The organism is Streptomyces sp. NPDC051567 (assembly GCF_044454165.1).
GTDB lineage: Bacteria > Actinomycetota > Actinomycetes > Streptomycetales > Streptomycetaceae > Streptomyces.
This window is the reverse complement of record NZ_JBITDK010000007.1, coordinates 1-224,718: the sequence shown is the minus strand read 5'-3', so window position 1 is coordinate 224,718 and position 224,718 is coordinate 1. Positions and strand designations below refer to the sequence as shown.

At 73.3% G+C, this 224,718-nt stretch carries 201 protein-coding genes, 4 pseudogenes and 1 CRISPR repeat array (1 of these 206 only partly in view); of the genes and pseudogenes, 106 read left to right on the top strand and 99 right to left on the bottom strand.

Translation table 11 applies throughout. The features are described 5' to 3' along the window. The 4 genes in view from ACIA5F_RS11490 to ACIA5F_RS11475 are tightly spaced (at most 11 nt apart) and all read right to left on the bottom strand, a layout consistent with a single transcriptional unit that may run on beyond the window. A protein-coding gene (locus ACIA5F_RS11490) for a GntP family permease (RefSeq protein ID WP_399351697.1) crosses the window boundary here: on the bottom strand, positions 1-314 show its 5' portion. Its footprint begins 1,123 nt before the window's first position; the window shows 314 of its 1,437 coding nt (coding positions 1-314); it begins with the start codon at positions 312-314; its stop codon lies off the left edge, out of view. Then, a complete protein-coding gene (locus ACIA5F_RS11485; RefSeq protein ID WP_399351695.1) occupies positions 311-1,012 on the bottom strand; it encodes a bifunctional 4-hydroxy-2-oxoglutarate aldolase/2-dehydro-3-deoxy-phosphogluconate aldolase in 702 nt (233 codons plus the stop codon). Before ACIA5F_RS11485 ends, ACIA5F_RS11490 begins: the two co-directional genes overlap by 4 nt. Before the next feature lie 11 nt (positions 1,013-1,023). After that, positions 1,024-2,634 (bottom strand): amidohydrolase family protein, encoded by a 1,611-nt coding sequence (locus tag ACIA5F_RS11480; protein ID WP_399351693.1) that lies wholly within the window; start codon positions 2,632-2,634, stop codon positions 1,024-1,026. Continuing rightward, positions 2,634-3,947 (bottom strand): alanine racemase, encoded by a 1,314-nt coding sequence (locus tag ACIA5F_RS11475; protein WP_399351691.1) that lies wholly within the window; start codon positions 3,945-3,947, stop codon positions 2,634-2,636. Before ACIA5F_RS11475 ends, ACIA5F_RS11480 begins: the two co-directional genes overlap by 1 nt. 341 nt (positions 3,948-4,288) lie before the next feature. Between ACIA5F_RS11475 and ACIA5F_RS11470 the strand changes: the two genes are divergently transcribed. Both ACIA5F_RS11470 and ACIA5F_RS11465 read left to right on the top strand, forming a co-directional pair. Beyond that, a complete protein-coding gene (locus tag ACIA5F_RS11470) occupies positions 4,289-5,416 on the top strand; it encodes a sugar kinase (RefSeq protein WP_399351689.1) in 1,128 nt (375 codons plus the stop codon). A gap of 746 nt (positions 5,417-6,162) precedes the next feature. After that, positions 6,163-6,582: a restriction endonuclease gene (locus tag ACIA5F_RS11465; protein ID WP_399351687.1), complete on the top strand. Its 420-nt coding sequence runs from the start codon at positions 6,163-6,165 to the stop codon at positions 6,580-6,582. Between the two features lie 77 nt (positions 6,583-6,659). Here the strand turns inward: ACIA5F_RS11465 and ACIA5F_RS11460 are convergent, their stop codons facing one another. Next, positions 6,660-7,616, bottom strand: a complete 957-nt coding sequence (locus tag ACIA5F_RS11460; protein WP_399351685.1) for a hypothetical protein — start codon at positions 7,614-7,616, stop codon at positions 6,660-6,662. A 506-nt stretch (positions 7,617-8,122) separates the two neighbouring features. On the opposite strand from ACIA5F_RS11460, the gene ACIA5F_RS11455 reads away from it, so the two are divergent. The 3 genes from ACIA5F_RS11455 to ACIA5F_RS11445 all read left to right on the top strand — a co-directional run bounded on the left by ACIA5F_RS11455 (position 8,123) and on the right by ACIA5F_RS11445 (position 10,369). Next, entirely contained in the window at positions 8,123-8,596 is a 474-nt protein-coding gene (locus tag ACIA5F_RS11455; protein WP_399351683.1) for a hypothetical protein, read from the top strand. A 183-nt stretch (positions 8,597-8,779) separates the two neighbouring features. Further along, positions 8,780-9,229 (top strand): helix-turn-helix domain-containing protein, encoded by a 450-nt coding sequence (locus ACIA5F_RS11450; protein WP_399351680.1) that lies wholly within the window; start codon positions 8,780-8,782, stop codon positions 9,227-9,229. 441 nt (positions 9,230-9,670) lie between these two features. Next, positions 9,671-10,369, top strand: coding sequence for an alpha/beta hydrolase (locus ACIA5F_RS11445; protein ID WP_399351678.1), 699 nt, complete (start codon positions 9,671-9,673; stop codon positions 10,367-10,369). 63 nt (positions 10,370-10,432) lie between these two features. Here ACIA5F_RS11445 and ACIA5F_RS11440 read toward each other — a convergent pair whose 3' ends face one another. Further along, on the bottom strand, positions 10,433-11,947 hold the full coding sequence (locus ACIA5F_RS11440; RefSeq protein ID WP_399351676.1) for a M1 family metallopeptidase: 1,515 nt from the start codon (positions 11,945-11,947) through the stop codon (positions 10,433-10,435). Beyond that, the gene (locus ACIA5F_RS11435; protein ID WP_399351674.1) at positions 11,944-16,170 is read right to left on the bottom strand and encodes a Pls/PosA family non-ribosomal peptide synthetase; all 4,227 of its coding nucleotides are present in this window, start codon (positions 16,168-16,170) and stop codon (positions 11,944-11,946) included. The genes ACIA5F_RS11440 and ACIA5F_RS11435 overlap by 4 nt, the downstream gene beginning before the upstream one ends. A 757-nt stretch (positions 16,171-16,927) precedes the next feature. On the opposite strand from ACIA5F_RS11435, the gene asnB (ACIA5F_RS11430) reads away from it, so the two are divergent. Together asnB (ACIA5F_RS11430) and ACIA5F_RS11425 are read left to right on the top strand one after the other, a co-directional pair. Continuing rightward, positions 16,928-18,772, top strand: coding sequence for an asparagine synthase (glutamine-hydrolyzing) (asnB, locus tag ACIA5F_RS11430; protein WP_399351672.1), 1,845 nt, complete (start codon positions 16,928-16,930; stop codon positions 18,770-18,772). Between the two features lie 17 nt (positions 18,773-18,789). Further along, positions 18,790-19,254 (top strand): MarR family winged helix-turn-helix transcriptional regulator, encoded by a 465-nt coding sequence (locus ACIA5F_RS11425; RefSeq protein ID WP_399351670.1) that lies wholly within the window; start codon positions 18,790-18,792, stop codon positions 19,252-19,254. A gap of 123 nt (positions 19,255-19,377) precedes the next feature. Here ACIA5F_RS11425 and ACIA5F_RS11420 read toward each other — a convergent pair whose 3' ends face one another. Continuing rightward, positions 19,378-20,376 carry a methylglyoxal synthase gene (locus ACIA5F_RS11420; RefSeq protein WP_399351668.1) on the bottom strand — a complete coding sequence of 333 codons (999 nt, stop codon included), beginning with the start codon at positions 20,374-20,376 and terminating at the stop codon, positions 19,378-19,380. 621 nt (positions 20,377-20,997) lie between these two features. Between ACIA5F_RS11420 and ACIA5F_RS11415 the strand changes: the two genes are divergently transcribed. Both ACIA5F_RS11415 and ACIA5F_RS11410 read left to right on the top strand, forming a co-directional pair. Next, the gene (locus ACIA5F_RS11415; RefSeq protein ID WP_399351666.1) at positions 20,998-21,207 is read left to right on the top strand and encodes a hypothetical protein; all 210 of its coding nucleotides are present in this window, start codon (positions 20,998-21,000) and stop codon (positions 21,205-21,207) included. Further along, the gene (locus ACIA5F_RS11410) at positions 21,204-21,551 is read left to right on the top strand and encodes a hypothetical protein (RefSeq protein WP_399351664.1); all 348 of its coding nucleotides are present in this window, start codon (positions 21,204-21,206) and stop codon (positions 21,549-21,551) included. Before ACIA5F_RS11415 ends, ACIA5F_RS11410 begins: the two co-directional genes overlap by 4 nt. Before the next feature lie 116 nt (positions 21,552-21,667). Here the strand turns inward: ACIA5F_RS11410 and ACIA5F_RS11405 are convergent, their stop codons facing one another. Beyond that, a complete protein-coding gene (locus ACIA5F_RS11405) occupies positions 21,668-22,399 on the bottom strand; it encodes a chitinase (protein WP_399351662.1) in 732 nt (243 codons plus the stop codon). 742 nt (positions 22,400-23,141) lie between these two features. On the opposite strand from ACIA5F_RS11405, the gene ACIA5F_RS11400 reads away from it, so the two are divergent. Next, a complete protein-coding gene (locus ACIA5F_RS11400) occupies positions 23,142-23,315 on the top strand; it encodes a hypothetical protein (RefSeq protein ID WP_399351660.1) in 174 nt (57 codons plus the stop codon). A gap of 53 nt (positions 23,316-23,368) precedes the next feature. On the opposite strand, the gene ACIA5F_RS11395 is transcribed toward ACIA5F_RS11400, so the two are convergent. After that, on the bottom strand, positions 23,369-23,881 hold the full coding sequence (locus ACIA5F_RS11395; protein WP_399351658.1) for a peptidase inhibitor family I36 protein: 513 nt from the start codon (positions 23,879-23,881) through the stop codon (positions 23,369-23,371). Positions 23,882-24,659: 778 nt separating this feature from the next. Between ACIA5F_RS11395 and ACIA5F_RS11390 the strand changes: the two genes are divergently transcribed. Together ACIA5F_RS11390 and ACIA5F_RS11385 are read left to right on the top strand one after the other, a co-directional pair. Then, a complete protein-coding gene (locus ACIA5F_RS11390) occupies positions 24,660-25,790 on the top strand; it encodes a tetratricopeptide repeat protein (RefSeq protein ID WP_399351656.1) in 1,131 nt (376 codons plus the stop codon). A gap of 175 nt (positions 25,791-25,965) precedes the next feature. Then, a complete protein-coding gene (locus ACIA5F_RS11385; RefSeq protein ID WP_399351654.1) occupies positions 25,966-26,850 on the top strand; it encodes a peptidase S1 in 885 nt (294 codons plus the stop codon). Positions 26,851-27,332: 482 nt separating this feature from the next. Here ACIA5F_RS11385 and ACIA5F_RS11380 read toward each other — a convergent pair whose 3' ends face one another. From ACIA5F_RS11380 to ACIA5F_RS11365, 4 genes are all read right to left on the bottom strand, one after another. Next, positions 27,333-28,583 (bottom strand): cytochrome P450, encoded by a 1,251-nt coding sequence (locus tag ACIA5F_RS11380; protein WP_399351653.1) that lies wholly within the window; start codon positions 28,581-28,583, stop codon positions 27,333-27,335. A 28-nt stretch (positions 28,584-28,611) separates the two neighbouring features. Next, complete coding sequence (locus ACIA5F_RS11375; protein WP_399351651.1) at positions 28,612-30,006, bottom strand: NAD(P)/FAD-dependent oxidoreductase; 1,395 nt, start codon at positions 30,004-30,006, stop codon at positions 28,612-28,614. Continuing rightward, complete coding sequence (locus ACIA5F_RS11370) at positions 29,996-30,268, bottom strand: ferredoxin (protein ID WP_399351649.1); 273 nt, start codon at positions 30,266-30,268, stop codon at positions 29,996-29,998. The genes ACIA5F_RS11375 and ACIA5F_RS11370 overlap by 11 nt, the downstream gene beginning before the upstream one ends. Before the next feature lie 133 nt (positions 30,269-30,401). Beyond that, positions 30,402-31,037: a hypothetical protein gene (locus ACIA5F_RS11365; RefSeq protein WP_399351764.1), complete on the bottom strand. Its 636-nt coding sequence runs from the start codon at positions 31,035-31,037 to the stop codon at positions 30,402-30,404. A 236-nt stretch (positions 31,038-31,273) separates the two neighbouring features. On the opposite strand from ACIA5F_RS11365, the gene ACIA5F_RS11360 reads away from it, so the two are divergent. The 3 genes from ACIA5F_RS11360 to ACIA5F_RS11350 all read left to right on the top strand — a co-directional run bounded on the left by ACIA5F_RS11360 (position 31,274) and on the right by ACIA5F_RS11350 (position 32,605). Then, positions 31,274-31,498, top strand: a complete 225-nt coding sequence (locus tag ACIA5F_RS11360; protein WP_399351647.1) for a hypothetical protein — start codon at positions 31,274-31,276, stop codon at positions 31,496-31,498. After that, positions 31,464-31,802, top strand: coding sequence for a hypothetical protein (locus ACIA5F_RS11355; RefSeq protein WP_399351645.1), 339 nt, complete (start codon positions 31,464-31,466; stop codon positions 31,800-31,802). Before ACIA5F_RS11360 ends, ACIA5F_RS11355 begins: the two co-directional genes overlap by 35 nt. 77 nt (positions 31,803-31,879) lie before the next feature. Then, complete coding sequence (locus tag ACIA5F_RS11350; protein WP_399351643.1) at positions 31,880-32,605, top strand: SMI1/KNR4 family protein; 726 nt, start codon at positions 31,880-31,882, stop codon at positions 32,603-32,605. Between the two features lie 39 nt (positions 32,606-32,644). Here the strand turns inward: ACIA5F_RS11350 and ACIA5F_RS11345 are convergent, their stop codons facing one another. From ACIA5F_RS11345 to ACIA5F_RS11335, 3 genes are all read right to left on the bottom strand, one after another. Further along, on the bottom strand, positions 32,645-33,643 hold the full coding sequence (locus ACIA5F_RS11345) for an NmrA family NAD(P)-binding protein (RefSeq protein ID WP_399351641.1): 999 nt from the start codon (positions 33,641-33,643) through the stop codon (positions 32,645-32,647). Then, complete coding sequence (locus tag ACIA5F_RS11340) at positions 33,640-34,152, bottom strand: hypothetical protein (protein ID WP_399351639.1); 513 nt, start codon at positions 34,150-34,152, stop codon at positions 33,640-33,642. The genes ACIA5F_RS11345 and ACIA5F_RS11340 overlap by 4 nt, the downstream gene beginning before the upstream one ends. A gap of 147 nt (positions 34,153-34,299) precedes the next feature. Continuing rightward, a complete protein-coding gene (locus tag ACIA5F_RS11335; RefSeq protein WP_399351637.1) occupies positions 34,300-34,842 on the bottom strand; it encodes a MarR family winged helix-turn-helix transcriptional regulator in 543 nt (180 codons plus the stop codon). Between the two features lie 554 nt (positions 34,843-35,396). Here ACIA5F_RS11335 and ACIA5F_RS11330 point away from each other — a divergent pair. The 8 genes from ACIA5F_RS11330 (at position 35,397) to ACIA5F_RS11295 (ending at position 43,858) form a co-directional block, all read left to right on the top strand. Continuing rightward, positions 35,397-36,632, top strand: coding sequence for a cytochrome P450 (locus ACIA5F_RS11330; protein WP_399351635.1), 1,236 nt, complete (start codon positions 35,397-35,399; stop codon positions 36,630-36,632). An 89-nt stretch (positions 36,633-36,721) separates the two neighbouring features. After that, positions 36,722-37,864 carry an acyl-CoA dehydrogenase family protein gene (locus ACIA5F_RS11325; RefSeq protein WP_399351633.1) on the top strand — a complete coding sequence of 381 codons (1,143 nt, stop codon included), beginning with the start codon at positions 36,722-36,724 and terminating at the stop codon, positions 37,862-37,864. 149 nt (positions 37,865-38,013) lie between these two features. Then, positions 38,014-39,351: a GNAT family N-acetyltransferase gene (locus tag ACIA5F_RS11320; RefSeq protein WP_399351631.1), complete on the top strand. Its 1,338-nt coding sequence runs from the start codon at positions 38,014-38,016 to the stop codon at positions 39,349-39,351. After that, the gene (locus ACIA5F_RS11315; protein ID WP_399351629.1) at positions 39,338-39,859 is read left to right on the top strand and encodes a type II toxin-antitoxin system RatA family toxin; all 522 of its coding nucleotides are present in this window, start codon (positions 39,338-39,340) and stop codon (positions 39,857-39,859) included. Before ACIA5F_RS11320 ends, ACIA5F_RS11315 begins: the two co-directional genes overlap by 14 nt. Beyond that, the gene (locus ACIA5F_RS11310) at positions 39,856-41,223 is read left to right on the top strand and encodes an aspartate aminotransferase family protein (protein ID WP_399351627.1); all 1,368 of its coding nucleotides are present in this window, start codon (positions 39,856-39,858) and stop codon (positions 41,221-41,223) included. The genes ACIA5F_RS11315 and ACIA5F_RS11310 overlap by 4 nt, the downstream gene beginning before the upstream one ends. Then, entirely contained in the window at positions 41,210-41,476 is a 267-nt protein-coding gene (locus ACIA5F_RS11305; RefSeq protein ID WP_399351625.1) for an acyl carrier protein, read from the top strand. Before ACIA5F_RS11310 ends, ACIA5F_RS11305 begins: the two co-directional genes overlap by 14 nt. Continuing rightward, on the top strand, positions 41,473-42,720 hold the full coding sequence (locus ACIA5F_RS11300; protein ID WP_399351623.1) for a beta-ketoacyl-[acyl-carrier-protein] synthase family protein: 1,248 nt from the start codon (positions 41,473-41,475) through the stop codon (positions 42,718-42,720). The genes ACIA5F_RS11305 and ACIA5F_RS11300 overlap by 4 nt, the downstream gene beginning before the upstream one ends. 79 nt (positions 42,721-42,799) lie before the next feature. Next, entirely contained in the window at positions 42,800-43,858 is a 1,059-nt protein-coding gene (locus ACIA5F_RS11295; protein ID WP_399351622.1) for an SDR family oxidoreductase, read from the top strand. Between the two features lie 47 nt (positions 43,859-43,905). On the opposite strand, the gene ACIA5F_RS11290 is transcribed toward ACIA5F_RS11295, so the two are convergent. Next, on the bottom strand, positions 43,906-44,841 hold the full coding sequence (locus ACIA5F_RS11290) for a helix-turn-helix transcriptional regulator (protein ID WP_399351621.1): 936 nt from the start codon (positions 44,839-44,841) through the stop codon (positions 43,906-43,908). A gap of 246 nt (positions 44,842-45,087) precedes the next feature. Here ACIA5F_RS11290 and ACIA5F_RS11285 point away from each other — a divergent pair, with 246 nt between their 5' ends. Next, a complete protein-coding gene (locus ACIA5F_RS11285; RefSeq protein ID WP_399351620.1) occupies positions 45,088-46,011 on the top strand; it encodes an alpha/beta hydrolase in 924 nt (307 codons plus the stop codon). A 338-nt stretch (positions 46,012-46,349) separates the two neighbouring features. Here ACIA5F_RS11285 and ACIA5F_RS11280 read toward each other — a convergent pair whose 3' ends face one another. Further along, entirely contained in the window at positions 46,350-47,624 is a 1,275-nt protein-coding gene (locus ACIA5F_RS11280; protein ID WP_399351618.1) for an MFS transporter, read from the bottom strand. Positions 47,625-47,937: 313 nt separating this feature from the next. Here ACIA5F_RS11280 and ACIA5F_RS11275 point away from each other — a divergent pair, with 313 nt between their 5' ends. The 9 genes from ACIA5F_RS11275 (at position 47,938) to ACIA5F_RS11235 (ending at position 55,096) form a co-directional block, all read left to right on the top strand. Continuing rightward, on the top strand, positions 47,938-48,447 hold the full coding sequence (locus ACIA5F_RS11275; protein WP_399351616.1) for a MarR family winged helix-turn-helix transcriptional regulator: 510 nt from the start codon (positions 47,938-47,940) through the stop codon (positions 48,445-48,447). A gap of 195 nt (positions 48,448-48,642) precedes the next feature. Continuing rightward, positions 48,643-49,320 carry a TNT domain-containing protein gene (locus ACIA5F_RS11270; protein ID WP_399351614.1) on the top strand — a complete coding sequence of 226 codons (678 nt, stop codon included), beginning with the start codon at positions 48,643-48,645 and terminating at the stop codon, positions 49,318-49,320. Between the two features lie 5 nt (positions 49,321-49,325). Beyond that, on the top strand, positions 49,326-49,559 hold the full coding sequence (locus ACIA5F_RS11265) for a hypothetical protein (protein ID WP_399351612.1): 234 nt from the start codon (positions 49,326-49,328) through the stop codon (positions 49,557-49,559). Between the two features lie 317 nt (positions 49,560-49,876). After that, positions 49,877-50,305, top strand: coding sequence for a hypothetical protein (locus ACIA5F_RS11260; protein WP_399351610.1), 429 nt, complete (start codon positions 49,877-49,879; stop codon positions 50,303-50,305). Between the two features lie 371 nt (positions 50,306-50,676). After that, entirely contained in the window at positions 50,677-51,309 is a 633-nt protein-coding gene (locus ACIA5F_RS11255) for an NADPH-dependent FMN reductase (RefSeq protein WP_399351762.1), read from the top strand. A gap of 144 nt (positions 51,310-51,453) precedes the next feature. Next, the gene (locus tag ACIA5F_RS11250; RefSeq protein WP_399351608.1) at positions 51,454-51,801 is read left to right on the top strand and encodes a hypothetical protein; all 348 of its coding nucleotides are present in this window, start codon (positions 51,454-51,456) and stop codon (positions 51,799-51,801) included. A 97-nt stretch (positions 51,802-51,898) separates the two neighbouring features. Further along, positions 51,899-52,564 (top strand): hypothetical protein, encoded by a 666-nt coding sequence (locus ACIA5F_RS11245; RefSeq protein ID WP_399351606.1) that lies wholly within the window; start codon positions 51,899-51,901, stop codon positions 52,562-52,564. 700 nt (positions 52,565-53,264) lie between these two features. Continuing rightward, positions 53,265-53,843: a hypothetical protein gene (locus tag ACIA5F_RS11240; RefSeq protein ID WP_399351604.1), complete on the top strand. Its 579-nt coding sequence runs from the start codon at positions 53,265-53,267 to the stop codon at positions 53,841-53,843. Positions 53,844-53,905: 62 nt separating this feature from the next. Further along, on the top strand, positions 53,906-55,096 hold the full coding sequence (locus ACIA5F_RS11235) for a winged helix DNA-binding domain-containing protein (protein WP_399351602.1): 1,191 nt from the start codon (positions 53,906-53,908) through the stop codon (positions 55,094-55,096). Positions 55,097-55,195: 99 nt separating this feature from the next. Here ACIA5F_RS11235 and ACIA5F_RS11230 read toward each other — a convergent pair whose 3' ends face one another. Continuing rightward, complete coding sequence (locus ACIA5F_RS11230) at positions 55,196-57,058, bottom strand: cytochrome c biogenesis protein DipZ (protein ID WP_399351600.1); 1,863 nt, start codon at positions 57,056-57,058, stop codon at positions 55,196-55,198. Positions 57,059-57,231: 173 nt separating this feature from the next. Here ACIA5F_RS11230 and ACIA5F_RS11225 point away from each other — a divergent pair, with 173 nt between their 5' ends. The 3 genes from ACIA5F_RS11225 to ACIA5F_RS11215 all read left to right on the top strand — a co-directional run bounded on the left by ACIA5F_RS11225 (position 57,232) and on the right by ACIA5F_RS11215 (position 60,133). Continuing rightward, a complete protein-coding gene (locus tag ACIA5F_RS11225; RefSeq protein ID WP_399351598.1) occupies positions 57,232-57,642 on the top strand; it encodes a RidA family protein in 411 nt (136 codons plus the stop codon). A gap of 485 nt (positions 57,643-58,127) precedes the next feature. Then, on the top strand, positions 58,128-59,429 hold the full coding sequence (locus tag ACIA5F_RS11220) for a molybdopterin-dependent oxidoreductase (RefSeq protein WP_399351596.1): 1,302 nt from the start codon (positions 58,128-58,130) through the stop codon (positions 59,427-59,429). A gap of 197 nt (positions 59,430-59,626) precedes the next feature. Beyond that, positions 59,627-60,133, top strand: coding sequence for a hypothetical protein (locus tag ACIA5F_RS11215; protein WP_399351760.1), 507 nt, complete (start codon positions 59,627-59,629; stop codon positions 60,131-60,133). Here ACIA5F_RS11215 and ACIA5F_RS11210 read toward each other — a convergent pair. The 3 genes from ACIA5F_RS11210 to ACIA5F_RS11200 all read right to left on the bottom strand — a co-directional run bounded on the left by ACIA5F_RS11210 (position 60,103) and on the right by ACIA5F_RS11200 (position 63,693). Continuing rightward, positions 60,103-60,777 carry a class I SAM-dependent methyltransferase gene (locus ACIA5F_RS11210; protein WP_399351594.1) on the bottom strand — a complete coding sequence of 225 codons (675 nt, stop codon included), beginning with the start codon at positions 60,775-60,777 and terminating at the stop codon, positions 60,103-60,105. The genes ACIA5F_RS11215 and ACIA5F_RS11210 overlap by 31 nt on opposite strands. Before the next feature lie 258 nt (positions 60,778-61,035). Continuing rightward, positions 61,036-62,514: an SLC13 family permease gene (locus tag ACIA5F_RS11205; RefSeq protein ID WP_399351592.1), complete on the bottom strand. Its 1,479-nt coding sequence runs from the start codon at positions 62,512-62,514 to the stop codon at positions 61,036-61,038. 417 nt (positions 62,515-62,931) lie between these two features. After that, positions 62,932-63,693, bottom strand: coding sequence for an IclR family transcriptional regulator (locus tag ACIA5F_RS11200; RefSeq protein ID WP_399351590.1), 762 nt, complete (start codon positions 63,691-63,693; stop codon positions 62,932-62,934). 98 nt (positions 63,694-63,791) lie between these two features. Here ACIA5F_RS11200 and ACIA5F_RS11195 point away from each other — a divergent pair, with 98 nt between their 5' ends. Both ACIA5F_RS11195 and ACIA5F_RS11190 read left to right on the top strand, forming a co-directional pair. Next, positions 63,792-64,958 carry a pyridoxal-phosphate-dependent aminotransferase family protein gene (locus ACIA5F_RS11195; protein ID WP_399351588.1) on the top strand — a complete coding sequence of 389 codons (1,167 nt, stop codon included), beginning with the start codon at positions 63,792-63,794 and terminating at the stop codon, positions 64,956-64,958. Between the two features lie 232 nt (positions 64,959-65,190). Further along, positions 65,191-68,142 (top strand): FAD-binding and (Fe-S)-binding domain-containing protein, encoded by a 2,952-nt coding sequence (locus tag ACIA5F_RS11190; protein WP_399351586.1) that lies wholly within the window; start codon positions 65,191-65,193, stop codon positions 68,140-68,142. A gap of 137 nt (positions 68,143-68,279) precedes the next feature. Here ACIA5F_RS11190 and ACIA5F_RS11185 read toward each other — a convergent pair whose 3' ends face one another. Next, positions 68,280-68,558: a hypothetical protein gene (locus ACIA5F_RS11185; protein ID WP_399351584.1), complete on the bottom strand. Its 279-nt coding sequence runs from the start codon at positions 68,556-68,558 to the stop codon at positions 68,280-68,282. On the opposite strand from ACIA5F_RS11185, the gene ACIA5F_RS11180 reads away from it, so the two are divergent. From ACIA5F_RS11180 to ACIA5F_RS11165, 4 genes are all read left to right on the top strand, one after another. After that, positions 68,546-68,809 carry a hypothetical protein gene (locus ACIA5F_RS11180; protein ID WP_399351582.1) on the top strand — a complete coding sequence of 88 codons (264 nt, stop codon included), beginning with the start codon at positions 68,546-68,548 and terminating at the stop codon, positions 68,807-68,809. The genes ACIA5F_RS11185 and ACIA5F_RS11180 overlap by 13 nt on opposite strands. Before the next feature lie 151 nt (positions 68,810-68,960). Next, positions 68,961-69,167: a CRISPR direct-repeat array (repeat unit 28 nt; unit sequence GGAACATCCCCGCATGCGCGGGGACCAC). Between the two features lie 791 nt (positions 69,168-69,958). Next, entirely contained in the window at positions 69,959-70,282 is a 324-nt protein-coding gene (locus ACIA5F_RS11175) for a cupin domain-containing protein (RefSeq protein WP_399351580.1), read from the top strand. A 244-nt stretch (positions 70,283-70,526) separates the two neighbouring features. Beyond that, positions 70,527-70,811 (top strand): hypothetical protein, encoded by a 285-nt coding sequence (locus tag ACIA5F_RS11170; RefSeq protein WP_399351578.1) that lies wholly within the window; start codon positions 70,527-70,529, stop codon positions 70,809-70,811. 19 nt (positions 70,812-70,830) lie between these two features. Next, a complete protein-coding gene (locus ACIA5F_RS11165) occupies positions 70,831-71,055 on the top strand; it encodes a hypothetical protein (RefSeq protein ID WP_399351576.1) in 225 nt (74 codons plus the stop codon). A 390-nt stretch (positions 71,056-71,445) separates the two neighbouring features. Here the strand turns inward: ACIA5F_RS11165 and ACIA5F_RS11160 are convergent, their stop codons facing one another. The 3 genes from ACIA5F_RS11160 to ACIA5F_RS11150 form a co-directional block, all read right to left on the bottom strand. Further along, positions 71,446-71,826, bottom strand: a complete 381-nt coding sequence (locus ACIA5F_RS11160; protein ID WP_399351574.1) for a hypothetical protein — start codon at positions 71,824-71,826, stop codon at positions 71,446-71,448. A gap of 151 nt (positions 71,827-71,977) precedes the next feature. Further along, on the bottom strand, positions 71,978-73,972 hold the full coding sequence (locus tag ACIA5F_RS11155; protein ID WP_399351572.1) for a bifunctional metallophosphatase/5'-nucleotidase: 1,995 nt from the start codon (positions 73,970-73,972) through the stop codon (positions 71,978-71,980). A 190-nt stretch (positions 73,973-74,162) separates the two neighbouring features. Then, entirely contained in the window at positions 74,163-74,429 is a 267-nt protein-coding gene (locus ACIA5F_RS11150; protein WP_399351570.1) for a hypothetical protein, read from the bottom strand. A gap of 273 nt (positions 74,430-74,702) precedes the next feature. On the opposite strand from ACIA5F_RS11150, the gene ACIA5F_RS11145 reads away from it, so the two are divergent. Together ACIA5F_RS11145 and ACIA5F_RS11140 are read left to right on the top strand one after the other, a co-directional pair. Continuing rightward, on the top strand, positions 74,703-75,290 hold the full coding sequence (locus tag ACIA5F_RS11145; RefSeq protein WP_399351568.1) for a hypothetical protein: 588 nt from the start codon (positions 74,703-74,705) through the stop codon (positions 75,288-75,290). Continuing rightward, the gene (locus ACIA5F_RS11140) at positions 75,287-75,748 is read left to right on the top strand and encodes a hypothetical protein (protein ID WP_399351566.1); all 462 of its coding nucleotides are present in this window, start codon (positions 75,287-75,289) and stop codon (positions 75,746-75,748) included. The genes ACIA5F_RS11145 and ACIA5F_RS11140 overlap by 4 nt, the downstream gene beginning before the upstream one ends. 72 nt (positions 75,749-75,820) lie before the next feature. Here the strand turns inward: ACIA5F_RS11140 and ACIA5F_RS11135 are convergent, their stop codons facing one another. Both ACIA5F_RS11135 and ACIA5F_RS11130 read right to left on the bottom strand, forming a co-directional pair. Next, the gene (locus tag ACIA5F_RS11135) at positions 75,821-76,492 is read right to left on the bottom strand and encodes an RICIN domain-containing protein (protein WP_399351564.1); all 672 of its coding nucleotides are present in this window, start codon (positions 76,490-76,492) and stop codon (positions 75,821-75,823) included. A gap of 383 nt (positions 76,493-76,875) precedes the next feature. Further along, the gene (locus ACIA5F_RS11130) at positions 76,876-77,844 is read right to left on the bottom strand and encodes an AraC family transcriptional regulator (RefSeq protein WP_399351562.1); all 969 of its coding nucleotides are present in this window, start codon (positions 77,842-77,844) and stop codon (positions 76,876-76,878) included. A gap of 327 nt (positions 77,845-78,171) precedes the next feature. On the opposite strand from ACIA5F_RS11130, the gene ACIA5F_RS11125 reads away from it, so the two are divergent. The 4 genes from ACIA5F_RS11125 to ACIA5F_RS11110 all read left to right on the top strand — a co-directional run bounded on the left by ACIA5F_RS11125 (position 78,172) and on the right by ACIA5F_RS11110 (position 80,213). Beyond that, entirely contained in the window at positions 78,172-78,348 is a 177-nt protein-coding gene (locus ACIA5F_RS11125) for a hypothetical protein (RefSeq protein WP_399351561.1), read from the top strand. Positions 78,349-78,353: 5 nt separating this feature from the next. After that, the gene (locus tag ACIA5F_RS11120; protein WP_399351758.1) at positions 78,354-79,130 is read left to right on the top strand and encodes a hypothetical protein; all 777 of its coding nucleotides are present in this window, start codon (positions 78,354-78,356) and stop codon (positions 79,128-79,130) included. A gap of 113 nt (positions 79,131-79,243) precedes the next feature. Further along, positions 79,244-79,666 (top strand): MmpS family transport accessory protein, encoded by a 423-nt coding sequence (locus tag ACIA5F_RS11115; RefSeq protein ID WP_399351559.1) that lies wholly within the window; start codon positions 79,244-79,246, stop codon positions 79,664-79,666. A gap of 184 nt (positions 79,667-79,850) precedes the next feature. Continuing rightward, positions 79,851-80,213 carry a hypothetical protein gene (locus ACIA5F_RS11110; RefSeq protein WP_399351557.1) on the top strand — a complete coding sequence of 121 codons (363 nt, stop codon included), beginning with the start codon at positions 79,851-79,853 and terminating at the stop codon, positions 80,211-80,213. A 7-nt stretch (positions 80,214-80,220) separates the two neighbouring features. On the opposite strand, the pseudogene ACIA5F_RS11105 reads toward ACIA5F_RS11110, so the two are convergent. Then, positions 80,221-80,421, bottom strand: a pseudogene (locus tag ACIA5F_RS11105) (hypothetical protein); the annotation flags it as partial. A gap of 93 nt (positions 80,422-80,514) precedes the next feature. Between ACIA5F_RS11105 and ACIA5F_RS11100 the strand changes: the two are divergent. Beyond that, a complete protein-coding gene (locus tag ACIA5F_RS11100) occupies positions 80,515-81,237 on the top strand; it encodes a DJ-1/PfpI family protein (protein WP_399351555.1) in 723 nt (240 codons plus the stop codon). Positions 81,238-81,335: 98 nt separating this feature from the next. Here ACIA5F_RS11100 and ACIA5F_RS11095 read toward each other — a convergent pair whose 3' ends face one another. Continuing rightward, positions 81,336-81,743 (bottom strand): PPOX class F420-dependent oxidoreductase, encoded by a 408-nt coding sequence (locus tag ACIA5F_RS11095; RefSeq protein ID WP_399351553.1) that lies wholly within the window; start codon positions 81,741-81,743, stop codon positions 81,336-81,338. 169 nt (positions 81,744-81,912) lie between these two features. Further along, on the bottom strand, positions 81,913-82,554 hold the full coding sequence (locus ACIA5F_RS11090; RefSeq protein ID WP_399351551.1) for a pentapeptide repeat-containing protein: 642 nt from the start codon (positions 82,552-82,554) through the stop codon (positions 81,913-81,915). Positions 82,555-82,703: 149 nt separating this feature from the next. Here ACIA5F_RS11090 and ACIA5F_RS11085 point away from each other — a divergent pair, with 149 nt between their 5' ends. Beyond that, complete coding sequence (locus ACIA5F_RS11085; protein ID WP_399351549.1) at positions 82,704-83,363, top strand: hypothetical protein; 660 nt, start codon at positions 82,704-82,706, stop codon at positions 83,361-83,363. A gap of 112 nt (positions 83,364-83,475) precedes the next feature. Here ACIA5F_RS11085 and asnB (ACIA5F_RS11080) read toward each other — a convergent pair whose 3' ends face one another. The 6 genes from asnB (ACIA5F_RS11080) to ACIA5F_RS11055 all read right to left on the bottom strand — a co-directional run bounded on the left by asnB (ACIA5F_RS11080) (position 83,476) and on the right by ACIA5F_RS11055 (position 91,463). Beyond that, positions 83,476-85,326, bottom strand: coding sequence for an asparagine synthase (glutamine-hydrolyzing) (asnB, locus tag ACIA5F_RS11080; RefSeq protein WP_399351547.1), 1,851 nt, complete (start codon positions 85,324-85,326; stop codon positions 83,476-83,478). Between the two features lie 10 nt (positions 85,327-85,336). After that, on the bottom strand, positions 85,337-85,693 hold the full coding sequence (locus ACIA5F_RS11075) for a hypothetical protein (protein ID WP_399351545.1): 357 nt from the start codon (positions 85,691-85,693) through the stop codon (positions 85,337-85,339). 32 nt (positions 85,694-85,725) lie between these two features. Next, the gene (locus ACIA5F_RS11070) at positions 85,726-86,988 is read right to left on the bottom strand and encodes a nucleotide sugar dehydrogenase (protein ID WP_399351543.1); all 1,263 of its coding nucleotides are present in this window, start codon (positions 86,986-86,988) and stop codon (positions 85,726-85,728) included. A gap of 69 nt (positions 86,989-87,057) precedes the next feature. After that, the gene (locus ACIA5F_RS11065; protein ID WP_399351541.1) at positions 87,058-88,446 is read right to left on the bottom strand and encodes an MFS transporter; all 1,389 of its coding nucleotides are present in this window, start codon (positions 88,444-88,446) and stop codon (positions 87,058-87,060) included. Continuing rightward, entirely contained in the window at positions 88,439-90,343 is a 1,905-nt protein-coding gene (locus ACIA5F_RS11060; protein WP_399351539.1) for an NAD-dependent epimerase/dehydratase family protein, read from the bottom strand. The genes ACIA5F_RS11065 and ACIA5F_RS11060 overlap by 8 nt, the downstream gene beginning before the upstream one ends. A 334-nt stretch (positions 90,344-90,677) precedes the next feature. Beyond that, complete coding sequence (locus tag ACIA5F_RS11055) at positions 90,678-91,463, bottom strand: phytanoyl-CoA dioxygenase family protein (RefSeq protein WP_399351537.1); 786 nt, start codon at positions 91,461-91,463, stop codon at positions 90,678-90,680. A 691-nt stretch (positions 91,464-92,154) separates the two neighbouring features. On the opposite strand from ACIA5F_RS11055, the gene ACIA5F_RS11050 reads away from it, so the two are divergent. Beyond that, entirely contained in the window at positions 92,155-92,820 is a 666-nt protein-coding gene (locus ACIA5F_RS11050) for a hypothetical protein (RefSeq protein WP_399351535.1), read from the top strand. A gap of 82 nt (positions 92,821-92,902) precedes the next feature. Here ACIA5F_RS11050 and ACIA5F_RS11045 read toward each other — a convergent pair whose 3' ends face one another. Together ACIA5F_RS11045 and map are read right to left on the bottom strand one after the other, a co-directional pair. Beyond that, complete coding sequence (locus ACIA5F_RS11045; RefSeq protein WP_399351533.1) at positions 92,903-94,120, bottom strand: macrolide family glycosyltransferase; 1,218 nt, start codon at positions 94,118-94,120, stop codon at positions 92,903-92,905. 302 nt (positions 94,121-94,422) lie between these two features. Then, entirely contained in the window at positions 94,423-95,190 is a 768-nt protein-coding gene (gene map / locus ACIA5F_RS11040) for a type I methionyl aminopeptidase (RefSeq protein WP_399351531.1), read from the bottom strand. A 61-nt stretch (positions 95,191-95,251) separates the two neighbouring features. Here map and ACIA5F_RS11035 point away from each other — a divergent pair, with 61 nt between their 5' ends. Then, entirely contained in the window at positions 95,252-95,536 is a 285-nt protein-coding gene (locus ACIA5F_RS11035) for a helix-turn-helix domain-containing protein (RefSeq protein ID WP_399351529.1), read from the top strand. Between the two features lie 239 nt (positions 95,537-95,775). On the opposite strand, the gene ACIA5F_RS11030 is transcribed toward ACIA5F_RS11035, so the two are convergent. The 8 genes from ACIA5F_RS11030 to ACIA5F_RS10995 form a co-directional block, all read right to left on the bottom strand. Further along, entirely contained in the window at positions 95,776-96,402 is a 627-nt protein-coding gene (locus ACIA5F_RS11030; RefSeq protein ID WP_399351527.1) for a GNAT family N-acetyltransferase, read from the bottom strand. 93 nt (positions 96,403-96,495) lie between these two features. Further along, positions 96,496-96,888, bottom strand: coding sequence for a hypothetical protein (locus ACIA5F_RS11025; protein ID WP_399351525.1), 393 nt, complete (start codon positions 96,886-96,888; stop codon positions 96,496-96,498). A gap of 192 nt (positions 96,889-97,080) precedes the next feature. Then, on the bottom strand, positions 97,081-98,439 hold the full coding sequence (locus ACIA5F_RS11020) for a cytochrome P450 (protein ID WP_399351523.1): 1,359 nt from the start codon (positions 98,437-98,439) through the stop codon (positions 97,081-97,083). A 206-nt stretch (positions 98,440-98,645) separates the two neighbouring features. Continuing rightward, positions 98,646-100,121: an MATE family efflux transporter gene (locus ACIA5F_RS11015; protein WP_399351521.1), complete on the bottom strand. Its 1,476-nt coding sequence runs from the start codon at positions 100,119-100,121 to the stop codon at positions 98,646-98,648. 3 nt (positions 100,122-100,124) lie between these two features. Further along, entirely contained in the window at positions 100,125-101,153 is a 1,029-nt protein-coding gene (locus ACIA5F_RS11010; protein ID WP_399351519.1) for a cysteine synthase family protein, read from the bottom strand. An 88-nt stretch (positions 101,154-101,241) separates the two neighbouring features. Then, positions 101,242-102,645 carry a Y4yA family PLP-dependent enzyme gene (locus ACIA5F_RS11005; protein WP_399351517.1) on the bottom strand — a complete coding sequence of 468 codons (1,404 nt, stop codon included), beginning with the start codon at positions 102,643-102,645 and terminating at the stop codon, positions 101,242-101,244. After that, positions 102,636-103,661, bottom strand: a complete 1,026-nt coding sequence (locus ACIA5F_RS11000) for an ornithine cyclodeaminase family protein (RefSeq protein ID WP_399351515.1) — start codon at positions 103,659-103,661, stop codon at positions 102,636-102,638. Before ACIA5F_RS11000 ends, ACIA5F_RS11005 begins: the two co-directional genes overlap by 10 nt. 47 nt (positions 103,662-103,708) lie before the next feature. Continuing rightward, positions 103,709-104,704 carry a TauD/TfdA family dioxygenase gene (locus ACIA5F_RS10995; RefSeq protein ID WP_399351513.1) on the bottom strand — a complete coding sequence of 332 codons (996 nt, stop codon included), beginning with the start codon at positions 104,702-104,704 and terminating at the stop codon, positions 103,709-103,711. 313 nt (positions 104,705-105,017) lie between these two features. Between ACIA5F_RS10995 and ACIA5F_RS10990 the strand changes: the two genes are divergently transcribed. From ACIA5F_RS10990 to ACIA5F_RS10975, 4 genes are all read left to right on the top strand, one after another. Then, complete coding sequence (locus ACIA5F_RS10990; RefSeq protein WP_399351511.1) at positions 105,018-106,580, top strand: ABC transporter substrate-binding protein; 1,563 nt, start codon at positions 105,018-105,020, stop codon at positions 106,578-106,580. A 116-nt stretch (positions 106,581-106,696) separates the two neighbouring features. Beyond that, complete coding sequence (locus ACIA5F_RS10985; protein ID WP_399351756.1) at positions 106,697-107,587, top strand: ABC transporter permease; 891 nt, start codon at positions 106,697-106,699, stop codon at positions 107,585-107,587. 116 nt (positions 107,588-107,703) lie between these two features. Further along, the gene (locus ACIA5F_RS10980; RefSeq protein WP_399351754.1) at positions 107,704-108,495 is read left to right on the top strand and encodes an ABC transporter permease; all 792 of its coding nucleotides are present in this window, start codon (positions 107,704-107,706) and stop codon (positions 108,493-108,495) included. Continuing rightward, positions 108,492-110,078, top strand: a complete 1,587-nt coding sequence (locus ACIA5F_RS10975) for an ABC transporter ATP-binding protein (RefSeq protein ID WP_399351509.1) — start codon at positions 108,492-108,494, stop codon at positions 110,076-110,078. Before ACIA5F_RS10980 ends, ACIA5F_RS10975 begins: the two co-directional genes overlap by 4 nt. A gap of 70 nt (positions 110,079-110,148) precedes the next feature. Here ACIA5F_RS10975 and ACIA5F_RS10970 read toward each other — a convergent pair whose 3' ends face one another. Beyond that, positions 110,149-110,697, bottom strand: a complete 549-nt coding sequence (locus ACIA5F_RS10970) for a hypothetical protein (protein WP_399351507.1) — start codon at positions 110,695-110,697, stop codon at positions 110,149-110,151. Between the two features lie 144 nt (positions 110,698-110,841). Between ACIA5F_RS10970 and ACIA5F_RS10965 the strand changes: the two genes are divergently transcribed. Continuing rightward, positions 110,842-111,066 carry a hypothetical protein gene (locus tag ACIA5F_RS10965; protein ID WP_399351505.1) on the top strand — a complete coding sequence of 75 codons (225 nt, stop codon included), beginning with the start codon at positions 110,842-110,844 and terminating at the stop codon, positions 111,064-111,066. Positions 111,067-111,135: 69 nt separating this feature from the next. On the opposite strand, the gene ACIA5F_RS10960 is transcribed toward ACIA5F_RS10965, so the two are convergent. Next, positions 111,136-111,519 (bottom strand): ArsR/SmtB family transcription factor, encoded by a 384-nt coding sequence (locus tag ACIA5F_RS10960; RefSeq protein WP_399351503.1) that lies wholly within the window; start codon positions 111,517-111,519, stop codon positions 111,136-111,138. Positions 111,520-111,614: 95 nt separating this feature from the next. On the opposite strand from ACIA5F_RS10960, the gene ACIA5F_RS10955 reads away from it, so the two are divergent. Together ACIA5F_RS10955 and ACIA5F_RS10950 are read left to right on the top strand one after the other, a co-directional pair. After that, on the top strand, positions 111,615-113,867 hold the full coding sequence (locus tag ACIA5F_RS10955) for a heavy metal translocating P-type ATPase (protein ID WP_399351501.1): 2,253 nt from the start codon (positions 111,615-111,617) through the stop codon (positions 113,865-113,867). Further along, positions 113,807-114,271, top strand: coding sequence for a VOC family protein (locus ACIA5F_RS10950; protein WP_399351499.1), 465 nt, complete (start codon positions 113,807-113,809; stop codon positions 114,269-114,271). The genes ACIA5F_RS10955 and ACIA5F_RS10950 overlap by 61 nt, the downstream gene beginning before the upstream one ends. Before the next feature lie 462 nt (positions 114,272-114,733). Here ACIA5F_RS10950 and ACIA5F_RS10945 read toward each other — a convergent pair whose 3' ends face one another. Then, on the bottom strand, positions 114,734-115,048 hold the full coding sequence (locus ACIA5F_RS10945; protein WP_399351497.1) for a type II toxin-antitoxin system Phd/YefM family antitoxin: 315 nt from the start codon (positions 115,046-115,048) through the stop codon (positions 114,734-114,736). A 248-nt stretch (positions 115,049-115,296) separates the two neighbouring features. Here ACIA5F_RS10945 and ACIA5F_RS10940 point away from each other — a divergent pair, with 248 nt between their 5' ends. After that, the gene (locus ACIA5F_RS10940; protein ID WP_399351494.1) at positions 115,297-116,478 is read left to right on the top strand and encodes a CDP-alcohol phosphatidyltransferase family protein; all 1,182 of its coding nucleotides are present in this window, start codon (positions 115,297-115,299) and stop codon (positions 116,476-116,478) included. Here ACIA5F_RS10940 and ACIA5F_RS10935 read toward each other — a convergent pair. Beyond that, a complete protein-coding gene (locus ACIA5F_RS10935; protein ID WP_399351492.1) occupies positions 116,450-117,601 on the bottom strand; it encodes a phosphodiester glycosidase family protein in 1,152 nt (383 codons plus the stop codon). The two genes, ACIA5F_RS10940 and ACIA5F_RS10935, sit on opposite strands and share 29 nt — an antisense overlap. 184 nt (positions 117,602-117,785) lie before the next feature. Here ACIA5F_RS10935 and ACIA5F_RS10930 point away from each other — a divergent pair, with 184 nt between their 5' ends. Continuing rightward, positions 117,786-118,307 (top strand): hypothetical protein, encoded by a 522-nt coding sequence (locus ACIA5F_RS10930; RefSeq protein WP_399351490.1) that lies wholly within the window; start codon positions 117,786-117,788, stop codon positions 118,305-118,307. Between the two features lie 172 nt (positions 118,308-118,479). On the opposite strand, the gene ACIA5F_RS10925 is transcribed toward ACIA5F_RS10930, so the two are convergent. The 5 genes from ACIA5F_RS10925 to ACIA5F_RS10905 all read right to left on the bottom strand — a co-directional run bounded on the left by ACIA5F_RS10925 (position 118,480) and on the right by ACIA5F_RS10905 (position 122,890). After that, positions 118,480-119,040, bottom strand: coding sequence for a GNAT family N-acetyltransferase (locus ACIA5F_RS10925; protein ID WP_399351488.1), 561 nt, complete (start codon positions 119,038-119,040; stop codon positions 118,480-118,482). A gap of 214 nt (positions 119,041-119,254) precedes the next feature. Continuing rightward, positions 119,255-119,755, bottom strand: a complete 501-nt coding sequence (locus ACIA5F_RS10920; RefSeq protein WP_399351486.1) for a DUF6187 family protein — start codon at positions 119,753-119,755, stop codon at positions 119,255-119,257. Next, on the bottom strand, positions 119,748-121,160 hold the full coding sequence (locus ACIA5F_RS10915) for an FAD-dependent monooxygenase (protein WP_399351484.1): 1,413 nt from the start codon (positions 121,158-121,160) through the stop codon (positions 119,748-119,750). Before ACIA5F_RS10915 ends, ACIA5F_RS10920 begins: the two co-directional genes overlap by 8 nt. After that, a complete protein-coding gene (locus ACIA5F_RS10910; RefSeq protein WP_399351482.1) occupies positions 121,157-121,642 on the bottom strand; it encodes a DUF6423 family protein in 486 nt (161 codons plus the stop codon). Before ACIA5F_RS10910 ends, ACIA5F_RS10915 begins: the two co-directional genes overlap by 4 nt. A gap of 225 nt (positions 121,643-121,867) precedes the next feature. Continuing rightward, positions 121,868-122,890, bottom strand: coding sequence for a DUF6235 family protein (locus ACIA5F_RS10905; protein WP_399351480.1), 1,023 nt, complete (start codon positions 122,888-122,890; stop codon positions 121,868-121,870). 305 nt (positions 122,891-123,195) lie between these two features. Between ACIA5F_RS10905 and ACIA5F_RS10900 the strand changes: the two are divergent. Further along, a pseudogene (locus ACIA5F_RS10900) lies at positions 123,196-123,609 on the top strand (ketoreductase domain-containing protein); the annotation flags it as partial. Between the two features lie 170 nt (positions 123,610-123,779). Here ACIA5F_RS10900 and ACIA5F_RS10895 read toward each other — a convergent pair. Next, positions 123,780-124,586, bottom strand: coding sequence for a VOC family protein (locus ACIA5F_RS10895; RefSeq protein ID WP_399351478.1), 807 nt, complete (start codon positions 124,584-124,586; stop codon positions 123,780-123,782). Positions 124,587-124,964: 378 nt separating this feature from the next. Here ACIA5F_RS10895 and ACIA5F_RS10890 point away from each other — a divergent pair, with 378 nt between their 5' ends. Next, the gene (locus ACIA5F_RS10890) at positions 124,965-126,545 is read left to right on the top strand and encodes an LLM class flavin-dependent oxidoreductase (RefSeq protein ID WP_399351477.1); all 1,581 of its coding nucleotides are present in this window, start codon (positions 124,965-124,967) and stop codon (positions 126,543-126,545) included. A gap of 71 nt (positions 126,546-126,616) precedes the next feature. Here the strand turns inward: ACIA5F_RS10890 and ACIA5F_RS10885 are convergent, their stop codons facing one another. Both ACIA5F_RS10885 and ACIA5F_RS10880 read right to left on the bottom strand, forming a co-directional pair. After that, positions 126,617-127,144, bottom strand: coding sequence for an RICIN domain-containing protein (locus ACIA5F_RS10885; RefSeq protein ID WP_399351475.1), 528 nt, complete (start codon positions 127,142-127,144; stop codon positions 126,617-126,619). A gap of 62 nt (positions 127,145-127,206) precedes the next feature. Further along, positions 127,207-127,452, bottom strand: coding sequence for a hypothetical protein (locus ACIA5F_RS10880; RefSeq protein ID WP_399351473.1), 246 nt, complete (start codon positions 127,450-127,452; stop codon positions 127,207-127,209). A 124-nt stretch (positions 127,453-127,576) separates the two neighbouring features. Between ACIA5F_RS10880 and ACIA5F_RS10875 the strand changes: the two genes are divergently transcribed. From ACIA5F_RS10875 to ACIA5F_RS10860, 4 genes are all read left to right on the top strand, one after another. After that, positions 127,577-128,695, top strand: coding sequence for a cation diffusion facilitator family transporter (locus tag ACIA5F_RS10875; RefSeq protein ID WP_399351471.1), 1,119 nt, complete (start codon positions 127,577-127,579; stop codon positions 128,693-128,695). Between the two features lie 210 nt (positions 128,696-128,905). After that, on the top strand, positions 128,906-130,522 hold the full coding sequence (locus tag ACIA5F_RS10870; RefSeq protein WP_399351469.1) for an alpha/beta hydrolase: 1,617 nt from the start codon (positions 128,906-128,908) through the stop codon (positions 130,520-130,522). Positions 130,523-131,634: 1,112 nt separating this feature from the next. After that, positions 131,635-132,147, top strand: a complete 513-nt coding sequence (locus tag ACIA5F_RS10865) for a CAP family protein (protein WP_399351467.1) — start codon at positions 131,635-131,637, stop codon at positions 132,145-132,147. Positions 132,148-132,481: 334 nt separating this feature from the next. Next, entirely contained in the window at positions 132,482-132,865 is a 384-nt protein-coding gene (locus ACIA5F_RS10860; protein WP_399351465.1) for a fucose-binding lectin II, read from the top strand. A 305-nt stretch (positions 132,866-133,170) separates the two neighbouring features. On the opposite strand, the gene ACIA5F_RS10855 is transcribed toward ACIA5F_RS10860, so the two are convergent. Next, positions 133,171-133,521 carry a hypothetical protein gene (locus ACIA5F_RS10855; RefSeq protein ID WP_399351463.1) on the bottom strand — a complete coding sequence of 117 codons (351 nt, stop codon included), beginning with the start codon at positions 133,519-133,521 and terminating at the stop codon, positions 133,171-133,173. A 383-nt stretch (positions 133,522-133,904) separates the two neighbouring features. On the opposite strand from ACIA5F_RS10855, the gene ACIA5F_RS10850 reads away from it, so the two are divergent. Then, entirely contained in the window at positions 133,905-134,291 is a 387-nt protein-coding gene (locus tag ACIA5F_RS10850; protein WP_399351461.1) for a hypothetical protein, read from the top strand. Positions 134,292-134,552: 261 nt separating this feature from the next. Here ACIA5F_RS10850 and ACIA5F_RS10845 read toward each other — a convergent pair whose 3' ends face one another. The 4 genes from ACIA5F_RS10845 to ACIA5F_RS10830 all read right to left on the bottom strand — a co-directional run bounded on the left by ACIA5F_RS10845 (position 134,553) and on the right by ACIA5F_RS10830 (position 137,767). Further along, positions 134,553-135,395 (bottom strand): SAM-dependent methyltransferase, encoded by an 843-nt coding sequence (locus ACIA5F_RS10845; RefSeq protein WP_399351459.1) that lies wholly within the window; start codon positions 135,393-135,395, stop codon positions 134,553-134,555. 140 nt (positions 135,396-135,535) lie between these two features. Further along, the gene (locus ACIA5F_RS10840) at positions 135,536-136,240 is read right to left on the bottom strand and encodes a restriction endonuclease (RefSeq protein ID WP_399351456.1); all 705 of its coding nucleotides are present in this window, start codon (positions 136,238-136,240) and stop codon (positions 135,536-135,538) included. Next, complete coding sequence (locus ACIA5F_RS10835; RefSeq protein ID WP_399351454.1) at positions 136,237-136,401, bottom strand: hypothetical protein; 165 nt, start codon at positions 136,399-136,401, stop codon at positions 136,237-136,239. Before ACIA5F_RS10835 ends, ACIA5F_RS10840 begins: the two co-directional genes overlap by 4 nt. A gap of 331 nt (positions 136,402-136,732) precedes the next feature. Beyond that, on the bottom strand, positions 136,733-137,767 hold the full coding sequence (locus ACIA5F_RS10830) for a zinc-binding dehydrogenase (RefSeq protein ID WP_399351452.1): 1,035 nt from the start codon (positions 137,765-137,767) through the stop codon (positions 136,733-136,735). A 375-nt stretch (positions 137,768-138,142) separates the two neighbouring features. Here ACIA5F_RS10830 and ACIA5F_RS10825 point away from each other — a divergent pair. Then, a pseudogene (locus tag ACIA5F_RS10825) lies at positions 138,143-138,599 on the top strand (TetR/AcrR family transcriptional regulator); the annotation flags it as partial. 320 nt (positions 138,600-138,919) lie between these two features. On the opposite strand, the gene ACIA5F_RS10820 reads toward ACIA5F_RS10825, so the two are convergent. Then, positions 138,920-139,852: a hypothetical protein gene (locus ACIA5F_RS10820; RefSeq protein ID WP_399351450.1), complete on the bottom strand. Its 933-nt coding sequence runs from the start codon at positions 139,850-139,852 to the stop codon at positions 138,920-138,922. A gap of 632 nt (positions 139,853-140,484) precedes the next feature. On the opposite strand from ACIA5F_RS10820, the gene ACIA5F_RS10815 reads away from it, so the two are divergent. The 3 genes from ACIA5F_RS10815 to ACIA5F_RS10805 all read left to right on the top strand — a co-directional run bounded on the left by ACIA5F_RS10815 (position 140,485) and on the right by ACIA5F_RS10805 (position 144,368). Further along, a complete protein-coding gene (locus ACIA5F_RS10815) occupies positions 140,485-142,389 on the top strand; it encodes a stealth family protein (protein ID WP_399351448.1) in 1,905 nt (634 codons plus the stop codon). A 313-nt stretch (positions 142,390-142,702) separates the two neighbouring features. Further along, entirely contained in the window at positions 142,703-142,969 is a 267-nt protein-coding gene (locus tag ACIA5F_RS10810) for a DUF4232 domain-containing protein (RefSeq protein WP_399351446.1), read from the top strand. A gap of 121 nt (positions 142,970-143,090) precedes the next feature. Continuing rightward, entirely contained in the window at positions 143,091-144,368 is a 1,278-nt protein-coding gene (locus ACIA5F_RS10805) for an NAD(P)/FAD-dependent oxidoreductase (protein WP_399351444.1), read from the top strand. A 327-nt stretch (positions 144,369-144,695) separates the two neighbouring features. On the opposite strand, the gene ACIA5F_RS10800 is transcribed toward ACIA5F_RS10805, so the two are convergent. From ACIA5F_RS10800 to ACIA5F_RS10785, 4 genes are all read right to left on the bottom strand, one after another. Next, positions 144,696-145,676: a zinc-binding alcohol dehydrogenase family protein gene (locus tag ACIA5F_RS10800; RefSeq protein ID WP_399351442.1), complete on the bottom strand. Its 981-nt coding sequence runs from the start codon at positions 145,674-145,676 to the stop codon at positions 144,696-144,698. A gap of 690 nt (positions 145,677-146,366) precedes the next feature. After that, positions 146,367-147,698 carry an erythromycin esterase family protein gene (locus ACIA5F_RS10795; protein ID WP_399351440.1) on the bottom strand — a complete coding sequence of 444 codons (1,332 nt, stop codon included), beginning with the start codon at positions 147,696-147,698 and terminating at the stop codon, positions 146,367-146,369. A gap of 183 nt (positions 147,699-147,881) precedes the next feature. Then, the gene (locus ACIA5F_RS10790) at positions 147,882-148,244 is read right to left on the bottom strand and encodes a hypothetical protein (protein WP_399351438.1); all 363 of its coding nucleotides are present in this window, start codon (positions 148,242-148,244) and stop codon (positions 147,882-147,884) included. A 347-nt stretch (positions 148,245-148,591) separates the two neighbouring features. Further along, a complete protein-coding gene (locus tag ACIA5F_RS10785) occupies positions 148,592-151,369 on the bottom strand; it encodes a hypothetical protein (RefSeq protein WP_399351436.1) in 2,778 nt (925 codons plus the stop codon). 278 nt (positions 151,370-151,647) lie between these two features. Here ACIA5F_RS10785 and ACIA5F_RS10780 point away from each other — a divergent pair, with 278 nt between their 5' ends. The 3 genes from ACIA5F_RS10780 to ACIA5F_RS10770 all read left to right on the top strand — a co-directional run bounded on the left by ACIA5F_RS10780 (position 151,648) and on the right by ACIA5F_RS10770 (position 154,284). Beyond that, entirely contained in the window at positions 151,648-152,292 is a 645-nt protein-coding gene (locus ACIA5F_RS10780; protein ID WP_399351434.1) for a helix-turn-helix domain-containing protein, read from the top strand. Further along, complete coding sequence (locus tag ACIA5F_RS10775; RefSeq protein ID WP_399351432.1) at positions 152,289-153,680, top strand: MFS transporter; 1,392 nt, start codon at positions 152,289-152,291, stop codon at positions 153,678-153,680. Before ACIA5F_RS10780 ends, ACIA5F_RS10775 begins: the two co-directional genes overlap by 4 nt. A gap of 103 nt (positions 153,681-153,783) precedes the next feature. Then, positions 153,784-154,284 carry a histidine kinase gene (locus ACIA5F_RS10770; protein ID WP_399351430.1) on the top strand — a complete coding sequence of 167 codons (501 nt, stop codon included), beginning with the start codon at positions 153,784-153,786 and terminating at the stop codon, positions 154,282-154,284. A gap of 411 nt (positions 154,285-154,695) precedes the next feature. Here ACIA5F_RS10770 and ACIA5F_RS10765 read toward each other — a convergent pair whose 3' ends face one another. Further along, positions 154,696-155,565 (bottom strand): helix-turn-helix domain-containing protein, encoded by an 870-nt coding sequence (locus ACIA5F_RS10765; protein ID WP_399351429.1) that lies wholly within the window; start codon positions 155,563-155,565, stop codon positions 154,696-154,698. A 72-nt stretch (positions 155,566-155,637) separates the two neighbouring features. Here ACIA5F_RS10765 and ACIA5F_RS10760 point away from each other — a divergent pair, with 72 nt between their 5' ends. After that, entirely contained in the window at positions 155,638-157,038 is a 1,401-nt protein-coding gene (locus tag ACIA5F_RS10760; RefSeq protein WP_399351427.1) for an RICIN domain-containing protein, read from the top strand. A gap of 258 nt (positions 157,039-157,296) precedes the next feature. Here ACIA5F_RS10760 and ACIA5F_RS10755 read toward each other — a convergent pair whose 3' ends face one another. Further along, the gene (locus ACIA5F_RS10755) at positions 157,297-158,487 is read right to left on the bottom strand and encodes a serine hydrolase domain-containing protein (RefSeq protein WP_399351425.1); all 1,191 of its coding nucleotides are present in this window, start codon (positions 158,485-158,487) and stop codon (positions 157,297-157,299) included. A gap of 589 nt (positions 158,488-159,076) precedes the next feature. On the opposite strand from ACIA5F_RS10755, the gene ACIA5F_RS10750 reads away from it, so the two are divergent. Further along, positions 159,077-159,319, top strand: coding sequence for a hypothetical protein (locus tag ACIA5F_RS10750; protein ID WP_399351423.1), 243 nt, complete (start codon positions 159,077-159,079; stop codon positions 159,317-159,319). 32 nt (positions 159,320-159,351) lie between these two features. On the opposite strand, the gene ACIA5F_RS10745 is transcribed toward ACIA5F_RS10750, so the two are convergent. The 6 genes from ACIA5F_RS10745 to ACIA5F_RS10720 all read right to left on the bottom strand — a co-directional run bounded on the left by ACIA5F_RS10745 (position 159,352) and on the right by ACIA5F_RS10720 (position 169,927). Beyond that, positions 159,352-161,271 (bottom strand): SagB family peptide dehydrogenase, encoded by a 1,920-nt coding sequence (locus tag ACIA5F_RS10745; RefSeq protein WP_399351421.1) that lies wholly within the window; start codon positions 161,269-161,271, stop codon positions 159,352-159,354. An 11-nt stretch (positions 161,272-161,282) separates the two neighbouring features. Then, positions 161,283-163,211: a TOMM precursor leader peptide-binding protein gene (locus ACIA5F_RS10740; protein WP_399351419.1), complete on the bottom strand. Its 1,929-nt coding sequence runs from the start codon at positions 163,209-163,211 to the stop codon at positions 161,283-161,285. After that, entirely contained in the window at positions 163,208-165,178 is a 1,971-nt protein-coding gene (locus ACIA5F_RS10735; RefSeq protein WP_399351417.1) for a hypothetical protein, read from the bottom strand. Before ACIA5F_RS10735 ends, ACIA5F_RS10740 begins: the two co-directional genes overlap by 4 nt. Then, positions 165,175-167,904 (bottom strand): lantibiotic dehydratase, encoded by a 2,730-nt coding sequence (locus ACIA5F_RS10730; RefSeq protein WP_399351415.1) that lies wholly within the window; start codon positions 167,902-167,904, stop codon positions 165,175-165,177. The genes ACIA5F_RS10735 and ACIA5F_RS10730 overlap by 4 nt, the downstream gene beginning before the upstream one ends. Before the next feature lie 169 nt (positions 167,905-168,073). Continuing rightward, positions 168,074-168,271 carry a hypothetical protein gene (locus tag ACIA5F_RS10725; RefSeq protein ID WP_399351413.1) on the bottom strand — a complete coding sequence of 66 codons (198 nt, stop codon included), beginning with the start codon at positions 168,269-168,271 and terminating at the stop codon, positions 168,074-168,076. A gap of 264 nt (positions 168,272-168,535) precedes the next feature. Further along, positions 168,536-169,927 carry a sporulation protein gene (locus tag ACIA5F_RS10720; RefSeq protein ID WP_399351412.1) on the bottom strand — a complete coding sequence of 464 codons (1,392 nt, stop codon included), beginning with the start codon at positions 169,925-169,927 and terminating at the stop codon, positions 168,536-168,538. Between the two features lie 330 nt (positions 169,928-170,257). Between ACIA5F_RS10720 and ACIA5F_RS10715 the strand changes: the two genes are divergently transcribed. The 3 genes from ACIA5F_RS10715 to ACIA5F_RS10705 all read left to right on the top strand — a co-directional run bounded on the left by ACIA5F_RS10715 (position 170,258) and on the right by ACIA5F_RS10705 (position 173,882). Further along, positions 170,258-172,024, top strand: coding sequence for an asparagine synthetase B family protein (locus ACIA5F_RS10715; protein ID WP_399351410.1), 1,767 nt, complete (start codon positions 170,258-170,260; stop codon positions 172,022-172,024). 28 nt (positions 172,025-172,052) lie between these two features. After that, positions 172,053-172,490: an NUDIX domain-containing protein gene (locus ACIA5F_RS10710; RefSeq protein ID WP_399351408.1), complete on the top strand. Its 438-nt coding sequence runs from the start codon at positions 172,053-172,055 to the stop codon at positions 172,488-172,490. Between the two features lie 72 nt (positions 172,491-172,562). Further along, a complete protein-coding gene (locus tag ACIA5F_RS10705; protein ID WP_399351406.1) occupies positions 172,563-173,882 on the top strand; it encodes a UDP-glucose dehydrogenase family protein in 1,320 nt (439 codons plus the stop codon). Between the two features lie 576 nt (positions 173,883-174,458). Here the strand turns inward: ACIA5F_RS10705 and ACIA5F_RS10700 are convergent. Further along, entirely contained in the window at positions 174,459-175,748 is a 1,290-nt protein-coding gene (locus ACIA5F_RS10700; protein WP_399351405.1) for a pyroglutamyl peptidase, read from the bottom strand. Positions 175,749-176,004: 256 nt separating this feature from the next. Between ACIA5F_RS10700 and ACIA5F_RS10695 the strand changes: the two genes are divergently transcribed. Further along, entirely contained in the window at positions 176,005-177,030 is a 1,026-nt protein-coding gene (locus tag ACIA5F_RS10695) for an LnmK family bifunctional acyltransferase/decarboxylase (RefSeq protein ID WP_399351752.1), read from the top strand. Between the two features lie 41 nt (positions 177,031-177,071). Here ACIA5F_RS10695 and ACIA5F_RS10690 read toward each other — a convergent pair whose 3' ends face one another. Continuing rightward, complete coding sequence (locus ACIA5F_RS10690) at positions 177,072-178,295, bottom strand: beta-ketoacyl-[acyl-carrier-protein] synthase family protein (protein WP_399351404.1); 1,224 nt, start codon at positions 178,293-178,295, stop codon at positions 177,072-177,074. Positions 178,296-178,554: 259 nt separating this feature from the next. Here ACIA5F_RS10690 and ACIA5F_RS10685 point away from each other — a divergent pair, with 259 nt between their 5' ends. Both ACIA5F_RS10685 and ACIA5F_RS10680 read left to right on the top strand, forming a co-directional pair. After that, positions 178,555-178,782 carry an acyl carrier protein gene (locus ACIA5F_RS10685; RefSeq protein ID WP_399351402.1) on the top strand — a complete coding sequence of 76 codons (228 nt, stop codon included), beginning with the start codon at positions 178,555-178,557 and terminating at the stop codon, positions 178,780-178,782. Beyond that, positions 178,783-179,973: a cytochrome P450 gene (locus ACIA5F_RS10680; RefSeq protein WP_399351400.1), complete on the top strand. Its 1,191-nt coding sequence runs from the start codon at positions 178,783-178,785 to the stop codon at positions 179,971-179,973. It begins immediately after the preceding gene. Here ACIA5F_RS10680 and ACIA5F_RS10675 read toward each other — a convergent pair. From ACIA5F_RS10675 to ACIA5F_RS10665, 3 genes are all read right to left on the bottom strand, one after another. Next, complete coding sequence (locus ACIA5F_RS10675; protein ID WP_399351398.1) at positions 179,957-180,202, bottom strand: acyl carrier protein; 246 nt, start codon at positions 180,200-180,202, stop codon at positions 179,957-179,959. The two genes, ACIA5F_RS10680 and ACIA5F_RS10675, sit on opposite strands and share 17 nt — an antisense overlap. Continuing rightward, positions 180,199-182,001, bottom strand: coding sequence for a fatty acyl-AMP ligase (locus tag ACIA5F_RS10670; RefSeq protein ID WP_399351396.1), 1,803 nt, complete (start codon positions 181,999-182,001; stop codon positions 180,199-180,201). The genes ACIA5F_RS10675 and ACIA5F_RS10670 overlap by 4 nt, the downstream gene beginning before the upstream one ends. 537 nt (positions 182,002-182,538) lie before the next feature. Then, a complete protein-coding gene (locus tag ACIA5F_RS10665; RefSeq protein WP_399351394.1) occupies positions 182,539-183,813 on the bottom strand; it encodes a right-handed parallel beta-helix repeat-containing protein in 1,275 nt (424 codons plus the stop codon). A gap of 489 nt (positions 183,814-184,302) precedes the next feature. Between ACIA5F_RS10665 and ACIA5F_RS10660 the strand changes: the two genes are divergently transcribed. The 7 genes from ACIA5F_RS10660 to ACIA5F_RS10630 all read left to right on the top strand — a co-directional run bounded on the left by ACIA5F_RS10660 (position 184,303) and on the right by ACIA5F_RS10630 (position 191,416). Beyond that, complete coding sequence (locus tag ACIA5F_RS10660; protein ID WP_399351392.1) at positions 184,303-185,604, top strand: hypothetical protein; 1,302 nt, start codon at positions 184,303-184,305, stop codon at positions 185,602-185,604. Positions 185,605-185,688: 84 nt separating this feature from the next. Beyond that, positions 185,689-186,672, top strand: coding sequence for an SDR family oxidoreductase (locus ACIA5F_RS10655; RefSeq protein WP_399351390.1), 984 nt, complete (start codon positions 185,689-185,691; stop codon positions 186,670-186,672). A gap of 110 nt (positions 186,673-186,782) precedes the next feature. Next, positions 186,783-187,451, top strand: a complete 669-nt coding sequence (locus tag ACIA5F_RS10650; protein ID WP_399351388.1) for an HtaA domain-containing protein — start codon at positions 186,783-186,785, stop codon at positions 187,449-187,451. A 182-nt stretch (positions 187,452-187,633) separates the two neighbouring features. Continuing rightward, the gene (locus ACIA5F_RS10645; RefSeq protein WP_399351386.1) at positions 187,634-187,996 is read left to right on the top strand and encodes a hypothetical protein; all 363 of its coding nucleotides are present in this window, start codon (positions 187,634-187,636) and stop codon (positions 187,994-187,996) included. 87 nt (positions 187,997-188,083) lie between these two features. Further along, the gene (locus tag ACIA5F_RS10640; RefSeq protein ID WP_399351384.1) at positions 188,084-188,239 is read left to right on the top strand and encodes a hypothetical protein; all 156 of its coding nucleotides are present in this window, start codon (positions 188,084-188,086) and stop codon (positions 188,237-188,239) included. A 160-nt stretch (positions 188,240-188,399) separates the two neighbouring features. Continuing rightward, on the top strand, positions 188,400-188,885 hold the full coding sequence (locus ACIA5F_RS10635; RefSeq protein WP_399351382.1) for a hypothetical protein: 486 nt from the start codon (positions 188,400-188,402) through the stop codon (positions 188,883-188,885). Positions 188,886-189,349: 464 nt separating this feature from the next. After that, a complete protein-coding gene (locus ACIA5F_RS10630) occupies positions 189,350-191,416 on the top strand; it encodes an alkyl/aryl-sulfatase (protein WP_399351380.1) in 2,067 nt (688 codons plus the stop codon). 64 nt (positions 191,417-191,480) lie between these two features. Here the strand turns inward: ACIA5F_RS10630 and ACIA5F_RS10625 are convergent, their stop codons facing one another. From ACIA5F_RS10625 to ACIA5F_RS10615, 3 genes are read right to left on the bottom strand one after another with little or no spacing between them, the layout of a single operon-like run. After that, the gene (locus tag ACIA5F_RS10625) at positions 191,481-192,947 is read right to left on the bottom strand and encodes a pyridine nucleotide-disulfide oxidoreductase (protein WP_399351378.1); all 1,467 of its coding nucleotides are present in this window, start codon (positions 192,945-192,947) and stop codon (positions 191,481-191,483) included. After that, positions 192,944-194,146, bottom strand: a complete 1,203-nt coding sequence (locus ACIA5F_RS10620; protein WP_399351376.1) for an MAB_1171c family putative transporter — start codon at positions 194,144-194,146, stop codon at positions 192,944-192,946. The genes ACIA5F_RS10625 and ACIA5F_RS10620 overlap by 4 nt, the downstream gene beginning before the upstream one ends. Then, positions 194,143-194,688, bottom strand: a complete 546-nt coding sequence (locus ACIA5F_RS10615) for a toxin-antitoxin system, toxin component (protein WP_399351750.1) — start codon at positions 194,686-194,688, stop codon at positions 194,143-194,145. Before ACIA5F_RS10615 ends, ACIA5F_RS10620 begins: the two co-directional genes overlap by 4 nt. 410 nt (positions 194,689-195,098) lie before the next feature. On the opposite strand from ACIA5F_RS10615, the gene ACIA5F_RS10610 reads away from it, so the two are divergent. Beyond that, positions 195,099-195,983 carry an alpha/beta fold hydrolase gene (locus tag ACIA5F_RS10610; RefSeq protein WP_399351374.1) on the top strand — a complete coding sequence of 295 codons (885 nt, stop codon included), beginning with the start codon at positions 195,099-195,101 and terminating at the stop codon, positions 195,981-195,983. Positions 195,984-196,033: 50 nt separating this feature from the next. On the opposite strand, the gene ACIA5F_RS10605 is transcribed toward ACIA5F_RS10610, so the two are convergent. From ACIA5F_RS10605 to ACIA5F_RS10595, 3 genes are all read right to left on the bottom strand, one after another. After that, a complete protein-coding gene (locus ACIA5F_RS10605; protein WP_399351372.1) occupies positions 196,034-196,879 on the bottom strand; it encodes a hypothetical protein in 846 nt (281 codons plus the stop codon). Between the two features lie 71 nt (positions 196,880-196,950). After that, entirely contained in the window at positions 196,951-198,861 is a 1,911-nt protein-coding gene (locus tag ACIA5F_RS10600; protein ID WP_399351370.1) for a GMC family oxidoreductase, read from the bottom strand. Beyond that, positions 198,858-199,337, bottom strand: a complete 480-nt coding sequence (locus ACIA5F_RS10595; protein ID WP_399351368.1) for a hypothetical protein — start codon at positions 199,335-199,337, stop codon at positions 198,858-198,860. The genes ACIA5F_RS10600 and ACIA5F_RS10595 overlap by 4 nt, the downstream gene beginning before the upstream one ends. 493 nt (positions 199,338-199,830) lie before the next feature. Between ACIA5F_RS10595 and ACIA5F_RS10590 the strand changes: the two genes are divergently transcribed. Next, positions 199,831-200,889: an FUSC family protein gene (locus ACIA5F_RS10590; RefSeq protein WP_399351366.1), complete on the top strand. Its 1,059-nt coding sequence runs from the start codon at positions 199,831-199,833 to the stop codon at positions 200,887-200,889. A gap of 36 nt (positions 200,890-200,925) precedes the next feature. Here ACIA5F_RS10590 and ACIA5F_RS10585 read toward each other — a convergent pair whose 3' ends face one another. Then, positions 200,926-201,081, bottom strand: coding sequence for a DUF6131 family protein (locus ACIA5F_RS10585; RefSeq protein ID WP_399351364.1), 156 nt, complete (start codon positions 201,079-201,081; stop codon positions 200,926-200,928). A gap of 175 nt (positions 201,082-201,256) precedes the next feature. Next, positions 201,257-202,165 (bottom strand): NAD(P)-dependent oxidoreductase, encoded by a 909-nt coding sequence (locus tag ACIA5F_RS10580; protein WP_399351362.1) that lies wholly within the window; start codon positions 202,163-202,165, stop codon positions 201,257-201,259. An 85-nt stretch (positions 202,166-202,250) separates the two neighbouring features. Between ACIA5F_RS10580 and ACIA5F_RS10575 the strand changes: the two genes are divergently transcribed. Beyond that, positions 202,251-202,658, top strand: coding sequence for a winged helix-turn-helix transcriptional regulator (locus tag ACIA5F_RS10575; RefSeq protein WP_399351748.1), 408 nt, complete (start codon positions 202,251-202,253; stop codon positions 202,656-202,658). A gap of 113 nt (positions 202,659-202,771) precedes the next feature. Here ACIA5F_RS10575 and ACIA5F_RS10570 read toward each other — a convergent pair whose 3' ends face one another. Further along, positions 202,772-203,143: a peptidase inhibitor family I36 protein gene (locus ACIA5F_RS10570; RefSeq protein ID WP_399351360.1), complete on the bottom strand. Its 372-nt coding sequence runs from the start codon at positions 203,141-203,143 to the stop codon at positions 202,772-202,774. 543 nt (positions 203,144-203,686) lie between these two features. On the opposite strand from ACIA5F_RS10570, the gene ACIA5F_RS10565 reads away from it, so the two are divergent. The 4 genes from ACIA5F_RS10565 (at position 203,687) to ACIA5F_RS10550 (ending at position 208,917) form a co-directional block, all read left to right on the top strand. Continuing rightward, positions 203,687-204,859 carry a hypothetical protein gene (locus ACIA5F_RS10565; RefSeq protein WP_399351359.1) on the top strand — a complete coding sequence of 391 codons (1,173 nt, stop codon included), beginning with the start codon at positions 203,687-203,689 and terminating at the stop codon, positions 204,857-204,859. A 121-nt stretch (positions 204,860-204,980) separates the two neighbouring features. Next, complete coding sequence (locus tag ACIA5F_RS10560) at positions 204,981-206,441, top strand: cytochrome P450 (RefSeq protein ID WP_399351357.1); 1,461 nt, start codon at positions 204,981-204,983, stop codon at positions 206,439-206,441. Then, entirely contained in the window at positions 206,438-208,237 is a 1,800-nt protein-coding gene (locus ACIA5F_RS10555) for a prenyltransferase (protein ID WP_399351355.1), read from the top strand. Before ACIA5F_RS10560 ends, ACIA5F_RS10555 begins: the two co-directional genes overlap by 4 nt. An 80-nt stretch (positions 208,238-208,317) precedes the next feature. Further along, a complete protein-coding gene (locus ACIA5F_RS10550) occupies positions 208,318-208,917 on the top strand; it encodes a choice-of-anchor C family protein (protein WP_399351353.1) in 600 nt (199 codons plus the stop codon). A gap of 180 nt (positions 208,918-209,097) precedes the next feature. Here the strand turns inward: ACIA5F_RS10550 and ACIA5F_RS10545 are convergent, their stop codons facing one another. Further along, positions 209,098-209,268, bottom strand: a complete 171-nt coding sequence (locus tag ACIA5F_RS10545) for a hypothetical protein (RefSeq protein ID WP_399351351.1) — start codon at positions 209,266-209,268, stop codon at positions 209,098-209,100. Between the two features lie 191 nt (positions 209,269-209,459). Here ACIA5F_RS10545 and ACIA5F_RS10540 point away from each other — a divergent pair, with 191 nt between their 5' ends. After that, positions 209,460-210,941 (top strand): oxygenase MpaB family protein, encoded by a 1,482-nt coding sequence (locus ACIA5F_RS10540; RefSeq protein ID WP_399351349.1) that lies wholly within the window; start codon positions 209,460-209,462, stop codon positions 210,939-210,941. Between the two features lie 63 nt (positions 210,942-211,004). Here ACIA5F_RS10540 and ACIA5F_RS10535 read toward each other — a convergent pair whose 3' ends face one another. Continuing rightward, the gene (locus ACIA5F_RS10535) at positions 211,005-211,328 is read right to left on the bottom strand and encodes a putative quinol monooxygenase (RefSeq protein WP_399351347.1); all 324 of its coding nucleotides are present in this window, start codon (positions 211,326-211,328) and stop codon (positions 211,005-211,007) included. Between the two features lie 107 nt (positions 211,329-211,435). Here ACIA5F_RS10535 and ACIA5F_RS10530 point away from each other — a divergent pair, with 107 nt between their 5' ends. From ACIA5F_RS10530 to ACIA5F_RS10520, 3 genes are all read left to right on the top strand, one after another. Next, positions 211,436-211,855 carry a helix-turn-helix domain-containing protein gene (locus ACIA5F_RS10530; protein WP_399351345.1) on the top strand — a complete coding sequence of 140 codons (420 nt, stop codon included), beginning with the start codon at positions 211,436-211,438 and terminating at the stop codon, positions 211,853-211,855. A gap of 10 nt (positions 211,856-211,865) precedes the next feature. Beyond that, positions 211,866-212,282, top strand: coding sequence for a VOC family protein (locus tag ACIA5F_RS10525; RefSeq protein ID WP_399351343.1), 417 nt, complete (start codon positions 211,866-211,868; stop codon positions 212,280-212,282). A gap of 270 nt (positions 212,283-212,552) precedes the next feature. Further along, positions 212,553-214,970, top strand: a complete 2,418-nt coding sequence (locus ACIA5F_RS10520; RefSeq protein ID WP_399351342.1) for an ATP-binding cassette domain-containing protein — start codon at positions 212,553-212,555, stop codon at positions 214,968-214,970. Positions 214,971-215,061: 91 nt separating this feature from the next. On the opposite strand, the gene ACIA5F_RS10515 is transcribed toward ACIA5F_RS10520, so the two are convergent. Beyond that, entirely contained in the window at positions 215,062-215,613 is a 552-nt protein-coding gene (locus ACIA5F_RS10515; RefSeq protein WP_399351341.1) for a TetR/AcrR family transcriptional regulator, read from the bottom strand. A gap of 150 nt (positions 215,614-215,763) precedes the next feature. Between ACIA5F_RS10515 and ACIA5F_RS10510 the strand changes: the two genes are divergently transcribed. Beyond that, the gene (locus ACIA5F_RS10510) at positions 215,764-216,639 is read left to right on the top strand and encodes an alpha/beta fold hydrolase (RefSeq protein WP_399351339.1); all 876 of its coding nucleotides are present in this window, start codon (positions 215,764-215,766) and stop codon (positions 216,637-216,639) included. Positions 216,640-216,752: 113 nt separating this feature from the next. Here ACIA5F_RS10510 and ACIA5F_RS10505 read toward each other — a convergent pair whose 3' ends face one another. The 3 genes from ACIA5F_RS10505 to ACIA5F_RS10495 all read right to left on the bottom strand — a co-directional run bounded on the left by ACIA5F_RS10505 (position 216,753) and on the right by ACIA5F_RS10495 (position 219,965). Further along, positions 216,753-218,759, bottom strand: a complete 2,007-nt coding sequence (locus ACIA5F_RS10505; protein ID WP_399351337.1) for a protein kinase — start codon at positions 218,757-218,759, stop codon at positions 216,753-216,755. 350 nt (positions 218,760-219,109) lie between these two features. Then, the gene (locus ACIA5F_RS10500; protein ID WP_399351335.1) at positions 219,110-219,562 is read right to left on the bottom strand and encodes a peptidase inhibitor family I36 protein; all 453 of its coding nucleotides are present in this window, start codon (positions 219,560-219,562) and stop codon (positions 219,110-219,112) included. Between the two features lie 280 nt (positions 219,563-219,842). After that, positions 219,843-219,965 carry an alpha/beta fold hydrolase gene (locus ACIA5F_RS10495; RefSeq protein WP_399351333.1) on the bottom strand — a complete coding sequence of 41 codons (123 nt, stop codon included), beginning with the start codon at positions 219,963-219,965 and terminating at the stop codon, positions 219,843-219,845. A gap of 74 nt (positions 219,966-220,039) precedes the next feature. On the opposite strand from ACIA5F_RS10495, the pseudogene ACIA5F_RS10490 reads away from it, so the two are divergent. Next, positions 220,040-220,456: pseudogene (locus ACIA5F_RS10490) on the top strand (MarR family winged helix-turn-helix transcriptional regulator); the annotation flags it as partial. 200 nt (positions 220,457-220,656) lie between these two features. Here the strand turns inward: ACIA5F_RS10490 and ACIA5F_RS10485 are convergent. Then, a complete protein-coding gene (locus tag ACIA5F_RS10485; RefSeq protein ID WP_399351331.1) occupies positions 220,657-221,826 on the bottom strand; it encodes a hypothetical protein in 1,170 nt (389 codons plus the stop codon). Positions 221,827-222,176: 350 nt separating this feature from the next. Between ACIA5F_RS10485 and ACIA5F_RS10480 the strand changes: the two genes are divergently transcribed. From ACIA5F_RS10480 to ACIA5F_RS10470, 3 genes are all read left to right on the top strand, one after another. Further along, on the top strand, positions 222,177-223,358 hold the full coding sequence (locus tag ACIA5F_RS10480; RefSeq protein ID WP_399351329.1) for a hypothetical protein: 1,182 nt from the start codon (positions 222,177-222,179) through the stop codon (positions 223,356-223,358). 201 nt (positions 223,359-223,559) lie between these two features. Next, positions 223,560-223,847 carry a hypothetical protein gene (locus tag ACIA5F_RS10475; RefSeq protein WP_399351327.1) on the top strand — a complete coding sequence of 96 codons (288 nt, stop codon included), beginning with the start codon at positions 223,560-223,562 and terminating at the stop codon, positions 223,845-223,847. Next, entirely contained in the window at positions 223,844-224,095 is a 252-nt protein-coding gene (locus ACIA5F_RS10470) for a hypothetical protein (protein WP_399351325.1), read from the top strand. Before ACIA5F_RS10475 ends, ACIA5F_RS10470 begins: the two co-directional genes overlap by 4 nt. Positions 224,096-224,718: the final 623 nt, after the last annotated feature.

The window sequence follows — 224,718 nt, the reverse complement described above, 5'->3', positions numbered from 1 at the left end:
CCGGACGCCTCCAGCAGGGAGCCCAGCAGCGAACCGAGGCCGATGATGAGGGCGATGTGGCCGAGGATGCCCCCGAAGCCGTTCTCGATCAGGGAGTTGCTGCTGGACAGGGCGGTGCCCACGATCTTCGTGGCGGGGAGTCCCGCCGCGAGGGCGAGCAGCAGGCCGCTGACGACGAGCGCGATGAACGGTTCGAGCCTGACCTTGATGATCAGCCAGAGGAGCAGGGCGATGGCGGCCCCGCAGAGCAGCAGCAGGCCGGGGGTGGACGTCTGGAGCCAGTCGATGCTTCCGGTCACGGCGCCGTCCCTCATATGGTTTCGGTGGCGCGGCAGGCGTCGGTGAAGAGCCGGGCCCGGCGGGTGATCTCGTCCCAGTCGCCGTCGGCGACGGCCTGCGGGGGCACCACGTCGGTGCCGGCGCAGACGGCGAGCGCGCCGTGGGCGAGGAAGGCCGCCGCGTTACCGGCGTTGACCCCGCCGGAGGCGACGAGCGGTACGTCCGGGTAGGGGCCGCGCAGGTCCTTGAAGTAGCCGGGGCCGAACGCCTTCGCCGGGAAGATCTTCACGGCGGCGGCGCCCAGATCGAGCGCGTCGGCGACCTCGGTGGGCGTCAGGGCGCCGAGTACGGCCGGGACACCGGCGGCGTGCGCGGTCCGTGCCACCTGAGGCCGCAGGCCCGGGGTGACGAGGAAGGAGGCTCCGGCGGCGAGGGCGTCCTCGGCCTGGGCCTCCGTCAGGACGGTGCCGACGCCGATGCGGTGCCCCGCGGCGACGGCGCGGGCCAGATGGTCCGTCACCCCGGGTGTGGTGAAGGTGAGTTCGGTCCAGGTGATGCCGCCCGCGGCCAGGGCCGCGCAGAGGGCGGCGGCGTCGGGAATCCGGGGGGCCCGGACGACGGCGATCACCGGATCGGCGGCCAGGGCCGCGCGGAGCCCTGCGGCGGTGAGGGAGCCGGGGCCGGTGGAACGCGCAGAACGGGCAGGGCCGGTGGGGCTGAGGGGGTCGGTCATGGCGGGAGTGCTCATCTCTGTGCGGTGCTGCGCGGTCCGAGGGCGGTGCGGCGCAGGGCCCGGCCCGGGAGGGCGCCGGTGGGGCGCCCGTCCGCGAGTACCGGTACGCCGTTGACGTAGACGTGGACGATTCCGGCGGCGGGGCGGCGGGGGTCCTCGAAGGTGGCGGTGTCCTCGACGGTCTCCGGGTCCAGGAGCACCAGGTCGGCGTGGTGGCCGGGGCGGATCAGCCCCCGGTCGCGCAGCCCCAGCCGCCGCGCGGGCCGGCCCGTCATCCGCGCGATCGTCTCCTCCAGGGTCAGGACCCCCAGCCGGCGGCTGTAGTGGGCGAGGTAGCGGGGGAAGGTGCCCCAGGCGCGGGGGTGCGGGCGGGCGCCGACGAGGAGGCCGTCGCTGCCGACGGTGTGCGCGGGGTGGGTCATGATCGCCCGGACGTTCTCCTCGTGGCCGACGTGCTGGAGGATGCCCGTCGCCAGCCGGTCCGTGCGCAGCAGGTCGAAGAAGACCTCGGTGCCGGTGGTGTGCCGCTCCCGGGCCAGGTCGGCGACGGTACGGCCCACCACGGCGTCCAGCGAGGGATCGCCCACACCGGAGATCTGGATGGTGTCCCAGTCGGTGACCACGCCGTGGCAGCCGTCGCTGCCCTTCTCCTCGACCTCCTCCCGGACGCGCTCGCGGACGGCCGTGTCCGCGAGCCGGGCCAGGGTGGCGTCCGGGCCGCCCTCGGCCGCCCAGCTCGGCAGCAGGGCCGCCAGGGTGGTGGAACCGGGCAGGTAGGGGTAGCTGTCGAGGGTGATGTCCACGCCCTCGGCGAGGGCCGCGTCCAGGAGTTCCAGCAGCTCACCGGCGCGGCCCTGGTTGACGCCGAAGTTCATGGTGGCGTGGGCCAGGTGCAGGGGGCAGCCGGAGCGGCGGGCGATCTCCACCATCTCCGCGTACCCTTCCAGGGCCCCGGCGCCGTAGGAGCGCTGGTGCGGGGAGTGGTAGCCGCCGTACGTGGCGACCACCTCGCACAGCGCGGTCAGCTCGTCCGTGGCCGCGTACATCCCGGGGGTGTACGTGAGTCCGCTGGACATGCCCACGGCGCCCTCGCGCAGTCCCTGGGCGAGGAGTTCGCGCATCCGGTCGAGCTCGGCGGGGGTCGGCGGGCGGTTCTCCCAGCCCATGGCGAGCATCCGCAGGGAGCCGTGCGGCACGAGGTAGCAGGCGTTGACGGCGATGCCCTCGTCCAGGCGGTCCAGGTACTGGCCCACCGTGCGCCAGTTCCAGTCGAAGCCCTCGGGGTCGCCGTTCCAGCCGGCGATCTGGCGGCGGGTGGCGGCGAGGGTGGTGTCGTCGACGGGTGCGTAGGAGAGGCCGTCCTGACCGAGCACCTCGCAGGTGACGCCCTGGGTGACCCGGGACGGATGGGCCGGTTCCACGAGCAGCCGCAGGTCGGAGTGGGCGTGCATGTCGATGAAGCCGGGCGCCAGGACGAGGCCGTCGGCGTCGATGACGCGGCGGCCCGTCAGGCCCGCTCCGATGCCGGTGACGAGGCCGTCGGTGACGGTGACGTCGGCGCGGTAGCGGTCGGCGCCGGTGCCGTCGACGACGGTGGCGCCGCGCAGGAGCAGATCAGCCATCAGAAGAACGTCCTCACCAGTGCGGTGACCCGGGGTTCGGGCCGGTCGGCGTCGTCCACCACGGGGATCAGGGTCCACTTGTCGAAGGCGGTGCAGGGATGGGAGAGCCCGAGCCGCAGCACGGCGCCCAGGGAGGCGGCCTCCCCGCCGTCCCGCAGGAAGGCGTGCTGGTCGTTGAGGGCGGTGACGGTGCCCGCCGCCCCGGCCGGGCCGTCCGGGCCGCGCACCAGCTGGGGCCGGGGGAGTCCCTCGTCGAAGGGCAGGTCCCGCTTGCCCGCGTCCAGGAGGGCCAGCCCGGGTTCGGGGCGGGAGACCACACGGGCCCAGCCGTGCATCGCGGAGCGCAGCGGGGTGCGGCCCGCGCCCCGGGAGAGGGGCGAGATCCCCTGGTAGAAGCCGTCGTCGTGGACCAGGTAGGCGCCGGCGCGGACGACGGCCCGGGTGCCGGGGAACTCCTGGGCGAGCGGGGCGAGTTCCTCGGCGACGGTGTCGAAGTAGGCGCTGCCGCCCGCCGTGACCACCGGCTCGGGGGTCTCGTACCGGTCGGCCAGGAGCCGGTGCAGTGCGGCCAGGCGGCGCAGGTACTCCCGGACGGTGGCCAGCGCGGGCCCGCTCGCGTCGTGGGCCAGCGCGCCCTCGTACCCGGCGACCCCGGCCAGCCGCAGGGACGGCGCGGCCCGTACGGCCTCGGCGGTCTCCACGGCCGTACGGGTGTCCCGCGCCCCGGTCCGCCCGCCGGGCCCGCCCAGCTCGACCAGGACCTCCACGGGCCGCCCGGCCCCGGCGGCGCGCAGGGCGCGGTCCATCAGGCGCGCGCTCTCGGGCGAGTCCACCCAGGAGACGAAGGCGAAGCCGGGGTCGGCGGTGAGTTCGCGGGCGAGCCAGGCCAGTCCGGCCGGGTCGAGCAGGGTGTTCGCGAGCATCAGCCGGTCCACCCCGAAGGCGCGGGCGACGCGCAGTTGCGGCAGGTTGGCGAGGGTGATGCCGTGCGCCCCGGCGGCGAGCTGGGACTGCCACAGGGCGGGCGCCATGGTGGTCTTGCCGTGCGGGGCGAGCAGGACGCCCGCCTCGGCGCACCAGGCGGCCATGGTCCGCAGGTTGTGGTCGAGCGCGCCCGCGTCGAGGGTCAGCAGCGGGGTGCCGAAGCCGGACAGGGACGGCTTCGTGGCCAGGTACTCCTCGGCGGTCAGGCCCCAGGCGTCCGCCGGGAGCGCCTTGAACCTCCAGTCCAGGACCTCGCCGGAGAGCCCGGCCACCGGGGCGGGGTCGATCCCGGTCCCGGTGCTCGGGCTCGCGTAGGTCGGATGGTCCACGGGCGGATGGTCCACGGCACTGCCTCCGTTCCGTTCCGTTCCCGCGTCGCACACGACCCGGGTGTTGCATGATACGCAACGGCTGTTGCGTATGTTGGTGCTACGGTTCTAGCACACGCCAAGTAGCGGCAGAAGGGGGAGCGTTGATCAAGGGCTTTGCGCGGCAGGCGGATCTGCCCGGCCGGGACGGCGGAACACCGTCCGTCCCACGGCCGGGAGAAGCCGCCCTGCCGCCGGGGAAGGCCCCGCGGACGGGGGAGGACACGGTGGGTGCGGGGGAGAGCGAGGCGACTGCGACGCGCGCGGGGGCGGGGACGGGTGTGGAGTCAGGGGCGGGTGTGGTGAGTGAGGAGGCCGTGGACGCGGATACGGGCACGGGAGCGAGCACGGGCACGGATACGGGGGCGAGCACGGACCGGGGTGTCGCGGAAGTGGTCTGCCTGGGGGAGTCCATGGCGGTGCTGCTCCCGGACCGGCAGGGCCCGCTGGAGGAGGTCGGGTCCTTCCGCCCGGCCGTCGGCGGCGCGGAGTCCAACGTGGCCTGCGCCCTCGCGCGGTTCGGGGTGCGCAGCGCCTGGATCAGCCGGGTCGGTGACGACGGGTTCGGCCGGCGGCTCCGCTCCGCGATCGGCGCGTACGGTGTGGACGTCTCGGCCGTCGCGGTCGACCCGCACCGCCCGACCGGCGTCTACCTCAAGGAGACCGGCGGCTCCCCGCACCCGTACGACCTCGGCCCCGGCCGCAGCCGCCTGCACTACTACCGTTCCGGCTCGGCGGCCTCGGCGCTCTCCCCCGGCCTGCTCACCGACCCCCGGGCGGCCCGGCTGCTCGACGGGGCCCGGCTGCTCCACCTCTCCGGGATCACCCCGGCGCTCTCCGACAGCTGCCTGGAACTGGTCCGCGCCCTGCTGCGCGACCGGCGCGGGACCCGGCTCGTCAGCTTCGACCTCAACTGGCGTGCCGCGCTGTGGCACGACCGCGACCCGGCGGTCCTGGCCCCGCTCCTGGACGCCGCCGACCTGCTGCTGATCGGCTCGGACGAGGCCGAGACCGCCTTCGGCGAAGGCGACGCGCACGCGCTGCGCCGGATGTTCCCCGGGCCCGGGACCCTGGTGGTCAAGGACTCCGGCAACGCCGCCACCGCGCTCGGACGCGACGGCGCCGTCGTCACCGAACCCGCCCTGACGGTCGAGGTGGTGGAGGCGACCGGCGCCGGGGACGCCTTCGCCGCCGGCTACCTGGCCGGTACCCTGCGCGGCCTCGGCCCGCAGGGCCGCCTGCGGCTGGGCCACCTCAGCGCCGCGTCCGCGCTCACCGCCCACGGCGACCAGGGCACCCCGCCGGACCCGGACACCGTCACCGCGCTGCTCGCCGCCACCCCCGGGGAGTGGGCCCGGACCAGGGTCTCTGCCTCGGGGATCGTCTCTCCCGCGCTGCCCGGGGGCGCCGCCGGGGGGACCGGGCGCTGAGACGGGCCCCGGGAGGCGCCCCCGGAGGCGCTCCGAGACGGGGCCCGGCCGGTCCGTGATGCCCCGGGCCGGGCCGGACCCTCTGTCGTACCCGGGGCCGGAGGCCGGGCCTGGCCTCCGGCCCCGGGTACGACGGGATACCGGGCGGGGCGCGGGCCGGGCGTGGGCCGGGCGTGACAGGGCCGTTCCGCGCCGCGCCCGGGGCACGGCCGGTGCCCGGCCCGTCGCCGTGACCGGCTCCCTCGACCGGCTCCCCCCACCGGCTCCCCTGACCGGTATGAATATTCACACCGCATGTGCGCGGAGCGGGCGCGGTGGTGTTCCGTCGCAGAGCCCGCGCCGTGGGCGGGCGTTCACATCCGGGTCGTCCCTTCCCCACCCGGTCTGCTTACCCGGCACACGAGTTGACCTGGGCTCCGCCTGTCCCGGATGCTCTGGGCAGCAGCGCGGCGGCCCGCGAGGAGCCGCAGCGGCGAACCGTGCGAACGACCCGGCCCCGGCACGCTCGACCAGCGTCCCGGCACGGCCCGGGCAGCCCACCACCCCGGGGCCCGCACCCGCCGCCGGGAGCCAGTGCTGTGACCGGGAAGGTTCACCGGCCCGCGACTCCCCCCGGCGAACCTCCCGGACCCCGTCCGGGGAACCGCCGGGCAGGGCCCCGGGCACGGCACCAGGCGCACCACGCGATGCCGCTCCATGTCAGGACCTCTCCCCGCCCTGACGCACGCATCCGCAAAGGACACCACATGCACCGTCACACCGTCCTCTACCACCTCCACGCCATGACCGACGGCCTGCTGCCGCTCGACCAAGCGGTGCACAAGGCGCTCGCCACGGCCATGCTCGACCTGGACGTGGACGCACTCCACCCGGGTGACTACGCGCAGATCGTGCTCCAGCTGACCGGCCACGCCTTCGCCGTCGCCGCCGCTCTGCGCACCCGGTGCGCGGGGCGGGCGAGGGCGGACGGGGGCCGCGTCCGGGTCGAGGCCGCCGTCGGCGACGTGCTCGGCACCCTCGCGAAGCCCGTGCCGGGCACGCTCGACGGGGCGAAGAACTGCGCGCGGGCCGTCATCGCGCTGCACACCTGCGCGGAGCACCTCGACAACGCCCCCGGCGGGCCGCGCCCCCTCCCGGGCCCCGGCCCCCACGGCCGCTCCGGCTGACGCGCGGGCCGTACCGGGGCCGTACCGGAGTCCCGGCACGGCCCCGGAGGACCGCCCCGGTAGCCCGGTGGGTCCGGTCATCCCCAGTCCCAGCAGATCCCCAGGATGCCGCGCCGCACCCCCGGCTCGACCAGATGCACCGACCGGTGGTGTCCGTTGGCCGTCAGGTCGACCAGCTCGCTGCGGACCGCGTCGGGCGTCGCCCGCCGGAACCGCCGGCAGCGGGCCGGGAGGGCGACGTCGTCGAAACGGACCTGGAGGACGTACTGCCCGCCCGGGTGGCTGAACCCGCGCACGTACTCGTCGCAACGGCCCGCCGTCCCGTCCTCGAAGCCGTACGCGAAGACGTACGTGTCACCCGCGAGCAACCGGGCGTCGAAGAGCAGCTCGGCGGCGACCACCCCGGTGCCGCGCACCCTGCGGACGCGCCCGGTCCGGCAGTTCTCGTACGCCCGCACCTCCGTCCGCGCCGTGTCGCAGCCGGGGCCGCCGTGGTGGATGGCCACGTACCGGTCCACGCCGTCGCGGTGGGCCCGTACGGTGTGCACGGAATCGTGGCCCTGGAGCTGGTGGCCCGGCCCGATCCGGACCCGTTCGTGGTGGCCGACGGTGTGCAGACCGCCGTCGGCGGGCATCTCCAGGTCGGCCAGCAGCTCCTCGACCACCCCCGGGACGGGAAGCAGCGCCCGGTGCGGCCGGGCCGCCGGCCGGACGGCCCGGCGGGAGGCCGCCTCCGCCTCCAGCAGCCGGATCAGCGCCCCGGGTTCCAGGTCCAGTACGGTCTCCAGCGCGGCGACCGCCCGCAGCGACTCGGGGCGCCGGGGGCGGCGCACCCCGCGCTGCCAGTAGCTCAGCGAGGTGAGCCCGACGGCGATCCCGCGCCCCGCGATCCGGTGCTGCACCCGGTGCAGCGGCAGCCCCTTCGCGGCGAGGGCGCAGCGCAGGGCCAGGTGGAACGGGCCCGTGTGCAGCAGCCGGGCCAGTTCACCGGGGTACGCGGGTGCGGCGTCGTCGATGACCGTGGCGCGCGGCATGGGGGACTCCTTCTGCGCGGGGAGTGACAGGAGCGGCGATCCGTTCAGGAGTCTTCCGGCTTCCGGGACGGTGGCAGCAGGGTTTTCCGCTCCTTGGCCGGAACGCGACGATGCCCTGCGCGACAGCCGTACACGCGTTCCCCGCCCCGCCACCACGGCACCTCACCACCCCCGGACTCCGGCGCGCGCCGGTGGTCGCACCGGGACGGGAGCGGCAGGAGTGGCGCAAACCCGTCGAGCTGCCGGAGGCCGCCGGGACGTACGTGATGTACGCGACGTACGGGCGGGGGCGCGGGCGTGTGGGGCGTGGGGCGTGGGGAGAGGGCCGGGGGTGCGGTGCGCGGTGAGCGTGCTGGTGTGGAAGCGACTCCTCCGGTGCGGCGGTCGCGCTGCTGCTCGCCCACGTCTGGCTCGGCTACAGCGCCCGTGCACTGGGTCTGTCGGCGCGGCCGTGCCAGGAGTTCCCGTACGGGGGACCGGGCGCGGCGGCGCTCGGCTACCTCGGGATGTGGATCGGCTTCGAGGTGATGCGGGCCTTCCCGTCTCCCGGGTACGCCCCGGCCGGTGACCGTCCGGACGCCTGGGGACAACTGCTGGCCAACCTCCACAGCGGCCTGGTCGAGGAGACCCTCCTGCTCGCCCTGCCCATGGCGGTGATGACCCGGCCGCGCTGGGGAGGGCGGGCGCAACTGGCGGTACTGGTCGCCCTGCGGGTCCCGTTCCACCTCTACTACGGGTACGGGGCGTTGGCCCTCGGCGTTTTCTGGATGGGCGCCCACCTCTTCGTCTACCGGCGCGCCCTCCTGCTGTGGCCCCTCGTCCTGGCCCACTTCGCCTACAACTCCGCCCACGCCGACTACCTGCCCCCGGGGGTCAGGCCCCTGCTGGGGCTGGCCCTCCTCCTCGGCGGTGTGCTCGTCCTGGTCCGGCTGGTCCGGCTGGTCCGTGACCGGACCCTGACCGGGCCTGACCGCACCTGACTGGACCCGACCGGATCCGACCGGGCCGGGCCTGGTGGTCCGTGCGTCCCTCGGGGCCGGGGAGGACGGACCATTCGGGGGAGCCGGGTCCGTGGCCCGGGGCCCCGCCAGTCACCAGGTACCCGCTCACTCGTTCCCACCACGTGATCACCACCGGTCTGGAGACGAGGAGTCGATGAGCCGATGAGCAGACGACAGAAGGGCCGCAGGCACCGCACGGTGAACAGGACACCCCGCCCGGTCGGCCCGGCCGCACCCCGCCGCGTCGGCCCGCGCACGGCGCCTGCCCCGGTGGGCGCCGCCGCCACGGGACCTGTTCCGGTCGCGGGTCCGGTCGCCGTTCCGGTTCCCGCCCCGTCGCCGGAGGCCGTGGCCGATGCCGATGCCGAGGGGATCGTCTTCGCCGCCGCCCGCCACGGTGGCCTGGGGTTGCCCGCCGCCCGTACCTGGAGCGAGCTGCGGGCCGTGGGTCCGGGCGGGGCGAGCGTGGCCGACCTGAGCACCGCCGTCGGGTTCACCGCGTCCACGGTCGCCAGACACCTCCGGGGCCTGGCCTCCTTCGGCCTGGCGGAGCAGCGCGGCCCGCACTGGCACCCGGCCGGCATGACCGGTACGGCCGGCACGGCCGGGTAGCGACCTCGGCCCTGCGGGCCCCTCGCCTGCGGGGGCCGGTTCCGGCGGCCGGCCGTGCCGGTCAGGAGAGGTCGCCGGCCGGTCGGGACAAGGCTCGGGTCAGTCAGGACAAGGCCCGGGGTGGTCAGGAAGGGGAAAAGAAACGGTCAGGGGGAGGAAAAGGAAAAGGGTGGCGATGCCACCTGCGCTCCTATATGTCTGGTTTGCGGTTGTTGGATAGGCGTTGCGTCGAACAGTGTCCGAATCTCGGTCGCTTCGGTCGCTTCAGTCGCTGCGGGTCGCTGCGGCGGACCGATCCGGGGACCGGGCCGCAGGCCGGGCCGGACGAGCGGGGGTGATGCCGGATGGCCGCAGGCGGCGTGCGGTGCGGTGGCAGGGGTGCGGGGGCCGGTCTAGCGTGACCGCGACGGCGGAACCACGCGAGAGGAACGATGTACAGCCATGTCAGAGAAGCCTTCCATCCTGCTGGTCCACGGTTTCTGGGGCGGCGCCGCCCACTGGGGCAAGGTCATCACCGAGCTTCACAAACGCGGCTTCGACTCGCTCCACGCGGTGGAGAACCCGCTGACCTCGCTGGCGGACGACGCCGAACGCACCCGCAAGATGATCCGGCAGATCGACGGGCCGGTGCTGCTGGTGGGCCACTCCTACGGCGGCGCGGTCATCACCGAGGTCGGTGACCTGCCCAATGTCGTGGGCCTGGTCTACATCGCCGCGTTCGCCCCGGACGCGGGGGAGAGTCCCGGCCAGATCAGCCAGGAGACGCCCCCGGCGGCCTTCCCGAACCTCGTCCCGGACTCCGACGGCTACCTGTGGATCAAGCAGGACAAGTACCACGAGAGCTTCGGCCAGGACCTGCCCGCCGACGAGGCACGGGTCATGAGCGTGACGCAGAAGGCCCCGCTGGCGTCGACCTTCGGCGACAACATCACCGCCCCGGCCTGGAAGGTGAAGCCGAGCTGGTACCAGGTCTCCACCGAGGACCACATGATCCACCCCGACAACGAGCGCCGGATGGCCAAGCGGATGAACCCCCGCAAGATCATCGAACTCGACGCCAGCCACGCCTCCCTGGCCTCCCAGCCCGGCCCGGTCACCGACCTCATCGAGGAAGCCGCGCGGGAAGCCACCTCCGGCTGATCCGCCCGCCCGCCTGCCCGCTGCCTGCCCGCCCGGCCCTCCGGGCGGGCAGGCAGCGGCGCGTCACCCCGCCGCCTCCGCCCCCGCCCCCGCCGCCCCGGTTCCCGCCCGTTCCGGGAAGGGCGGCAGCCGCTTGTCGAAGAGCCAGGGGCGCAGGGTCGCGGCCCGCGCCGGGCCCGTGATCCGCTCGGTGTGGGCCAGGAAGGCCGCCGTGTCCGCGCTGGCGCCGCGCCGGGCCGTGTGCCAGGTGCGCAGCACGCGGAAGAAGTCCGCGTCCCCCGAGGCCAGTCGCAGCGCGTGCAGCGCGCAGGCGCCGCGCGTGTAGACGCGGTCGTCGAAGACGTGCCGCCGCCCCGGGTCCGCGATCCGCAGGCTCTGCCGGCCTGCGGCCAGCGCGCCCCACGCCCGGCGGGCCAGGGTGTCGGCGTCGTCCTCGCCCAGGTGCTCCGACCACAGCCACTCGGCGTAGGTGGCGAACCCCTCGTTGAGCCAGATGTGCCGCCAGTCGGCGAGGCCGACGCTGTTGCCGTACCACTGGTGCGCGAGTTCGTGGGCCACGAGGGACTCGCTGCCGCGCCGCCCGTCGACGTGGTTGCGGCCGAAGACGGAGAGCGTCTGGTTCTCCACCGGGGCCGCCAGCTCCGCGTCGACCACGACGGCCCCGTACGTCTCGAAGGGGTAAGGGCCGAAGAGCCCGGCGAAGGCGCGGAGCATCCGGGGCTGGCGGGCCAGGTCGTACCGGGCCTGTTCCGCGAGGCGGGCCGGGTAGGCGTTGCGCACCGGGCCGTCCGTCTCGTGGAGGAACCGGCCGGTGTAGACGGCGGCGAGGTAGGAGGCCATCGGGCCCGGATGGTGGTACGTCCAGCACTGGGCCCCGCCTGACGCCGGTTCGCGGCGCAGCAGCGTCCCGTTGGCCAGGGCCTGGAGGCCGGGCGGGAGGGTGATCGCGAAGGTGTACGCGGCCTTGTCGTCGGGCCGGTCGTTGCAGGGGAACCAGGAGGGCGCGCCCAGTGGTTGGGAGGCGACGAGCGTGCCGCCGTGGCCGTCGCCCGTGCGGTCCCAGCCGATCGCGCCGAACGCGCTGGCCAGCGGCCGGGGTCGGCCCCGGTAGCGGATGTCGAGGACGAACGGCTCGGCGGGCGCGAGGGTACGGGCGCCGCCGAGCAGCAGCCTGCCGCCGCCGCTGCGGGTCCGTACGCGGCTGCCGTCGAGGTGGGCGGAGGTGACGCTCAGCCGGGACGACAGGTCGAGGGTGAGTTCCCGGGTCCGTTCGGCGGCCACGCCCCTGATCCTGGCGTGGCCCTCCAGCCAGGCCCGCCCGGGGTCGTAGGTGAGCCGCAGGAGGTAGGAGAGGCTGTGGTGGCCGTACGAGCCGTGCTGGGGGAAGTAGCGCACCCCGCCGGGGCGGGGCCGGTCGTCGCCGTCCGGTGCCGCCAGGAGCGCCCCGGCCAGCGGCAGGGAGGCCGCCGCCGTGAGCAGACCCCGGCGGCTGCACCGGAACCGGCCGTGCCCCCGCCCACCGCTCCTCCCGGTGGCGTCCGGGGGCCGCGGACCGGACCCGTCCCCGCCCGCGCTCACGTCGCCCGCTCCCCGGCCGGTACGGGCAGGACGGCCGCCGGGGACGGGACCGGCGCCCCGGAGACCGGGGAGCCTGCCGGGGAGACGACGGGGGAGGGGGCCGGGGCGGTCGCGGGAGGCCGCGGGGCGCGGACGGCGCCCGCGACGGGGTTGCCCGCCCAGCGGGTGCCCGCGGGCACGGTCTCGCCGCGCATCACCAGCGAGGCCGCCCCGACCGAGGTGCGCGCGCCGACCGAACTGCCCGGCAGCACGATGCTGTGCGGGCCGAGCGAGGCGCCCTCGGCGAGCCGCACGGTGTCCATCCGCATGATCCGGTCGTGGAAGAGGTGCGTCTGGAGCACACAGCCCCGGTTGACGCTCGCCCCCGCGCCGAGGGTGATCAGATCGGTCTCCGGCAGCCAGTGCGTGTCGCACCACACCCCGCGCCCGATCCGCGCGCCCAGGCTGCGCAGCCACCAGTTGAGCACGGGCGTCCCGGTGAACGGCCCGGCCAGCCACGGCACGGCGAGGGACTCCACGAAGGTGTCGTACAGCTCGTTGCGCCACACGAAGGAGCTCCACAGCGGGTGTTCGGCGACCCGGAAACGGCCTACGAGGAGCCATTTCGCGGCGGTGGTGATCACGGCGGCGGTCACCCCGGCGGCCAGCAGCAGCGGCACGGCCACCAGCGCCGCCAGGGCCGGTCCGCCGGAGTCGAGGGCGTCCTGCTCGCCGAGGAGGACGCCCTCCGAGAGCAGCAGCGCGCACATCAGGGGCAGCAGACGGCACAGTTCGACGAGCGCGCGGGCCAGGACGAGCCGCCGGGGCGGCTCGAAGGTGCGCCCCGGGTCCGCGGTGGCCGCGACCCTCGGCAGCGCCAGCGTGGGCCGCCCCAGCCAGGAACTCCCGGGCTCACTGTGCTCGGGCGCGTCGGACAGGACGCCGATCAGCGCGTGAGCGGGCACGTTCCGGCCGGGGCCGACGATGCCGGAGTTGCCGACGAAGGCCCGCTCACCGATGCGTACGGCGCCCAGGACCATCCGGCCGCCGCGCAGTTCGTACGGGGCGACCAGGGTGTCGTCGGCGAGGAAGGCCCCGTCCCCGATCCGCAGCAGCGACGGCAGCGGCAGCACGGTGGAGATCTCCGTGCGCCGCCCGACGCGGGCACCGAGCAGCCGCAGCCACAGGGGGGTGGCGAGGCTGGCGTAGAGGGGGAAGAGGGTGGCCCGGCTGCCGTCGAGGAGCCGGTGCACCAGCCAGACGCGCCAGGCGACCCCGCCGTCGGCGGGGTGGCTGCCGGGGGTGATGCCGCGCCCGAGGACGCGGACGACGAGGGCGAGCAGCAGCATCCAGCAGAGCAGCGCGGCGCAGGTGGACAGCGGCGCGGCCACGACCAGCCGCAGCGCGGTGCCGGTGAGGGTGGTGCAGTCCTTGATCAGGTAGTACGTGCCGACGAGCACGGGCGCGCCGGCGACGAGCGGCAGCAGCGGGAGCAGCCCGAGGGAGAGCGCGTAGGCGAGCCGCCACCTCCCGGCCCCGGGAGACCCGCCGACGGGCCGGGGTGCGCCCGTGCCGGGGCCGGTCGTCCGGCCGGTGGTGGGGGCCGGGCGGGCCGGGGAGCCCTCCCAGGTACGGCCCGCCGGGATCTCCCCGTCCAGGCAGGCGCCCGCGCCGAGTTCGGCGTCCGGGCCGACCACGGACCCCGGCATCAGCGTCGACCGGTGACCCACCCGGGCCCCGGCGCCCACCCGGACGGCGCCGACCTCCAGGTTCCCGCCGTCGAGCCACCAGCCGCACAGGTCGGCCTCCGGCTCGACCGCGCAGCCGTCGCCCAGTGCGGCGAGCCCGGTCACGGGCGGCATCGCGTGCAGGGCGACCCCGTGCCCGGTCGCGCAGCCCAGCGCCCGTGCGTACCGGGCGGCCCACGGGGTGCCGAGCAGGGCCGGGACGCCGAAGGCGGCCACGACGCGTTCGGCCGTCCACAGCCGCAGATGGGCCCGGCCGCCCCGCGGGTAGGTGCCCGGGGTGATGCCCCGGGTCAGCAGCCGGGCCGCCGCCGCGCCCAGCACGAACCGGGACGGCGCGCTGAACAGCAGCAGCCACCCGGCCAGGATCAGCCACCAGGAGGTGTGCGGGGTCCAGGCCCGGGGCGCCAGCAGGGCCAGGACGTTGTCGGCCGCGGCCAGCACCACCAGCCCGCGCAGGCCGGTGAGGGCGAACAGGGCGCACTGGACGAGGACCTGCACCGCCCCCGCCCCCGCCCCTGCCCGCCGGGGGGCGGGCCGCACCTCGGCGGTTTTCCCGGCGCCGGTGGTGTCCGTAGGGGCGGATGCGGATGCGGAGGTGGGCGCGGGGTCGGGTCCGGGGTCGGGTCCGGGGTCGAGCGTGTCGAGGTGCGCGGCCATGTCCCGCAGGACGGGGTGGCGGTAGAGGTCGGCGACCGAGACGCCGGGGTGGCGCTCGCGCAGGGCGGAGGCCATCCGGGCGGCGGTCAGGCTGGTGCCGCCCAGGGCCGTGAAGTCGCACCCGGCGCCGGGCCGGGTGCCCAGCAGCTCCTCCCAGAGGACGGCGAGCCGGGCGGCGGTGCCCCGCAGCGGCTCGCCCGCCGCCTGCCCGTCCTCGCCCGGGGCCCGAGGGGGCAACGGCCAGGGCAGGGCGTCGCGGTCCACCTTGCCGGAGGTACGGGTGGGCAGTTCACCGACCTCGGCGAGGACGGGGACCAGCGCGGCGGGCAGCCGCCGGACCAGCTCCTCCCGGGCCCGGCGGTGGTCGTAGCCGGGCCCGGGAACCACGTACCCGGCCAGCAGCCGGCCGCCCGCCGGGGTGGTGCGTACGGCCGCGGCGGCCCCCAGCACCCCGGGCAGGGCGCTCAGCGCGGCGTCGATCTCGCCGAGTTCGACGCGCCGCCCGCCGATCTTGACCTGGTCGTCGGCCCGCCCCGCGAAGACCAGGCCCTCGGGCTCGGCCCGCACCAGGTCCCCGGTGCGGTAGGCGCGGCCGGCGGCCAGGGCGGGGCAGGGCCGGAACCGTTCGGCGTCCTTGGCCCGGTCGAGGTAGCGGGCGACGCCCGCCCCGGCGATGACGAGTTCGCCCTCGCCCCCGGCCGCGACGGGTTCGCCCGACTCGTTCACGACCGCCAGCGACCAGCCGTCCAGCGGCAGTCCGATCCGCACCGGCTCGCCCGGCCGCAGCCGGGCGGCGCAGGCGACGACGGTGGTCTCGGTCGGGCCGTAGGTGTTCCACATCTCGCGTCCGGGCACGGCGAACCGGTCGACCAGCTCGGCGGGGCACGCCTCACCACCGACGATGAGCAGCCGCACCCGCGCCAGGGACTCGGGCGGCCAGAGCGCGGCGAGCGTGGGCACGGTCGAGACGACCGTGACGCCGCGCTCGACGAGCCAGGGGCCCAGCTCGTGTCCGGCGCGTACGAGGGAACGCGGGGCGGGGACCAGGCAGGCGCCGTGCCGCCAGGCCAGCCACATCTCCTCGCAGGAGGCGTCGAAGGCCACCGACAGCCCGGCCAGCACCCGGTCCCCCGGGCCCAGCGGACGGTCCGGCAGGAAGAGCGCGGCCTCGGCGTCGACGAAGGCCGCCGCGCTGCGGTGGGTGACGGCGACGCCCTTGGGCGTTCCGGTGGAACCGGAGGTGAAGATGATCCACGCGTCGTCCTGCGGGCCCACCTCCCGGCCGCCCCCGGCCGCTTCGGCCCGCTCCCCGGGCCCGTCCGGCCCGTCCGGCCCGTCCGGCCCGTCCGGTGCGGTCGGTGCGGTCGGTGTGTCCGGGCCGGGGGTCATCGCGCCGTCCGCCCCGAGCACCAGCCGGACCCCGGCCTCGCGGAACACGGTCGCGGCCCGCTCGTCGGGGTCGTCGGCGTCCACCGGGACGTACGCGGCGCCGCAGCGCAGGACGGCCAGGACCGAGACGTACAACCCGGCGCTGCCGGACGGGATGCGGACCCCGATCCGGTCGCCGGTCCCCGCCCCGGCCCGGCGCAGCCGCCCGGCGAGGGCCGCGACCCGCGCGCACAGCTCCTCGTAGGTGAGCGTGTCCCCGTCGGTGTCGAGGGCGGTGGCCTGCGGGTGCGCGGCGGCGGTGGCGTCGAGGACGTCCAGGAGCGTGCGCGCGGCAGGCGCCGGAGCCCCGTGGTAGCACGCGCCGTTCGACCGGTGGGGGTGGGAGGACGGGTGGGAGGAGGGGCGGGGGGCCGGGCGGGAGGACGGGTCGCGGGGCGGGTTCGACGGCATCGCTGCACCTCGATTTCGACGTGGACCGTGTGGTTCGCGCGGACGGACGCCGGTCCGGGGCGTCCGCCTTCGCTTCCACAGATACCGACGGCGGTGCCCCGGTTCACTTGCCGGAGGCCGGTGTTCCGCAAATCGAACAGATCACGGGGACGGCCAACACCTCGTCAAGTCCGTTGCCCTGCCTGCCTCCCGGCCCCCTTCCACGCCCGCCGCGGAGACTCTGACGGGTCGTCGCCTTGGGGAGGATTTGTACAGGTGCTGGGCTGGTGTTCGGTGAGACGATCACCCGTTTCGCCCACCCGCCCACCGCCCCGCCCACCGCCCCGCCCACCGCCCCGCCCACCGGCCGGACCCCCCGGGCCCCAGCCCTGACCCCGGCCCGCCGCCCGCTTCACCGCGTACGGGTAAAACCTCTCCCACGCCCGGGTATGGCACACCCCATCCCGCCGCCCGCACCGCGGCCCTGGCAGGCTTCGGGGCGCCGGAGATCCGCAGTTCAGGGCCTCGTACCGGCGGTTCCCGGGGGCCGGGCAGGTGGACCTGCGGGCGGGAGGGGCGGATTCCACGCGGGTTGACGGAGCGGTGCCCGAGGACGACGCTCTATATAGGTGCTTGATACAACAGATGCTCGATGCAATGAATGTGTGGCGTGTTCACGGCGCGTCCACGGCGACCGGTATTCCGTCAGGACGCCCTGTATCCGGCGTCGGAACCGGTGACGACGTCAGCGCCAGGACCTCTGACAGGAGGACAGGGCATGTGTGGCATTGCCGGATGGATCTCCTTCGACCGTGACCTTCGTTCCGCGCAGGAGACGGTGGACGCGATGACCGAGACGATGGCCTGCCGCGGGCCCGACGCCCGTGGCACCTGGGTACGGGGGCCCGCCGCCCTCGGCCACCGCCGCCTCGCCGTCATCGACCTGCCCGGCGGGCTCCAGCCGATGACCGCCGAGCGGCCGGACGGGAGCCCGGTCGTCATCGTCTACTCGGGCGAGGCGTACAACTTCACCGAACTGCGCGAGGAGCTGGCCTCCCGGGGCCACCGCTTCACCACCGACTCCGACACCGAGGTCGTCCTCCACGGATACCTGGAGTGGGGCGCGGGCGTCGCCGAACGGCTCAACGGGATGTGCGCCTGCGCGATCTGGGACGAGCGGCTCCAGCGGCTCGTCATGATCCGCGACCGGATGGGCATCAAGCCGTTCTTCTACTACCCCACCCCCGACGGCGTCCTGTTCGGCTCCGAGCCGAAGGCGATCCTGGCCAACCCGCTCGCCGCACGGAAGGTCGGCCTCGACGGTCTCCGCGAACTCTTCGCCTTCGTCAAGACCCCCGGCCACGCCGTCTGGGAGGGCATGTACGAGGTCGAGCCGGGCACGGTCGTCACCGTCGACCGCGGTGGACTGCGCCGGCACGTCTACTGGTCACTGCGCACCCGCGCCCACCCCGACGACCGCGACACCTCGATCGCACACGTCCGTGACCTGCTCGAAGACATCGTCCGCCGCCAGCTCGTCTCCGACGTGCCGCGCTGTACCCTGCTCTCCGGCGGCCTGGACTCCTCGGCCATGACCGCGCTGGCCGCCCGGCAACTGGCCGAACGGGGTGAGACCGTACGCAGCTTCGCCGTCGACTTCGTCGGCCGCACCGAGAACTTCGTGGCCGACGAGCTGCGCGCCACCCCCGACACCCCGTACGTGCACGACCTGGCCCGCGCCTCCGGCACCGAACACCGGGACATCGTGCTGGACTCCACCGCCCTGGCCGATCCGGAGATCCGCGCACATGTCATCCGGGCCCGGGACATCCCCTCGGGCATGGGCGACATGGACACCTCGCTCTACCTGCTCTTCAAGGAGATCCGCCGGCACTCCACCGTCGCCCTCTCGGGCGAATCGGCCGACGAGGTCTTCGGCGGGTACAAGCAGTTCTTCGACGAGGAGGCCCGCCGGGCCACCACCTTCCCGTGGCTCGTCGGCTTCGAGAGGGACTTCGGCGACGACGGCGACATCCTCGATCCCGCGCTCACCACCGCCCTTGACCTGGACACCTACATCCAGGACAGCTACGACCGCGCGGCCGGGGAGGTGGAACGGCTCGACGGGGAGAGCGACTTCGAGTTCCGGATGCGCACGATCTGCTACCTGCACCTGACCCGCTTCGTCCGGATCCTGCTCGACCGCAAGGACCGTATGAGCATGGCGGTCGGACTGGAGGTGCGGGTGCCCTTCTGCGACCACCGGCTGGTCGAGTACGTCTACAACACACCCTGGTCGCTGAAGTCCTTCGACGGACGGGAGAAGAGCCTGCTGCGCGAGGCCACCGCGGACCTCCTGCCACGGTCGGTGTACGACAGGGTCAAGAGCCCCTACCCGTCCACCCAGGACCCGGGGTACGCGGTCGCGCTCCAGGAACAGGCCAGGGAACTCCTCGCCCGGCCCTCGCACCCCGTCTTCGGCCTGGTCGACCGCGACCGGCTCCGGCGGGCCGCCGACCACGAGGCCCCGCAGATCACCCAGGCGTCCCGGCGCGGCCTCGAAAGGGCCCTGGACCTGGCCGTCTGGCTGGACATGTACTCGCCCACCGTCCAGCTCTCCTGACCGGCCCGGACCGAGTGATGGAACGCGCGACGGGGCGAGTGACGGGCCGGGCGGCGGCGGTGGGTGACGAAGAGGCACTGGAATGGGTGATCTCCCTCCACCGGCTGACCCGGAGTCTGCGTGGGGCCGCCAGGACGGGAGGTCTGCGGCCCACCCACATCGCCGTCCTCGCCCTGCTGGCGCAGCGGGGCGAGGCCCGCATCGGGGAGATCGCGGGCTGGGTGCCCTGCTCCCAGCCGACCGCCACCTCCGCCGTCCTCGTCCTGGAGGCGGCGGGCCTGATCCGCCGCGAGCGCGACCCGGCGGACGGCCGGGCCAGCCGTGTTCTGCCCACGGAGCGGGGCGCCGCCGTCCTGGCCGTCGTCGCGCGCGGCGAGTCCGAGGAGTTCTCCCGGCGCCTCGCCGCGCTGCGGCCGCAGGAGGTCCGCCGCCTCCTCGCGGCGGGCCCCCTGCTGCGCCGCCTCGCGGACGCGGCGGACTGAACCGGTGCGGACCGGACCGGACCGGACCGGTGCGGTGCGGACCGGACCGGCCGGGAGGGGGTGGGTACGAGGACGGCCCGGGGCAGGGAGAAGCCACCGGGCCCGTTTCCCGGGCGTGGCGGCTCAGGCGGGGACGGACGCCTCCGACGACACGTCCGACGATGCCTGCGACGCGGGCACGGGCGCCGCCGACTGCCCGGGGATCTGCGCGCCCACACTGGCGATCAGCGCGTCGGCGGTGGCCGCGTTGAGGGCGATGGGGATGTTGGCGAGCGCCGCCAGCCGGATCAGGGCGCGGACGTCGTCACCGTGCGGGTGGGCGCTGAGCGGGTCGTAGAAGAAGATCAGGAGGTCGATGTCGCCGCTCGTGACGAGCGCGCCGATCTGCTGGTCGCCGCCGAGCGGGCCGCTGCGCAGCGGGATGACCGGGAGCCCCAGCTTCCGGTTGATGAGCGTGCCCGTGGTGCCGGTGCCGTAGAGCCGGTGCCGTCCGAGCTCGGCGGCCCGGCGCTCGGTCCAGGCCAGCAGGTCGGCCTTGCGGGTGTCGTGGGCGACCAGCGCGATCCCGCGCGGCCCCCCGGCCGGGGCGGTGTCCCCGGTCAGCCACGCCGGGTCGGCCAGCGGGTACAGGTGCACGGCGGCGGCCCGCAGTTCGGCCCGGGTGATGCGGCCGTCGCCGTCGGCGTCGACGGTCTCGAAGGCGAGGGCGGAGGTGTCACGGTCGAGGCCGGTGGCGCCGAAGATCCGCTCGTACTCCGCCGGGTCGATGGTCCCGTCGCCGTCCCGGTCGAGGGCGTCGGCCAGGCAGTCCAGGGCGCGCAGGGTGGAGTCACGGAAGTGCGGGTCGGCGTCGAAGGCCCCGCGGGCGGTCGCGGCGACGAACTCCTGCTCGCTGATCCGCCCGCCCCGGTCGGTGTCGGAGACGGCCGCGAGCTGGGTCCACAGCTCCGCGTACACGTCGTAGAGGGCCGCGCGGCGCCGGGTGTCGCCGGGGTCGGTGAGGTTCTCGGCGATCCGTCCGGCGTACGCGATCAGGTCGTCACGGCCGAGCTGGCCGTCCCCGTCCAGGTCGTAGGAGCGGAAGATCGCCGTGATGCGGGGGAGCCAGGCTTCGGACGTCATCGGGGGCCTCTCTGGGAACGGGGCGGCAGGGCCGCCGGGCGAGGGGGATCATCGCAGCGACGCCGCCTGAAATCCGTTGCCCCATAGGCCAGTTGAGTGAGGACGACCCGAACGAGCGACGACCGGGCCCGCGGTGCCGTGGCCGGTATGCGCGGGAGGACGGCCAGCGGAGAAACGATCCCTCCGCCCGGTCGCCCCGCGCCCCCAGCCCGGCGGTTCCGTGCGCGCCCGCCCGGCTGCCCGGCGCCGGCCCGGCCGTCTGCGGAGCCTCGCGCGGTCGCCGTGCGCGAGCACCGGCCCGCGTGGCCCCGTACGCCCACACCGTGACCGTGACGGGGAGCGTGACCATGACCATGACCTTGCCCGTGACGGGGAGGGCCTCCCGCCGCCGCCGGTCCCCGGGCCTCTTGTGTTCCGGCAGCCCCCGGCACAAGGCGGCTTTCGGCCGACCGCACACTCCACTCGTTCCGGCGAAGCCGGTCCGGGTACGGCCGGATGGCCTGCGGTCGTCCGCCACGAGCCCGATAGCTCGATGATCGGCCCGCGCTCTCCTGCCCCGTACTCCTCGGCGACCGGGCCGAGCCCGGCTCGCGCCGGGTCCACTGGCCCCGTACCGGCGCCATGCTCGCCGACCTCTACCAGGGCATGGCGCTCCAGGCCCGCCTCGACCACGGCCGCGCCGGCGCCGCCTCCACCGAGGCGCAGGCCCGTACCGCCCTGCGCCTGGCCCGGCGGGTCCAGCCCGCCTGGGGCCGCCTTCCGCCCGACCACCGCCTGGCCGACGCGGACGGGGCAGGCGGCTCGGCCGCGCGGAGTACGGCGCGGGCATGAAGGGCGCCTTCATCGGCTCCGACGCCGGTTTCGAGACCGCTTTCGCACCGCTGATCCGCGCCATCTGCGACCTGCTCGACACCGACACCGATACCGATACCGACACGGACACGGACACGGACACCGATACCGATACCGTCGGCGTCGTCGACGAGAAGGAGTTCCAGACCCGGCAGCGCGTCCTCCGCACCCAGGACGAGAACCGCGCCACCGCCTTCCGGCTCCTGGACACGGACGGCAGCGGCACGCTGGACGTGAGCGAGCTGCTCTCGGCGTTCCGTGACTACTGCATGAGCGACGCGGCGGACGCGGCGGGCAACGTGCTCTACGGCCCGCTGCCCTGACCTCACGCCCGGCCCGGCCCGGCCCGGTCAAGCGAAGGGGGCGGGACGTACTGGGTGGGTGTGGCCCGCCCCCCTCGCCGTTCCCGGCCGCGGGGGCCGGGCGTACGGCTACCGCCTCAGCAGGAGAGGTTGCCCCCGGCGTCGGTGCCCAGGACGCCCACGAACTTCTTGTAGAGGTTGATGCGGTCCTGGCGCTCGTCGGGGTTCTTGCCGTTGCACTCCAGGGCGCCGTTGATGCTGCGGATCGTCTCCCCGAACCCCCTGTTCTGCACCATCGCGTCGTGCGCGGTCATGGTGCCCGCGCCCTTCTGCGTGTTCCAGAACCACAGGCCGGTCTTCCACGAGACGGCCGGGTCCCTCTCCACCTTGTACGGGTCGTTCAGCAGGTCGATGTGGAGGGCGTCGCCCGCGGCCTTGTAGTTGAAGTTCCAGCTCAGCTGGAGCGGCCCGCGCCCGTAGTACGCGCTGGTGCCGGCCGGACACCCGTAGGACTGGGACTTGTCGCAGTAGTGGCTGTAGTTGGCGGTGTTCTGCTCGACGACGTACTTCAGGCCGCCGGTCTCGTGGCTGACGTTGGCGAGGAAGGCCGCCGCCTCGCGCTTCTTGACCGTGTCGCTGCCGGAGGTGGCGAAGGCCGGGTAGGCGCCCAGGGCGTCCGTCAGCCCCTTGTAGGTGTAGAAGGAGTTCCGGCCCGGGAACATCGTGTCGAACTGCGCCTGGCTGACGACGAACGAGGCCGCCAGGGCCCCGCTGCCGGGGGACGCCGAGGCGGGCAACGGCGCGGCCACGGAGAGGCTGCTCGCGACGGCGGCCGAAGCCAGGGCGGCCAGAACGGTGCGTACGGACATCTTCTTGCTCCTTGTGGACGGGGGCGAGGCGGATCGGACCGGACCGGACCGGACCGGGGTACCGGTACCCCAGGGGTACCGGCTCGGTGCGGGGCCATCGTGTCGTCCGTCTTCCGCTCCTGTCCGGGAACACGCCGTAGGGGCCAGGGCCGCCCCACCATCGGGTGGAACGTGACATGACGGAAACTCAAAAACCTTGCCAAGAGGGTTGGTTGGGAGGTTGCGGGTGGTTCCGGGGCGTGGTGGTGCGGGGTATGTGCGGTGGCCGAAAGAGCAGGGTCGGCCGCAGGGTCTTCGGTAGGTTTCTCTCCGGAGCGAAGGGGCTCCCGGCGCGAAGGGGGCTTCCGGTGGGGGACGGGCGGGATCACCTGGTGGACGAGGGCGCCGTCGCCGTGGCTGTCACCGGTGCCCTCACCGTCACTGCCGCCGTCCGGTCGCGGCCCTCCAGGCCCTCCCGGCCCGTCCGTCCCGTCCAGCGACACCCGGATGTCCGGCCACCGCCGCCACCACGGTCACGACCACGACCACGACGGCCGTCCGCAGGGTCGCGCCGCGCCGGGTCCTCCGCGCGGCCCTTCCCCCGCCGGGCGGGCCGGGAAAGGGCGGGCGCGGGCCGGGGCCGGATCGTGTCCCGTGTCCCCCTGGGCCGGGGCGGGGGCGCGTGGGAGGCTCCGGGGCAGGGGAGGCCCGAAGGGCTGGTCGCGCGGGCGCCGAGGCGCCCTGCCGGGGAAGGAGCGGACGGGTGAGCGAGGAACTGAAGCGGGAGACCCTGCTGTGTCCGTACTGCAAGGCGGGCCCGTTCGACGGTGAGGCGCGCACGGTCAGCGCCCGCGCGGAGTGCCTGACCGTGACCTGGCACCGCTCGTCGTGTCCGCACTACGCCGCCGACCGCATCCTGGCCGGGTACGAGGCGTAGCCCGCCGTCGCCACCCGGCCGGACTTCCCGGGCGCGGGGCCGGTTCGGTCAGGTCAGCAGGTGGAGCTGCCGTCCGCGCCGGTCGTGGCGGCGCGGACGGAGCTGGCCTCGTCGTTCTGGTGCTCGCCGGTCAGCGCGCGGTCGCTCTGACCGGCGTGCATCAGCCGCTGGCTGCCGCCGTAGTCGTTGTCGCTGTCGCTGTCGCTGTCGCTGTACCAGCAGTAGTCCCGGCCGGTGTTGTTGGCCCAGGACGACAGGACGTCGTTGAACCCGAACCAGGCCAGGTGGGGGATGTTCGGCGTGCCGGAGACCCAGTACCCGCCGTCCGCGTAGTCGAAGCCGCGGTACAGGCAGAGCGTGTCGGCCGGGCACTCCTTCCGGTCGGCCGGGAACTCCACGATCGAGACCAGCCTGCCGTTCTCGTACCAGTCGTGGCCGAGCTGGAAGAAGCGCAGCCGCGTGCCCCCGGAACCCTCGGCCCAGCCGGTCGTCTTGTGGTCCTCGCCCGTGTAGTGCACGAACGTGCCCTCGTACACCTTGGTCGGCGTGCCGCAGATACGCCCCACGTGCCCTGCTCGACGAACCACCTCGCGTTGGCCCAGGTCGCCCCCAGCGTGTACTTCTGGCTGTCCGGCTTGATCTGCCACTGACCGCCGGGACAGGCGTCGGCGACCCGGGCCGGCGCGGTCGCCCGCCGGGGGGTGGCGTCGGCGGGCGCGGTCAGTGCCGTGCCAGCAGCAGGGCGGCCAGGGCGGCCAGGGCGGTGGGCACCGGGAAACGTACGCGCACGGGGGCCTCGATCCTTGATCTCTTTCACCTTCCGCCAGGTGCGGGAACCTGTGCACGATCATGTGAAGCCGGGTGTCCCGGCGCCCGTGGAACACGCGGAATTCACTCTTCCGCCGCCACCCGGACCACCGGCCCGGTCCTGTCCCGCCCTGTGGTGGGCCCGTCACCCGCGATGATGGTGAAACCGCTGGTCAGGGGGAGGCGTTCGATGCGCGGGGGAGGGTTTGCGCCGAATTCCGGCCGAGGGTGGCTGGAATGTGTCAGGTCGGGCCCTTCCACCCACGCGGGGCGGCTACGGTCTTCCGGTGCTCAGGGCGTGAAGGGCGTGAGCGGAACTCCGCGTACGTGTGCATCCGTGCTTGGGGCGTGCCGGTCCGGTGCGGTGGGCTGTGCGGGCCGCAGGAACGTTCCGCATTCCCCCGCCACTCCCGTCCCCGCACGCATTCCCGTCCCCGTCCCCGTCCCCGTTCCTGTTCCTGTTCCTGTATTCCGTTCCCGTCTTCGTTTTCGCTCCACTTTCCGTCCTGACCTTCATGTAATGGGGAGAATCCCTCGATGTCGCGACACAGTGCCCCGCTCCCGTTGTACCGGGGCGCGCTGCGTACGGAGCTGACGGGCAATTCGCCCTTCGACCAGGTTCTGGACGTCGCGGTCCGCCACCGGCGACGGGCTCTGGAGTCCGGCTCGGTGCGCGCGCTGGCGGACGCCGAACTCGCCCTCGCCGAGGCCCACCGCCGGCTCGGGCAGATCGCGGAGTCCGAGCGGGCATGGAAGGCCAGCTTCCGGGCCGCCCGCAGGCTCGACGACCACGCGGGCATGGCCTGGGCCCTGTGGTGCGGCGGCACCCTGGCCCGCCAGCGCGGCGCGCTCGCCCTGTCGCAGCGCTGGCTCCGGGCGGCGGTCGGCCGGGCCAGGCGGAGCGGGGACGCCGACGTACTGGGCTACGCGCGGGCGGGATACGCCGAGACGGGCCGTATCCGCGGCGACTATCCGGCCGTCCTCGCCCTGCACCAGGAGGAGCTGGACCTCTCCCGGGCGCGCGGGGACGCGGAGCACGCGGTCTGGGCCCTGCTCGGCATCGCCCAGATCCACCGCAACACCGGCGCCCCCGAGCACGCGCTGACCCTCTTCCACGAAGCGGCCGAGGTGGCGGACGAGGCGGACTACCGGGCCGGTCACGCCTGGGCCCTGCGCGGCATCGCCGACCTCCTCTCCGAGCAGGGCCGTACCGCGCAGGCGCTGGAACTCCTCGACCGCGCCGCGCTCACCTGCCGGACACTGCGCCTGACCAGCGCCTGGGCGTACAACCGCAAGATGTACGGCAACGTCCTCTACCGGGACGGCCGTTATCCGCAGGCGGCGGACGTCTACCGCGCCGCCCACGCCGAGTTCGAGGCGATGGGCGAGCAGCGGGGCGCGGCGCTGGCCCGGCTCGGCCTCGTCAAGTCCCTGGCGCGCACGGGCCGCCCGGCCGCCGAGACCGCAGCCGCACTCGACGACCTGCACACGACCTTTCAGCGGATCGGCCTGCTGCACGCCCGGACGATGGTGGAGAAGGCCCGCGCCGATTTCGGACTCCCCGGCTCCGGACCGACCGATTTCGGACTCGCCGACTCCGGACTCCCCGGCTCCGGACCGGTTCCCGGGCGTCGGCGACTCACCCCAACAGGTGGTCACTCGCAGTAGTCGTGCGCCGGTGGTGGTGGGTGGGGGCCAGGTGCGGCGCGTGCGGGTCGTCAACCACGGTATCCGCCCGCCTCCGGGGGGCGTGGCAGGTGCGCCGCCGCCTGTTCCACTTCGGTTGCATGGCTGCCTGGTGTCCGACCGGGCCGCTCCTGTACCGCTCTGGAGGTCGTGGAACGTGAACGTCAAGAAGCTGTCCGCCGTCGCTGCCGTGGTGACCGCACTGGGACTCGTCCTGACCGCACCTGCCGTGGCCGCGCCCGGCACCGTCTCGGGTGACGGCGGCAACCGCATCGGCGTCGTCAAGGCCACCGGCGAGGCGTTCGTCAAGGAGGGCGGGCTCAGCGCGTCGTGGGTCAAGGAGAACGACAACGTCAAGCAGATCGCGCTGGCCGGTAACCGCATCGGCGTCCTCACCGGCGGCGGCATCGCGTACGTCAAGGAAGGCGGCCTCAGCGCCACCTGGGTCCGGGTCTCCGACAACGTCAAGCAGCTCGCGCTCGCGGGCAACCGGATCGGCGTCCTGAAGGACAACGGCGAGGCCTACGTGAAGGAGGGCGGCCTCAGCGCCACCTGGGTCCTGGAGTCCAGCCGGGTCAAGGACCTGGAACTGGCGGGCAACCGCATCGGTGTCGTCAAGGGCAACGGCGAGGCCTACGTGAAGGAGGGTGGCCTCAGCGCCACCTGGGTCCACGAGTCGTCGAACGTCATCGACATCGACCTGGCGGGCAACCGGATCGGCGTCGTCCAGGGTGACGGCCAGGCGCACGTGAAGGAGGGTGGCCTCAGCGCCACCTGGGTCCACGAGGCCGACAACATCATCCAGATCGAACTGTCCAAGAAGCGGATCGGTGTCCTCCAGGACAACGGTCAGGCGTTCGTGAAGGAGGGCGGGCTCAGCGCCAACTGGGTTCTGGAATCCGACAACGTCATCCAGATCGCTCTCTCCGGCAACCGGATCGGTGTCCTCAAGGGCAACGGTCAGGCGTTCGTGAAGGAGGGTGGCCTCAGCGCCACCTGGGTCCTGGAGTCCGGCGACGTCACGGAACTCGCCTTCTCCTGACCCCGCATCACCTCCCGTTCCCGAGGCAGGGGCGGTACCCGGAGCTGCGGCCCCGGGTACCGCCCCTGCCCGGTTCGCTGACCGTGGCCGTCTGTGGCCGTCTGTGGTAGGCCGTGGTTCGATATGCCCGATGTGTCCGATGTGTCCGACAGTGTCGGTGGGGTTCGTTGAGGCCCGGACCGGCTGTCGGTGATACCTCAGAGCTACGCGCGCGGTGAGCTCCGTGGAGGGATGCCGGTGATGCGGGGCGGTGCGTACGGTCGTATCAGAACCACCTCTCCGACCTGGAAGGACCATCGAGATGACGCACCGCCAGCCCACTCGCCCCGCCCACCGCCCGCACCCTGCCACCATGCCCGGCCTGCCGACCGGGCCCGCCGTGCCGCCCTGCGCCCCGTCCACGCCGGTCGCGGCAGCAGCGGTAGCAGCGATAGTGGCGGTGAGGGTGGCGGAGGTGGCGGGGGTGGGGATGGCAGGGGTGGTCAGGGACGGATGCCGTCGCAGGCGATCGGCAGGTGCCGGGGGCCGCGCAGGACCGCGTTCTGACGGTACGGGGGCGGGTCCTCCAGCAGCCGGGGGTTCTCCAGCCTGCGGGCGAGTTCGCTCAGCGCGAGCTGGGCCTCCATCCGGGCCAGCGGCGCGCCGAAGCAGCTGTGGATACCGCTGCCGAGCCCCAGATGCTGGATGTCCTCACGGTCCGGGTCGAAGCGGTCCGGGTGCCCGAAGCGCAACGGGTCACGGTTGCCGGAGGCCAGGATCAGCCAGAGCGAGGCGCCCTTGGGGATGATGACCCCGCCGATCTCGATGTCGGCGAGCGTGCTGCGCTGCGGCAGCAACTGCACGGGCGGCTCGAAACGCAGCAACTCCTCGACGACGGGGACGGCCAGCCGGGGGTCCTCGCGCAGCCGCTGGAGAACCTCCGGGTTCCGCAACAGGGTGAGCATCCCGTTGGTGATGAGGTTGACGGTCGTCTCGTGGCCCGCGATCAGCAGGAGCGCCGCCGTACTGAGCACCTCCATCGTCGTCATGGCGCCGTCCGGCCCGTGCGCGGTCGCCAGCTCGGAGAGCATGTCGTCGCCGGGCTTCTTGCGCCGCGTCTCGACCAGCCCCGCCAGGTACATGCCCAGCTCCATCCGGGCGTCGTGCGAACCCTGGGGACGCTTGCCGGGATCGGCGTCCGGGTCGGGGTCCAGACTGGCGGCGAGGGTGTCCGCCCAGACGTGGAAGCGCGGTTCGTCCTCCTTCGGCACACCCAGCAGCCGGCAGATCACGGTCACGGGGAAGGGGTAGGAGAACTGGTCGACCAGGTCGATCCGCCCGGCGTCCCCGGTCTCGACGATGCCGTCGATCAGGGCGGAGACAATGCCCGCGAGTTCACCCCGCATGTCGTGGACCCGGCGCGGGGAGTGCGGTGGACCGAAGGGCCGGTTCGTCATCCGGCGGAGCCGGTCGTGCTCCGGAGGGTCGAGCCGCAGGAAGCTCGGCGGCAGGGCAGTCTCCTCTTCCTCCTGCCCGGCCTGGGCCAGCGGGTCGCCCGCCGTCGAGGCCAGGTTGCGGGCGTCGGAGCTGATCCGGGGGTCGTGCAGGAGGTTCTGGATCTCGTAGTAGGTACTGACGACGTACGGCCCGTCCTCGTCGTGGGAGACCGGCGTCCTGCGGAGCTCCTCGTACAGCGGATACGGGTCGGCCCGGTGGGCGTAGTCGATGATCTGCCGCAGGATCGCTTGTGTCATGACAGTCCTCAAGGAGGGCGCGTGCGGGTCAGTGCCGCGCGGGGGTGAACGTCATCCGCCGGTCGGCCGGCGAATATCCGCTGAGGGTGACGGTCGGGCCGTGCGTGGGCACTGACGGGTCGGGGAAGTCGGCGGGCATCGGGTGGCGCCCCTCCGGGCGCCGGTCCACGGTGGGGAAGGGAGGCGGGAACGGCGCGGTCGTCTCGATCAGCCGCTGGTAGAACGGCAGCCACCGGGACTGGTCGAAGGTGACAGCGGCGATGACGCGCCCCTGGTACCCGTAGACACCGGTGAACCGGTGCTCGTCGCGCGAGCCCTGCGAGATCAGGATCTCCGTTCCCATCGACGGCACCCCGACCGACTTGATGTTCACCCCGAACTGGGAGGACCAGAAGGCCGGTACCCACAGGTGGGGGCGGCGGTCCACGCTCTCGCTCAGCATGTTGTGCGCGGCCGTCTCCGCCTGGGCGACGGCGTTGCCCCAGTGCTCCAGGGAGAGGAACTGATAACCGAACAGCGCGTGCGGGGAGCGGGCCACGTCACCCGCCACGTAGATGTCGTCGGTGACGATGCCCCGGATGTCGAAGGCCCGGCATCCGGCGTCGCAGGCGATGCCCCGGGGCCCGGCGCCCAGCCCGGAACCGGCCAGCCATTCCGTGTTGCGCAGGGCGCCCAGGGAGACGACCACCACGTCGGTCTCCACGGTGGTGCCGTCGGAGAGGTGCGCGGCCCGGACCCGCCCCGTGGAGTCGCCCTCCAGACCGGTCACCATGACCCCGCACCGCAGGTCCACCCCGTGCTCGCGGTGGAGTTCGGCGGCGACCTCGCCGACGACCCCGCCCAGCGCACCGACCAGGGGCGCCGCACCCCGTTCGGCGACGGTGACCGCAAGGCCGCGCTCCCGGCAGGCCGAGGCGATCTCCGAGCCGGTGAAACCGGCCCCGATGACGAACACGCGGCGGGGGCCGTCCGCGAGCCGGTGCTCCAGCGCGACGGCGTCGTCGCGGGTGCGCAGGACGAAGACCCCGTCGAGCGCCGCCTCGTCCTCGTGCGGCCACGGCCGGGCCCGGACCCCGGTGGCGATGAGGAGCCGGTCGTACTCCACCTCGTCGCCCCCGGCCAGCCGCACCCGCCGGGCCGCCATGTCCAGCCCGGTCGCGGGGACCCCGAGCCGCCACCGCGCGTCGATCTCCCGGCGCCGGGGCAGCGCGGTACGGTCCGCCCTCGCCCGGCCCAGCAGCACCTGCTTGGAGAGCGGGGGCCGGTCGTACGGCTCGTACGGCTCGTCGCCGATCAGCGTCAGCGAACCGGCGAAGCCCTTCTCGCGCATGGTCTCGGCGGCCCGCAGACCCGCCAGGGAGGCGCCGACGACGACGATGCGTCCCTCGCGCCTGAGCCGCTCCAGCGATCCGTCACCGCTCACCGCGCGCCTCCGGGGCGTGGAACCCGGCCAGGGCCGGTGCCGGTGCCGGGGGCGGGAACGGCTCGGCCCCGCCCGCCTCCTCCACGAAGATCGCCCCGACCGGGCAGGCCGCGACGGCCCGGTCGACGCTGTCGCGCTGCTCCTCGCCCGCGTACGGGTCGTACAGCAGCGATTCCTCACCGTGCATGGAGAAGACGTCGGGCGCGAGGAAGGCACACTGCGCGTACCCCTGGCACCGGTTCAGGTCGACGACAAGTCTCATCAGGGATCAGCCTCTCCGTGGCCGGTTCACCCCCTCCGCCCCTCCGTCCGGACCCGTCCTTCCAGCATGCACGCGGCGGCGCACGCCCGCCCGCCGGGCCGCCGCACCGCCCGGGACACCGCGGCGCGGGGCCTTACGCAGGGCTCTCGGCGGGGGCCCGAGACCGGGAACCGGCCCGCAGGACGTGCAGGCTCACGAGCAGCGCCCAGGCCGGGAAGACCAGCTCGGACCAGGGCACACCCGAGCCGACGACGGTCAGTACCAGCCCGGCGAGGTACCCGGTCAGGACGAGCGGGCGCGGGAAGACGCCGAGGCGCCGCCCGATGGCCGAGGCGGTGAAGACGAACACGGCCGCCATCCGCATCCCGTACGTGGCCAGCAGGGTGTACGCGTAGTGGCGGCCGAAGTCCGAGGGCGCCGACTCCTCCAGCACGGTGCCCGCCGCGGCGGCGGCGCCGAACAGGGTGGCGACGAAGACGAGCCCGCTGCCCAGGAACACGGTGGCGACGAACCGGTCCTCCGCCTCACCGGCCAGGGAGCGCAGGGCGCCCGTGAACCACAGGAAGGAGATGCCGGCGAACGGGACGATCTCCAGCGCCACCCGCACCGCCCAGATCCGGTCCGGGCCGATGACCGCCTCGGCGCCGTTCCCGGAGGGGATGGCGATCCGCATCAGGACGATCGCCGCCGCGAGCAGCACCGCGAACACGACCCCGGCCGTCCCGGCGGACCGCGGCGTCCGCAGCCGCCCGCCCGTGGACTCCTCCATGAACCTCTCGCTCTCTCCCACCCCGGCTCCAGCAAGCGGCACCCACCCCGCCCCCGCCACCGGGGCCACCCGCGCGAGTGACATGCCCCGGCGCGCCAGTCCCGTCGTCCCGTTCCGGTGCTCCACGGCCGGTGCTCCACGGTCGGCGGTCAACGGCCAGGTGGCACTCCTCTCGATCGGGTGACTACCTGCCGTTCGGTTCCCGGACCTGTGTGGCGCGCAGTAGTCATATGCGTATGGCACTTGGTGACCGACATCAGAAGAAGGACGTCGAGGCAGCGCTCAAGAGGGCGGAGGCGGCCGGCCTTAAGGTGAAGCACGAAAGAAACAGGCACAACTGGGGAGCTGTCATCTGCTGCCCGTGCAACGACAAGTTCAGAGTGCACTGCACTCCTCAGAGTCCAGGAGACGAGGCGAAGAAGATCGATGTCTTCATCGGTAAGCACCGCACCTGTGCGTGAGTGGCATTTCAACCTGTGTCTGCAAGACCCGCTCACCCCGGAGCAGTCAGACACTTTGGACGGTCTCGACCGTTTCAACGACGGCCGCATCGGCCTGGCCGAAGCCCCTGGATACTCCCGGTTCATCTGTATCTTCCGGGCCGTGACCCTCACTGAGGCGATTGCGGAGGCTCTCTCTTTCTTCGAGGACTTTCCGGGTGTTCTGGTGCGTGGTGTCGAGTTGGATGAGATCGGGTTGGTGAACAACGGCATGGCGACTCCCTCCGTGGTCCCGGCCGAGCCCACGTTCAGCGGCTCGGGCTGAACGGTTCCGGCTTGGCCGGAGGGTGGCGTGGTCCGGGCCGGGTTCGCCGGGGTCGCTGCCGCGTAGGGTGGTCGGCCATGGCGATGATCGTAGGAATCGACTGGGGCCGGGTCGGGGCGCGCGTACAGCGCTTGGAGCGGGCGTGGGGCACCCCCGCCGGGCCGCCCCCGCTCGCCGAGGCAGAGGTGGCCGACGCGGAGCGGGAGCTGGGCATCGTCTTCCCGGAGGACTACCGCCAGTACCTGCTCCGTGTGAGTGCCGGGGGGACAGGGCCGAGCCGGATTCGGCCGTTGAGCCGACGGGGCGCCGACGGGTGGGGCTGGGAGGGCGACCTCCACACCGACGTCGGTGCGCTGGCCTCTGCCTTCCCGGCCAGATCCACGTACGAGGCGGAGTGGGGTGCCCTGGACGCCGAGGAGCCGGTTCCCGGGAGGTTCCGTGACGGTTCGGCCTTCGACAAGGCGTCACGGGCATGGGACGCGCGGTGTGAAGAACTGCATGAGGTACAGACGAGAGGGGCCGTGTTCCTCGGCGACGACGGCTGCGGGTTCGTGCTGCTGATCGTGTCGGGTCCCGAGCGGGGTGCCGTCTGGTACGACCGCCGGGCGACGAGCGACGCCATCGTGCCGCTCCTCGGGGCGGACGGGACGCACGCGTCGTTCGGCGACCTGTACATGGAGTGGCTCGACAGGGCCGAGCGTGCGGTGGAAACAGCCCGGCGCGACGGGACCGAGCCGCGCGTCCGGCGGGTCGTCACCCCGATCTTCGAGACCAGGTTCGGCAACCGGGGTCACCGCGCCTGAAGACCGGTGAGGACCGGATCGCCGGGCCCGTCGCGAGGGTCAGGCCGGACCGGGACCGTAGCCGGTGACATGGCCGGTGACGTGGCCGGGGCGGAAGAGGTCGAGGTGTTCGCGCAGGAAGGTCTCCAGGGTGCGGGGCGGGCGGCCCAGGAGGCGGGGGACGGTGCCGTCGGGCGACTCGGGGTGGGTCGTGGCCATCCGCTGGATCTCCACGACGTGCGAGGCGAGCCAGCCGGGCATCCGGGCGGTGGCGGTGAGGTGCCGGTGCAGCTCCGGTCCGGACAGCTCGGCGTACCGGACCCGGTGTCCCAGCAGGTCGCCGAGGAGACGGACGAGCTGGGGGTGGCTGTAGGTGCGGTCCCCGGTGAGGGTGTAGGTGTGCCCGGCCAGTTCGGGCCGGGTCAGGACGGCGGCGGCCACGTCGGCGATGTCACGGCAGTCGATGTAGTTGCACCCGGCGTCGGCCATGGCTCCGTGGACGGTGCCGTGCGCGGCCACCCCCGGTGCCAGGAGCAGCAGCTTCTGCATGAACGCGTAGGGACGCAGGACGGTGTGGGGGATTCCCGACGTACGGAGCGCCTCCTCGACGGTGTGGTGGCCGCGGGCGACGGCGACGGGGGAGTCGGGGCCCGCGCCGGGGGCGGAGAGTTTGACGAGGTGCCGGACGCCGCTCTCGACGGCCGCCGTGACCGCGTTGAGTTCCAGGGCGACCTGGGCGGGGCCGTTGGCCATGGTCAGGAACACCTGGCTCGCTCCGGCGAACGCGGCGCGCAGGGAGGCGGGGTCGGCGGCGTCGGCGGCCCGGACCTCGACCGGCGCCCCTGCCGGTGTCCCGGCCCCTGCTTCGGCGATCGCCCCTGCCCCTGGTCCGGCCGGGGCGCCGGTACGGGGCTCCGGCCGTGCCGGGGAGGCGCGGTCGAGTCGGGCCCGGAGGCGTCCGGGGTCGCGGCTCAGGGCCCTGGCCGGTACTCCGAGTGCGGTGAGACGTTCCAGGAGCGCGCTTCCGGTGGCTCCGGTCGCTCCCATGACGACGATCATGCGGTGGTTCCTTCCGTGGGGTGGGTTCCGGGGCTGATGCCGGGACCGGTGTCGGTGCCGGGACCGGTCCCGGAGTGGCGCCAGGTGATGAGGGTGGCCGCGAGGGCGGCGGAGAGCGGCAGGTCCAGCCCGAGCCGGCCGGGCCACGGTCCGCCGGGCGGGCCGGGCCACACCGGCAGGCCCCGGACGGCGAGCAGGGCGACCCCGGCCGCGAGGGCCGCCGCCACCAGGCCCGCACCTGCGGCCCGTACGGCCTTCGGCAGGGAGGCGGCCCGGCGGGGACGGCCGCCGGTGCGCCGGAGCCGGGCTCCGGTGAGGGCGGCGACGGCCGCGGAGGTCCCGGCGATGGAGGTGAAGGCGGCCACCGTCAGGTCGTGCCGCCCTGTGGCCAGGCCGCCGGCGCCCGCGGTCAGCGCCGGGGAGGCGTAGGCCACCAGTACTTCGCGCCACAGGACGAACCGCGCCGGTGCGCGGTCCCTGGTGGTCCGGCCGCTTGTGCGTCTTCCCACGATGTCCCTTCCCATGATGCCCCTGTCTCTTGTTGTTCCTGTTTCTTGGTGTTCTTGGAGAGATAGTTAGGTGCCTAACTATATGGGCGTGCGGAGTGCCGGGTGGTGGGCTCCCGGTGCGGTGCGGCGTGGTGCGGGGCTTGCGGTTTAGGGCTCGGTCAGTGCGCCGATGCCCCGGGTGACGCGCGACAGGAGGTCGAGGAAGACCGTCCGCTCCGCCACGCTGAGTTCGGCCACCATCGCCTGGAGGCGGCGGAAGTGGTCGGGGGCCAGCTCGCGCAGCCGGCGCGCGCCGCGCGCGGTCAGCACGACCACCGCGCCGCGCCCGTCCTGCGCGGACGGCCGCCGCAGCACCAGGCCCTCCTTCTCCAGCGCGTCGACCAGTCCGGTCACCGTCGCGCGGGAGACGCCGAGGCCGGCGGCGAGACGGGAGGGGGACTTCTCGCCGTCGCTGTCCTCCAGGTCGGCGAGGAGCCGGTAGCGTCCGGTGGAGAGCCCGAAGCGGGAGAAGTGGACCTCCGTCGCCTGGCCGAGCCGGGCGCCCGCAGCCATCAGCCGCACCGCGACGAGGACCGCCTGCGGGTCGGCGTCAAGGCCGTAGTGCTGGATCTGGCGCCTCGCCTGATCCAGCGTCGGACTCTCCTCGGCCGAGGTGTCCAGGGTCTCCGGGTGCTCCTTGTGCCTGTCCATGGAAAGTAATATGGCAGCTAATTACTTCCTGCGTCAAGATCCCCCGTCTCTCCTGGTCAAGATCTCCCGTCTCCGTGGTCAAGATCCCCGTCCGGTCCGCCGGGCCGGTCCCGGCCGACCGGGACGACGAGGGGCCACGGGGGGCGACGTAGGACCACGGGGGACGGCGAGGGGTGACGCGGGACCCGCGCGGGGCGAAAGTGTGTGCGTCAACGCGGAGGGCGTCGTCCCACCGCCGTTTCCGGCGCGGGCGTCCGGGGACCTCCGCGTAGGCGGGAGCCGCCCGCCGGGCGTACGCGGCGCTCCGCCCGGCCCGATGGAGCCCCGGCAGGGCCTCGACGGAGTGCGGTACCGTGCCGCCGAGTTCTGCGAAAACCCCCTTCGACCCCCTTCGACCCCCTTCGGCCCTCTTCAACCCCCTTCGGCTCCTTTCAACACGTTTCCCTTTCACCCGGCTTCTTCCGGCGGCTTCTTCCGGCCGGACGCCTTTCACCCGGCCCCTCGGACGAAACCCTCCGACCGAACCCTTTCCACCGAACCCTTTCAACCGGAAGTTGAGAACCCTGATGGACGCGGAGTCGGTTCTTCTTTCGGTTCTCACCCCGGAGGGCAGGGCGAACCCTCACCCTTCGTTCGCCGAACTCAGGCGGCTGGCCCCGATCCACCGCAGCGAGGCGCTGGACACCCATTTCCTGACGCGTTTCGCGGAATGCCACGCCGTGCTCACGAACCACGAGTTCCTCGTGCCCGACCTCACCTGGTGCTCCTCGAACATCCCCGACTGGCGGGAGCACCCGGCCGCCGACTTCTTCTACTCGTCCCTGCTCGGCAGCAACGGCGCCGTCCACGACCGGCTGCGGCGGCCGGTGGCCAGGGCGTTCGGGGTCCGGCGGATCGCCGCGCTCCGGCGGACCGTAGAGAAGATCACCGAGGAACTCCTCGACGGCTTCGCCGAGGCCACCTCCTCCGGCGGCGCCGCCAACTTCCAGGAACTGGTGGGCGACCCGCTCCCCGTCGCCGTGGCCGGCGGGCTGATCGGCGTGCCCCGCGCCGATCAGGAGCACTTCCACCGGCTGGGCCGGGACGCCAGCCGCCTGCTGGAACCCGTACGCACCGCGGACGACTGGGCCCGTGCCGACGGAGCGGTGGACACCCTGCGCGAGTACTTCACCGGCCTGCTGCGCGAGCGGCGCGCCCGCCCGGCCGACGACTTCGCCTCCGCCCTGCACACCCAGCACGCCCCCGGGGACACCCCGCTGACGGAACGGGAACGGGTGGACATCCTGCTCCTCCTCTTCGTCGCCGGGTTCGAGACCACCTCCGGCATGCTCGGCCTGACGGTGTTCGCCCTGCTCACCCACCCCGGGGAACTGGCGCTGGTCCGCGCGGACCCGGACCTCGCCACCGCCGCCGTCGAGGAGTCGCTGCGCTGGGACACCCCGGTGGTGATGACGGAACGGATCGCCGCCCGGCCGCTGGAGCTGGCGCCCTCCGTGACCGTCCCCGAGGGCGCCAGCGTGACCGCCGTCCTCACCGCCGCCAACCGCGACCCCGGACACCATCCCGATCCGGACGCGTTCACCGTACGCAGGCAGGGCACCCGGGTCCTGAGCTTCAGCGCCGGGACGCACTTCTGCCCCGGGGCGGCCCTGGCCCGGTCCGAGGGCGCCGCCCTCGTCCGCCGGCTCGTCCACCGCTTCCCGGGACTGGGCCTGGCCGGGGAGCCCGTCCGGCGGGCCTCCGTCAGCCTGCGCTCCTTCGACGACCTTCCGCTGGTCACCACCGGGTAGCGCGCCCCGCCGCCTCCCGGACCACCACGGGCCGCCGCCCGTGGCCCCGCCGCACCCGCCGCACCGCCGTACCCCCGAAGGGACTGTCCGTGAACTTCCTGCACCAGGAACGCTCCGCGCTCCAGACGTTCATGCCCGGCCTCGACGCGTCGCTCGCCCGGTACCCCCTGGCCGAGCTGGAGCGCGCGCCCAGCCCCGCGATCCCCGCCTTCCGCGAGGCGGGCGGGCCCGGACTGCTGGTGCCCGCGCGCCACGGCGGCGCGGGCGCGGGCCCGCTGGAGGCCGTACGGGTGCAGCGGGCCGTCGGGGCGCTCTGCCCGTCCCTGGCGGTGGCCACCACCATGCACCACTTCTCGATCGCCGGACTGGTCCAGGCCGCCGCCCACGCCACCGGCGACGGCGACGGGCCGGAGGCGCCGCTCCTCGAAGCCGTCGCGAAGGACGGGCTGCTGGTCGCCTCCGGCTTCGCCGAGGGCAACACCGGCCAGAACATCCTCCGGCCGCACATCACCGCCGAACGCCGGGGCGGCCGGGTCGTCGTCAACGGCAGCAAGATGCCCTGTAGCCTCTCGCGCTCGATGGACCTGCTGACCGCCTCCGTCGCCCTCGCCGACGAGACGGGCACCGAACGGCTCGCCATCGCCCTCATCCCGGCGAAGACGCCCGGTGTGGAGGTGCGGCCGTTCTGGGGGACACCGGTCCTGGCCGGGGCCGAGAGCGACCGGGTCGTCCTCACCGACGTCGAACTCGACCCGGAGATGGTGCTGGTCACCGAGGTCACCGCCGATGCCGTGCCCGACGCCCTGAACACCGCCGGTTTCCTCTGGTTCGAGCTGCTGCTGACCGCCGGCTACCTCGGCGTGGCCAGTGCCCTCGCCGCCCGCGTACTGGAACGGCCCGGCGCCGCCGACACGGACCCCACCCCGTTCACCGTGGGCCTGGACGCCGCGATGCTCGCGGTGGAGGCCGTGGCCCGCGCGATGGAGGCCGAGGAGTGGGACGACACCCTGCTCGTCTCCGCGCTCACCGCCCGGTACGCCGCCCAGGACGCGATCGCCCGGACCACCCGTGACTGCCTCGCCGCGCTCGGCGGCATGGCGTTCATCAGCTCGCCCGACGGCGCCTACCTGGCCTCCGCCGCCACCGGCCTCACCTTCCACCCGCCGTCCCGGGCCCGGATGGCCGGCCCGCTGCGCGGCTTCCTCGACGGGGCCCCGCTGCGGATCGGCTGACCGCCGGACCGGACCCGACCGGACCCGACCGGACCCGACCGGACCCGACCGGACCCGACTGGGTCGGACCGGAACCGCCCCGACGCCGGACCGGCCGCCCGCCCCACCGCCCACCCCCCCCAGAGCGACGACCCGAGGAGCGCGAACAGGTGACAGCAGTGCCCTACGGCGCCTCCGGCGCAGCACCGTACGACGCCTCCGGCTACCGGGTCGACGTACTCTCCCGGGCCGACGAGCTGCCCGACGCCGACTGGGCGCAACTCGCGCCCGCCGACGACCCGATGTGGTCCCGGGCCCTGTTCAGCGCGATGGAACACTCCTCCATCGGCCCCGACGACTACGCCTACCTGGCCGTGCGCCGGGGCGGCCGGACCGTGGCCGTCCTGCCGCTCTGCCTCTTCCGCGCACTGCGGCTCGACGACATCGTCGGCCCGCGCGAACGACGGCTGCTGGCCCCCCTGCGCAGGTTCCTCCCCCGGCTGCTGCGGGTCCCGATGCTCTTCTGCGGCAACCTCCTGGGCGAGGGCCACGTCCTGGCCGCCGGGGGACGGCCGCCGGAGGAGGTCTGCCGCCTGCTGGTCGCCGCCGTCCTCGGCTTCGCCCGCCGGGAACGGCTCGGCACGGTCGTCTTCAAGGACTTCGCCCCCGCCGCCCTGGACCCGCTGCGCCCCGCCCTCGAAGCGGCCGGGTTCTTCTTCGTCCCGAGCCTGCCGGACACCGAACTCCGCCTCGGGCACGCCTCGTTCGAGGAGTACGTGGCCTCCCTGCCGCCCAAGCCCCGCCGCAACGCCCGTAGCAAGATCCGCAAGTTCCGGGCCTTCGGCGGCGGCGGCCTGCGCCTGGAGGTCCTCGACGAGTTCTCCTGCCTGCTGCCGCAGATGCTCGCCCTCTACCGGCAGGTGATGGAGCACGCGGACCAGACCCTTGACCTGCTCGACGCCTCCTTCCTGGCCGCCGTGCACGCGCAGGACGGCCTGAGCCGACGGCTCGTCGCCTGCTTCGAGGGGGAACGCCTCGTCGCCTTCCTGCTCTGCTTCTTCGCCGGTTCCGGCGCCACCGGCGCCCGGATCGGCCTCGACTACCGCATCGCCCACGAGGCGCGGCTCTACCACAACGTGCACTACGAGGCGATCCGGCTGGCCCTCGCCTCGGGCAGCGGCCACATCCGCTTCGCCCAGACCACCTACGAGCCCAAGCTCGAACTCGGCTGCGTCCTCGTCGAGCAGTGGCACGCGATGACCCATGTCCGCCCGCTGCCCCGCGCGGTGCTGCGGCGCCTGCTCCCGCCGGCGCTCACCGCCGCCCTGGCCGCCGCGCTGGGCCCGGACGCCGCCGGTGACGCGGCGGGTGACGCCGCCGGTGCGGCGCCCAGTACCGCGACGAGTACCGCGACCAGCACCAGCACCAGCAGCAGTACCGCGGCCGGTGCCCCGACCGGGCCGTCCGGCGGCCCCGACCAGGAGAGGTTTCCCCATGCCACGCGTTGAAGTGGACCTGCGCATCGCGGCACCGCCCGAGCCCGTCTGGGCGGCGGTGCTGGACGTGGAGCGCTACCCGGACTGCATGGACAGCGTCGACTCGGTCACGCTGGTCGGCCGGGCCGACGCACACCACCGCACCACCGCCTGGTCGGTCCGGCTCCAGGGCTCGGTGCTCCGGTGGACCGAGGCCGAGGTGATCGACCCGGTCGCCCGCCGCTTCGACTTCCGCCAGACCAGCGGCGACCTCGGTGCCTTCGCCGGTCACTGGGCCGTCCGCGCGGAACCGGACGGGGGCAGCACCGTCTCCCTCCACGTCGACTTCGACATCGGCATCCCGCTCCTCGCCGAGATGCTCAACCCGGTCGCCGAGGACGCCTTCCGGGAGAACGCCGCCCAGATGCTCGCCGCCCTCGAACACCGCCTGCTGGGCGGGGTGCCGGGCGTGCCCGCTCCCCTCGGCCCGCCCGCACCGCCCGCCGCCTCCCGGCCCGTCACCGCCGGGGCCACGTCATGACCGCCCCGGCTCGCGCGGAAACGGCCCCCGGGGAGGCCACGGCCGCGGACTCCGCGACCGCAGAGGCCGCGACCGCAGAGGCCGCGACCGCCGCCGAGGTCTTCGACCAGTTGCGCCGCCACCTCTCGCCCAAGCTCGCCCTGACCGGCAGTTTCGCCGGGGGCGGGGCCGTGGAGCGCTCCGCCGAGGGGTGCCGGATCACCCTGTCCGACGGCCGGTCCATGCTCGACTTCGGCTCGTACGCCGTCACCCTGCTCGGCCACCGCCACCCCGCCGTCGCCGACGCCGTCCACCGGCAGCTCGACACCATGCCGGTCTCCTCCCGCAGCCTGGCCAACCCGGTCGCCGCGCGGGCCGCCGCCCGCCTCGCCGACTACCTGGGCGGCGCCCTGCCCAGGGTCTACCTCGGGCTCGGCGGCGCCGACGTGGTCGAGGTCGCCGTCAAACTCGCCCGCCTCGCCACCGGGCGGCCCCGGGTGATCGCCGTCCGCGGCGGCTTCCACGGCAAGACCCTCGGCGCCCTCGCCCTGACCCACAGCCCGCTCTACCGCACGGGCCTGCTGGGCTGCGCCGTGGACGTGGTCCACGTGGACCCCGGCGACGCGGACGCCGTGCGCCGCGAGACCGCCTCGGCGGACGTGGCCGCGCTGGTCTTCGAACCCGTCCAGGGCGAGAACGGCGCCGTGCCGCTCCCGCTCCACGTCCTGCGCCGCTGGTGCGCGGATGCCGCCGCGGCCGGCGCCTTCGTGATCGCCGACGAGATCCAGTGCGGGCTCCGCCGCTGCGGGGAGCGGTCGGTGGCCCTCGCCGAGGGCCTGCCCGTCGACGCCGTCCTCCTCGGCAAACCCCTGGGTGGCGGCGTCGTCCCGCTCTCCGCGCTGGTCTGCTCCGAGCGGCTCCACGCCCCGCTCACGGCCGACCCGTTCCTGCACTCCGCGACCTTCGGCGGCCACCCGCTCAGCTGCGCCGCGCTGCCCGCCGCCCTGGACGCCATCGAGGAACGCGCCCCGCACGGAAGACGGCTGTCGCACCTGCTGGACGAGGCCCTGGAGCGGCTGCGCGCCCGCCACCCCGGCGTCGTCCGCGAGGTCCGGGGCCGGGGCCTGCTGCGCGGCATCGACTTCACCGCCCCGCAGACCGCCGGGCGGGTCGTCATGGAGCTGGCCGCCGCCGGGCTGCTGGTCTCGCCCTGCCTGGGCCGGCCGGCCACCGTACGCCTGCTCCCGCCGCTGGTCGCCACCGAGGCGGATCTCGCCGAGGCGTTCTCCGCGCTGGACGGCGCCGTGGCCGTGGCCGGACGCCACACCACCACCGGACGCCACACCACCACCAACGGAAGGAAGGACGGCCATGCCCACCCGTGAAGAACTGGCCCTGATGGTCAGGACGACCATCTCCGACGTGCTCGGTACCGAGGTCGAGGAGATCCAGGAACCGACCAGCCTCTTCGCCGACTACGGCATCGACAGCCTGGAGCTGATGGAGATCGGGGCCCGGCTGGAACGGGCCCTGGCGCTGCGGATCGAGGTCACGGACCTGACCGGCGCGCAGGACGTCGGCCACGCCATCGACCTGCTGGAGGCCCGCCTGGCCGGGGCCGGGGCCGGGTGCGTGTGAACGGCCGCCACCCCGGCGGCGGACACCGCGTCGCCGTCACCGGGATCGGGGTCAAGTCACCGGCGGGCAACGACCTGGAGGCGGCCTTCACCACCGTGCTGAAGGCCGAACCCGTCGCCGTGACCGTGGACCACCTGATCGAACGGGGCGTGCCCGTCCACTTCGCCTGCCTGGTGCCGCCGTTCGACCTCGACGCCTACCTGACCCGGCGCGAGTCCCGCCAGATCGACCGGGCGACCCGGCTCCTGCTCTGCGCCGCCTCCGACGCCGTGGACGACGCCGCACTGGCGGGTCTGCTGCCGCCCGACCGGGTGGGCGTACAGATCGGCACCGGCATCGGCGGCCTGCCCAGCATGGAGGAGGTCACCCTCAGCCACGGCTACGACCCCCGGCACATGCCGGTCCACACGGTCCCCCGGACCATGCACAGCTCTGCGGCCTGCCGCCTGGCCCTGCGCTACGGCTTCCAGGGCGCGTGCACCACGTACGCGGCGGCCTGCGCCAGCGGCACCACGGCGGTCGGGGAGGCCGCCCGGCGCATCCGCCACGGCGAGCTGGACGCGGCGGTCGCGGGCGGGGTGGACTCGGCCGTCACCACGGTCGTGATGGGTGCCTTCGCCCAGATGCGGGCCATGTCCACGCGCAACGCCGAACCCGCGCTGGCCAGCAGGCCGTTCGACGCGGACCGGGACGGGTTCGTGATGGGCGAGGGTGCCGCCGTCCTCGTCCTGGAACGCTGGGACGCGGCGCGGGCCCGGGGCGCGCGGATCTACGGGGAGATCGCCGGGTACGCCGACAACTGCGACGCCTTCCACATCGTGGCCCCGCACGAGGACGGCGAGGTAGCGAGCCGGTGCATGCGCCGGGCCGTCGCCGACGCCGGGCTGACCCCCGCCGACATCGTCCACGTCAACGCCCACGGGACCTCGACCGTGCTCAACGACCGGGCCGAGGCCCGGGCCGTCGACCGCTGCTTCGGCGGCCAGTCACCGCCGGTCACCTCGGTCAAGGGCGTCACCGGCCACCTCATCGGCGGCTCCGGCGCCCTGGAGGCGGCCCTCGCCCTGCTCTGCGCCGCCCGGGGCCTGGTACCGCCGGTCGCCAACCTCAGCGCCAGCCCGGAGGCGGACCTGGTGGACCTGGTGATCCGCCGCCCCCGCGAGGTGCCGGTGGGGCCCGTCCTGTCCAACTCCTTCGGTTTCGGGGGACAGAACGCCTGCCTGGTCCTCACCCCCGCGACCTGACCCGGCGACGCCCCCTGCCCAGCCCCGTCTCCCTTTCCATCCCCTCTCCACTCCGGCCCTGCGACCAGAAACGATGTCCATGCGAATCCTTCTCACCGGCGCGAGCGGCGTGGTCGGCAGCGAGACCGAACACCGGCTGCGGGAGACCGCGGACCGGCTGCGCGCCGCAGGCCAGGGCGGCGCGTACGACCTCACCCGGGTCGCCCGGCGGCCCGGGGACGACACGCTGGTCCGCTGGCGGATCGGCGCCGAACCCCCGCCGCCCGCCCTCGCCGGGCACTGGGACGTGATCGTGCACTGCGCGGCCTCCACCCGCTGGACGCTCAGCCGCGCCGAGGCCACCGAGGCCAACATCGAACCGCTGCGCGCGGTGCTGCGGCTGGCCGGCCGCGACACCCACCTCGTCCACGTCTCCACCGCCTACGTCGGCGGCGTCCGCAACCCCGAGGACCTGCGGGGCGAGGAGTTCGAGGGCTACCGCAACGGCTACGAGTGGTCCAAGGCGGTGTGCGAGGAGGTGGTCCGGGCAGAGCATCCGGGCCCGCTGACGCTGGTCCGCCCGCCCCTGGTCGTCGGCCGCCGCCACAGCGGCGAGATCGCCCGCTTCTCCGGCCCGTACACCCTCCTCCAGGCCCTCGTCTCCGGGCTGGCCGCCGTGGTCGTCGGCGACCCCGCCGGATACGCGGAGATCAGCCCCGTCGACGAGGTCGGCGCGGTGGTCGCCGCCGCCGCGCTCGCCGAACCGCCCGCCGCGCCCCGTACGGAGGTGATCGCCGGGGGCAGCGGGAGCCTGACCCTGGACTCCCTGCTCGACGTCGTCTGCGACACCCTGAACGAGTGCCGCGCCGCCCACGGGGTGGCGCCGATCGAGCGCCCGCCGATCGTCTCCGGCGACAGCTGGAACCGTTTCTTCCTGCCCCTCGCCGACCAGTACCTCTCGCCCTTCCAGAACCAGGCGGTCCGGCTGCTGTCGATGTTCCAGAGCTACACCAGCATGGGCGCGCCCTTCGAGCCGACGCGCACGGTCGCGGACCCGGCGGCCGTCATGGCGGCCTCCGTCCGGCACTGGGCGGCCCGCAAGCCCCGGCTCGCCCTGGCCGCGCCCGCCCCGTGGACCCTGCTGGCCAAGGCGGCCTGACCGGCCCCGCGCGGCGCCCCTGGCCGGTTACGTGGTGTCCCGGACGGTTACGCGGTGTCCCGGCCGGGACGGCCCGGCGTACGCCCGGGGTCCGGGGAGGTGTCGAGGTCCGGGCCGCGGGGGGCTTCGCGGTCGGGGCCCGGACCGGTCCAGGAGGCCAGGAGGCGCAGGCTCTCCTGGGAGGACGAGCCGGGGGCGGCGGTCATGACCATGAGCTGCTGGTCGGGATCGGTGGTGCAGCCGAGCATCTCCCAGTCGACGGTCAGCCGTCCGACGACGGGATGGTGGAACGTCTTGACCCCGCAGCTCTTCTCGGCGACGTCGTGCGCGGCCCACCAGGTGCGGAAATCGGTGTCCTTCACGGACAGTTCACCGACCAGGGCCGCGAGCCGGGGATCGTCCGGATACTGCACAGCGTCCATGCGCAGGTATGCCACACAGGTGCGGCCGGTGCTTTCCCAGTCGTCGAAAAGGCGGCGCACGTCCGGGTCGAGAAAAGCCAGCCGAATGTAGTTGCGGTCCGGCGGGGAAAGGGCGCCGAAATCCTTGATCAGGGCCGCCGCCAGAGAATTCCAGGCCAGAACGTCCATGTGCCGTCCCAGGACCATGGCCGGGGCGTCGGTGAGCTGGTCGAGCAGCCGTTGCAGCTGCGGTCGGACCCGCTGGGCGGCCCGGCGCGGGGCCCGGCCGCCGCGCCGCACGGCCAGCCCGCGCACGTAGGCGGTCTGGGTCCCGTCCAGGCGCAGGGCCCGTGCGAGGGCGGCCAGCACCGGTTCGGAGGCCCGGAGCCTGCCCTGTTCCACCCGGGTGTAGTAGTCCGTGCTGATGGCGGCGAGCTGGGCGACCTCCTCACGGCGCAGCCCCGGCACCCGCCGGAACGCCCCGGTGCCGGGCAGCCCCACGTCGGCGGGGGTCAGCTCGGACCGCCGGGCCCGGAGGAATTCGCCGAGTTCGTTGCGTTGCGCGTCCGCTGTGGTACCCATGGGCCCAGTGTCGCAGCCGGGGGGCTTTCCGGGAGGGGCGCGCGGGGGTCCGTGAGGGGGAGGAATCCTTCCCAGGAACGACCCTTCCCAGGAAAAGGCTCTCTCTTGTCGGCCCCCGTGCGGCGTGTGAAAGTGAAGGACGTGAACGACCGGAAGGTGTTCACAGAACATCGGAAGTTCCGCATGAGCGCCATGGAAGTACCGAAGAAGCATCGAAGAAATGCAGCAGAAGGAAAAGGCATCAGAATGCAGCCGATCAGTGTGAAATTCCAGAGCAACGGGCTCGCTCTTGCCGGAGACCTCTACCTCCCCGAGGGCCAGGCCGCGGGGGAGCGCCGCCCCGCCGTCGTCACCTCGCACCCCTTCGGCGGGGTGAAGGAGCAGACGGCCGGCCTGTACGCCCGTCACCTGGCCGACCGGGGATTCGTCGCGCTGGCCTTCGACGCCGCCCACCAGGGCGAGAGCGAGGGGCAGCCGCGCGGCCTGGAGGACCCGTTCGCCCGTGCCGAGGACATCCGCAGCGCGGTGACCTTCCTCGCCACGCTCGACCAGGTCGACCCGGAGCGCATCGGCGCCCTCGGCATCTGCGCCTCCGGCGGTTACGTCCCGTTCGCGGCGACCACCGACCACCGGATCAAGGCGGTGGCCACGGTCAGCGCGGCGGACATCAGCGCCCTGTTCCGCGAGGGGCTCGGCGGCGGCCAGGACGGGCAGGTCCTGCGGGACATGCTCGACGCGGCGGCCGTGGCCCGTACCGCCGAGGCCACCACCGGTGTCTTCCGGCACAACCCGGTCGTCCCGGACACGGCGGAAGAGGCGAGCGGCCTGCCGACCCTGTACCGGGAGGGCCACGACTACTACCGCACCCCGCGCGCCCAGCACCCCAACTCGGGCAACCGGTACCTGTTCCGCAGCGTCGACCAGATCGCCCAGTACTCCTCCTACGACCTGATCGACCTGATCTCCCCGCGCCCGCTGCTGATGATCGCCGGTACGGAGGCGGACACGGCGTACTTCAGCCGGGAGGCGATCGAGAAGGCCGAGGAGCCCAAGGAACTGTTCTGGATCGAGGGCGCCACGCACATCGACCTGTACGACAAGGACCCGTACGTGCCGGCCGCCGTGGCCAAGCTGACCGGGTTCTTCGAGGAGCACCTGGCAGCCGCCTGACCCGGTCCTGCCCGGCTCCAGGTGATCCCTCCCGCCACCGCGGTGTGCGCGGCAGCCGGGCCCGGCCCCTCCCAGCGGGGGCCGGGCCCGGCTTTTCCGTGCCCGGTGCCGTGCCGGGTTCCGTGCCCGGTTCCTGTCCTGGGCCCGTCGTTCCCGGGCCGGACATGCTCGTGCCCGCCTCCGCCGTGCGGCGGGGCGGGCTCGGGGCCTTCGTGCGGATCTTCGGGAAGGTCTTCGTACGGGTCTTCGCGCGGGGCTGTGGTGGTGCGGGTTCCGGGCCGGGTGCTCGCGGGTCCGGCGCTCGTGGGCCGGGCGTTCGCGGGTCCGGCGGTTCCCGGTCAGGTGGTGAGGACCAGGGCGGCGGCGATGGCCGGGCCGAAGGCGCCGCCGAGCTGGTAGCAGAGGGCGAAGAGGCCGATCGCGGTGGGGCGCTGGGCGTCGGGGGCGGCCGACGCGGCGTGCATGGAGAGGACGGCGTTGCCCGCGGTGGCGGCGAAGATGGCGCCCAGGGTGGCGGCCAGCAGCAGGGGGCCCTGGTCGGCGAGGACCGCGAGGGCCGCGGCCAGCGTGCCCGCCCCGATCAGCACCGCGCGGACCGCCGTCCGACTCATCCGGGCCGAGGCCGCCGCCAGCAGCCAGGAGAGCACGGACCCGGCGAGCAGGGCCACGAGCTGTCCGGCCCCGGCCGCGCCGCCGTCCCAGCCCGCCCGGTCGGTGAGCAGCCGGGGCACGGAGAAGAGGAGGGTGAAGTACGAGCCCGACAGGACCAGGGCCAGCAGGGCGGAGACGAGGAAGACGGGCTTGCGCAGCAGGTGCAGCGGGACGAAGCCGTCGGGGTGGCGCCGGACGTGCAGGGCGAGCACCGCTCCGGCGACGGCCGCCGAGCCCAGTGCGACCAGGGGTGCGTAGGGGAGCAGGACCAGGGCCGTGGCCAGGACCGTCAGGAGTCCGGCGCCCCGGGCGTCGAACTTGCCCTGCGCGGGCGCCGGCGCCGTCGCGTACCGGCTCACCACCGGTACGGCCAGGACCGCGATCACCGACACCGAGAGCGAGAGCCGCCACGACACGGCTTGCGAGAGCTGCGCCCCGAGCAGCGGGCCCGCGGCGCCGAGGACGCCGAACCCCGCGCTGACGACGCCCATCCGGCGGGCCGTCCCGGCGAGGCTCATCGCCGCCGCCACCAGTCCGGCCCCGCCCGCGGCCTGTCCGGCGCGGCCGAGCATGGTCAGCGGAAGCCAGGGGGAGACGGCGACGAGGACCGTGCCGCAGACCAGGAGCGCTGCGGCGAGCCGCAGCGCGGCCTGGAGGCCCCGGCGGCGCAGGAACCCGGCCAGCAGCGGGGTGCCGACGGCCATGGCCCAGGCGAAGGCGGCGACGAGCCAGGCGGCGGTGGAGGTGCCGACGCCGAGCGAGTGCGCCATGTCCGGGAGGATCAGCACCGGGGAGTTGGCCCCGGCGGCGACGGGGGTGGCCAGCAGGGCCAGCCATAAGACGGGAACGGGTCCGCGTGCGGGGCGGCCTGAGGTGACCTGGGTGGTGGCGGGGGTGCTGCCGGAGGCGGCGGCGCTGGTGGCGGAGGTGACGCGGGTTGCTGGGGTGCTTGCGGTCGGCATGGGGCCGCTCCATCCTTCTCAAGGTTCATCATCTCAACGTTGAGATAAATAAATCACCCTTCCCTCTCAGCGTCAAGTTTCTTAACGTTGAGATACCCTGAGTCCGTCAGGTCGGATCAGAATCCGTCAGGTCGGGCAAGGCGGGATCGGGCCGAGTCGGATCGGACCGGATCGAGCCGGACCAGGTCCGATCCGGACCGGATCGAGCCGGACCAGGTCGGACCGGCTCAGGTCGGTACCGGGCGGACGAGAAGCGAACGAGAAGCGAACGAGAGCGGGCGGCCGGGCCGGCCGCTGGGAAGCGAGGAGCGTCATGAGTGACGCGGTGGACGTCATCGTCGGCCAGTGGGTGGCGGAACGCCCCGACCTGACGGAGGAGCTGTGGCCCGTCGAGGTGCTGGCGCGGATTCAGCGGATGAACCGGATCATCGAGAAGCAGCTCAAGGTCTTCGTCGCCGAACGCGGCCTGGAAGTGGGCGAGCTGGACATCCTCACCACCCTCCGCCGCTCGGGCCCCCCGTACGCGATGACCGCCGGCGCCCTCATCCCGGCCGCCATGGTGACCTCGGGCGCGATCACCAACCGGATCGACCGGATGGAGGCCAAGGGCCTGGTCGAGCGGGTCCGTGACGGACAGGACCGCCGCTCGGTGCGCATCCGGCTGACCGAGCGCGGCCGTGAACTCACCGAGACGGTGATGGCCGAGCACCTGCGGCACTACGCCGAGCTGCTCGCGCCGCTGGACCGCGGGACCTGCGCGACGCTGGCGGCGGCCCTGCGGACCCTGCTGGAGGCGCACGGCGACACCTCGACCGCCTGCTGAGGCCCCGGTCCGGGGCGGGACGGTGCGCTGCGGCGTCCGGTGATCCCCGAGGGGGCCGACGCCGTGCCGGTGCCGGTGCCGGTGCCGGCGTCGGTGCTCGTGTCGGGACCGGGGGCCGGTTGCCGAGCGGTGGGTGAGCGGAGAGCTACTCTTTGTCGGCCGTGACTGATCATCAGCACCCGAGGAGAGCTCTGAATGAACCGTATGCGCAACGTACTTGCCGTGCTCGGCGTCACCGCCGCACTGGTGACGGCCCCGGCCGCGAGCGCCTCGGCGAAGCCGGAGGAACGCTCGCCCGCGTCCACCGCCCGGCACGAGCCCTGCACCGGGAAGTTCCGGGACGACGCCCGGCTCGGCCCCCAGTGGCTCCCGAACAAGCGGCAGGCCCCCGTGGGCCCGCTCCTGAAGGGGTACAAGCGCACCGGAGCCCTGTCCCCGCAGGCGTTCCTGAAGAAGTACTGGGAAGGCCCGGCCGACACCGGCAGCTGGAAGTACCCGCCCAACGACGGCTTCGGTGAGGTCAACGGCCAGCTCGACAAGAAGCCGGCCGAGCTCCGCCCCGGCCAGCGGCTGGACCGCTTCGGCTCCGAGTACGGCGGCTACCTGGCGCCCGCCGGTGACGCGTACGCGAAGCGCGCGCTGCCGCCGCAGAGCCTCAACACCGTTGACGCGGCCGTCCCCTGCAACTACCGGGTCTACAAGGTGGCCAAGCCCTTCTGGGTGTGGCAGGGCAGCATCGCCCCGTGGTTCGAGCAGCCCGGCGGCGGCCAGCAGATCAAGCTCGACGCGGTCTTCCTCGACCCCGGCCAGGGCCAGCGGCTGAACGTCAAGTGGCTGCTGGACAACCAGTACCTCGTCCCCGCCGGCGCGTAGCCCGTATGGACCGCCGGGAACTGTACGCGGCACTGAACGAGGCGGGGGTGGCCGGCGGCTACTACCGCATCGAGGGGGTCCACGAACCGGTCCCCACCCCCACGGACTTCCTGTTCCTGCGCCGGGCGCCCGACGGGGTGTGGGAGACGGGCGCGTACGAGCGGGGCCTGTACGAGGTCATCGCCCGCCACCCGGGCGAGCAGGCCGCCTGCGCACATCTGCTCCACCTGCTCGTCTGAGCCCGGACACCGTGGTGCCGTAGCGGTTCCGCCGTGGTCCGGTCCCACCGTGCGTCCCGTCGCACGTCCCGTCACGTGCCCTGTCGCACGTCCTGCCGTGCGTCCGTCGTACGGGAAGTCCCCCGAATGCGCGCGGGGCCGAAGCGGCCCGGCACCGCTCCCGCCTGCGGAAACCACAGCCGGGGGCGGGCGGGGGCGGCGGCCGGGAAGGCGCCCGGTCGCCGTTCCCCGGACCCGCCGATAGCCTCGGACCCGTGCCGATGTGTGCAGACCGCAGGCACGGCACGAGGGGGAGCCCGTCAAGACAGGAGCCCACGTTGAAATCCATACCGCGCACCCGCTGCGCCCGGACCCTCGCGGCAGGCGTGCTGTCCGCCGCCCTGCTGACCGCCGGCACGGCGACCGGGGCCTTCGCGGCCACTCCGACCCCGCACTCCACGCCGAGCACGCACAGCAGCACGCACCCGGCCGTCAAGAGCGTCATCACCGTCAAAGCCAACAAAACCGAGGTGAAAGCCGGTGACACCGTCACCTTCACCGGCCGCGCCAAGGGGCTGAAGCCCGGCAGCAAGGTCGTGCTCCAGCACAAGAACAACGGCAAATGGACCACGCTGAAAGCGAGCACGACGGTCAAGAACGACGACACCTACACCCTGAACGCCAAGCTCAACACCAAGGGCAAGCAGCAACTGCGGGTCAAGGACGACAAGACCACGTCCCTCCCCGTCGTCGTGACGGTCAACTGACCGGTCGACCGACCAACCGATCCGTCGGCTGATCGTCAGTGCCGGCATCAGCACCGGTACATCCATCAGCACCGGTACATCCATCAGCGTCGGTACATCGGCACTGGTACATCAGGAGTGAGCCTCAGCGCCGAGGGGTCCCGCCGGTCTCCGGCGGGACCCCTTCGCCACGCCACGCCGTACCCACGCGGGAGCGACACCCGGCCGTGCCCCCGCGTGCCCGGACCGTGGCCGGGAGCGGGCGGCCCAGAGTCGGCCGCAGGCGTCCACCGGCAAGGGAGATGGCAGTGACCTCGACCGACCACGAACTCTTCCCCGCCGATCCGGCCCTGCACCGCGACGACGGCACGCCCGCGCACGCCCGCGCCTCGCTGCGCGTGCTCGTCCTGGCCGGTTCCTCCCGCAGCGGCTCGGTCAACGCCCGCCTCGCCGCGCTCGTCGCGGAACTCGTCGGCCGGGCCGGTGCCACCGCCGACCTCGCGGCGATCGGCGACTTCCCGATGCCGGTGTACGACGGCGACACCGAGGCCGAACAGGGCCTGCCACCGGGCGCGCTGGCCCTGTGCGAGCGGATCGGCGCGGCGCAGGCACTGGTCATCGCCTCGCCCGAGTACAACGCCTCCGTCCCCGGTGTGCTCAAGAACGCCGTCGACTGGGTCTCGCGGCTGCGCCCCCAGCCGTTCAAGGACAAGCAGGCCCTGCTGGTCTCCGCGTCACCCTCCATGGTGGGCGGCAACCGGGGCCTGTGGGCACTGCGCGTCCCGCTGGAGCACCTCGGGGCCCGCGTCTACCCCGACATGTTCAGCCTGGCCGCGGCCCACCAGGCCTTCGGCGACGACGACACCCTCACCGACCGGGGGCTCGGCGAACGGCTGGCCGCGACCGTCGACTCCTTCCTCGACCTGGTCGAGGCCGACACCCGTTACGTCTGCCTCCAGCGCCGCTGGTACGAGTTCCTCGGCGACCGCACCGACGCCCCGGTGACCTCCCGCGCCCAGGACTGACACACCGCGCCCCTCCTTGCGCCTTGCCCGGGTGCTACGTCCGGGCGCGGGGGCGTTCGTCCAGGTGGGCGCGTAGCGGATGCCGCCCGTGCGGGGGCGCGGCAGGCTGGGGGCAGGAACCCTGCGCACAGACGAGGACGGCTCATGCCCCATCACCGGCGTATCGGCGTGGTCACCGGGGCCGCGCTGCTGTTGCTCACCGCCACCGGCTGCTCGGGCCTGGGCCGGAGCACCGTGGGCAGCCTCAGTTTCACCCACCGCGACGCGAAGACCGAGGTGACCCTGTCGAACACCTCGGTCCTCGGCTGCCACCGGCTCGGGCCGCGCGGGGCGACCGGGGTGGTCAACAACACCCTGGTGGACGTGATCCTGTACCGGACGCCGAACTGCCGGAAGGTGGCCGACGCCGGTACGAGCTACGTCGCCACCTCGCTGTCGTCCCAGACGGCGCCCGGCAGCCTCCCGTGGCGCAGCTTCAGCGTCGTCCACTGAGGGTCGGAGCCGGGCCGGGCCGGGCCGGGCAGGGCAGGGCAGGACCAGTGGGCCCGTGCGCGGGGATACTGCGGCGTACTGCGGTGATACTGGGGTGGTGGAGACGGAGTCTGCGGTGGACCGGCTGAGCGCCCGTGTGTACGTCGGCGTACGGGAAGGGCGGCTCGCCGCGCAGGACGTGGTCGACCTGGCGTGCGAGCTGATGGAACTGGGGCACGACGGGGACGCGGTGTCGGAGGTGGTGGAACGTCACCCCGCCGAGGTGACACCGCAGGAGATGGCCGCTCTGGCCGGGCGGATTCTGGCGGAGACACCCTTCGACCCGGGCTTCGCGCCGGCACCGGAACGCCTGGACGTACTGCGTCTCGCGCTGCGGGTCGCCGCCCGGGACCTGCCCACGGCCGGGATCGTGGGCGAACCCCGGCTGGTGGTCCTGCGGGACACCTTCCCTCCGGCGGCCGGGGTCGTACTGGCCGACGGCCGGCAGCTCGACGGCGACGGCGGTGTGCAGGCGTACACGGGCGACGACCTGACCGGGGCGGTGGCGGCGGTGGCGTGCCTCGTCCAGGAGGACCTGCTGAGGCGGACCCGGAAGGTGTGGCCGCAGTGCGCCGCCCACGGTCTGGGCGTTCATGCCGTCGAACACGGCGACACGGCGGTGTGGTGGTGCGCGGGCGGCGGCACGGGCCCGCGCGGAGGCACGGGCCCGCGCGGCCATGTGCTCGCCCGCATCGGCGAACTGCCTTGCGGCAACCCTTCCTGACCCTGACCCTGACCCGCCCTCACCCCCGGTGGTGGACGGTACCCCGGCCGGCTCGGGCCAGAACTTCCTCGCCCCCTTTCGGGCGGATTCCGCCCCCGGAGGCGTGCGCCCCATGGCAGGGTATGAGCACGGCGCCCACCCCGGCGCCACCATGCTCAGGAGAGCTTCACCCTGCTGCGCCTGTTATGTCCGAGTCGGAGCAAGTAAGCAAAAACCCCCTGCTGGTCAGGCAACACCGCAGCTCACTTCCTGTGCTCCCCGTGCTGCGGGGGTGGTCCGACGCCCGGCTCGACGGAGCCAGGTCCGACCGGGTGCTCCCCGCGCTGCAGGGATGGTCCACAGCCCTGGAACAGATCGCCCGCGGCACCATCGTGCTCCCCGCGCTGCGGGGATGGTCCGCTCACCGGATACCAAGTTTTTAACCGGCGGGCGGTGCTCCCCGCGTTGCGGGGGTGGTCCCCGGCCGATGAGGGTGAACGGAACCCGGCGGGCGTGCTCCCCGCGCCGCGCGGGGTGTTTCCGGGCCTGCCGTCGGTCAACGGCGGCTGGCAAGGCCGGGGTTGGGTGGGTCGGTTCGGGTGTTTGGGGGGCGGAGGGGGTGGGGGTGGGGCATTCTCGGGGTGGGGGCGCTGTGGCTTCGGGGGCGTGGCCGTAGGCGGTTCCCGTGGGTGCGTCCGGTCCGAGCAGCGCAGGAGGAGCCATGGGGTGGCAGAGCGAGGAGTTCGGTACGTCCCACGAGGGCAGGGCGGCGGCCGTCCTGCCCGACGGTACCGAGCCGGGGCCGAGGTACTTCGACACCGGGAGCGGTCCCGAGGTCCACACGTCCCGTGACTGGTGGGTGTACGACGGCACCATGGGCGCGCCGCTCGCGGCCGGGCTCCGGGGTGCCTGCTCGTGCGGCTGGCGCGGCCCCTCCCGGCATCCGCTCGACTGGGCCCGGGTCACCGAGGACCGCCCGTACCTCTTCGACACCTCGGGCCCCTACGAGGACTGGACCCGGCACGTCGGCGAGGTCGAGTCCCGGTCGGTGCCGCTGCCCGTCGCCCTGGAGGTGCTGCTCGAACGGATCACGGAGCAGCTCGACGCGCTGGCCGACGACGCGCCGCTCGCCGCGCTGAAGGCGGTGGCGGCGCTGGAGCGCACCGTCCGCCGGGTCGGCGGCGACGCCGCCCACCGCACCCGGGCCGACGAGGTGTCGTGGGAGGAGATCGGCAGGGCGCTCGGCCTGACCGAGGAAGAGGCCCGCTCCCGCCTGCTCCGCTACCGCCTCGGCCGCTGACCGGGTCCGTCCACCCCCACCCCGGCTTCTTTCCCGGCCCGGAGGGAGGGAAGAATCCCGGTATGAAGATCACTGCGCACGAGCTCAACCGCGCCACGCTCGCCCGGCAGTTGCTGCTCGGACGCGAGCCGCTCGACGTCGCGGACGCGGTGCGACGCGTGGTCGCCCTACAGGCACAGCAGCCGGTTTCCCCGTACATCGCGCTGTGGAACAGGGTGAGCGGCTTCGACCCGGCCGGGCTCGACTCGGCCTTCGCCGAACTGCGGACCGTCAAGGCGACGCTGATGCGGCTCACCCTGCACGCGGTCCACGCCGACGACTACCGGACCTTCCGGGAGGCCATGGAGCCGACGTTGCGCGGCTCCCGGATCGGTGACGCGCGCTTCACGGAGTCCGGGCTCACCGTCGTGGACACGGGGGTGCTCGTCGCGGAGCTGCTGGCCTACGCCGACCGGCCGCGGACCACCGTGGAGCTGGGGCAGTGGCTCACGGAGCGGCTGGGCGCGCGGATGGACCCGGCGGCGCAGCGGATGCTGCGGCAGTACGCGCCGCTGTGGCACGCGAGTACGGGAGGGCCCTGGTCGTTCGGGCACCGGGCGTCGTACGTCGCGGCGGCGGGCATGGGGCCGGTGCCGGTGCCGGGGCGTCCCGATGCGGTGCCGGTGCACTCCGGCACGGACCCGGACGCGGCCGCCAGGGGTCTGCGGACGCTGGTCCGCCGCTACCTGGAGGGGTTCGGGCCGGCGTCGGTGGCGGACGTGGCGCAGTTCGCGCTGGTCCAGCGGGCCCGGGTCAAGGCGGCGCTGCACGCCCTCGGCGACGAGGTCGAGCACCTGGCAGGCCCCGACGGCACCGTGCTGTACGACGTTCCCGGCGCACCGCGCCCGGCCGGGGAGACCCCCGCCCCGCCCCGGCTGATGGCGATGTGGGACAGCGTCCTGCTGGCCTACGCCGACCGGGGCCGCGTCATCCCACCCGACTACCGCAAGCACGTGACGCGCAGGAACGGCGACGTGCTGCCCACCCTGCTGGTGGACGGCCACGTCGCCGGTGTCTGGCGCCCCGTCGACGGGGGGATCGAGGCCACCGCCTTCCGTCCCCTTCCCCGGGATGCGTGGGAGGGGCTGGCCTCGGAGGCCAGGTCGCTCGTCGCGTTCCTCGCCCCCCGCGACCCCCGGGCCTACCGCCGCTACGACCACTGGTGGGCCAAGGGGATGCCGGCCGCCGAGACGCGGCTGCTGCCCGGCGACTGAGCGACCGGCCGCGCGGCCCGGCTGCCTGAGGTGCTGGGGCGGCCGGGGCCGTCGTGGCCGGGGGCCGGGTGGCCGGGTGGCCGGGTCGCCGGTGGTGGCTCAGCCGAAGGTGAAGGCGAAGGCCTGGAGGCCCGGGGTGAAGCGGAGTTCGAGGGTGGCCCGGCGGGCCGAGGAGTCGTCGGTGAGCCGGTAGAGCGTCGGTGTGCCGTGGACCTGGAGGGTCCTGGTCTCCTTGCCGTCCACCAGGACCGTCACCGTGCCCTCCCCGGCGAGGACGAGGTTGGCGTTCTTCGCCCGGTAGGTGAAGGCCAGCCGGGCGTCCGGCCCCGCGGTGAACTGTTCGTACGCCGCGGTCCACGTCCCGGACAGGGCGAGCCGGTCGAGCGGGAGACCGGCGGTGGGGAAGGCGTACGCGGTCGCCTTGTCCTGGACCAGGCCGGGTGTGCCGGTGTAGCCGCGGATGCGCAGGGTGCTGAGGTAGGTCTCGGGGGTGCGGTCGGCGGTCAGCTTGTCGTTGGCCCGGCCGGTGGCGGGCGGCAGCTGGACGGCGGGGTCGGCCTGCTTCAGGAGGGTGCGGATCAGGCCCTCGGTCCGGGCGTAACGGCCCTCGCCGAAGCTGAAGTGGCGGACGGTGCCCTGCGCGTCGATCAGGTACTTGGCGGGCCAGAACCGGTTGCGGTAGTTGTTCCAGGTGTCGAGGTCGTTGTCGAGGGCGACGGGATAGGTCACGCCGAGCTCGCGGGCCTGGTCGGTGACGTTGCCCGGGTCCTTCTCGAAGGCGAACTCGGGGGAGTGGACGCCGATGGTGACGAGGCCCTTGTCGCGGTAGGCGCGGTCCCATGCCTCGATGTGGGGCAGGCTGCGCCGGCAGTTGACACAGGAGTAGGTCCAGAAGTCGATCAGCACCACCTTGCCGCGCAGCGAGGCGAGGGTGACGGGGCGTCCGTCGGGCGTGTTCAGCCACTTCGCGATGCCGGCCAGGGGCGGGGCCGTCCCGCAGGAGCGCAGCTCGTCCACCCCGTCCTCGCAGCGGGAGAGTGCGCTGTTGGTGTGGTCGGAGAGGCCGGAGAGCTGCTGGCGGGCGGTGTCGTTGTCCTCCACCTTGCGCTGCGCGGCGGACGTGTAGTCGGGCAGGGCCCGCTGGAGGGCGGTGGTGGCGTCGAAGGCGAGGGCGAGGGCCAGGAGGATCATCAGTGCCCCGGCGGCGATCCGCAGTGTGCGCGCGCGGGTCCGGAAGGCCGCGACCCGCTCGGCGACGCGGCGGCCGGCGAGGGCGAAGACGAGCAGCGGGACCGCGGTGCCGACGGCGAAGGAGAGGGTCAGCACGACGATGCTCGCGTTGATCTCGCCCCGGGCGCCCGCGACGGTGATCGCGGCGAGCACCGGGCCGGCGCAGGGCACGTAGAGCAGCCCGAGCCCCAGACCGAGGACGAAGGCGCTGCCCTCCTTGTTCACCTGCCGCTGCGGAATGCGCGCGAACGGCTTCTCCAACAACCGCTCCAGGGGCGGGAAGATCAGGCCGAGGCCGATCAGGACCAGGAGCGACAGGCCGATGTAGCGCAGGACGTCCTGGGGCAGCCCGAGCGCCGAGATGATGGTGACCCCGAGCAGGGTGAAGAAACCGAAGCTGATCACCAGCCCGGCCACCACGGCGTACGGGCGCCGGTTGCGCGGCGGCTTCGGCGGCGCCACGGGCGGGGCGTCGCCCAGGAGCACACCGCCGGCCCCACGCGCCCCGGCGCCGCCACCGGCCCCGGGGCCGTCCTGCGCCGTGCCGTTCTGTGTGGTGCTGTTCCGTGTGGTGCCGTTCTGCGCCGTGTCGTTCCGTGCCCCGCCCGGTGGCGGAGGCGGTTCGGTGCCCGGACCGCCCGCGAGGAAGACCACCGGCAGGACGGGCAGGATGCACGGGGAGACCGCGGTGATCAGCCCGCCGAGCAAACCGATCAGGACCAGGGTGAGCATGGTGACCGCCTCCGCCGGTGGAACGCCCGACGCGTTCTCCTGAGGGGGGTTCGGACCTGCGGCCGGTCCGGATGGGGTGGGGAAGACGTACTCTCCGACCGCGTCACGGGCGCGGGCACGGGCACGGGGATAACCGGGTGCGGTGTCGGGGTCCGGTTGCGCAGAATTGGACCATGACCGACAAGATCCGACGTATCAACCCCGACCGGCTCCACTCCACCCCCGGCTACCACCACATCACCGTCGTCGAGGCGGGCCGTACCGCCTATCTGTCCGGGCAGTGTCCTCTCGATTCCGCCGGTGACGTCGTCGGCGAGGGGGATCTCGACGCACAGATCGACCAGGTGGCGGCCAACGCCCTCATCGCGCTGAACGCGGTGGGCGCGGGTCCCGAAGACGTCGTGAAATCCTTGATCTATGTGGTGAGTCCGGACGAGAAGGTGCTGGCGGCGGCCTGGTTCCGGCTGAACGAGTCCGTCATCGCGTCCGCGTTCTCGACCGCGAGCACCCTGCTGGGGGTCGCCCAGCTCGGATATCCGGGACAGCTGATCGAGGTCGACCTGACGGCAGCGCTTCCTGGCTGACGGATTCCCCGCCGAGCACGTTCCGCACCCCGCCGGCCATGCCCGCGGCGGGGTTGTCGGCGCGATGCGGCGCGGGCCCGGCTCAGCAGGAAGTGACCCCCTCGGGTGCGGCGCAGATCACCGACGCCGGCATGACCTGCCACTGCTGACGCACACGGCACACCGACTCGGCCGGTGGGGAGTGAGCGGGCCGGTCCGGTGTGCCACGGGGGCTGGTCGTGTCTTGGGTGCGGCACGTTCCCTTGGCGGCTCGCGCCGGATAGCTTATGCCGGATAAGTCGCATATGCGGGCTGGAATGTGTGGAGGTGTCCGGGTGGACGCGAGCGGCAGCGGGCGGAAGCAGCCGGACGACACCCCACGGCCACCCCCGGAGCAGCCAGAACCCCCGGAGCAGCCGGAACCCCCAGGCCCGGCAGTACCTCCGGTCGGGGAATCCGGTGGCGGGCGGTCCGGGCTGACGGCACGGGTGCGGGCGCTCGTCGGGATGGCGAGGACGGCGGGGCCGCCGCCGGGTCCGGCGCGGCCGGAGTTCTGGCGGAGTCCGCTGCGCGGCCCGTGGCTGACCGCCGTGTTCGGGCTGATCCTGCTGTTCGGCGTCACCGTCCTCTTCCTGACGGGCCTCTTGTCGTACGCGGCGTACAACCCGGACCTGTCGCCCGTCAACGACCAGACGCCCGACAAGGGGTGGCTCGGCTTCTACCTCTTCTCCTGGCCCACTTCCCCGCACTGGCTCTACCGGCTCACCCAGGGGACACACGTCACGCTGGGGATCGTGCTCGTCCCCGTCCTCCTGGCGAAGCTCTGGTCGGTCATCCCGAAGCTGTTCGAGTGGCCCCCCGTACGGTCGGTCGGTCAAGGCGTCGAGCGGATCTCCCTGTTGCTGCTGGTGGGCGGCGCGGGCTTCGAGTTCGCCACCGGCATCCTCAACGTACAGCTGCACTACATCTTCCCGGGCTCCTTCTACACCCTGCACTTCTACGGGGCATGGGTGTTCATCAGCGCCTTCGTCGTGCACGTGGCGCTGCGGCTGCCGAGGGCGGTCCGCGCCGTCCGCGCCGGACGTGCGGAGCCCCCGGCGGGCCCGGGGGAGGAAACGGGTGCGGGGCTGGTCACGCCCCGGCCGGCGGCGCCGACGCTCTCCCGCCGGGGCGCGGTCGCCATGGTCGGTCTCGGCTCGGTGGCGCTGCTCGTGGTGACGGTGGGCCAGAGCGTGGGCGGCTGGTTCCGGCAGACGGCCCTGCTCGCACCGCACGGCCAGGACCCGGGCTCCGGCCCGAACGGCTTCCAGATCAACAAGACGGCCGCCTCGGTCGGCATCCGGCCGAGCGACATCGGCCCGGCCTGGCGGCTGACCGTACGCGGCGCGGGCCGCCAAGTCGTCCTGACCCGCGCGCAGTTGCTCGCCATGGAGCAGTCCGAGGCGGCGCTCCCCATCGCCTGCGTGGAGGGCTGGTCCACGCCCGACCAGCGGTGGAGCGGGGTCCGCCTCAACAGACTGGCCGCGCTCGTCGGCTGGGACGCCGACGCCCCGCCGCTCCTGGTGGAATCGGTGCAGCGGGGAGGCTCGTTCAGCTCGGTCGTCCTGCGGGAGAACCAGGTGCGCGACGACCGCGCGCTCCTCGCCGTGCGCGTCAACGGGGCCGTCCTCTCCCTCGACCACGGCTACCCGGCCCGCGTCATCGTCCCCGGCGCGCCCGGCGTCCACAACACCAAATGGGTGACCCGACTCACCTTCGGGGACGCCGGCACCTTCGGAGCCCCTGCGGCCTTCGGGGAGCGGGCATGACCGGCCCGGCCGAGGAACCGACCGGCCCGGCGGCCTCACCCGTACCGTCGCCTGTCCCGCCTGTCCCGCCTGTCCCGCCTGTCCCGCCTGTCCCGCCCGTACTACCTGGCCCACCTGTTCCACCGGGTCCACCCGCCCCTCCCACCCCGCCCGCGCCGTCCGCTTTCCGTCGTCGCTACGGGGCCTCCCCGCTCCACCTGCTGCTCGTCCTGGCCTCCTTCGCCCTCGCCGGGTACGCGGGCCTGCGCCTGCTCAGGGGGAACACCTTCGGGGTGATCCTCTGGTTCGCCGGGGCGGCCGTACTCCATGACCTGGTGCTGCTGCCGCTGTACTCGGTGACCGACCGGGCGGCGCAGGCGCTGTGCCGGCGCGGTGGTGGCGGTGGCGGCGGTGGGGTCGGGGTCCGGGCCGCCACCGGTCAGGGGCCGGGTGCGGTGGGTACGGGCGTCAACCACCTCCGCGTGCCGGCGTTCGTCGCCGGGCTCCTGCTGCTGGTCTGGTGGCCGCTCGTGCTGCGCCGGGTGGACGGCTACACGGCGGCCACCGCCCTCCCGGAGGACGTGTTCCTGGGGCGCTGGCTGCTGATCACCGCCGTCCTGTTCGCCGCCTCGGCCGCGCTCCTCCTCGTACGGATGTGGCGCGGGTCGCGGGCGCTGCGGCGTGGCGCGCGGGGTCAGGAGGCGGCGCGCAGCGTGACGAAGTGACGGCCCCCGGCCGTGGCCCACCGTTCGGCCACGGTCCACCCCGAGGCGCGCGCGTGACGGCCGACCGCCGTGGCGCCGACGGTGGCCCAGGGGAAGACGGCGCTCACCGGCCGGTGTCCCGCGTGGATGCGGACGCGGCGGCGCTGGTCCACCTCGCCCGGAGCGGCCTCGACCAGCAACAGCCCCTGGTCGTGGACGAGTTCCCGGATGCGGGAGAGGAGCCGGCGCGGGTCGCCGCCGATGCCGATGTTCCCGTCGATGAGCAGGGCGGTCCCCCACCGGCCCTCGTCGGGGAGCGGGTCGAAGACCGAGCGGCGCAGGGCGGCGCCGCCCCGGCGGACCGTGGCGGCGACGGCGGAGGGGCACACGTCGATCCCGAGGACGGTGCTCCCGCGCCGGGCCAGTGCCTCGACCAGGCGGCCCGCCCCGCAGCCGATGTCCAGGACGGGGGCCGTGCACCGCCGCAGCACCGCCCGGTCGGCGGCGTCCGCGCGGGCGCACCACCGTTCCAGGTCCAGGGGGAAGGACCAGCCCTCGGCGTCGCACAGGGCGAGGTCGCCCCGCCGGGCGTGGATCGCCGCCGCGTACCAGTTGCTGTCCCACTCCTCGACCGCGCGGGCGGGCCCACAACCGGAGGTGCTCACACGGGCTCCCTACGAGCGATCGGGGCCCGTCGGGGGAGGGCGGCGGGCGGCGGTCCTCTCCCATGGTTCGCCGCGGACGGGGCATACGGCTTGCCGGGGCCGCCCGGATGCACCCGAACGGCTTCCGGACGGCTTCCGGACGGCCCGGATCGGACCGGACGGCCCGGATCGGACCGGACGGCCCGGAGCGGACCGGACCCGGAGGCCCGCGCCGGACCGAGCCGGCCCGGTCCGCCGGCCGGGCCGGCCGGGCCGGGTTCAGAGCCAGCCGGGTGCGATCAGCAGCATCCAGGTGGTCACGGGGGCGATGACCGCCATGCTGAGCCCCCAGATCATCAGGTTGCGGAAGACGCGTGGACGCTCCTCCTCCGGGGAACTCGCCGTCACCAGGGCGCCGCTGGTCGAGAGCGGGGAGGAGTCGACGACGGACGAGGAGATGGCCAGCGCGGTGATCAGGCCCACCACCCCGATCTCGCCGCTGAGCAGGAACGGCACGGCGAGCGGGATCAGCGCGCCGAGGATGCCGGTGGTCGAGGCGAAGGCGGAGACGAAGGCGCCGATCAGGCAGATCAGCAGGGCGCCCAGCAGGGGCGCCTGGATCGAGGCCACGCTGCTGCCGAGCCAGTCGATGGTGCCCATCCGCTCCATCAGCCCGACGAAGGTCACCACACCGCAGACCAGCAGTACGGTCGACCAGGCGCACCGGTCCACGGCCCCCTTCGCGCTCGCGGGGGAGGCGAAGGCCAGGACGGCGGTCACGGTGAGGGCCATCAGCCCCACGTCCAGTTTGAAGAAGAGCGCCCCGACGACCAGGCTGAGCAGCCCGAGCAGGGTCAGGACGCGGATGCCGTCCAGGCGTACGACGGGTACGGGGTCTGCGGCCGGGGCGCCGTCCGGTGTGCCGTCCGGCAGGGTTCCGGCGGGCGCGGTGAGGGTGGAGGTCCGGCCCGCGGGCGCCCCGCCGGGCCGGGCGGCGATGCCTGCGGGTGCGGGGCCCGGCGTACCGCCCGGACCTGGAACGGGAACTGGGCCTGAACCCGGTCCCGGTCCCGGCCCCCGTTCAGGTTCCGGGGCGGCGGCGGAGGGGCTCTTGTCCGTGAGGGCCGGTACGGCGATGTCGTGCGCGCGGCGCCCGATGAGCTGGCGCCCGCCGAACAGCAGGAACACGACGACGCTGAGCAGGACGTTGAAGAGGAACGACCCGGCGAACAGCAGGGTCGGGCTGCCCGGCAGGTCGTTGCGGGAGACCACGCCGTTGGTGATGCTGCCGAACACGCTGACGGGGGAGAACCCTCCCGCGCTCGCGCCGTTGATGATCAGCAGCCCCATCAGGACGGGACGGATGCGGTAGCGGACGGCGAACCCCATGCCGATGGGCGCGATGACGCCCACCGCCGCGGGGACGACGGCACCCACCGCCGTGAGGGCCGCCGTGATCAGGAACATGACCCAGGGGATCAGGGCGATCCGGCCGCGTACGGCGCGGGTCGCGGCGTGTACGAGCCAGTCCACCGTGCCGTTGCTGGTGGCGATGGCGAACAGGAAGGTGACTCCCACCAGGACGACGAACAGATCGCCGGGGAACCCGCCGAAGATGTCGTCGGTGCTTTCCCCGGCGACCGTGGTTCCGATCGCGAAGGCGGCGACCAGAGCCAGTACGCCCATGTGGACAGAGGAGAAGGTGGCGATGACGAACACAAGAACCAGTGCGAGCAGGGCAATGACATGAGCGGACACGAGGCTTCCTCGCCTTCGGTCGACGGCCGAGTGCGCGGGCATGCGGAGTCACCCCGGACAGGACCTCGCGCCCGGTGAACGGCCGGGAGGTCCTGCCGGGAGCAGGCGTTGGGACAGTGGGGTGTGATCAGCGCCGCTGGACGGGGTGATATCGCACAAACGCACCATTCCAGTTCCGTATGGCGGAACTGGAATTTCATTGGTGGCGAGTATGTTGACGGCGCCGACGCAGCGTCAAGGGTGTGGACGATAACGGTGCCGAGCGGTTTCACACGCCGGCCACCCCGGGACCCTCACCTCCTGGACCCGCCACCGGCCTCCGGGCCCACCCTCCACGGGCCCCACCCTCCACGGGCCCCACCCTCCACGGGCCCGCCTCCGCCCGCCCCCCCCGCCGCCCCCGCTCGGCGGTGCCGCTCAGCGGTGCCGGAAGGAGTGCAGCGGCTCCAGCGCCGCGCCGACCTCGCGGGCCGCCGCCGCCACCTGGGCGCCGAGGCTCTCACTCATCTGCGCGGTCATCCGGCTCGTCGGCACGTTGACGCTGATGCTCGCCACCGGCAGGCCGTCCGCGCCGAGCACGGCCGCCGCGACGGCCGAGACGTCCGTACGCCACTCGCCGCCGTTGGTCGCGTACCCGCGCCGCCGGATCTCCGCCAACTCCTCGCGGAACAGCACCGGTTCGGTGATCGTGTCCCCGGTGAAGCCGGTCAGCCCGGCGGCGATGTACTGGTCCACCGCGCCGGCGGGGCGGGCCGCGAGGACGGCCTTGCCGTTGGCCGAGGCGTGGCTCGGCAGGATCTGGCCCAGCGGCAGGACGATCCGGACCGGACGGCTGGTCTCCAGCCGCTCGATGAGGATCACCCGGTCCCCCTCGGGCACGGCCAGGTGCACGGTCTCGTCGGTGCGCCGGCGCAGCTCCTCCATCACCGGCACGGCCACGTCCCGCAGCCCCAGCTCACCCGTGGCGCGCCTGCCGACCAGCAGCGCCTTGGTGGTCAGGGCCCACCGGGTGGGGGTGGAACCGGTCTGGCGGATCCACCCCGCGGCATGCAGTGTCCCCAGGGTCCGCTGGGCGGTGCTCTTGGGCAGTTCCATGGCTCTGGCCAGCTCCGCGACCCCGATCGGCTGCCGTGCCGCCACCTCTTCCAAGGCCCGAAGTGCGTTCAGGACGTTCTGCATCCGTTGACTCCCTCCCGGAGGCGCGCTTATGCTCCGCCGTGCCGAGAAACGATACACCGTGCCGTAACACGGCACAATGGTGAAGGAGTTACGTCGATATGACCCTTCGGACCGGCCGTCATTTCCTACAGATCCCCGGCCCCACCAACGTCCCCGACTCCGTGCTCCGCGCGATGGCGGCTCCCGTCATCGACCACCGGGGGCCGGAGTTCGCCGAACTGACCCACCGCCTGCTCGCCGCACTGTCCCCGGTGTTCGGCACCGAGAGCCCCGTGATCGTCTACCCGGCCTCGGGCACCGGCGCCTGGGAGGCCGCACTCGTCAACACGCTCAGCCCCGGCGACCGGGTGCTCTGCTTCGAGACCGGCCACTTCGCCTCCCTCTGGCGCACGATGGCCGTGGGACTGGGCCTGGACGTCGACTTCGTCCCCGGCGACTGGCGCCACGGCGCCGACCCGGAGGCCCTCGCCGCCCGGCTCGCCGCCGACCCCGCGCACACCGTCAAGGCCGTCTGCGTGGTCCACAACGAGACCTCCACGGGCGTGACCAGCCGGATCGCCGAGATCCGCGCCGCCCTGGACGCGGCCGGACACCCCGCGCTGCTCCTGGTCGACACCATCTCCTCGCTCGGCTCCATCGACTACCGCCACGACGACTGGGGCGTCGACGTCACGGTCGCCGGATCGCAGAAGGGCCTGATGCTGCCGCCCGGTCTGAGCTTCAACGCCGTCAGCGAGAAGGCGCTGCGCGCCTCGGAGACCGCCCGGCTGCCCCGCTCGTACTGGGACTGGCAGCCGGTGATCGAGGCGAACCGGAAGGGATTCTTCCACTACACCCCGGCCACCAACCTCCTCTACGGTCTGGAGGAGGCGCTGCGTCTCCTGGCCGCCGAAGGACTCCCCGAGGTCTTCGCCCGGCACGCCCGGCACGCCGCCGCCACCCGGGCGGCGGTGCGCGGCTGGGGCCTGGAAGTGCTCTGCGCCGACGAACGGGAGTACTCCGGCTCCCTCACCGGCGTGCTCCTGCCCGAGGGACACGACGCCGACAAGGTCCGCGAGATCGTCCTCGAACGGTTCGACATGTCCCTGGGCGCCGGCCTGGGACGGCTCGCGGGCAAGGTCTTCCGCATCGGGCACCTGGGCCACTTCAACGACCTGACGCTCGCCGGGACCCTGGCCGGCGTGCAGATGGGCCTCGAACTCTCCGGGGTCCCCCTGGCCTCGCACGGCCTGGACGCCGCCCTGGACATCCTGCGCACCCCCTGAACCACCGGCCCCGACCGAGCCGCCCCACCCCTCCGATCCACCGGCCCCACCCCGGCCCACGACCCCCGGCCCACCTCCGGAACCCCCCGGCCGTCACCCCACCGCCCGGACCCTCAGCCACCGCCCGGGTCCGGGCCCCGGAGCCCACCCCGCACCCGCGCTCCCTCCCTCTCCCTTCCCCCCGCCCCGACTCCTCCCGACGTTCCCGCCCGGCCTCTGGAGCCCGCAGCACATGACCACGACCAGCGACGGCACCCCCGCCACCTCCGACGACAGCGTCCGCCGCGACCTCGAACAACGGCTGCGCCGTGAACTCGACGGCGAGATCCGCTGCGACGACTACACCCGCCACCTCTACTCCCGCGACGCCAGCATGTACGCGATCACCCCGCTCGGCGTCGTCTTCCCCCGCCACCCCGACGACGTCCGCGCCACGGTGGCCGCCGCCGCCGAGCACGGCGTCCCGATCGTCCCGCGCGGCGCCGGCACCAGCCTCGCCGGACAGACCATCGGCCCCGGCCTGGTCCTGGACTTCTCCCTCCACATGAACCGCGTCCTCGAACTCGACCCGGACGCGCGCACCGCACTGGTCGAACCCGGCGTCGTCCAGGACCAGCTCAACCGCGACGCCGCCCCCCACGGCCTGATGTTCGGCCCCGACACCTCCACCAGCAACCGCGCCACCATCGGCGGCATGATCGGCAACAACTCGGCGGGCAGCGGCTCCCTGCGCTACGGCATGACCATCGACCACGTCCGCGCCCTGGACGTGGTCCTCTCCGACGCGAGCCTCACCCGCTTCGGCCCCGTGGACGAGACCGAACGGCTGCGCCGGGCCGCGCTCCCCACCCTCGAAGGCCGCATCCACGCCCAGCTCCCCGAGCTGGTCCGCGCCCACCGCGAAGCCATCGCCAAGGGATTCCCGCGCTTCTGGCGCCGGGCCGGCGGCTACCGGCTCGACCGGCTGGCCCGCGAGGACGAGCCCTTCGACCTCGCCACCTTCCTCGTCGGCTCCGAAGGCACCCTCGCCGTCACCACCCGCGCCCTCGTGGGCCTCGTGCCCAAGCCCTCCCGCACGGTCATCGCCGTCGGCCACTTCACCTCCGTCGCCGCAGCCATCGAGGCCACCGAGGACGCCCTCGCCTGCGACCCGGCCGCCGTCGAGCTGATGGACCGGACGATCCTGGACCTCTCCCGCCAGAAGATCGAGTACGCCCCGCTCTCCGGCATCCTCCAGGGCGACCCCGACGCGCTCCTCTTCGTCTCCTTCAGCGGCGACGACGAGGGCGAACTCCTCGCCCGGCTCGACCGGCTGATCCGGCTCTGGCAGCGCCACGGCCACGGCTACCACACCCTCCGGGCCGTCACCCCCGGCGAACAGGGCGCCCTGATGAAGGTGCGCAAAGCCAGCCTCGGCCTGCTCATGGCGGCCAGCGAAGGCACCAAACGCCCCCTGGCCTTCGTCGAGGACACCGCCGTCGACCCGGTCCACCTGCCCGCCTACACCCGCCGGTTCAAGGAGGTCCTGGACCGCCACGGACTCAAGGCGGGCTTCTACGGACACTGCTCCGTCGGCTGCCTGCACATCCGGCCCTTCCTCGACCTCACCGACCCCACCCAGCAGCAGACCATGCGGGCCGTCGCCGAGGAGATCAAGGACCTCGTCACCGAGTACGGCGGCGTCAACTCCAGCGAGCACGGCGACGGCCTGGCGCGCAGCGAGTTCAACCGCGAACTGTTCGGCGACGAACTGTACGAGGCGATGCGCCAGGTCAAGCGGATCTTCGACCCCGACAACCGGATGAACCCGGGCAAGATCGTCGACGCCCCGGCCATGACCGAGCACCTGCGCGACGCGGCCCTGACCCCGGCCGTCCCGCTGCGCACCCGCCTCGACTTCGAGGTCGTCGGCGGCATGCGCGGCGCCGCCGACCGCTGCATGAACATCGGCCTGTGCCGCAAGGAGGGGGCGGGCACCATGTGCCCCTCCTACATGGCGACCAAGGACGAACGGGACTCCACCCGGGGCCGGGCGGGCGCCCTGGTCAAGGCCCTCTCCGAACCCGACCCCAAGGCCGCGCTCGGCGAGGAGGGGCTCCACGAGGTCCTCGACCTCTGCCTGATGTGCAAGGCGTGCAAGAGCGAGTGCCCCCTCGGCGTCGACATGGCCTCGCTCAAGGCCGAGGCCCTCTCCCACCACCACGACCTGCACGGAGTCCCGCTGCGCTCACGGATCTTCGGCTCGATCCGGTTCCTCAACCGGCTCGGCTCGGCGACCGCCCCGCTCTCCAACCTCCCCGTCCGTGTCGGGCTGCTGCGCGGGCCCATGGAACGCCTCCTCGGCATCACCTCCCGGCGGCCCCTGCCCCGCTTCGTCCACCGCAACCTCGTCCGCTGGTACCGCCGCCGCCCGCCCACCGGCACGGCGGCGCCGCGCGGCGCCGTGACCTACCTGGCCGACTCCTTCACCACGTACACCGAACCGGAGATCGGCCGGGCCGCCATCGAGCTGCTGGAACAGGCGGGCTGGGACGTACGGCTGGAGAGCCGGGGCTGCTGCGGCCGCTCCAGCCTCTCCAAGGGGCTGCTCGACGACGCCAACGAGAAGGCGTTCAAACTGGTCCACCTCCTCGCGGAGACCACCCCGCCCGGCTCGCCCGTCGTCGGCTGCGAACCCTCCTGCCTGATGACCCTGCGCGACGAGCACAAGGCCCTGCTGCCCAACGACAGCGCCCAGCAGGACATCGCCGGCCGGGTCCGCCAGATCGAGGAACTGCTCACCGAGGCCATCGACGACGGCACCTTGCTCCTGCGCGAGGACTCCTGGCTGAGCGGGCGCCGCCTGCTCTTCCACGGCCACTGCCACCAGAAGGCCGAGGTGGGTACGGCGGCGACGATGGCCCTGCTGCGCCGCATCCCGGGCGCCGAGGTCGTCGAACTGGACGCGGGCTGCTGCGGAATGGCCGGTTCCTTCGGCTTCGAGGCCGAGCACTACGAGGTGTCCATGCAGGTCGGCGCGGACCGGCTGTTCCCCGCGATCGAGGCGGAACCGGAGCGGACGGTCGTGGTCGCCACCGGGGTCTCCTGCCGCCAGCAGATCTTCCACGGCACCCAGCGCGACGCCTGGCACCCCGTCCAGCTCATCCAGGAGGCACTCCGCCCCGCCACACCCGACGAGGCGTGAGGACGGTACCCCTCACCCCCGATCACGCGTGACGGCGTACGGTCACCCCCCCCGCGCCCCCGCACCGCCCGTTCGCAGCCACAGCCGCCGGTCCGGCCCACCCCCCGGGGCCGGACCGGCGGCCAACGGCTCTCCGGTCAGGACGGGTTGGTGTCCTCGATCGCCCGCAGCATGGCCCGGCGCTTCTTCGCGGAGAGGGACGCCCCGTCCGTGGAGTGCATGGCCCAGGGGATCTCACAGTCCCCCTCATGATCGGGGTCCGGGCACAGGACCTCGACGAAGCGGTCCGTGAGCGCATCGCACTCCGCCTCCGTGGCCATGACGGCCAGCTCCACCTTCCACAGCCGCCGCTCCCCGGACCCGGTACCGGCCTCCCCTCCCACCGCACCCGAACCGCTCCGCCGTGCCTCGCTCATACCTGGCGTACCTCACTCATACCTACTCCGACCTTGGGAAGTTCGACGGCAACGACGACACCTGGCTCGACACCGGCTCCCCGTTCACCACCGAACAACTGCGCCGCTACCGGGCCACCTTCCCCGGCACCCCCACCGGCGAACCGGACGCGCCGGACCCCACCCTCCAGCAGCTCGACGTCCTCAACCACTGGCCGCTGCGCCAGAACGCCGCCGGGCCCGGACCAGACCCCCTACGCGGGCGACCGTAGCACCGTCCCCCGCCCCACCCAAGGCCCCTGAGGAACCGGTGGGCGCGCCAGGCGGCTCCACTGCGACGAGGACCCGGGCGCCGCCCCCTCACCGACTGGCTGACGCTCAACCCCCTCGACCAGCCCCTGCCCACCCCCACCCCGCCGCCGTCCCGACTCTTCGCATGCGCGGGGACCACAACCTCACGCAGGGGAGATGGCGGCCCTGGGAACATCCCCGCATGCGCGGGGACCACCCCGTAACCCCGCCTCGCCGTACTTCGGGCAGCGGAACATCCCCGCATGCGCGGGGACCACGATCCTGCACCCCCAGCCTGCATCTGTGCGTCCGGAACATCCCCGCATGCGCGGGGACCACAGAGGCTGACCTGCAGTGTTATGAAGAGGGTGCGGTGTTTTTACTTACTTGCGCCGATCCGGGCATAACGGATGTAACTCTCTTTTGTTGAGCGGTGCTGATGTGGTTGCCGAGTCAACACCTTAGCCACGGAGTGCGGGGTGCTGGGGCGGAAACCGTTCGGAAAGGGTCAGGCTCTCTTCTGAGGTTCGGGTCGGAGGGAGGGGAGTGCTGTTCGATTCATCCGTTCAGCACGGGGCCCGGGGCGTTCATCCGGTCTCGGCTTCGGTCCCGATGGCCGCGTCGTTCTTCCTGGTGATGTATGCCGAGCGGGAAGTCCGTTCATGCCGGCGGGCTGTGTCTTCGAGTAGCGGCGGGTCCGTCTCTGCCTTCCGTATCGACACCGTGGTGAGGGGGCCAGGGTGGGGAAACCCTCCTGGTGTCGGTTCTGGGGCGCCATCTGCCGAAGTAACTCAGAACGATAAAGCGTGAGTTGGCGGAGAGTCGACATGTGTCATCCCCGTTCCACGGACGAGCCGTCCCATGTCGACCGGTCGCCAAGGCGGCACCGTACGTGGGTCACCTGAGGGAGCTTGTCCGCCAGGTTGCCGCCTCGTTCGGACCGTGCGCCGGGCAAGGGGGCAAACGTAGAGCACGGGTGAGGGCGGCAGGCCCGGAGTGGGTCCGGGACAGGCTTTGCCGAACGGTCGACCATGTGCCGTCGCCGGGCCGCTAGGTTCCAGTGCATTCGTTGATCTTGGAGCGCGGGCGTGTCCCAGATGGCTGGGCACGTCCGTTGGGAGGGGTGTGGCATGAGTGTGACCGATCTGATGGGGACTGCGGCCGGTCTGGCGGAGGCGTGGAACTCCCGTGAGCTGGGTCGGGTAGGAGAGGCCCGGGTGAAAGTGCTGCGCATGGACGAGATGCCGGTGGAAGAGGAGAGTCACGCCGCCGCCGAGGCGTTGCTCGTGCTCGACGGACGACTGGAACTCACGGTCGACGGTGTGGAGATACCGGTGCGGCAGGGCGAACTGTTCATGGTGCCCGCGCGAACCGTGCACGCCGTCCGCCCCGGAAGCACGGGCACGCTGGTGATCGTGGAACTGCCGGAAGGCAGAGGAACAGAGGAGGAGTGACGGTCCGGCAAGGTCTTCGTCCGGGTACTCGGTCCGGGTTCGGTGGGCGGCACCCGGGCAGATCCGGTCCTTGGCCGTGGCGCGGTCGTACCCCAGTGGGTGTGGGGTGTGGGTACGGGGTGGGTACGTGGGCCGGACATGCGCCGGAGTGCGCTCCGTCATCCGCATGAAAGCGGCTTCCGCCCGCATTTGCCGCCCGGCGGAAGGGGCAGGAAGGGGGTGACGCAGACGAAGGGTGACGTTCATGGCAAGCGTGCAGCACCGCTACACGGGCCGGATCTTCCTCGCGGCCGGACAGCAGACCTGGCTCGGTTTCTACTACACCAGCGGCGACCCCCAGCCACGTAGCTGGAACCGCTGGGCTGCGGGCCAGACCGGGTTCGGCAGTCCCTTCACGTACATCGAGATTCTGGAGGAGCTGGTGGCCTGGGATATCAACGCACAGCCCCATGTGGGATGGAACCTCTTGCTCCGGGCCCAGAACGGGGACGCGGATTTCATCCTGAGCGCCGTCAGCGTGGATCAGTAGAGCAACAAGGGAGAGTCTGATGCGGGTTCATGTGGTCTACGAGCGGGACGGGAAGATCGTTGCCCTCGCGGATGTCGACAGCGAGGGCGGTGTAGGGGTGCGCCCCCTTGCCCAGGAGGGCCGGGAGTTCACCCAGATCGACGTGCCCGACGCGTACGCCGGTCTTCCTCTGTCCGGGCTGTACGAACGCCTGCGGTTGGAGGTCGGAACGGAGGGGCCCCGGGCCCACTGGCAGCAGGTCTAGACCGTGTCCGGACGAGGGAGGTTTCTTTCCACGGCTCTCCTTCTCCTCCCTCCGGCTTTCTCTCCACCCTTTCGCTTCCCGTGCGTGTCGCTGACGGTCTGCCCGGCCGGGTGGGTGGCCGCGTCCGTCCACCTGTCCGCCGCCCGTCTGGCCTTCCGCTGGTTCCGGCCTGGTCACGACTGTGCATGCCCCCGCGTGGTTGGGTATCGCGCGGGGGCACGGCGCGTGCGTCTGAGGCCGCCACCGTTTGTACGGTTCGCCGAGGACTGGGCCGGGGCACGGGGCGGCAGGGTCTTCCGCAGGTCCCGTCCCCAGCGAATGTGCTCCATGGCTATGGCGTGGTTCCGCGCATCTGCCCGGCGGCGCCAGACAAACGAGATTAAAGGTCCGCTATGTCCAAATTGGCGAAAGCAAGTAAAAACGCACTACCACCCACGTGACGCTGCAGGTCAGTTCCTGGTGCTCCCCGCGAACGCGGGGGTGAACCTGGGCCCGCGACGCCCAGCGCACCGCCGAAGCCGTGCTCCCCGCGAGCGCGGCGGGGTGTCCCGACGAGGTGCCGGGCAGGGTGCCCTTGACCGTCCGGTCGGCGGACGGGCCATGGACGGCCCAGGTGAGCGGGGCGCCCCGGCCCGTCGGGTACACGAGGTGCAGGGGCCCCGGGAACGGCGGTTCCGGCCGGTCCGGGGCGAAGCCGAGCGGGAAGAAGGAGACGTCGAGTTCCTCGTGCTGCTCGCGGCACCCGTCGGCGGCGTGCGCGCGTCGGCTCACCGTCACTCCGACCCGGGAGCCGTGGACGGCCGGACCCTGCCGGACGGGCGGGACGTCCCGGGCGGGACCCCGGGGGTCGCCGACCCCCGGGGAGAAGGGGTACGGGAGACCCGGCTCAGCAGGGTGGCGCGGCCGGGTTCCCGTGCCCGGCTCAGCAGGGCGGCCGGAACCCGCCCGCCGTCCGTCGGGCGCCCGCCGGGCCTCCCGCGCTGAGCATCGCCGCCTCGGGGCGCGGCACCGGCACGTCCCCGGGCAGCAGGTGCACGGGCGGGTCCACGACCGCGCCCGAGCCCTCCGGGGCGGCGTTCCTGACCGTGACACGGTCCCGGGGCAGCGGGGAGAGCACCTTCCGGTCACGGACGAACGCGACGAAGCTCTCGAAGTCCCGCTGGTGCCGGTAGGGCTCTCCGAAGCGGCTGAGCGCGGGATAACCGTCCGAGGCGAGGAAGGTGTACGAGGGCGCCGCCAGCCGGTACCGGCGGCCGAGGTTCAGCGGCCTGCCGTCGACGAGGACGTCCGCCGGGGCGACCCGGTCGCCGACCGGGCCCCGCGCGTCGAAGCTGTACCGCACGTTGTGCGAGACGGCCAGCGGCGCGAACCGCAGCTCCCCCGAGGGGCCCAGGCTCCACTGCTGTTCGAGGGCCTGGTGGATCTGCTCCCCGGTGACCCAGGCGCCGACGACCGGATCGCCGAACCCCACCGCCCGCCACGCCTGACCGAAGGTCACCGCCCCGTCCGAGGAGGCGTCGTGGACCAGATCGCCCGCGATGACCGTCTGCCCGACGCGGGGCGCGACCGCGATCACCGAGAGTTCCGCCGGGACGTTCGGGTGGATGTTGCCGTTGTCGGCCGGGTCCGACGGCCGCCGGCCCGCCCACAGCGCCCAGTCGGCGACCAGGTCACCCATGGTGCTCTCGCCCGCCCCGTTGCGGGTCCGCAGGAAGGACCCGGTCTGCCGCCCGATCCGGCTGCGTTCGCGTCCGGCCGCCTGCCCCGCCCAGTACCGGGCGACCTCCGCGAGCCCCGGATGGGGGGCGACGTCCCGGGTGTTGGCGTGGTTGGTGGAGACGGTCAGCTCGCGGACCACCCTGCCGGTGCGCGGGTCGAGCCGCAGGTTGATCTCGTTGAGGAGCTGCCCGTAGCAGCCCGCCTCGACGAAGGGGCGGGGCACGCCGTCGGGGTCGGGGAGCATCATGTTGAACCGGGTGTGCCAGTGGCCGGTGACGATCACGTCGATGTCGGGGGAGACCCGCAGCGCCAGGTCGAGCGCGGGCCCCGAGGGGTCGGAGCCGCTGTTGAAGTCGGCGCCCGCGACGGCCCCGTCGTGCATGCTGAGGACGATCGCGTGGACCCCGCGCCCCTTGAGCAGCGCCGCGTACCGGTCGGCGGTGGCGACCTCGTCCAGGGTGGACAGGCCCGGCTGGAAGGAACCGGGGAAGGACTCGAAACCGAGGGCGGTGAGGTGGATGAACCCGATCGGCAGCCGCCGCCCGTCCCGGGTGGTCACCCACTCGATGTTGTACGGCGGCAGGACGGTCCGGTCCGACCCGGCCCAGACGGTGTTGGCGCTGTAGTAGCGGAAGTCGGCCCCGGCGAAGCGGCGCCCCGAGGAATCGGTGAAGGAGGTGTCCCGCCCCGCGACGGGGAAGGGGACGCCCTGCTCCATGTGGCGCCGGATCATGTCCGGCGACTTGTCGAACTCGTGGTTGCCCGCCGTGGCGAAGTCCAGCCCCATGCGGTTGAGCGCCTCGATGGTCGGCTCGTCGGCGAAGGCGCTGGCGTCGAACTCCCACCCCGCGAAGAGGTCACCGGGGGCGAAGAAGAACGAGTTGCGGCGCCCGTCGCGCAGCCGTTCGAGGTGCGCGGCCAGGTAGGCGACGCCCCCGACGGTGTAACGGCGACCACCGTTGCCGTAGATGGCGGAGTGCCCGCCGGGGGCGGCCTGGAGGTAGCCGTGGAGGTCGGTGATGCTGAGGAGTTGTACGTCGACGTACTCGTCGGCGGTGGCGGCGTCCCGGGCCGCGTCCGTGGCGTAGGCGGGCACCCCGACGGCGAAGGTCGTCGCCACGGCCCCCGCCTGCGTGAGAAAGGTCCGGCGCCCCACACCCGATGCGATCCGGCGGGCAGTCCTGGGTTTCTGTGACATCACGCTCCGCATCCTCCCACTCACTTACCGCACCCGGAAGGGCTCGCGGGGGTTGGGGTGGGGGTGGAGCCCGCACCGTACGGGGTCTCGGCGCGCTTCACCCTTCCGATGTCGAAACGCCGGCGCAGGCCGGCGGGCATGGCGCTGCGCGCGGTGGCGGCGGCCGGGGCGTGGGCCACGGCGCAGCGGCTCACGGGGTGGCCCCCACCGGGTGGCCGTCGCTGTCCACGACCCCGGTGCAATCTCCCGCGGAGAGCCGGGCGAACAGCTCGTCATCGGCTTCCCGGGCTCCGGCGGGCAGCGCCCACCTGGCGGCGACGCGCGGCAGGTCCTCCAGCGCGGCCGTCTCGATCTCCTCCTCGAACACGGGCAGTTCTTCCGGGGCCAGGCCCGCGCGGATCTCGGCCAGTGTGCCCGGCAGGGTCACCCACTCGCCGTCGATGACGGTACGCAACATCCGATCCCCTTCTCGGTCCGCCGGCCCCGGTGCGGGGCCGGCGGCGGCCAGTATGGGAGGGCGCGGTGGCCTGTGGGGCGGGGAAGGCTCCGGATTCACCCGGGAGGGGCCTGCCCCGCGCCCGCACCCGTACTCGTACCCGCGCCCGGGGTCGGTCGGGGTGCCGGGGTCCCGGGCCCGTCCGGCGCGGTCAGGAGAGCGGATTCGGGTCCCGTTCCGGGTCCCCTTTGTCACGTTCCGCATCCATCTGGATGCACGCGGTAGCCTGGACGGGTGGCGATCTCCTCGACCGGACTGGCGGCGGCGACCGCCGCCGTGGTGCTGTTGACCCTTCCGCAGCCCGCGCGCGCCCTCGCGCGGGCTGCGCCACCCGCTGCCTGCGTGCCCTCCGGGCAGGACTCGCGGGGCAGATCCTCCGTCGACGCCTCTGTGATCGCCTGGGAGGACGAGACCGTGTTCGACGATGCCCGCACGTACGCGGTCGCGCAGTGGACCAGTGGCGACCTCAAGAAGGTGAGGTTCCGTGCCGACACCGCCTCCGAGATCGCGGACCTGGAGTGGAAGGACACCCGCAGCAGCGCGGGCGACTGGAAGAACACCCTCGCGCGGTGGTCCGGCCGGCCGGGCACCGACACCATCACCATGAACACCTTCTACCTGGACGGCAGGGGCACCCGGGGAACGACCGCCCACCGGCGCCGCGTTGCCACCCACGAACTCGGCCACGCCCTGGGCTTCTGCCACAAGGACAGCGCCACCCTCTCCTCGATCATGTGGGCCGACAACGGCGAGGCCGCCGCGTACGGCATCGACGTGGTCACCGACAACGACCGCGCGTTCTACCACCGGCTGTGGGGATGACCATGAAGAAGCTGATCGTCGTCGGCCTCGCCGCGAGCGCCGCGCTGGCCCTGACCGCGGGCGGCTGGGCCGGCTGGTCCGGGTACCGCGACGCGAACACCGTCGCGGAGTCGGTCTACGCCTACGACACCACCGACCCGGAGCTGGTCGCCCCGGACGCGACGGCGGTCTTCACCGGCACCGTCCTCGCGGACACCGGCCGGCGCACCGTCGAGGACCTGCCCTCGGACACCTACCGCGTCCGCGTGGAACAGGTCCTCAAGGGCGCCGCGGCCGGGGAACTCCTCATCACCCAGAGCGCCGACGGCGAGAGCGTGAAGTACACCGTCGGGCAGACCTACGTCTGGGCCACCAACCCGGCGTCCCGCCCCGAGGACGGCGCCGCCCAGCTCTACGACGCCCCGCCGCGCCCCGCCGACACGGCGGCCGTCACCACCTGGGCCCGGGCCGTCGGCTGACGACCCGGGCCCAGGCCCGTACCTCACATCTCAGGGCTCACACTCGGTGCCTGCCGCGGCCGGGTGAGCGGCTCAGTACCACTTCGCCCCGTCCTGGCCGTTGCAGGACCACTGCTGGGCGTTCGCGCCGTTGGCGTTGGAGGAGTTCTGGATCTCCAGGCACTTGCCGCTCCTGGCGTTGACGATGTGGAGGTAGCCGCCACCCGCGTTGTACAGGTCCCACTTGGAGCCCGCCTGGCCGTTGCAGGACCACTGCTGGGCGCGTGCGCCGTTGGCGGTGGACGAGTTCCGGATCTCCAGACACTTGCCGCTCCGGGGATTGACGATGTAGTAGGAGCCGCCACCCGCGCTGAACAGCTCCCACTTGGAGCCCGCCTGGCCGTTGCAGGACCACTGCTGGGCCTGTGCGCCGTTGGCGGTGGACGAGTTCTGGATCTCCAGACACTTACCGCTCTGGTTGACGATGAGCACGCTGGTGGGTGCGGCCTGGAGGTTCAGGGCGGAAGCCCCGTTCCCTGTCGCATCCCCCTTCGACAACTGGGACATGAGCGACGACGGGGCGCCGGTGGACACCCTGTCCTCCTGCCCGACTGTCTGCGTCTGTGTCTGCGTCTGCGTCTGTGTCTGCGTCTGCGTCTGCGTCTGTGCCTGCGTCTGTGCCGTCGCCATCGCCGACACCGGCACCGTGGCCAGGGACAGGGCGAAGGCGGAGACGCCGATCGTGAGTGTGCGCTTGAGTCGCATGTGAAGAGTTCCTCCCGTTGTCGTGCTGCGGTCGTGCTGTTGTCGTGCTGTTGTGTGCCGTTGTCGTGGTGACGCACAGGCCCGGAGGCACGCCACGCCGAGCCGTTGCGGTGCGGACCGGGTGCCGGGCATGGGCATGGGCGTGGGCATGGGCGTGGGCATGGGCATGGGCAGGACCCGTACCGCCGCAGGAGAAACCCCCGTCTCTTCCACCCTGCGGTCCCGCCGGTTCCGCACCCTCGTCGGGTACCGGTCCGGCAGAACTCCAGCATTGCTGTGGCGCGGTGCGTACGGCTATCCACTTCCGGCGGCGCACGGACACGTTTCCGGACAACGGACACCCGGCGTACCGGCCCGCCGCAACGGCCTCGGTGGCTGCCGGCTCAGCGGGTGTGGCGCAGGGTCCGGGAGGGGGTCTCCCCGTAGGCGTGGCGGTAGTGGCCGGTGAACCGGCCCAGGTGGGTGAAGCCCCAGCGCAGGGCCACGTCGGTGACGGTCTCCGACCCCCGCCCGTCGGCGACGGCGAGGAGGTCACGGCGGGCCAGATCCAGCCGGGTGCGCCGCAGGTACGCCAGCGGGCTGGTGGCCAGGTGCTTGCGGAACCCCTCCCGCAGGCTCCGTACGCTCACCCGCGCGGCCCGCGCCATGTCGGCCACCGAGACGGGTTCGTGGGCGTGTTCGGCGCAGTAGACCATGGCCCTGCGGATCGCACCCGGCAGCGCGGCGGGGCCGTGGCCCGCCACGGTGTCGCTGAGCATGTGGGGCTGCACGTCCAGCAGCCCGTCCACGACGAGCTGTTCGAAGTGGCCCGTCGCCAGGGGGGAACGGGCGGCGAGGCCGGAGTCGGCGAACTCGGCGAAGTGCCGCACCACGTTCAGCCAGGCCCGTACCGGACCCGCCTGTTCGTCCAGGACGGGGACGAAGGCGAGCGGGCGCCGCGGGACGTCCCCGAGCCGGGTGGCGAGGGACCGGTCGATCACCTGACGCGGGATGATCAGGACCCGGTTCAGGCTCTCCTGGTTCCAGCGCATCGACAGCCTCTGCCGTGGTCCCACGATGCTGAGCGGGCGGGAGAGCCCCTCCCCGTCCACGGTGACCGCGCCGCCACCGGCGAGCGGGACATGGACGTTGTAGAAATCCAGCGGCGCCCCGGGCACGATGTCGACCTCCGCGCCGTACCCCAGCTCGTACAGGGCGATCGCCCCTTCGTGGACGCGCCGGAAACTGCCGTCGAGCTGACAGCCGGACAGGACCGACAGGTGGTTCGGCGCGAACCGTGTACTGATCAGATCGTGCAGCTCCTCGATGTCGCTCCCCCGGAAGAGGAGCCCCCGGTTCCCTGCCGCTGCCACCTTCTCCGAACCTGTGTGGATATCGGACATCTGCCTACCTCACCATCTGAATGGTCGTGAGGACGGGCTCTGGAATCTACCGTCGCAGATGGGCCAACTACTATGTATTTATGGGTAGTTGCCCAGGCTGACCATGATGTCCAGGGCTGCCCTCGGCGGGGGTGAGCGGTGGGTGTGGGGGGTGGGTGTGGGGGGTGGGCGTGGGGCGGGCGTGGGGCGGGCGTGGGGGTGAAGGGCGGAGGCCCAGGTCGGGGGCACATCACCCACAGGACGTAAAAACACCCAAGACCTGGTCAAAGGGGTGCGTTCGTGTGGCATGTTGCCGCGATGAAGATGCTCACGGTGCGGGTGGTGTCTGCGGCGGCCGACGGCGCCGACGGCGCGGCCCGCCTTCCCCGGCCCCTCCGCGCAGGCGGAGTCGACGCGGGCCGCGGCCCGGAGACCGACGGCGTCACCGCACGCCGCAAGGGTGCGAACAGATGTCCGGAACGGATCGACGCGTGACCCCCATGGCCGAAGAGACCGCCGGGTGGCAGGCGGACATCACCCGCCTGCTGCTCCCCCATGTCCACGCGCCCCTCGGCCGGGCCGACGCCGTCACGGATACGGGCGCCGGGCCCGGAGGCGGCGCCGCCTCGGGCACCAGCACCGGCATCGGCGCCCGGACCGGTACCGAGTACATCCGGGGAGTCCTCCCGCCGCCCCGGGCCGCCGCGGCCGTCCGTATCGCCGTCGGCCTCAAGGACGCCCGTACGCCGCGACAACTGGTCTCCTACGAGATCCCCCTCCGGGCCGACGGCGAAGTGGTCACGGCGTACGACGTCATCGGCATCCTGCGCACGGTGAACACCGGCACCCACATCTACCCCAGCGACCGCGTCGGTTCCGTGATGGGCATGACACTGGTTCACGTGGACCCCGCGGCCGTGGCCCCCGTCGCGCGCGTCGTGCCCGCACCACCCGTCGTACCCGCACCACCCGGCGTACCCGTCGTGCTCACGCGGGAGGGTGACGCCCCGAACCTCCTGCGCGGTTTCGCGCAGCCGGTCACCGGGGAATGTCCGCGGCCCCTCCTGCGGGGCTTCCTCTTCCTCTCGCCGGACCGGCTGCGTCTCTACCTGGACGCCGAGGAGGTGCCCGGGGTGACCGCCGCCGACGTGCGGCCGTCCGGCGCCGTCACCGCCCTGGTCGCGGCCCTGCCGTCGCTGATCACGGAGAAGGCGCGGATGACGGTGGACGCCGCGGACCCGCACTGCTCCCGGCTCGTCGACCTCACCGCCTGGTGACCGCGCCGGTCGCGCCGCCCGCCGCCCCGCTTGACTCTTTACCAGCCCTTTACGATCATAGGCGGGTTCTGTTGCCGTGATCCCTGGGGGTAGTTCCCATCCGTACCAACGCCATGACCACCATGACCGCCATCGCCGCCGCCGGCCTCGTGTTCGGCCTCACCGGATGCTCCGAGGTCACCGAGGCCGCGAAGAAGGAGACCGTCGACAAGGTCGACAGCGCGGTGAACGAGCAGTACGAGGTCACGTACGAGGTGACCGGCAAGAGCATCGACTCCATCAAGTTCTCGGCGGGCGGCGGCACCGCCCTGGACCCGAAGATGGAGACCGTCGACAAGCCGACCGTGCCGTGGTCGAAGACCGTCACCCTGCGGGGGATCATGCCTCCCACGGTCTTCCCGAGCGCGGTCGACGCGAGCGGCTCCGCCGAGGTCACCTGCAAGATCATCTACAAGGGCAAGGTCATCGCGGAGCAGTCGGGCCAGGGCCTGGCCGCCGCCAGTGGCTGCACCGCGGTCTCGCCGATCGCCCAGTAGGACGCGAGGCCGGCCGAGCCGGTGTGCGGGGCCCGGGCGTTGACCGTGTCGGCGGGTCCGGGCCGGTCGGTGGTGGTTTCCCGGACGGGTGGCGGACGGGCAACGGGAAACCCGTCGACCGGGGCGCATGCCCGGCGGGACGCTGAGTGCGTCAGCACCACGCAAGACCCGCAAGGGGGAGAACATGCGCAACATGATCCGTGGCGCCGCCGCGTTCGTGACCGTGGCGGCAGCCGTGATGGCGCTCGGCGGCCCGGCCGCGGCCAGGCCGGCCGACTGGGCAGGGTGTCCGGACGGGGCGGTCTGCGTCTACCCGCAGAACCAGAACCCCGCCGTCAAGCCGAGCCTGATCTTCCGGACCTACGGGGCCCACAACCTGAGCAACCAGCACGGCAGGCACTGGGTCCTCAACAACCAGACCGGCGGTGCGACGGCGAGCCTGTGCACCGGCACCAACGGCAGGGGCTGCGGCGGACGCATCGCCCAGGACCGCGGCGTCTACGCCGATCTGACGCCGATCAACTCGATCACCCTCTACCGGCCGTAATCCCTCCCGTGCGCTCGCCGTTCACCAGGACCTCCCCCCTGAGCAGTTCACCGCCCAGCAGGTCGTTGAGGACCATGGCCGTCACACCGCACTGGTCCCGGGCCGGGTTGGCGGGGGTCCAGTACGGCCGGAACTCCGGTGTACAGGTGTCGGCGTCCCAACTGTCCCGCAGGGCCCGCTCGATGTCGGTGAGGAGAGAAGGTGTCATGCGGCCATCCTCGCAGCGGGCACTGACAACGGGCACTGACAACGGGCACTGACAACGGAACCGGGCACGAGGCCCGGCCAAGGAGAAGAAGGGGTGCGTACCTCGAAGGAGGTGAGCGTCTTCGCGTCGCGTGGTGGTATCGGTCCCATGGACAACCAGCGGCGCATCCTCATCGTGGCGTACGACGACGCGCAGATCCTCGACATCGCCTGCCCCAGCGGTGCTCTGGACATCGCCAACCGCTACGGTGCGGCGCCTCCTTACTCCATAGAGCTGGCCACCCTCGGCCGCCGGGCCGCCCGCAGTTCGGCCGGGATCGTGCTCGGGGCCGGGCGGGCGCTGGAGGCGGTGACCGGACGGCTGGACACGCTGATCGTCGTGGGCGGGGCCGGGTACGCGTGCGCGGCCGCGGACGAGCGGTTACTGGCACAGGTCCGGCGGCTGGCCGGGCGCAGCCGGCGCGTCGCCTCCGTCTGCACCGGTACCTACGTGCTCGCCGCCGCCGGGCTGCTGAAGGGGCGGCGGGCGACGACGTACTGGGCCTCCGCCGACTATCTCCAGGCCACGTTCGGCGTGACCTACCTGCCCCAGCGCTACGTGCACTCCGGGAAGATCGTCACGGCGGCGGGGGTCTCGGCGGGCCTGGACATGGCCCTGTACCTGGCCTCCCTGGTCGCCGGAGACACCACGGCGAAGGCGATCCAGCCGGCCATCGAGTACGACCCGCACCCCCCGTTCGACTCCGGCAACGCCGCGAACGCCGACCCCCGGCTCAAAGCACTGGCGCTGCGGTTGCTGGCCGAATCACAGGTGTGACGGGAGCGGGGCCCCGGGCGCGCGGCCCGGCGGGCGGCGATGCGCGTCCCGGGCCCCGCCCGTCCCCGTCCCCGGTCGCCCGTCCCCGGGTCCGGCCGTCAGAGGGCGCCGACGACCTTGCGCGGGGTCACGCGGACGACGACGCGGTCGGCGTCGTCCTTGGAGGCGGGGTTGAAGTCGGCGTAGTCCTTGCCGGTGTACTTCCGGGACAGTACGTCGATCAGCTCCTGGCCGCCCTCGGTGGTGAGGTCGGCGGTGCCGCGGACCTCGGCGTAGGTGTACGGCGCGTCGGACGGGTTGATGATCACGGAGACACGCGGGTCACGGCGCAGGTTCAACTCCTTCCTGCGGCCCACGGTCGTGGAGAACAGCAGGTCGTCGCCGTCCCGCGTGACCCAGACGACCGACAGCTGGGGGCTGCCGTCGGGCTGGACGGTCGCGACCGTCGCGAAGACGGGCCGGTCGTCCAGGAGGGACTTCAGTTTGTCGGAGAGTTCGGCAGGCATGGTCCAGAGCCCTTCTGCAGACGATGATCCCGCGTCGCACGGCGTACGTCCGTCCGCCCGGTGCGGCGCCCCGTCACCCTACCGACTCACCCGGCCACGCACCGCGACGAACGGCCGATGGCGCCCGACCGGGCCGACCGGGCCGACCGGGCCGGTCCGGCCGGCGGTCCTACTCCACGTTCAGGCCGAGAGAGGTGGCGATCACCGCGGCCTGTTGCAAGCTGATGGTGGCCCCGGCCAGTTCCACGGTCAGCGGGTCCAGCGAGGACAGGTCGCTGCCGCGCAGGTCGGCGCCGGCGAGCCGGGAGCCGTGGAGCATCGCCCCGGACAGGTCTGTACCCGTCACGCTCGCCTGCTCCAGCCGCGCGGCGGTGAGGTCGGCCTCCCGCATCCGTACCCCGTCGAACGTGGCCTTGCGCAGGTCGGCGCCGGGCAGCCCGACGAAGGACCAGTCGCCCCCGGTCACCTCGAAGAGGGTGAAGGCCGACTGCTGGAACAGGCTTCCGACGAACTTGCATTCGGTGAAGCGGGTGTCGAAGAAGGTGCAGCGGCGGAAGGTGCAGTTGGTGAACGCCGCGCCGGTGTGCCGGGAGGCGTTGAAGCGCACACCGGAGAAGGTGCACTCGTCGAAGACCGCCCCTTCGCTCACGGCTTCGGTCCAGTCCGTGTCGAGGAAGGTGTAGCGGGTGTACGTGCGGCCCGACAGGTCCTGCCCGTACCAGTCCTCGTCCCGGATCACCCGCTCGGTGTCGGGGACCGGCGCCTCGGCGGAGACGGGGTCGATGTTCGCGCGGGCCGGCCGGATCGTCATACCGTCCATTGAACACCGTGACTCCGACACCGCCCGCCCCGCCCGCCCCGGCCGCCCCGCCCGCCCCGGCCGCCGGGCCTGGGGCAGGGGTGCTGCCGGGGATACTCGGGGTCGTCGAACGGGGTCGGTCCGGGCTGTGGAGGAAACGGGTGCGCGAGGTGCGAGGGGCGGCCGGTGTGTGGGCCGTCGAGGCCGACGGGGTGCGGCTGGAGGTTCCCGCGACGATCGCGGGCGTACGGGAGGGGCTCGCCGGGGCGCGCCGCACGGAGTTCGACGCCGAGGTGGAACGGACCGTGGGCAATCACCTGGACCGGGTGCTGCTCCGCTGGGCCCTTCCCCCCGGGCTGCTGGCACGTGAGGGCATGCCCGAGCGGGTCGAGCGGGGGAACCTGGACGGCCTCGTTCGCGACGAGGACGGTGTGCCGGTCGACTTCGCGGAGGTCATGGAGGTCACGGAGGTCACGGAGGCGGGGGAGGACGGGACCGGCCGTGCCGCACCCCCGACGTGGGGGATGACCACGGGCGCCGGACGGGTGCGCAGGCCGGCGACGATCGGGGCGATCCGCGCCGGCCTGGACGAAGAACGACGCCGGGCGTTCGACGTCGAGGTCCCCCACACCCCGGGCCACGACCTCTGCCCGACGCTCGTCCGGTGGGCGACCCCGCCGGAGGTCGCGGCGGCGTCCGACGCGGCGGGAGACCGGATCGCCCGCGGGGACTTCACCGGAGTCGTCAACGCCGACGGCAGCCCCTTCGCCCTGGCCGACCATCTGCCACCCGGAACCCCCGAGGGGGCCGGGCGGCGATGAGCCGGGGTCCGGGGTCCCCCCGGACCTCGGACCCCGGACCCGGTCCGCCGGGCCTGCGGACTCCCCGGTTTCCCGGTTTCCCGGTTTCCCGGTTTCCCGGTTTCGCGTCGGGTCAGAGGGCGATCTGGACCCCGTACGTCCGGAGCCAGTCGTCCAGTTGGAGCGTGGTCTCCAGGGCCGCGCGGCTCATGCCGTCCTCCAGGGCCGCGGCGCCGGTCTTCGCCACCGCCTGCTTGAGCCCGGCCGAGAAGAGCGGGGCGAGCGGGCTCTCCCCCGTACGGACGACGTCCGCGAGCCGCTCGCGGAGGACGCGGTTGTAGGCGCTGTCCCGGATGGAGGGGTACGGGGTCTTGATCCGCTGGGCCACCGCCTCCGGGAGCAGGGGCCGCATGGCCGCGCGCAGCAGGCTCTTCTCCCGGCCGTCGAAGCTCTTCATCGCCCAGGGCACGTTGAAGGTGTACTCGACCAGCCGGTGGTCGGCGAACGGGACCCGGACCTCCAGTCCGCACGCCATGCTCATCCGGTCCTTGCGGTCGAAGAGCACCTGCGCGTGACGGGTGAGCGCCAGATAGGTGACCTCCCGGTAGCGCGCCTCGGCCGGGTCGTCCAGGTGCTCGCCCGCCGAGATCTCCGCGACCGCGGAACTGTGGCAGTCGCGTTCGTACGCGGCCAGGTCGAGCTTGCCCAGCAGGTCGGGGGCGAAGATGACCTCGTTGCCCTGGTAGTTGTGGCGGCCCTCGTGCACCCAGGGGAAGGTGGGGGAGAAGACCGCGTCGGGGTCGCGCTGCCAGCGGTAGCCGCCGAAGACCTCGTCGCCGCACTCCCCGGAGAGGGCGACGGTGGAGTGCTGCCGGACGATGCCGAAGAGCTGGTGCAGCGAGGCGTGCTCGTCGCCCTTGGCGAGGGGCAGGTCGTAGGCGGCCAGCACGGAGGACCGCAGCGCCGGGTCGAGCAGGTCGGGGGCGTGCAGGGGCAGTTCGCTGTGGTCCGAGCCGACGTGCTCCGCGACCAGCCGTGCGTAGATGTGGTCCTCGTTGAGGGGCTCGCCGGACGGGTCGCTCCCGTGGCGGGGGTCGCTGTCGGTGACCGAGCAGGAGCGGATGCGGCCCAGCCCCTGGCTCCGGGACACCTGGGCCGCGAGCGCGGTGAGGGAACTGGAGTCCAGGCCCCCCGAGAGCAGCGTGCAGAGCGGGACGTCGGACACCATCTGCTGGCCGACCACGGATTCGAGCATGTCACGGACGGTGCTGATGGTCTGTTCGAGGGTGTCGGTGTGCTCCTGGACCCGCAGCCCCCAGTACCGCTGTTCGACGGCGCCCGACCGGGTCACGCGGACGGTGCAGCCGGGCGGGACCTCCCGTATGCCGCGGAAGATCGCGCGTCCGGGCGTCTTGGCGACCGAGAGGATGTCGCGGAGCCCGTCGGCGTCCAGGACGGCCTGGAACTCCGGGTGGGCGAGGATCGCCTTCGGCTCGGAGCCGAAGAGGACCCCGGCCGGGGTCGGCGCGTAGTACAGGGGCTTCACGCCCATGCGGTCACGGACCAGGAGGAGTTCCTCCCGGCGCGTGTCCCAGACGGCGAACGCGTAGATGCCCTCCAGGCGGGTGACCAGCTCGGGCCCCCACTCCAGGTAGGCCCGCAGGACGACCTCGGTGTCGCTCCTGGTCCGGAAGGAGTGTCCCAGGGAGCGGAGCCGGGTGCGCAGCTCCTGGAAGTTGTAGGTCTCACCGCTGTAGGTCAGGGCGGCGGGCGGCGTGGAGCCGTCCTCGGACGCCATGGGCTGGCAGCCGCCTTCGAGGTCGATGACGGACAGCCGCCGGTGTCCCAGCGCGGCGTGCGCCGACAGCCAGAGCCCTTCGGCGTCGGGGCCGCGCCGGGCCATCGTGTCCGTCATCGCCTGCGCGATGTCCTGGTGGTGCCTCAGGTCGCGGGAGAAGTCGACCCAGCCGGCGATACCGCACATGCAATTGCTCCTAAGGGGAGGACGGGGAGGAGCCGCCGGGCCGCTCGGCCCAGGGGCCGAGCAGCGCGGTGGCGGGAAGGGTGGTCACGAGCAGCGAGGAGGGCAGGCCGTCCCGGAACCGGGCGAGCAGACCCCGGGTGACATCGCCCGGCGCCCGCCGGGCCGCCCGCTCCAGCAGCTCCGGGGCGGCCGGGAGACCGGAGTCGAGGCCCGTCCAGCGGACCACGAGCAACTCCTCCGGCTCCGGGGCGGGTTCGGGCAGGGCGCCCGCCGCCGGGCTGTGCCAGCGGGGGCGGTCGTCGAGGACGACGACGGGGAAGATGCTGCCCAGCCCGTAGTGGGCGGCCTGTACGACCGGTGGTGTCATGTCGCCTCTCTCTGTCCGTCCGGTGACCGGTACTACAGGCGTTCGACGTGGGCCTGCGGGGCGGCGGACCCGCGCGTGTCGAGCAGCAGCGGGGCGTGGCGCCCGATCTCCTCCACGTCGTAGGCCCGGTGCCGCTGGAGCAGGATCACCAGGTCGGCCCCCTCCAGGGCCTGGGTCAGCCCCTCCTCGGCGGCGGCCACCGGGACCCCGTCGACCTCCCAGGACGGCACGTACGGGTCGTGGTACGTCACCTGGGCGCCCAGGGCGCGCAGCCGGCTCACCACGTGCCGGGCGGACGTCTCGCGCTGGTCGGCGATGTCGGCCTTGTACGTGACGCCCAGCAGCAGCACCCGGGCCCCGCCGAGGGTCTTGCCGGCCCGGTCGAGGAGTTGCTGCGCCCGCTCGACCACGTACCGGGGCATCCGCGTGTTGATCTCCTGGGCGAGTTCCACCATCCGGAACGGGTAGCCCAGGGTGCGGACCTTGTGGGCCAGGTAGTTGGGGTCGATGGGGATGCAGTGACCGCCGACGCCCGGCCCCGGGCGGAACGCCTGGAAGCCGAACGGCTTGGTGGAGGCGCAGGCGATGGCGTCCCACAGGTCGATCCCGAGCTCGTGGGAGAAGATGGCCATCTCGTTGACCAGGGCGATGTTGACGTGCCGGTAGGTGTTCTCGATGAGCTTGGCCATCTCGGCCTCGCGGGTACCGGCGGCCCGCACGACGTTGTCGACGAACTTGCCGTAGAAGCCGGCGGCGGTGGCCGTGCACTCGGGGGTGTAGCCGCCGACGACCTTCGGGGTGTTCCTGATGCCGTAGTCCCGGTTGCCCGGGTCGACGCGCTCCGGGGAGAAGGCCAGGTGGAAGTCGGTTCCGGCGGTCAGGCCCGAGCGCTCCAGGATCGGGCGGACCACCTCGTCGGTGGTGCCCGGGTAGGTGGTCGACTCCAGGACCACCAGCGTCCCGGGGCGCAGGTTGCGGCCGATCACCGCGCAGGCGTCCTCGACCATGGCCAGGTCGGGACCGCCGTGGGAGGAGAGCGGGGTGGGTACGCACACCACCACCGCGGCGGCGTCCGCGATCACCCGCTCGTCGGTCGTGGCGGTGAAACCCGCCGTCACCATGCCGGCGACGGCGGCGTCGTCGACGTCGTCGATGTGGGACGCGCCGTCGTTCAGGCGCGCCACCGTCCTCGCGTCGCGGTCCAGGCCCACGACGGCCAGCCCGGACCGGCACGCCTCCAGCGCGAGCGGCAGTCCGACGTACCCCAGGCCTATGACGACCAGGTCAGTGCGCACGATGGTCCCTTTCTGGTTCTGGTTCTGCTTCTGGTTCGGGTGGGGAAGGTTGTGGTGTGCTGCGGCCGTTCACGCGCTGCGGGCGCGCCCGGCGAGCAGGAAGGCCAGGAAGGTCGGTACGAGCAGCAGCCCGAAGGCGGCCCCGTACCCGGTCAGGTCGGAGGCGCCGATCGCCAGGCAGACGTTGAGCACGGCGGCGCCGAGCCCCAGGACCGCGATCTGGCCGAGGTTCTGGTTGGTCTGCATGGCGCTGCTGGCGTGGCCCTGCCGGCCGGGCGCGCTGTGCGCGAGCGACAGCACGGTGAGCGAGGGGTCGAGCAGACCCATGCCGACGGCCGCCAGGAGCATGCCCGCGGCGGCGGTGAGCACCGGCACCCCGGGGAACGTCCCGGCCACGGCGAGGGCGACGGCCGCCACCATGACCAGCGCGCCGACGGAGACCAGCCGGTGGCGGGGCCAGTGCTCCAGTACCCGCCCCTGCACCCAGGAGGCGCCCGCCCACAGCACGGCGGCGCCCGTGAAGATCACGCCGATCACCACCGCGGACACGTCCCGCTCGGTGATCAGCATCAGGGGGATGAGCGCTTCCAGGGTGAAGAACACCCCGGAGCCCAGGCCGCGCAGCAGCACCGTGGCCGGCAGCCCCCGTACGGCCCGCCAGGTGCCCTTGGGCAGCAGCCGCGGCGCGAAGACGAAGAGGAGGAGCATGCCTCCCACCGCGAAGACCAGGTGGCGCAGGTCCCAGCCCGACACCCCGTACTGCCCCAGGGCGGCGCCCAGGGACACCGTCGCCGCGATCAGCAGGGCCGGGCGCTGCGGGTGCTCGTCCCGGGGCCCGGCGGCGGCTCCCGGGGTGGGGCGCCCCCGCAACACGATGACCAGGGCGACCGCCGGTATCAGGGTCAGGGCGGCCAGGCCGTAGAAGACCGCCCGCCAGGACCACCACTCGGTCACCAGCCCGGCCAGCGGGGGGCCCGTCAGCGACGGGATGACCCAGGAGGTGCTCATCAGGGCCAGCGCGCGGGGCCGCAGCCGGTCCGGGTAGGTCTGACCGATGGCGGTGTTGATGCACACCGTGACCATTCCGGCCGCCAGCCCGTCCAGGAAACGCCCGGCCGCGAGCTGCCAGATGGAGGTGCTGGAAGCCGACACCAGCAGGGTGATCACGGTCAGCACCATGCCCGCCGCCAGCGGCTTGCGGGCCCCGGACCGGTCCGCCCAGTGACCGCCCAGCACCCCGCCCAGCAGGCTCGCCGAGACGAAACAGCCCGCCACCAGCGGGAACAGGGACACACCGTCCAGGTCCCGGGCCGCCGTCGGCAGGGTGGGCACCACGGCCAGCGCGGCGAACCCGGTCAGGAACATCACCGCGGCGAAGGTGGAGGTGGCGGCCCCGTACTCCCGGGAGAACAGACCGCCCTCGGGGGCGTCGGGGCGCGCCAGAGCCTGATCAGACATCGCTGCCCGTCTGCGGAAGACCGGTGATCGCGTCGTGGGTGTCACAGGCCAGCCACTGCGCCAGGGCCCGCAGGCCCTCGTGCAGCGGCGCCGACGGCTGCCAGCCCAGCTCGGTCCCGATCAGCGCGGTCTCCATGACCCCCTGCCGGACGCCGGGCCCGGGCAGTTCCTCCCAGGCCGTGCGGCGCGCGATGAGCGCGACCAGCTCGGCCAGCTCCTCCTCCGTGTAGAGCGCGGAGGCGACGTTGAACACCGGCCGGTGCGGCGGCGCGGACAGCACGGCGACGACCGCGTCCGCCAGGTCCCGGTGGTCCACCACCTGGTGGCGGCGGCCACGGTCCAGCAGCAGGGGGTGGCGCGTCCACACCCGGTGCATCCACCGCGCGGCCGTGCCCTCGGTGAAGACGCCCGGACCCACCGGCTCGGCCGGCCGCAGCACCTGCACCGCGATGCCGCTCTCCTCGCTCCAGCGGCGGCACCGTTCCTCTTCGAGCCACCACGCCAGGGCCTCCGGGTCGGCGGGCGGTCCCGTCGGCGACGCCTCCGTCACGTCCGGCTCGTCGCTGCCCCGGTAGACCCGCGCGGAACCGACGTAGACCAGCCGCTCCACCCGCGCCTTCTCCGCGGCGGCCAGCACCTGCGCCAGCGGCCCCGGCCCGGCGCCGGGGACGCCCACGTGCACCACGTACGCGGCGCCGTCGAGGTGCTCGGCGCCGGACGGCTCCGGCAGGTGCGCGGCGTGGTGCCCCGCGTCGCCCAGCAGTCCCGCGAGCTGGCGGCCGAAGCCGCCCGCACCCCCGGTGACGGCCACCTCGGGCCGGGCCGCCGTCCCGGCGGCGGCCCGCTCGGCCACCCGTCCCCGGGCGAACGCGGCCAGGGCCAGCTCCCGCACGGGCGGGATCAGCGCGCCCAGTTCCCCGGCGGTGTACTCCTCGCACAGACCGCCGGGGCCGAGCGTGTCCATCACGGCGCGCGCCGCCTCCGCCGACGGCGGCTCGGCCGTGACGGAGGCCACGACGACGCCCATCGCGAACCCCGTCTCCCACACCGCCCGCGCCACCCGCTCGGGCAGCGGCGACGGCCCGGCCGCCACGAACGAGGCCCGGCACGACTCGGCCAGCCCGAGCCGCCGCAGGTACCGCTCCGTCTCGATGTACTCCCACTGCGCGTCCGCGCCCCGGCGGAAGGCGCACCGGGCGTCGCCGTACTGGTAGAAGGGGACGACCGCGAACTGCGCGCAGTCGTAGGCCGTGGGCGCGGTGGCCCGGTCGGTGAAGAGCGCCGCCTGCCGCCAGCCGTGGGTGCTGTTGCCCGCGATGCTGGGCACCTCGCTGTGGTCCACCGTGCTGGGCACCGAGACCCGGATGGGGACCCCGAGCGCGTTCAGGTAGCGCTGCACCACCACGTCGTAGGGCCAGCCCGACCCGTGCTCGGCCGCGAAGGCCGCGTACCCCCGGGCCACGTCGGCCGGCAGCATCAGCGCGAGGCACGGCGCGTGCTCCTCGACGGCGTACGTCCACTCCTGGCCGGCCAGCGCGGCCAGCCGGGTCGCCGCCCCGGTGCGCCCCTCCCACCCGGTGTAGAAGGCGAGGGCCTCGTGGGGGACGGCCGCCGCGACCTGTTCGGCGTAGGCGAAGAACCCGTCGGCCAGCACCACGTCGTCCTGGAGGACCAGGTGGTGCGTGGCGTCCGGTTCCACCGCGTCCCACGCGAGGGCGGCGGAACGCAGCGCCGTGGGCGGCCCCTCGGGCTGGGGGTCCGTGACGACCCGGATCCGGCCCGCCGTGTCGGTCTCCGCGAGCAGGCGGGCGGCGTCGATGCGCCGGGGGTGCGTCATCACCGCACCGCTCAGCCGGACCGGGCCCCCGGTCACGGGCGTGGGGTTCTGGTAATTCATGCCAATACCTCGCAGAGGTGTACGGGAGCTGCCGGAGTCACGAGAGTTGCGGGAGGTTCAGATGGCTGAAACAAAGATGTCACCGAGAGGTCATGGTGGGCCGCCTGAATCGGCGGCAGCCTTGACGGAGGGCAGGCCCGAAGGGGCGTACGCGCCGGTCCGCCAGGGTGTGGGACATACGCCTGAGGGGAATGGTGCGACGGCCGGAAGAAAGGGTGTCGTACAGACCGGCCGGTGACCTGTGAAAATAATTGTTCCCGGAGGAGAACCCGGGCAGAAATTTTCCCGGGGGTCAATTCCTGCCCGGACAGGGCTTCTTCAGGGAATCACATCTTCACTGGGGGGAAGATTCTTCCGCAGTCGTGTTGCGGACCTGGCGCTCATTGTTCTCAAGGCCGTGGTCCATTCCCTTTTCCCGCTCCAGCCTGATCATTTCGGCGGGGCGGTAATTGAGGATGTAGGCACGCCGGTTGCGGCCCGAGGTGTTGCCCCGGGAGTAGTGCAGAATGCCGCCGGCGTGAGCGACCGCCTCACCGGGTGACAGGGGGACCGCGGTCGCGCCCGGCTCGTTCTCGGAGCAGTCGCATTCGATGTTGCGGCCGTCGCTGGTGGGGCGGTGGGGGCGCAGGGGCAGGAGGTGGGAGCCCCGGATGTACCACATGCAGCCGTTGTCCGGGGTCGCCTCGTCCAGCGCCACCCAGATCGAGACCGCGCGGGCGTCCGGCAGGTCGACCCAGTAGGCGGCGTCCTGGTGCCAGGGGGTCGGAACACCCGCGCCGGGCGCTTTATGGATCATCATGTCGAAGTCGAGCGTGGCATCGTCGCCGATCAGCTCACGCGCCAGAGTCAGAGCCCGGGAGTGGAGCGGGAGATCCCGCAGAGGGGCGTACAGGGCCGAGGGCCACATGATCTGGGTGATGTTCTCACGGACGCCGTCGCGGCGCGGGACGTGGGACCCGAGGTCGGAGCGCTTGTCCCCGCTCTCGATCTCGCCGCTCAGGAGCCTGTCGTAGATGTCGCGATAGATCTCGACCTCATCGGGGGACAGGAGTGTTCCGGTGGGCGCGAATCCGTCCTGCTGGAATGCCTCGGTGCGTAAAAGAGCGGCGTTCACGGTCATGGTGATAGAGCCTTTCTTCCGTCCGCTGTCATGGGACCTTTTGTATCAAGGGAAGTGGCGCTGATCAAGAATCCGCCGCCGCGGGCAGGGAGAGGCGGAGGGGATAAGCGGGGAGTGGGAGGAAGGTGGGGGGACGTATCATGAAGAACCCGTGAAACCCCGCTGTCCACCGGGCGATCAATGATGCCGTCCGGGAGCAGTGACCGGCCAGTCAATGGCCTGGTTGTATCGGTAACCTATGGGACGACTTCAAGACGGTCAAGCGCGATAAGCCGCAGCCTCCAGCGGGGGTGGGCAGGCTTTGCTCCCGTACCGCACGATGGCCAGATCTGCCCGTTTTGTTAAAACCAGTCGCAGGTCACCGGGTGGGTGCCGCTTTGTGATTCGGCAGGTGGACGCCGTTCATCCGGGAATCCCGTACCCCGATCCGGCCTGTTCGAGGATTGGCCGGATGCGGGCTTCCGGACGTCGACTTTCAGTCGCCTTTTTCTCGCCGTGAATTATTGAAGGGTTCGTGCGGAAACAGGACGCCCAGGTGGGTGACCCGGGCCCACCAGCGATCTTTCTCCCGACCGTCGCACTTCAGCCGCCGGGCCGGATCTAAACGTGATCCCGGCCACGGATGATCTTTGACCCCCGCACAGCCGACTATGGCGTCCTCCCATCCCCTCACCACCTCCCGGAGGTCGGCATGACAGGCGCCGGACCCGTCCCGCCCGAAGGACCGCCGCAGCGACTGCCCGAAGGGCCGCCCTACGGGCTCCCGGTCCAGGTGGCACACCGGCGGAACCCCTACGCGTACATGCTCGGCGACGAGGAACTCGACGCCCTCCTCCTGGACGTGGGACGGCGCCGCGCCGCGAGCATCTGGCGCAACCACACCACCGGCGAGCAGGACGCCCCCCGCGGCGCCTACCCCCGGCCCCGGATGGGCTTCGTCCTGATGGACCCCACGGCGGGCCCCTGGGTTCCCAACGAGGAAGCGGTCCTCGGCGTGATCACCGTCGGCGAGGACGGCCACGTCTCCCTGCCGAACGCCGCCGCCAAGGCCGGCGCCCACCGCAGGCTCGGCCGCAACAACGGCGAGGCGGTCCACGTCGACCCGCACCTTCTCGGCAGCGGCGGCTTCCGTTACGGCCACTCCGCCGAGGTCCGCGGCCAGATCGTCGGCGCCAGCTCCCAGAGCACCGACCAGGACCTCTACGAAGCGGCCCGGCTGGCCGCCGAGTTCGTCGACGCGGTCAACGACCGGCACGCGGCCTGGGAACAGCGGCAGGGCCCCGGCGACTGGGCCTCGCCCGACGACGAGCCGGCCCCGGAGTACCGCTCGATGACCGACTGGTTCACACCCCGCTGAGGCGTTGCGCTCCGGCCGCCCTCCATCCCCCTCCGCCGCCTTGCGTCCCGGCCACGACCGGGGCGCAAGGCGGCGGCCGTGATCAGCCCAGCACGACCTCGATCAGGTCGGCGGCCCGCCGGGTACCGCCCTCGGCGCGGACCTCGGCCCGCAGCCGGGCCGAGCGGCGGGCGACCTCCGGATCGGCGAGCAGCTCGTCCAGGGCGGCCCGCAGGTTCGCGGCGTTCGCCTCCGCGGTGTCGACGCGGCGGGCCACGCCCAGCTCCACCAGCCGGTCGGCGTTCATGAACTGGTCCGCCGCCTGCGGGACGGCGATCATCGGCACCCCGGTGAACAGCCCTTCGGAGCTGCCGCCCATCCCGGCGTGGGTGACGAAGGCGTCGGCCTGCTCCAGCACCGCCAGTTGGGGCACCCAGGAGCGCACTTCGACGTTGGACGGGATGTCACCGAGTTCCCGCAGGCCGGTGTACCTGCCGATCTGGAGCACGACGTGCAGGCCGGGCAGGTCGCCGTAGGCCGCCAGGCACTGACGGTAGAACTCCGGCCGGTGCGTGAAGGCCGAACCCAGCGAGACCAGGAGCACCTTCTCCGCCCCGGCCGGACGCGTCCAGACATCCGTAGCCGTAGCCGTAGCCGGGGCCGCGCCCGTACTCGCACCCGGGCCCGTACGGGTGCCGAAGCAGGGGCCGACGAAGGTCACCGAGGCGGTGTCGACCCGGTCCGCGTGCGGCTGCATCGCCCGGGGGATCAGGGCCAGGGTCCGCGCGGGACGGCCGCAGTAGGCGTCCACCTCGGTGGTGGACGCCCCGTTCCCGGCGAGCCACCGCGCGAACCTCGCCCGGAACGCGTCGGCGCCCGGCAGTTGCCGCAGGTGTGCCCCGACCTCCTGGTCGTAGCCCTCCCAGGCCACGAAGGTCGGGGACAACTGGAGGACGGGACGGCCCTGCGCCTCGGCGAGGGCGCGGGTGGCGAGGGCGCCGATGTCGTACAGGTAGAGGTCCGCGCGGTCGCGGTCGTAGGCGGCGCGCAACTGGGGGAGGGCCTGGACGGCGTCGTCGAGGAAGAGGCCCATCGCGGCGATCGGGTCGTCGGGCCAGTCGTTCTCCGCGACCGGCAGCACGGAGGTGTACGGGACGAACTCGGCACCGGTGGCCGTGATCGGACCGGCCACCGCCGGACCGTTGACACAGGTCACCCGGTGGCCACGGGCCACCAGCTCGCGGATGACCTCAAGGCTCGGCAGGACATGGCTGATGGCGGGGATGCCGACCATGGCGACATGGGCACGGCGACGGGGCATGGGAGATCACTCGTTTCAGGTCTACGACGGAAGGAGGGCGCCGCGAGCCGGTGCGCCGACCACCGCGGAGGACCTGCCTCCCGGGGGCGCGCACGGGCGTGCGGAACGTGGACGGGGCGCTGCCCCGCCCCTCTCAGCCGTAGATCTGACGGTGTTGCATGGCGGCGACCCTAGCGCTGTGACCGGGCCCGCCGCACCTCCTTTTCCGCCGGACGCGTAGGGACGCGTAGGGACGCGTACGGGCGCGTCCGGCGGGCACAGGGCGGGCCCGGGTCAGGGTGAGGACAGGGGCAGGGTCAGGGTCAGGGCAGGGTGAGGATGCGGGGGCCGTCCTCGGTGATGGCGACGGTGTGCTCGATGTGGGCGGCGCGGCTGCCGTCGGTCGTGCGCAGGGTCCACCCGTCGGGGTCGGTGTCGTAGTCGTCGCGCCCCCCGGCCATGAGCATGGGCTCGATGGCGAGGACGAGGCCGTGGCGCAGGGGGAAACCCCGGCCGGGCCGTCCGTGGTTGGGGACGTGGGGGTCCTCGTGCATCCGGCGGCCGATGCCGTGGCCGCCGAAGCCGGCCGGCATGCCGCAGCCCGCCTTCCGGGCGACGGTGCTGATGGCGTGGGAGATGTCCCCGATGCGGTGGCCGACGGTGGCGGCGGCTATGCCGGCGTCCAGGGCCTGCTGGGTGGCGGCGATGAGTGCGAGGTCGGCGGGGCGGGGGGTGCCGACGACGAAGCTGATCGCGGCGTCACCGGTCCAGCCGTCGAGTTCGGCCCCGCAGTCGATGCTGACGAGGTCGCCGTCGCGCAACCGGTGGTCGCCGGGGATGCCGTGGACGACGGCGTCGTTGACGGAGCCGCAGATCACGGCGGGGAAGGGCACGGGGGCGAAGGAGGGCCGGTAGCCCAGGAACGGGGAGCTCGCCCCGGCCTCGGCCAGAACGGCGCGTGCGACGTCGTCCAGCTCGCGCAGGCGTATCCCCACCGCCGCCGCTTCGCGGACGGCCGCGAGCGCGTGGGCCACGACGCGTCCGGCCTCGCGCATCGCCTCCAGTGCCGTGTCGGTCTTGATCTCCACCATGTGTGTGACTCCCAGCGATGCGGTGTTCCCCAATACTTATACCGGTATTAGTATCACAGGCATGGTGAGAACTCCTTTGACCCCACAGGAACGGCACCGCGGAGAATGCTTCGGGGCCCTGCTCCGCGAGGCCCGCGGCGAGCGCAGCATGGTGGAGGTGGCGGCGGCGGCCGGGGTGTCCGCGGAGACCCTCCGCAAGATCGAGACGGGCCGGGCCCCGACCCCGGCCTTCTTCACCGTGGCGGCCCTGGCCTACGCGCTGGACCTGTCCCTGGACGCACTGGCCGTCGCCTGCGCGCGGGCCTCGGAGGCCGTGGACGAGGGCGGGCAGGCGATGTCGGCCTGAAAGTTGGCCGGAAACCCGGCGGTGCGCGCGACACCCCCTCGGCCCGGCCCTGCCGGAGGGGGGGGGAGCGGACGGCCCGCCGGGGTTCTCACCGGGGCGCGGTGCGCGCACTCCGGGGGCGGCGCCCGTCGGCCCCGGGCTCCCGGGGCGCGGTCCGGCACGGAAACCGCGCGCCCGCCGGAGGAGGGTGTCGGCCGGAGGAGGGTGTCGGCCGCCCGGGGGCGGGTGTAGGCGGTGGGCTACGGGAGGTGTGCGGGCTGCGGGTCGGTGGCGAGGCGGGCGTGGAGGTGCTCGTCGTGGTACGCGCCGTCGCCGAAGAGGTGGGAGGCGCGCAGGGTGCCCTCGGGGAGGTAGCCGCAGCGGTCGGCGATCCGGCAGGAGGGCTCGTTGCCGACGGCGTGGGCGCTCTCTATCCGCCGGGCACCGGCCGTCGCGAAGGCCCAGTCGGTCACCGCCTCGGTCGCCCGGGTGGCGACGCCCTGCCCGCGGGCGGCCGGCAGGGTCCAGTAACCCATCATCGCCAGGCCGTCCTCGCGGTCGGTCCAGCGTACGGTGACATTGCCCAGCAGGGCTCCGTCGGCGGCGTTCCGTACCGCGAAGGAGGCGCTGTCGCCCCGGTCCCAGGCCGCGTCCCGGAACATGACCGTCTCTCCGGCGTCCTGGCGGTCGGCGGCCGGGAAGGGGTTCCACAGGGTGATCGGCGGATCGGCCGCGGCGGCGACCAGGCCGTCCAGCAGCTCTTCCCGCCCGGCGGCCTCCCGGTCCCAGGGGTGCGGGCGGATGTCCCCGAGGTTGAGCGTCGCGCGGACGAACGTCGGTCGTCCGGGCGGGTCGTGGGTGGGGGCCGGGGGCGTCGAGGTGGTCATGGGCCGTTTCTGCTCGATCACGGCCCCCTGTCACCACCGGTTTTCCTCCCGGACGTCCGGGCCCGCCCGGACGGACGGACCCGCACCCGCAGGTCAGGGCGTCGTGCACACCACGAAGGCCCTGATGCCCTCCGCGACGGTGTTCGTGTTCCTGACGGCCACCTGCCATGTGGTGCCGCTGCCGAGGGAGGCGACCACGAAGGCGCGCCCCAGCTCGCCGCCACCGACGAGGGCGACGTTCGCGTTGCCCCCTCCGCTGCTGACCGTGCCCGCCGGACAGTACGCGGTGGCGTTGCCGATCTGCCCCGGAGGCACACTCACCAGATCGCCCAGGACCCGCTGGAACGGGGCCTTCGCCACGGCCCCGCCCGCCGCACCCGCCCCACCCGGTGCCGTGCCGGGGTCGTGGGCCTGGGCGACCGCGATCCCCGTACCGGCGGTGAGGACCGCGGCGGCTACCAGGGCGGGAATCCGAAAGCGCTTCATGGCGACCTCTCGTGAGCGTGGACCGTGCCGCACTCCGGCATGCCCCCGCAGGTCCGGCCCGACGCGCCCCCGTACCCGTTCGGCTCCTGCGGAAACGATCCGCCCCGCGCGAACGGGCGACCGGGCCGACCGGAACCCCGCCCCGGACCCCCCCCGGAACCCCGCCCCGGACCCCCCCCGGAACCCCGCCCTTCACGGCGCGGCTCGTCCCCCGGGTGCGGAGGCCGCCGGGGCGAGGGTCGCGGGGGTCGGGCCGTCGGGGCGGACGGTGATGCTGTACGCGGCTCCGGAGGGGCGGGAACGGAAGACCGGGACATGCGCGGGGAGCAGGAGTTCGAGGAGGACGGTCGACTCGCGCAGGGCGAACTGAAGGCCCAGGCAGGCGCGGGGACCCAGCCCGAAGGGCAGGTAGGCGCCCGGCCGGGTGGGACGGCCGTCCGGGACGGTGAAGCGCCCCGGGTCGAAGTGCTCGGGGTCCCGCCACAGGCCGGGGGTGCGGTGGGTGAGGTACGGGCAGACCAGCACGTCGGTGCCCGCCGTGATCGCGTAGCCCGCCAGGGTGTCGTCCTCGGTGGCGTACCGGGGCAGTATCCACGCGGACGGGTAGAGCCGGAGCGTCTCGCTGATCAGCGCCTGGACGGCCTCCCGGCGCTCCGGCGAGCCTTCCCCGCCGGCGGCGAGCGCGTCCTCGCGGGCCGTGGGGTGACGGTCGAGGAGCAGGTACAGCCAGGTCAGCGTGGTGGCGGTGGTCTCGTGACCGGCGACCAGCAGGGTGACCAGCTCGTCGCGCAGCAACCGGTCGGTGTACTCGGGGTGTTCGGCGCGGGCGTCGACCAGCGTCTTCAGCAGTCCCGGCCCGTCGGGCCCCACCGTTCCGGCACGGGCGGCGGTCACGGCGCGGCGGGCGACCGCGTCGATCCTGGCCAGGTCGCGGGCGACGGCGTCCCGGGCGTCGGCGACATCGACGGGCAGGGTCGGCAGCGCGGCCACCACGGTGGCGACGGCGGTCAGTTCCTGCGCGGTGACGGCGTCCAGGGGATGCCCGGTGAGCGAGCGCCAGATGGTGTCCAGGGCGAAGCGGCGCATCTCCTCGCCGAGGTCGAAGGTCTCCCCCGTGCGCGCGTACCCGGCCCAGCGCCCGGCGGTGGTCCGGGCCGCCTCGGCGATCCGCCGCTCGTAGCGGCGCATCCCCGTCCCGGTGAACTGGGACTGGAGCAGCCGCCGTTGCCGTTTCCACGCCTCGCCGGTCGCGGCCAGGACGCCGTCGCCGATCAGCAGGCGGGCGCGGTGGGAGCGTTTGACGTACCGGTCGGGGTGCAGGGCCAGGACGTGGCGGACCGCCGGGGGATCGGTGACCAGCACGGTCGGGTGCGGCCCGAGACGTAACGCGGCGACCCCGCCGACCCGCTCCCGGGCCTGTGCCAGCAGGCCGACCAGCTCGCCCCCCTCGGCGCGCCACCGCTCCACGTACGCGGAGTCGAGCTCGGGGACCGGCCGGCCCGGTCCGGCCCGCCGGGGGGTGACCGGCTCGCCGCCTGCGTCGGTGATCAAGGGTCCTTCTCCTGCCCGGCCGCGTACCCGGCCCTGAGGGAGCATCGTCGGCACGGACTGTACGGGCAGACGCGGGCACGGTGACAGAGCGCCCGGGGGGCGTTCCCCCGGGGCGGACCGCGCGAGGACGGCAGCGCCCGCCGGACCGGGTCCGGCGGGCGCGGGCTTCAGCGGCGGCCGTCAGCGGGCCGAGGAGGCGGGGCCGCTCACACCGGGGCGGGGAGGGCCTGGGCGTGGAGGGTCAGGGAGCGGGAGTAGCGGCGCAGCAGGAGCAGGGCCGTGGCGGCGAGGCCGGTGAGGAGGCCGAGCCAGATGCCGAGGGTGTCCAGGTGCAGCGGGTAGGCCAGGAGCCAGGCGGCGGGCAGTCCGATGGCCCAGTACCCGACGAGGGTGATGCGGAAGCCGCTCCTGGTGTCGTCGAGGCCGCGCAGCAGCCCGACGCCGATGTTCTGGGCGCAGTCGAAGAACTGGAGGAAGGCGGTGACGATCAGGAGCTGGGTGGCGAGGGTGAGCGCCTCCCCGGAGCCGGAGCCGGAGCCGAGGAAGGGCGCCAGGACCAGCCGGGGGATCGTCAGGTAGAGGATGGCGACGACGGTCATCACGGCGGCGGCGCAGGCCAGGGCCGTGTTCTTGAGGCGGCGGGCGTCGTCGTGGCGGCCGAGGGCCAGTTCGCGGCTGACGTTGATGGAGGCGGCGTGCGAGAGGCCCACCGCGACCTGGAAGACGATGTAGACGAGCTGGTTGACGGCGGTGTGCGCGGCGAGGGCATCGGGCCCGAAGGAGCCCGCCATCAGGGCGGTGACCGAGAAGAACCCGGCCTCGGAACCGTAGGTCGCGGCGATCGGTATGCCGAGGGCGACGAGCCGCCTGACGGTGGCGGGGTCCGCCTTGGTGACGTCGAGGGTGAGGAGCGGCGCCAGCTCCTCGTCCTTCTTCGCCGAGACGTAGAGGGCCAGGAAGGAGAGCAGGTACACCAGGGAGGTGGCGACGCCGATGCCGGTGAGTCCCATGGCCGGCAGGCCGAAGGAGCCGTAGATCAGCACCCAGTTCAGGCCCGCGTTGACGGCGATGGAGGCGATGGTGATCTGGAGGAGGGCCTGGGGGCGGCGCATGCCGACGGTGAACTGGCGGACGGCCTGGAACCACAGGCAGGGCAGCAGCCCGGGGGCCAGGGCCAGCAGCATCGTCTGCGTCAGCTGGACGACCTCCGCGTCCTGGCCGAGCCAGATCAGGGCCTGCCCGATGAGGATCATGAGGAGGGCCCCGGCGACACCGGCGAGCGTGGCGACGGCCAGGCTCGCGCGGACGATCCCGCGCACCTCCTCCTGCGCCGCCCCGCCCCCGGGACCGTCGCTCCCGCCCCCGCCACCCGCCGGACCGCCCGCCCCGGAACGCTTCCCGGAACCCGCCCCGGAGCCCTCGCCGCCTCCGGCCGCCAGCTCGGCGCGGGCCGCCGCCGCGGCTATCTGGTTGCCGACGGAGGTGACCAGACCGACACCCATGGTGCGGATCTGGTTGAAGATGACGAAGGCGAGGCCGCCGGCGGCGAGTTCCCGGGTCCCGAGGAAACCCATCATCACCGTGCCGGTCGTGGTGAGGGCCACTTGGGCGAGCTGGGTGAGGATGAGCGGGACGGCGAGGAGCCCGAGGGCCCGGCTGTCGCGGAGGAGGGCGGTCAGCATGGTTTATCGGTTCCCGCGGAGTTTGGTGAGGAGTTCGTCGATTTCCCGCTCGGCCTCCGGGTCGAGGAGGTCGCGGGCCTGCATCCAGTCGTCGTCGAAGACGGTGTCCATGTACTTCTCGCCACCGTCGTTGACGAGGGCGACCATAGTCGTACCCGGGGGCAGGGACGACAGCCGGGTCAGGGCCTCGTGGACGACGCCACCGGCGGAGCCGCCGATGAGGAGCCCCGTACGGGCGACCGCGCGGCAGGTGGCGAACGCCTCGACGTCGCCGACCTTGACGCCCTCGTCGATGAGGGCGAAGTCGACCAGGGCGCCGATCTCCGCGCCCTCGGGGGTGCCGGTGCCGGACTGGTAGTAGTCGTGGGCGGGCCCGCCGAAGGCGATGGAACCCTTGGGCTCGACCCCTATGACGGTGAAGCCGGACATGAGCTTGTTCAGCTCCCGGCTCGTGCCGCACAGCGCGCCGCCGGTGCCCACCGCGCCGATGAGGACGTCGATCCGCCCGTCGAGGGCCTCGTGGAGCTCGTGCGCGACGGGGAAGTAGCCGACCCCGTTGGCGGGGTTGTTGTGCTGCTCGGTGAAGACGGTGTTCTCCTGGCCGCGGGCCATGTCCTCGGCGAGTTCCTCGCGGGCGGCGGTGGCCAGCTCCTCGGTGCCGTCCTCGTCCACGTAGACGAGTTCGGTGCCCAGGGCCTTCATCCCGCGCAGTTTGTCGGCGCAGGCGTGGTGGTCGACGACGGCGGTGAAGGTGTAGCCGCGCTCGGCGGCGATGACGGCGAGGCCGAGACCGGTGTTCCCCGACGTGGACTCGATGATCCGGCCGCCGGGCCCCAGCTCGCCCGCCTGCTCGGCGGCGGTGACCATCGCCCGCGCCATACGGATCTTCGCGGTGCCGGTGGGGTTGAACATCTCCAGTTTCAGCAGCAGACGGCTGCCGGTCTCGGTGCGGGCCAGCTCCAGCAGGGGGGTGCAGCCGATCAGATCGGACACGCGGGAGACCACGGCGGGACGCTGCGGGGCTCCGGGCATCGGTAACTCCATGAAGTCGAGGGGGATCGGGGACGCGCGGGGTGGCAGGGGGGGGCGGTGGGCCGCGGGGGTGCGTGCGCGCGGTGCGTCAGGTGAAGTGGCGGTCCAGCCGCCAGCGCGGCCGGGGCCGGTCGGTCCGGTCGACGACGATCTTGGGCGGCAGGGCCAGGTCGTGGAAGGGGGACTCGTTGGAGTCCATCTGGTAGCCGGCCGTGTTGGGGTAGACGAGCAGGTCGCCCGTGCGGGGGCGGCGGGGGAAGGGGATCTTCCGCCAGGTCAGCAGGTCCGACTCCAGGCAGGTGGACGCCCCGACGCTCGCCGGGAACGTGCCCGGGGAGGAGGTGCCCGGCGGGGAGGTGCCGGGGGCCCCGTCCGCGTCGTCCTGCGGGAGGAGGACCGGGTCGGGCAGGTACTCGCTGTTGAACCACTGCTCGGACAGGCTCAGGCTCGTCCCGTCCACGGTCAGGATCAGGTAGCCGTCGCGCTCCTTGACGCCCTGGATGCGGAAGACGGTCGCCCCGGCCTGGTGGAGCAGGGCCCGCCCGGGTTCCAGGAGCAGCAGGACGCCCGCCTCCCGCAGCAGCGCGGACAGGGGCCGCGCGTGGCCTTCGGGCCGGGTGGCGAGCAGTGCGGCCAGGGCGCCGGCGCCGGCGACGGGGGAGTGGTAGGGGTAGAAGTCGCCGGTGTGGAAGGTCTTGCCCGCGTGGTAGTGGCGGCTGTCGTGCTCGGCGAGGAAGGTGTGCCAGCTGTCGGCGTCGGTGTAACTGATGGGCAGGCCGCCGCCGATGCTGATCCGGGACGCCTCCAGCCCCTGGACGCGGGCCTTGAGGCACAGCTCGACGAGGCGGGCCGCGAGGTCGGCCCGCGGCTGGAGGGCGTAACCGGACAGGTGGAAGCTGAAGCCTTCCATCCGCAGGGCGTCCCCGGCCCGGACACAGCGTTCCAGCGCGGTGGCCAGCTCCGCCTCGTCGAGCCCGAAGCGGCTGTGGGGCTGGGCGGGCGGCAGGACGCGCAGCAGGACACGGGCCGGGCGGACGCCCCCGGTCAGGACACCGGTGATCAGGGTGTCGAGCTCGTCGAGGGCGTCGACGGCGATCAACGCCCCGTGCTGGACGGCCAGATGGAGCAGCGTCCGGTCCTTCGCGGGGCCGGTGACGACCAGGTGTTCCCCCCGTACGCCGTGGCCCAGGGCCTCGCGCAGCTCGGCGACGGAGGCCACGTCCACGCCCGCGCCGCCCGCCGCGGCGCGTTCGACGAAGACGGCGGCCTTGTTGGCCTTCTTCGCGAAGTACACGAAACCGTCGACCCCGGCCGCGTCGAGCGCCTCCCGGGCGGCCCGCAGGCTGGCGTCGAAGGCGTCGGGCAGCAGGAAGTGGAAGGGGCCGCCGAACGCGTGGGCCAGTTCGGGCAGGAGCCCGCTCGCCAGCACCCGGTCGGTGGCCTCGTCGGGCAGCGCCGGCAGGGTGGGCCGGTGTGCGTCGTTCACCGCCACAGCGCGACCTCGGTGCCCAGGCCCTGGGCGAGGGCGAGCTGCGCGAAGCGGTGGCCGAGGGCGATGTCGGTGACGACGAGGCCGCTGTTGTAGGCGAAGATCCGCTCGGTGGGGCCGGTCCGGCCCGCGCTCAGGCCCGCGAGGACGGGCGGGAACTCGGAGTCGACCGACGGGAGTTTGCCTTCGGCGTCGGCCATGTCCGTGCCGGTCACGTTCATCTGCGCCTCGCTGGTGGCGATGACGCGGTCGGCCTCGTGCAGGGTGGAGGGCGCCAGCCCGTGGCCGACGAGGACGGACAGCGCGCCGGGCCCCAGCCAGGACGCCTCGACGGCGGCCGGGGTGTGGCCGCCCGCGGTGGCGATGACGACGTCCGCGTCCGCGGCGGCGGCCCGCAGGTCGGTGACCAGCTCCACGTCCCGGTCCGGGAAGTGGGCCCGCAGTTCGGCGCGGACCGCGGCGATGCCCTCGGGGTGGGTGCCGGACAACAGCAGCCGGTCGAGGTCCGGCAGGGTGGTGAGCAGGAACGGCAGCGCGAGCCGGCCCTGGGTCCCGGTGCCGATGACCAGGGCGGTGCGGGCGCCGGGGGCGGCCAGCTCGCGGGCCAGCAGGGCCGAGACGGCCGGGGTGCGCAGGGAGCCGATGCGGGAGCAGTCCATCATCGCGACGGGCAGGCCGGTGACGTCGTCGTAGAGCGTCAGCGAGGTGTAGTAGTGCTGCTCCTCGCGGCCCTTGTCGAGACCGTGCTTGTACGAGGTCTTGATCGCCACGACATCGCGGGAGCCGTCGCGGCCCAGCATCGCGTAGGAGACCGAGTGCCCGTCCTGCGGCTTGACGGTCAGTTTGCGGGGGTTGTCGGACAGGCCCGCCTGGAGGGTCCGGTAGGCGCCCTCCACGGTGGCCACCACATCGGCCAGGGATATGTCGATGCCCGCGAGGTCGGTGGTGGACAGGATGCGCAGGTGGGTGTCGTCGCCGGGTGCCGGGGTGGTGGCGGGGGCGGCCGGAATGTCGGTCATGGTGAGGTCTTCCTCCGGTGCGGTGCGGGTGTTCAGCTCACGGGTGTTCAGCTCGCGTGCGCTTCGAGCGCGCTCTGCCCGTATCCGTGCTCGTCCGCTTCGGCCCCGGGGCGGGTACGGCGGCCGGCTGTGCGGACCGAGGCGCGCTTGAGCCAGCGGTCGGTGCCGTCGTAGCGTGCCCGGAAGGGGACGCGGCCATGCACGACGAGGTCGTTGTCGACGACCAGGATGTCGCCGGGGGTCAGGCTGACCGCGACCGAGACCCGGGCGAGTTCGGCCGAAAGTCGCCCGTACGCGGACCGGTAGGCGTCGTCGGCCCTGTCCAGCGGGGTGTAGGCGGGGTCGAAGCGCAGGGTCAGGCCCTCCTCGGTGGCGAAGAGCGCGGGGACCGCGGGCGGCGCCTGGTCGGCGTAGCCCTGGGCCTCGTCGTAGGCGTCGTCGGGCAGGATCGGCAGCGCGGGCCGGGTGAGGAGGTCGACGTCCTCGTCGGCGAGCCGGGTCAGGCGGATGCTGGCGGCGGTGGTGGCGACGGCGTCGTGGTTGCGCATGCAGCCGAGCATCAGCAGGTGGGCGCGGCCGGGGTGGAAGGCGTCCTCGGTGTGCGGGCTGAGCAGGACGGTGCTGCTGGCGCCGGTCTGTTCGCTCTCGTGGCCCGGCGAGGGAACGATGTTGTGGACGAAGCGCCCGTTCTGCTGGCCCTCCCAGGCGATGGGGTTGCCCATCACGGTGGCGAGCAGGAGGAGGGCGATGTCGTGGATCGCGCCGCTGTCACCCGCGGTGGCCCAGCTCGACGGCGTGGCGCCGATGGCTTCGTCGTCGACGTCGAGGCCGCGCAGGACGAACAGGCCGTCGGCGGTGTCGACGGGGCGGCAGTGTCCGCGCAGGGTCTCGCCGAGACCGCCGGCGGTCTCGGCGACGCGTGCCAGGAGTGCGGGGCTGGTGGCGGAGGTGCCGAATTCGGCGAGGAGTTTCTCCGCGGCCCGGCGGAGTTCGCCCACGCTGTGGGCATCGAGCTGGCGGACTGGTGCGGCTGCCGTGCTCATGGCGAAGAGGTCCGTTTCGTCGGATGGCAGGGGAACACCGGTTCCAGGTCACGCGTCTCTCGCAGCCGGGCGGCGAGCAGGCGTAACGTGCAGGGCGCGAAAGGCGGTTGACGCCCGGAAAAGGGCCTGCGGGACCGGCGAACGACTCGAACGCTAGCATCGAACTCAGGTAAGGCAAACCTTACTCATCGGTCACCTGGGGTGCAGATTTGGACATGCGTGCTCATTGCGGTCGGCAAGTTGCGGAAATGATTGTCATTAGGGTAGGCAACCCTCAACACCACCCGAGTTGCTCAGCGGATCGAGGACGTACGTGAACTTCAACAGGCGCCAAGTGCTGTGGGCCGGCGGGGCGATAGGCACGGCGGCCCTCCTGGCCGCCTGCTCCTCGGGAAGCGGGACCACCCAGGCCGGGCCCGGCGCCCCGGCCGGCGACGGCAAGCCCAAGCCCGGCGGCACCCTGCGCATCGGCGCCCTCGGCCGCGCCGGAGCCATCACCCGCGACCCCCACGGAGTCCAGGCCAACGAGAGCGACTACCTCGTCCTCGCCCTCGTCTTCGACCCCCTCGTGATACCCGGCGCCACCTCCACCACCGCGCCCCGCCTGGCCGCCTCCTGGCAGCCCTCGGCCGACCTGAAGACCTGGCGCTTCACCCTCGCCCAGGGCGCCACCTTCCACGACGGCACCCCGGTCACCGCCGACGACGTCGTCTGGTCCCTGCGCCGCCTGCGCAACACCCCCTCCGGCGCCTCCCGCCTGCCCGGGGTCAAGAGCGCCGACAGCATCACCGCCGACGGCACCGGAGCCGTCGTCATCGTCACCGAGTACGCCAACGCCGAGTTCCCCCTCCTCGCCCGGTTCTCCACCTTCGTCATGAAGAAGGACACCCCCGACGACGCGCTCGACAAGGCCCCCGGCACCGGCCCCTTCACGCTCGACTGGTACCGGGGCGGCAACGCCCGCCTGGTGAAGAACGACAAGTGGTACGGCGGCTCCGCCCACCTCGACGCCATCGAGGTCACCATGTTCGAGACCCCGCAGGCGATGGCCAACGCCCTGCTCGCCGGACAGATCGACGTCGCCTCCAACGCCGGAGCCGTCGCCGCCCGCACCGCCGAGGCCCGCAAGGACGTCCAAGTCCTGCGCCGGCCCAACGACATGGCGATGCCCATCGTCATGCGCACCGCACCCGGCAGCCCCTTCGCCGACCCGCGGGTGCGCGAGGCCATGCGCCTGGTCGCCGACCGCGACGCGATGGTCAAGCAGGTCCTGTCCGGCTACGGCACCGTCGCCAACGACATCATGGGCACCGGCGACCCCCACCTCGCCAAGGACATCCCCCAGCGCCGCCGCGACCTGACCAGGGCCAGGCAGCTCCTGACCGAGGCCGGATTCGACCTCTCCCGCACCTACGACCTGGTGACCACCGAGGACATCTCCGGACTCGCCGAGTCCGCGACCCTCTTCGCCAACCAGGCCCGCGAGGCCGGAGTCAAGATCCAGGTCGTCAAGCAGGAATCCGGCGCCTTCTGGGACAAGACCTGGAAGACCGGCGACTTCTACACCACCTACTGGGGCACCAACGACTCCGTCGTCTTCTTCGCCTCCAAGACCATGGCGAGCGAGGCGGGCCAGAACGAAGCGGGCTGGGCCGACCCGGGCTTCGACGCCGCCTACCGCAAGGTCATCGCCACCGTGGACGAGAAGGAACGCGCCACCGCCCTCAAGGAACTCCAGCAGATCCAGCACGAACGCTCCGGCTACCTGCTCTGGGGCACGGCCGACGGCATCGACCTCGCCGCCGCCAAGGTCAAGGGCCTGCCCGAGCTGGCCGGATACGGCCGCGTCCAGCTTGAGAACGTGTGGCTGAGTTGAGCCGCACCACCCGGGAGCACGCGGCCACCGCCCCCGCCCCGGCGGGGGCGGCCACCGCACCGCACCGCGCCCGCCCCCTGCTGCGCCTCGCGACCGCCGCCGTCCGGCGCGCCCTCATGCTGGTCGTCCTGCTCGCCGCCGTCTTCGCCGCCGTCGAACTGCTGCCCGGCGACGCGGCGAGCGCCGGCTCCGAACGCGGCGAGAGCGCCGCCGACATCGAGGCCCGCCGCCACCTGCTGGGCCTGGACCGCCCGGTCTGGGAACGCTTCGCCGACTGGATGACGGCCCTGCCCACCGGCGACCTCGGCACCAGCGCCCGCGGGCAGAAGGTCACCGAGCTGCTCGCCGACCCCCTCCCCAACACCCTCCTCCTGGGCACGACGGCCTTCGCCCTCACCGTCGTCGCCTCCCTCACCCTGGGCTGCTGGGCCGCCTCCCGCCCCGGCAGCCTCACCGACCGCCTCGTCGGACACGCCTCCACCGCCTCCTTCGCGGTACCCGAGTTCGTCGTCTCCGTCGGACTGCTCCTCGTCCTCTCCCTGTGGACCGGCTGGCTCCCCGCCGTCACCCTCACCGGCGCCGACGGCTCCCTCGCCTCCTGGACCATGCTGGTCATGCCGGTCCTGGCCCTGGTCGTCCCGCAGACCGGCTGGAACACCCGGATCGTCCGCGGCGCCCTGGCCGACCAGGCCCGGACCCCGCACGTCGAGGCCGCCCACCTCGACGGACTGCCCCCGCACCGGGTCGTGCTCCGGCACGCCCTGCCCGGCGCGGTCCCCGCGATCGCCACCGGCATCGCCACCTCCACCGGCATGCTGCTGGGCGGCGCCGTCGTCGTGGAGACCCTCTTCAACTACCCGGGCATCGGCACCCTCCTGGCCTCGGCGGTCAGCAGCCGCGACACCCCGCTCATCGCCGGGGTCGTCGCCTGCGCGGGAGCCGTCATCAGCCTCGTCCTGCTCGCCGCCGACCTGCTGCGCGCCCGCATCCTGGGAGAACGCCCGTGAGCGCCGAAGCACCCACCACCCCACCGGCCGACGCGACCACCACCGCCCCGGCCGACGGGGAGACCACCGCCCCCGCCACCGGCCGCACCCGGCCCGCCCGCACCACGGCCCGCACCCTGCGCCGCGTCGCGCCCGGACTCCTCCTGCTCCTCCTGGCCCTGGCCGGCCCCTGGCTCGCCCCCCACCCCTTCGACACCCCGGTCACCGCCCCCTACGCCGCCGCCGGGGACGGGGCGCCGCTCGGCGGCGACCAGCTCGGCCGCGACGTACTGAGCCGCCTCCTGCACGGCGGCACCGCACTGATCGCGGGCGCCCTGCTCATCGCCGTCGTCGTCACCGCCGCCGCCACCGTGCTGGGCTGCCTCGCCGCCCTGCGCCCCGCCCTCGGCCGCGCCATCGAGCGCACCGCCGACGTCTTCATCCTGCTCCCGCCGGTCCTCGGCATCATGCTCATCGCCCTGGCCTGGCCGGCCGGCGGGCGCTGGGCCGTCATCGCCGCCGCCGTCGTCCTCGGCACCCCGTACGCCGTACGGATCGTCGCCTCCGCCGCCGCACCCCTGGCCCGTGCCGGGTACGTCGAGGCCGCCACCGCCCGGGGTGAGCGGCTCTCCTACATCGCCCTGCGCGAACTGCTGCCCAACCTGCGGGCCACCGTGCTCGCCCTGTTCGGCCTGCGGTTCGTCGAAGCCGTCTACGTCATCTCCATGGCCGGTTTCCTCCAGATCGGCCCCCGGCCCCCGGCCGCCGACTGGTCCCTGATGATCCGTGAGAACGCCCCCGGCATCCTCCTCAACCCCTGGGCCGTCCTCGCCCCGAGCCTGGCCATCGCCGTCCTCGCCATCAGCTTCAACCTCGCCTCCGCCTCCCTCGCCTCCCACTCCGCACGCAAGGCGGTGACCACCCCGTGAGCGATACCGCACCCACCGCACCCACCGCACCCACCGAGGACCTCCGGCCCCGGCCGTCCGCACGGCCGCCCGTGGCCTCGGCCACCGGCCTCGGCATACGCATACCCGGCGGGCCGGTCCTGCTCCGGCCCACCTCCCTGACCATCGGACCCGGCCAGGTCACCGCCCTCACCGGCCCCTCCGGCTCCGGCAAGACCACCCTGCTGCGCGCCCTGATCGGACACCTCCCCGAGGGCGCCGTCGCCGCCGGAACCCTGGAGGTCCTGGGCGAACGGCCCGGCGCACTCGACCCCGCCGCACTGCGCCGGCTGCGCCGCACCCGCGTCGCCTACGTCGGCCAGGACCCCGGCTCCGCGCTCAACCCCCGGATGAAGGTGGCCCGGATCGTCGCGGAGACCGCCACCGACCCGGGTGAGGAGGCCGTCCTCGCCCTCCTGCGCGAATGCCGCCTCCCGGTCGACGACGGCCTCCCCGACCGCCGCCCCACCGCCCTCTCCGGCGGCCAGCAGCGCCGCGTCGCCCTGGCCCGCGCCCTGGCCCGCACCCCCGAGATCCTCCTCCTCGACGAGCCCACCGCCGGACTGGACCCGGCCCTGCGCGACGAGATCGCCGGGCTCCTGCGCGACCTCGCCGCCACCCGGGGCCTGGCCGTCGTCATGGCCTGCCACGACCCCGAACTCGTCGCCGCCTGCGCCGACCACGTCGTCCGCCTCACCGCCGCGGCCCCGCCCGGCCCGGGTTCCCCCGGGCCCGCCCCGGGCGGACCTGCCCCGGAGAGCCCTGCCGTGGCGGAGGGGCTGGTTCCGGGGGAGGGGCTGGCCGCACAGGGCGTCAGCGTCGCCTTCACCCACCGGGGCAGCCGCCACCAGGCCCTGGACGCGGTGGACTTCACCGCCGCGCCCGGCTCGGCCACCGGCATCGTCGGCCCCTCCGGCTCGGGCAAGACCACCCTGCTGCGGGTGCTGGCCGGACTGCACCCCGCGGACTCGGGCACGCTCACCCTGGGCGGCCACCCCCTCGCCGCGGCGGTCCGCAAACGCCCCCGCGCCCACCACGCCCGTATCCAGCTCGTCCCCCAGAACCCTCTGGACGCGCTGAACCCCTCCCGCACCGTCGGCGCCGCCCTGGCCCGCCCCCTGCGCCTGCACGCGGGCTCCGCCGACCGGCCGGTCGCCGCACAGGTCACCGCGCTGCTGGAACAGGTCGAGCTCCCGGCCGGCTTCGCCGACCGCTACCCCGGCGAGCTGTCCGGCGGCCAGCGCCAGCGCGTCTCGATCGCCCGCGCCCTGGCCACGGCCCCGGACGTCCTGCTGTGCGACGAGATCACCTCGGCCCTCGACCCCCGGACGGCGGCCACCGTCATGGAACTGCTGCGACAGCTACGTGCACGGCGCCGGATGACCGTCGTCCTCGTCAGCCACGAACTGCACCTCGTCGCCACCCACACCGACACCGTGCACCTCCTGGAGGCGGGCCGCCTGGTGGCCCACGGCCCCACCACGATGCTGCTCCCCCCCGGCCCACAGGCTCCGGAACCCCCCGCCGGGGTCCGCCCCGCCCCCACGGCGACCCGGGGCGGCTGACCACCCCGTCACCCCCCACCACCCCCGCCCGCCCCGCAGGCCGGTGACGTCCCGGCCGGGGCGCGGGCCGTTATGCGGTGGAGGTGTCCCGGGGCCCGGGTGGTGGCCGGGTGTCCAGGAGGACCCACAGCCGGCGTCCGTCGGGGGCCGCGTCCGTCCCGCAGCTGATCGCGCCGGGCACGGCGGCGAGCCGTGCGGGCACGGCGTCGTCGCCCGGCGCCCCGGCGCGGTGGCTGAGGGCCACGACGAGCAGCATCCGGTCCTGGTCGGCGACGTGGAGGCTCAGCTGCTTGCCGCCCTCCGCGACGGCCGTCTCCACCAGCAGGCCCACGGCCCGGTCCAGGGTCTCGTCCGAGGGGTGCCGGTAGCCCCAGCCGCGCACCGCCCCGCCGACCCGGGCGCGCGCCTTGCCCACCGCCCAGCGGTCCGAGGCGAACACCCAGTTCACCGACCGCCTGCCGCGGATCGCCATGCGCGCACGCGCGGGCACGGCCACCTCGCCCACCTGCCCCGCGCCCGCCTCCCGAGGCGAGGACCCGCCCGGCGGGTGTGCCGGTGCCGGCACCGGCGCCGTGTCCCCGGCGGGCTGTGTCACCTGGGGCGGCCCGGAATCCGTCATGCCGCAACGCTACGGGCTCCGTGCGGGGAGCAGGAGGGGATCGTGCCAACACGCCCCGCCCGGCCCTCCGGTGGGAACCCGCCCGTACGCGCCACGGCCGGTACTACTGTTGCTGCCCGCAGCCGTCTGTTGGGGGTACGTGTGTTGCCGGAAGTGACCGTGGACGAGTGCACCACCTGCGGGGCCGAGGTCAAGGGCCTCTTCCACCGCTGGTCCTGCCGGGAGTGCGGGACCTCCTCCCCGTACGTCGCGCCGCCCGGGGAGTACGCGGCGGCGCTGACCAACGACGTGTCGAGCCGGGGCGTGAGGCCGCACCACCGCTGCAAGGAGGTGCACTGCGTGTGCCCGCGTAACGACTCCGTCAGGTGAGGACCCCGCCCGGCCGCGTCCGGGCGCCGCGTGCGCCACGGCCGCCGCCGGGCCGTGACGCCCCGGAGGTCATCCGCGTGCGGCCCGTACCGCCTCGGCCGGGGTGTCGCGCAGGCCCAGGCGCAGGTGTTCCACGTGGTAGAGGGCCTGGTCGAGGAGTTCGGCGACGTGGTGGTCGTAGAGGGCGTAGACGATCGAGCGGCCCCGCCGTTCGCCGGTGACCAGGCCGAGGTTGCGCAGCAGGCGGAGCTGGTGGGAGCAGGCGGAGGCCTCCATGTCGACGGCCTCGGCGAGATCGCCGACGGCGCAGGGGCCTTCCTGGAGGCGGGCGAGGATGCGCAGCCGGGAGGGGGTGGCGAGCGCCTGGAGGGTGGCGGCGACGTCGGCGGTGCCCACGGCGTCGAGGCGCTCGCGGGTGGTGGCGGTGTTCCTGTCGTCCGTTCCGTGACCCATGGGGTCCATCCTACCCATGACACCTGAAAGACTCTTCATGTATTCCTGTATGGTGGAGGTGCTGCCGTCGTCCGCCCGTGAAGGGTCGTTCTGTCATGCCTTCTGACCTGCTCCAGCGTCCCGAGGGGACCGCGCGGACCGCTCCGGCCGCGCCACCGCGCCGCCGCACCCGGGTCTTCGCGCAGGCCGAGGCCCGCTGGGCCGCCGCCGCGCTGGCACTGTTCCTGACCGCCCTGCCCCTGCAACTGACCGGCGCCCCGGCCTGGTCCTGGGGCCCGCTGTACGCCGCCGCCTATGTGACGGGCGGCTGGGAACCGGCCTGGGCGGGGCTGCGGGCACTGCGTGAGAAGACCCTCGACGTGGACCTGCTGATGATCGTGGCCGCCCTCGGCGCCGCCTCGATCGGGCAGGTCATGGACGGGGCGCTGCTCATCGTCATCTTCGCCACCTCCGGCGCGCTGGAGGCACTGGCCACCGCCCGCACCCAGGACGCGGTACGCGGCCTGCTCGACCTGGCCCCCGCCACCGCCACCCGCCTCACCGGCACCACCCGCCTCAGCGACGACGGCAGCCCCACCGGCGACGGCAGCCTCACCGGCGACGGCCGGGAGGAGACGGTGCCCACCGCGGACCTCGTCGTCGGCGACGTCGTCCTCGTCCGGCCCGGCGAACGCGTGGGCGCCGACGGCCGGGTACTGGCCGGGGCCAGTGAGGTCGACCAGGCCACCGTCACCGGCGAACCCCTGCCCGTCGCGAAGGAGCCCGGGGACGAGGTGTTCGCCGGCACCCTGAACGGCACCGGCGCCCTGCGGATCGTCGTGGAACGGGACGCCTCGGACTCGGTGATCGCCCGCATCGTGGCCATGGTCGCGGAAGCCTCCGGGACCAAGGCACCCACCCAGCTCTTCATCGAGAAGGTCGAACAGCGGTACTCGCTCGGCATGGTCGCCGCCACCCTCGCGGTCTTCCTCGTCCCGCTCGGCTTCGGGGACGGCCTCACCGACTCGCTCCTGCGGGCGATGACCTTCATGATCGTCGCCTCGCCGTGCGCCGTGGTGCTGGCCACCATGCCGCCGCTGCTCTCCGCCATCGCCAACGCCGGGCGCCACGGCGTCCTGGTGAAGTCCGCCGTCGTCATGGAACGCCTCGGGCAGGTCGACGCGGTCGCCCTCGACAAGACCGGCACCCTCACCGAAGGCACCCCCCGCGTCACCGACGTCCTCCCCCTGGAGGGCAGCGGCCTGACCGGGGACGGACTGCTCACCCTGGCGGCGGCGGCCGAGCACCCCAGCGAACACCCCCTGGCCCGCGCGGTGGTCGCCGCCGCCCGCGAACGCCGCCTGGACCTGCCCGCCGCCGGGGACTTCACCTCCGCACCGGGCACCGGGGTCACCGCCACCGTCGAGGGCCACGAGGTCCGCGTCGGCGCCCCGGCCCGGCTGCCGTCGCCGACGGCCCGCCCGGCGGGCGGCAGGACCGATGACGGGACCGATGACGGGGCCGATGCCGGGGCCGTCCGGGCGGTGGCGGAGGAGGCCGCGCGGGTGGTGGGCGAGCTGGAGGAGCGCGGCCGCACCGCCGTCCTCGTCCAGCGCGACGGCGCACCCGTCGGCGTGCTCGGCCTCACCGACCGGCTGCGCCCGGACGCCGCCGCCACCGTCGCCCTCCTCGCCACCCTGACCGGCACCCCGCCGGTCCTGCTGACCGGCGACAACCCGCGCGCCGCCGCCCACCTCGCCACCGAGGCGGGTATCGGCGCGGGCGAGGTCCACGCGGGCCTGCTCCCGCAGGACAAGGTCGAGGCGGTACGCCGCCTGGAGGCCGGGGGCCGCAAGGTCCTGGTCGTCGGGGACGGCGTCAACGACGCCCCGGCCCTGGCCGCCGCCCACACCGGCATCGCCATGGGCCGGGCCGGCTCCGACCTCGCCCTGGAGACCGCCGACGCGGTCGTCGTCCGCGACGAACTCGCCACCGTCCCCGCCGTGATCGCCCTCTCCCGCGCGGCCCACAGGCTGGTCGTGCAGAACCTGGTCATCGCGGGGGTGTTCATCTCCGGCCTGGTCGTCTGGGACCTGGCCGGAGACCTCCCGCTGCCCCTCGGGGTCCTCGGCCACGAGGGCTCCACCGTCATCGTCGGCCTCAACGGCCTGCGCCTGCTGCGCGACGCCGCCTGGAACCGCGCCGCCGCCGCACCGGGCCTTCCGACCCCTCCCCTCTCCGTGTTCTCCCTTCGGCGCCCGTGTGCGGCGCCCTTCCCAGAAGATCCCGAGACCGGAGAGGCACCCAGATGCTGCACGACCACCAGCACCACGTCCACCAGCCGTACCCCGTCACCACCGTCCAGTTGAACCACACCGTCGTCTACGCCAGGGACCGGCGGCTGTCGGCCGAGTTCCTCGCCGCGACCCTGGGCCTGGAGGTCGGAGCCCCGTTCGGGCCGTTCCTCCCGGTCGACCTCGGCAACGGCGTGACGCTCGACCACTACGAGAAGCGCGACGAGCCGATCCAGTCGCAGCACTACGCGTTCCTCGTCCCCGACGTGGGGTTCGACGCCATGACCACCCGGCTGGAGGCGGGCGGAGTCACCTACTACGCCGACCCGCACCACACCGAACCCGGCCGGATCAACCGCCTCTTCGGCGGACGCGGCGCGTATCTCGCCGACCCGGACGGCCACAACCTGGAGATCATGACCCGCCCCTACGCCCGCCCCTACGCCCGCCCCTACGCCCGCCCCTACGCCCGCCCTTAGCCCCCCCCGCGGAGCCCTGCAACCCGCCCGGCCGGACCGCCTGTCAGGGGTGGCCCGGCCGGGGTCCGGGGTGTGGTGCGTCGCGGGGCGGAGGAAGGGAGTCCGTACGCGGCCGTATCCGCACGGTCCGGCCACACGGGAGATGCCGTGCCGGGCCTCGTCGGCCGGAGGGTCCTCCGGTCGTCACCCGAGACCCGACGCGCAGAGCTGGGTCAGTCTGAGGCGCGGCCGATGGTCATGACATTGATGACGATGGTGGCACCGTTGACCTGGTACTGGCAGCGGTAGCGCCCCACTGACAACCGGCGGTCGCCAGCGGCACCCAGGGCGCGGCTTCCTGCCGGTTCGGGGTTGTGGGCGAGGTTGTTGATGACCCTCGCGAGTGTTTGACGCCCTCTCGATCCTCTTTGAGGAAGCGTTGGTACGCCAAGCGGGCACTGTTCCTCCACGTGATGTGGTAGGTCACAGCCCCTCCTGGGCGAGTTCCGCTTCCATCTCCTCCGCGGTGCGGCAGCCGCAGTCGGTGCCCTCGGGCGGTTTGACCGGGCCGAAGCGGCAGCCCCGGCGCTGGTGTTCGATGTGTTCCAGACCTGCCGTGGCGGATTCCATCCGCTCGAAGACGTCCCACGACATGACGACGGCGACGGGCTTGCCGTCTTCGGTGAGGGCGGTGGGGATTCCGGTCTCCCGTACCCGGGTGAGGATGGTGTCGAGCGATCCGGCCGCGTCGGCCGCGGGGGTGCTGGGCAGATCGGAGATCTGGTCGAGGAGGTCCATGCCGGAACGGTAGGAGCCGGTCGACGGCAGGTGCAAGGCGTTTCGCGGCGGTCCATCCACCCGTGCTCGGGGTGACCTGATGCCTGGTCACCCACTCGGGTGAGACGGGTGGAAAGGGGGCCGGGGAGGCGCCCGGAGGGAGTGGGGAGGGGGTGGGGAGGGCGTTCGGGCGTCACCCTTCCGGCCGACACGCCGTCCAACGTGTGACGATTCCGTCACGGAAAGTGGCTGATCGTAGGGTGCGCCGCATGCGGATCTCTGCCCCACCTGCCCCACCTGCCCCGGCGTCGGTCTCCTCCCCTCCCCCGGAGGGCGCGAGGACGTTACTCAGCCTGAGAGCGGTCCGGGAGCGCACCTGCAAGGAGCGGGACTCCTGGTGGACGGTGGTGCTCGTCGACCCGGTCGCGGTCCCGCTGGTCCGCTGGGCCGACCGCCACACCCGGATCACCCCCGACCAGGTCACCTGGGCCGCGTTCCTGCTGGGGCTCGGCGCGGCCGGCTGCTTCGCCCGGGGCGGGCCGGTGTGGCTGTCGGTCGGCGCGCTGCTCTACCACCTGAGCTTCGTCCTGGACTGTGTGGACGGGAAACTGGCACGGCTCCAGAACAGCGGCAGCCTCTTCGGCGGCTGGCTGGACTACGTCCTGGACCGGCTGCGGGTGGTGTGCTGCGCGGTCGCCCTGATGGGCGGCCAGTGGCTGCGGCACGACGAGCCCGGGTACCTGCTGCTGGCCACGGCGGTGATCTGTCTCGACATGCTCCGCTACCTCAACGGGCTGAAGGTCAACCAGGTCCGCTCCGACATGCGTGACCTGGTCAGGAGCCATCCCGCCTTCGACGACACCGACCCGCCGGTGTTCGTCGAACTCCTCGTGCGCGACCGCCGGAAGCTGGGCGCCGGACACGTCGGTCCTCCCGGGCAGGTCATCGACCTGCACGAGGAGTTCCGGGGCAGCTACCCCTGGTACGCCGCCGCCCGCGACCGTCTGATGCGCTCGCGCATCCGTCCGCACCTGGTGAGCGGCATCGAGTTCCAGATGGCCGTCTTCGTCATCGGCCCCGCGCTCGGGCAGATCACCGTCCCGGTCCTCGTCGCGGGGGTGCCGCTGCTCGTGTTCGAGGCCTTCATCGTCCACAAACTGCTGCTCTCCACCCACGACTTCCACCAGACGATGAAACGCCTCGACGCCACACCCGGCCCGGTGCGCACACCCGCACCCGTACCCACACCCGCACCCGCACCCGTACCCACACCCGCACCCGCACCCGTACCCACACCCGCACCCGTACCCACACCCGCACCCGTACCCACACCCGCACCCGTACCCACACCCGCACCCGTACCCACACCCTCGCCCATGGCCACACCCCCGCCCGTACCGGCGTCCCGTGGAGCCGGTCCGCTCAGCGGTTCTCCCGCTGCTTCGGGGTGAGCAGCGCAAGGCCGTTGGGCACGGGCCGCTCCTCGCCCCCGGACGGTGTGGAGACGATCTCCAGGGCGCCCGGCGAGGTCCGGGCCAGCATCTCGGCCGACCCGCCGCCGTCCAGCATGACGGCGTTGCGGACCCCGTGACTCCTCAGCAGCCAGGCCGTACCCGCGACGGTCAGCCCCGCCGAACGGGACGAGCGGCCGTCGACGACGAGGAGCCACAGCCTGCGTCCGGTGTCGTCCCAGCCCAGCGCGGTGCGCGGTTCGCGCACCCGGTACCGGGGGGTGTCACGGAAGGCGGGGATCTCGCCGTGCCGCAGCAGCGTCCCCCGGTACCCGATCGCCAGCGCCCAGGGCCGCCTGCGCGGCTTCTGGCCCGCGGTGAAGGAGACCGCCGCGCCCGGTCCGGCGGCGGCCACCTCGCGGGCGGCCCGTCCGGCCGCCACCACCAGGAAGCCGTCCCCCGGGACGGGCCGCCCGTCCGTACCCGTACGGACGTCCACCACGCGGCCGGCCGACACGGTGAGCTGCCGCACCGGCCCGCTCCGGCGGCCGGGCCGGGCCACCTCGCCCCAGTCGGGGGTGTAGACCGTGAACCCGTCCGCCACGGAAAGGCAGTTGAGGCAGGCCAGCGGATGCGGGCGGCCCGCCACGGACACGGTCCCGGCCAGCTCCACCCGGCCCTTGCGCAGCCGGCCCGTGACATCGGCGCCCACGGCCTTCACCGGCTCGGCGGAGGCTTTGACGACCTCTCCGTCGCGGATCACCGGCCCCAGGGGCACCCCGCTGCCGCCGATGTCGAAGAAGTCGCCGTTCACGGCGGCCAGGACGGCGGGCCCCGCGTCCCCCGCCAGCCGGGACAGCGGCCGGGTCCGGGAGAGGCGGCCACCCAGCAGCGCGAGCGATCCGGGGCCCACCTCGGCCTCGGTGAGCCGGTAGCTCAGGGAGCGGAACGGACTCTCCACCACGGTCAGCCGTACCCCGGGTGCCAGCGCGTACCGCTGCCGCCACTCCGGCCCGCACCGGTCCGGGAGGACCGAGGGCACGAGGAACACCCCCGCCGAGAACAGCGTCCCGACGGTACGGGGAACGGCGCGGAGGACGGACCACCAGGCGGCTGCGGACATGCGCGGCCCAACGAGCGGAAGGAGCCGACGGTGACGGCCTCCCCGGGCGGGGGCCGGGGTGCCGACCTGACGTGCCGGGTTTCCGGTCGTGGCCGGATATCGCTCTTGATCATCATCCGGGAGGGGAGTCGCATGACCGCGATCGCACGGCGGCCGACACCGTGCTCAGGGAGGGGAGCGGTCCGTGGCGCACTACGAGAGTGACGTGGACACCGGTACGGCGGAGTCGAAGACCCAGAAGACCAACGCGCGGCTGGTGGTGGAGGTCGGCGAGCCCGACCCCGGGACGGGGAAGGCATCCGTCACGGCCGTCTACCGGGGGGACCACTTCTGGGCCGCCGACACGACCTTCGCGCCCTGGGTCGAGGAGTGGCAGGCGCCCGTCACCGTCGCGGGGAAGTTCTTCCTCCGCCGTCTGCCCTGGGCCTTCAAGGAGGACCACGACGGCAACACCATCGGGATCGGGCACGCCGAGTGGAGCGGCGACTTCGAGGTCGCCGCGGCCCACGTCCGCGACACGAGCGACGGGCACCCCGTCCACGACACGCACTTCACCACCTCGTTCGACTTCGGCCCCCACGTCGGCCGTTTCGAACTCCGGGTGGAAGCCGTCCGCAGCCGGGGCGTCAAGGGCCACGTCTTCGACATGCCCCGGCAGACGGTCACCTTCGGCATCAAGGGCGACGCCCGCGCGGACGGCAAGTAGCGCGTACGGACGGCCAGTAACACGTACGGACGGCCAGTGGCGCGCAGGGACGGTCAGTGGCATGCAGGGACGGTCAGTGGCGCGCCCGCGGAGGCAGGCGCGTGCTGGTCCGGTGGCCGGGTGGGTGCCCGCGAACCGGGTGGTGGTGTCCGTCCACCGGGTGGGGAGGGGCTCAGGAGGCCCGTCGGGCCGCGCGCCACTCGGGGGCGAGCACCGACCAGATCTCCTCGTCGTGGCGCTCCCCCCGGTGCAGGTGGCTCTCCCGCAGCACACCGTCCCTCGTCATCCCGAGCCGCCGGGCCACGGCGATGCTGGGCTCGTTGCCCACCGAGACCCACCAGTCCACCCGGTGGATGCCCCGCTCCTCGACGGCCCAGTCGAGGAGCACGCGCGTAGCCCGGGTCACCAGCCCCTTGCCCACCGCCGACGGCTCCAGCCAGCAGCCCGCCTCGGCGGTGCCCCCCGCGACGTCCAGCTTCCGGAAGAGGACCGCGCCGACCAGCGTGCCGTCCGCCCAGATGCCGTGGAGCCGCCCGGTGTCGGCCGCGGTCCTCTCCGCGTACGCCTGGAGGAACGCCCGGCTCGACTCCAGGTCCGTCACGAGGTCGGGCAGCCCGTTGTACTGCCCGATGAACTCCCGCCCCCGGTCCATGTGGGCCAGGAACTCCCCGGCCCGCCACGGTTCGAGCGGGCGCAGCTCGGCGCCGTCGTCACCCAGGGATATCGCGTACATCGTCACCCTTTCCCTTCCCCTTCCCCTTCGCCTCCCCCTGCCACGGTCGCGGACCGGCGCACGCAACCAGCACGCGTAAACCGGTGGAGGCAAACCAGGGCACATACACCGGTGTGCATAAACCGGTGTACGTGTACCGGCGCACATGGACCGGTACACGTACACCGGTGCACCCGGCGCGAAGGGATCTTCTCACGGCGGGGGCGGCGGGCGGTCAGCCTCCCGCCGGGGCGGGCCGTCCGGCCCACCGGTCGATCTCCTCGTGGCGGAGCCAGCACGCGGCCAGGTAGGCGGTGGTGGCCGGGCCCGGCGCGCCGATGTCGCGGTGGGCGAGGGCGCGCAGCACCTGGTCCCACGCCGTGCGCAGCGCGGCGGGCGCCGACGCCGTCCGGTCCGCCGGGGCCAGGGCCGGACGGACCGCGCACCAGCGCTGTGCCCCGCTCCCGACGAGGTCGGCGAGGACGGCCGGGCCGACCCCGTGCCGGGCCCGGTCGACGGCCAGCGCCACCTGCGCGGGATCACCGGTCAGGGCGGGGTCGTCGGTGAGGGCCGCCAGGCCGAGCCCGGCCAGGAGGCGTTCGGCGTCCAGCCCCATCAGCATCACACCGGTCTCGGTCAGCGGCGGGCCGTCGACCGAGGTCAGTGAGAACCGGGTGTCGAAGTCGTCGGAGTCGTCGGAGCCACCGAGGGCGTGGGGGTCGTCGAGGTCAGACACGGGCGACCACACCGCCCTCCGCCTTGGCCGCACGCGGCACGGGGCTCTCCCCGAGACGGGCGGCGACGGCCGTGGCCACGCGGGCCGTCGCGACCCGGTGGCCGTCGATGTTGCGGGCCGCGGGGCCCAGGATCATGCCGGCCGCCGCGCCCACCGCGAACACGCCCGGGGCGTTGCGGTAGGCCAGGGTCCGCCCGTCGAGCGCGGGCCAGCCGTCGCGGGCCGCGGGCACTCCCTCGGGCAGCAGCCGCTCGCCGTTGGAGACGGCGGTGCCGAGCGCCAGGACGGCGTGGTCCCCGAGGACGCGCCCACCGTCCGCGAGGCGGACGGCGACCCGGCCGTCCCGCCCGGGTTCCAGGGCGGTGACCGTACGGCCGCGGTGGACGGTCAGCCGGCCGTCGGCCTCGGCGCGTTGCAGCAGGGGGCGGAACTCGAACATCACGGAGGCCCTGCGCTGTCCGCCCATCAGCGTCAGCCGGTCCTCCCAGCTCGTCCCGGAGAAACGGGCCCTGCCCTCGGCCCGGAAGAACGACGCGTTGACGTCCGCGCACTGGTAGCGCTCCTCGGGGGCGCGCAGCACCCAGTGTGCGCGCTTGCCGCCGGTGAGGGCGTTCGCGAGGAGGTGGGCCGCGCTCAGGCCCGCGCCGACGACGACGAGTTCCCCGGCGTCCGGGGGCACGGGTTCGTCCCAGTAGCCGACACCGGGGGGTGTGGCCTCGCCGTCCCACCAGGTGGAGGGCGCCGCCCGGCGTTCCTCGCCGAGGCAGAGGACCACGTTCGGGGTGGTCACCGCGAAACCGTCGCCGCGCACCGTCACCGTGTCGGTGCTCCTGCCCGTGCCCGCGCCCGTGCCCGTGTCCCTGCCCGTGTCCCGGTGCCTGTCCGTGTCCCCGTTCTCCGTGGGCCGGACCTCGCGGACGGTGGCCCGCCAGGTCCGCTCGTCCACGTGGTGCAGGGAGGCGACGTGCGCGCAGTACGCCTCGAAGACGTCGACCGGCACCACGGAACGGTGTCCGGCCTGTGCCATGCGGACCTCACGGCGCTCCACCGGGGTGAGCCGGGACCAGTGCAGCCGCGCGAAGTCCAGCAACTCGCAGTCGCGGTACCCCTCGACGCCCGGGTGGTGTTCGTAGGGCGAGCGCAGGACGCGCTGGCGCAGGACGTCGACCCGGTCGAGGAACCGGCCGCACGGCCGGCCCTCCCGGTCCAGGACCACCGTGTCACGGACGCCGAGGTGCCAGAGCGCCGAGGCGACCGCGAGTCCGGCGGGCCCGGCGCCGACGACGACCACGTCCGCGGTGGCGGGCGGCGGTCCGGTGGTCCGCGCGACGGGCCCGCCGACGACCGGCCAGTCCCGGCCGCGCGGAGAGTCCAGCAGGTGGGGCCCGGGGACGAAAGTGATCACCCGATGACCGTCACCGGGACGATGATCTCGATGACCGGGCGCTGGGGCATCCCCTCGGCGATCATCCGGTCGAGGGCCGCCGCGGTCTGCTCCGGGCCGTCGGTGGCGACCGGGCTGTACCTGGAGTAGGCGTAGGTCGGCTTCCGGCCGGTGGTCTCCAGGGTGTACATCTTCACCACGGCCTCGCCGGGCCGCACCTCGCCGTCGTAGAAGGTCAGGCGGCGCTGGTCGGGCGTGATGAACGCCTTGGAGAACTGGCGCGACATGACCAGGGTGTCGGCGTCGTCGATGAAGACGGAGTCCTCGTCGGTGACGGCCTGCATGGCGACCCAGGTCCGGTCGGTCAGGTTCGTCTCGGACTTGATGACCTGCCAGCGGCCGGGCTCGGGGAGGTTGACGCACACCGAGACGTCGTGATCGACGGTGTCGATCGCACCGGAGATCATCAGGACCCGGCGGCGTACGTCCGCGACCCCGGCCATCTGGATATCGCGAGCACGTACCCGCGAGGAAACATCTATTCCGGACACTTCCAGCGGCGGCATCGCGTCTCCCCGAATTCTTGACAAAGGAAGTACAGGTGGTACAAGCGACGCCGACAGTTCCACAGGGCCCGCACCCTGTCAAGCAGGAAGCTGCGGGCGGGTGTTGGGACGGTGTTGGCCGGTGCCGACCGGCCCTCTCCCCGTCGGCCTGGGAGAACGCCGTCAGGTCACCCGGTCGGCGCCGAGGCTGATTCCCGGTGCACCGCTGACCGAACCGACGTAGATGATTCCAAATGCATGGAAGTCGTGAGCACGGATCTTCAGGATGAGATCCCCTTTTACCAGGACAAAGAAGTCCCGTGGTTGTGCGGTGTCGTCGAAGGTCTCGTACGCCGTGAACACCGTTCTGTCGGCAATGGCGAAGAGGGCTTTGTGGACCGCGTTCCGGTGGATCTGTCCCGCCGTTCCCGACCACCGTTCCAGCAGTTCCCAGCCCGAGTCGAGCCGGAGCGGGGGGCGGGGCCGGCCGGTGGGGGAGGGGCGGGGGTCCCGCCACCGGGCCGGAGCGGGCCGGCCGCCCTCCGGGGGCAGGCCGAGCATGGCGCGGGCGAGCCGGAGCCCGTCGCGTACGGCGGGCGTCGGCCGCTGCCTCAGGGCCGCGCGCAGGACGCGTTCCGCCGTCCAGCCGTCGCCCGTCCCGAGGTAGCCGACCGCCTGCTCGTACAGGAAGTCCAGTTCCTCGCCGGAGAGCCGGGAGGCCGGGCCCGCGAGGTACTCGATGCGCCGCTCGCGCTCGCTCACCACGGCGGGGACCGGCGCCGGACCGCCGGGACCCGCCGGGCAGCGGATCGTGACCATCCCGCCGGACTCCTCGGCGAGCGTCTCGAAGAACAGCCGGCTGCCGTCGTCGAGCAGTTCGCCGTCGACCACGTCGATGCGGCACGGCCCCACCTGATCCAGCCACGCCCGGCCCACCGCGCGGAAGTCGCTCACCACCCGCTCCCGGTGGAAGCCCCCCGCCCGCCCGCGCTCCGGCGCCGTACCGGCGAGGCTCCTCCTCGCCTCCGCCGTACCGGCCGTACCGGCCGTACCGACGGTGACGCACGCGGGGTCGTCGGGGGCGAGGAGCCTCAGCCCGATACGGGCCCGCCTGGGCCACGAGGCCGTGTCACCTGTAGGGATCAGGGCCCGCACGGGGGAGAAACCCACCACCCCGCATTCGGCCCGCACAGCGAATCGGCTCATTTCTGTCATCGCCTCATTTCTGGCTCGGAATTCATGGATCGAATGTCATGGATCGACGCACGGCCGGGCAGGGTGAAACGATTTCCGTCCACGCGCCGTCGTGACCTCATGAGAGGTCTGTTCGGAGGGAGTTGGCCGCAGACGGGAACGAGGCGGGAACAGGTGCAGGAAACACGGACAGGAAACACGGACAGGAAACACGGACAGGGAACAGGTGCAGGAAACAGGTACAGGAAACACGGACGGGAAAGCGCTCGCTCATAGGGAAATCGTTCCGACGTCTTCGGCCACTTAGCAAAGTAGTCATGTCTCCAGAGGGCGACATCTCCCAGAATGCTCTTGTCCCCGGGATGCGGACCCACCTTGGCAACTCCGGATTGCCAGCGGGCCGGACGGGGTCACGTCGACGCGGTGGCCTGTGCGTACTGGCCGCGCCCACCGCACAAGGGGTGAGCGCCACCGCGTACGCGGTGGCGCTCACGGACCTGGACGCCCTGCGCGGCGTCGTCGCCGCGATCGACGCCTCGGGACACCCGCTGCGCGGGGCCGTGCACTGCGCCATGCACCTGGACGACGCCCCGCTCACCGAGTCGAGCGGGGAGCGGATCGCCGCGGTCATGGCCCCCGAGATCACCGGAGCGGCCGTCCTCGACCTTCTCCTGCGCCACCGGGAATGCGACCTGTTCCTGATGTACTCCTCGGAGACGGGCACGCTCGGAAACGTCGAGCAGACGCCCTACGCGGCCGGCGACCTCTACCTCGAAGCGCTCGTCCGGGCAGGCCGGAAGCCGTTCTGCCTGTGCCGGCCCGGCCTTCGCGAGTTCGGTGGACCGGACCGGCGGACCACCCTCGCCGGCATCGACGCCCACCGGTCCGTGGGGCGCCACGGTCAGGCCGGGGCGGGGCCCCTCGCGTCGATGATCGCGAACACGCCGCCCTGCGGGTCCTGCACGACGGCCATCCGGCCCGCCTCCATGTCGAAGGGCGGCTTGAGGACATTGCCACCGGCCCGGACCAGGGCGGCGACCGTGCTGTCGGTGTCGTCGACCGAGAAGTACGTCAGCCAGTGCGAGGGGGCGTCCGGCGGCATGCCGTCGACGGAGGACAGGGCCTGTAGGCCGCCGACGACCCGTCCGCCCGCCGAGAGCGAGAAGTAGCCCTCCGCGCCCTCCATGGGGGCGACGGTGACGCCCAACGCCTCGGAGTAGAAGGCCGACGCGGCCTCCGGGTCACTGGTGTTGAGCTCGTTCCAGACGACCGAGCCGGGCTCGTTGACGACTCCGGCGCCGGGGAAGTCCCTGGCCTGCCAGAGGCCGAAGGCGGCGCCGGTGGAGTCGCTCACGACGGCCATCCGCCCGAGGGTGAGCACGTCGATCCCCGGTACCACCACCTGGCCGCCCTTGCCCGTGACCGCCGCCGCGGTGGCGTCCACGTCGGCGGTGGCGAGGTACGTGGTCCACACGGTCGGCGGCGCCGGGTCGGGCTTGCTGCCGTCCGGGTTCATCGCGGCCATGATCCCGGCGACCGGCTTGCCGTTCAGGGTGCAGACGGCGTAACCCCCGGTCTCGGGCGGCCCGGTCTCGCCCTGCCAGCCGAGCAGGTCACGGTAGAAGTCGAGGGCGGCTTGCTGGTCGGGGACCATCAGGTCGAACCAACAGGGGGTACCGGGTGTGTACGGACCGGTGACATCAGGCATGAACGGCCTCCACGGACGGCGGGCGACGGACGGCGGGCGACGGGTGACGGGCGACGGGTGACGACGGACGACGGGTGGGCGACTGGGGGGGGGGGCAGACGGCGGGCGGGGGCGTCCCGTGTGCCCGCCTCCACCGGCGCGGCGCCCAGACCAGTCACGCACCGATCCGCGACCGGCGCACCTCCACGGCCCCCTTCCGGGTCCGCGAACGGGTCCGCGAACGGGTCCGCGAACGGGTCTGTGAACGGGTCCCGGACCGTCCCGGACCGGGCCCGCCCGGCGCGCGGTCCACATGCGGCGCGCGGTCCACATGCGGAGCGCGGCCCGGCGTACGAGGCTGGGGGGCGTCGCCGCCGCCCGCAGAACGGACCGCCCGCCATGCCCGACCTTGGCCATGACCTGCTCTTCGGGATCTTCGCGCCGCCGGAGGCCGCCCGGCACCGGGCGTTCACCGGCCTGGTGAGGGACGCGGACACCGCCGGGCTGGAACTGCTCGGTGTACAGGACCACCCGTACCAGCCCGCGTTCCTCGACACCTGGACGCTGCTGGCCCACCTGTCGTCGGTGACCCGTCACATCAGACTGGTCCCCGCCGTCGCCAACCTGCCCCTGCGCCCGCCCGCCGTCCTCGCCCGCTCCGCCGCCACCCTCGACATCCTCAGCGGCGGCCGGGTCGAGCTCGGCCTCGGCGCCGGAGCCTTCTGGGACGCCATCGAGGCCATGGACGGCCCCCGCCGCACCCCCGGTGAATCCGTCACCGCCCTCGAAGAGGCCATCAACGTCATCCGCGCCCTGTGGACCCCGGGGCCCGGAGTACGGCTGACCGGCGAGCACTACTCCCTCAAGGGCGCCAGACCCGGCCCCTTCCCCCTCCACCCGGTGGGCATCTGGCTCGGCGCCTACAAACCGCGGATGCTGCGCCTGACCGGACGGCTCGCGGACGGCTGGCTCGGCAGCACCGGCTACGCCCCGCCCGATACCCTCGCGGGCATCGGCCGCCTCATCGACGAGGGCGCCGCACAGGCGGGACGCGCGCCCGGCGCGATCCGGCGGATCTACGTCGTCGACACCGCCCACACGGCCCAGCAGCTCACCGAACTCGCCCTCGTCCACGGCATCAGCGGTTTCCTGGTGAACGCGGACCCGGACGGCGTCGGCGACGTCATGCGCTTCGCCGCCGAGACCGTACCCGCCGTCCGCGAAGCCGTCGCCCGCGAGCGGCGCGGAGCGGAGGGCGGACGGGAGCCCGCCGTCACCGTGGCTGGGCCCGTGGCCGGAACCGCCCCGGTGGCCGACGCCGACGCCGATACCGACGCCGGGAGCGGAAGCGGGGGTGGCACCGGCCCCGCCCTCGTCCAGGCCGGTACGGAGCAGTGGACCGACGATCCCGCCGACCGCCCGCTCGACCCCACCACCCGCCCCACGGCGGTGCGGCCCCAGCCCGAGGGCACACCGACACCGACACCACCACCGCCCGCCGGGCAACAGGCCGCGGACGACCTCGTCGCCGTCCACGACCACCTGCGCGAAGAGATGCGGCAGCTCCAGCAGGCCGTCACCGAGGTGCTGTCCGGGCACGGCCACCCCGGCCAAGCCCGCTCCCTCCTCCACCGGATGACGATGCGCCAGAACTACTGGTCGCTGGGCGCCTTCTGCGCCTCCTACTGCCGCCTCCTCACCACCCACCACCTCCTGGAGGACGAGGTGATGTTCCGTAAACTCCGCACCGCCGAGGAGGACCTGTCACCGGTCCTGCACCGCCTCGAAGAGGAACACGAGCTGATCGCCGGACTCATCACCCGCCTGGACCAGGCGCTGGTCCGCATGATCGACGACCCCTCCCACATGGAGGAGGTCCGCAAGGTGCTCGACAAGCTCTCCGCCTGTCTCCTCTCCCACCTCACCTACGAGGAGGACGAACTCCTCGGCGCCATCGCCCGCCACACCATCGTCGTCTGACGACGGACCGGAGCCGTCCGACCGGCGGATTACGGCCGGAAGATTACGGGCGGAAGATTACGGGCGGCGGATCAGGACACGAGCCATGCCTGGCTCGTGTTGCCCCTGCACGTCGCGGTGTACACCCTGCCCGTCTTCTTGACGTAGGTCAGGCAGGTGCCCTGGGCGTAGCCGGGCCTGATCGTCGCGTTCTTGCTGCCGGTGCTGGTCACGAGCCATGCCTGGTTCTGCTTGCCGTTGCACGGTGCGGTACGCACGTTGCCGGTGCCCGGGTCGTTGGTCAGGCAGAGCTTCTGGGCGTAGCCGAGCCTGATGGTGGCGTTGGCCTCGCCGACACCCGACACGAGCCATGCCTGGTTCTGCTTGCGGTTGCACGGTGCGGTACGCACCTTGCCGGCGGCGAGGAGCTTCTCGTTGGCCAGACAGGTGCCGGGGGCGTAGCCGCTCTTGATGGTCCCGTTGCGGTTGCCGGTGTCGGCGAAGGCGGTGCCCGTGAGCGCGGGCGCCGACAGGGAGAGCACGGCCAGGGCGACCGCCGCGGCGCGGGTCGTGGAGCCGGGGCGGGGCCTGCTGAGGATACCGGGACCGGGACCGAACACGGGGGACTCCTGGGGAGGGCGGGGGTCTACGGGTGGTTTCTGCGGGTGACGGTAGTGCCGCGTCACGTGTGCGGGTGGGAGGAGCTGGGGATGTCACCCTCCCGGACCAGCAGCCCCGGCAGGGGGCTCGGTCGTGCGGCGGCAGGTGGCCGATCCGGGGGCGTCGTCACATCGGCCTCGCCCTCACCGGGGCGTCGCAGCAGGGCCAGGCGGGTCCGGTCGGCGAGCGGTCCCCGCATCTCCACGGCCACCGTCGGCCGCTCGCCGTCGTCGGGCTCCTGCGAACCGTGCGCACCTGACAGGTTCATGCGTGCGTTCCTACGCACACGGTGGAGGGAAGGAGATCAGGGAGTCCAGCCCGGCCCGGTCCGGTCCAGCCCGGTTCAGTACTTTCAGACCCGGCCGCCCCGATCCCGAGAGGCGCGATCCACGATGAGCGAGCACCCCGGTACCCCCGAGCCGCACGACCACACACACCACGCGCACCACACACACCACGCGCACCACACACACCACGGCCATCGGGGCGTTGGGGGCCGGGGCGGTGGGGGCCGGTGGGCGCGGGCACGGAACCGGCTCGCGCACCTGTTCACCCCGCACAGCCACGAGGCCATGCACAAGGTCGACTCCGCGCTGGAGACCTCCCGCGAAGGCATGCGCACCCTGTGGCTGTCGCTGGGCGTCCTCGGCCTCACCACGGTGATCCAGGCGGTGGTCGTCGCGCTGTCCGGGTCGGTGGCCCTGCTCGGCGACACCGTCCACAACGCGGCCGACGCGCTGACCGCCGTGCCGCTGGGCATCGCGTTCCTCCTCGGCCGCCGGGCCGCGAACCGCCGCTACACCTACGGCTACGGCCGCGCCGAGGACCTGGCGGGCATCGTCATCGTGCTCACCATCGCCGCCTCCGCCTCGCTGGCCGCCTACGAGGCCGTCGACCGCCTCTTCAACCCCCGCGAGGTCACCCACCTGTGGGCCGTCGCCGTCGCGGCGGTGGCCGGTTTCCTCGGCAACGAGTGGGTGGCCCGCTACCGCATCACCACCGGCCGCAGGATCGGCTCCGCCGCGCTGGTCGCCGACGGCCTGCACGCCCGTACCGACGGTTTCACCTCCCTCGCCGTCCTGCTGGGCGCCGGCGGCGTCGCGATCGGCTGGCGCTGGGCCGACCCGGTGGTCGGCCTGCTGATCACCGCCGCGATCCTCATGGTCCTCAAGGACGCCGCCCGCGAGGTCTGCCGCCGGCTGATGGACTCCGTCGACCCGGCGCTCGTGGAGCAGGCGGAGACCGCCCTGCGCGCCGTCGAAGGCGTCCACCACGTCGGCCGGGTCCGGATGCGGTGGATCGGCCACACCCTGCACGCCGAGACCGACATCGCCGTCGACCCGGCCCTGACCGTGGCCCAGGGCCACGCCATCGCCGCCGAGGCCGAACACGCCCTCATCCACGCCCTCCCACGCCTCACCGCGGCCACCGTCCACACCGACCCCCACACCACCACCCCCGGTACCCCGGACCCCCACGCTTCTCTCACCCACCACCACGCACACCGCTGACTGCGCCTTGGGCACAAGGGAACCCTTCGGCGCCGGGGAAGGCGAAAGAATCGCGACGGGGCGAACGTTGCCTGACGCGGCACTGGGCCACATCGCGCATCCGAACTCACGTACGCCGTAAGCCCGTTAGCCTGACCGATGACCCTGCGGTCCGTCCCTCCGGACCACTGAAGAGCGCCATTCACCATCCCAGCGAACGAAGGCACTCCCTTGCTCCTGAGACGAAGCGCGATCTCCAAGACGGCTTTGGGCATCGCCGCGGTACTCACCCCCACGCTCCTCACCCCCACGCTCCTCGGCACCACGGCAGCGGCCACCCCCACGGCCGGCCCCGGTTCGCCGGTGGCCGCCCCGGCCCACACCCTGGCCACCACGCCCCCGTTGGCCTGGCAGGGCTGCGGCAATGACGTCCCCGCGACCGTCGAGTGCACGACCCTGAAGGTGCCTCTCGACCACCGCGAGCCGGGCGGCAAGAAGATCGACCTGTCGCTGTCCCGGATCAAGGCCGCCGATCCGGCCAAGCGCCGCGGCGTCCTCCTGTTCAACCCGGGTGGCCCCAGCGCTTCCGGGCTCTTCTACCCCCTTGCGCTCAGCGGTCTCCTGCCGCAGTCCGTGAAGGACCGGTACGACCTGATCGGTTTCGACCCCCGCGGGGTCGGCGCCAGCACCCCCCTCGCCTGCGGGACGACCACCGCCGACGAACGGCAGACGTACCGGCCGTACAAGGACGCGACGTTCGCCAAGGACGTCGCCTGGGCGCGCGACATCGCGGAGGGGTGCCGCAACCTCAACGGGGAGACGCTCCCGCACATCAGCACCCGCAACACGGCGCGCGACATGGACCTCGTCCGCGCGGCCCTCGGTGAGCGGAAGATCTCGTACTTCGGGCTGTCCTACGGGACCTATCTCGGTTCTGTGTACACCCAGTTGTTCCCGCAGCGGGCCGACCGGTTCGTCCTGGACAGCGCGGTCGACCCCGAACGGGTCTGGCGGAGCATGGCGCAGTCATGGGCGGAACAGGCCGGGATCACGTTCGACCGGTGGACGGAGTGGACCGCCCGCAATGCGGCGCGGTACGGACTCGGTGACACGCCCGCCGAGGTCGAGAGGCTGTTCTGGGACATCGTCGCGCGCGCCGACCGGGAGCCGCTCGACCTCGGCGGGACCAGGTTCGACGGTGCCGAGGTCCGCGAGTACATACGCTGGGAGATCAGTCACCCGCCGGTCGCCGCCCGGACCTTGGGGCTGCTTCGGGACGCCGCAGCGGGCAAGCCCGTCCCGACCTTCCCGACCTTCGTGCCCACCGACAACGAGCTGGCGAGCTACCTCGCGATCATGTGCGGTGACGCCCGCTGGCCCACCGACCCGGCCGTCTACCAGGCCGACTCCCGGCGCGACAGCGCCCGCCACCCCCTGTACGGCGACTTCGTCTCGAACGTCTTCCCGTGCGCCTACTGGGACCGCCCGCTCGAAGCGGCCACCAAGGTCGACAACAAGGTCCCCGCGCTCATCGTCCAGAACGAGTGGGACTCGCAGACCCCTCCGGCCGCCTCACTCGGCCTGCGCCGGGCGCTGAAGGGTTCCCGGCTCGTGACCGTGGACGAGGGGCAGGGCCACGGCGTGTACTCGCTCGGGATCAGTGCCTGCGCGGACGATCTCGTCACGAGGTATCTGACCACCGGCCGGCTTCCCTCCCGGGACGTCACCTGCGCGGCGGACCAGCACCCCGCGGCCGACTCGGGTTCGGCGTCACCGAACCCGAACCCGACTCTGAACCCGGTCCAGGCGCCGGCCCGCCTGCCCTTCTCCGGCTTCTCCGGCCGCTGATCCCAGCCGGACCTGCCGCCGGACGTGGAGAGCCGTCCGACCCGGCTCACGCGGACCTGCGCGACCGCCCTCCCACCCCGGCCGCCCCGTCCCCGCGGGGGCGGGGCGGGGTGGGTGCTCCTGGTGCTCGTCGTCACCCGGCTGTTTCCGCCGTACCCGTGGTTCACCGGGGGTGGTTCCGGGGGCAAAGCCATTCGGCTGTAGTACGCGGGCGGGCCCGTTGGCTTGCTGTCAGCCTGTCAGCCTGTCAGCCTGTCAGCCTGTCAGCCTGTCGTCCGGTTCGTCCGGTTCACCCGGTACGGGGTGACGCGGCGAGAGGGCTGACGTGATGACGGTGACGGGACGCGGGCTGTTCGTGGTGGCGACGGCCTGTGCGGTGACGGCGGGATCACTTGCTCCGGCGCAGGCACACAGGGTGGTGGAGCACGGGTATGCGGTGTTCACCGAGTCCGGCTCATGGACCCCGCCCGAAGGAGTGACAACCTTCCACGCGTACGTGTGGGGCGGCGGTGGTGGTGGCGGGGGGAGCGGCCGGCGGGGGAGGCGGTGGAGGCGAAGGCTCAAGCTCGACGGGGCTGACCGGGGGCTACCGCACTCAGGTCATTCTTCCCAGCGGCGAGCAGTACACGGCTTCGGACGGCACATCCCGTGGCGGCCGGGCGGGGAACGGCACCGCGGGCGGGCAGGGCGGTGGGGGCGGTGTCGACGGCGGAGGCTCAGGGGGAGAAGCGTCCGCGAGCGCGTCCATGGGCTACGGCGGCGGCCCCGGCCTGATGGTCATCGCCTGGTAGGAGGTCTCCCGAGTCCCCGGGATGACGGCGGTACGCGAGCATGCCCGGCGGAGGGGCCCGCGGGTGGTGCGTGCCGTCTGGCCGTCGTGGTGCCCGGCTGTTCCCACTGGTGGGAGCCGGGTGGGGTCGGGTTGTCGGGGTCGGAGGTTTTGTTGGGCCGGTTGGCGGGTGGTGGTTGCGGGAGGGGGTGGATCGTCGCATTTTGTACGCATGAGACAAGAGAGAAGTGTTGTAGGGGTTCGGTCGCGGGTTCGGTCACGGGTGGTTCGGGTTCCCCGGTTCGCTTCGGGGGCTGTGGCGCTGGCGTTGGCCGGTGCGGTGATGTCGTCCGGTCCGGCGGCTGCGGCTGCGGCTGCGGTGGTGGTGTCGTCGGGTCCGGTGGTGGTGGCGCCGTCCTCTGATGTCACTCCCGCGCAGCAGGAGCTGGTGCTGACGGAGATCAACACGTTCCGTGCTCTGCACGGGGCCGAGCCGTTGACCGTCGATCCGGCGCTGTCTGCTGATGCGCAGGCGTATGCCGACAAGTGCGTCTACGACTACCAGCCGCAGCTCCCGTACGGGCAGGCCCTCGGCGCGAGTGACGGCACTCTCGTCGACGCGGTCCTCAGATGGGAGTCGGAGGCGGTCGGCTACGACTACACCAACGAAGATTTCGACCCGAAGGCCGGCGAGTTCACCCAGCTGGTGTGGAAGGCGTCGAAGCGTATCGGTATGGGTGCGGCCTCCTGCCAGAGCGAGGACTTCGGCGCCTACACCCTCCTGTACGTGGTGTTCGACCCGCCGGGCAACTTCCTCGGTGAGTTCGTCGAGAACGTGGGCAGGCCGTTGTCCTGACGGAGCGGGCCGGTACGGCGTGGCGGTGGCGGGCCGTGACACCCGGCCCCGGCCCCGGTACGAGGGGTCGCCCGGCCGGTGTGGCGGGTCGTCGGTTCTGATGAGGGCCGCCTGCGCATCCATGGTTCGTTGCCGCTCCGTATGCGCAGGCACATCCGGGCTGACTGCTGTGGCCCTATCACAGGAGGGGTGGGCATCTCCCGAGTTCGACGACTCTGATCGTTCTCGGCTCCCGCGTGGGTAGTTTGGGTCCTGTTCGCTCTGCGCGGTCGGAACGGAACGCAGAGTTATGACCCCCATCTCGGGGTTCTCACCGAAAAGAACGGAGCCCTCAGTGGCTGACGCACACATCCTCATCAAGGGCAACACCGCACAGATCGGTCTTCCTGGCGGCTTACCGGTACACGTCAAGGCGAAGACCAGCTCGCGCTTCATCCAGACCGTGAAGGTCACCAGCGCGGACGGCAGCGTCGACCTGCGGTTCACCGGCTCCGGCGAACGCGTCTCCATCGGGGACGCGACCATCACCGGACAGAGCCAGATCACCGCCACCTTCGAGTACAACGACAGTGACGGCACCACCAGGCCGAGCGCTCTCAGGAGTGGCGGCCCCTACCAGATCGGCTCCTACAACCTGATGGTGGTCGTCGCCGAGAACGGCGACGACACCGACTACAACGACAGCCTCCTTGAGTTCAGCTGGCACACTCCGAGGTAGCGGACGCACACGTCAGGCATCCCACGTCTTCGCCCTTGGTGATGCCAGGCCGGCCAGGACCGGTCACCGGCGGCCACGAGACGGCCGGCGCCCCCGTACATCGAGGGCGCCGGCCGTTTCGTGGCCGAACGTGCAGGTGATTGGTGCCCGTGTTGCCGTCGCTTCCGGTCCCTTTCCCCGCGAGGGTTCGACGCTCCTCCCCGGCGGATGGTCACACGGAGCGGACACCGACCGGCTTCCGGGAGGCGGCAGGGCGTGGGCCAGGAACATGACGGAGCGTGAGGTGGGGTGTCTGTGGTGTCCGGTCAGGTCACCTTGACGGAGATGGACCCGAATCCCTGGTAGGTGGTTCCGGAATCGGCCGTGTCGATCGGGTCTTCCGTGCAGTCGGTGCTTCCGTAGACGGGGAGGTTCTGGTCGGTGCCGTTCTCGAAGGAGACGAGGGGGGGACCCTGAGTTCCTCCGTCCAGCCGGTAACAGCCGGCCGCCGGGTTGACGACCTCCTCGACCGGGGTGTCCGCGCCGGGCGGGTAGAGGTTGGTGGAGTTGAGGGCGGTGAGTTTGCCGGTGGCGTCGGCGTGGGCGGGGGTGGTGAGGGCCGCGATGGCGGCGATGCCGATCAGCGGGGTGACGGCCAGTACCAGAAGCTTGCGCACGGGGTGCCTTTCGGTTAACGGCCGGAGGGTCGGCCCGGCCTGCTGGGTCAGCCGTTCCCCGGCACGGACGGGCAACAACCCGGACGACCAGGGGACAACACCTTCGGCCCCCACCCCCGCTCCTGCCCCGCTCCCGGTGGTGTCCCACGCCGCCCACCGCGCACCCGGTTCGGTACTCACGCGAGGCCGACCTCCGACCCGTACGGGCCTGCCCGGCGCGGGTCCGGTCCCGTGCGGCACGCGCGTCCCCGGTACCGCGTGCGGCGGGCCGGGTTCTGCGGTGCGGTGGACTCTTCAGGAGGAATAAGGAAAGGGAGTGGTTACCCGACACGGAAGAGAAGGAATGTTTCAACTGAAAACATCCGACGACAGGAGACTCCACCATGAGCACCAGGACACGCGTCGCAGCTCTCGCTCTCGCGCTCAGCACCATTCCCGCTGTCACCCTGACCGGCGGAACCGCCCATGCCGCCGTCCTCTGCGGAACCCTGGCAGCCGATTACGTCGGATTCACCTACGAGACAGCGGGAGGCGGAAGCCGTCCTGCCGAACTGCGATTTGAAAGCGGCGGGCGCATCTTTCAAGGAGCATTCCAGAACGGCACCTACACGGCGAACCTGCAAGCACTCACTCTCAATCTGCCGGTCGGGACGTACACCAGCAACTTCCGGGGCTGTGACGCGAGCTTGACCACACCGGCGTTCATCACCCTCACCACAACCGTCCAGGGACAGCCCTCACCCATCACCCTCACAAAAACCACCAGCTGAAAGCTGAAGCCTGGGGTCAGCACATCGACCACGGAATCGGGCACCACCACGAAGGTGATCAGGGGATTCGCAGGTGGGCACGCCGCCCGGCGGCGTGCGGTCGTCATGCGTACGGTCGCGTAGCCGGGGGTCACGTTGCCGTGGCCCGGCTGCCCGGCTGCCCGGCTGCCCGGCTGAGCACTTGGCCTGCACATCGGGAGTGGCCCCTGAGCAGCCAGGTCTTCCGGACCGGCGGGGTCAGGTGTGGGGGCCGACCGCGGGTCAGTTGCGGTGGCAGTGGAAGATGCCCCAGCTCATACGGCCCTTACGGCAGGCGTCGACCCACAGGGGCAGGTTCTCCAGGAGGTCTGCCACGTAGGCGGGGCTGATGACGTTGCCGAGTTCCGTCGCGCGGCGGTCCGTCTCCTCGGTGAGGCGGAGGTAGTGGGTGAGGAGCTGGTCGCTGCGGTCGTCGAAGTCGATGTGGGTCAGGCCGAGTCCGGCGAGCCGGCGCCGGTAGAAATCCGGTGTGGCGAGCTCCTCGACCTCAAGGCGGGCCACGACCGGGCGCAGCACGTCGTGGGGGACGGCGTCGGAGGCCATCACGTCGGTGAAGACCAGTTCCCCCTGCGGCCTGAGGACACGGACGGCTTCGCCCAGGAGTTCCTCCCGGTCGCCGCTGTGGCAGAACGCCTCCTGCGACCAGACGACGTCGAAGCGCCCCGCGGGGTAGGGGATGTCCTGGAACGATCCGGTGACGACCTCGACGAGCCCGTCCAGACCGTGCTCGGCGTTGGTCTTCCGGTGGCGCTCGTTCTGGGCCTCGCTGATGTTGAGGGCGACGACACGGCAGCCGAACCGTGCGGCCAGATAGCGGGCGGGGCCCCCGTACCCGGAGCCCAGGTCCAGTACTTCGGACCCCGGGCCGAGGCGGTCGGCGACCTTCCGCGCCGCCAGTTCCACCGTCCGCCGGGAGGCGACCGCCACCGGCTCGTGTGCGTCGGCGTACACGCCGGTGTGGATGTCCTCGCCGCCCCACACCGCTTCGTAGAAGCCGTCGACGTCGCTCGTGCCGTAGTAGCGGCGCGCCGCCTCGGCGGCCCTGGCCGCGCTCTCGTGGGTCATCGCCGCTGCCCTCGCTCACCCGGTTCCGGGGCCCGTCTGCGTCGACGGACCGAACGCGACAGTAGCCGGGCCCCCGGAGGAACCAGGGCCGCGACACCCGCCACGAGCCCGGCCGGTGCCACCGTTCGCGGCCGGGGAGGTCAGGAGAGGGACGACGGGCGCCGGGGTGGGGGGACGGCGCGCAGCAGTTCCCACAGGGGGCGGGAGCCGCCGGCCCACTGGGCGAGGAGGTGGCGGTCGACCAGGTGCAGGCGCTGGGACTCGGCGAAGCCCGGGGCGGGGCGGGAGAACCGGCCGTTGGTCAGCATCACCAGGACGTCGCCCCCATGGATCTGCCGGCCGGTCCCGTTGAGGACCTGTAGGTCAGGGGTGCCCACCGCCGAACCGGCCCAGCCCGCCTTGCGGTGCTTGCACTGGATCACCCACCGCCGCCCGTACGGGTCGGTCGCCTTCACGTCCGCCCCGTTGTCGCCGCGCCCGCCGACCTGCTCGGCGTCCGCGCAGCCGTCGCGCCGCATCAGGTCCCGCACCGCGAACTCGAACTCGCGGTGGTGCAGGCTGTCGAGCTGCTCCACCGCGTACCGCAGCCCCTGCGCCCGGGTCCGCTCCCGCCGCGCCGCTTCCGCGCGCCGCCACAGCCAGACCCCGCCCGCCCCGGCGGCCGTCAGGAGTCCCGGAGCCACCACCCAGGGATGCGCCGCCAGCCACCGCGTCACGCCCGTGACCAGGCCGAACGCCGCGACGGCCACCAGGACGACCACCACCGGCTTCTCCAGCCCCAGGCTCCCGCGCCGCCCCCGGGGACGCCCCCGGCCGGGCCGCCGCGCGGGCGGACGCCGGCTCACCGCAGGCTCCCCGGGCCGGGCCGCCGCCTGCGGGCCACGGCGCCGCGCGGTTCCCCGTACGCCCCGTACGCCCTGTGCGCCCCGTACAGCTCGTACGCCCCGTACCGGCTGTACGCCGCATGCACCTCACCCGCCTTGTGGACCTCATGCGTCTCGATCACAGCCACAGACACAGCCGTACCCCCCTCGTGGACCGGGTGCGCCTCCCCGCGCAACGGACCCATGAGAACACCGGTACTGACATCACGTCACCGGATGTTCACTATTCGCCACCTGCCCGCCGGTTTCCCCACCTGCTCCCTCGGCACCCAAGGCGCCCGACGCACCCCGAGCGACCGAAGCGACCGAAGCGACCGGCGTTCCGGGACGGGGAAGCGGACGGGAGAAGGGGAAGCCGAGGGGCCGGTGAGGCGGGCGGGTCCGGGGAGCGGGGTCCGGGGAGCGGTACGGCGCGGTAGCGGGGTGGTACGGGGGTAAGGGCGGGGCGGCTTCTCAGGGGCGGATGAGGACCTTCAGCGCCTGGCGGTCGGCCATGGCGCGGTACCCGTCCGGCACCTCGTCCAGGCCCACGGTGCGGTCGAAGACCCGGCCCGGCTCGACCCGCCCCTCCAGGATGTCGGGCAGCAGCTCCTCGATGTACGCCCTGGCGGGGGCCACCCCGCCGGTGAGGGTGATGTTCTTGAAGAACTGCGGGAAGCCCATCGACACCTGCTCGTACTGCGGCGCGCCGACCCGGCTGACCGTGCCGCCGTCCCGGACGACGCCGAAGGCGGTGTTCACGGCCTGCTCCAGGCCGACGCACTCCAGTACCGTGTGGGTGCCGTCGCCGCCGGTCAGCTCGCGGACCTTCTCGACGCCCTCCTCACCGCGCTCGGTGACCACGTCGGTGGCGCCGAAGGCGCGGCCCAGGTCGGTGCGGTCCGCGTGGCGGCCCATGAGCACGATCCGCTCGGCGCCCAGGCGCCGGGCGGCCAGCACCGCGGACAGGCCGACCGCGCCGTCACCGATCACCGTGACCGTCGTCCGTTCGCCGACACCGGCCCTGACCGCGCAGTGGTGGCCGGTAGGGAACACGTCGGACAGGGTGAGCAGGGACGGCAGCAGCGCGGAGTCCTCCCCGACGGGGAGCTTCACCAGCGTGCCCTGTGCCTGGGGCACCCGCACCGCCTCGCCCTGGCCGCCGTCCACGCCGTCCGCGCCCCAGAAACCGCCGTTGCGGCAGGAGGTCTGCAGGCCCTCGGAACAGAAGTCGCAGGTGTTGTCGGACCAGACGAACGGGGCCACCACCAGGTCACCGGGTTCGAGCCCGGACACCTGCGAGCCGGTCTCCTCCACCACGCCGAGGAACTCGTGCCCGATCCGGTCGGCGTCCTCGGTGGCGGGCCGCGAGGCGTACGGCCACAGGTCGCTGCCGCAGACGCACGAGACCACCACACGCACCACGGCGTCGGTGGGCTGCTGGACGTGCGGATCGGGCACGTCCTCCACCCGTACGTCACCGGCACCGTAGATCAGAGTCGCTCGCATGAGACGTCCTCCAAGTCATCCCCCCTTGGCATTTCCCATGGCATTCCCCCGTGGACCACGCACCGAGCCGTGTCGGCGCCGGTGCCGGTGCCGGTGCTGTGCCGGGGCGCTGGAGCATCGGCGCAGGTGGGGACGTGCCGGGCGCCTTCGCGCGGCGGGCCGCCCCCCTGCCATGGTCCTGCTCCTCGCCCCGCCCCGCGATACGTGGCGGCGACGTACGGAGGCGATGCGCGGAGGCGATGCGCGGCGACGGTCACGGCGACGGTTCACGGTGGTGATCCGGTGCCCGCCTTCCGAGACCTGGCCCGGTGGATCGGGGGGCGGGGGCTACCGCCGGGTGAACCAGGTGACCAGCTGATCGCGACGTCGTTGGGGGACGACCTGCTCACCCAGGCGGGCGCGCGGGTCTGCGAAAGGCTCCGGCCCGGCGCGGCGGAGATCGCCCGGCAGCGGCCGGACACACCGGACCGGGAGGGCTACGCCCTGCTGATGCGCGCACTGGCCGGCCGGGTCAGCTCCTTCCGCACCGGCTGCCTGGCCCTGCTGGAACTGCGGCTGGAGGCCACCCGGCGTCCGGCGTCCGGCGCTCCGCACGGTGCTGACCGCACGCGTGCGTGCGGACATCGACGCCAACGCGGCCCACCACGAGGAGAACGGCCTGCCCGGCGACGCGACGGCGGTGCGCCTGCCGTACCTGGCGCTCACCTGGCTCGTCGTCGAACAGCTCACCCTCCCGGAGGTGTTCTCGGAAGCCGAGCACGAACAGCTCGTCGCGCTCCCCTTACGGCGGGGCCGTACGGATTGCGGGCGGCCGTCGGGGTTGTTCCGGTGACGTGTCCGGCCGCGCCTGTCCTGCGGGGCGGCTCCCGGCGGTCATGGTGGCTTGCACCGGTGTCATTCCGGCGCCGTGTCCGACGGGTACGGGGAGGGACAGCACGGTGGTGTCGCGGCCCCGATCGAGCCGCTGCTCGCGCAGGCCGCCGCGTCCGTCCCCGTCCCGGGCAGCCCGCCCGTACCCCACGGCCGGGGTCAGCGGCCACGGGGTACGGGTACGGCGAGCCACCTGACCAGTGACGACGGTCGGGCGACCGGTCGGGCGAACCGTTGAGCAACCGGTCGGGCGAGGGATCAGCCGAAGGGTCGGGCGACGGATCAGACCTCCGCCGTCGTCTTCTCCCGCGCCGGTTCGGGGGCCGTGACCACCGCGGACGCCGCCCCGTCCACCGGGGTCGAGGCCGGGGCCGAGGACCGGGGCCGGGGCGAGGGCGCGGTGTACATCACCGACCCCTGCCGGTGCTCCTTGTCGATGACGCCCTTCTTGGCGAGGTTCTCCAGGGTGTTGCGCACCACCTGGGTGGAGGTCGGACGCCCGGGATGGGCCTCGGCCAGTCCGGCGGCCACCTCGCTGACCATACGGGGCTCTGCGGCGCCGACCAGGAGGGAGAGGACGAGTTCGCGCAGCGGAGGCTGCCCGGCCCGGTCGGGCGCCGGCACGGCGGTCTTCTCCGCCGTCTTCTCCGGCCGCTTCTCCGACACCTTCTCCGCCGTCTTCTCCACCGGCGGTTTCGCGGGCTTGCGTACGGCGGCCTTGGCCTCCCGGGCGGGTGCGGGTGCGGTGGGTGCGGCGGCGGAGGGCTTCCTGGCCCGCACGGCCTTCCTGCCGGGTGCTGTCCCGCCGGTGCCCTTCTTCTCCTGCCGGGGCGAGGGAACGGCCCCGGGCGCCGCCGTCTCCTCGGCGGACGTGGTCGCGGACGTGGTCGCGGACGTGGTCGCGGACGTGGTCGCTGACGGTGCCGACGCGGGGTCATCGGCGGGGGAGCGGGTGGGCGTACGCGCGGAGGAGTGGGCGGGGCGGGGGGTCTCCCCGCCGGAGGCCGCGTCCTCCTGCGCCGCCGCCGGAGGCAGCGTGCCCTGCATGCCGCAGAGCCAGGTCTCGTCCGCCTTCAACTGCTTCAGACGGGCCTTCAACTCGGTGATCTGCGCGGAGACGTCCTCCTGTTCCTTGCGGTTGGTCCCGAGATCGGCGGCGAACCGCTGCGCGTACAGGTTGTGGATGGGGGGTGTGGTGTCCGGCTCGTTGTCCATGTCGACTCGCTCTCCTCGTACCCGATGTGTCGCTGCCGGATGTTACTCACCATCAGGTGGCCGTGGTCCCCTTCCCGCACGGTCGGCCACACCATCGGCTCACCTCCACCGGGTCCCGTGCCGCCTGACGGACCGTCCGCCGGGGCCGTCCGGGTCCGGCGCGGTGTGCCACGGGCGAGGGAGACGAGCGGTTCTCACCTCGGCATATGGCGACGAGGGAGCCGAGGAGCCCGTACGGAGGACGGGGAACCCGTGGGGAACGAGAGACCGGAGCAGCCGACCGGGTTTCACCATTCAGGGCAGACGGGTCGATACCGCCACGGTGGTGACGGCGAGTTGACCGGCCCGGCCCGCACATCCGGCTCGCACACCGGCACGGCCACCGCCCCTCCGCCGGATGCGTCTGCCGTGGCGGCGTAACCCGCTCGCCCGGTCGGTCGTTCTACCGGCCGATCCACTCGGCTGATCACCCCCCGGCCGTGGCCCGGCCTCAGCAGCACCGGCTCCTTCCGCCGTTCCTGTTCCCCTCCCTGTCCTTCTCCCTGTTGTCCTTCCCGTTCCCGTTCCTGCTTCCGGTGCCGGTGCCGGTGATCGCCGCCCAGTGACCGACTTCCAGGACCGCAGGAATCCCCGTGCCCACTCCGCCCGCACCACACCGTCCCGACGCGCTCCACTCCTGGCCGGCCGAACTCCCCCTGCTGGTCAGGGTGTACCGCCGCGCCGTCCCTCCGGAGGCGCGCCGCCTGCTCGCCAGGACGGCGCCCGGTACGCTCCGTCGGCTGAAACTCCCGCTGACACGGCTGTCGACGGCGCTCCGGAGGCTCGGCGCGGCCCGGGAGCGCCGCCGCCTGCACCGGGCCGGGCTGCTCACGCCCCCGGGCCGGACGGTGCTCGCCGTGCGGGGCCGGGCCACGGTCGTCACGGTCTCCGCCGCACCCACCCCGCTGTCGGTACGCGCCGACACCCTCCGGCTGGTGTGCGCGGCGCTCGCGGAGGCGGACGTCGACCACTTCGTCGTGCGCTGCCACGGCGACCTCTCCTCGGCCGTCGGGGTCGGCGCGGCCGACCGGCCACGTGCCGTCGCCGCGCTCGCCGTGCTCTGCGCACGTCAGGCCGGGTACGTCTCCCTCCCCGACCAGCCGCACCCGCACCCGCAGCCGTCCCCGTCCCAGCAGCCGCACCCGCGGCTCGGGCACCGGGCAGCCGTCTGGCAGGCGCTGGCCCGCGACCCCGTCGTACGGCTCACCCGCTTCCACACCGACCCGTCGGCCGCCCTGGTGCTCGGTCCCGAGCACGGCTGCGACATCGAGTTCTGGACACCGGACGGTGACCGGCTGGTGGCACCGCGGCCCAACCGCACCACCGAGTCCGTCGCGCGGGCGGGCCGGGCGGTGCAGGCGCCGGGCGAGCTGTTCACCCGGCTCGCTCCGGTGGCGGCGGAACCCGTCGCGGCGGCCCCGGCCCCTACGGCCAGAGTCTCTACGGCCACGGAACCCGTACGGGTAAGGACCCGGGAGGAGTTCACCGCGCGGCTGCCCGACGAGATCCGTTTCCCCGTCGACGCCGTCTACACCTGGGTCGACGGCGCCGATCCCCGGTGGCGGGCGCGCCGCGCCCAGGTGCTCGACGAGCCGTACCACGAGCAGGCGGCCAACGAGGCGCGCTACCTCAGCCGGGACGAACTGCGCTACTCCCTGCGCTCGCTCCACCTCTACGCGCCCTGGGTCCGCCACGTCCATCTGGTGACCGACGGCCAGCGGCCCGACTGGCTCGCGGAGTCGCACCCCGCGCTCACCGTGGTGGACCACCGGGACGTCTTCACGGACCCGGCCGCACTGCCCACCTTCAACTCGCACGCCATCGAGAGCCGGCTCCACCACATCGACGGGCTCTCGGAGCACTTCCTCTACTTCAACGACGATTTCTTCCTGGGCTCCCCGCTCACCCCGCAGGACTTCTTCCTCGCCAACGGGACGACCAAGTTCTTCCCCTCGGAGGCTCTGCTGCCGCCCGGGAGCCTGTCGGTGCGGGACGTGCCCTCCTCCGTGGCGGGGATGAACAACCGCGTGCTGCTGGAGGACCGGTTCGGTGTGACCGTGACGCAGAAGATGAGGCACATCCCCTACCCGCTCCGGCGCAGCGTGCTCGCCGAGATCGAGCGGGAGTTCCCCGAGCAGCACCGTGCGACGGGGCGCAGCAGGCTCCGTGGCGTCACGGACCTCTCGATCCCCGCCTCGCTCCACCACCACTACGCGTTCCTGACCGGCCGCGCCGTCCCGGGGCAGTTGCGCTACAACTACTTCGACCTGGCCCAGCCGCGGACCCCCGCCCGGCTGGGCCGGCTGCTGCGCGCCCGTGACCGCCAGGCGTTCTGCCTCAACGACACGGTGACACCACCGGCCGGGCAGCCCGCCGTCCCCTCCGCCGACGTCAGCGCCTTCCTGGAGGCGTACTTCCCCGTCCCCGGCCCGCTGGAGCGCACCGCGGCGGGCCACCGGGTCACTCCTGCCCGGCCCTCCTCGCCGGTAGGCCGGTAGGCCGGCAGGAGGCACGGGGGCCCGGGGCGGACCGTGACGGGTACCGTCCAGATCCAGGCCGTGGGGCCGGACCAGGACGACAAGGGGCGGGTGCGGATCGCCAAGGTCAGGCGTGTCCCCTCGGCCGAGGCGCCGGCCGGGACGGGCCCCTGCCCGGCGTCCGGGATTCGTCTCACGGCCGACGACGGCGACGCCGCCATGGGGTTGCGCGTCGTGGGCCTGCGCCTGGAGAACTGCGGGACGCACCCCTACCAGCTCAACGGCTACCCGCTCCTGGGGCTCCTGGACGAGAAGCAGGAAGCCGGTCTCCGGTGTGACGGTCCTGCGCGGCAGCGGTGGCATCGCCACCGTGACCGGGTTCGACGTCCCACCGCGCCCGGTGACTTTGAACCCGGGCGAGGCCGCGTCCGCCGGCCTGATGTGGCGCAACACCACCGGCGGCGGTATCCCCGTGAACCTCCCCTACGTCAGGGTCAAGGCCCGCCCCGACTCCCCGCCCGTCATCGTGACACCGGAACTCGACCTGGACACCACGGGACAACTCGGCGTCAGCGCGTGGAAGAAGACCGCCCGTCCTTGAGGGAGAGCCTGCCCGCACCCTTCCCTTTTGCCGGAACGCCGTGATGATGGACGTACTGCGGCGGCACCGGCACGAGTACGGACACCGGCACCGGTGTCACCTGTGAACGGAGTGTTCTCCCTTGACCCGTCCCACCACGGCCGCCCCCGCCCGTGTCGCCGTCGTCGGCGCCGGTATGGTCGGCCTCGCCACCGCCTGGTTCCTCCAGGAACGGGGGGTGGACGTGACCGTCCACGACCGCGTGGGTGTCGCCGCCGGGGCCTCCTGGGGCAACGCGGGCTGGCTCACCCCCGGCATGGCCGCCCCGCTGCCGGAACCGGCCGTTCTCGGCTACGGGCTCCGCGCCCTGCTCAGTTCCCGGTCACCGCTCTCCGTCCCGCTGGCCCCCGGCCCGCGACTGGTCAGGTTCCTCACCGGCTTCGCCCGCAACTGCACGGCCGCGCGGTGGCGGACGGCCATGGAGGCGCTCGTGCCGGTCAACCGCCTGGCCCTGCCGGGCTTCGACGCGCTCGGCGCGGGCGGCGTCCCGGACCGGACCGTGGAGAGCGCCGTGCTCGCCGGGTACCGCACCCGCGAGGAGACCCGGGGGCTGCTCACGGAGCTCGGGCACCTCCACGCCGCAGGCCAGGACATCGGATTCGACCTCCTCACCGGTACCGAGGCGCGCGCGGCCGAACCCTCCCTGAGCGAGGAGATCGGCGCGGCGGTCCGACTGCACGGCCAGCGGTACCTCGACCCGGGGGCCTACGTCCACGGCCTCGCCGAGGCCGTCCGCGCCCGGGGCGGCGAACTGCGCACCGGAGTCCCGGTGTCACATGTCACGGACACCGGCACCGGGGTCGGGGTTGGGGTCGGCGCCGGGACCACGGCTACGACCACGACCAGGACCACGGCCTACGACGCCGTGGTCCTGGCGACCGGCGCATGGCTCGGTGACCTCGCGCGGCCCTTCGGGGTGAGGACGATCGTCCAGGCGGGCCGGGGCTACAGCTTCTCCGTCGCGGTCGACCGGGTACCCGCGCACCCGCTCTACTTCCCGTCCCAGCGGGTCGCCTGCACGCCCATGGGCGACCGCCTGCGCATCGCCGGAATGATGGACTTCCGCTCACCGGACGCCCCGCTGGACCGGCGCCGGACCGGGGTCGTCGCGGATTCCGTACGCCCGCTGCTGCGTGCGGCGGACCTCGACGCGCGCCAGGACGAGTGGGCCGGTTCCCGCCCCTGTACGCCCGACGGCCTGCCGCTCATCGGGGCGACCCGTTCACCCCGGGTCTTCGTGGCGGGCGGCCACGGCATGTGGGGCATCACCCTGGGTCCGGCCACCGGCAGACTGCTCGCCGAACAGATCGTCACCGGCCGCCGCCCCGCGGAACTGGCCCCCTTCGACCCCCTGCGCTGACTCCCCGGGCTGATCCCCGGGCTGACTCCGGCCCCGGTGGACCACCGCCCCGGCACCGTACCGGGCCCGTGCGGCGGGGGATTCGCCGATAGCCCGGCACCGGGAGGAGCGCAGGCCCGACAATGGGATTCGTCCGTCCGTCCGAGGCGTCCGTCCCGGCCGTCCGTCCGTCCGTCCGGCCGGTCCCGACCCGGGGGAGTGCTCATGGTGGTGTGGCTGTTCCAGTTGCTCGGCCGCAAGTGGACGTGGCGGCTGATCGTCGTCTTCGTCCTGCTGGCCCTGGTCCGGGGCTGGGTCGGCGACTGACCGGCCGTCGCGGCGGCCCGTTCAGGTGGTGACGACGAGTTTTCCGCTCGCGCTGCCCGCCTCCATGGCGGCGTGCGCCTCGGCGATCCGGTCGAAGGCGTAGACGCGGTCGACGGGGACGACGGCGTCACCGGCGGCGACGGCGTCGAGGAACTCCTGGAGCACGTGCGGCGGAAGGTCACCGGCGTCGCCGCCGTAGGCGGTCAGACGCACACCGCGCGGGATGTACTCGATCGGGTAGAAGTCGCGGACCGTCCACCGGTTGGACAGCATCCCGGTGAAGCACACGACCCCGTGGACCCGTGTCGCGCGCAGGGTGTCGGGCAGTGTGGGCGTGCCGACGAGTTCGAGGGCGGTGTCGACCCCCTCGGGGAGGATCGCCCGCACCCGCCCGGCCAGGTCGCCGTCGTCGATGAGTACGTGGTCCACGCCGACGGCGGTCAGGGCCGCGGCCTTGGCGGGGTTGCGCGTGGTCGACAGGACGGTCATGTTCCGCCGCCGGGCCAGGACCGCCGTCGCCATGCCGACGGAGGAGGTGCCGCCGCGGATGAGGAGCGACTGGCCCGGCCGCGCGTCCAGGCCGGTCTCCAGCGAGCCGTAGGACGTCTGGAGCATCTCGGGCACCGCTCCCAGAACCGCCCAGTCCAGCTCGCTGCGGAACGCGATGACCTGCGCGGCCGGGACACAGGTGTACTCGGCGTAGCCGCCGTCGAAGACCCGCCCCATGCCGCCCATCATGGCGACGACCTGCTGACCGACGGGGAACTCCCCGCCGGGACACTCGGCCACGACCCCGGCCGCCTCGATCCCCAGCACGCGCGGGAAGGTGACGCCCTGCCCCAGACCCAGCCGGGTGTGCAGTTCGGAGCGGTTGAGCCCGAACGCCTTGACCCGGATGAGGACCCACCCGTCGGAGGGGGCGGGTACGGGGACCTCGCGGACGGCCAGGGCCTCGGGCGGGCCCGGGGCGTCGAGGACGATCGCTCGCATGGTGTGGGTCATCTGCTCGGCCGTCCTGTCGGTCGTCCTGGCCGTGAGGCCGTCCCGGCCGAACAGAGGGTAGGAGAAAGACCCCGCTCCGTCCCGGACGTGGAGCCCTCGGGCGCGCCGCGCCGCGCGTCCTGCACCGGCTCCGGAGCAGTGGCCCCGGGGCAGTGGCCTCGCGCCAGGCGCCGAGACGCCCGGTGGCCCAGTCGTAGACCTGGTAGCGGGCCGGACGGCCGGACCGCAGCGGGACCAGGACCTGGTCCCGGAGGCGTTCCCAGTCGAAGTAGCGGTGGTAGCCCTGCTCCGCGTCGAGCCGCTCCCGCTCCCGGTCGGGCATGGGGCGGGAGAAGTCGTCGACGTGGACGACGACGCAGCCGTCGAGCCGCCCGGCCGCCGCGGCGGCCGGCGTCGACTTGCCCGAACCTCCCGTGCCGTCGATCGCCACCACCCTGGCGGTCCCCGGGGGCCGGGGAATCCGCAGAACGGCGTCGGCGACGTCCCGGGCCCGCGCGGTCACCTGCGCTGCCGGGGCGGGAAGGCCGGCCGGACGGTGCGGCGCCTCGGGGCAACTCCCCTGAACCTCTTCGGACATGGGGCCACACTGCTTTCCGCACACCGCGCGCGGCCACTCCTTTCCCGCCCGCCCCTGGCCGACCGCCTGCCCCTCCTGTTGCCGTGTCCCGTGTCCTGTTCCCCCTGTCCCGGTCAGGGCCGCAGGGTGTCGGCCTCGCGTATCCGGTGGAGGTGGACGAGGACGTCGTAGGAGCGGGCGATACGGATGTCGGCGCGCGGGACGGGGTACTCGGTGCCGATGCTGCGCGTCGGCCGGGCGGTGTCCAGCCAGGCGCGGGCCGTGGGCGGGGCGGTGCGGATGTCGAGGAAGTAGTTCTTGTGGCGGACCTTGTCGAGGGTGTGCTCGTTCGTGCCGGGCGGGGCCGCGTCCACGTCGTACTTCTTCCACGGACCGCCGAGGCTCTTCTCCTTCGACAGGAAGGACCCCTGGTCGAAGGTGAACCCGACGGAGAGGTAGTCCTCGCCGAACATGTCGCGCAGGAAGGCGCCCTGCACCTTGGGGTAGGTCTCGGGCGTGTCGGCCACGTACGCCACATGGGAGTTGTGCGCCGACAGGAGCATCTTGTGGCCGGTCTGCCGCTGCCACCAGGCGGTGTTCTCGGCCATCGCCCGGTCACGCATCCGCATCGCGGCGGGGATCGCCCGGGAGTCGGCCAGGTCGTGGCCGAGGAACGTGGCGGTCTGGGCGATGGACCGGGCGTGCTGCACCGCCCAGGTGAACTCCGGTCCGTTGCGGCCCGGCTGACCGCTGAGCAGCTCCAGGGCCTGCCGTGCATTCGCGGCGAGGCGCTGCCGCTCCGCGAGCGGCCTGTTCAGATAGGCGAAACTGTCGTCGAGGGGCCGCAGGCCGGTGTAGAGCGCGTCCAGACGCGCCAGCAGCTCCGGATGGTGCCGGCGCGCGTAGCCGGTCACCCGCTCGAAGAACTCGTCGCCCACCCGGGGAGCGCCGATGTCGTCGCCCATGAAGTGCACCTTGCGGCCGGGGTGGCGGTCGTTGTGGCCCCGCATCCACTCCAGGAGGCTCACGAACTCCTCCCGTTCCCAGGGGGAGCCGCCCAGCTGCTCCTGCACGACCTGGCGCGCGTCGCCCTCGCCGCCCTGGAGGTAGGCGTCGATCCGCAGTCCTGCGGGCCAGCTCATCTCCAGGGCGAAGGTGGTGAAACCCTTCTCCTCGACGAGGTAGCGGAACACCCGTTCCTTCATCGTGAAGAACTCGTGCGAGCCGTGGGTGGCCTCGCCCAGACCCACCACCTTGGCGTCACCGATCATCGCCCCCAACGGCCGCAGGTCGGCCGGGTCCGCACCCGGCTCCGTCGACCGCAACGGGTGCGCCGCGCGCTCCAGCGCGCGGACCGGGTCCCGTCCACCCGTCGTCGCCTGGGCCGCGGCGGGAGCGGCCAGCGCCCCCGCCACGACCGCCGCCGCCACGAACAAGGACCGCCGCCGCATCTGCTCTCCCACCATGCCGATCACTCCTCGATGTGCTTCCGCGAGGTGTTCCCGCGGTGTGCTTCCACCTGACTGAGGATGATCATTCCGTTCGGTGCCGGGCCCCGCCCTGCGGCTCGCGCCCGACTTCTGCGGGGGATACCCCCCGGGCCGGATCAGCCCGGGGTGTTCCGGCCCTGCCGCATCCCGCGCGGTCGGTCAGGACGGGGGCCAGGGGAGGGGGGTGGGGCAGCCTTCGCGGTGGAGGCGGAGGCCGAACTGTCCCCTGGGGTCCCATTCGTTTCCGACGCCGAGGTGGACGGGGCGGTAGGGGCCGGCCTTGAGGCAGACGTTGACCAGTTGCTGGGTGAGTTCCGGATCGTTGAGCGCCTCGATCTGCGCGGGCGTCCACCCGGAGTCGATGTAGTCGGTGATGTCGTACCTCTCCGGATAGCAGAAGACCGGGTTCTGACACGACATCGGGGCCGCCGCGGGTGGTGCGGCGGCGGCGGGCAGGGTTGCTGTGGCCACACCGGCGGTGACGGTGGCGGTGACGGCGAGTACGGACAGGACACGGCGCACGATGTGCTCCCTGAAGGGGTGGACGGGTGCCCGTGGCCGGGCACCCGGAGGCCGGGAGGGCGGTACCGGACGAAAGCGGTACCGGACGAGAGTGGCACGGCCGGGGGTACCGGCGCCACGGCCCTGGAGGGCGCGTCGGCGGGCCGCCCGGCCGCGGCGCACCCCGGTCGCGCCGATGGCACCGGTCCCCGTGGTGGGGGCCGGTGCCATCGGTCAAGTGTTGTGACCAGGTGTTGTGACCAGGTGTTGTGATCAGGTGCTGTGATCAGGTGGTGCGTCGCTCGGGCACCGTCCGTGCGGGCGCGGGGCGGAGGCTACCGGGGTGGGCGCCCAGGGGAGCAGGGGGGTCAGGGGCGGTGGAGGTCCGTGACCTTTCCCGTGAGGAGGGGGCCCTCCAGCCAGGTGCCGTCCTCCTGGTAGGTGGACGCCTGCATCCGCAGGGACTCCTCCGGCTCGGTCAGCGCGTCGGTGACCGTGGGCACGGACACCTCGACGCTCGTCCGTCCCTCGGGGACCTGGGCCCAGAGGGAGGGCTCGCCCGAGGACAGGGGCAGCTCCGGGTCGGCGGACCCGCCGATGCCGGACAGCCACTCCGCGTCGACGTCCTTCGTGGACAGCTCCGTGCCCCCGGACACCGGCACGAGGGCGAACCGCGTGTCGATGAAGGTGTCGGCGGGCTGGGAGAGTTCCACCTTCCAGGTGAGCTTGTGGCCCTCGGTGACCGCGTCGGCGACCGGGGTCACGGTGACCGTGGGCATGGGGTCGTCGTTCTCGACGAGCAGACCGCCGGAGGCGCTGCCGACCGCCACGCCGCGCACGGCCTTGGCCGCGACCTGGTGGTGGGCGTCGGCGTCGTAGCGGGGGTTGCCCTCGACGGTGAACGACGTCTCCAAGGAGTCGCCGGCCTTCACCGTCACGGTGCGGACCGTGGACGTGTGGGTCTTCGGGTCGAGGACGGCGAGCTTGATCACGCCGGTGCCCTTGCCGGTGACCTGGACGGGCGCGCGGTAGGTGCGGACACCGGAGTCGCCCTCCTTGACCGTCAGCCTGCCGATGTCGACGCGCGGCAGCGGGACGGGGCGCACCGCCGGGGTGCCGGGGCGCCAGCCCCAGGCGTCCATCAGCCAGAGCGTGCCGGAGTCGCTGCGCGGGGTGAGTTCCAGCGACTGCGTCCGCCTCAGGTCGACACCGGCAACGACGGCGGCCTTCAGCGGGACGCGGACCTCACGCGCCCAGTGCGCGACCGTCGAGCCGGAGCCGGGAACGCCGTCGACGGTGACCTGACCGAGACCCACCCGCTTGCCGGAGGTGTCGGTGAGGGCGACGTCGAGCCGGGTGCCCCGGGAGTTCGGCGGCACGATCACCCGCAGGGCGAGCGCGTCGGAGCCCGCCAGCGAGAAGGCCCGCCCGGGCGTCAGCCGGACCGGGGTGCCGGGCTGGGTCCAGTGGGCCGTGACCGCGTTGCGGCCCGGCTCGTCGGCGACCTCCCAGGGCGCGAAGTGCGGCGACGACGGACTGTACCCGGAGCCCGGTATGCAGGACTGGGCGTCGTCCGTCGTGACCTGCCGGCAGATCCGCGCGTTCGTCACCGAGAGGGGGGCGTCGGGCAGGATCGCCGCGGTGCGGTTGCCGCCGACGGCGTGGGTCAGCACCCGGGCCGGGTCGGCCGAGGGCGCGCGCCGGCCGGAGCCGTCGAGCAGGGGGCGGACCCGGTCGTCGCCCCCGAGGAAGAGCCGCGCGGCGGCGGCGATGTAGGTGCTGCCCGCCCTCTGCTGCTGCTCGGCGCTCAGCCGGGTCGTGGACCGTACCGAGCAGAGCGGGTCCGGGTTGTTCGCGTCGTCCCGGAAGTCGTCGGCGGCCGGGCCCTCGGCCTGGCCGGGCGTCCACTCCCTGTTGAAGAAGTTGTGGTTGGCGCCGACCATGTACACCGAGCTGTGCAGCGCCGTGCCCTGGCCGGTGCCCCGGGTGCCGTCGACGTAGAGCTGGCCCTGGTGGTCGCTCACGTCGCCGTCACAGCCCGGCAGGATGGTCATGGAGGGCACGTCGGGCGCGGGGTTCTGGCCGAAGAGGGTGGAGCCGATCATGACGGTGCCGCGGATCTGCCAGTTCACCGGCCCCCGGTAGCCGTCCTCGGCGGGCGGCGGCGGGGAGACGCTGTCGAGGGCCGCCCGGTTGACGCCCTCGCCGCCCCGGGAGTGGCCGACCAGGAGCACCTTCGAGAGGTCGGCGGGGTCCGTCGCGCGCACGGCCTCGGGGGCCTCGGCGGGGTTCGCGCCCCACTCCGCCCAGCGGGCGAGGTGCTGGCGCACCAGGGAGGAACGGGCCTGCGCCCCGAAGTCGGCCGCGTAGTTGTCCTGCGAGTTGACACCGTTCGCGGAGAGGGAGACCGTCACGTAGCCCTGGGACGCGAGGTGCTTCTGGTCGTGCAGATGGCCGCGGTGGCTCGGCATCTCCTTGTAGCCCGGCTTGCACGGCCACCGCAGGTCGACGCGGTTCGTGCCGGGCTCGTAGCAGGTGATGTTGCGGCCGTGGAGGAAGAGCGCCAGCGGTCGCTTCCCCGGCGCGTCCGTCGGGCCGACGACCGTGGCCCGCATCTCCACGGGCTCGGCGTAGCCCGGCAGCCTCAACGACTCCAGGGTGTACTCACCGCTGGTGGTGCGGTACTTCCCGGGAACCCCGGGGTCGACCGGGTTGGCGGGGAACGGGTCCTGGGGCACCGGCTCGGCCTGTGCGTGCTGCCGGCCGGGTGCCCGCAGGGCGGCCCCCGCCGCGTCCAGCCGCCGCGAACCGGCGACCACCTGGAGTTCGCTCACCGGTCCGACCCGCACCCCGTCGAGGCGGAGCCGGAAGGTGCGGTGGTCGGGGGACGGCCGGGGGATGCCGAGGGTCCGCCCTCCCGAGCGGAACTCGACCCGGGAGCCGCCGGTGCCCACGGGCTCGGGCGAACTCCACACCAGAGCCCCGCCCTCGGCCCGCCACCCCTGCGGCAGCCGCTCCCCGAGGGCTCCCGCAGGAGCGCCGGGTATGGACCCGGCGGTCGGCTGCGCGTGCGCCGCCACTGGCGCACCCGTCGCCAGCGCCACGACCGCCAGGGCGGCCGTCAGCGCACGTGAGAGCTGTCTCACGATGGTGTCTCCTCGTCATCGGTCCTGCTCCAGCGCCCCCGGGAACTCCCGGGGGCGTTCCCCGCGGTGGGGGGACGCCGCCGGGCGCCCTCGGTTGCCGCGCCCCGGGGAATGTGACGGGGGTCATGGGGCCGCCGCAGGGGATCGGGGCTGCTCCGGGCCTCCCCGGGTGCCGGAAATCTCCCGGGGACTTTCTGGGAAGCTGCCCCAGGGGCTTTCCCAAAGAAATTCTGCAAAAATACTTTTGGAAAGCATGCTCAGCGGCCTATGCTCCGGCGGTGACCGCAGAAGAGACCCATCGCGTCCTGGACCCCGAGCACGACGCCGCCGCGCTCAAGGCCCTCACCCACCCCCTGCGCATCCGCCTGCTCGGGCTGCTGCGCTACCACGGTCCGGCGACCGCCAGCGAGCTGGCCGTCCGCACCGGGGAGTCGTCCGCGTCCACCAGCTACCACCTGCGGGTCCTGGCCAAGTACGCGTTCGTCGCAGAGGCGGAGCACCGCGACGGCCGCGAGCGCCGCTGGCGGGCCGTGCACCTGGTCACCACGTGGAGCAACGAGGCCATGGGCGCGTCCCCGGGCGGCCGGGCGGCCGTCGGGGCGCTGCGGCGGCGCCAGATCGAGCACCTGACGTCCTCGCTGGCCCAGCACGAGGCGGACGTCGAAGCCGGGCGGCTGGGCGAGGAGTGGCGCGAGCCGTCCGGGGTGACCGACCTGCTGTCCCGGCTCACCCCCGAGTCGGTCGCCGAACTGTGGCGGGTCTTCGAGGAACGGCTCGCCGAACTCACCGCGCGGGACGCGCGGGACCCCCGCGCCCGGCACGTCGTCGTCCTCACCGCCGCCCTCCCCCTGGCCCCGGACCCCGGGAGCACCGGGGCGGGCGGGGACGGCGGCGAGGACACACCGGCCGGGGGCACCCGATGACACCACCCTCGCCCGGCGCGAAGGCCCCCGACACCACCACACCCGGTACGGCGATACCCGGTACGGCGATATCCGGCGCCGGGCCCGACGCGCGGGTGGCCCGGCGGCGTTACGCCACCGTGTGCGCCCTCTTCTGGCTGCCCGTCGGACTGACCATCGCCCCGCTGGTCCTGCTGTTCACCGAGCGGGGGATGGCGCTCACGGCCGTCGCGGGCTTCTTCGCCGTGCACTCCCTCACCGCGGCCCTGCTCGAACTGCCCACCGGAGGACTGTCGGACGTCATCGGCCGCCGGGTGGTCCTCGCCGCCGCCGGGCTGCTGAACGCCGTCGCCTTCACCTTCCAGGCCCTCGGCACCACCGCGTGGGCGCTCGCCCTCGGCACGGGCCTGATGGGCGCGGCCCGCGCCCTGTCCAGCGGCCCGGCGGAAGCCTGGTACGTCGACACCGTGCAGGCCGCGCACGGCCCGGACGCCGAGCTGCGGACCGGGCTGGCCCGGGGCGGGGCGGCGGTCTCCGCCGCGCTCGCGGTGGGCACCCTGCTGGGCGGCGCGGTGCCCTGGCTGCTGGGCCTCGGCCCCGGCCCGGTCCCGGGCGACCGGCTGCGCGAGGCGACCTCCGGGGCCGTCCTCCCGCTCTCCGTACCGCCCCTGACGGGCGCGGCCGTCGCGCTGGTCTTCGTGGCGTACGTCCTGGTCGCGCTCCGTGAACCCGGACGCCCGCCCGCGCCCCTGTCCAAGGTGGTACGGGGCGTTCCGGCGACCGTCGCCGAAGGGCTGCGGCTCGGGGGCCGCGACGCCCTGGTCCGCCGGGTGCTGCTGAGCGCGGCGGCGGCGGGCGGCGGGCTCGCCACCGTCGAACTCCTCGTCCCGGGCCGGGCGGCGTCCCTGGCCGGCGCCGCGGAGCCGGGGGCGGTGCTGTTCGCCGGGCTCGCCTGCGCCGGGTTCCTCTGCTCGGCGCTCGGCAGCCGGCTCGCGCCACTGGTGGCCCGGCTGGCGGGCGGCGGTCACCGCGCGGTGTGCGTCTCGCTGGGGACCTGCGCGGCCGGTCTGCTGCTGCTCGGGGTGACCAGCACGGCCCCGGGCGGTGTGCCGCTGGCGCTCGCGGCCATCGGCTACGGGCTGCTGTACCTCGGGCTGGGCGCGGCCGGTCCCAACGAGAACGAGCTGCTGCACCGCAGCGTGCCGAGCGCGGGCCGGGCCACCGCCCTGTCCGTGCAGTCACTGGCGCTGCAACTGGCGGGCGTCGTGGCGGGCCTGACGGTGGCCGCCCTGCCCGCGGGCCCGCTGCCCTGGCTCCTGGTGGCGGCCGTCCTCCTCGCGGCGGCCCTGCTGTGGACCCGCCGGACGCCCCTCACCGGCCCCGGCGCACCCGCCGCCCCCGGGGTGTGACCGGCGGGGACCGGGCGGGTGCCCTGTGTGGCGGGGAGACCGGCCGGGGGTTCCACTCGGAGGGTCAGGGAACGCGCCGGTGCGCCCCACGGGAGGAAACGACATGGCGGACAGCCACCACGTGCTGCTGATCTCGTTCACCGACCCGGCGGCCTGCCGGTCGGCGTTCCAGGAGGCCGTCACCCTTCCGGGGCTACGACAGGCGGCCGTCCTGGAACGGTCGGCCGAGGGCCTGCTCGACGTACCGGAAAGCCATGTGAGCGGCGTCGGCGTCGCCACCGTGGGAGGCAGCCTCGTCGGCGGTCTGATCGGTCTGCTGGGCGGCCCGGTCGGCGTGTTCCTGGGCACCGCGGCGGGCGCCGCCCTCGGCGACGCCGCGGAGAACCGGCGGTCGCTGGACGAGGGCGCGAGCATGATCGTGCTGAGCAGCCGGGTCGAGGACGGGACCTCGCTGCTCGTCGTCGACCTGCACGAGTCCTCGCCGGAGCCCGGCGACGCGCTCGCCCGGCGCCACGGCGGCACGCTGGAACGCATGACCGCGAAGGAACTCGCCGCCCGGGTCCGCACCGCCGAGCAGGCCGCCGTCAAGCGACAGTCCGACTGAGGCCTGAGGCCTGAGGCCTGAGGCCTGAGGCCCGGAGCCCGCGCACGGCCCCGGGCCGTCCGCCGTGTGCGACGGCCCGCCTTCCGCTCTCCCGCCTTCCGCTCTCCCGCCTCCCGCCCCCGGCGTACGGCAGGCGTACGGCGTCCGCGCGGGCATGACCTCACAGGTCATCGACCCCGGCCGGGCCGGACGGCACAGTGGAGCCACCGGGTTCCGGAGCCGCGCACTCGGCTCCGGAACCCGGACGGGAACCCGTACACCGGCCACGCCGGTCCACCGACCTCACCTCGACGGAGGCTGATCCGCCATGTCCGCCCTCGGCGTCTTCCTCACCCTCTACGGCGCCGGCGTCGCCCCGCTCCAGCGACTGGCCCTGCGCGCCGTCGGCTCACGCACCCCGTGACCGCGGGCTCAAGGTCCCAGTGACCGGAGGTACTTCACCGTCACCGGGTCGGCCGGGAGGAACGTCTCCACGGCCAGCTCGGCGACGGTCACGTCCATCGGCGTGTTGAAGGTGGAGATCGACGACACGAAGGAGAGCACGTGCCCGTCGTGCTCGATCCGCATCGGCAGCGCGAGGTACGGCACCTCCTCCGGCCGGTCCTCGTCCTCGGGCCGCTCCGCCCGCGCCACCGGGTACGCCGCGACCTCCTCGTGCAGCGCGCGCAGCTCCGGCGAGCGGACCAGCGCGATCTGACGCTCCATCTGGGCCAGCAGATGTTTCCGCCACTGCCGCAGGTTGCGGATCCTGGGCGCGAGCCCCTCCGGGTGCAGGGTCAGCCGCATCGCGTTCAGCGGCGGCGCCAGCAGCCGCTCCGCCACCCCGTCCAGCAGCATCGTGATGCCCCGGTTCGCCGCGACCACCGTGTACGTGGCGTCCACCACCAGCGCCGGGTACGGCTCGTAGCCGGTCAGCAGCCGCTCCAGCCCCTCGCGCAGCGCCCCCATCGACGGATCGTCCAGCGGGGTCTGCCGGTAGCGCGGCGCGTAACCGGCCGCCACCAGCAGGACGTTGCGCTCCCGCACCGGCACGTCCAGCCGGTCCGCGAGCCGCAGCACCAGCTCCTCGCTCGGCCGGGACCGGCCGTTCTCCACGAAGCTGATGTGCCGGGACGAGGAGTCGGCCCGCCCGGCCAGCTCCAACTGGCTCATCCCGCGCCGCTCCCGCCACTCACGCAACAGCGCCCCAGCACTCCCACGCGTCCCAGTGCTCTCACACGTCCCTGCATTCACACCCGTACCGGTATCCGTACCCGCACCCACACTCGCCGTCGTCGTCATGCCCACGACGATAGACGCGGACTCCAGGGGTGTTGACAGATCGTTGACCGGGGCCGTGCATATTTCCTGAACATGAAGCTCAAAGGAACAGCCTCACGGCTGAGAAGTGCGGCCACCGTGGTCCTGTCCACCGCCGTCCTGGGCACTCTGGTCGCCTCCGGGGCCGTGGCGCAGACCACCGCCCCGGCGCCCACGCCCCGCCCCTCGGTGTCCGTCTTCGACGCGCAGACCTGGGAGGTGCACGAGGACAAGGAGATGCCGGGCTCCCTGTCGGCCCCCCTGTCCGCCTTCGCGACCCCGACCCCTCCCGTGGTGGCGCCCTCCTGCGACGGGGACGGCACCAGCGGGCAGCGCGTCCAGCTGCTGTACGTACGGGGACAGAACCAGCCCGACCGGCTGGACCAGTTCCGCAGCGAGTTCGTGACCCGCGCCTCCAAGATCAACGGCCGGTTCGTGCAGACCTCGGAGGCCCGGGGGGAGCGCCGGGAGGTCCGCTACGTCCACGACTCCGCCTGCGTCCCGACCGTCACCCGGGTCGTCATCCCGCAGGCCGACATGAACAGCCACAACGGGGTCGGACAGGCCCTGTCGAACCAGGGCTACAACCGCAACGACCGCAAGTACCTGTTCTGGGCGGAGAACCAGGGCTGCGGCCTGGCCTGGGGACCGCCCGGCGGGAACAGCAACCCGGGTCATGACAACGTGGCCAACCGCTCGGTCGGCTACGCGATGATCAGCATGCAGACCGGAAGCTGCTTCGACGCGATCGACATCGAGCTCCACGAGCTGCTGCACACCATGGGAGCCGTCCAGTCGGACGCGCCCAAGGCGACCAGCAACGGCCACTGTTACTTCAGGGGCGACATCATGTGCTACGACGACGGCGGAATCCCCGCCTCGCCGGGCACGCTCATCGACTGCCAGTACCCGGGCACCAGCTGGATCGACTGCAACCGCGACACGTACTTCCACCCGAAGCCCCAGCCGGGCAGCTACCTGTCCAACCACTGGAACGTCGCCAACAGCTCGTTCCTGATCCGCCCGGCGCACTCGCTGCCCGCCATCGCCAGCCTGGTCAGCGTGACCGGCCCCGCCGCCGACCTCGACAACGCGTGGACCGCCGACGGCACCAGGGTCAAGGCGGAGGGCAACTACCGGCCCGAGGCCCAGCGCTGGAACCTCACCCGGCTGTCCGACGGGAAGTACCGCCTCAACTCGCGCCTCGCCCCGGGCAAGGTGCTGGACTCCAACACCGACCGCACCCGCATCGTCGACGGCAGCAGCTACTTCGCCCAGCTCTGGACCCAGTCGAACACCGAGAACCAGAAGTGGACCCTGCGCCCGGTCGGCACCGGACGGTACGAGATCGTCGGCCACGAGGGCGGCTGCCTGACCGCCGAAGCCCTCGGATCGGTCCTCGGCGTCTGGACCTGCAACGGCGCCGACAAGCAGCGCTGGGAGATCCAGCACTGACCGGGCCCCTGAAGCCGGCCCGACCCGGCCCGGCCCGACCCGGTCCGGCCCGACCGGCCGAACCTGACCTGACCTGACCCGAACGCTCCCTTCCCCCAGGGCGCTCACCCCGCGCATCCGCCGTGCACCCGCACGGCGGATGCGTCGTGGTGTGCCCGGGGAACCGGGCCGCCGCCCGGGCCCGCCCGCCCGCGCGACGGGCCGGCCCGCCCCACCCGCCCTGGTGCTTCTTACTCGTGGTGCTCCTTCTCGTGGGTGCTACTTCTTGTCGCAGAACACCGCTTTCAGGCCGCCCTGAGGGTTGTCGCTGCTGTTGTTGTTCCAGTCACCGTTGGCGTTCATCGCCAGGCTGCGCCTGCCGTCCTTGGTGGCGAACATGTCCGAGAGGGAGCCGTGGATTCCCCCGTTGTGCCCCCACACCTCGGCCCCGCAGGAGAGCACCTGGTGGCTCACTCCCAGGCCGTAACGCGCACCGGGGACGGGGGTGCTCACGGTGGTGGTCAGCTCCTTCTGCTGCTGGGGCGGCAGCAGCTTGCCGGACATCAGGGCGCCGATGAACCGGTGGAGGTCGCCGGTGGTGGAGATCATGTCTCCGGCGGCCCAGCCCCAGGAGGCGTTCAGCCGGGTGGCGTCGTGGACCTTCGCGGCCGGGTCCTCGGAGAACAGCTTGCTGTAGGCGCGCCCCGAGGGCCGGGGCATGTCGGCCGAGTCGCGGGGCAGGCTGGTGTTCTTCAGCGCCAGCGGGCGCAGGATACGGTTCTCGACCTGCTGCTCGTAGGAGGTGCCGGTCGCCTTCTCGATGATCAGCCCGGCGAGGATGTAGTTGGTGTTGGAGTAGCTCCAGCCGGTGCCGGGCGCGAAGTCCGGCGCCTTGCGCATGGCCCACCCGACGAGGCTCTCGGGGCTGTGCCGGTGGTAGCGGTTCTTCAGGAAGCCCTCCCCCGCCACATAGGTGTGGAGGAACTCCGTGTTCCCGGTGTAGGAACTGATGCCGCTGGTGTGGTTGAGGAGCTGCCGCACGCTCACGGCGCCGCCGTCGTGACCGTTCCCCTCGACCAGGCCCGGCAGCCACTTCTCGACGGTGTCGTCCAGGTCGAGCCGGCCCTCGGCCTCCAGCTGGAGGATCACGGTGGCCACGAACGTCTTGGTGATCGAGCCGACGCGGAAGCGGTCGTCGTCCCCGCGCTCCTCTCCGGTCCGCAGGTCGGCGACCCCGGCGTCACCCTGCCAGGTGTGCCTGCCGTCCTGGACGGAGGCGATTATCCCGGGCACCCCGCCCTTCTCCACCTGGTCCTCGATGTACTTCTGGAGCGCGGCGTAACGGCTGTCCGCCGTGGCGGACGCTTCCGCGGACTGTGCGACGGCGGGTGCCGAGAGCAGGCCGACGGTGACCGCCGCCGCCAGGGCGGCGCCGAAGGCACGAGCGGGTGTGAGCGTGTACCGGGACATGGGTCCTTCTCTCTCTGCCACAGTGCGCCGGACCATGACGGCGCGTCGGCGGACAGGACCCGGAGGCGTCCGCGGAGGTTGCCCGGCGGAGGAAGGTTGAGCGGGAACCGGCCGCACACCGGGTTGTGCACCTCCCACAAACCACCTGACTCCCGGAACGCCCCGAACCACCCGATACCGGCGAGGTGACGGAGACCAACGGCCGGGCCTCCCGTACCGGACCACGCGACACACGCGACACACGGGCCGCACGAACGGCCGGAAACACCCCGGGAAGGCCACCGCCAAGGACAACACCGACAGACTCGTCGCCGACCTCACCGGCCTGGACCCGAAGCCGCAGGACGAGGAGACGGCCCACGCGGCTGATCCCCGTCCTGACCCCGATCTGCGGGCCGATCGCCGTGGTCACCGCGGTCACCGCGGTCACCGCGGTCGCCGTGGTCACCGTGGTCACCGCGGTCGCCGCGGTCGCCTCGCTCGGCGCGCACACCGTGGACGCGGCCATCCAGGGCGACTGGGACAGCGAGACCAGCGCCGGGCTGGCCGCCGACGTACTCGGAGCCCTTCCGGCGGCCGGGCGTTCCTGGTGGTCACCGGTGGCACCGCGGCGGCAGAGGCCGGGGCGATCTCCAAGTACCTGGGTGCCAAGGGCGCCCGGTTCGTCGGCGGCCTCTCCCGGAAGGCCGGGAAGGTCTCCGTCGCCACCTTCGCCAAGGTCTTCGCCTGGCCCTGGCCCTGGTCATGGGCCCGTGCGGCGGCCCGTGCGGCGGCGCGTACAACAGGAGGCCCCGGAGGTGTCGACCCCGGGGCCTCCTGCCACTTCACTTGACCGCGCGGTTCAACGAGCGGCCGGACGTTCCGTCACGCCCGTCCCCCCACGCGTTCCACGCCGTCGAGCGGATCACCCGGAAAGGGCACCGGCACGGGTACGGGCACCGGCACGGCCACGGGCAGGGGCGCGCGGCCCAGGGGCAGCAGGTACTGGAGGGGCTGGTCCATGTCGTCCAGGCCGAACAGCTCCTGCGCCAGGTCGTCGCGGAACCCGCCCAGCGGCGTGGTGGCCAGGCCCAGCGCCGACGCGGTCAGCAGCAGGGACTGCGCCAGGTGCCCGGCCTCCAGCAGGCCCAGCCGCAGCGCCCGCAGCCCGTAGCGGCGCCGGAGCCGGCCGAAGTCCACGTACAGACCGAGCACCACGGGGACGTCGTCCACGACCACGGCGAGCGGATCACCGGCCGGCCGGGACAGGTACGCGGACAGGGCCCTGACCTCGTCGAGGGCGGGCGCGTCCCCGAGGCGCCGCAGCGAACGCCGCTCGGGCACGCACTGGTAGGCGCCCGGCGCCAGCCCCTCCACCCCGAAGGCGAACAGCCGCAGCCCCGCCGTGTAGAGGGCGCCCGCGCTCGGGTAGGGGCGGTGCGGGGCAAGGGCGTCGCCGGAGCCCGTGGTGTGGCTGGTGGCGTGCGCGCCCCACAACAGCGTGCCGAGCCCGGTGGCCGTCAGCGGCCCCGTGAGGGCGCCCCGGACACTGGTCCGGCCGGTGACGGCGGCCCGCAGCGGGACGTCCGGCAGCGGCCCGCCCGGCAGCGCCACCTCCGCCGCGCCGGACGCCCGTTCCGGGGGCGCGTAACGGGGCAGGGCGTCGATGTCCCGGCCGACCTGGAACTTGCTCCGCTCCAGATACTGCCGGTCGGGGGCCAGATGCCCGTCGGGGAAGTACGAGGCCGGTTCCCCGGAGTCGAGCAGGGCGCGGGCGCAGAGCCGGTACACGGCCCGCGCCTCCGCCGGGGCCACCCCGAGCCGGTTGAACAGCAGGCGCAACTGCGCGGCCCACGCCGCCTCCCGGCCCGAACCGTCCGCATCATCCGCACCGTCTGCACCGTCCGCACCGCCTCCGCCACCCGCAGCGTCCGTCCCGCCTCCCGCAGGGTCCGCACCACCGTCCGCGCCGGGCTCCGGCGCGGTGTCGGCCGCCCGTACGGCCGCCGCCCAGCGGGCCACCGGCCCGCGGGCGGTGCCGTCCGCCAGCTCCGCGCGCAGGGTCACCGCCCGCCCGCACAGGCTCTCGCGCTGCGCCGCGTAGACCGTGTTCACCTGGGTGTGGACCAGCCGCGCGGGCAGCGGCGCCGCCTCCCCGGCCCAGGGCCGGCCGGCCGCCTGCCCGCGCAGCCAGCGCGCCGCCTCGAAGCGGTCCATCCCCAGGGCCCAGGCCGTCGCATGGGCCAGATCGGCCGCCACGGCCAGGCGCCGGCTGCCGCGCGCGGCCCCGGCTACGGCGTCCACCGCGACCCGGGTGGACCGTACGGAGACCTCCTCGGCGACGGCCGGCGCGAGCGGCCCACCGTCCCCACCGTCCCCGCCGGGGTCCGGTACGTACGGCACCTCCCGCACCTCGACCGCTGCCACCGTCCCCACCGCTCCCCCTGCCCCGCCCCCCTCGGCCTGCCGTGCCCCGGTCAGGCGGCGCAGGGTGGGGCCCAGTTCCGCGGCCACGGCCGGTCGCGGGCTCCGCACCCGTACGCGCAGGTGCGGGCCGCCCTCCTCGTGCCGGACGAAGAACCAGGCGGCGGCCTCACCCCCGGCGACGAGGCCGTCCAGCAACGGGGCGAGATCCTCCACCAGGAACGCGTCCAGCAACGTGTCCGGCAACGCGTTCGGGAACGTGCCCGGGAACGTGTCCGGGACAACCTTCGGGAGCACGTTCCCGGACGCGTCGGTCCCCCCGGGCGTCGTCCGGGGGAAGCAGTGCAGGCTCAGCCAGGGTCCTCGGGGCGCGGCGGCCATGGTCGGGCTCCTCAGGGGAAGGGGTGCGGGTGGAGCGGGAGTTCGTCGTGGCGCGGGGGCCGGGCGAGGCGGCCCAGCCGGTACGGGACCTCCAGCAGCCGGGGCAGCCCCAGGGTGCGGCGGTTGACGTGCCCGAAGGTCATGGGCAGCGCGCCCGGGACGACCGCCTTGGCGCTGTACAGGCCGAGCCGCTCGCGCACGCCCGCCTCGTCCTGCCCGACCACGACCACCTCCAGACCGGCCCCCGCCAGCCGCCGCACCGTGGCGTCGAGCAGCCCGGCGAGGTCCGTCACCGGCTCCGGCGCGCCCGGCCACACCTCGGTCCAGGGCGTCGGGCGGTCGTCGCCGTGGTCGTACAGGAAGTCCAGCCGCGGCCGGGCCTCCGGGAGCCCGTACAGGGCGGTGTGGTCGGTGAGGGTGACGACCCGTTCGGGCTGCTCCAGCATGGGGCGCAGCCGGCGCGGGTCGTGGCTGTCCGGCTCCGCCCGCAGCCGCTGGGCGGCGTTGAAGACGTTCGTCACCGTCTCCACCACGGCCGAGCGGATCGCCGCGCGCGGGTCGTGGTGGGCCCCGGCCGCCAGGAACACCTGCGGCGCCGCCGAGCGGCTGTCACCGTGCCGGGCGACCGCGACGACCGCCGGGACGCCGAAGTCGTTCGTGGCGTCCAGCAGCGTGAGCCGGTAGCCCGCCAGCGCCACCCGGTCGGCGAGGTGCAGCACCTCCAGGTCGTCGGCGGGCAGCGCGATCCGGCGCAGCGGGGTCCTCGCGTACCAGGCCATCAGGAACGCGTCGCGCTCGGCGACCTCGAACAGCCCGTAGAGGGCGGCCTCCTGCGGGCTGTTGCCCAGGCCGCAGCCGCTGGAGCTCTCGTAGACGACGCGCGGCCGGCCGGGGCTCGGGTCCCAGTACGCGACGTGCTCGGGCACGGCGGCCGGGCGGTCGTGGGTGAGGGACCAGCCGTGCACCCAGTCGAGTTCCAGCCCCGGCGCGTACGGCACGGCCACCGAGGCGGGATGGCCGTGATGGGCCGGATCGGGCAGCCCGAGCCGCTCCGGGTCCACGGCCCGCTCCGGCCCCAGCTCGGCGTAGGAGGCGCGCAGGACGGTGCGCCGCCCCTGCGGGCTCATCCCGGTGAGGCGCTCGACGCCCTCGAAGAGGGCCACGCGCTCACTGCTGTCGTAGTCCGCCGACCGGCCGTGGCCGCCGTCGCGCAGCGCTCGCCCCAGGGTGACGTAGGTGCTGGTCAGGCTGTGCACCGAGTCCTCGGTGCGCACCACCTGGTGGACCGGCCCGAACCGTTCGTCGTGGAGCTCCGCGCGCAGCGCGGCCGTGCCCGTACGGTCGTTGGGGCCGCGCAGCACCAGCGGGTCCGGCAGGGTCTGCGGCGTCCACCGGGGGCGGGCCGCCCCGGCGCTGTCCTCGGGCAGCGGCAGGCACACCTCGCAGCCGCCGACGGGCCGGAAGGTGTGACTGGACCAGGTGGTCCGGCCGCTGTGCAGGAGGTGCACGGCGGCTCCGGCGCCCGGGGCCGGGGCGGGCTCCGCGAGGAGCGCGACGGCCAGCGCCGCGACGGCGTCCACCAGGGCGGGGGAGGGGCGGCCCGCCAGCCGCAGCTTGGGGCTGTGCCACGGGACGCGGCCCCCGACGGTGGCGAGCCTGCGGTACTCCGTGCAGCAGAGGCACCCCACCGCGCCGGGCCGCAGGACCGGGCCCACGACGGTCACGGCGCCGTCGCAGCGCACCGGCACCAGGGTCACGGGGTGGGCGAGCGCGTGCCGCGACAGCTCGGCGACGGTCCCCAAGGTCCAGTCGTCCAGGACGACGACGGCCGGGCCCGCCGTGGTCTCCCGCGCGCCCGGGGCGTCGAGGACGGTCGCCCCGAGCGCGGCGAGGGCCGCCCCGAGCGGTGTGCTGGTGACGGGTGGTGCCGACGGGGTCACCGTGACTCCCTTTCCGTGGCCGTGGCCGTGCTGGTGTTCGTGCCGGTGCCGGTACGGGTATCCGTGCCGGTGGCGAGGACGGTGAAGCCGCACCCGCGCAGGGCGGCCAGGACGGCGCGGCCGTCCGGCCCGTCGGCCTCCCAGGGGCCGGTGCGCAGGCCGGTCAGCCCCCGCAGGGCGGTGTGCAGGGCCGCCTCGCGCCCGGCGACCCGGGCCCACCAGCCCGCGGCCCAGCTCTCGTCCTCCCACGGCGCCAGGGGGACCCCCGCCACGGCGAGCGGGCACACCTCGCCCCCGGGCGCACTGAGGTGACGGACGCTCCCTTCCGAGGCCGAGGCCGAGGCCGTGACCGTGACCGAGGGCTGGGCCTCGGCCTCGGCCTGTACGCGGACCAGCGCGGCCAGCGTCGCGAAGGCGACCGCGTCCCCCGCGGTGGCCTCCACCGCCTGCCCGAGCACCCGTCGTCCCGGCGCCGCGCTCTCGCGCACGACGGCCCGGTGGACGCCCCCGCCCCCGCCCCCACCCGCGTCGAGCGCGGTCACGCTCAGCTCCGCCCGTACGCCCAGACGCCGGGTCAGGGTGGCCCACCAGTGGCGGGCCTGCGCGTGCCCGGAGCCGTCCGGTTCCCAGGGCGCGGCCGGTGCCACGGGCAGCGGCCGGTCCAGCGCGGCCCGGCGCAGGGCCCGTCCCAGGGCGTGGCCGGGGCCCGCCCCCACCACCACCCCGGACCCGCCCGCGCCGAGCCGCAGCTCCGCCGCGCGGCACAGGGCGTCGAGCCGGGCGAGGTCGGCCCGGACGGCGCCCGCGGTCAGCAGCCCGCCGCCCGGCGCCGCGCAGGCGGCCAGCGCGACCGGCAGTTGCGGCAGCGACCCCGTCAGGGGAGCGGGCAGCACCCCGAGGCGCTCGTCGCCCAGCGCGGCCACCCCGGCCAGCGCCTCGGCGAGGGTGCCCGGCGGCGAGGCCGGGTCCCGGGCCGCGCCGGGCCAGGGACGGTAGGCCGCCTGCGGCGGGCGGTCCGCGGCGACCAGGGCGACGGGTATCCGCGGCCGGGGCCCCGGGACCGGGTCCGGACCGGTGTCCGGGTCCGTGTCCTCGGCCCCCGGGTCGGGCAGTCCCGCCACCGCCGCCAGCAGCCGTTGGACGGCGCCGCCCGCGACGAGGGCGGTCAGCGCGGGCGTGACGACCGCTCCGGGCCCGGGGGCCTTGCCGAGCCCGAGCCGTTCGCCCAGCGCCGCCGCGTCCGCCTCGGCCGAGGCCCGGCTGCCGACCGGGGTGACGAACGCGCCGCCGGGGTGGACCGCCGCGCCCACCGCCGGCCCGGCGGCGTCGGCGAGGACCGCCGAGAGCAGCACCCGCCCCCCGGCACCGGCCGGGGCCCCGGCCCGGGTGGCGGCGACCCCGGCGCGCGCCAGGGCCCGTAGCACCGCGGCGGCCAGGGCCTCGCCCGGCTCCGCCGTACGGACCTCCACCCGGGCCCGGCGCAGTACGGCCGCCGCCCCGGCGGGCCGGTCGGCGACGCTGAACAGCCAGTCGTCGGCCGGACCTCCGGCGGGTGCGCCACCGGGTGCGCTGCCGGTTCTGTCACCGGGTCCGTCACCGGGCGGCGCCGCGTCCTCGACCAGCATCCCGTGCGCGTGCACCTGCCCGATCAGCGTGCACAGCGCGGCACGCAGTGGCGTACCGGCCCCGGCACCGGCGGCGAGGCGGGCCGCGCCGCCGTCCGTCCGCAGGGCCTCCTCCACCATCCCCCACAGCGCGGGGAGCGCGGGGCTGCCCTCCAGGGTGACGCTGCTGCTCCACCCCCGCAGGTGCAGGCCCCGCGCGAGCGCGGTGGCCGTGACACCGGGCCGCAACCGCCAACGCCCCAGCGATTCCAGCGCGTCGGGCATGCCGGACGCGTCGACCGGTATGCCGGTGAGCGCTTCGGCGGGTGTGTCGGTGGGGGCTTCGGCGGGTGCGTCGGTCATGAGGTGTGCCCCGCCCGGTAGGTCTCCGCCACGAGTTCGACGGCGCGCGTCGGCCGCGCCCGGCCGCCGGGCGCGGGCAGCGCCTCCTCCAGCACCGCGCCGTCCGGGTGGCGGGAGAGCCACTTGTCGAGGCAGCGCAGGTGCAGGGCGTTGCCCAGGTCGACGAACTGCGGCTTGGGGCGCGCCAGCTGGGTCAGGGTCTCCTCGGCCGTCCCGGTGTTCTCCCAGGTGGCGGCGGTCGTCGAGTGGAGGAAGAGCTGGTCGGGGACGCCGAGCAGGACCCGCCACCGGGCCATGGCCGCGAAGGGCACCTCGCCCTCGGCGGCCAGCTCGGCCCGCAGCGCCGCGACCGTGCCGGCGGCCAGCTTCCAGCGCCGCCGACGCAGGACGACGTGCCGGTGGCGCAGCCGGGGGGTGCGCACCAGCGCACCGCCCGGGACCTCGGTGACCAGCTGGGGCACCAGCTGGGAGAAGGCGGTGACCCCTTCCGGGTGGTCGTGGAGCAGGGGAGCGCTGCGCGCGGTGAGCAGGTTGGGCACGAGCAGCCCCGGATAGAAGACGTCCAGCAGCTCGCCGGTCTTCCGCAGCCGCAGCCGGACCTGGTCGGTGGCCTCGTCGTGGAAGAGCTCCACGTCGTCCTCACCGATCGGAACCCGGCCCGCCCCGCCCCGCCCGGAACCGTCGGCCCCTTCCGGGGGACCGACCTCCTCCGGGCCGAACTCCTCCGAGAGGATCTCGTCCGGCATGAACAGCGGTTGCAGGTTGGCGTTGAAGCCGCGGACCGGGCGGAACTGCACGGCCCGGCTCCCCGGCTCCTGGTGACGCCCGACCTCCCGCGCGACCACCTCGGTGGCCCGGGGGCCGAGCAGGTCCAGGAAGCGGCTCCCGATCCGCCCCCAGCCCCCGTAGACGTGGTTCAGGCACAACAGGGCGCGCCGGGTGTCCCGCTGGAGGAAGTGGGAGTACGACAACGGGCGCGCCGCCGCCCAGCGGGGCAGTTGCCGGCCCAAGGAGACGACCAGCTCGGGCGGCAGCACCACATCGGCGTCCGGGTCCTCCCGGGACGCGGCGTGCTCCAGCACGTCGGCCACGAACGCGGTGCGCAGCCGGACGAGCCCGGCCGCCCCGGTCGGCAGCGCGGACAGGTCGTCGTCCGGGGTGAGGAGCGCCGTCCGGGCGGTGTCCTCCCAGGCCGCGACCGTCTCGGTGCCGAAGTCCCAGACCGGGTGGCAGACGCCGCCGGGGCCGTAACGGGCCACGAAGCGGTCGCGCAGGACCTGGCGCGTCAGGTGGCCGAGGTCGAACACCTCGGCCAGGGCACTGATCTCGTGCAGCGCCTCGTGGTCGGCGCCGGTGAGGAGGCGGTCCGCCGCCACCGGCCGCCGGGCCACCACGTCCTCCGTCAGCACGGTGGGCGCCGGACCCCCCTGGGGCAGCGGCCGGCCCGCCGCGGCCAGCAGCACCGTCCACCGCTCGCGCAGGACGACGAGGAGCGCGGCCCGTTCGCGCGGGTCGGCCGCGGCGAACTTCTCCGTGGCCTCGGCCACCCCGTCGACCAGGGCTGCCAGCGCGGCGTCCCCGCCGTCTTCGGTCCCCGTCCCGGCCCCGGTGCTCGCGTCGGCGCTCTCGCGCAGCCAGTCGGCGAGCCGGGCCAGCGGGTCGGGATGGTGCGGGCCGACGGGCGGGACGGGGACGAGCAGCCCGGTGTCGACGAGCTGGCCCAGATAGGCGTACGCGGCGGTGCGGTCCTGCGGTCCGGCCAGCGCGGTCGCCAGCTCCGCGGGTGTGGCGGGCGTCCGGCACAGGGCGGCCACCTGCTCCAGCGCGGGGCTCGCCGCCACCTCGACCTCGTCCTCGTCGGTGACGACGAAGCGGCCGACCGAGGAGAGGGCGTGGGTACGGGCGAAGGTGCTGCGGCCCCCGGCCGTCCGGGCCGGACTCGCCATCCGGTGGGGGAGCCGGGCCCGCCTGCGCGGGTCGGCGAGCAGGGCCTCGCACAGTGCGGTCACCAAGGTCCGGCTGGTCCTGACGGTGTTGCCGGTGGCGCCCAGCAGATCGCCCTCCCCCCACTCCGCCGAGGCCGTCTCCGCGGCGACGGCGGGGAGCGGACCCCAGCCGACCGCCGTGAACCAGGACAGCGGGCTGGTCCGGGTCGCGGAGCGCAGGGCGTGCCGCAGGACCCCGGGCTCCTCCTTGCGCGCGCGGCGGCCGGTCGTCCCGGCGCCCGCCCGCTCGACGGCGGCCAGCAGGTCCGCGCTGGTGCAGGAGGCGGCGAGGGCGAAGGCGGGCTCCCGGCACTGGGCGGCGAGGGCGTCCCGCTCCGCCGCGAGCGCGTCGGGGGCCGACCCGCGGACCCGGGCGCGCGAGGAGTCCAGCCGACCGCGCAACTCCAGCCACCTCCGCAACTGCGGCACCCGCTCGGGCAGGTCGCCGAGCCGGTCGAGGAGCACGGCCCGGGGCTCCCGCCCGTTGTGCAGGGCCCGGCGCAGGGGCAGCACCACGTCCCGGTGGAACGGCTCGGGGTGGCCGCCCCGGCTCTCGTACAAGGCGTCGGTCAGCCGGGGGAGGAGGTCCGCCAGCGCGCCCTCCAGCTCCGTCAGCCGCTCCAGCTCGGCGCGGAAGACGGCGGCGTCCGGCGACTGCGCGGGGTGGCTCAGCATCGTCGCGCGCACCAGCACGTACGGGGCGGTGTGCGTGGCGGGCGCGAGGGGCGCGGCGGGCGTCATGGCGTCGCGGTCCTTTCCGGCTCGACCTGGGATGAGGGGGTGAGACGAGGAGCAAAGGAGCAAAGGAGCAAAGAGGCAAAGAAACAAAGAAGTGAAAGGCCATGAGGAACAGGTCCGTTCCGGTGCCCCTTGGCAGGAGCACCGGAACGGACACCGGCGCGGGCCGGGATCAGGCGGCGCCGGGAAGTGCCTGCGGCACCTGGGTGCACGCGCACGAGCAGGCGGTGGGGATACCACAGCCGGAGGTGGACGTGTTGGCCGCGAAGGCCGAGACCCCTGCGGTGTCACGCATCGTGGTGACGGTGATGCCACCGAGGTCCAGGTCGTGGGCCTCGAAGGTGGTGGTGCCCATGTTGATGTCTGCCATGAGGACTCCCAGGGTTGAGGGACGGCTGGTAACCGCTCGTTCCATGGTGTGGACGAGCGAGCGCAACGGTAGCTCCGGGTGCGTCCGGGGCGCAGGTGCGGTCCCTCGAATCTCCTAAGTAACTCCAGTCGTGATCAAGGCAGTTGGCCGAAACCAAACAGAACAGGCCGATGCCGTACCCCACCCGATCCCCCCTGCACCGCCCCTCCACCACCCCCCGACCACGAGAACCCCCGTCCCGCACCCCTCCCACTCGGTTCTTCGTCAGGCGGCGATGCCGAGTTCGGCGCGGGTACGGTGGACGAACTCGCGGACGGCGGCTTCGCGCCGCCACGGGGCGAGGGCGGTGTTGAACTCGCGGACGTAGTCCTTGGCCCGGGAGGACTGGACGCGGGCGAGGATGTCGACGGACCGGTTGCCCAGTTCCAGGCCGTGGTCGAGGTCGCGGGCCTGGAGGTGGGCGGTCCCCACGATGGCCAGCCGCATTCCGACCGAGCGGGTGAAGACTCCCGGCTGCATTGTGGTGGCTCGCTGGTTCCAGGCAAGCGACGCCTTCGGGTTCTTCAGGTCGCGGAAGACCTCGGCGGCGTCTGCCGACAGGCGGGCGTGGTGATAGAAGTCGATCCAGGCCGGTTCGTCGCCGCTGCTCCGGTCGGCTTGGCTGATGAGGTTCTCGGACGCGGCCAGGGCCCGTGAGGCGGCCCTGGCGTTGTTCTCGCGGGCGTGGGCGCGGGCCTCGATGAGCTTGGTGAATGCCAGCACACGCGGGGTGGCCTGGCCCTTCGCACGTTCGAAGGCGCCCTGGGCCATGTCGACGGCCTCGGAGGGGAAGCCCCGCAGCAGGGACTGCATGGCCATGGTGGTCAGGACATAGCAGCCGAGCTGGACATCGCCGCCCGCGCGGGCCAGGCGGAGGGCCTGGATGAAGTGCCGCTGGGCGACATCGTGCTGGCCGACGTCGAACGCGGTCCACCCGGCCAGCCTCGACAGCTCGGAGGTCACTGAGAACAGGTCCCGGCCGACCGTGTCGGTGAAGGAGCCCCGCAGGAGCGGGGCGGCCCGCTCCTGGAGGCAGATGCTGACGGAGTTGGCCTTCCAGCTCCCGCCGCCGTATTTGGAGTCCCAGCGGCGGGCGTCCTCAGCTGCGTCGCGAAGTTCGTCCAGGTCGGCCCGGCCGACCTGCTTGCCGCCGGTGAGGTCGGCGGCCTCGTCGGCGGGCGTGACCAGCCAGCGGGTCACGGGGGTGGTGAACGCGGACACGGCGAAGCCGGATCCGGTCAGGAAGTCGCGGCGGTTCACGAAACTCCAGAACGACGTGGCCACACGGACCGCATCACCGCGGTCCCGTGGGAAATCCAACCCCACATCCGCGTCCGGTGTCTTCGCATCGCCCATACCGATTTCGCCAAGTGCCACCGGCCGGCCGAGCCGTTCGGCGATCGCCTGGGCGATGAGCGTGGGTACCGGCCATTTGGGGATCATGCCCCGCTGGCACCAGTTCGCGAGCGAGGTATGCGAGTAGTCCGTCTCCATCCCCGCCTGCTTGGCGAGCTGGTTGACCCGCAGGGCCAGGGACTTGTGGCTCGCGCCGCAGGTCTCGATGAGCCGGGCCAGGTCCGCATTGGGCGGACGGGTCCGGCGGCTGGTCGATGCCACCCGAATCCCCTTTTCCACCAGGTCAGCAACGGGGTCGCTGACGAGGGAACGCCACCGGGCCGGGCCGCGACGACTGGGCGTTCTCCGTCGTACGCATTCCGGCCGGGCACGGGAGACCGGTCCGGCTTCCCGCGTCTTGAGGCACTGAGGGTATTGCCCTGCGGACCCTGGGTGAACCCGAACCGCGAGTTGTGAGCCCCCCTGCGAGCCCTCCCTGACGGGCGGCCCAGCCGGTGTGATGAGGGCCCAGGACGCCGCAGGGACGCCAGGAAGGGCTCCCGGCGGCGTCCGCCGCCAAGGCACCACGACTCACGCTCGGGGGTGAACCAGATGTGCGGAATCGCAGGACTGGCCGGAGGCGACGCCGTCCGGCACGAGAAGACCGTCGCCGCGATGGGTGCCTCGCAGCACTACCGCGGCCCGGACGGCACCCTGCACGCCGCCAGCAGCGACCGCCGGGCGGTGCTGGCCATGAACACGCTGCTGATCGTCGACCCGCAGGCCATGCCCGGCCCCTACCTCGACCGGGACACGGGGCTGCTGCTGGCCTTCAACGGCGAGATCTACAACTGGCGGCAGCAGGCCGCCGCCTGGGGCATCGAGACCGGCGAACGGGAGTCGGACGCCCACTTCCTGCTGCGGGCCTGGGCCAGGATCGGACCGTCCTGCCTGGACGGGCTGGACGGCATGTTCGCCCTCGCCGTCTACGACCCCAGGACGGCGAAGCTGTTCCTGGCCCGCGACCGGCTCGGGGAGAAGCCGCTCTACTGGCGTCTGGACGGTGGCCGGCTCGCGTTCGCCTCCGAGGTGACCACGCTGACCGGCTACGGGGCGGCCCCGCCGGTCCTGCGGCCGGAGGTCACCGCGATCGAGACCCCGACCGGGGTGGACACCCCGTTCCAGGGCATCCAGCTGCTGGCCCCGGCCACGCTGCTGTCCTTCGACGTCACCACGGGCTCGGTCGACCAGATGACCTGGTGGCACCTGGAGGACCGGGCCCCGTTCACCGGCACCTACGACGAGGCCCTGGCCAGGTTCTCCACGATCCTGGCCGAGCAGATCCCCCTCAGGGTCCCGGCCTGCGACTTCGCCCTCCTCCTCTCCGGCGGCCTGGACTCGGCGGTGCTGGCCTACCTGATGAGGCCGCCGGTCTGCGTCACCGTCCGCTACCCGGGCCAGGACCGCCTCGACGAGTCCACGGCCGCCGCCATGATCGCCCGGGACATCGGGGCCGAGCTGGTGGTGGTCGAGCCGGACCACGCCGACTTCACCACCGTTCTGCCGCACATGATGCGGGCCCTGGACTACCCCATGGGCAACGCCAGCACCTTCTCCGAGCACATGGCCTACCGGAAGATCTCCGACCTCGGCCTCCGGGTCGTGGCCGGCGGGCTCGGGCCGGACGAGTTCCTGATGGGCTACGTCCGCCAGGCCCTGGTCCTCTTCGGCCCCGACGCCGTCCTGAACGCCGGCCTGGAGGCTTACCGGCCGCTGGCCGCCAAGCTCCTGCACACCGCGGGCGAGCCACTGGACCCGGCGGAGGCGGTGACCCGGCTGATCCTTCGGGGCCCGGACCCGGACGGCCGTATCCGCGATCTGGTCGCCGACGCGATGGCCCGCGCGGGCGGGGACCTGGCCCGCGGCCTGACCCTGGCGGACCTGGCGACGGCCTGGAGGCCGCTGGTGATGACCAGCGACAAGCTCGCCTCCGCCTACGCGCTCGAACGCCGGTCCCCCCACCTCGCCCGCGACCTGGTCGAGTTCTCCTACCGGCTCCCCGTCGAGCACAAGATCACCGACCCGGCCCAGGGCAAGCGGATCCTGCGGGACGCCGCCAAAGCCCTCGGCCTGCCCCGCGAGGTCTGGGCCAGCCGCGACAAGCTCGGCTTCGCCTCCCCGGCCCCCTCCTGGCTGGGCGGCAACCTCGCCGCCTGGGCCGATACCCAGATCCGTATGGCCCTCACCGACGCCCCGGCCGCTTTCCGCCCCCTCCTGGAGAGGGGGCTGGAGTCCGGTGGACGGTTCGACCGCACCCGCATGCAGGCCCTCATGGCAGCCGCCTGGTTTTCGGACCAGACCGTGAGGGCTGCCGCGTGATCCACAACTCGCTTACTACGGTGAGGGGATGTACTCCGAGACATCTGCCACCGAGGAGCCGGCCGCCGCCCGCGGCGCCGTCGCGATCATCACCAACCTCCGCGGCGAACTCCTCCTCCACCTCCGCGACGACCTCCCCGCCATAGCCTGGCCCGCCCACTGGAGCCTTCTGGGAGGCGGCTGCGACCCCGGCGAGGCCCCGGCCCGCGCGATCGTCCGCGAACTCGACGAAGAAGCCGGACTGGCCGCCGACGCGCTGACCGAGCTGTTCGAGACCCGCGACGAGCACGGCTCCGGGCAGATCATCACCTTCTTCGCGGCCGTCTGGGACGGCGACGAGACCAGCCTCCCGCTCTCCGAGGGCGTCAAGCTCCAGTTCTTCGCCCCCGAGCACCTCGACATCCTCACGATCCCGCCGTTCATCCGGGACGGGATCCACCGCCATCTGGCCGCCAGGCCCTCCTGATCACCCCGCCCTTCCGGGCGGGGCAAGGGTGGGGCCGCCAGCGGCGGCCCCACCCGAAGGGACACCCCGCTCATGAAGATGACCGTCATCGGATGCGGCTACCTCGGCGCCACCCACGCCGCCCGCATGGCCGAGCTCGGCCACGAGGTCCTGGGCATGGACTCCGACATCGACAAGGTCCACACCCTCAACTCCGGCAAAGCCCCGTTCTTCGAACGCGACCTCGACGACCTTCTCGCCAAACACACCGCGACCGGCCGGCTCCGCTTCACCGCCTCCTACGGCGAGGCCGCCGACTTCGCCGACCTGCACTTCATCGGGGTCGGCACCCCGCAGCAGCCCGGCACCGACAGCTACGACCTCTCCCACCTCTTCGACGCCGTCGCCCGCCTCGCCCCCGGCCTGAAGAAACCGGCCGTCGTCGCGGTCAAGTCCACCGTTCCCGTCGGTACTGCACCCCTCGTCACCGAACTCCTCCAGGGGATCGCTCCGGCCGGGGACCTCATCGAGGTCGCCTGGAACCCCGAATTCCTCCGCGAGTCCTTCGCCATCGAGGACACCCTCCGCCCCGACCGGCTCGTCCTCGGCTTCAGCACCGCCCACTCCTGGGCCGAGGCGGTCCTGCGGCAGGCATTCGCCAGGATCATCGAGGCGGGCACGCCGACGATCGTCACCGACCGGGCCACCGCCGAGCTCGCCAAGGGCGCCGCGAACTCCTTCCTCGCCACCAAGATCTCCTTCATCAACGCGATGGCCGAGGTCTGCGAGAAGTCCGGCGCCAACGTCGCCGAGCTCGCCGACATCCTCGGCCACGACACCCGCATCGGCCGCCGCGGCATGCGGCCCGGCCTTGGCTACGGCGGCGACTGCCTCCCCAAGGACCTCCGCGGCTTCATCACCCGCGCCGACGAACTCGACGCCGGTCAGGCCGTCGGCATCCTCCGCGAAGCCGACGCAGTCAACACTCGCCGCCGCCAGCGCGTCATCGACCTCACCCGCGAGGAACTCGGACCCGACCTGCGAGGCAAGCGGATCACCATCTGGGGCGCCGCCTTCAAGCCCGAGACCGACGACATCCGCGACTCACCCGCCCTCGCCGTCGCCCAGACCCTCCACGACCTCGGCGCCACCGTCACCGTCACCGACCCCAAGGCCCTCGACAACGCCCGCAAGCGCTATCCCGAGCTCGACTACATCGAGGACCCCATCACCGCAGTCGAGGACGCCGACCTGCTGCTGCACCTCACCGAGTGGCACCAGTTCTCCACCATCGACCCCAAGCGACTCGCCACTCGCACCAACAACCCCAAAGTCATCGACGCCCGCGGCACCCTCAACACCGACCAGTGGCGCGAAGCCGGCTGGATGATCCGAGGGCTCGGGCGCCGCTGAACCCAGCGGCCCCGACAGAGGCCCCCGGGACAACTCTCCAAGCACGTTCCCGTCCGAGCCCCCTCTTCCACCCACCCCACGCCCACGAGAACCCCCAGCCCGCCCCCGTCCGATGCAGGGGCCCGGCAGGGAATCCGTGCCGCCGGCGGGGTGTCTCCGAAGCCGGTCGTGGTCCCATGGGCGGTGATCAGCCGTGGCCGGTTCGGGGGAGACGCGATGCCCGTCACTTCGCAGGTGGACGCGACGGCGTCCGCGCCCGCGCTGCTGCTGCGGCCCTGGGCGGAGGGGGACGCCGCATCGCTGGTGGACGTGGGCCGGGGCCCGGTCCTGCGCCGGTGGACGGCACTGTCGGTGGACAGCCACGAGGACGCCGTGCGGTGGCTGGAGGGCCGGCTACGGGGATGGGCGGGCGGGGACCGCCTCAGCTTCGCCGTGCTGGAGGCCGGGCCTTCCCGCGCGCAGGACCGGCCCTCCCGTACGGAGGGCCGGCTGATGGCACACGTCACCCTCAAACGGTCCGGCCCCGACCCGGCGATGGCCACCTGCACATACGCCAGGCGGCCCCCACCACGGACCTCAGGACGAGGCGGCCACCCCGATGACGGCGCGGACCTGCGCGATGATGTCCAGGCGGTTGCGGACGAACTCCGGGTCGGTGACCGTGCCCGTCGCCGGGTCGGTGTTGCCCGCGCCGAACTGCAGGACCGGGGTGTGGACATGGCCGCCGGGCAGGTCCGGCAGGCCCAGCCGGTCGCGCAGCAGCGTGGCACGGTAGGCGATCTCGTTGGAGAGGTAGTTCCCGCCGCCGCCCGCGCGGGCGGCGGAGCCGGTGGTGGGCCCGTCGGCGCGGTTCACCGGCGCGCTCGCCCCGGCCGGTATCTCGGTCACCGAGGTGTTGTCGTACACCGGGAACCGCCCGGTGTCCGCCGCCACGATCGCCCGGTACGGGAGGGTCGTCGCCGTCCACTGGGGCTGCGTGGCCGGGGTGTCCACCGGGACCGTCTCCGTGCGCGCGAGGTTCTCGTTGTCGGGGAAACCACCGCGCCAGGCCCCGTTGTGGCGCTCGATGTCGAACCGGTCGACCCGCCCCTGGCTGACCGTCGTGAAGAGGTCCACCTCCGGCAGGTGCCCGCGCAGCGTCCGCTCCACCGTCCCGTCGGCGAAGTCCTGCCAGCGGACCGGGAAGACGGCCGTCTCGATCCGGGCGAGGCTTCCGTCCGCCGTACGGATCAAGGTGCCGTCCAGGGCCAGCGCGGTGGCGCCGGAGGGGTTGCTGATCCGGGTGTCCCGGTCCAGCGTGAACGGGTCGAAGCCCGTCAGGAGCACCCGCTTGACACCCTTGGCGCCCTTGGTGTCCTTATCCGCCCTGTCCGCCCTGTCCTTCGCCGGGTAACGGATCGAGTCCTGGCCCCGGGAGGACCGTTCGAGCCGGTCGAGCAGGCGCGCCCGCGCGGCGTCGTCGAGGGCGAACCCGGCCTGCCAGGACCGCAGTTCGCGGGTCATGCCGAGCCGTGCCCAGTACAGCGGACGGTCGTCGTCCCGGCTGAGATCACCCCGGGCGGGCCCCCGGCCCTGCGCCCGGTCCACCGCCCGCCGCCACAGCCGCGCGCCCTGGCGCTCGACGGTCCGCTCGGCCTCCCGGTACGAGTCCGCATCCGCCAGCGCGTCCGCGAACTCCGGCGCCACGGCGTCGAATCCGCTGCGGCGCAGGATCTCCCGGGGCGCGGCCCGGTCGAGCCGGGCCTCCTCGACGGTGACGGTGGCGGCGCCCGTGGCCGGGGCGGTCGCCGAGGCCGGTGGCGCTCCGAGCGCGAGCGCGGTACTGGCCAGGGCGAGACCGAGCGAGACGTGGCGTATCCGTGGCACGGGGGTCCTTCCGTCGGGTCCGCGAAGTATCCCGGCTCACCCCCGGTCCTGCAACCATATGGCCGCCCCACTTGCCTCACCCACCCCATCTACCCCACTCGCCCCACCCACCGGACCCGGCCGTGCCCCGGTGCGCACCGCGCGGCGAGCACGCGGAACCCCGTGACCACCGCTCCTGAAGGGCGTTGGGCAGGTGCCCGGCCGGCAGGACCGACAGGCGCCCGGCGGCATCAGCGCGTACGAGAAGCGAGGCGGCATGCGGACCGGTACCGGTACGGGGAGCGGGACACACACCGGGACACACACCGGGACATACACCGGGAAACACACCGGGACATACATCGAGCGGACCGGTCCGGCCTCGGTCCGGCGTCTGGTGACGGTGACGCCGGGGACGTGCGGATCGCTCAAGGCCCTGGCCGCCTGCGCCGGTGACTGGACCTGGGAGACGGTCGGCGCGGTCTGCGGGCTCGACGTGTTCAGCGCCCGCGACGAGCAGGGCACCCCGTCCTACCTGGCCTTCTACTACGCCCGGATGCTCGCCTGCGGCCTCCAGCCCCGGCAGCTGACCTTCGGCGACCGGCTGGAGGTGTGCTCACGGGTCTTCGACGCCGGCCCGCTGTCCGTGCTGACGGTCCACCGGATGCGGCGCGTCACGGCGCCGCCGGAGGACCCCGGGGCCGGTGAACCCTTCGACGCCGCCGAGGCGTTCGTGAACCCGCGCCCGGACTGCCTGTACGTGGAGAACCTCAACGTCTGGCTCTCGCGCAGCGCGGGCGGCGGCAACGTCGGGCTGGTCCGCTCGCCACCGGTCGGGTTCACAGCGGCGCTCCTCCCGAAGGTCCCGCCGGCCCACTCGCCGCGCGCGCTGTGCGGCGCGGCCCGCTACGCGCGGGTCCTGCCCGACCCGGCCCGGGACGGCTGGGTGCGCGTGTGCCCCGACCTCGTCGTGGACCATGCCGTGGACCTGATCGACGACGTCAACGGCGTCGGCCTGCTCTACTTCGCGTCGTTCTTCTCGATCGCCGAACGCGCCCAGGTGAGCCGGTGGCGCTCGCTCGGCCGCTCCGGCCGCTCCTTCCTCGACCGCCGGGTGGAGGACTTCCGGATCTGCTACCTCGGCAACGCCGATCTCGACGCGACCTTGAGCCTGCGGCTGCGCACCTCGCGCCACCCGCACGACCCCGCACAGGAGAAGAGCGACCTGGTCGTCCGCGACGCGTCGACCGACCGCACCGTCGCCGTGGCCAGTTCCCGCTACCGCAGACCACCGCACGGCTGAGGCGGCCCGGCGCGGTCACGGGGAGTGGTCAAGGGGAGCCGTCACGCGGAGCGGAAGGCCAGGACGACGTTGTGGCCGCCGAAGCCGAACGAGTTGCTCAGCACCGCCTCGACCCGCCGGTGGGCCGCGGAGCCGGTCACGAAGTCGAGGTCGAACGCGGGGTCCGGGCGGTCGAGGTTGGCGGTCGGCGGGATCAGGGAGTGTTGCAGGCTCAGCACGCTCAGCGCGGCTTCCACCGCCCCCGCCGCCGCCATGGAGTGACCGAGGACCCCCTTGGCGGAGCTGACGAGGGGGCCGTCGGGCAGCACGCTGCGGATCGCCTCGGCCTCGACGGCGTCGTTCAGCACCGTCGAGGTGCCATGGGTGCTGACGTGGCCCACGTCGCGCGGGGCGAGGTCCGCGTCGGCCAGCGCGCCGCGCAGGGCCTGCTTGGCCCCGCGCCCTTCCGGATGGCAGGCGATGGGGTGGTGGGCGTCGGTCGAGGAGCCGCAGCCGGCGAGCAGGGCCCGGGGCCGGTGGCCGCGGGCGAGGGCGTCCCCGGCCCGTTCCAGGACGAGGACGGCCGCCGCCTCCGCCATCACGAAGCCGTCGCGGTCCCGGTCGAAGGGGCGGGAGGCGGCGGCGGGGTCGTCGCACCGCCGGGAGAGCGTGCCGAGCTGGGCCAGGCCGGTGGCGATCAGCGGGGTGTTGCACGACTCCGTGCCCCCCGCGAGGACGATGTCGCACTGGCCCAGGGCGAGCAGGTCACGGGCCAGGGCGACCGCGGTGGCCCCGGAGGCGCAGGCGGTCGCGGTCACCAGGCTCGGGCCCCGCACCTGGAAGGCGATCGCGAGTTCACCGGCCGCCGTGCTCGGCGCGATCATCGGGATCACCAGGGGGGACACGTGCCGGGGCCCCGCCTCGCGCAGGAGCCGGTACTGGCTCTCCCAGACGTCGGTGCCGCTCAGCGCGCCGCCGATGACCACACCGACACGGGCGCCGTCCCAGGTCAGGGGATCGAGCCCGGCGTCGCTCAGCGCCTCCTTGGCGGCCATGAGGGCGAGCTGGGTGGAACGGTTGAGCCGGTGCGCGGTGCGGCGCCCGAGGGAGTGCGGGACGTCCACGAACGGGACGGAACAGCAGAAGTCGACGGGCAGCCCGGAGAGCTGGGCCGCCGTGGCGGCGGTGGGCTCACCGGCGCAGACGCCCTTCCAGGTGGTCTCGGCGTCCGTCCCGGCGGGGGTGAGCATGCCGAGGCCGGTGACGGCGATGTCGGGACGGTTCACCGCGTGCCCACGGGAAGGTCGCGTCCGGTACTGCTCGACAGGTCCACGGAAGTCCCTCGGAAGGCGGGGCGGAAGGCGGGGCGGAGGCGGCGCGGAAGGGGTGCCGTCGGTAGGAACGAGGCGCCGTGCCGTTCGGTTACCGGGAAGCCGCGCCCCTCCCGGTCCCGCATGCGTGACCACGGTGCCCGCCGCGTAGTTACACGGCTGTTCCGCGACACCCCCCCTGCATCCGCACCATCCCCCTGTACTGGAGAAGCCCATGTACGACAGGCTCGTCGACCTGATGTCCCAGATCGGCATCGACACCTCCGAGGTGACGCCGCAGACCACCTTCCGTGCCCTGGAGATGGATTCGCTGTCCATGACGGAACTGGCGATCAGCGCCTTCAACGGGACCGGTGTCCTCGCCGAGAACCTGACCCTGGACATGACGCTGGCCCAGGCCGTGGAACAGTTCGCGCTCGCGGGCGCCGCGCAGGGCTCGTAGATGGGGACGGGTGCGCCGGACGCCGTCGAGGCGGCGCGGCTGGTGCTGCGGCTGCGCACGGCCGGGGACCAGGACCCGGTGTACGCCCGCCTCGCGGAGCTGGGGCCCGTGCACGTCATGCCGTGGAAGGCGGTCGTGGTGAGCGACCACGCCGTCTGCCGTCAGGTACTGCTCGACGGGAACTGCGCGGCCCTGGACGCGGCCTGGCGCGACCGGATCACACCCGGCTGGCGCGTCAGCCCGTCCCTGGTCGCCTTCCACTCCTCCCTGCTGACGACGAACCCGCCCGGCCACGCCCGGCTGCGCGGGAGCCTCACGGCCGGGCTGTCCCCCCGCGCGGTCGCCGCGATGGGCCCGAGCGTCTCGAAGGCCGTCGAGAGGGGGGTGGACGATGTGGTGCGGGCCCTGGCCCACGGCGGGGGAGCGGAGCTGGTCTCCGCGCTGTCCGAGCGGCTCCCCGGCGAGATCCTGTGCGCCTGGGCGGGACTGCCCGGCCGGGACGCCCCCGCCCTGGCCCGCCTCGCCCGCCGCTGGTCGGCGGCGTGCGAACTCGGCCCCGGCCCCGCCCAGCTGGCGGACGCCGACCTCGCCCACGCCCAGTTGCGCGACTACTTCACGTCCCGTCTGCGGGACCGCGCCCGGACGCCGGGCGAGGACGCCCTCTCGCGGTGGCTGCTGCCCGCCCCCGACGGGGGCGGGCTCGGCATCGCGGCGGCGGCGACCAACGCGGCCCTGCTGTTCCTCGGCGCGAAGGACCTCGCCGCCCTCACCACCACCGCGCTGCACGCCCTGCTCACCGACGCGCCGCTCGCCGGGCTGCTGCGCCGGAATCCCCCGGCCGCGGCGTCCGTGGCCGAGGACCTCGCCCACCGCCGGCCGCCCATCGCGGTCCTGACCCGGGTGGCCGCCCGCGACATGCTCCTGGGCGGGGTCCGCGTCCCCGCCGGCCGCATCGTCCACGCCCTGCTCCGGCCGGCGCACCGCGCCGTCGCCGATCCGGGCAGGACCCTGGCCTTCGGCGCGGGCCGCCACTACTGCCCCGGGGCGCCCCTGACCCGTCTCTTCCTGCGGACGCTCCTGCCACTGGTCGCGAGCCGCTTCCCCGCCGTGCGGCTCGACCCCGCCCCGCCCCGGAGCGTCGGGGTGGTCTTCCCCCACCTGCGGAGCCTGCCCGTCACCGTGGACCGGTGAGGTGACCGGCCAGGGACTCGACGGTGGGGTGGCGCCTCATGTCGGCGACCGGCAGCGCCACCCCGTACCGGGCTTCGAGCTCCGCCGTGATCGCCACCTCCTCCATCGAGGTGACACCGAGCGAGTCCAGCGGCGCGGTGACGTCGATCTCCTCGGCGGGGACCTCCAGCAGCGCGGCCAGGTGGCCGGTCAGCCAGTCGGTGATCTCCGGGCCGGACGGGACGCTCATACGGTCTCCTTCTCCTCGTCGTCCACGGGGACGGCCGGAACCGCCCGTTCCACGAGGTCTGCGTGCGCTGCGTGTTCTGGGTGCGCTGCGAGGTAGCGGTCACGGCAGTCGCCGCGCCGGAGCTTTCCGCTGGTGGTACGCGGCAGACCGCCGCGCTTGACGGCGACCACCGCGTGCGGCCGTACGCCGTGCCGCTCGGCGACGGCCGTCCGGACGCGGCGGCGCAGGGCGATGTCCTGCGCGGTGTGCGGGCCCGCGGTCAGCTCCACCATGACGACGAGCGCGTCGCCGTCCTCGCCGGGCACCGCGAAGGCGGCCACCCCCGCGGGCACCGATTCGGGAACGGCCCGGCGGACGGTGTCCTCGATGTCGCTCGCCGCGTGGTTGGCGCCGTGGACGATGATGACGTCCTTGGTCCGGCCGAGGACGAAGACCTCGCCGCCGTGGAGGAACCCGAGGTCGCCGGTGCGCAGCCAGCCCCGCTCCCCGCCGTCGGCGGTCTTGAGGAAGCCGTCGAACACGCGGGAGGCCGGCCCGGGCCGACGCCAGTAGCCCGCGGCGACGTTGGGGCCGCGCACCCACAGTTCACCGACCGATCCGGCCGCCCGCTCGACACCGGTTTCCGGGTCCGCGACCCGTACGTCCTGGCCGACGGGACGGCCGCAGCCCACCACCGTGGTCGCCCGGCCCGCCACCGCGCCCCTCACCGGGCTCTCGTTCCCGCTCCCGTTCTCGTTCCCGTTTCGGTCCCCGTCCCCGGGCAGTAGGAGGACGCGGCCACGGGTCAGCTCCTCGCGGTCGAGGACGAGTTCGCTCCACCGCCTGCCGACGCGGTTGCAGGCCACCAGCACGGTCGCTTCGGCCAGGCCGTAGCTGGGCTTGACCGCGTCCGGGGCCAGCCCGCAGGCGGCGAAGGCTTCGGTGAAGCGCCGCAGCGTGGCGGCACGGACGGGCTCGGCCCCGTTGGTCAGCACGCGGACGCCACGCAGGTCCAGGTCCAGGCCCGCCGGGTCGGGGACCTTGCGCAGGCACAGGTCGTAGGCGAAGTTCGGACCGCCGCTGAAGTGGGCCCGGTGCGTGTCCAGCAGCCGCAGCCAGCGCAGGGGGCGCTGGACGAACGCCAGCGGGGACATCAGCGCGAGGTGGGCCCCGGCGACCGCCGGGGCCAGGACGCCGATGGACAGCCCCATGTCGTGGAAGAGCGGCAGCCAGCTCGCGACGGGCGTGCTGTCGTCGAGACCGCAGCCGTCGATGACCTGACGGGTGCCGGCCATCATGTTGGCGTGGGTGATGACGGCCCCACGGGGGCTGCCGGTGGAGCCCGAGGTGTACTGGAGGTAGGCCGCTTCCCGTGGCGCGGCGACGTGGCCGGACCAGCGGGAGGCGAGAGCCGGGTCGCTCTCCTCCACCGGCCACACCGGCACCCGCCCGTCCGCCAGGTCACGGCAGGCGAGCGCCTGCGGCCCGGTGGTCAGCAGGCAGACCGGACCGGCGTCCGCGAGCACGGCCTCCAACTGCCCCCTGCGCCGGGAGTCCTCGGGCGGGAACAACGGCACCGCGACCATCCCCGCGTACAGGCAGGACAACAGGCCCAGGCTGTACTCGACACCTTGCGGGCACAGCACCGCCACCCGGGAGCCGCGGGGAAAACGCGCTTCGAGCGCGGCGGCCAGCGCCCGCGCCCGCAGGTCCACCTCCGCGAAGGTCAGCGTCTGCCAACTGCCTTCCGGTTCCCGGCCGTAGCGGACGAAGCTGAGCGCGGGGCGGGCGCCGTGGCGGGCCGCGTGAGCGCCGAGCACGGCCGGCAACCCCTGCCACACCGGAGCCGTCGGAGCCGCCGGACCCGGCGGTGGCGCCGAAACGGGCGCCGGCACCGGCGTGGTGGAGGCGCGGAGCGGGTGCGTCCCTCCTGCCGCCGCCTCGGCGGGGCGGGGAATCGTGTGGTCGGGCATAGCGGTGGTCCTTTGCGGCGGGGCCTCGACGGACGGTACGGCCGCCCTCCTCCGGCAGCCGGCCGGCCCTGCCCGACGCGTACGGGAGCATGGTCCGTAGCGTTCGGCAGGGCCGGCCGGGCCCCAGCTGACCGCACCGCGAGGGCGCGCCGCCACAGGCCGGGGACCGGCTGTGGCATCCGGGTGATTCATTCCCCTGATCGAGTCATGGGCCAGAACTCCGCGGTCACCGCGGTCACCGCGGCCTCTATGGCCTCTGCGGCGGAACGGTCCGACCGGCCCGGCTCCGCACCCCGTCCGGACGCGGTCGCGAAGGCGACCGCGCCCCGGGCCGCGACGGCCGTACCCGGCAGCCGGGCGGCCCCCGCCGCTTCCTCGGTCGCGTCAGGGAGTACAGACGACGCGCATGCACTGGGCGGCCTGGGCGTTGTTGCCGGCCTGGTTGCCTCCGCCGTCGACGTTGCCCGGGTCGACGAAGATGCCCCAGCTCTTGTTGTCGCGGGCGGTGTTGCCCTGGAGGGTGTGAGCGGCCTTCGAGACGAAGATGCCATCGCCCTTGTTGGCGTTGGTGGTGTTGCGGACCAGGTGGTTGCCGGTCCCGGGTGCCGCGTCGCCGACGATGTGGATGCCCCCCGAGCCGTTGTGGTTGGCCTGGTTGAGCTGCAGGTTGTTGTTGAGCGAGAGCCCCAGGGTGATCCCGTGTCCGGTGGTGTTGCTCGCGATGTTGGACTGGATCAGGTTGTTGTTGGAGGAGCTCAGCTCGATGCCGCCGGTGTTCCTGCTGACGTCGTTGCCGGTGACCGTGGTGCCGTGGGCCCCCTGGAGGACGATTCCGCTGTCACCGTTGCCATGGAGGGTGTTGGACAGCAACCGGTTCCCGGTGGAATCGGCGACGATCATTCCGGCATCCGCGCTCTGGGTGGACGAGTTGCTCTGGACGAGGTTGTCGTTCGAGCCGAGCCGCAGGGTGATCGCGGCGTCGCGACTGCTGCCGACGGTGTTGGCCAGCAGGGTGTTGCCGCTGGAGCCCTCCAGGGCCAGGCCGACGCCTCCGCTGCCGGTGATCCGATTCCCTTCGAGACGGTTGTTGGCGGATTTCTGGACGGAGACGCCCTGGCCCTGGTTGTTGGTGATCGTGTTGTCGAAGATCACGTTGTGACCCGATCCACCGGTGATCGTGACGGCGCTGTGCGCCTGCCGCTCGATGAGGTTGTTGCGCACCTGGTTGTTGGTGTGGGTGCTGTTGAGTTCGACGCCGGAGAATTCGTTGTTCTGGATGGCGAGTTTCTCGATGATGTTGCCTGAGGTGCCGGGGTTGAGCCGTACTCCGTAGTCGAATTGCTGTACACGGGCGGGAATGGTGTTGCTGTTGGTGATGGTGATGTTCCCGAACCCGTTGTTGCGGATGCCGACACCCAGGCCGACGCCGTCAACGGTGTGTCCGTTGAGGTTGATGGTGATGCCGCCGCTGCCGACGACCAGACCGTCGCCGGGGCAGTTGAGCAGATCGGCAGTGAGAACGACGCTGGTCGTGACGGTCTGACCGCAGGAGAGCTGCACGGCGTGTGCCGCAGAAACGGGCGTCAACACGCTGAACAGCGTGGCCGCTCCCACCGCTGCGAACCACCTTGAGGAGAGCGTCCTGGAAAGGCGGATCATGTCGAGACTCCTTCTGTCATGGAGTTGCTCACCAGCCTCGCGGGCCAGGTGTGGACCCTTGAGGATTGCGGCGGCACAGATGTCCCGCCTCCCGCACAGGGTCAAGCGAAAACCTTCCGAAGGCTATGAGGCGGCAAAGAATGGCCTAAGCCCGGAGGAAGGTTGACTGAATTGTCGGCGCGGCTGCTGCGACCGTCCGCAAATATTTCTTATGTATTTCATCAGATTTGCTATGGATGGAAGATCGAACAAGGCTCAGGCAACCGGTTCATTCCGGATGAGACCGGAGGAGAGCGGTCAGGCAGGGCCGGGATCAGTGTCCAAACACGACCGGGACTCGTTGCCCGGTGGCACACCCGTCGCACACCGGCCGTCGGACATCGACTGCCGGACGCCGGACGCCGGACGCCGGACGCCGTTCGTCGGGCTCAGGCCACCGGAGCGCGGACGACGCCGGTCGCGTGCGGCGGACACCCGGAGGGGAGCGCGATGAGCGCGATGAGCGAGCACATCGGTCGGACGGAACCAGCGGGCGGCGCGGCCGGGTTCACCACCGTCCAGGACCGCGGCATGCTCGAATGGGCCCGCAGACGCCCGGCGGACGGCTTCGTCATCGGGCTGGCACTGCGGCTGCGGGGCCCCAGGCCCACGCCCGAGCGGCTCGCCGCACTGGTCACGGCCCGTCTGCCCCTGGTGCCCGCACTGGCGGAACACCTGGACGGCCCCGTCCGCGAGGAGTCCTGGCTCCGGGCGGGCGACTTCGACGCCGCCCGCCACGTGCACCGCCACGTGCACCGTCCCGACCATCGCCTCGACCACGACAGGGCCGGGGACCACCGGGTCCAGGCCGCCCTGGAGACGATGGCCAACCAGCCGGTGCCGGAGAACCTGCCCCGCTGGGGGCTGTGGCTCCTCGACACCGAGCACCGTGACACCGGGCACCGTGACACCGGGCACCACGACACGTACTGGCTCGTCTACCGGGTGCACCACGCGGCCCAGGACGGCGCGGCGGCCGGGCACACCGTCAGGCGCCTGCTCGACGCACGCACCCCCGCCCCCGCGCCCCGTGCCCCGCACCGCCCGGACCGCCCGGACTCTGCGCACCGCCCGGGCCCGGGGCGGTGGGCCGTCGCCCCCGCCCACGCCCCCGCGCCCACCGACGGCAGGCTGCTCGCCACCGCCGAGGTTCCCGCAGACGCGCTGCGCGCCGTCTCCCGGGCCTCCGGTGCCTCACTCAACGACGTCTACCTCGCCGCGCTGGCCGGCGCCCTGCGCGCCTGGCTGCCACCCGCCGGACGCGACCGGCCCGTCCCGGTCCGCGTCCCCTTCAGCGTCCGCCTGCGCTCCGAGCGCCAGGACCGCGGCAATCGCTTCGGCTACGCCCGGGTGCTCCTGCCCGTCGACGAACCCCACGCCGCAGGGCGGCTGTCGCGTGTCGCCGAGCAGACCCGGAGCTGGCCCAGGGACCGCAACCGGCGCATCCTCGACGCCCTGCCCGACGCGATGCTGACCCCGCACGTCTCGGCCTTCCTCAGCCCCGGGGACGCCCTCGCGACCGCCACCCTGTTGCAGATCCCCGGCCCCCTGGCCCTGGACGGGTCCCCGGTCACCGGTGGCGTCGCGCTGCCCCCGCTCGTCGGCGGCTACCTGTTCTCCACCGTCCTCTTCCTCCACGGCGCACGCGCCACGGCCTCCTTCACCGCCGAGAGCCGGCACGAGCACGTACGGGACCTGCCGCGCCTGTGGGAGAAGGAGCTGACGGCGCTCACCGACGCCACCCGCGCCTGAGCCCCTCCCCGGCCCGCCCCCTCCCGTCTCCTGACCCCTTCCCTTCTCTTCCCTTTCCCGTCACCTTCCCGCTGCGAGGCACCCATGTCTTCCCCGCGCCCCACCGTCCTGCTCACCGGTTCCACCGGCGTCGTCGGGGCCGCCCTCCTGCCCGCCCTCGCCGCCCGCTACGAGGTCATCGCCCTCGTACACCGCCGCCGGCCCGGTGGCGGGGTCACCTGTGTGGAAGGCGACCTCACCGTCGAGTCACTGGGGCTGGAGGACGGCCCGCGGCGCGAGCTGGCGGAGCGCGTCGACGTCATCGTGCACTGCGCCGCCCTCACCGACTTCGCCCCCGCCGACCTGACGGCCTTCGACGACGTCAACGCCGAGGGAACCCGCCGCGTCCTGCGGCTCGCCGAAGAGGCGGACGCCCCCGTGGTGCTGCTGTCCTCCGCCGCCGCCGCCATGGACGTGACGGAGGACGACCTCGCCGCACGCGGCCTGCGTGCCTACGGCCGGTCCAAGCGGCGGGCCGAAGAAGTGGCCGCCGCCAGCGGCCTGCGCGTCGCCGTCGTCCGCACGGCCCTCATCTTCGCCGCCCGTGACGCGCCCGCCCCGCCCGCCCGGCAGTTCCCCCACACGTTCCTCGACGCACTGCTGCGCGGGCGCACAGGAGGGGTGCCCGTCGAACCCGACCGCTGGTGCGACGTCATCCCGATGGAGACCCTCGTCGACTACCTGACCGCCCTGACCGCGGCCCAACTGCGCGGTGACACCGGCGCGCCCGGCCTCCACTGGGTCACCGCCGGTCCGGCCCGCCTGACCGCCGCGGACATGGCGCGGGCCTGCGTCAAGGTCCTCACCGAAGCAGGCCGCCCGCCCACGGAACCCCTGCTCTCCGCGCCCGCCGTCGCCCGCGCCCGGAGCCACGGCATGGCCCGCCTGGCGCAGATCGGATTCCAGCCCCCGCAGCAGGCCCCCCTGCCCTGCGACCTGGAACGTCTCCTGCCGGCCCAGCTGACCCGCGCCACCGTGCTGGAAGCCCTCGAACACAACGTCAGGCAGTGCGCACCACGGGCCCGGTGAACCGTTGCCACACGGTGCGCGTCCGGCACAAAAGGGGTGACGGGAGATCATACGGGTGATCACGGGTGGGTGCGGCGCTTCCTCCCGGGGCTCCCGTCGTTACCGGTGGCGTGAAAATCCTCAGCACCGAGATCCCCCGTCCCGTGAAGATCTCCGGCCCCGTGAAGGTCCTCCACTCCAAGAAGCGCGTGGCCGTGCTCGCCCTGGCGGTGACGGCGACCCTGGCCGTCACCGCCGTCCAGGCCGGAGCCGTCAAGGCCGACCTGCCCCTGCGCGGGACCGGCACCGTCTGCCTGACGCGAGAAGCGGTGAACACCCTGGCGGTCCAGAAGGTGACGCTCGAAGCCACGGGCGCGGCGACGGCCTCGGGGAACTGCGTCACCTTCCCCGGCTCGGGCACCCTCGCACCCGACCTCACCGGCGGTGAACTCCCCCTCCAGGGCGGCCTGCGCTTCTCCGGCGGCGGACACCGTCTCGACCTGACCGGCCTCGTCGTCCACATCCGCATCGGCGAGGGCCGCACCAGCGCGGACGTCTCCCAGGACGGCGCACCCGCGAAGAACACGGACCTCCTGCGCTACCCCGTCTCCCTCAGCCGCGTCTCCTTCACCCCCACCAGCGTGAACACCAAGGACATTCCGCTGACCCTCACCACCCCGGGCGGAGCAGCCTTCACCCAGGCCTTCGGCGCCACCCCCGTACCGACCGGCACCCCCCTGTTCACCTTCGCCGGCCAGGCGAGGATCACCAACCCCTTCGCCCCCCTCCCCAGCCCCTGACCCCCGCCCGAGCGGCGGTGACGCCGTGGGCCCCGAACGGGGATCGCGTAGCGCTTTGTGGTGAATCCCGGTCAACGGCTGCCGTGGGCCGGGCCCGCCGGTGGTTGGATCGCCCCGCGTCCGTCTGCGAGGTGCGGCAGACGATCAGCATCCGAGGACGGACCGATCGAAGGAGCTGGGCGATGACCCCACAGCCGAGTGGGCCGTTCCCGACCCGGTCAGCGGACACCGTCGAGTGGGACGAGGGTCCCCAGAGCATCGCGGAGCTGAAGTCCGCGCTGGCTCCCTGGCCCGACCTGCTGAAGGAATTCATCACCGCTCTGGAGGCCGCGCCGTTCCACAGCGAAGGCGATGAACCTCTCCGCAAAGTGCGCGGTGTCATCAGCGCCTACCGGGTCGAATGGATGGCGAAGGTCCATCCGGAGATCCTCCAGGCCGTCGCCGACTCCGAGGACGGGCTCGACGACGGTGTCCCGCTGGACGTGGTCATGGCCGACTACGACCCGGTGACGTTCGAGCACCGGGACGGAGGCGACCGGGCATGACATACAAAGTCATCCTCAATCCGCAGGCACGACGAGCCATGGCCGGCCTCTCGCCGCAACGCCGTCCATGAAGCCATGTGGGGGCCGTTGTCCCAGCGGCCCCTGGCTGTGGGGACGCCGGAGGGGAAAGGTACGGACGCACTGCGCAAGCTGGCGTTGGAGTCGGCGGGAGTGACCATCGGGTACCGGGTCGTCGCCGACCGGGTGGAGGTCCGGGTCGTCTGGCTCATCGGCCACCCCTGAGCGGCGGTGCCCAGGGGCTGTCCGGTGGGTGGTCGGGGCCGGGGGCGGCGTACTGCGGTTGGTTCTTCGTTCGTCCGGGAGGTGGAGGCTGCGCGAATCCGGCCCCGCAGGTGTTCCGGGGGCCGTACGGTGCCAGAAAAACCTCCGGGAGGGACGGAACGTGGACAAGGAAATGCGCCGGCGCCTGATCGCTGAAGCCACGGCCGAGCGGGAGCGGTTGCTGCCGCGGCGGGAGGAGGCGACACAGACGACGATCGCGTTGATGAGGCAGAGCACCGGGCAGTCCCCGGATCTGGTGCCGTACCTGAACGTGGCGTACATCCAGGCCGTCAAGCGCGTCTACGGCGAGGACGGGGTCCTGGCGTTCGCCCTGTCGCTGGCGAACTGGGCGGTGGCGGCTCTCGACGACGTGGCACGGTACACCGACCGCACGCCGGAACAGGTCATCGACCGGTACGAGACCTCGATCATGGAAGTCAGGCAGGCGCAGGCCGAGGAGGACGAGCAGGAGAAGAAAGCCAAGGAGGCGAAGGAGGCTGAGGAGGCGAAGGAGGCAGAGAAGGGCAAGAAGGACGAGGAGGGCAAGAAGGACGAGGAGGGCAAGAAGGACGAGGAGGGTAGGGAGGACGAGCGGGAGAGCTCCTGATCCGGCTCCGTGCCGGGCTCCATGTCCGGCTCCCCCTCCCCCACCTCCCCAGGGGCACACCGGGCCCGGGCACCCCGGTGTCCGGGCCGTGCGCGTCGACGGCTCCCGTGCCGGAACCGGCCGACCGTCACACCGTCGGCCCGTCCCGTAAACCTTGGTGAACGGCCCGTCCAGGGCCGGACGGGCAGCGGTTTCCGCGGCTGCCGGGGAGTGCGCGGCCCTTGTGACTCCTGAGGTTCGAAACCTTGGTCTGCCGGGATGTCCGATAGTGACCCCGGCCCATGGCGATCGGCGAAGGCCCCCTTGCCGGGGGGTGGGGTGCGCCGTAGCTTCGGTGCGGCGCATCGGCCCGCCGCCCGCCCGGCACGGACACACCTCCCCGCTCCCGCGTGGTTCAGGCATGTGCTCCGGCCCACGCGGTGTACCGGCGCTCCCCGCCCCAGCATGTCGAGAGGAAACGCTTCATGCCCGATTCCGGCACCGCTCCCACCCCCGTCCCGCCCCAGGACGCGACCCGTCTGACCGAGGAGCTGTACGCCAAGGTCCAGGCGAGCCTGCCGAAGGACGACACCGAGTACGACCTGGCGAAGCAGGGGCTGATCGAGGAGCTGCCCTGGGACTTCTCCGTGGACGGGCCGCCCGGGGAGCCGGCCGCGTGGGACCTCGCCCCGTACCGCTTCCTGACCGTGCTGGGACCGGAACCGAAGACGGTCAACCCGAGCCTGTGGCAGAACGCCCGCCACAACATGAACGTCGGGCTGTACGAGGTGGTGCCGGACGCGGTCTACCAGGTGCGCGGCATGGACATCTCCAACATCACCTTCATGGAGAGCCCGGACCAGGCCTCCCAGGAGATCGCCGTCCTCGACCCCCTGATCAGCGAGGAGTGCGCGGCGGCGGCCCTCGCCCTGTACCGCAAGCACCGCAACCGGCAGGGCCAGGAACCACGGACCGTCAAGGCCGTGATCTTCAGCCATTCGCACACCGACCACTACGGCGGTGTCCGGGGCCTGTTCGACGGCGGGGCCCCGGACCCGGCCGACGGGGTGGCCGTCATCGCCCCGGACGGTTTCCTGGAGCACGCCGTCAGCGAGAACGTGTACGCGGGCAACGCGATGAGCCGCCGCGCGACCTTCATGTACGGGTCGCTGCTGCCGAAGTCGGCCAACCACCAGGTGGACGCGGGCCTGGGCAAGACGATGTCGTCCGGGACGACCGGCCTGCTCGCCCCGACCCGTACCGTCGTCCAGTCGTCCACGGGCTCGGACACGGACATCGTGGCCGGTCAGGTGGTGACGTTCGCCGGAATCCGCTTCCAGTTCCAGCTCACGCCCGGCACCGAGGCCCCGGCCGAGATGAACTTCTACCTGCCGGACCACCACTCCCTCTGCATGGCGGAGAACGCCACCCCCACCCTGCACAACCTCTACAGCCTGCGCGGCGCCCAGGTCCGGGACGCCAAGGCGTGGTCGAACTACCTCAACGAGGCCGTGGACCTCTTCGGGGCCGAGGCCACCTCCCTGTTCGCCAGCCACTTCTGGCCCCGCTGGAAGACCAGCGAGGAGGCGGACGAGATCGTCGGCTTCCTCACCAAGCAGGCGGACCTGTACCGCTTCCTGCACGACCAGACGCTCCGGCTCGCCAACCACGGCCGCACGATCACCGAGATCGCCGAGGACCTCGACGACTCCCTCCCCGAGAGCCTGTCGGGCGAGTGGTTCAACCGTGGCTACTACGGCACCACCAACCACGACATCAAGGCCGTCTACCAGCGCTACCTGGGCTGGTTCGACGGCAACGCCGCCCACCTGCACGGCCTCCCGCCGGAGAAGGCGGGCCCCCGCTACGTCGAGGCGATCGGCGGCGCGGACAAGGTCGTCGCCCTGGCGCGGAGCGCGTACGACAACGCCACCTCGGCGGAGGACTACCGGTGGGCCGCCGAACTCCTCAGCCACGCGGTCTTCGCGGACCCCGCCGACACCGCCGCCCGGCAGCTGGAGGCCGACGTCCTGGAGCAGCTCGGCTACCAGGCGGAGAGCGGGCCCTGGCGGAACTTCTACATCGCCGGAGCCCAGGAACTCCGCGACCGGCCCGTGTCCGGCGAACCGGCCGGCCTGCCCGCACCGGAGATCATCACGGACGACGTGATCGCCGCCATGCCCCAGGACATGGTCTTCGACTACCTCGGCATCCGCCTCAACGGCATCGAGGCCGCGGACCACCCGCTGACCGTCAACCTCACCCTCACCGACCCCCTCGCCGGTGACCCGGCGCGGTGCACCGTCCAGCTCCGCAACGGCGTCCTCGTCTACAGCACACCGGACACACCGCCCACCACCGCCGACGCCGCGTACACCCTCACCCGGACCGGCCTCAACCAGCTCGCCCTGGCCGCGGACGTCCCCGCCGAGGTGAGCGCACTCGTGGACAGCGGCGACCTGACCGTCGACAGCGGAACCATCGACCCCGTCACCACTCTGGCCGGGCTCCTGGACACCTTCGACTTCTGGTTCGCCCTCACCACTCCCTGACCCCCCTGAACCACCACAGGCCCGGTCCCCGCCCTCACCGGTTCCGGGGGCCGGGCCGGGGGTGTCACAGACCTGCGGCGACGAGTTCGTCGAAGGTCAGCGGCGGGCCCTGCAACGGGCGGCGCAGCGGGCCGGCGACCGCGGCGGCGATGATCGAGGGCGTCACCAGTGACTCGGGGCGGCGTTGCAACGTCATCACGTCGGTCACCCGGCGGGCGACGTGCCCGTTGCCGGTGGAGGTGAGGATGAGCCGGCCGACGAACCCGGCCATGGCCCTCTCCACCCGGCTGGGCTCCCGCGCGGTGGCCCCGGCGTAGAAGATGTCCTGCCCGGTGGCCAGGTTCCAGGCCGCCGTGACCGGACGGGCCCCCGCCTTCTGGACGCGCCGGGCCAGCCCCGGACTTCCCCAGCCGTGCCGGGCGACCACCTCGTGCAGGGTGACGGCGGACTTCGCGGCCACCGACATGCCGTGGCCGTAGACGGGGTTGTAGGTGGCCACCGCGTCCCCGAGGACGACGAAGCCGTCCGGCCAGTCCGGGACCTTCTCGAAGTAGCGCCGCCGGTTGGCCGTGCTACGGGTGACACTGACGTCGGTCAGCGGTTCGGCACGGGCGAGGAGTTCCCCGATGATGGGGTGGCGCAACTGCCGGGCGAACGCCTCGAACTGGCCGGCGTCCTTGGACGGTTCGCCGCCCCGGGTGCCGGACAGGCTCACGAGCCAGCGGCCTCCCTCTATGGGCAGCAGCGTCCCGGACCGCCCCGGCCCGTCCGCCCGCGCGTCGGCCTGGACACTGACGACGGGGAAGGCGGTACGGGCCTTCTCCGGTGCCCGGTAGACACGGCTGGCGTAGGCGAGGCCGGAGTTCACCTCGTGCTGCACGGGCGGGCTGACACCCAGCCGGGCGAGCCACTGGGTGGCTTTCGAGCCCCGGCCGGTGGCGTCCACGACGATGTCCGCGGAGAGGACGGACAGAACGGACCGATCGGACCGATCGGACCGATCGGATGGATCGGACGACACCGACCGGTCGGCGGCCGTGCGTATGCGGGCTCCCGTGACCCGGCCGGCCCGCCCTTCGAGACCGAGCACCTCGGCCCGCTGGAGCAGGGTGACGCGCGGCCGGGACAGGACGCTCTCGCGGACGGTCCAGTCGAGGAGGTCCCGGCTGGCCAGCACCATGTAGTGCGACTCGTGCCAGCGCCGGAACCAGCCGTGCGGAGAGAGGGCGACCATGCCGGTCGGCAGGGCCGTACGGTGCGCGCCGCGCTCCAGGAGCCGCCGCAGCGTGCCGGGAACCAGCTCCTCGATGGCCTCCATGCCCCCGGACCACAACAGGTGGGCGTGGCGGGCCTGCGGAGACCCCCTGCGGGGTGCGGCCGAGTCGGGAAACCCGTCCCGGTCCACGATCGTGACGTCGGCGTGGGCGGACAGCGCCGCCGCCGCGAGCATCCCGGCGAGCCCGCCGCCGAGGACCACGGCCCGCGGGGCGGGCGGGCCGGCACCGACGGCGGGGGCGGCGGTTGCGTTCATGGGCGGACACTCTCTTCCGGGACGGGCACGCGCCGCAGAAGGGCCGCGACGGCGGCCGGTCTCTTCAGCGCTGCCGAGATGGACCCGATGTCGCGCATGCCGTCGCCGAGCGGTCCGAACGGCTCGAACGGCCCTCCCCGGCCGGAATCCGGCCGGGGAGCGCCCCGCTTGGCGGCGACCGCCGCCAGGACCGCGACCGCGCCCGCGAGGGCCAGGGCGTCCGCCGGGGAACTGCCGGTGCGTAACGCGTCCGCCTCGGCCCGCCGCCGCAACTCCTCGTCGAGGAAGGGGGCCAGGTGCAGCATGCCGTCCCGGATGAAGGTCTCCCGGTGGACCAGGAGCAGGTCCTTGGGGACGAACGGCCGCAGCTTGACCGTCGCGGTGGGCGGGACGACGCCGTGGAGCGCCCGGGCGAGAGGGGCGAGCCGCCGGTAGCTGCGGCAGGTGGCGCGCACCTCCTGGAAGCGCTGCCCGACATGGGGAAGGATGAAACCGATGCTGATCAGCAGCGCCGAGCCGCAGGCGACGGGCGGCGCCACATGGGTGCTGAGCCAGTCCAGGTCGTTCCCGGTCCACCGGGCGACGACGGCGGCGAACTTCACGCAGTCGTAACAGATGTTGAGCAGGTAGCCGGTGCCCAGGAAGAACAGCCCGCTGCGCAGCCAGCCCTCGACCCGCCGCTTCCAGCTCCAGATGAGGCAGGAGGTCACGACACACGCGATCAGGTGCGCGAGCAGGTACAGGACGATGACCTCGCGCATGTACGGGGCGTTCGCGTAGTAGGTGTCCAGGTCCCGCAGCCGCTCGGTGGGCACGTCCGCGAGGGCGAACAGCAGCCACAGGACGACGATGACACCGGTGTAGAGGCCGATCACCCACCGGACCGAGCGGCGGATGGCGGCGGCCGGGCCCCCGCGCCAGATGAGGATGAGCACCAGGCACGACGCGCAGAACGCGGTGAGCAGGGTGTAGACCCACGGGGCGGAGAAGTTGGCCACCCCGGTGAGGTCGTTGACCTTGGCGATCGTCGGGGGCGCGGCGAAGACGAAGACGCAGCACGCCAGGACGAGGAGTCCTCCCACGGCCCTGACGAAGGGGTCGCGCCAGAAGTGGATGATGCTGGGCAGCCTGATGACGAACGCGATCGTCAGGCACAGGGCGCCCGCGGCGAACGCGAGGTTGATCCCGGTGGGCGTCATCCGCCCTGCATCCCACCGCGACGGTAGCTGAGGGACGCCTCGATGCGGCCCTCGACCTCCGTGCGGCTGGCCGGAGTACGGTGCCCGGGCAGCCACGTACGGAACCTGCTGCCGAGCAGGAGACCGAACTCCTCCGCCTCGCTCTCGTGGCCGTCCTCGAAGTGGGTGCGGGCGGCGACGGCGGTGAACGCCTCGGCCCAGCCGGCCTCCGCGCCGGGCAGGGCGCGGGCCGCGACGGCGGCGCCGGGGAGGTGGTGACCGCAGTGACCGGCCTCCATGTGCCACAGCTCGTGGCCGAGGATGACCAGCTTGTGGCCGGGCTCGGTGTTCTCCTCGACGACCACCAGGTCGGCGTCCTGCTTCGCGAGCCACATCCCGGTCACCCCGATCTCCGGCGGTATCGCGACGACCTTGAGCAGGACGGGCCTGCCGCGCCGCTCGGCCATCGCCTCGCACAGGGCGGGGCCGAGCGCGGTGACATCGGCCGGGACGGTGAGCTTCCCGGCGACCGAGGAAGTGAGCGCGGCCATCAGCCTGCGCATGTCCCGCCGACGGCGCAGGTCGTCGAAGACGCTCACCCGGTCCTCCCTGAACTGGTGGTGGCCGATCCGTGGTTGTGGAGCCGACGATACGTTCTCACCTGTGTCACGACCACGGCGGAGAACGGCCATCGCGGGGCCGGGAACGTTCGCCGACGGCGGGACCACCCCCCGTCCGAGGCCGGCGGGGGAGCGGCGGCGGGAGGCGATGAGGAGCAGTGGGGGGAGGCAGTGGGGGAGGTAGCGGGGGAGGTAGCGGGGGGTAGCGCACGGTTTCTCCCCCGCGCCCGCAGGGTCGCGCGGCAGGTTCCGGCGGAAAGTACCTCTGCGGGCGATGAGTTCCGGCGATGCCACCGGTCTTCCCTTCCGAGAGCGTGAACGCATCCGATGGCGCGAAATCCGAGGAGACAGTCATGACCGAACCCGTGACCCACACACTGGACGCGGCCGGTGCCACCCTCCGGTACGACGTCCGGGCCGGCCTGCCGAACGGCGGGGCCGCCCGGCCGTCCGCCCTCCTCCTGATCGGGTCACCGATGGACGCCGGCGGGTTCGTCACGCTGGCCTCGTACTTCGGCGACCGGACCGTCCTCACCTACGACCCGCGCGGAGTGGGCCGCAGCGTCCGCACGGACGGCGCGGCCGAGTCGGTGCCCGAGGAGCACGCCGACGACGTGCGGCGGGTGATCGAGGCGGCCGGGGCGGGCCCCGTGGACGTGTTCGCCAGCAGCGGTGGCGCCGTCAACGCGCTCGCCCTGGTCACCCACCACCCGGAACACGTACGGACACTCGTCGCGCACGAGCCCCCGGCCGCCCAGGTCCTGCCCGACCGCGAGGCGGTACTGGCGGCCTGCGCGGACATCCACGCGACCTACCTGCGCGACGGCAGGGGCCCCGCGATGGCGAAGTTCATCACGGTGGCCGCCCGCAAGGGCCCCTTCCCGGCCGACTGGGCCGACGGGCCCGCACCCGACCCCGCCGCCTTCGGGCTCCCCGTCCAGGACGACGGATCGCGCGACGACCCCCTGCTCGGGCAGAACATCCGCGGCTGCACCGGCTACCGGCCCGACTTCGCCGCGCTGCGCGCCGCCCCGGTACGCATCGTCGTGGCGGCGGGCAAGGAGTCGGAGGGCGAGTTCCCCGCCCGCGCGGCGGCGGCGATCGCCGCCGCGCTCCACACCGCACCGGCCGTCTTCCCCAGCCACCACGGCGGCTTCCTCGGCGGCGAGTTCGGCCAGCACGGAGAACCCGCCGCGTTCGCGCAGACCCTCCGCGAGATACTGCACACCGCCCCCTGACCCCTCCCACCGCACCGCCGGGCCGTGGCGCGGGACCCGGCGGAGCGGGTTCACGCCAGGTAGTAGGGGCGGTGATGGGCCGCGACCGGGGGCGACTGGAAGGTCCAGGCGCCCGCCGCGGGCGTGTCACCGATCAGGCGGACGAGATCCCGGCCGACCTCGCCGCCCCCGTCGTGGACGGTCAGGCGCGCCCGGCCCCGGGCACCCGGCCCGGCCAGGTCGAACCAGCGGTAGGGATGGTGGACGTTCATCGGTCCGGCCAGGGTCCTGCCGCCCGGTTCGGTCCCGTAGCCGGTGACGGGGGTGCTGTCGGCGGTGGCGAAGGGCAGCCCGTCCAGATCGGCGGCGAGGGAGAACAACGCGTCCCCGCGCCGGCGGACACCACCGTCCGGGGCGAGGTCGGCCGCGTGGCAGTCGATGTCCCAGACGTCCCCGGCGGGACCGTTGGGCGAGGGCACGGAGACCTGGAAGCAGCCCGGGTACTTCGGCTCCGCGTACAGGGCGCGCCCGGCGTCGATGGCCAGGGGGTTGTCGCACAGGACGTGGACGCGGGCGATGCCGAGCAGCTTCGTCTGGTCGTAGCCCTGGGCGTACTGCGCGTAGCTCACCTGCGGCAGCCGGTCCGCAGCCGCCGCCGGGTGCGCGACGATGTTGACCTCGATCTCCTGGGTGATGCCCCCGCCGGACGGGTACTGGGCGAAGTACAGCTGGTAGTTGAGCGAGACCAGGGCCCGGCCGTCGAACTCCGCCGCGGTCAGCGCCGGATGATGCTCGGCCAGCACCGCGCGCACCGGCTCCGGATCGACCAGATGGTCCAGCCCTATGGTGTGCAGGGCCCCGTAGTGGAACGGCAGTTGGTAGGGCGCGGCGACGGGCGGCAGGGGAAGGGGGCTCACGGACGGCTCCAGAAGATCGGGGGCACAGGGGCACAGGGGCACAGGGGGACGGGATTCGGGGTCCGGGGTTCTCAGGGATCTCGGAGTTTCTGGGAGGTGGAGAGCGTGGCGGGGCGGTCGCGTTCCGCCAGGTCGGCCTCGATCCGCTCGCAGCTGCGCAGGGTGAGCGCGGCCATGGTCAGGGTCGGGTTGGAGGTGGCGACCGACGGCATGCTGCCGCAGCCCACCGCGTACAGGCCGCGGTGGTCCCAGCAGCGCTGCCACTGGTCGACGACCGAGGTGTGCGGCGAGCCGCCCATGATGTGCGTGCCGGCGCCGTGCCCGGCCCCCCGGTACCCGTAGGTCCGTCCGTCGTGCACGAAACGGCCGGGCCAGGCCGTAGCCGAGGAGAAGTCGGTGCGGTCCTCGGCCCCCAGCAGCGCGAAGATCTGGTCGGAGACCGCTTTGGCGGCGGCGATCCCGTCCTTGACGTGGCCGGACAGCCCGTACGTCACGACCGGCCGCGGCAGACCCAGCGCGTCGCGCCGGGACGGGTCGAGGGTGACCCGGTTGGACGGGTCCGCGCCCTGCTCCATCTCGAACTGCAAGGTGAACTGCCGCCCGACCCGGTCCGCCACCGCCCGGCGCAGCTCCCCGCCCCGCAGCCCGCGCCCGTCCGTGCCGTACAGCAGCTCGGCGACATCGGTGTCGACGGGGCCCTTGGCCCACCCCCAGCCCCAGTTGCCGATCTCGATACGGAACGGGGCGCGCAGCCGGCGGGCCGGACCGGCCCGGAACCCCTCGAAGCCCGAGGTCGAACCCGGCCCCCGGTACGGGCCGACCTGCTCGGGCATGAGCCCCCAGGTCAGCAGCACCGGATGGTCCATCAGGTTGCGGCCGACCTGTCCGCTGCGGTCCGCCAGGCCGGACATGAGCAGCAGCCGGGCGTTCTCGATCGCGTGCGCGGCCAGCACCACGACATCGGCGCTCACCGTGTGGACGGTCACCGCCCCCGCGTCCGGCGCCCCCGCGCCAGGCCGCCCCGTACCGGACCGCCCCGGGCCGTCCGGCGGACAGGACAGGTACTCGACGCCGGTGGCCCGGCCGCCCGCGTCCACGAGCACCCGGCTGACCACGGCCCGGTCCACCAGGGTCACCGAGGAACCCCAGCGCGCCTGCGTCTTCAAGGAGGTGTACTTGGCGTGCGCCGGGCAGTGGGGGACGCACAGCGCGTGGCCCGCGCAACGACTGCCCGCGTCGGGCTTCCCGTACGCGCCGACGGGAACGTATCCGGCCCCGCCGCCGTACCCGGGGTGGGGCACACCGTTGCGCGCGTGCGGAGTGCCCACCACCCGCAGCTCCACCGGGCCGCCACCGGCCGGGTCCTCGGCCCGGAGCCCGTCCACCCGCTCCGCGACGGCCCGGTCCAGACGGCTCGCGGGAAGGGCGCGCATCGGGAAGACATACCCCTCGGGGAAGGGCAGACCCAGGTGGGCGCGCTGCTCCTCCACATCGGCGGACACCCCCAACTCGTACTCGGCGGCCCGGTAGTACGGTTCCAGCTCCGCGTAGGACAGCGGCCAGCTGCGCCCGTAGCCGAACGCCTCGGTGTCGAAGTCCTCGGGCAGCATCCTCGGCGTCAGCCCGGTCCAGACGGTGCCGGTGCCGCCGTTGACCCGGACGTACCCGCTGGCGTAGGGGAGTTCACCGTCCTGGACGAGGTACCCGTCCGCGCGGTAGCCGCCGCCCTCCCGCCCGCTCAGGTCGTTCACCTCCGGCCAGGGGGCGCCGCCGTGGCCGGGGGAAGAGGCTCCGGGCACCTTCACGGACGCGGTGAGGTACCTCTCCAGGGCCTCGCGGTGTCCCCGCTCGGGGTCGCTCTCGCGGACCCCGGCCTCCAGCACCAGGACCCGGCGGCCACGGTCACCCAGGTGCCGGGCGACGAGCGACCCGGCGATCCCGCCGCCGACCACGATCACGTCGTACCGCTGCGAGACCTTCACCGGCCCGCCTCCCCGCGTCCGGTGGTGAGGGACGCGGGCCCGGCGGTGGGGGACGCGGCGGTGGGCGACGCGGGGGGCCCGGACCAGCTTCCGAAACCGGCGGAGACCGTCCCGGGGGCGGGCACACCGGCCGCGCGCCACACCAGCCCGGCCGCGTAGGCGGCGGACGACACGACGAAGGGTGCACCGCCCCGCAGCCCCGGCCAGCTCCCGGTGTACCAGAGGTGGATCACCGCCCTGACCATCTCCTCTGCCTCCTGCGTCTCCGCGCCGGGCGCTTCGGGTGCGGCGGCGAGCCGCGCGTAGCCGTCGGCGCCGATCCGGTCCAGGACGACGGCCAGGTACTCCCGGGCCACGCCGAGGGCGTGCAACTCGGCGCCCGTGAAACCGGTCAGCCCGGCGGAAAGCGCGACGAAGTCGTCCAGGGCGCTGTCCCCCCGCCCGGTTCCCGCTCCGTCGCCCGGTACCGCGTGCACGACGCCTCCTTCGACTTCGACCTGTGCCGTCGGACCACAAGGTCACGAACTGCCCTGCCACCCCCGACCGCGCACCATGATCAACACTGCCCCGGCGCGACACCTCCCATGCCCCGGAATCAGGGGTGGCTCGTTCTCGCCCCTACGGACCGCAGCCGCGCTGCGCGAGCCGGGCGGGCCCCGGGCACGAGCCGGGCGCCACTTCTCGCAACACGCCCTGGCTCCGGACGGGTTCCGGGCTGGCTCCGGACGGGCTTCAGACGGGTTTGGGCGGAGGCTCTGGACGGGGCTTCGGGCAGGCTCTGCGCGGCCTCGGGCAGGCTCCCCTTCGGCCCGGAACTCCGGACGCCCGTCCGGATTCCGGCCACCGACGGCTCCCCGCGGCCCGGTCCACCCGGGACTCGCACGCCCCCGCCGGGCGTGGTTCGGTGCCTGCGCGGCCGGATCGGTGCACGGTGTGAGCCTGTGCCGGTTCGCTCTGAGGGAGTCCGCAATGGCCGATGCCGACCGTGGTCCGGGGCCCGGCGCCGCCCGTGACCCGGCGCCCGGGGCCGCGCCCCCCGCCCGGGACGGGGCGGCGGCCCCCCAGCGCCCCGCGGTGGCGTGGTCGTGGCCGGCGTGCGCGCTGGGCGTGGTGTACGCGCTGCCGGCGGGGGTGGTCTCCCTGCACGATCCGGGCCGGTGCATGGCCCTGGCGATCGGCGTGCTCCCCGCGGCCGTGCTCGGACTCCCGGCCGCCCGCCGCACCCGCCTGGTCATTCCCGTCCTGGGCCTGGCGGTGGGCGTCTCCCTGCTCGTCGGTTCCGCGCTGGCCCACTTCACCTGGGTGGCCGTGCCGGGCATGTTCGTCCTGGCCGTGGGGGCGGCCCTGCTGGCCGCCCGTCGCCGCCTGGGCATCCTGGCGATGACCCTGTGCCTGCCCCTGGCCGGGGCGGGCCTGAGCTTCGGGCGGGTGGCGGACGCCCTGGAAACCGCGGTGCTGATCTTCGCCGGCTCCCTCTACGCCTGCCTGGTCTGCCTGGCCTGGCCCGGGCGGTCCGGAGCCCCCTCGCCCGGCGGCCCCTCACCCCTCCCGCCCGGCGACGGCCGGGCCGCGCTCGACTACGGGCTGCGCCTGGGCGCCGCGGGGGCCACCGCGACCGCGGTGGGCCTGGCGTGGGCGCCGACGCACCCGGGCTGGCCGGTGATCACCGCGCTGATGGTGATGCGCCCCCGCGCCGACATGCAGCGCCTGCGGAGCATCGGCCGGGTGGGGGCGGTCCTGGCAGGTGTGTGCGCGACCGTCGCCCTGCTGTACACCGCGCCGCCGGGGTGGGCGTACGGGGTCACCGCGCTGGTGGTGACCGCCCTGACGACCGCCACACAGGGCAGCCGCTGGTACATCCTGCCCGCGTTCCCGACGGTGCTGATCCTGCTGCTCCTCCTCCAGTCCGAACCGGGCCAGGAGAGCGGCCGGGTCGCCGAACGCATCGGCGCGACCGTGGTCGGCGTCGCCCTGGCCTACGTCTTCGGAAGGCTCCTGCCGAGCCCGCTGGGCCGGCGGCCGCGCTGACCTCTTCGGCCCGCGCGGCTCCGCCCGTCGCCGTCGTCACCAGTAGTGCCGACGACCGCCCACCGCGTGTCCGAGGGACCCGGCGATCCAGAGGACGGCCCCGATGACGACGAGGATGATCCCGATGGTCCACAGAATGCTGATGCTCGCCACCCAGCCGACGATCAGCAGAATGACGCCGAGAACGATCATGATGCCCTCCTGGTCCCGCTCCGGCCCCCACCTCAGGGTAGGCGCCCCGGAACCTATCTGCCTGTCCTCGGGACCGGGGTTCGGGTCCCGGGGTGGGGTCCGGTGAGGGTGTGAGCAGGCGGTGGGGTCCGGGCGGAGGCGCGGCCGGGCGTGGGTGCAGCGGTCTCGCGTCCGGTCAGCGCGGTGCCCGGATGCCGTCGATGATGCGGGTCCAGTTGTCGCTGCCGTGTCCGTCCTGGACCGCGCGCCGGTAGTGGGCCTGCACGGCCAGGGGGAGCGCGAGGCCGAGGCCGAGCGCTGTGCTGGTCTCGACGATGTGGTCGGCCGTCGCACCCATCATGGTGACCGTGCTGAGGTCGCCGGGATGCTCTCCGGCATCGAGCGCGGCGCCGGGGTTGTCTTCACCGGCCCTCAGGATGTCGCCGATCGAGTCGGCGGAGGAGAGCAACTCCGGCAGCACTTCCTCGGCCTTCATCCCCGCGGTACCCAGCATCGCGGTGGCGTGCATCAGGCCGGACAGGGTGGTGAGGAACAGCGCGAGTTGGGCTTGGTACATCATCTGGGCGAGGCCCGGGTCCTCGCCCAGGTACTTCGGTGTCCCGAGCAGGGTCAACGCCGCCAGGTGTCTCTCCATCACCTGGCCGTGGCCGCTGTAGTAGACATGGGCCGCCTCCGTGCCGACCATCGGCGCGGGGACCATGACACCACCGGTGAGGAAGGTGGCGTCGTGGCCCGCCGCCCAGGTTGCCGCCTCGCGCGAGCGGTCGGGAGTGTCGGAGCTCAGGTTGACCAGCGTCCGGCCGGCGAGCGATGCGGTGGCGCTGCCGAGGATGTCGTACATCGCCTGGTAGTCGGTGAGGCTGAGGATCACGAGGCCACTCGCTTCGACGGCCTCGCCGGGTGTCGCCGCGAGCGTCGCTCCGTCGGTGACGACGCCGTCGGCCCGGCCGGCGGTGCGGTTCCAGACGGTGACCGGGTGGCCGGCGGCGAGGAGGGTACGGGTCATCGCCCGGCCCATCGGGCCGAGTCCGATCACGGTGACAGGGCTGTCTTGCCTGGTGGTGTGGTTCTGGTGTGCGTTCACCCCTCCATGCTCGGAGAACCCCACTACTCTCGGAAGTACCCACTATTTACTGCGGTACTTACCCTTTAGTAAGGGGGGATGAGTGATGGTCAAGGTGCCGAGAACCGGGCCTTACATCTGTGGCATCGACGCCGCGCTCGACGTGGTGAGCGGCAAGTGGAAGGGCCTCATCCTCTGGGAACTCGACGCCCATCGCGTACGCCGCTTCTCCGAGCTCCGTCGCGGTCTGCCGGGAGTGAGCGAGAAGATGCTGACGCAGCACCTGCGGGAGATGGAGGAGGACGGCCTCGTGCACCGGGAGGTGTACGCCGAGGTGCCGCCGAGGGTGGAGTACTCCCTGACCGAGCACGGGCGCACGCTCAACCAAGCGCTCGGGCCGCTCACCGCCTGGGGGGCCGAGCGGGTGCGTCGCGAAGGCTCCGGCGTGACGGGCGTCGCGGACGCGGCAGACGTGGCAGACGTGGCGAACGCGGCCGAGGTCTCGCACGGATAGGTCCTGCCGACCTGCGCGAGCACCTGGCGGTGGACGACGACACCGAGCGCGTCGTCGTGCTCATGCTGCTCATGGTGCTCGCGCGGTCGTTGCTCCTCGCCCGCGCTCCCGTCCTACTGGGGGCGGAAGGAGCGGATCTGGTAGTTGCCTTGAAGGTTGCCCTCCTGGCCGCTCGGGGTGGAGCCGACGCGGGCGTTGTAGTTGGTCCGGGTGTAGTACTGCACCCGGTGCCCGGTGTTGTTCCGGACGGAGAGCACGTTCTTCCCGTCCCGGATGAAGGAACAGTCGTCGGCGGTGTTCGCCTTGCTGTTCTGCGACCACTGACAGCGGATGCCCTCGCCGTTCCAGCCGCTGTAGATGCAGAAGTATCCGGGCGAACAGCTGAAGGCCGCCGCGCTGCCGGGGGCCGCGGTCGCGGCGGGTACCGCGCCCAGGGCTGCGGCCAGGGCAGTTGCCGCGATGGCAAATGAACGAATCCGACGCATGGCAGGATCTCCTCTTCCTCGTCGGCGGCGTGGAGCAGCCAAGCCGCCATGGACAGCCTGAGTAACTCGGGCAGCGGGGTGAGCCGCCGAGCAGGTCAACGAGGTGTGCCTGATCGGGCAACGAGGACAGGAGGCAGATCCGCCCGGATGGTCGCAGCGGTCCGCCCGCAGCGGCGCGGGCGGTCCCCCTTGGCTCTGCTCTCCCCGGCTCCCCGGCTCCCCGCCTCACGGCCTCCCGGTGGGGAGTCCCTCTGAGCCCTTCTGAGCCCGTCCTGCCTTCCACGTCCTTCATGAACCTTTCGCACCGCTGAGGTTGAGGCCGTCTTGTGTCGCGCAAGCTCAGCGTCTATCAATTCGGTGTCGGGTGGGACAGCCGGGTGTTCCGGCGCGATGGTGCCTGTGGGTACCGGGCCGGAGGGCCGGAGGAGTGCTTGTGCACCACAGTCGTGACGCCGTACCCCGCCGGGGCGGAAGAGGGGTTCCGTCCCCGCGCGGCCGGGTCCTGGCGGGTACGGCTCCGACCGTGCGGCGAGGGGTGCTCGCGTGAGCCCGGCACAGGGACCGCCGACGGGTGATCCGTCGGCCGGTGATCCGTCGGCCGGTGACTCGGTGGCCGGCGTGGTGGAGGCCCATGCCGCCGCGGCGCTGCACCGGTGGGACATGGTGCGGGACGAGGAAGTACGGGGGCGTCTCGTGCGCACCGGGATCGGGGCGAGCGTCGTCCGCTGCTTCCCCGCGGCCGACCTCGACGGCCAGCGGGTCGTCGCCGAGACCTTCATGTGGTTCACGGCCTTCGACGACCTCCACGAGAGCGGGGACGGGAACAAGGGGGAGAACGGCGACGGGACCGGTCCGGCTCCCGGGGCCGTGGACACGGCCGTGGTGATCGCCCGCCTCGTCGGCATCCTGGAATCCGGCGGACCGGGTGAGCCGGGGGGACCGGGTGGACTGGTGGGGCGGGGTGGGCCGTGCGGGCCTGTCGGGCCCGGTGGCGCGCGCGGGACCGTGGACGACGCGACGGTCGCCGCCTTCGCCTCGGTCACCGCGACGCTGCGGCCCCGTCTCAGCCCGGCACAGTTCGGCCGGCTGGCGGACGCGGTACGCGGGTACTTCCTCGCCGTGCTGTGGGAGCGGTCGGCCCGGGAGGTCACCGCCGCCGACTACCTGACCATGCGGCGCCACCTGAGCTTCGCCCGGATGCTCCCGCCCCTCGTCGAATGGGCGACCGGCCAGGAACTCGCCGACGCGTTCCACCGGGGCCCGGTGACGGACCATCTGCTGAAACGATTCTGTGATGTCGTCCTGCTCTTCAACGACATCGTCTCCTTCCCCTGGGAACAGGCACACGGACCGGACACAGGTGAACTGTCCAACCTGATCACGATCACCGCACGCCGGGACGGATGCCCGGTCGAGGACGCCGCCGACCGGGTGCGGGCGATGCTCGACGAGGCATGCGCCGCCTACCGCGCGCTCCGCGACTCCCTCGCCCGCTCGGCCCCGTGGTCCCGCACCTACCTGCGCGGCCTGGACGACTTCCTCGACGGGCTCCTCTCGGACCACCTGCCCGGCCGGTACGGAACCGCGACGACCGGAACCGAGCCCGCGACCGGGACCGGGACCGTGACCGAGCCCGCGACCGGGACCGGAACCGCGACCGGCGCCAGGGCCGGAACCGCGACCGGAAGCACAGCCACGACCGCTTCCCGTATCTGAACGCGTCCGAACACGTCCGAACACGTCCGAACATGTCTGACACGCGTCCGAACGTGTCCGAACGTGTCGCCGGGTGCCGGGCCCGGTACCCGGATTCATCCAACGGCGAGAGGTGGCAGGCATGGAGAGCACGAAGAACGGGGTGCCCCAAGCACCCGGTGGGGTGCCGGTCCTGGGGCACATGGCGGCGTTCCTGCGCGCGCCGCTGGCGTTCCTGCGGGAACTGCCCGCACACGGCGACCTGGTCGAGATCCGGCTCGCCGGCCACCGGATGGTCGTGGTGTGCGATCCGGAGCTGACCCGGACGATGCTGGTACGGGACCGGGTCTTCGACAAAGGAGGCCCGATGTACGACCGCCTGCGCGAGGCCGGCGGACACGGCGTGGCCAGTTGCCCCAGCGTCGAGCACCGCCGACAGCGACGGCTCGTCCAGCCGGCCTTCCACCACTCCAGACTCCCCGGCTACGCACGGATCATGACCGCGTGCGTGGAGGAGGTCGTCGGGGGCTGGCGCGACGGCCGGCGGGTGGACCTCATGGTGGAGATACGGAAGATCACCGCGGGTGTGGTCATCTCCGCCGTCTTCGGCACGGGCCTGGACCCCGCCGTCCGGGCCCACCTCGCCGCCGACTTCAACGTCCTCATGTCCGGTCTCGGACGGCGGACCCTGATGCCCTCGTGGCTGTGCGCCCTGCCCACGCCCGGCAACGTGCGCTACCGGCGGGCCACCGGGCGGATCAGGCGGATCATGGCCGAGGTGATCGCCGACCACCGGCGCGGGGGCACCGGTGGGGAACCGAGCCTGCTGTCCCTGCTCATCGACGCCCGCGACCCGGGCAGCGAGGTGGACGCCTTCACCGACGGCGAACTCGTGGACCAGGCCGTGACGATGTACACCGCCGGAACGGAGACGACGGCGAGCGCGGTGTGCTGGGCACTGCACCTGACGGCCCGGCACCCCGAAGCCCAGGAGCGGCTGCGGGCCGAGGCCCGCACCGTACTCGCCGGACGCACCGCGACCTGGGAGGACCTGCCCCGCCTTCCCTACACCCGCCAGGTCTTCGCCGAGGCGCTCCGCATGTACCCGCCGGGCTGGCTCCTCACCCGGGAGACCGCCACCGACACCCGGCTGGGCCGGTACGACCTCCCCGCCGGCACGACCGTCGCGTACAGCCCCTACCTGATCGGCCGCCTGCCCGCCCTCCACCAGGAGCCCGACCGCTTCGACCCCGGCCGCTGGGAGCCGCAGAGCGGCGAGCGGGCACCTCGGGCACCGAAGGCGCCCACGACGGTCTTCGGCGACGGCGCCCGCAAATGCGCCGGCGACGAGTTCGCCCTGGTCGAGGGAGTCCTCCTGCTCGCCTCCCTCGCGAGCCGCCGGCACATCGAACTCCAGCCCGCGGCCCTCCGCCTGCCCCGCCTCCCCGGGCTCGCCCTCAACCCCGGACGCATGCCCGCCACCGTCACCTCGTACGCCGCCCCCCACACCCCGCACGCGACGCAGGCCCCGTACGCCCCATCCGCCCCGGACGAATCCGCCCCGGAAGACAACGGCGCGCACCACCCGGGCCCGTCCCGGTGAGCGCCCCCCTGACCCGGCCCGCGGCCCGCGGACACGTCGCACTGTCCGGCCCCCGGGGCGCGGCGCAGCGGGCCCGATGGGCGGGACACCTGCTGGAACAGGTCGACGCCGACCCGTGGGGGCACATCACCCCCAGCGTGTACGAGACCGCACGCGTGCACGCCCACCACCCCGGCCTCTCCGGCGGCGCGGCCAGACTCGACTGGCTCCTCGACCAGCAGGGACCCGAAGGCCTGTGGGGCCGGGGCTCCACCGCACACCGTCTCCTGCCCACCCTCGGAGCCACCGCCGCGCTCCTCTCCCACCTGTCCCACGGGCTGCCCGGCGAACGGGTCGTCAGGGCCGTCACCGGTGGCCTGGCCGCCCTGCGGGAGATGCCCGCGCAGGGCGCCCCGCCCGACACGGCGGCCGTGGAACTCCTGGTCCCCGGGCTCCTCACCGAGGTCGGCCGGCTCCTGGACACCCTGGCCCCCCGGGGAACCACCGGCCACCCCGCCCTGCGGGCCCTGCACCGGGCCCCCCGCCCCGGCACCGCGTACGGACTTCCCCCGGCCCCGCCCACCGCGCTGGAACACCGGCTCCGGCAGGTTCCCGCGCTACCGGTCAAGTGGAACCACTGCTACGAAGCCCTGGCGGCGGCCTGCCCGCCCGCCCTCGTCCCCCGCCCCGGTCCCGGCCTGCTGGGCGGCTCACCCGCCGCGACCGCCGCATGGCTCGCCGCCGACCTCACTGGTCCCACCGGTCCTACCGGTACCGCACGCCGCACGGCCGTCGCCGCTCTTGAAGCGACCGCACGGCGTTACGGCGGCCTCTTCCCCGAGACCGCGCCCCTGGCCGCCTTCGAACGCCTCTGGATTCTCGCGGCCTTCCTCAAGGCGGGCCTCCTGAGGAGGCCCGACGAGCCTGTGACCAGGCCCGACGAGCCCCCGGCCGGAGCCGAGGCCCTGGCCGGGCGGTGGCTTGAACCGCTCGTCGAGTCCGGCGGCGTCCGCGGCGCACCCGGCCTGGCACCGGACGCGGACGACACCGCCATGGCCCTGTTCGTCGCCGCCGGACTCGGCCTCCCGCACGACCCCGGCCTGCTCACCCCGTTCTGGGCCGGCGACCACTTCGCCTGCTACCTCGGGGAGGACACCGGCTCCATATCGGCCAACGCCCACGCCCTGACGGCCCTCGCCAGCGGCCCGCGCCGCCCTCCGCGCCGCCGGACCAGTACCAGTACCAGTACCAGTAGCAGCGCCCGTACCACTGGTCCCACCGTCACCGCGCTGCGCGCCTGGCTCACCGCACAGCAGAACCCCGACGGCTGCTGGACCGACAAATGGCACGCCTCCCCGCTGTACGCCACCAGCCGCGTCGCCACCGCACTGGCCCGCCACCGCGACCCGGCCGCACACCCGGCCGCACACCCGGCCGCACACCGGGCGCTCCACCGCGCCGCCGCGTGGGCGCTGCGTACGCAGAATCCCGACGGGTCCTGGGGCATCTGGGGCCCCACCGTCGAGGAGACCGTCTACGGAGTGCAGATCCTCCTCGCCGCACCGGCCCCGCACACCGGCCCGGTCACCCGCGCCCACGCCTACCTGACCCGGCACCTCGGTGACGACGTTCCCGTCCACCCGCCCCGCTGGCACGACAAGACCCTCTACAGCCCCACCGCCGTCGTCGAAGCCGAGCTGATCGCGACACTGCACACCCTCGCCCACCGGGGGCTCGTGCCGGACGCTACCGGCTCGTCGGAGCGCCCCCGGCGCATTCATGGACATGCGCCCCGCCCTGCACTTCCGCACGCCTGAGCACAAGCCCTCCCCTCCTTCCTCGCCTGCCGGAACGCTGATCGTGTTGTACGGGAACTCACCCTCTCCAGGAGGCAGACATGGCAGTCTCTCGTTCCTCACTCGTCGCAGCGGTCACGGCAGGGCTTCTCGCGGCCGGTTCGGTCGTGGTCATGGCCACCCCGTCCGCGGCGGCCGTGAGCCGGTTCGACGACGGCAGTTTCGAGTACCCCACCGCTCCGGCGAACGCGTTCACCACGCTCGCCGCCGGGCAGTCGATCGGGCCGTGGAAGGTGGTCTCCGGGTCCGTGGACCTGATCGGCGCCGGGTTCTGGCAGGCGGCCGAGGGCAACCAGTCCGTCGACCTCAACGGCAACCAGACGGGCGCGGTGTCACAGACCTTCTCCACGATCGTGGGGCGGACGTACACGGTCACCTACGCGCTGGCCTCGAACCCGGCGGGCGCACCGACGGTGAAGACCGGCAGGGTCCTGGTCGACGGGCAGAACTTCCAGGACTTCTCCTTCGACTCCACCGGGAAGACGTTCACCGCCATGGGCTACGTGCAGCGGCAGGTGACGTTCGTGGCCAACGCGCCGACGACGACCCTCGGGTTCGTCAGCACCCAGCCCGGCGCCTACGGACCCGTCATCGACGACGTCCGCGTCACCGCCGGCTCCCCATGTTCCTGCACCGGCTGACGGCCCACCCGGCCTGACCACGGTGGCCGGCGAACCCCTCCCGTACGGGGAACACCCCCCGTACGGGAGGGTGAGGGGCGCCGAGCCCGGCGGTCGCCGGTAATCGCCCGGCGGTCGGCCGGTGGTCAGTGGCCGGTCCGGATGCCGCAGGTCCGGAGGCCGTGGTTCCGGGTGTCGTGGTCAGCCGCCCGTGGGGGCGGTGAAGGTCTCGGCGGGGCCGAAGTCGCCGAAGACAACCTTGTCGGCGCTCGGTGTGCCGCGCAGGTCCATGCGCTGTTCGAAGCGGAGGGTGCGGCCCTCGCTGTCGATCCACTGGTCGCCCTTGCGGGCCGACGGCCCGGCGGCGAGCAACTTCCGGACGGGTTCAGGCCGGGCTCCGGGTCGGTTCAGGGCGGGGGCTCCGGACGGGTGAAATCGGGGGTGGGGCCACGTCCTTGCTCTGCTGGGGGCGTTGAGCCGTGTGGATAGCCGCATAATCCCTTTTTCGGTCGTCCTCGGTCATCACCTGGTCATCCCCGTGCCGCGTCTTGAGGAGACACCCCTTGCCCACCACCCGTCATCTGCCCGGCCACCTCCAGGGTCAACTCCCCGGCCCCGATTCCCTGTTGCGCCGCACCCTGGGTGAATGGCGCATCGCCCTGGTGGCCTGGAGGCTGCTGGTGCTACAGAACGCCGACCCTGCGGTCGCCGCCGGAGTGGCCCAGTTCTCCACCTACCGGGCCCACCCCTGGCGGCGGATCGAGCACACCATGGACAGCGGCAAGCGGCTGTTCTTCTCCGACCTCGAAGGGCTGCGGAACGAGATCGCCCGCCTGGAGCGCACCCACCGCCGCATCGGCGGAACCGACGAGCAGGGCAGGCCCTTCACCGCGCTCGACCCCGGTGTGCGGGTGTGGGTGCTGGTCACCCTGTACGACTCCATGACTGCCATGCGGGAACTGTCCGGGCGCCCCATGTCCCCGGACGAACTCCGGCAGCTCTACGGTGAGTTCCTCACCGTCTGCGCGGAGTTCGACCTTCCCCGAGAACTGTTCCCGGCCACGGCCCAGGACGTACCCGCCTACCTGGACCGCACCATTCGCGAGCGGCTCGAATACAGCGACGCCGTGCACCACCTGCTGCACGAGATGCTCCGCCAGGCACCCGCGCCCCGCCGCCTCGGGCGGTTGAAGCCCGTCTGGCCGCTGCTGCGCGCCGTCGCCGCCCACGTCCTGCGCGCGCTGACGATCGCCGACCTGCCCCCGGCCTTCCGCGACCGCTTCGGCCTGCGCCGCACCCGTCGCGCGGCCCTGCTGTCCTTCGTCCTGCACCGCGGCGCGCGGGTGCTGATGAACCTGCTGCCCGAGGGGTGGCGCTACCGCACCCCGCTGGACGGTGTCCCCGCGCCGCGGTCGCACCCGGCCCGCGCCGGGAGCCCGTACGGGCCGGACGCCCGCCGCCGGGTCCCGGTCCCCGGGCCGCGTCGGCGCGGGACGGCCGGGACCGGTGACGGCCGCCCGGAGCGCCTGCGGACGTTCTTCCGCCAGGTTCTGGACCAGACCGGTGACGGCCGCATCGGCGCCGCGGACCTCCAGGCCATGGCGCACAACGTGTGCTGGCCCCTGGAACTCGCCCCCGAGCGCGAAGCGCAGGTCTACGCGGCCTTCGACACCTGGTGGCAGCAGCTGCGCGCCGCCATGGACGCCGACCACGACGGAGCCGTGACCTGCGAGGAGTTCGTCACCGCCATGCTCGCCGGTACCGGCCGCGACCCCGACTACCTCGAACGCGGACTGCACGTCGCCGTGCGCGCCGTCTTCCACGCCGTGGACGCCGACGGCAGCGGACACCTGTGCGCCGACGAGTACCGCGCCGTCTTCGGCGGCTCCCGGGTCCACCCCGCCGAACTCAACCACGGCTTCCGCCAGCTCGACACCGACGGGGACGGCCGCATCACCGAGGACGAGTTCGTCCAGGCGTTCACCGACTACTTCACCGCCCGCACCGACACCACGGCCGGCGGCCAGCTCCTCGGCCGCCCGTAACGGGGCGTAGCGGCACAACGACACAACGGCGTAGCGGCGGCGGGGCCGGGGCGGGGCCGGGGGTCAGTCGATCTGGAGTTCGCCCATCCGGCTCCAGCCGTCGGCGCCCTCGATGCTGGTGCTGACGATCTCGGGCGTACGGGTGACCAGGGGGCGCATGGTCTCCAGGGCGGCGCGGAAGTGGTCGGAGGTGACGTGCGCTTCCGCCGCGTCGTCCTGGAACGCCTCGACCAGGACGTAGGTGTCCGGCTCCTCCAGGCTGCGGGACCACTCGAACCACAGGTTGCCGGCCTCGGCGCGGGTGCCGCGGGTGAAGTCCGCGACCTTCTCGGGCCACTGCTCGACGTACTCGGGCTTGACGGGGAATTTCACCACAATAAAGATCATTCGATCATTGTAGGCACAGGCGTTCCAGGTCGGCGCAGGTGTTCCGGCCGGGATGTCCGCCGGGATGTTCCGGAGCGGGCCGTCCCCACCGTGCGATGCTGGTGGGCATGACCCTGGAGGATCTGGTACGCCTGCGCCGCGCCCGGGACGTGATGGACCGCGACTACGCGAGGCCGCTGGACGTCCCGGCGCTGGCGCACGTCGCCCTCATGTCGCCCGGGCACTTCTCCCGCAGCTTCCGCGCCGCCTTCGGGGAGACGCCCTACAGCTATCTCATGACCCGCCGCGTCGAGCGGGCGAAAGCGCTGCTGCGGCGGGGCGACATGAGCGTGACCGACGTCTGCTTCGCGGTCGGATGCACCTCGCTGGGATCGTTCAGCTCGCGCTTCAGCGAGCTGGTCGGCGAGAGCCCCAGCACCTACCGGGCCCGCCGCCACGAGGCCGGAGCCGCGATCCCGGCGTGCGTCGCCAAGATCCTTACGCGACCGGTCAGGAACGGAGAAGCACAATCCGCCGCCGCCTCGTAGCGTCGGAGGCATGAACATCAAGCTCGCACAGTGCTTCATCGCCGTGGACGACCACGACAAGGCGCTCGCCTTCTACCGCGACGCCCTCGGCCTGGAGGTACGCAACGACGTCGGTTTCGAGGGAATGCGCTGGGTGACCGTCGGCTCACCCGGGCAGCCGGACGTGGAGATCGTCCTCGAACCGCCGCTCGCCGACCCCAACGCCTCACCGGCCGACCGGCAGGCGATGGCGGAACTGCTGGCCAAGGGCATGCTCCGTGGCGTGATCTTCTCCACCGACGACTGCGACGCCACCTTCGAACGCGTCCGGGCCGCAGGCGGCGAAGTGCTGCAGGAACCGGTCGACCAGCCGTACGGGGTCCGCGACTGCGCCTTCCGCGACCCGGCCGGCAACATGCTCCGCTTCACCCAGCCCCGCGAACGGTAGGAACCGCCCACGGCATCGTCCACGGTAGGAACCGCACACGGTAGGAACCGCCCGCGTCACCGGTGATCGCGGCCTCCGGCCGTCACGGCCGCCAGTGGCGCGGGCGCCGTCGCGGGGGCATAATGCGCCGGGTTGCCCGGGCCCGCGTCGGCCGCGGTCGTACCGGTGGCGACGTACGCGGAGAGGCCCGGCCGGGGCCCGATGAGGCTCCGGGGTCAGCGGCGGCACGGTCGCCCCGGTTTCCCCCGCACAGATGGAGACACGATAAGCATGGCCACGACCACGACCACGACCACGAGCACGGACCCGCGGTCGCCCGCGCCGCACCTCGCCGACAGCCACGACCTGATCCGTGTGCACGGCGCGCGCGTGAACAACCTCAAGGACGTCAGCGTCGAGATCCCGAAGCGCCGGCTGACGGTGTTCACCGGTGTCTCCGGCTCGGGCAAGAGCTCGCTGGTGTTCGGCACGATCGCCGCGGAGTCCCAGCGGCTGATCAACGAGACCTACAGCGCCTTCGTACAGGGCTTCATGCCGACGCTGGCGCGCCCCGAGGTCGACGTCCTCGAAGGGCTGACGACCGCGATCATCGTCGACCAGCAGCGGATGGGCGGCGACGCCCGCTCCACGGTCGGCACCGCCACCGACGCCAACGCGATGCTGCGCATCCTCTTCAGCCGGCTCGGGCAGCCGCACATCGGCCCGCCCAAGGCGTTCTCCTTCAACGTCGCCTCGATCAGCGGAGCGGGCGCGGTCACCGTGGAGCGCGCGGGACGGACCGTGAAGGAGCGTCGCAGCTTCAGCATCACCGGCGGCATGTGTCCGCGCTGCGAAGGCCGGGGCTCGGTCACCGACATCGACCTTTCCGCGCTGTACGACGACAGCAAGTCGCTCAACGAGGGCGCGCTCACGATCCCCGGCTACACCATGGACGGCTGGTACGGCCGCATCTTCACCGGCTGCGGCTTCTTCGACCCGGACAAGCCGATCCGCGAGTACACCGGGCGCGAACTCCAGGACCTGCTCCACAAGGAGCCGACCAAGATCAAGGTCGACGGGATCAACCTGACGTACGAGGGCATCATCCCGAAGATCCAGAAGTCGATGCTGTCCAAGGACGTCGACTCGTTGCAGTCGCACATCCGGGCCTTCGTGGGCCGGGCCGTCACCTTCACCACCTGCCCCGAGTGCGAAGGCACCCGGCTCAGTGAGGGGGCCCGGTCGTCGCGGATCGGCGGGATCAACATCGCCGACGCGTGCGCGATGCAGATCAGCGACCTGGCCGCATGGGTCCACGGGCTCGACGCCCCCTCGGTGGCGCCGCTGCTCGCCACGCTCCGGCAGACCCTCGACTCGTTCGTGGAGATCGGGCTGGGCTACCTCTCGCTGGACCGGCAGTCGGGGACCCTGTCGGGCGGCGAGGCGCAGCGCGTCAAGATGATCCGCCACCTCGGCTCCTCGCTCACCGACACCACCTACGTCTTCGACGAGCCCACCACCGGCCTGCACCCCCATGACATCCAGCGGATGAACGGCCTGCTGCTGCGGCTGCGGGACAAGGGCAACACGGTCCTCGTCGTGGAGCACAAGCCGGAGACGATCGCGATCGCCGACCACGTCATCGACCTCGGCCCCGGCGCCGGCGGCGCGGGCGGCACCGTCTGCTTCGAGGGCACCGTCGAGGGGCTGCGCACCGGTGGCACCCTCACCGGCCGCCACTTCGACGACCGGGCCGTCCTCAAGGAGACGGTGCGCAAGCCCACCGGCACGCTGGAGGTCCGCGGCGCGAGGACGCACAACCTGCGCGACGTCGACGTCGACATCCCGCTCGGGGTGCTCGCCGTCGTCACCGGAGTCGCGGGCTCCGGCAAGAGTTCGCTCGTGCACGGCTCGCTGGCCAAGAGCCCGGGGGCCGTCGAGGCGGGTGTGGTCTCGATCGACCAGGGCGCGATCCGGGGCTCGCGGCGCAGCAACCCGGCCACGTACACCGGGCTGCTCGACCCGATCCGCAAGGCGTTCGCGAAGGCCAACGGGGTGAAGCCCGCGCTGTTCAGCGCCAACTCCGAGGGCGCCTGCCCCACCTGCAACGGCGCCGGTGTCATCTACACCGACCTGGCGATGATGGCCGGGGTGGCCACCACCTGCGAGGAGTGCGAGGGCAAGCGGTTCCACGCCTCGGTACTGGAACACCACCTCGGCGGCCGTGACATCAGCGAGGTGCTCGCGATGTCGGTGACCGAGGCCGAGGCGTTCTTCGGCGCGGGCGAGGCGCGCACCCCCGCCGCGCACCGCGTCCTCGTCCGGCTCGCCGACGTCGGGCTCGGCTACCTCAGCCTCGGCCAGCCGCTCACCACGCTGTCGGGCGGGGAGCGTCAGCGGCTCAGGCTGGCGACCCACATGGCGGAGAAGGGCGGCGTCTACGTCCTCGACGAGCCGACCGCCGGTCTCCACCTCGCCGACGTCGAGCAGTTGCTCGGCCTGCTCGACCGGCTCGTCGACTCCGGCAAGTCGGTCATCGTCGTCGAGCACCACCAGGCGGTCATGGCACACGCCGACTGGATCATCGACCTCGGCCCGGGCGCCGGCCACGACGGCGGCCGGATCGTCTTCGAAGGCACCCCCGCCGACCTCGTCGCCACCCGCTCCACCCTCACCGGCGAACACCTCGCGGCCTACACCGGCCACTGACCGGAACCGTGGAGCGGGCGCCCGGGCGTCGCTTGAGGACCGATCGCCGGTCCGGGCGTCCGGGCGCCCGCTTCACGTCCGGGCGTCCGCTTCAGGCCCGGTCGCGGGCGAGCAGTCCTTCCAGCAGGTGTTCCAGGGTCTCGGCCATCTCGGTACGGGTGGCCTCGGGGTCCTCGGCGTGGGCGACCATGCGCGCCGCCTCGTCGAGCGCGCCGAGGAGTACGTGGGCCAGCGGCGGTACGGGCCGGGTGGCCAGGGCCCCGGTGGCCATCGCCGCCTCCAGGGCCTTGGTGATGACCCCGAGGCCGTGGTCCTGCCCGATCTCACGCCAGCGCTGCCAGCCCAGGACTCCGGGGGCGTCGAGCAGCAGGATGCGTTCCACATCCGGTTCGGCGAAGGCGTCGAGGAACGCGCGGGCCCCTTCCTTGAGGGCCTGGACCGGGTCGGCGGCCCCCGTGAGCCGGGCGGCGATCCGCTCGGTGACCTCGGCCTCGACCGCCTGCACCGTGGCGTCGAAGAGATCGGTCTTGTCGCGGAACTGGTGGTAGAGGGCCCCGCGCGTCACCCCGGCGGCCTTGACGATCTCCTCGGTGCCCACGCCCGCGTACCCGCGTTCGGCGAACAGCCGCCTGGCGGCGGTCACGAGTGCCGCGCGGGTGGCTCGGGAACGCCGGGCGTGTTTGCTGCTGACCGATTCCATCCTGTCCTGCCCCTGCCCCTTGAGTTCCGTACCGTCCGCCCGCATCCTACATACGTACAGTCTGTATGTGATTTGACGCGAGAGGCGTACGGCATGCCGCAACTCACGCTCGACCAGGGGACCGTCCACTACCGGGACACCGGGGAGGGGGAGCCGGTCCTCCTCCTGCACGGCTACCTCATGGACGGCCGCCTCTGGGACCCGGTCACGGACCGGCTCGCCCGGGACTTCCGGTGCATCGTCCCCGACCTGCCGCTCGGCTCCCACCGCAACCCCCTGAACCCGGACGCGGATCTCAGCCTCCCGGGGATCGCCCGCCTGGTCGCCGACCTGATCGCCGGGCTCGGCCTGCGCCAGGTCACCCTGGTCGGCAACGACTTCGGGACCGCCGTCGCCCAGATCGTCGCGGCACGGCACCCCGAGCGGATCGGCCGCCTGGTCCTCACCGGCGGCGAGTGCTTCGACAACTGCCCGCCGGCCTGGTTCAGGGCGCTCGTCCCGGCGGCCAGGGTGCCCGGACTGCTCACCCTGGCCCTCCAGTTCCTGCGGTTGCGCGCCTCGCGCCGCCTGCCCTGCGCGTACGGCCTGCTCACCAAGGGCGCGCTGCCCCACGACCTCATCGACGACTGGACCGGGGCGTTCTTCGGCGACCCCGGCGTCCGGCGCGACTGTGCCAAGGTCACCCGGGGATTCGGCCCGGCGGTCCTGCTCGACGCCGCGAACGGGCTCGCCTCCTTCGACCGGCCCGCCCTGATCGCGTTCGCGCGCGAGGACCGGCTCTTCCCCTTCGCGCACGGCGAGCGGCTGGCGGCGATCCTGCCCGCCGCCCGGCTGGAGCCCGTCCCGGACAGCCGGACCTGGGTCATGCGCGACCAGCCCGACCTGACCACCCGCCTGATCGCCGACTTCATCCGCTCCACACCGGCGGGCGAGGCGCCGACGGACATCACCACCGCCACCGCAACCTGAACACCGCCGGCTGAACACCACTGCTGAGTGAGCCGCTTGAACTGTTTGAACTGCCCGAGAACGCCCGCCAAGTCCGCCGGGCACCCGCGGTCCCTCGTCGTGTGGTCAGGGGGTCAGGGGCGTCCGGCGGTCGGCAGCTTTCCGGCGGCCCGGGCCGAGAGCGCTCGGGCGGTGTCGCACACTTCGCTCACCGGTTGTTTCCCCCGCACCGCGAGCATGACGAGTTCGATGGTGTGCTCGCCGTACGCGTTCGTGTAGCCGCGGTGCTCGGTGCGCACGACGCAGGTGTCGGCGCCGTGGTCCCCGGGCGCGACGTACATCCTGCGCCCGCCGACGGTGGTGAGCCGTCCGTTGTCCTCCAGGTCGTTGTCCCGGCTGAAACTCAGCCGGACCTCGATGTCGGCCGACGCGCCCTCCCAGGCACACGACCAGTCGGCGAAGCCACGGTCCGGGTCCGGGGCGTCGACTCCCGTGACGGGGCCGAGAGCGGCGGCGTCCAGCAGGGAGCAGGCGTCGAGGCGGGCGAGCGAGTTCTGGGCGAAGGGCGCCGGGCGCTCCGGTACCGGGCCCCGGTTGAGCACCTTCACCGCCCGGTCGGTCGCGGCACGGGCGAGCGCGCACAGGTCGGAGGCGTGCTCTCCCCTCTGGTCGGCTGTGATCCAGACCTGGTGGGCATCGGCGAGCCGGATGTTGCGGCCGCACCGGTCCGGGGTGCCGGCCACTTCGGAGACCGTCACCCGGCCCACCGTCTCCGTGCGGACCTGTGAGCCCGCCTCCACCGGGTCGTCGGAGAGGTCGACCTTCACCCCGGCGAACGGTTCGCCGCCGCGCTCCTTGCTGACCAGGACGTCGCAACGGGCGAACTCGCCGTAGTCGGGGTCCAGCCGGGTGTGCCCGAACCGGGCGAGTGCCGTGGGGTCGAGCAGGGAACAGGGGTCGGCCCGGCGGGCATCGGTGAGGGCCGCCACCGGTCCCGCGGCCGGGCTGCCGGCGCCCGGTTCCTCTCCCGCTTTCCGGGGAGGGGAGAGGAGCACGGCCAGGGCCACCGCCACGGCGGCCAGTACCCCTGCGGAGATCCTGCCGCGGTGGCGCCACCACCAGGGAGGGAGCGGCACCGTGCCGGCCTGCGGATCTTCCGGCGGCGCGAGGAGCGGTGGCACGGGTGGGGATGGCTGGGGTGTCGGTGCGGATGGTGACAGACCGGGTGTCGGTGCGGTGGGTGACAGCGGGAGCGTCGGCTCGTCCGCCGCCACCGGTGGGAACTGCGGGAACCGTGGGAGCCCATGAGCCCCGTCCTCGTCCGTGCTCCGCCGGACCCCGGAGGCGGGCTGGACGGCCCGCGCCAGCAGCTCCCGCGCCTGTGCCGCGGTGGGCCGGTTCTCCGGACCCGCCTGGAACATCGCGGTGAGCGGGCCGGTGAGCGGACCCGAGCGGGTGGGCGGTACGATCCGCCCCTCGGCGGCCAGCATCAGATACGCGAGGGCGCTCTCGGCCTCGCCGTAGGGAGAGCGTCCCTCGACGGCCCGGTACAGCGTCGCCCCCAGCGAGAACACGTCCGACGTGTGACCGGCCCGCTTCGCCTGCGCCACCTCGGGCGGAACGTAAGGGGGTTTGCCCCGCATCCCGCCGCTGAAGGTGGTGTCGCTCCCCGTCGTCCGGGAGATCCCGAAGTCCGTCAGCTTGGCCGTACCGTCCTCGGTCACCAGGATGTTCTCCGGCGTCACGTCGCCGTGCACCACCCCCTCCCGGTGCGACACCGCCAGCGCGTCCGCGATCTGGCACCCGAGCGCCCCGGCCACCTCCGGCCGCAGGGTGCCCCGCTCGTCCAGGATCTGCCGGAGGCTGCGCGAGGGAACGTAGTCCATCACGATCCAGCACCCGGTGCCGTCGGTGAAGAAGTGGAGGACCCGCACGATGTTCGGGTGGTGCAGCCGCGCGGCGTTACGGGCTTCCTTCCGCAGGCGCTCCGCTTCCGCCCCGTCCGGCATGTGTGCGCATTTGAGCGCGACCTGCCGCTCCAGCACCGGGTCCCAGGCCAGCCAGACGACTCCCATACCCCCTGCGCCGATCCGGTTCAGCAGGGTGTACCGCCCGGCGATGATCTGTCCCTCGCCGCTCACCGCTGTCCTGCCGCCCTCATGGCCGTACTCCTCAGCATGGCCCGGGAGCGTACTCCGCCCGCCGTGCGGACGGGTCCGGTTCACCCGGACACCACCTGAACGGAACCCCGGACGACCACGCTCGCCCGTCCCGTGCCCGCGCCCGGGTCGTACGGGTCGATGCCTGCGCCTGGTGAGCCGGGGCCATGCTGCGTCGAAGGGCTCGGGCCGTCCGCGCGGTCAGTTCCGGCGGTGGAGGACGGCGCCGCCCGCCGTCCACGCCCGAACGGGCAACGGCCTGACGCGCCGGAGGGCCGCTTCACCCGCGCCAGCCGGTGAAGCGGCCCTCCGGGGAGCTGCCGGGGGAGCTGTCAGACGGGCTGGCCGGTGAAGACGTTGACCCGCTCGATCTTGAAGGAGGAGACCGTGTCGTTGAACGTCTCGTTCAGCTTGTAGTTCTTCCAGCCCTGGAGGCGCTCCTCGCCGTGGGGGCCGTCCAGTACCTGGTGGTCGCCGGTGAAGTTCGCGCCCGTGTAGACGGTCACCCGGTGCTGGGAGGAGACGGAGACCGAGGAGATGGCGTTGTCGAAGTCGCTCAGGTCCACCCGGTGGTGGGCGAGGTCGTAGCTGCCCGGGTTGTGGTCGAGCTGGAGCCGGTGCCCCGACAGGTTCGCGTCCTTGTAGAAGTACGTCGCCGTCGCCATCTGGTTGTCCTGGTCGCCGTGGTCGGTCGGCCACTGCTTCCCGCCGCCCTCACCGCCGAGGACGCTGCCCAGGTGGATCGTGCCGACATACCCGAACAGCGCATGGTCAAGAACGCTCATGGAAAGCTCCCCGAAGATCGAACAACCCGGAATCCCTGGTCAGGGGCCCCGGTCACACCTAAATGATCATGCCATCAGGAGTCTCGTTCCGGTAGCGTTCCGTCAAACCCACCCGCACACACAGTGACTTGATGTAGCTTCACCGCCCGCACGCCCGGAGCGGACCCGCACATCACCCGCACATCACCCGCCATGGCCCGGGCCTGACGGCCGGGGCGACGGCCTTGTCCGGGTCCGGCGAGGTCATGAGCCCGGGGAGGGGGCCTCGGCGGCGGCGGGATCAGTCCGTCCCGGCGTACGCCTCGCGCAGGAAGTCCTCCAGGATCTCGGCGAAGGCGTCCGGGCCCTCCAGGGTCGGGTAGTGGGCGGCGCCGTCGATCGTGGCCGTACGGCCGTTGGGCACCGCACGGATCAGGGCGTCGGCGGGCGGGCGCGCACGATCGTCCGCTCTCGCCCGAGGACCTGCCCGAGCCGCTGATGGAGGTGTTCGGCCTCGTCGGGCCGCTCTACCGGCGGGTCCAGCGCAAGATCGAGCAGGACGCCCCCGCGCAGGGTCTCCCGGTCGGCGTCCGGGCCGTGCTCGACCTGCTGCGCGAGCACGGCCCGATGACGGTCCCGCAGATGGGCCGGGCCCAGTCGCTGAGCCGTCAGTTCGTGCAGCGCATGGTCAACGCCGCCGCCGCGCGCGGCTTCGTCGAGACGATCCCCAACCCCGCGCACCAGCGCTCCTCACTGATCCGGCTCACCGACGACGGACAGGCCGTCATCACCGCCGTGACCGCCCGCGAGTACACCCTGTTGCGCCAGGTCGGCGGCGACCTCACCGACGCCGAGGTGGCGGCCTGCGTGCGGGTGCTGAGCCGGATGCTGGAACTCTTCGACGACGTCGAGGTGGTCGGCACACCACCGTCGTGTCCCCTGAGCTTCTCGGGGTGGGGCGGCCAGGTCCGTGGGGCGGCCGGGTCCGGTGGGTCCGGCACCCCGTGCTCCGTCGCGATGTCCTCCGTGCTCCCGTGCTCCCGTGCTCCCGCCAGGGTGGGCAGGACATGGCCGGGCCCTCCCGGGGCACCGGCCATGTCCCCGGGATGGGGTTCCTACCACTGGAGGAGCACGGCTCCGGGGCTGCCCGCCGAGCTCGCCGAACCGGCCCGGCCGTTCTGGCCGTTGCCCCCGCTCTCGGGCGCGCCGCCGTTGCCGCCGTAGCCACTGTTACCGGCGTAGTCGCCGTCACCGCCCGCGCCGCCCACACCGAAGGAGTACGCGCCCGAGGCGGTGGCCGTACCGCCCGCGCCGCCGGGGCCGCCGTCATGGCCGAGCCTGCCGCCACCGCCCGTGCCGGGGCCCGCGTTGATGACCGCGCCGTATCCGTTGCCCCCGGGCAGTCCTACGGCACCCGCCAGGCCGTTGCTGCCCGCGGCGCCGGGAAGGATCTGGGCGTTCGTCCCGGGGCACCGCGACTGCAGTGATCTGGAGGGCAGGAGCGGGCCGCCGTTGCCGCCGACTCCGGCGGCGCCGCCGGGCCCGCCCTTGCCGACCGCCTCCAGGAAGCCGCCCGCACCCTCGCCCTTGCGACCTCCGCCCCCGCCGCCGCCGGCTCTCCCGCCGCCGCCCGCCGCAGCCCGGGCGACCACATCGATGACGATCGGGCCAGTTCCCGGCACCACGACCTGGGAGCCCGCCTGGCGCGTCGAACGCGGACTCTGCCCGCCCGCAGTGCCGTTGGTCCCGTTCGTGCCGTTGGAGTTGTCGCCGACGCCACCCGTGCCGCCCGTGCCACCCGCGCCGCCGCCGGGCACCGCGGCGGGCGCGCCGACCCCGATCGAGAGCGTGACCGGCCTCTGGCCGCGCGGGAAGATGGGCAGGGTGCAGGTGACGAAGGCACCGGCCTGGCCGCCCTGCCCGCCACCCCCCGCACCGCCGCTGCCGCCACCGCCGCCGCCCGAACCGCCCGAGCCGCTCTCGCCCGCGCCGCCGCCCGCGCCCCCGCCACCCCCGCCTCCGCCGCCACCCGGACCGCCCGCCCCCCAGATCGAGACGGTCACCGCGCTCACCCCGGCGGGAACCGTGAAACTACTCGCCCCCGGTGTGTCGAACAGCATCGAGCCCGACGCCCGCGCCGTGCCGACGTCCGGCCGCACACCGGCCACCGCGCTGCCCGGCGGCGCACCGAGAGCCGTCCAGCCCAGCGCCAGCACACCCACCGCCCCCACGGCGCGCACCGCCGACCAGCGGGCCGGAACCCGCCTCGCCCGCTTCCCCGGCATGACCTCTTCTCCCGCCACAGCACACCCTCTTCTTCCGGAACACGGTCCAGGCCGGCAGCCGCTGGTACGAGTGGTCCCCGCAGGCCGGGACGGCTGGTCCGCCCGGCCTCGGCCCATCCTGGACAGCCGTCCGGTGTGCCCGCCCGTCCGGTACGCCCGTCCGGTGCGAACCCGGCGGCGGGTTGACCTGAAGGGGTGTTCCCGGCCCCGCGCAGCCCCGTACCGCCGGGCCCACCGGCCGGAGCTGAGGTGCTCCCGGCGGCGGCGGAGGCGGCCCGGCCGGTCACGGGCCGTCAGCCATCCGGCCGCGCGCACAGGCGCGGTCGTCGGTCGCGCCCGACGATGGGCTCATGACACTCACCCCCGCGCGCCGTCGCGCGCTGCTCGCCTCCTTCCTGACGTTCCCTCTCGTGGGAGCCCTCTGCCTGGCCGGTACCGCGTCGGCGGCGCCGCCGGCCTCCCGCGCACCGCACGGGGAACTGCCCTTCCCCACACCCGGCCCCTTCAACTTCACCGTCCCCGAAGGTGTCACCGAACTGACCGTCCACCTGTGGGGTTCCGGCGCGGGCGGGGCCGGCGGGGGCGGGGGCGGCGGAGGAGCCGGTGGTGGAGGTGGCGGGGACCACTCCTTCCAGAACTCCCAGTCCGGGGGCGGTGGCGGCGGTGGTACCGGCGGGTCGGGCGGTGGTGGCGGTGGTGGCGGTGGCAGCGCCGGGTACCTGCACTGCCGACTGGCGGTCGAGCCCGGCTGGACGTTCGTCGTGGATGTCGCCCAGGGCGGGGTACCAGGTACCGGGGGCGGCGGCGGCACGGCCGGTGGCGGTGGCGGGACCACGAACGACGACGGGCGCGCGGGCTCCGACGGCAACTCGGGCGGCAACGGGGGCACCACCGTCGGCCTCGTCGGCAGTGCTGGCGACGCGAGCAACCTGTACAGATCGGTGGCCCGCCCCAACCAGGAGCCGGAGCTTTTGCAGTGGGCGTTCACCCAGGGCGGGGAGGGGGCCGGCGGCGGGGGCGCCGGCCCGGGTGGGGGAGGAGGCGGCGGCGGCGCCACCGGCACCTCGGCCAGCGGCGGTCGACCGGGTCAGGGCGGCGCGGCGGGCACCGCCCGGCCCGGCGGCGGGGGCGGTGCCGCCGGGGGCACGACAATCGAGGGCCTGTGCGAGGGCACGGAGGTGCAGAACATCGAAGGCCTGGCCGGTACCCCTGGCCAGGCCGGTAGCCGTTCCAGCGGAGCCGCGCCCGGCGTCGCCGGAAACCAGGGCACGTACGGCGGCCGGGGCGGGTACGGCGCGGACGCGGGTGCGGGCGGGCGCGGGGCGCCCGGGCTCCTGACGGTACCCGTCGCACCGCCAGGGACCGGAGCCGGCGGGTCCGGTGGGCGGGGCGGTTCCAGCGGCCCCGGCGGCCCCGGCGGCAAGGGCAGCAACACCCGTGACGACCCGGCATCCGGCAAGGCCGGTACCCCCGGCAACAGCGGTAACACCGGCACGGCAGGCGGCAACGGCTACGCCCTGCTCGTCTGGTGAACCCCTGACCGATACCCGGGGGTGCCCACCCGGCACCCCCGGCCCGGACACGGGAGGCACACCCCGGCCGCGCGCCCCGTCGTGCTCTTGCGCACCTTCCCGGTAACGGCGGGGGACCGTGCCGGGTGCGTAGCATGGCGCGTGACCGGGGCCGGTTCCGGTCCGGCCGGGGGTGTGCGGATGCCGGGAGGCGGACGGGCGATGGCGAAGACACTGACCATGTATATGACCGGGGGGCCGGTCCAGGTGCCCGCGACGATCCGTGGTGTCCGGGAGGCCCTGCCCGCCGAGCTGCGCGAGGAGTTCACCGCCGAGGCGGAGAACACCGAGGTGGGTGAGCTTCCGATGCTCCTGGCCCGCTGGGTGATGCAGGTCCCGACCGGGTACGAGGCCGAGGAGGAGGCCCTCGTGGCCCGGGTGCGGGCCGGGGACTTCTCCGGTGTCAGGTTTCCCGACGACCTCACCGACGCGTACCGGAGCACCGGTTGAGCGGTCTGCGGGTCGCCTTCACCGACGAGGCCGGCGCGGGCCGCGACGCCCTGGAGGCGGAGGACCGCAAGACCTTCGACGCCGGGATCGTGGCCGTCGCGCGGGACCCGTACGGATACGGTTCCGTCGCCGTGCGGGGGAACCGGGACCGGCGCGAGGCCACCGTCAGATCGGTCGCGTTCGTCCGCTACGAGGTCAGCGTGTCGGTCGTCACGGTGACGGTCCTCCGCGTGGTCCCCGCCCCGTAACGACCACCGGTCAGGACCCCGCCACCCGTCGGCCCGGGTCCGGCCCGGGTCCGGCGTAGTTCCGGCCCAGGGACGACGGGTGGCAGCGGGCCGCAGCGGTTGACCGGCCGAGGTCCGGCTTCGCTGCCGGACCACCAGGGTGTCGAGGGGCCCGGCCCCGCTGAGTACGGGCAGCCGCCCGTACCACCGGTGTGGTGGTACGGGCGGCTGCCGGTCGTCCTGCGTATGCCTGTCTGCCGACTGTGGGGGTGTTCCTGACCAGCTGTCAGGTGTTCTGGCAGTTGAGGATGGTGCCGCCGGTGACATGGCAGGTGTTGGTGCCGGCGTTGCCGTCGACGGTGCCTGCGTTGCTGGTGCCGGTAGGGCCGGTGGAGCCGTGGCTGCCGGGCCCCGCGGCGCCGGTTCCACCGGGTCCGCCTGGGCCTGCGGTGGCGGTGAGGGTGTCGTCGCCGTTACTGACTTCAGCTCGTTGGGGTGATTCCGTCCGAACTTCCTGATGGGTGTGGGTGGGTGGGTGTATCCGTGGTATGTGAAATATGCGGATGGGGGCGGGCTGACTCCTGCGGGACGTCGGCGCCGGGAATCGGTGCGGCTGGAGGCAGCCGAACTGTTCGAGCAGCAGG

What these genes read in the sequence shown, in the direction of transcription:
- ACIA5F_RS10995 (WP_399351513.1), bottom strand. Translation starts at nt 104,704, where the DNA reads ATGAGCACGGCAGCCGCACCAGTCCGCCAGCTCGATGCCCACAGCGTG.
- ACIA5F_RS10645 (WP_399351386.1), top strand. Translation starts at nt 187,634, where the DNA reads ATGACCCCACAGCCGAGTGGGCCGTTCCCGACCCGGTCAGCGGACACC.
- ACIA5F_RS11370 (WP_399351649.1), bottom strand. Translation starts at nt 30,268, where the DNA reads ATGAGACTTGTCGTCGACCTGAACCGGTGCCAGGGGTACGCGCAGTGT.
- ACIA5F_RS11360 (WP_399351647.1), top strand. Translation starts at nt 31,274, where the DNA reads ATGGCACTTGGTGACCGACATCAGAAGAAGGACGTCGAGGCAGCGCTC.
- ACIA5F_RS10550 (WP_399351353.1), top strand. Translation starts at nt 208,318, where the DNA reads ATGGCAGTCTCTCGTTCCTCACTCGTCGCAGCGGTCACGGCAGGGCTT.
- ACIA5F_RS11365 (WP_399351764.1), bottom strand. Translation starts at nt 31,037, where the DNA reads ATGGAGGAGTCCACGGGCGGGCGGCTGCGGACGCCGCGGTCCGCCGGG.
- ACIA5F_RS11055 (WP_399351537.1), bottom strand. Translation starts at nt 91,463, where the DNA reads ATGACCGTGAACGCCGCTCTTTTACGCACCGAGGCATTCCAGCAGGAC.
- ACIA5F_RS10625 (WP_399351378.1), bottom strand. Translation starts at nt 192,947, where the DNA reads ATGAACGCAACCGCCGCCCCCGCCGTCGGTGCCGGCCCGCCCGCCCCG.
- ACIA5F_RS11275 (WP_399351616.1), top strand. Translation starts at nt 47,938, where the DNA reads ATGAGTGACGCGGTGGACGTCATCGTCGGCCAGTGGGTGGCGGAACGC.
- ACIA5F_RS11095 (WP_399351553.1), bottom strand. Translation starts at nt 81,743, where the DNA reads ATGCCTGCCGAACTCTCCGACAAACTGAAGTCCCTCCTGGACGACCGG.
- ACIA5F_RS10880 (WP_399351473.1), bottom strand. Translation starts at nt 127,452, where the DNA reads ATGAACCTGTCAGGTGCGCACGGTTCGCAGGAGCCCGACGACGGCGAG.
- ACIA5F_RS11090 (WP_399351551.1), bottom strand. Translation starts at nt 82,554, where the DNA reads ATGACGATCCGGCCGGCCCGCGCGAACATCGACCCCGTCTCCGCCGAG.
- ACIA5F_RS10590 (WP_399351366.1), top strand. Translation starts at nt 199,831, where the DNA reads ATGGCCGATGCCGACCGTGGTCCGGGGCCCGGCGCCGCCCGTGACCCG.
- ACIA5F_RS11415 (WP_399351666.1), top strand. Translation starts at nt 20,998, where the DNA reads ATGCTCGCCGACCTCTACCAGGGCATGGCGCTCCAGGCCCGCCTCGAC.
- ACIA5F_RS11355 (WP_399351645.1), top strand. Translation starts at nt 31,464, where the DNA reads ATGTCTTCATCGGTAAGCACCGCACCTGTGCGTGAGTGGCATTTCAAC.
- ACIA5F_RS10800 (WP_399351442.1), bottom strand. Translation starts at nt 145,676, where the DNA reads ATGACCCACACCATGCGAGCGATCGTCCTCGACGCCCCGGGCCCGCCC.
- ACIA5F_RS10570 (WP_399351360.1), bottom strand. Translation starts at nt 203,143, where the DNA reads ATGCGTCGGATTCGTTCATTTGCCATCGCGGCAACTGCCCTGGCCGCA.
- map (WP_399351531.1), bottom strand. Translation starts at nt 95,190, where the DNA reads ATGGTGGAGATCAAGACCGACACGGCACTGGAGGCGATGCGCGAGGCC.
- ACIA5F_RS10895 (WP_399351478.1), bottom strand. Translation starts at nt 124,586, where the DNA reads ATGCCTGATGTCACCGGTCCGTACACACCCGGTACCCCCTGTTGGTTC.
- ACIA5F_RS11065 (WP_399351541.1), bottom strand. Translation starts at nt 88,446, where the DNA reads ATGTCTGATCAGGCTCTGGCGCGCCCCGACGCCCCCGAGGGCGGTCTG.
- ACIA5F_RS11315 (WP_399351629.1), top strand. Translation starts at nt 39,338, where the DNA reads ATGCCACGCGTTGAAGTGGACCTGCGCATCGCGGCACCGCCCGAGCCC.
- ACIA5F_RS11200 (WP_399351590.1), bottom strand. Translation starts at nt 63,693, where the DNA reads ATGCAGAACGTCCTGAACGCACTTCGGGCCTTGGAAGAGGTGGCGGCA.
- ACIA5F_RS11350 (WP_399351643.1), top strand. Translation starts at nt 31,880, where the DNA reads ATGGCGATGATCGTAGGAATCGACTGGGGCCGGGTCGGGGCGCGCGTA.
- ACIA5F_RS11035 (WP_399351529.1), top strand. Translation starts at nt 95,252, where the DNA reads ATGGTGAGAACTCCTTTGACCCCACAGGAACGGCACCGCGGAGAATGC.
- ACIA5F_RS10985 (WP_399351756.1), top strand. Translation starts at nt 106,697, where the DNA reads ATGCTGGTCGTCCTGCTCGCCGCCGTCTTCGCCGCCGTCGAACTGCTG.
- ACIA5F_RS11195 (WP_399351588.1), top strand. Translation starts at nt 63,792, where the DNA reads ATGACCCTTCGGACCGGCCGTCATTTCCTACAGATCCCCGGCCCCACC.
- ACIA5F_RS10655 (WP_399351390.1), top strand. Translation starts at nt 185,689, where the DNA reads ATGTCTTCCCCGCGCCCCACCGTCCTGCTCACCGGTTCCACCGGCGTC.
- ACIA5F_RS11390 (WP_399351656.1), top strand. Translation starts at nt 24,660, where the DNA reads ATGTCGCGACACAGTGCCCCGCTCCCGTTGTACCGGGGCGCGCTGCGT.
- ACIA5F_RS10525 (WP_399351343.1), top strand. Translation starts at nt 211,866, where the DNA reads ATGAACATCAAGCTCGCACAGTGCTTCATCGCCGTGGACGACCACGAC.
- ACIA5F_RS10560 (WP_399351357.1), top strand. Translation starts at nt 204,981, where the DNA reads ATGGAGAGCACGAAGAACGGGGTGCCCCAAGCACCCGGTGGGGTGCCG.
- ACIA5F_RS10585 (WP_399351364.1), bottom strand. Translation starts at nt 201,081, where the DNA reads ATGATCGTTCTCGGCGTCATTCTGCTGATCGTCGGCTGGGTGGCGAGC.
- ACIA5F_RS10745 (WP_399351421.1), bottom strand. Translation starts at nt 161,271, where the DNA reads ATGGCCGCCGCGCCCCGAGGACCCTGGCTGAGCCTGCACTGCTTCCCC.
- ACIA5F_RS10620 (WP_399351376.1), bottom strand. Translation starts at nt 194,146, where the DNA reads ATGACGCCCACCGGGATCAACCTCGCGTTCGCCGCGGGCGCCCTGTGC.
- ACIA5F_RS10970 (WP_399351507.1), bottom strand. Translation starts at nt 110,697, where the DNA reads ATGACGGATTCCGGGCCGCCCCAGGTGACACAGCCCGCCGGGGACACG.
- ACIA5F_RS11015 (WP_399351521.1), bottom strand. Translation starts at nt 100,121, where the DNA reads ATGCTGACCGCCCTCCTCCGCGACAGCCGGGCCCTCGGGCTCCTCGCC.
- ACIA5F_RS10665 (WP_399351394.1), bottom strand. Translation starts at nt 183,813, where the DNA reads ATGATCCGCCTTTCCAGGACGCTCTCCTCAAGGTGGTTCGCAGCGGTG.
- ACIA5F_RS11480 (WP_399351693.1), bottom strand. Translation starts at nt 2,634, where the DNA reads ATGGCTGATCTGCTCCTGCGCGGCGCCACCGTCGTCGACGGCACCGGC.
- ACIA5F_RS10770 (WP_399351430.1), top strand. Translation starts at nt 153,784, where the DNA reads ATGGCGGACAGCCACCACGTGCTGCTGATCTCGTTCACCGACCCGGCG.
- ACIA5F_RS10630 (WP_399351380.1), top strand. Translation starts at nt 189,350, where the DNA reads ATGCCCGATTCCGGCACCGCTCCCACCCCCGTCCCGCCCCAGGACGCG.
- ACIA5F_RS10765 (WP_399351429.1), bottom strand. Translation starts at nt 155,565, where the DNA reads ATGACGACGACGGCGAGTGTGGGTGCGGGTACGGATACCGGTACGGGT.
- ACIA5F_RS10575 (WP_399351748.1), top strand. Translation starts at nt 202,251, where the DNA reads ATGGTCAAGGTGCCGAGAACCGGGCCTTACATCTGTGGCATCGACGCC.
- ACIA5F_RS11150 (WP_399351570.1), bottom strand. Translation starts at nt 74,429, where the DNA reads ATGTTGCGTACCGTCATCGACGGCGAGTGGGTGACCCTGCCGGGCACA.
- ACIA5F_RS10675 (WP_399351398.1), bottom strand. Translation starts at nt 180,202, where the DNA reads ATGAGCGTCCCGTCCGGCCCGGAGATCACCGACTGGCTGACCGGCCAC.
- ACIA5F_RS10845 (WP_399351459.1), bottom strand. Translation starts at nt 135,395, where the DNA reads ATGACCCACGAGAGCGCGGCCAGGGCCGCCGAGGCGGCGCGCCGCTAC.
- ACIA5F_RS11455 (WP_399351683.1), top strand. Translation starts at nt 8,123, where the DNA reads ATGTGGATCGGCTTCGAGGTGATGCGGGCCTTCCCGTCTCCCGGGTAC.
- ACIA5F_RS11335 (WP_399351637.1), bottom strand. Translation starts at nt 34,842, where the DNA reads ATGGACAGGCACAAGGAGCACCCGGAGACCCTGGACACCTCGGCCGAG.
- ACIA5F_RS11460 (WP_399351685.1), bottom strand. Translation starts at nt 7,616, where the DNA reads ATGCCGCGCGCCACGGTCATCGACGACGCCGCACCCGCGTACCCCGGT.
- ACIA5F_RS10535 (WP_399351347.1), bottom strand. Translation starts at nt 211,328, where the DNA reads ATGATCTTTATTGTGGTGAAATTCCCCGTCAAGCCCGAGTACGTCGAG.
- ACIA5F_RS10500 (WP_399351335.1), bottom strand. Translation starts at nt 219,562, where the DNA reads ATGAGCGTTCTTGACCATGCGCTGTTCGGGTATGTCGGCACGATCCAC.
- ACIA5F_RS10910 (WP_399351482.1), bottom strand. Translation starts at nt 121,642, where the DNA reads ATGGCCGGGGTCGCGGACGTACGCCGCCGGGTCCTGATGATCTCCGGT.
- ACIA5F_RS11240 (WP_399351604.1), top strand. Translation starts at nt 53,265, where the DNA reads ATGGGGTGGCAGAGCGAGGAGTTCGGTACGTCCCACGAGGGCAGGGCG.
- ACIA5F_RS10520 (WP_399351342.1), top strand. Translation starts at nt 212,553, where the DNA reads ATGGCCACGACCACGACCACGACCACGAGCACGGACCCGCGGTCGCCC.
- ACIA5F_RS10725 (WP_399351413.1), bottom strand. Translation starts at nt 168,271, where the DNA reads ATGGCAGACATCAACATGGGCACCACCACCTTCGAGGCCCACGACCTG.
- ACIA5F_RS11000 (WP_399351515.1), bottom strand. Translation starts at nt 103,661, where the DNA reads ATGACCGACATTCCGGCCGCCCCCGCCACCACCCCGGCACCCGGCGAC.
- ACIA5F_RS10660 (WP_399351392.1), top strand. Translation starts at nt 184,303, where the DNA reads ATGAGCGCGATGAGCGAGCACATCGGTCGGACGGAACCAGCGGGCGGC.
- ACIA5F_RS10905 (WP_399351480.1), bottom strand. Translation starts at nt 122,890, where the DNA reads ATGAGCCGATTCGCTGTGCGGGCCGAATGCGGGGTGGTGGGTTTCTCC.
- ACIA5F_RS11110 (WP_399351557.1), top strand. Translation starts at nt 79,851, where the DNA reads ATGCGCAACATGATCCGTGGCGCCGCCGCGTTCGTGACCGTGGCGGCA.
- ACIA5F_RS11450 (WP_399351680.1), top strand. Translation starts at nt 8,780, where the DNA reads ATGAGCAGACGACAGAAGGGCCGCAGGCACCGCACGGTGAACAGGACA.
- ACIA5F_RS11305 (WP_399351625.1), top strand. Translation starts at nt 41,210, where the DNA reads ATGCCCACCCGTGAAGAACTGGCCCTGATGGTCAGGACGACCATCTCC.
- ACIA5F_RS11265 (WP_399351612.1), top strand. Translation starts at nt 49,326, where the DNA reads ATGGACCGCCGGGAACTGTACGCGGCACTGAACGAGGCGGGGGTGGCC.
- ACIA5F_RS11295 (WP_399351622.1), top strand. Translation starts at nt 42,800, where the DNA reads ATGCGAATCCTTCTCACCGGCGCGAGCGGCGTGGTCGGCAGCGAGACC.
- ACIA5F_RS10510 (WP_399351339.1), top strand. Translation starts at nt 215,764, where the DNA reads ATGCCGCAACTCACGCTCGACCAGGGGACCGTCCACTACCGGGACACC.
- ACIA5F_RS10935 (WP_399351492.1), bottom strand. Translation starts at nt 117,601, where the DNA reads ATGTCCGCAGCCGCCTGGTGGTCCGTCCTCCGCGCCGTTCCCCGTACC.
- ACIA5F_RS11310 (WP_399351627.1), top strand. Translation starts at nt 39,856, where the DNA reads ATGACCGCCCCGGCTCGCGCGGAAACGGCCCCCGGGGAGGCCACGGCC.
- ACIA5F_RS11060 (WP_399351539.1), bottom strand. Translation starts at nt 90,343, where the DNA reads ATGAATTACCAGAACCCCACGCCCGTGACCGGGGGCCCGGTCCGGCTG.
- ACIA5F_RS10705 (WP_399351406.1), top strand. Translation starts at nt 172,563, where the DNA reads ATGAAGATGACCGTCATCGGATGCGGCTACCTCGGCGCCACCCACGCC.
- ACIA5F_RS10730 (WP_399351415.1), bottom strand. Translation starts at nt 167,904, where the DNA reads ATGACGCCCGCCGCGCCCCTCGCGCCCGCCACGCACACCGCCCCGTAC.
- ACIA5F_RS11420 (WP_399351668.1), bottom strand. Translation starts at nt 20,376, where the DNA reads ATGACGTCCGAAGCCTGGCTCCCCCGCATCACGGCGATCTTCCGCTCC.
- ACIA5F_RS10865 (WP_399351467.1), top strand. Translation starts at nt 131,635, where the DNA reads ATGTCGTCCGGTCCGGCGGCTGCGGCTGCGGCTGCGGTGGTGGTGTCG.
- ACIA5F_RS10775 (WP_399351432.1), top strand. Translation starts at nt 152,289, where the DNA reads ATGACACCACCCTCGCCCGGCGCGAAGGCCCCCGACACCACCACACCC.
- ACIA5F_RS11165 (WP_399351576.1), top strand. Translation starts at nt 70,831, where the DNA reads ATGCGGGTTCATGTGGTCTACGAGCGGGACGGGAAGATCGTTGCCCTC.
- asnB (WP_399351547.1), bottom strand. Translation starts at nt 85,326, where the DNA reads ATGTGCGGTATCGCCGGCTGGGTCGACTTCTCCCGCGACCTGAGGCAC.
- ACIA5F_RS11175 (WP_399351580.1), top strand. Translation starts at nt 69,959, where the DNA reads ATGAGTGTGACCGATCTGATGGGGACTGCGGCCGGTCTGGCGGAGGCG.
- ACIA5F_RS10485 (WP_399351331.1), bottom strand. Translation starts at nt 221,826, where the DNA reads ATGCCGGGGAAGCGGGCGAGGCGGGTTCCGGCCCGCTGGTCGGCGGTG.
- ACIA5F_RS11445 (WP_399351678.1), top strand. Translation starts at nt 9,671, where the DNA reads ATGTCAGAGAAGCCTTCCATCCTGCTGGTCCACGGTTTCTGGGGCGGC.
- ACIA5F_RS11230 (WP_399351600.1), bottom strand. Translation starts at nt 57,058, where the DNA reads ATGCTCACCCTGGTCCTGATCGGTTTGCTCGGCGGGCTGATCACCGCG.
- ACIA5F_RS10615 (WP_399351750.1), bottom strand. Translation starts at nt 194,688, where the DNA reads ATGCGCAGGCTGATGGCCGCGCTCACTTCCTCGGTCGCCGGGAAGCTC.
- ACIA5F_RS10925 (WP_399351488.1), bottom strand. Translation starts at nt 119,040, where the DNA reads ATGTACGCGATATCCCTGGGTGACGACGGCGCCGAGCTGCGCCCGCTC.
- ACIA5F_RS11220 (WP_399351596.1), top strand. Translation starts at nt 58,128, where the DNA reads ATGGCGAGGACGGCGGGGCCGCCGCCGGGTCCGGCGCGGCCGGAGTTC.
- ACIA5F_RS10710 (WP_399351408.1), top strand. Translation starts at nt 172,053, where the DNA reads ATGTACTCCGAGACATCTGCCACCGAGGAGCCGGCCGCCGCCCGCGGC.
- ACIA5F_RS11345 (WP_399351641.1), bottom strand. Translation starts at nt 33,643, where the DNA reads ATGATCGTCGTCATGGGAGCGACCGGAGCCACCGGAAGCGCGCTCCTG.
- ACIA5F_RS11250 (WP_399351608.1), top strand. Translation starts at nt 51,454, where the DNA reads ATGCCCCATCACCGGCGTATCGGCGTGGTCACCGGGGCCGCGCTGCTG.
- ACIA5F_RS11120 (WP_399351758.1), top strand. Translation starts at nt 78,354, where the DNA reads ATGGCCGAAGAGACCGCCGGGTGGCAGGCGGACATCACCCGCCTGCTG.
- ACIA5F_RS11410 (WP_399351664.1), top strand. Translation starts at nt 21,204, where the DNA reads ATGAAGGGCGCCTTCATCGGCTCCGACGCCGGTTTCGAGACCGCTTTC.
- ACIA5F_RS11405 (WP_399351662.1), bottom strand. Translation starts at nt 22,399, where the DNA reads ATGTCCGTACGCACCGTTCTGGCCGCCCTGGCTTCGGCCGCCGTCGCG.
- ACIA5F_RS11125 (WP_399351561.1), top strand. Translation starts at nt 78,172, where the DNA reads ATGAAGATGCTCACGGTGCGGGTGGTGTCTGCGGCGGCCGACGGCGCC.
- ACIA5F_RS10610 (WP_399351374.1), top strand. Translation starts at nt 195,099, where the DNA reads ATGACCGAACCCGTGACCCACACACTGGACGCGGCCGGTGCCACCCTC.
- ACIA5F_RS10955 (WP_399351501.1), top strand. Translation starts at nt 111,615, where the DNA reads ATGCCTTCTGACCTGCTCCAGCGTCCCGAGGGGACCGCGCGGACCGCT.
- ACIA5F_RS11045 (WP_399351533.1), bottom strand. Translation starts at nt 94,120, where the DNA reads ATGCCCCGTCGCCGTGCCCATGTCGCCATGGTCGGCATCCCCGCCATC.
- ACIA5F_RS10890 (WP_399351477.1), top strand. Translation starts at nt 124,965, where the DNA reads ATGCCCGACCTTGGCCATGACCTGCTCTTCGGGATCTTCGCGCCGCCG.
- ACIA5F_RS11025 (WP_399351525.1), bottom strand. Translation starts at nt 96,888, where the DNA reads ATGAAGCGCTTTCGGATTCCCGCCCTGGTAGCCGCCGCGGTCCTCACC.
- ACIA5F_RS11425 (WP_399351670.1), top strand. Translation starts at nt 18,790, where the DNA reads ATGGAACGCGCGACGGGGCGAGTGACGGGCCGGGCGGCGGCGGTGGGT.
- ACIA5F_RS10685 (WP_399351402.1), top strand. Translation starts at nt 178,555, where the DNA reads ATGTACGACAGGCTCGTCGACCTGATGTCCCAGATCGGCATCGACACC.
- ACIA5F_RS11285 (WP_399351620.1), top strand. Translation starts at nt 45,088, where the DNA reads ATGCAGCCGATCAGTGTGAAATTCCAGAGCAACGGGCTCGCTCTTGCC.
- ACIA5F_RS11170 (WP_399351578.1), top strand. Translation starts at nt 70,527, where the DNA reads ATGGCAAGCGTGCAGCACCGCTACACGGGCCGGATCTTCCTCGCGGCC.
- ACIA5F_RS10695 (WP_399351752.1), top strand. Translation starts at nt 176,005, where the DNA reads ATGCGGACCGGTACCGGTACGGGGAGCGGGACACACACCGGGACACAC.
- ACIA5F_RS11075 (WP_399351545.1), bottom strand. Translation starts at nt 85,693, where the DNA reads ATGACACCACCGGTCGTACAGGCCGCCCACTACGGGCTGGGCAGCATC.
- ACIA5F_RS10830 (WP_399351452.1), bottom strand. Translation starts at nt 137,767, where the DNA reads ATGCGAGCGACTCTGATCTACGGTGCCGGTGACGTACGGGTGGAGGAC.
- ACIA5F_RS10950 (WP_399351499.1), top strand. Translation starts at nt 113,807, where the DNA reads ATGCTGCACGACCACCAGCACCACGTCCACCAGCCGTACCCCGTCACC.
- ACIA5F_RS10875 (WP_399351471.1), top strand. Translation starts at nt 127,577, where the DNA reads ATGAGCGAGCACCCCGGTACCCCCGAGCCGCACGACCACACACACCAC.
- ACIA5F_RS11280 (WP_399351618.1), bottom strand. Translation starts at nt 47,624, where the DNA reads ATGCCGACCGCAAGCACCCCAGCAACCCGCGTCACCTCCGCCACCAGC.
- ACIA5F_RS10850 (WP_399351461.1), top strand. Translation starts at nt 133,905, where the DNA reads ATGAGCACCAGGACACGCGTCGCAGCTCTCGCTCTCGCGCTCAGCACC.
- ACIA5F_RS11185 (WP_399351584.1), bottom strand. Translation starts at nt 68,558, where the DNA reads ATGAGCGAGGCACGGCGGAGCGGTTCGGGTGCGGTGGGAGGGGAGGCC.
- ACIA5F_RS10820 (WP_399351450.1), bottom strand. Translation starts at nt 139,852, where the DNA reads ATGGACAACGAGCCGGACACCACACCCCCCATCCACAACCTGTACGCG.
- ACIA5F_RS10945 (WP_399351497.1), bottom strand. Translation starts at nt 115,048, where the DNA reads ATGGACCTCCTCGACCAGATCTCCGATCTGCCCAGCACCCCCGCGGCC.
- ACIA5F_RS10760 (WP_399351427.1), top strand. Translation starts at nt 155,638, where the DNA reads ATGAAGCTCAAAGGAACAGCCTCACGGCTGAGAAGTGCGGCCACCGTG.
- ACIA5F_RS11465 (WP_399351687.1), top strand. Translation starts at nt 6,163, where the DNA reads ATGCACCGTCACACCGTCCTCTACCACCTCCACGCCATGACCGACGGC.
- ACIA5F_RS10960 (WP_399351503.1), bottom strand. Translation starts at nt 111,519, where the DNA reads ATGGGTCACGGAACGGACGACAGGAACACCGCCACCACCCGCGAGCGC.
- ACIA5F_RS11140 (WP_399351566.1), top strand. Translation starts at nt 75,287, where the DNA reads ATGACCATGAAGAAGCTGATCGTCGTCGGCCTCGCCGCGAGCGCCGCG.
- asnB (WP_399351672.1), top strand. Translation starts at nt 16,928, where the DNA reads ATGTGTGGCATTGCCGGATGGATCTCCTTCGACCGTGACCTTCGTTCC.
- ACIA5F_RS10475 (WP_399351327.1), top strand. Translation starts at nt 223,560, where the DNA reads ATGGCGAAGACACTGACCATGTATATGACCGGGGGGCCGGTCCAGGTG.
- ACIA5F_RS11290 (WP_399351621.1), bottom strand. Translation starts at nt 44,841, where the DNA reads ATGGGTACCACAGCGGACGCGCAACGCAACGAACTCGGCGAATTCCTC.
- ACIA5F_RS10480 (WP_399351329.1), top strand. Translation starts at nt 222,177, where the DNA reads ATGACACTCACCCCCGCGCGCCGTCGCGCGCTGCTCGCCTCCTTCCTG.
- ACIA5F_RS11010 (WP_399351519.1), bottom strand. Translation starts at nt 101,153, where the DNA reads ATGCCCGGAGCCCCGCAGCGTCCCGCCGTGGTCTCCCGCGTGTCCGAT.
- ACIA5F_RS10795 (WP_399351440.1), bottom strand. Translation starts at nt 147,698, where the DNA reads ATGGTGGGAGAGCAGATGCGGCGGCGGTCCTTGTTCGTGGCGGCGGCG.
- ACIA5F_RS10530 (WP_399351345.1), top strand. Translation starts at nt 211,436, where the DNA reads ATGACCCTGGAGGATCTGGTACGCCTGCGCCGCGCCCGGGACGTGATG.
- ACIA5F_RS10755 (WP_399351425.1), bottom strand. Translation starts at nt 158,487, where the DNA reads ATGTCCCGGTACACGCTCACACCCGCTCGTGCCTTCGGCGCCGCCCTG.
- ACIA5F_RS11485 (WP_399351695.1), bottom strand. Translation starts at nt 1,012, where the DNA reads ATGACCGACCCCCTCAGCCCCACCGGCCCTGCCCGTTCTGCGCGTTCC.
- ACIA5F_RS11115 (WP_399351559.1), top strand. Translation starts at nt 79,244, where the DNA reads ATGACCACCATGACCGCCATCGCCGCCGCCGGCCTCGTGTTCGGCCTC.
- ACIA5F_RS11190 (WP_399351586.1), top strand. Translation starts at nt 65,191, where the DNA reads ATGACCACGACCAGCGACGGCACCCCCGCCACCTCCGACGACAGCGTC.
- ACIA5F_RS11225 (WP_399351598.1), top strand. Translation starts at nt 57,232, where the DNA reads ATGACCGACAAGATCCGACGTATCAACCCCGACCGGCTCCACTCCACC.
- ACIA5F_RS11270 (WP_399351614.1), top strand. Translation starts at nt 48,643, where the DNA reads ATGAACCGTATGCGCAACGTACTTGCCGTGCTCGGCGTCACCGCCGCA.
- ACIA5F_RS10680 (WP_399351400.1), top strand. Translation starts at nt 178,783, where the DNA reads ATGGGGACGGGTGCGCCGGACGCCGTCGAGGCGGCGCGGCTGGTGCTG.
- ACIA5F_RS11435 (WP_399351674.1), bottom strand. Translation starts at nt 16,170, where the DNA reads ATGCCGTCGAACCCGCCCCGCGACCCGTCCTCCCGCCCGGCCCCCCGC.
- ACIA5F_RS10940 (WP_399351494.1), top strand. Translation starts at nt 115,297, where the DNA reads ATGCGGATCTCTGCCCCACCTGCCCCACCTGCCCCGGCGTCGGTCTCC.
- ACIA5F_RS11380 (WP_399351653.1), bottom strand. Translation starts at nt 28,583, where the DNA reads ATGACACAAGCGATCCTGCGGCAGATCATCGACTACGCCCACCGGGCC.
- ACIA5F_RS10715 (WP_399351410.1), top strand. Translation starts at nt 170,258, where the DNA reads ATGTGCGGAATCGCAGGACTGGCCGGAGGCGACGCCGTCCGGCACGAG.
- ACIA5F_RS11030 (WP_399351527.1), bottom strand. Translation starts at nt 96,402, where the DNA reads ATGACCACCTCGACGCCCCCGGCCCCCACCCACGACCCGCCCGGACGA.
- ACIA5F_RS11155 (WP_399351572.1), bottom strand. Translation starts at nt 73,972, where the DNA reads ATGTCACAGAAACCCAGGACTGCCCGCCGGATCGCATCGGGTGTGGGG.
- ACIA5F_RS11235 (WP_399351602.1), top strand. Translation starts at nt 53,906, where the DNA reads ATGAAGATCACTGCGCACGAGCTCAACCGCGCCACGCTCGCCCGGCAG.
- ACIA5F_RS11050 (WP_399351535.1), top strand. Translation starts at nt 92,155, where the DNA reads ATGACAGGCGCCGGACCCGTCCCGCCCGAAGGACCGCCGCAGCGACTG.
- ACIA5F_RS11135 (WP_399351564.1), bottom strand. Translation starts at nt 76,492, where the DNA reads ATGCGACTCAAGCGCACACTCACGATCGGCGTCTCCGCCTTCGCCCTG.
- ACIA5F_RS10735 (WP_399351417.1), bottom strand. Translation starts at nt 165,178, where the DNA reads ATGACCGACGCACCCGCCGAAGCCCCCACCGACACACCCGCCGAAGCG.